Raw genomic sequence first — 216,251 nt, 5'->3', positions numbered from 1 at the left:
TGACGGGAGAGCAAGCGGACCGTTTCGCCTTGTTGCCGCCAGACGCTAAGCGTTTGCTGACGGCTCGAAAATACGTATGTTCATCGGTAGGCATACCGACATTTGTGTTACCGCTGGTCACACCCACCCGGGAAAGATCACTTAAGTCGCGTATCTTGAACGGTGAGATGCCGTTCCAAAACGGTCGCGGGACGCCGCGTCGTCGTTGATGCCCATGAGGAGGATGAGGGCCTGAGGGCCGCGTGGGACGAGGGAACACAGAAAGCCGCCGCAGTGCTGCATGGCGGTAGCCCCGGACGAACAAGAGTGAAGCGGAGAACCGGGACGGAGGCCGGTTTCGGCGCGACCCTGGCAGGACAAGTCCGGCAGGATAAACGGTCGGCGTTTACGTTTCCATAGGTCGCGGTGCCCGATATCTCTTTCTGTACTTACCTCGCTGTTCCATAATTAATGATTTCGCGGCTGGTGATACTGGCGTTCACGACTCCATTGCCTGGCGGGCGCGCAGGGCGCGGAGCTTGTGGCGGTTGCCGCAGCGTTCCATCGCGCACCAGCGGCGGGCGCCGGGGCGGGAGGTGTCGACGGCAAGGTCGTCGGCCCCACGGTCGGGGAGCAGGCCAGGCAGGTGTTCCGCAACCTGGCGACCATCCTGGAGAGCGAAGGGGCGAGCCTGGCGAACATCGTGCACTGGCGCATCGCCGTGGTGGACGGTCACACGTTCGACGAGGGTGTGGCCGCGTTCCAGGAGGTGTGGAACCGGGCCGACCCGCCGCCCGCCATCACCGTCCACGTCGTGGCCGGCCTGGGTCCCGGGTTCCTCGTCGAGGTCGACGCCGTCGCCGTCGTGTGACGCCCTCGGGGCACGCGACCGCTGACGGCCGCCGCCCGCACCGGCGCGCCGACCTCCGGGTACGCCCTGGCGTTCTGGGTCTGCGCCGGCCTCGTGACCGCCGGGGCGGTGGCCGTGCTCGCCCTGCCCTCCACCGTGAAGGAACCGCAGCCCCGCCCGGGACGTACTCGGGTCAGAACATCCCGTGGGGAACCTGGGAGTCTTCCGGCACCGGCTGGACGACGTCCCAGTGCTCGACGATCTCCCCGTCGACCACCCGCCAGATGTCGGCGACGGCGATGCCGCGCGGGTCGTCGTCCGTGGTCATGCGGTAGTGCATCACCACGTGCTCGTCGTCCGCGACGACCCGTTTGAGGTCGAGCCGGGCGCGGGCCACGGGAGATTCGGCGATGTACGCGATGAACGCCTCCCGCCCGGACGGATTGCCCGGACTGTGCTCGACGAAGTCCTTCGCCAGGAGGGTACGGAGCACGTCGATGTCCCCCGCCGCGAACCGGGTGAATCCGTGGAGGACGAGCTCCTTGTTGCGTACGGCCTTGCTGTTCTCGTTCATGCGGATCACCGTCCCAGGGGCCGCCCGGCCCCGTCGATTACATGGCATGTAATCGCGGTGGTCGACAGGACGACGCGACAATCGCCGTATGACGCACGACCGGCCGGTCGGTGAGCTGCTGCGCGAGTGGCGGCACCGCAGGGGGCTCAGCCAGCTGGATCTGGCGATACAGGCGGAGGTGTCCGCCCGGCACGTCAGCTTCGTGGAGACGGGACGGACCATTCCCAGCAGCCCGATGGTGATGCGGCTGGCCGACCATCTGGGTGTGCCGTTGCGCGAACGCAACCGCCTGCTGGTGGCGGCCGGGCACGCGCCCGTCGTCCGGGAACGGCCGCTGGAGGATCCGCAGCTGGCCTCCGCGCGGAACGTCCTGGAGCAGATCCTGCGGGGACACGAACCGTACCCGGCGCTCGTCGTGGACCGCCGCTGGAACCTGCTGTTCGCGAACGCGGCGATCGACGTCTTCCTGGAGGACGTCGATGCGGCGTTGTTGCGGCCGCCGGTCAACATGATGCGGTTGGGCCTGCGTCCGGGCGGGTTCGCGCCGCGGCTGCGCAACCTCGGGCAGGTCCGCGCCTTCCTGTTGCCCCGGCTCGCCCGCCAGGTGGCGCGGACCGGCGACGCGGAGCTGAGCGCGTTGTACGAGGAACTGCTGACCTACGGTCCCGACGCCGATCCGCCGCCGCCCGATCCCGCCGACATCGCGCTGCCCATCCGCATCCGCCATCGCGGCGCGGAGCTGTGTTTCGTCAACACCATCACGACGTTCGGCGCCGCCTTCGACGTCACCCTGGAAGAAATCGCCGTGGAGGCGTACTTTCCCGCCGATGACGACACCACCCGGTTCTTCCGGACGAAGGCCGACAGCCTCCGGGACCGCGGAGCCTGACCCACCGGCGGGCGGCACCCTCATCGCACCTGTTTCTTGGCCTGGCGCGCCCGCAGATGGCGTACGCGGAACACGATGCCGACCACCGCGACGAGGGTCTGCGCGCCGATCACGTAGGGATCGCTCGCGGCGCCGCCGAGGTGGGCGTCCATCGCGTGGTTCACCGCGTGGATCAGACCGGCCGTGGCGAACCCGACGAGCACCACCACGATGGCGTCCCGCCACACCAGCGCCGACACCAGGGCGATCCCGATGCCGAGGTGGAAGGCGCCCAGGTCATGCAGGAAGTGCTCATGAGGCGGAAAGTCGACGTATTCGGCGAACGATCGCGGCCACCCCCACATCCAGACGCCGAAGACCAGCGTGTAGACCGCGCTCAAGGCCACGACCACTCTCGTGACGACCTGTGCCATGACGACCTCCTGTCTCGACTGCAAGCACCGCAAGGACGAGACAGCCGGCGCCGTTGTGACAGCGAGGCGCGGATGGGGGCTTTGTCCGCGGGGAAGATCGCCGTCGAGGTCAGGAGTTCTCGGCTTCCTCCTTCGCCCAGTCGAACGGTTCCAGAGGGCGGGCGCCGAGCACGTACTCGGCCGGCAGGCATGGCAGGCAGGCCTGCACGCCGGCGATCTCCTCCTGGCCGATCGTCCAGTCCATGATCGCCGGCCCTCCGCCCAGGAGGACCGCCTCCATGAAGTCGTTCCAGCGTCCGTACGAGCTGAGCATGGCCATGTCGTCCGGCACGTCCAGGTCCAGGACGACATAGCGGGCGAACTCCTCGTCGGTCTGCGGGCAGAGGAGGGCCTCGGCCGTCACGGCCACCGTGTTGTCGCGGGTGTCCGGACCGGGCCACGCCCACACCGGCGGACGGCCCCGGCAGTCGAGGCCACGCCTGGCCATCTCCGCCACCATCTCTTCGTACGCCGGCCGGTACGACGGGATCGACAGGCGGGCCCAGTCGCCGGCCAGTTCGTCGTCGGTCTCCAGCGAGACCAGCACCGCCCGGTGCTGCACCGTCCACAATCGCATCGGACGATTGTGACAAGACACCGCAGTACGATCCACGCGATTAACGGGACAGCGCGGCTGCGCCGGTCCCGAATCCGCCGCCTGCTCATGGAACGGGATGGAACGCCCTGCCGGTAGAAGCGATTCACCGGAGAGGGGCGAGGTTGAAGCTGTTCAGAGGGATCCGTTCGGTTCCGGTTGTGGCCGTGCTGGTGCTGGCGACCGGTTTCCACACGTCCGCCGCGGTGGCCGACACCGCGCCCATCGTCCACGCGTGGGGGTACAACTTCTTCGGCCAGGTCGGCAACGGCACGAACGACACCCCCGTGACCCGGCCGATCCCGATGGTCTCCGCGGGCGGGCACGACGTGGTCCAGGTGAGCGGCGTCTACCTGGAGAGCTACGGCCTGCACGCCGACGGCTCACTCTGGACCTGGGGCAATGGAACGCAACAGATTCCCGAGCCGGTGCCCGGGCTGCCGCCGATCAAGCAGGTCAGCAGCGGCATCGGCCACACCCTGGCCGTCGGACGGGACGGCTCGCTCTGGGCGTGGGGCAGCAACGACTTCGGCGAACTGGGCGACGGCACCACCGACCGCACCCCGTCCCCCGTCAAGGTGCCCATCACCGGCGTCGTCCAGGCCGCCGCCGGGACCGGCTACAGCCTCGCCCTGAGGTCGAACGGCGAGGTGTTCGCCTGGGGGCTCAACCGTTTCGGGCAACTGGGCGACGGAACGACCGTCCAGCGTGCGACCCCGGTCCGCGTGAAGGTCCCGTACGGGATCACTCAGGTGTCCGCCACGGGTGAGTTCGGGATGGCGCTGCGCTACGACGGCTCGGTCTGGTCCTGGGGCACCAACTTCTCCGGCGAGCTGGGGGACGGCACCACCACGGACCGTCCCATGCCCGTCCGCGTGGACCGGCACGTGTCCGGCATCAAGGAGATCGCCGCGGGCAGCGGGCACACGCTGGCCCTCGGCGGCGACGGCACCGTCTGGGCCTGGGGCAGGAACTGGGCCGGCCAGCTCGGCGACGGCACGGTGACCGACCACGCCACCCCGGTCCACCTCGGCCTGTCCGGCGTCGCCCACGTCAGCGCGGGCCAAGGGGAGAGCCTGGCCGTCGACACCGCCGGCACGCTGCGCTACTGGGGTGACAACACCTTCGGCCAGGCCGGCAACGGCGTCGCGAGCCAGAACAACCCCGTCATCAGTCCGACCGCGGTCAACGGCCTGAGCGGTGTGGTGACCGCGAGTGCCGGCATCGCGGTCCTGGCCGTCGCGGCGCCGGGATCCGTCGTGGTGCCCGACCTGACCGGAACGCTGGGGGTCCTGGCGAGCCGGCCACTCCTCGCCGTCGGCCTCCTGCTGGGCACCAAGGACACGACTCCCGACAGCCGTCTGTGCAACCACCTGGGCGAGGTCGTCAGCCAGAGTCCTCAGCCCGGCAGCACCGTACCGGCGGGGTCCAAGGTCGACATCGTCGTCGCGGTCCAGCCGGGCAACGGCTGCTTCTGACCACGCGACGCTGCAGCTCAACGACGTCGCACGCTGGGCGGGCCTCGGTGTCGCCACGGTCTACCGGCACTTCGCCACCCCTGAAGCACTGCTGGAGACCGTCGCCCTCCCCTGCCTCGAAGCCCTGACCGCGTACGGCGAGCAGGCATCGGCCGACACCGACCCCAGGCGGGCGCTGGAAGGCTTCCTGTCCCGTGTCGTCGAAGCCCAGCTCACCGACGCCGCCCTGCCCCGGTCGCCTCCGCGGCCGTCGACACCCTGCCACGCACCACGGAACTCAAGAAGTCACTCGCGTCGACCGGCACCGCACTCCTCGTGTGCATCGTCACCCCTCCAGGGCCGTACGGAGGAACGCGAGGATCTCCGCCTGGGCGGCCTGGGCCTGTGGTTCCAGCCCTGGCAGGGTGAGGAACGCGTGCCGCGCCCCCGGGTACTCGGTGATCCGCACGGACGTCCCGGCCGCCCGCAGCCGTTCGGCGTAGCGGCGGCCGTGATCGGCGAGCGCGTCCTGGGTCGGCACCACGAGCAGCGCGGGGGCGAGCCCGCCCAGATCGTCGGCGTACAGCGGTGAGAACGCGCGGGCGTCGGTCCCCGGCGGCACGGCGAGCCGCCGCAACATCCGCAGGAGCGGCAGGGCGGGGGACGGGCTGTACGCGTACTCGGTGACCGAGGGATAGTCGTACATCGTCCCGGTCACCTCGACCGCGGGGTTGACCAGCACCTGCGCCTGGAGCCGCAGGCCGGCCTCCCGGGCCCGGATCGCCGTCAGGGCGCTGACCAGCGCGCCGAAGCTCTCGCCGAAGACGGCCGTGCGCGTCGGATCGATGCCCCACTGCGCGGCGTGCTCCACCAGGTGCCTCAGTACGTCCCAGCCGTCGTCGGCGGCGTGGGCCAGCGGGCTGTCCGGGGCGACGAGGCGGTGCTCGACCGAGACGACGAGCGCGGGCAGCCGGGCGGCGAGGTGGCTGTTGGTCCAGTCGCACTGCGCCGCCGTGCCCACGAAGCTGCCTCCGTGCACATGGACCACGAGCGGCAGGGCGGTCGGGGTGGCGGACTCGCCGTCGCCCGGCGCCGGGCGGTACACCCGGACCGGAAGGTCGCGTCCCGGCAGCGCGATGTCCTGCCATTCGATCGTGGCCCCGGGGTCCGGCTCCCCCAGGAACGCCCGCGCCGCGGCGGACGCCCGCCAGCGGTTCTCCGCAGTGCGGTAGGTGATCAGTTCCTCGGTCGTCATCGCCGAGAAGTCCGGCTCCGGCGGCCGCTGCACGGCAGTGGTCTCGTTCATGTCCTCGTCTCTCCTCTCATCTCCCCCGGCCGGGGGTGTGCCTCCATTATGCACGCGGTGCGTGCAACAGTGCGTGCATAGGTTAGTCTGAACAGGACGAGAGGGGCGAGATGGCAGGTCGAAGGCGCTGGTCGACAGAGGAGATCCTGGACACGGCGGCGGATCTGCTGCGTACGAGCGATGCCGAGTCGTTCAGCGTGCGCAAGCTCGCCGCGGTGCTCGGCACCGACTCCTCCAGCCTCTACCGGCACTTCCGCAACAAGACCGAGCTGCTGCGCGCGGTCGCCGACCGAATCCTGGCGGCCGCCATGGACGGCTACCACCCCGACGGCGACTGGAAGCAGCGCATCACCGCGACAGCCCAGCGCCTGCGAGAGGCTTTCGGCCGGCACCCGCAACTCGCCGCGATCTGGGGACGCTACGGGTCCGGTGGCACCGGTTCCCGGCTGGTCATGGAGGAGCTGCTACAGGCGTTGTGGGCCTCGGGCCTGCCCGAGGAGGAGATTCCGTCCCGCTACCACCGGATCGTGATCCTCTTCGCCGCGCTGATCGCCTCCGAGGCCGGCATCGCCACCCTCACCCCCGGCGAGTACGAACAGGGCATGGAACAGTTCCGCGTCGCGGTCCTCGGTGCCGACCCCGACCACTTCCCCGCCCTGGCCCACTTCGCCCGCGAGATCCGTCCCCTCGGGGCCGACCGCAGCGACGCGTTCGACGAGATCCTGGCCGCCCACCTCGCCCGGATCGAGGCCGCGATTCCCTGAGGCGCCCTCCCGGCCCGCGGGCTGTCTCGGCGTCGCACCTGAAGATCACCGGTAGGCTGTCGCGCCGAACGACTGGAGCCCCGATTGTCGCGATTATCCCTGCTGGTCTGGGTGGCCGCCCTGACCGCCGCCGCGTACCCGACCTGGATCGCCTGGCAGCCCGAAGACGCCGAGTCGCAGTCCTACATGTGCGTGGGCGATTTCTGGGATCTGGAGCGCATCTCGCCGTTCCTGACGCTGCGCGGGGACCTCGGTACGCTGACGGAACTCGTGGTGACCTGGGGAATCCCGGTGCTCGTCGTACTCGCCGCCCTGGGCCACCGGCGTTCGGCGGCGGCCGGGCGACGGGCCGCGGGGTTCCTCGTCCTGATCGCGATCGTGAGACCGCTCACCCCTTGGTACAGCGAGGACGAGCCGTGCGGCGGGCTGCTCGATCTGTTCAGCCCGGACTGGTTCGAGGCCGTGCTCGGCTCCTGGGGGCCCGTGGAGTACGCCCTCCTGATCTCCGCCGCGCTGGTGCTGCTCGCGACGCACGCATCGGGCCCCGCCCAGGAGCCCGCCGGCACGCCGATCCGGCGGGCGGGGCTGGTGTTCCTGATCGATTACCTCATCGTCGCCTACCTCGTCACCCTCGCCGTCGTTCTGACCGACGGCTGGCCCTCCAGCATGGACAGCGGCCTGCTGAACTGGCTCAGCTTCGACGCGATGCCGGGCGAGCCCGCCCGCCTGCTGACCTATCCGGCGCTGGTCGGCTACATCGTGCTCAGGCGGCGGCTCGCGGCACGTCCTGCCGTGGTGGCGAGCCTTCCCCCGCGATCCGCGGTCCCGCGGTGGGTCTCGCTGATCTGGACGGCCGCCCTGGCCGCCGCCGCCTTTCCGACCTGGCAGTCGTGGCCGCCCGTGCCCTCGGAGTGGGCACGTCGCATGTCCGGCTCCGGCATGCTCAGGTCGTTCCTGGAAACGCTGCGCGACGACGCCGGTCGCGTGGTGGAGTTCGTGATCACGTGGGGGGTGCCCGCGGTCGCCGTACTGGCCTGCGTCTGCCTGCGCGGCCCGGCTCCCGTGGGCCGGCGGGTGGCGGGGATGCTGGCCGCGATCGCGGTCGCCCGGCAACTTCTCACCACATTCCGCTTCGACACGGACCTCTGCTGCTCGACCCCGGGGATCAAGGACCTCGGCGCCCTATACGTGAACGGCGATGCCGTGCAGGACGTCCAGGACGTCGGCGTCCAGGTGCCGGGCGGCTGGCTCACGGCGTCCTTGCTGGTGGCGGCCGTACTGGTGCTGGTCGCGTCCCGGTGGATGGCTCCGGCCGTCGGGCCGGTGCGAGCGCGGTTGTCGCGCCGGGTGGCGGCGCTGCTGATCGACTACGCGGTCGTGGTCGCGATCCTCCTCACCCTGCTCAAGCTGGGCGTCACAGATGCACTGCCCCTCGATCACGGACTGCTGGACCTCGCATGGCAGCAGATGATCTTCGAGGAGGTCGAGTGGCTGCTCGTCGTGCTGCCGGTCTTCCTCTATGCGCTGAGCGGGCACACGGTCGGCAAGCTGGTCATGCGCGTACGGATCGTCACCGCCGGTACGGGCCGCCGGCCCGCGTGGGGCAGGCTGGCCGTACGGGCGCTGATCTTCCCGCTGCTCGCCTTCACCCCGCAGATCGGGATCGCCCTGCTGGTCCTGGACGGACTGTGGGCCACGATCGACCCCTCCGGACGCAGCCTGCACGACCGCCTGTCCGGGACGATCGTGGTGGACAAACCGGCCTGACAACAGCCGATCCCCCTTGGCCCGGATCCCGCGGCAGAACTGATGGCATATCTGGGCATCGACCGCGCGTCCGTACGTGACCGCATCCGGCCTTGAGGAGCATGGCCAGCCGCAAGATCTTCGCCGACAGGAAGTCCGGCGAGAACGCGCTGCGCCCTGAACCGAAAGCCTGCCCCACGCGGGGCTGTGATCGGCTACGCGAACCGCCCGCCGAAGGACATCATCCCGAACGCGTGCCTGAGGCCAGCGCCTTCACCTCCGCGGCCGTCACCGGCTTACCCGCCACCCCCCAGTCGCCGTCCTTGATCTCCTCAACGACGACCACGGTCAGCGGCCGCATGTGCTCACCCTCGATGGCGACGATCGCGTCGGTCAGCTTCTTCACCATCTCGGCCTTCTGGGCGCCGCTGAACACGCCCTCGATCACCTTCACGTTGATGAGTGGCATGGGGTTCCCCTCCCTCTCGATGCGGTGCACCGATGGCACCTCACGCCGTTCAGCCGACATGCCCTTGGATGTGAGGGACAAACCCGGCCCCACCTCTGGCTGTCGTCGATGCTCGGCCATTGAGGCGAGCCGGGGGTTGATGCTGGTGAGCTCGCCTGTTCAAGGCTTCTCGATCCGGACGCTCCCTGACCCGGCTTCGGCGACCTGCCGCTGCCCCTCGGTGTCGCCGGACACGAATGCCTCCACCGTCCTGATACGCGATGCCGCCCGGTGACTCTCCACCACTCCCGAAAGCTGACCTTCGCCCATGACCACCTCCTCCAACGGCGCCATCACCACCGACGGCCGCCAACCTCTTGGCGAGATCCTGCTGTTCCTCACCGGCGCTCCCGGGGAGGTGGAGCCGGCCTACGCGGTCGGCGCCGCGCACCGCGGCCAGGGCCTGGCCGGCCGCGCCGCCGGCTTCCACCTCACCCCAGCGGCACCGATCAGCCGTACGGGCGCCCGCGCCCCCCTGAACACCTGGCTCCACCGGCGCAGCTCGTAACCCGTCACCGAGAGATCCGGATGAAGAACCGGATGGACGGGCTGCTCGGCGGGCTCGTTCCGCCCAGTTGCGATCTCTGTGTTGACGCGGTTCTCGGTTGTTGGGCAGGATCGGTCTCCGTTGATCATCCAGAGGATCCGAGGGACCTGGCCCTGTGACGGTCCGGCAACCTGCTCAGTGCGGGCAAGGTGCCAAAGCCAGGAACGATGAGGAAGGTCTGATGAGCGTTCGGCTCGATGTTCCCGTGCTCACTGGTTCGCTGGTACGGCTGGAGCCGTTGACGATGGCGCACGTGGCCGACCTGGCTGAGGCCGTCGAAGAGGACCGGGCGTCTTATGGGTTCACGCTGGTTCCCCGCGGCGGCGACGTACGGGCGTATGTGGCGGCGCAGTCGGCCCGGAGTGGGTTGACGCCGTTCGCGCAGGTCCGGGTGAGTGATGGGAGGGCGGTGGGGTGTACGGGATTCTGGGATCCACGGTCGTGGCCGGATCGGCCGGGTCTGCGCGCGATCGAGGTCGGGTTCACCTGGCTCGCGGCGTCGGCGCAGGGCGGCGGGATCAACGCCGAGGCGAAGTTCCTGCTGCTGGGGTACGCGTTCGAGACGATGGGTGTCGCCCGGGTCGATCTGAAGACCGATGCCCGAAACCACCGGTGCCGGCGGGCGTTGGAACGGCTCGGTATCGGCTTCGAAGGTGTGCTGCGCAACTGGTCGATGTCCTGGGCGCCCGGCGAGGAGGGGTTGTTGCGGGACTCGGCGATGTTCGCGGTGGTCGCCTCCGAATGGCCGGCGGTCAGGCAGACGCTCCTGACCCTCCCCGGAACGGCGGGAAGGGCTGGTTGAGTGTCCGGCTCGGCCTCCCCCTGCACACGTGGCCGATTGCGAGGCCCGTGAGTGTCGCACGGTCGCCGTAGACAGGCTGCACAGTTTGGTTTGACAGTTGATCTCGTATGCACAAGATTGTGCGTCTTTCCGACCATTTCCAGGGGAACGTGATGAAGCGGACCGTCGTGGGAGTCATCCTGATCGCGGGCCTGGCGCAGCTTGTCGCCGTCCCCGCCCAGGCGGCGCGCGGGAACGACCCGGTGGAAGCGCTCCGAGCCGCGTTGACCCGCGGTAAGGGCGTGAACATCGTGGCCACCGCAAAGTCGGATCACGGTGGCGGTGTGTTCTACACCCTAGACCTGGACGGCACGATCGGATTCGGGCCGCAAGGCGAGATCGCCTCTGATACGTCCCAGCGTATGCAGTTCAGCAAGACGATGATCAGCGCTCTGAAGAAACTCGGCATGGCTGAGGAACTCGCTGTTGACGAGCTGCCCCTGAGGGTGATCTCGTCGGGCTACGACGACTACGTCTCAGGCCCCCGATTCGCCGACGTGCTGCCGCGGGGCACGAGCTGGGTGCGCTATGCGTACACCGATCTGCCTGCCAGTAACCCGCTGCTGGAGGTCCTGGAGCCCGCCACGCTCAAGGCGCTGCTGGCCCATCGCACGTCCTGGCGGGGCGGGGTGGTGAAGGGCATGATCACGTCGGACAAGCTGGTCAAGATATCCCAGTCCTTTGCCTCGCGCTTCCTCGGCTACTCCCGGAGCAAGCCCGTCAGCACCATCTCCTACACCCTCCGTCTGAGCACGACCGGACTGGTGGAGCGGGTTACGGCCAAGGGAGTCCTGCACCATTGGAAGGGGTCCGTGCTCCGCGTGACGTCGGACACCCGTTTCTCCACTTGGGGACGGCAGGTCACCATTGCGCTGCCCCTGCAGAGCGAGGTGCTCGACCAGGGGCAACTCGAAGGCAAGGTGCCCTACGAGGTTCCCGGCGCCTGGAACTAGCCACCCGACGCTGTTGCGACACCGTGATCACGGATGTCCTTGATACGGGTGATCACGGTCGCGGCCGATCTGCCCGACCGGACCTCGCGGATGCGGCCGGGTCGGTCGTGGAACGACCACGCGCTGGAGCAGGTGTGGGCCGCACGGCTGGAGTCCGGCCCGGAGCGCCGATCGGCGCCGCCACGGGTGCGGCCTCGGCCGTCAGGTTGCTCATCGTGATCAAGGAACATCACCGTGACACCGGCCCCGCAAGCCGCCGTGCCGCCCCGGATCGGACGGCAAAAAGTTAACGATCTTGTGTATTGACCCGGATGGTGGCGCATGCCAGGCTTCCACCGAAATGATCTAGCGCCCGCAAACTGCCACGAAAGGCTAGGGGCTAAATGGCGCATTTATCCACTCTCCGGACCGTCAAGAACGCCTTCCTCCACCTCGAAGTCGAGGACGCCGAGGCCACCTCACTGGCCTCCTGGACCGGTCACGTCCGCTACACCCCCAAGTACGGGGCGCGGAAGACCACTGCGGAGACCTGGGGGCTGGAACTGGCTCCCCTGTCCTCCCTGACGGCAGGCGTCAACTCGGTCCGGGGACGTGAGCGTGAGCGCTTCTCGCTGGCCGGCGGAGAGGTCGTCGTATATGACTGCGAGGACCCGTCCGACGCCAGATGGGCCGCATGGCTGGGCCCGTGGCACATGGTGCACGGGCTCTTCTACACCCCCGAGTGGGAGTCGGCCGACATCGTCGACACGTTCAGCCGTGTGACGTGGCACGACACCCCCGAGGGCATGACGAGCGACGGAGGCAGGCGTTTCGACGTCTCCATGGAGCTCTACGCGATGTCGATCGCGGGCGTCGGCACCATGACGGTCGAGCCGAAGCAGGCGGGGATCAACCGGATCCCCAAGTGGCGAGGCTTCGGTGCGCCCTCGGGCGAGTTGTGGCGGCTGCCCGCGCCTCCCACCGACCAGGCGACGCCTTTCCTCCTGGTCACCGACACCGCCATCGTCACCCTGCACCCCTGGAACGCCCCCAACTACAACAAGGCAGGCGTGGCGGCCCGCGCGGCGGCGGGAACCCCTGAGACCGCCGCCGACTTCCTGAACAAGGTCAAGCGCGTCGAGTGGCGGGCCTGACGTGGAACCGATGACCGCAGTGGTCATCATCCTGGCCGTCCTGGTCGCCCTGCTGTTCGCCGGGGGCGCCGGACTCTACCGGCGGGTACGCGAACTCGAACTGGCCACCTACAACGGCGTCGGCGTACGTTTCGCCACCACGGGCCCCGAAGCCCGGGCGAACGCGCTGGCCGTCCCCGGTAGCACGACCATGGTCATCAAGGTCAACCGTCGCTGCCCCATCTGCGACGACGTCCTGCTCGCTGCCGCCGACATGGCGGCCACCCTTCCCTCGGACCTGTCGTTCACCGTGTTGTCCGACGACCCCGGGTTCGACAAGTCCCTTCCCGCCTCCGTCCGGGTCATCAGGGACCCGGCGATCTGGCGCGCGGCCAGCGTGCCGTACGCCCCGGCCCTGCTCGTCGTGGACGAGCACGGCGTCGTGGTGTTCACGGCCCCGGTGGGGTCGGGAGAGGCGCTCACGGAGATCGTCGAGCGAGCGGTAGCCAACAAGAAGGAAGTGAAGCTGTGAAGGCAGAGAAGCGGACCTCGATACTCGACCAGATACCGAGCGCCGAGGAGATGCCCGAGCAGGCGTTGCCGACGCTTGTCGGCGCCAAGCGGGAAGGCTGGAGCAGGCGGCGCGTGCTCGGCATCGCCACCGGCGCCGCGGTGGCGACGGGGCTGGGCGTTCTCGACCTCCTGCCCTGGTCGAAGCCGCGCGGCGCCACGGCCGCCGCCTACACCGTGTGGGAGACCTGCCACGGCTTCGCCGACGCCGGTTCCGTCTGCGTGCCCTCGTCCGCGCTCTACTCGGGCAACTGCTCCGGCTCGTGGCACCGCAACGACGGCGCGTCCGGCACCTGCTACAACCTCCGGTACACCCACAACCCCTCCAGCTGTGACGGCAACAACGCCTGGAAGTGGTACGGCGGCGGCACCACCAGCACCCGCCGCATGTGCTCCGACGGCTGGTACGAGTACCACGACTGCGGCGGCGGCAACGTCTCCCGCTTCTCCATCTGCCGTACGGCGATCTGACCCGAGTTCATGAGCGACTCCGCCACCAGAACATCCGTCCGTCTGCTGGTGCCAGGTCTGGCACTGATCGCGGCGGCGGAGGCCCTGGTGCTGTATTCGAGGGTTGCGGGCGGGGACACGAAGGGCTTCACCTGGCTGGTGGCCGCCCTTGTCGCCGGTTTCTCCCTCTCGGGCTCCGTTTGAAGCCTGAACAGCGCCTGGGTGCTGTCCTCGTCGGTCCGGCGGGGTGCTGATGTCGCCGGCTTCATCGCCGGGTTGTTCCTGGGAGCGGGCGCCGTCACGTTCGTGCTGGTGGTCGTCGGCTCCGTGTTGCGGGCTCCGTTCCCGACAGTGGTTCTGCAGGTCCTGGTCGCCGTGGCAGCGGTGGTCTTCATGCTGCGCGAGCTGGACGTGTTGTCCTTCCCGTTGCTCCAGAACGCGCGGCTCGTGCCGCAGTTCGTCACCAGAATTCCCTTCTGGGGTGCCGTGCAGTTCGGCGCCGAGATGGGCACGGGGATGCGCACGTACTCTCCGACAGGGCTGCCGCACATCATGGCGGTCGCGATCCTGTTCCTCGCGTCCTGGGAGGAGGCGCTCCTCGCGGGCGCCGGCTTCGCGGCGGCGCGGGCGATGATGATCCTGACCTTCGCCCTGGCACGGGACAGGATGCAGGCGGACACGGCGTTCTACTTCACACTTCCGAAGCTGAAGGTCCTGTTCGTCGTTCTCGCGGTGCCCGTGGTGGCGTTGCTGGTGATCGGGTGATCGCCTTCGTCGCCCGCTACGGGTTGGGCATCGTCCTGGCGCTGGCGGTGCTCGGGAAGGCGCGGAACTTCGGCGCGTTCCGGAGCAGCCTGGCGACCTTCGGGCTCCAAGGACGGGTGGCCCAGATGGGCGCCTTCACGGTGGTGACCGTGGAGGCGCTCGTCGCGCTGGCCGCCTTCTCTCTCGTCGCCGACGACCTGGTCGTGGGCGTGACGGGGACGTGCCTGGGTCTGTCGTTCACGGCGGCCCAGACGTATCTCCTGGTCATGGGAGAGCAGGCGGCCCCCTGCCTGTGTTTCGGCTCGGCGGAGCGGGCGTCGGCCCGTACGTTCGGCAGGGCCGCACTGGTCCTGCTGCTGGGGCTGACACTGTGGGGTGCCGCGGTCTGAAGAACCGACTCAACCTTCCGCCGGTCTCGATGAGTGTTGTAGGTGAGGCGTCCACGACGGAGGGTTGGGCCGGTGACAGACGACGGGTTCCGCGAGTTCGTGGCCGCGCGTGGTCCGGCGCTGTCGCGTATGGCCTACGTGGTCACGGGGGATCACGGCCTTGCCGAGGACCTGGTGCAGGAGGCGCTGGTCAAGGTCGCGGCACGCTGGCGGAAGCTGGCCGGACGGGGTGACCCGGAACCCTACGTCCGCAAGGTCATGATCAACCAGCTGCGCACCTGGCGGCGGCCCCGCCGGTTGACGTTCGTCCCGGCCGCGGTGCTTCCCGAGTCGCCGCCGTCCACGGACGAGTCCGCGCGGACCGACCTGAAGGTCGCGTTGTCGCGGGCACTGACCGTGCTCACCGTGAAGCAGCGGATCGTGCTCTATCTCAGGTTCTATGAGGATCTGTCCGAGAGCGCGGTCGCCGCTGAGCTGGGATGCTCCGTCGGCACGGTCAAACGTCACACCCACGACGCGCTCGAACGCCTGCGGAAGGTGGCTCCCCGACTGCTCGAAGCGGAGGTGCGCTCATGAACCGGGCTCTCGGTGAGGCCTTTCACCGTCTCGGCCAGGAGGCTCGCGACTATGCCGACGCCGACAGGGCACTCGCCGCGCTTCGTACCCGGAGGACCCGCAGGACCCGCAGGGTGCTGGTCGCCGGATCGGCCGTCCTCGTGGTGATCGCCGGCGGCCTCGCCGCCTTCCAGGCGCGCTCCCCCGCCGCGCCGGATGCCACGGTGACCGTGGTGTCACCGGCGCACGCCGTCGAGCCGCCCACCCAGGCGCCGACGCTGCCCGCCACCGGTCCCGTCGGGCGGGGCGCCCTGGTCTACACCGCCTGCCAGTCGCAGTGCCCCACGTTCCTGCTGCTCGCGGACGGCCGGCAGTACCTGCTGGGCGAGCGGACCATCAGCCCGCCGGGCAACATCACGCTCTCCCCCGACGGACGCTGGCTCGGACAACCCGTCAAAGGCGGGTACGAGGTCAGGGACCTGCTGGGCGACGCCGTGCACAGACTCGAACCGCCGGCCGCCCCCGACGCCGACAGCGCGTACAGCCCGTGGGTGTGGTCCGCGGACTCCCGGCGGCTGATCGTCGGCTACCACGCCAGCGGAGACGTCCGTACCTATCGGACGCTGGAGTTGCCGAGCGGCCGCACCGGCCAACTCGACCCGCCATCCGGGCAGGAGCCGGTCGGCCTGCTGCCGTCGGGCGAGCCGCTCCTCCTCGACCACGGCCAGGACGGCAAGCCGCCCCTCGAACGCGTCACGCTGAAGCACGCGGACACCGGCCGCGCCGTCACCCTGGCGTCCGGGGCCGGGGTTCTCGCCGACGCCGACCACGGGCTGTCCGTCCAGACGAACGGCGAGCGCGTCTTCGTCCTGGAGTACGCCGGCGACCGGATCACGGTCCTGGAGTTCGACGTCACGGGCAGGCAGGTGGCCCGCCTGCCGCTGCCGCCAGGCCAGTACCCGGTCGGACCGGTGGACGGCGGCTACGCCGTCATCCAGGTTCCCCAGGACCAGGCCCGTGGGCGGCAGAAGCTGGAGGTCGTCTCCCCCGCGGGCCGGCGACCGCTGTTCGACGTACCCGGGCCGGCGGCCGTCGTCCTGCCGGGAGGCGCCCGGCACTAGGCTCCGCGGCGAGCCTGATCGCCACTGCGCGTCGGATCAGGCTCGTGGTCGGCGAGCCAGGGCATGCGGGTGACGAGCTGGTCACGTAACCGGGTCAACGTCGCGATGCGCTCATTGAGCGCGGCTATCCGCCGGGCCCCGACCTCGTAGTCGCCGTCGCAGCGCGGGTGGTAACCCAGGACCTGGGGAATCTCCCCGCCCAGGTACGGCAGGAAGGACCGTACGTCCTCGACCGTGAACCCGGAGGCGAGCAGGTCGAGGATGTTGCGGACCCGGCGGGGCGACTCCGGCCCGTACGTGCGGTACCCGGCGTCGGTACGCTCGGGGGTGATCAGCCCCTGCTCCTCGTAGAAGCGGAGCGCGCGGGTGGTGGCGCCGGTGAGTCCGGCCAGTTCGCCGATGAGCATGCCCTGTCCCCTTTCCGAAGAACGTCAACTTTCCGGTGAACGTCAACGCGTCAGGCGGACGACCACCTTCCCGGTGTACGCCCCGCGCACCAGATCGAGGAGCGCTTGAGGGGCGTTCTCCAGGCCGTCGATCACCGTCTCCTCGTACACCAGGGAGCCGTCGGCCAGCCACTGCCGCAGCCGCCGGCCGAACTCGGGGGCGAGGTCGAGGTGGTCGCCCACGGTGAAGCCGCGCAGCGTGAGGCGCTTGCCGATCAGGCGCATCGGGTCGCCGGGGCCGGCGTCGGCCCGTCCACCTGCGCTCTGCCTGGCCAGGGCCCCGCAGAGCGCGACGCGGCCGTGCGGGTTCATGACGGCGAGCGCGGCTCTGAGCTGCTCGCCGCCCACATTGTCGAAGTAGACGTCCACGCCGCCGGGGGCGGCCTCGCGCAGCCGGTCCAGGATCGGGCCGTCGTGGTGGTCGAACGCGGCGTCGAAGGCGAGCACGCCGGTGAGGTGGGCGACCTTGTCCGGCGTGCCCGCGCTGCCGACGACACGTCCGGCGCCGAGCAGCCGGGCGAGCTGGCCCGCCATGCTGCCGGTGGCGCCTGCCGCGCTGGAGACGAAGACGGTCTCGCCGGGACGCAGCCCCGCCACAGCTGTCAGCCCGGCGTACGCGACCAGTCCGAAGCCGAGGTACGTCGACAGCGACGGGTACGCGTACGGGTCCACCTGGCGGACCTGCGTGGCGTCGGCCAGCGCGTACTCGCGCCAGCCCTGCCGGTGCAGCACAATGGCGCCTTCCTGGAGCGACGGCTCCCCCGAGGCCACGACCTCGCCGATGGCGTCGCCGGACAGGGGCGCGCCGACCTCGTACGGGGGCATCGGGATGTCCGGGTAGGCGCCGATCATCATGAGCATGCCGGGGTCGAGTGACATGTACAGGTTGCGGATGAGGACCTGGCCGGGGGCCGGGTCGGGGATCGCGGTCTCGGCGAGCTGGAAGGCGTCGGGGCCGGGGAAACCTTGGGGGCGGGCGGCGAGGCGGATCTCTCGTGCGTTCATGGCCCCCGACCGTAGACATTGACGTGTACGTGAAGGTCAAGCCCCGAGGCGGCGAGCCGCCGGACGGGGTCGGCGGTGTCCGTGCCGTTCGTGAAGGCGGATGATCATATGATGCGTGATCAGCCCAGTACGAGACCTGGAGACATCGTGCTTATCGCGCTCATCCGGACATCCCTAGCGTGACAGACCATCGTCGATCCATCCCGCGGACGGACACGTTGCTCGCCGACCCCCGGCTCGTCGAGGCGCGGCGGCGGTTCGGCCACGCCCAGGTCAAAGCCGTGATCGTCGAGGTGCAGCAGCGTGCCAGAGATGGAGACCTCTCGCCGGAGGACGTCCTGACCGCCGTACTGGCGGCACTGCCCGCCTCGGCGGCCGGCCTGCGGCCGGTGATCAACGCCACCGGCGTGCTGCTGCACACCAACCTGGGCCGCGCCCCGCTGTCGGCCGCCGCCCGCCAGGCGGTGGACCTGGCCGCCGGGGTCACCGACGTCGAGCTCGACCTCGACACGGGCGACCGGGGCAGACGGGGACGCACGGCGCTGGCGGCGCTGGCCGCCGCGGTGCCCGCGGCCGAAGCGGTTCACGTGGTGAACAACAACGCCGCCGCGCTCGTACTGGCGGCCACCGCGCTGGCGGCGGGAGGCGAGATCGTGATCAGCCGGGGGGAGCTGATCGAGATCGGCGACGGCTTCCGGCTGCCCGACCTGCTCGTCTCCACGGGGGCCAGGCTGCGGGAGGTCGGCATGACCAACCGCACCGCCCTCGCCGACTACGCCGACGCGATCGGGCCGCGGACGGGCATGGTGCTGAAGGTGCACCCCTCCAACTACCGGATCGAGGGCTTCACGGCCGACGTCCCGGTGGCACGGTTGTCGGAGCTGTGCCGGGAGCGCGGCATCCCCCTTGTCGCCGACGCGGGTTCGGGACTGCTCACCCCCGAACCGCTGCTGCCCCGTGAGCCCGACGTCACGAGCTGGTTGACCGAAGGCGCCGACCTCGTCACCACCAGCGGGGACAAACTGCTCGGCGGCCCCCAATGCGGGCTGATGTTCGGCCGCACCGACCTCGTGGACCGGCTGCGCCGCCATCCCCTCGCACGCGCGCTCCGAGTGGACAAGATCACGCTGGCGGCCCTGGAGGCCACGGTCGCGGGCCCCCCGACGCCGACCTGGGAGAGCCTGCACGCCGATCAGGCCACGTTGCGATCCCGTGCGGAGAACCTGGCCGCCCGGCTGCGTGACAAGGGGGTCGACGCCGAGGCCGTCGACAGCCGGAGCGTGGTCGGCGGCGGCGGGGCGCCCGGGGTGTCCCTGCCGAGCGCCGCCGTCGCGCTGGACAGGCGGACGGCCGCCGCGCTACGCCGGGCGGACCCGCCCGTCCTCGCCCGAGTGGAGGACGGGCGCTGCCTGCTCGACCTGCGTGTGGTGCCGGCCGAGCACGACGACACGCTGCTGGCCGGCGTCCTCGCCACGCTGCCGGGAGGAAGCCGCCTGCCGGCTGCCGGTCAGGTGCAGAAGGACGTCCAGGCGGCGCGGCCCGCCGGGTCGCGCAGACGGTAGTCACCCGTGGACCAGTCGAGGTCGAAATAGAGGGCCCACAGGGTGGCGTGCCGGCTGAGGTACGCGGTCATCTGGTCGAGCCAGGCGGCACGGCGGGTGCCGTCGTCGCCTGCGGCGATGTGGCTGCCGAGTTCGGCCACGCCGTGCGGGAGGTTCTCGGCCTGGTTGACGGCGTAGGTGCGGTCGAGCAGGGCGGCCGGGGTGAGGTACTGACCCTTGGCGGCGGTGGTGTCGTAGTTGTAGACGTCCCAGGCCAGGACGTCGATGGCGGTGCTGCCGGGGTAGTAGTCGTGCCAGTCGCGGCCCGAGGCCGGGTCCACCGTCCAGCCCATCAGGATGAGCGTGGCTCGCAGGCGGGGGTTGGCCGCCTCGTCGGCCAGCGCGGCGAGGTGGCTCCAGGCCTGGCGGTACGCCGCGGCGGTGAACTCGCCGTTCCTGATGTTGTCCTCGGGCTCGTGGTAGTAGGTCCAGTAGATGTCCTGGTCGCGTGGTGCCGCGGCGAACCAGGCGCGCATCGCGGCGTCGTGGGTTCCGGCGACGATCGCGGTGGGTGCGGCCTTGAACGAGATGACCATGGGGCGTTTGCCCGCGTTCAGCTTGCCGGGCCAGGGGTCGGGCAGGCCGCCGTAGAAGACGCGTACCGCCTTCAGCCCGCCGAACAGGGAGTCCTCGCGAGCCAGCGCCTGCTGGTAGGTCTCGCCGTTCTCGGCGGCGAAGGAGGCTCCGCACAGGGTCGGCCGGGTGTAGCTGACGATCAGGCGGGGGCCCAGGTCGCCGGCCTCGCGCGAGTGCACGACGGTCGCGGACTCGGCGCTCGGGTTGGTCATCGCGAAGGAGTACGTCCCGGCCGTGCGCACCGTCGCGGAGACGTCGAAGCCGATGCTGGTGGCGCCCGCCGCGGGCAGGGTGGCGGTGGCCACGACGGGGCCGGGCGCGGGCCGGGCGGGGTAGGTCATGGACTCGGTCCAGGAGTTGTCGGCGACCGAGCGCAGTTCGGTGACGGCGGCCTGCTGGTCGGTCTTCTGGTAGAGCATCTCCAGCCGGGCCGAGGCGATGTTCTGCCCGGCGGGCGGGGCGGGCACGGCGAACTTCAGGTACGCCAGGCTGTGCCAGGGGGTGCTCCAGCTGGAGGCCGCCAGTTTGGCCGACGTCCCGTAGACGGTCCCCGGCGCCTCGGCCACCACGTAGGTGTCGGCGGTGGGCGCGATGCCGTCCCGTGCCGCCTGGGCCGAGGCCGGCAGGGGGGCGAGGCCCCCGAGCAGCAGGCCCGGAAGGAGTGCCCAGACTCGTAACCTCGCGGATGAGCGGAGCCTTCTTTGTCGCACGTCTCTCCCTCTTGTCTGTGAACTCGTCCCCGGTCGGACATTCTCCGGAAAACAGCGAAGCAGGCCTCGGCAGGATCCGAAAGAATGGCATGGGAGCTGCATTTCGTACGTCCGCCCGCTTGGCGTGCGTCAAAGACCTGGCGATGTTCTCCCTCCCCCGCCTCCCGGATGGTCGGAACATTGTTCGCCTGATCAGAGCACATCGTGCACGTACGGCAGTTGATAAAGAATGGAAGAAACATTGAATCGGCTTGTCAATGCCGCTATACAAGATCATGGAACAGCCCAGGATTGGAGAGCGGCATGGCCGTCGAGTTCCGGCTGTTAGGCAGCATCGAGGCGTACGTGGACGAACGTCCGCTCGATATCGGGCCGGCCCGCCAGCGAAGCCTGCTGGCCGCCCTGCTGGCCGACCCCAACCGGCCGGTCTCGGCGGATCAGCTGGTGGAGCGCGTGTGGGGAGACCACGCTCCGCACCGCGCCAGGGAGACGCTGCGCACCTACCTCAGCCGGCTGCGCCAAGCCCTCGCCGTCACCGGCGAGGTGAGCATCGGACGCCGCGCGGGCGGGTACGTGCTCACCCTGGACCCGGGGATCGTGGACCTGCATCACTTCCACCAGCTCCTCGCCATGGCACGCTCCACCGGTGACGGCACGGCGGCCATGGACCTGTTCGACCAGGCTTTGGCGCTGTGGCGAGGGGAGCCCTTCGCCCAGCTCGACACCCCCTGGAGTCGCGCGGCCCGTACGGAGGCGGAGAACGAGCGGACCAGGGCCGAGCTGGACCGCACCGACCTGCTGCTGCGCCATGGCCGGCATCACGAGCTACCGGCCGCGCTGTGGGCGCAGACAGCCGAGCGGCCGCTGGACGAGCGCCTGGCCGGGCAGCTCATGCTCGCGCTCTACCGCAACGGCCGTCAGGCCGACGCCCTCGACCGCTACCAGGACATCCGCACCAGGCTGGCCGAGGAGCTCGGCGCCGACCCCAGCCCGCCGCTGCAACGGCTGCACCAGCAGATCCTGACCGCCGACCCGGCGCTGGCCCCTCCGACGATCACCCCCGCGGCCACCTCGTCGCCGATACCGCGGCAACTCCCCGCACCACCGCAGCTGTTCACCGGCCGGGCCCACGAACTGCGTGCCCTCACCGCCGCACTGGACGAGCCGGCCGCCCCCGGAGACCGCATGCCGATCTCCGCGATCGGAGGAACAGGCGGCATCGGCAAGACCTGGCTCGCCCTGCACTGGGCACACCAACAGGCCGAACGCTTCCCCGACGGGCAGCTCTACGTCAACCTCCGCGGCTTCGCCCCCGGCACACAACCGGTGTCCCCCACCACGGCGGTCCGCGGATTCCTCGACGCCCTCGGTGTCGTTCCCACCGCGATTCCCGCCGACCCCGACGCGCAGGCCGCGTTGTACCGCAGTCTCGTCGCGGGCAAACGGATGCTCGTCGTCCTGGACAACGCGGCCTCCAGCAGCCAGGTGATCCCGCTGCTGCCCGGCGACTCCACCTGCGCCGTACTGATCACCAGCCGTAACAAGCTCACCAGCCTCGTGGTCACCCACGGCGCTCGCCTGATCCTGCTGGACGTGCTCGGCCACACGGAAGCACGCGACCTGCTCATGCGGCACCTCGGCGCCGACCGGCTCGCGACCGAGCCGGAAGTGGCGCACGACCTGCTGCGATGCTGCGGCGGACTGCCTCTGGCGCTGGGCATCGTCGCCGCCCGCGTCGCCGCCCATCCCGGCCTGCCGCTGTCGATGTTCGCCCAGGAGCTTGTCGATCACTCCACGCGGCTGGACGCGCTGGACGCCGGTGAGGCGGACCTCAGCGTACGGGCGGTGTTCTCCTGGTCGTACGAGGCCCTCGAGACCGACGCGGCAGACCTGCTCGGCCTGCTCAGCCTGGTCCCCGGACCGGACATCAGCCTCTCGGCCGCCGCCTCCCTCGCCGCGTTGCCTCTCGCCCGAGCCGGCGCGATGTTGCGCAGGCTGGACACCGCGCATCTGGTCCAGCAACATCTGCCCGGCCGTTATCGTATGCACGACCTGATCCGCGCGTACGCCGCCGAACAAGCTCACCGCAGCCTGGCTGAGGCCACCCGCGTCGCCGCCCTGCGCCGGCTGGTCGACTTCTACGTCCACACCGCCTACGCGGGCGACCGGCTGCAGCAGCAACATCGGGAGCCCATCAGCCTCGACGTCCCGGTCGACGGATGCCGTCCCGAGCCGTTGGCGGACCAGGCGGCAGCCCTGTCGTGGTTCGAGGCGGAACACGCCTGCCTGCTCGCCGCGCACCGGCTGGCCGACGACCAGCGGTGGGACACCTCGGTGTGGCAACTGGCGTGGGCACTGCGCACCTTCCACCGGCGACGCGGCCACGGGCACGAGGATCTCGCCCTGTGGCAGGTGGGCCTGGTCGCCGCCGAACGACTGGGCGACCTCGCCGTACAGATCCAGGCCCATCGTTTCCTCGGCAGCACCTGGTCCGAGCTGGGACGGCACGACGACGCCCACCACCACCTCGAACACGCTCTCGCGCTTGCCGAGCACACCGGGGACACCACAGCGGAAGCCCACATCCACATGGCCCTCGGGTGGGTGGAGAAGGCCCGTGGCGCGACCCGGCCGGCGGCGGACCACCTCACCCGCGCCGCACAGCTGTACCGGACCCTCGTCAACCCGGTGTGGGAAGCGGACGCACTCACCACCGCCGGATGGTTCCACGCCGAGGCCGGCAGGTACGACGAGGCGCTGACGGAGTGCGAGGACGCGCTCCGCATCTACCGCAAGCACGACGAGCCCGAAGGCGAGGCCGACACGCTGAGCAGCCTCGGCTACATCGCCCACCACACCGGCCGGTACACCGCGGCGCTCGAACTCTACGAGCAGGCCCGCGTCCTGTTCCAGGGGCTCGGTTACTCCTCCAACGAGGCCGACACGCTGGACCGTCTCGGCCATACCCAGGTGGCCCTCGACCGTCCCGACCAGGCCCGCCGCTCCTGGCGTCAGGCCCTCAGCCTCTACCAGGCACAACAACGCGACACCGACGCCGAACGCGTCCAGGAACAACTCGCCGAACTCGACACCCCTTGACCCGGTACGCGGACTCGTCCCGCGCGAGCGGGCACGAACCCCGAGCCGCCGAAGTCCGATCTTGTTGATGCAGACCAGGCGGCCGGGACCGGGACACCGGCTCGCGGACATCGGGCACGGCCAGGAGGCGATACCGGCGGGGTGTCCGGTGGCACCAGCGGCTGCTTGCCCGCATCAACCGATCGGTTGATGTCTGCATCCACCACCCCGCTCCCCGTACGGACGATCCGCCACCTCCCGCTTCCGCAGGAGGCTCAGAGCATGCCAACAAACGGCGAGCCCGCCCTCCGCACCACCGGACTCCGCAAAGCGTTCGGCGACCACCTGGCCGTCGACGACATCGACCTCACCGTCCCCGCCGGCTCCTTCTACGGCCTGGTCGGCCCGAACGGCGCCGGCAAGACCACCACCCTGGCCATGGCCGTCGGCCTGCTCCGGCCCGACGCCGGCAGCGCCGAGATCTTCGGCGTCGACGTCTGGCGGGACACCGTCCAGGCGAAGGGACTGATCGGCGTGCTGCCCGACGGCAACGCCATGCCGGAACGACTCACCGGCCGCGAGGTCCTCACCTACCTCGGCCTGCTGCGCGGCATGCCCCCCGCCGTCGTCGCCGAGCGCACCGACGAACTCCTCAAGGTCCTCGAACTCGACTCCGCCGAGCAGACCCTGGTCATCGAATACTCCACCGGCATGCGCAAGAAGATCGGCCTGGCCGTCGCCCTCCTGCACGCGCCCCGCCTGCTCGTCCTGGACGAGCCCTTCGAGGCCGTCGACCCCGTCTCCGCAGCCACGATCAGGGCCATCCTGCGCAGGTTCGCGGGCAGCGGCGGCTCCGTGATCATCTCCAGCCACGTCATGGCCCTCGTCGAGCAGGTCTGCGACCACGTGGGCGTCATCTCCGACGGCCGCGTCGTGGCCGCCGGGCCGCTGGCCGACGTACGCGGCGCCGGAACCCTGGAGGACGCCTTCGTCGACCTCGTCGGCGCCCGCACCAGCGGGACGGAGGGACTGACATGGCTCACCTCCTGACCCCCGGCCCGGCCGCCATGGCCCAGCACATGATCCGCATGCGGCTGACGCTCATGCGCAACTCCCTGCGCGGCGACAAAGCCTCCAACCTCTACACCGGCGTCTCGCTCGGGCTGGTCCTGGCCTTCGGAACGATCGCCGTCGCCGTCCTGTGGCCCGTCTACCTGCCGGTCACGCTGGCGGTCTGGCTGTCCGGCTGGATCTTCGGCCCCATCTTCATCGGGGGCGGCAGCGAAGCCCTGCGTCCCGAGTACTTCTCCATGCTCCCGGCCACGCCACGCCGGATCGCGGCGGCACTGCTCGCCGGAGCCTTCGCCGGTCCCGCACCGGCGGTCAACCTCGTCGCCCTGATGTCACTGCCGGTGTACGGCTGGCGCTTCGGCCCGGCAGGCGTGCTCATCGGCCTGGCGGCAGCGGTCCTCACGCTCGTCACGATGGTGATGATCTCCCGTGTGATCGTGGCCCTGATCGGCCTGTTCGTCCGATCCCGCGCCACCGCGGCCGCGGTCGGCGTGGTGACCGGGACCGCCATCGCCCTGTGCGGCAACGGCTGGGCCCCGGTGGCGGCGCTGGGCGGCGCCGACACCGCCGCGTGGTCGCACCTCTTCGTCCGCGTCCTGCCGTCGGGATGGGGCGTGGCCGCCATCGAAGCCCCCTGGTTCCTCGCCCTGGCCATCCTCGCGGCCAATGCCGCCGTGATCGTCCTCCTCCTGGCCGCCTGGTCCGGCCTGCTCGCGCGCCGCGTCGTCTCGGCCGCGCGGGGCGGGGTGCCGCCCCGCCGCGGCACCCCGCGCCCGCTTCCTGTGGCGTACGGCGCCCGGATCGTGGCTGCGAAGGAACTGCGCGTCTGGTGGCGTGACCTGGTCCGCATCCAGCTCCTGGCCACCGCCCTGTCCTACGCCGTCGTCATGCCCCTCCTGCTGGTAACCATCGACGCCTGGGTCATGGTCCCGTTCGCGGGTCTCATCGCGGTCGTGATGGGAGCCGCCACCTCGGCCAACCTGTACGGCTCCGACGGCACCGCCCTGTGGCTCACCCTCATGACCCCCGGCGCCGAACGCGCCGACGTCCGCGGCCGTCAGCTGGCCTGGTTGGTCATCGTCGGCCCGGCCGCGCTCGTCCTCTCCCTGGCAGGCACCCTCATCAGCGGCCTGGCCTGGGCCTGGCCGTGGGTTCTCGGCCTGCTGCCCGCCCTGCTCGGCGGCGGCGCCGGGGTCATCGTCCTGCTCGCCGTCACCTCGCTCGTCCCCGGCACCGACCCGCACAAGCGCGGCGGCAACCCGCTCAGCACCGGCGCCGACGAGACCGCCGAGACCAGCCTCGCCTGGCTGGTGCTGCTCGCGGTCCCCGCCACCGCCCTGCCCACGGCCGGAGCCATCCTCCTCGCCCCCTGGGCCGGCGTCATCACCGGCGTGCTGACCGGCGTCCTCACCGCCTGGGGCCTGGGCAAGATCGCCTACCGCAGGCTGGAGAGCCACGGGATCGAACTGCTCAACCTCATGAAGTTCGGCCCGCCCTCCGAGCCCGACAAGCCCACCACCGCCGATCTGCCCACCCGCCACCGCATCGGCGTCACGATCACGTACCTCATCGCCTGGCTCCCCCTGTTCCCGCAGGGTCTGGCGCCTCTGGTCATGAAGATCCTGGGTGTCGAGGAGCGCGTCTGGTTCCTGGCCCTGTACCTCCCGCCGATCTGGCAGTGGCCGACCATCATCTTCATGATCGCGATCGGGCTGCTGATGTACGGCTACGCCATCCTCATCCCGATGCGTCTAAGCTCGTCCACGTCGACTACCAGGCGAAAAGGAGGGTAAGTCCCGGATGAACGACCCCTTCCCCCTTTCCGTCTGGGAACGGCGCTTCGGACGCCTCGTCGAGATCGTCCCGTACCTCACCCTCGCCGCCTCCCTGGTCATCAGCCTGGCCTCCCCTGAGCAGCCCACGGGCGGGATCCCGCGCACCCTCGCGCTCACCGCCCTGGCCCTGGCCTGGATCCTCGGCGCCCGCACCCTGCTGCCCACCGCCGTGCGCGGGCGGCGGGTGGCGGTCACCGCGCACTTCCTCGGCGTCCTGGCCACCGCGGCGCTGCTGGCCTTCCACGACCCCATCTTCATCATCTACTGCACATCCGGCTTCTTCCTGGCCGCCCACTTCGCCCCCTCCAGGTGGACCTTCGCCGCCGTCGCCGCCACCTCCTTCGTCCTGTACGGCTCGACGCTCGACTGGTCGCAGGCCACCATCCAGCTCATCGCCTTCTACCTGGCGATCATCGCCGTACAGACCGTCGCGATCGGCGGCGGCTCCATCGCCGGAATCAAGATCGAGGACCGCCAGCGCGCCTACCGGAAGGCGGTCAGCGACCTGCAGGTCGCCCTGGAGGAGAACGCCGACCTGCACGCCCAACTCCTCGCCCAGGCCCACGAGGCCGGCATCCTCGACGAACGCCAGCGCATGGCCCGCGAGATCCACGACACCCTCGCCCAGGGCCTGACCGGCATCATCACCCAGCTGCGCGCCGCCCAGCGCGTCGAGGACTCCGACACCCACGTCGCGCTCGCCCTCGACCTGGCCCGCGACAGCCTCACCGAGGCCCGCCGTTCCGTCGCCGCCCTCCAGCCCCACCAGCTCGACGACGCCCACCTGCCCGAGGCGATGACCACCTTGGCGCGCAGCTGGGCCCAGTCCACCGGCGTCGAATTGCACGTCGAGGTCACCGGCGACCGCGTCCCGCTCAGTCCCGCCATCGAGGTCACCCTCTTCCGCGTCGCCCAGGAGGCCCTCACCAACGTCGCCAAGCACGCGGGCGCCACCCGCGCCGGCCTGACCCTCTCCTACACCGGCCCCGTCGTCCTGCTCGACATCCGCGACGACGGCACCGGCATCCTCGACCCCGACGGCGGAGGATTCGGCCTCAGCAGCATGAGACAACGCCTACGCGGCGTCGGCGGCTCCCTCGAAGTCGAGAGCACGCCCGGCGAGGGCACCGCCGTCAGCGCCACCGTCCCCGCGCTCCAAGGAAACCCCCGGTGATCCGCCTCCTCATCGTCGACGACCATCCCATCGTCCGCGACGGCCTGCGCGCCGCCTTCGAAGCCGAACCCGACATCCACGTCGCCGGCGCAGCCGCCAACGGTCGCGAAGGCATCGACCGCGCCGTCGCACTCCAGGTCGACATCGTCCTCATGGACCTGCGCATGCCCGAAATGGACGGCGTCACCGCCATCAGCGCCCTGCGCCACTCCCACCCCGACATCAAGACCCTCGTCCTGACCACGTTCGACGGCGACTCCGACGTCCTGCCCGCCATCGAAGCCGGCGCCACCGGCTACCTCCTCAAGGACGCCCCCACCGACGAACTCCTGCGTGCCGTCCGCGCCGCGGCCGCCGGCGAGCCGGTCCTGTCCCCCTCCGTCGCCGGCCGCCTGATGGGCCAGGTACGCAGACCGGTCAAGCCCGCTCTCACCGACCGCGAACTCCAAGTCCTCGCCCTCGTCGCCGACGGCGCCTCCAACCGCCAGGCGGCCGCCAAGCTCTTCATCAGCGAGGCCAGCATCAAGACCCACCTGCTGCACATCTACGACAAACTCGGCGTCCGCGACCGCGCCGCCGCCGTCGGCGAGGGTTATCGGCGAGGTCTGCTCAGCTAGCCGACCACACGGTGCTGAATCGAGACGGCAGTCACAGGGGGCGGACATCATCTGCCCCGCCCACCGCACCAGGTTCGGCCCGTAGTCGAAGCGCTGCTCGATGCCGATCACTTCCACGCCCTGGACCCGTGCCTGCCCGGCGTCGATGAGGGTGACCTCGCCGCTGGACGCGCCATGCACGGAGAACCGGCCTCCGCGGGCCGTCACCTCGAACGCGGCCCGCCCGATCCGCCCGCTGGTCCGGCAAAGCTCAGGATCGTCCCGCGGCATCCGCCTGGGCCGACGACCTTTCGCCGGGCCGATTCCCCGGGACCACATGAACCCCCACCCCCGCAGCCCTCACGGCCCACCGCACCGGCTGCGAGGGCGGCCACGATCTCGATCGGGTCTGACCGTACCGGCCATGCCCCGCTCGACGCCGGGCCGCCCTCGCCCACGGTCTCAGAGTGACCGCCGCCCCATCACTCCGGCAGGGCGCCCGCGAAGATCGGCGGGATCCTGTCCCGCCACGGCATCGCCCATTCCAGGTACGCGGCAACCTGGAACAGCAGGTCCTCCCGCCCGTGCGCGGCGGCCAGCTGCACGCCGACGGGCAGCCCGTCCGCGCTCTGCCCCAGCGGCAGGCTGATCGCCGGCTGCCCGGTGGTGTTGAACAACTGCGTGAACGGCCCGAACCCGGACAACGTCTCCAGCCATCCCCGCAGCGTCTGACCGGGATCGTCGTACCGCAACGTGCCGTGCGGCACCGGGAGGCGGCCCAGGGTGGGCGTGACGAGCAGGTCGTACCGGGTGAAGAAGGCCGCCGCCGACCGGGTGATCCGGTTCTGGGCGTCGAAGGCGGCCAGCATGTCCAGCGCGGTGGCCTGTCTGGCCGCCTTCAGGAACTCCCGCGAGAGCGCCTCCATCCTGGCCTCGTCGGGCTGCCGTGGCGCGAGCAGGCAGTGGGAGGCGACCCCGGCGGCCTCGATCAGCCACGCCTTCATGGCGTCCTCGCGGTCGACCGCCGGGCTCGCCTCCTCGACGACGTGCCCGGCCTGCTCCAGCACGTGGGCCGTCGCGACCGCCGCCGCGGCGACCTCCGGGTCCACGTCCGTACCCATCCAGGAGGCGGTGGTCAGCGCGACCCGCAACCGGCCCGGGTCCGTCACGATCTCCCGCGCGTACGGCCCGCGCGGAGGAGGCGCGGTGTACTTGTCGCCGATCCCCGGCCCGTGGACCGCGTCCAGCAGGCGGGCGGCGTCGCGGACCGTACGCGTGAGCACGAACTCGTCCGCCATGCCCAGGACCAGCTCACCGGCCTCCGGGCCGCAGGGGCCACGCCCACGGCTCAGCTTGAGCCCGACCAGGCCGCAGCAGGCGGCCGGGATCCGGGTGGAGCCGGCGCCGTCGCTGGCGTGCGCGACCGGTACAGCCCCGGCCGCCACCAGCGCCGCGGCGCCGCCGCTCGACCCGCCCGCGGTGCGGCCGAGGTCCCACGGGTTGCGTACGGGCCCGTAGCGCACGGGCTCGGTGGTGAAGCTGACGCACAGCTCAGGCACCGTGGTCAGGCCCAGCGTGACCAGGCCGGCGGCGCGGAAACGTGTCATCAGGTCGGTGTCGCGCCTGGCGAGGACGCCAGGATAGGCCCGGCTTCCCAGCGTGAACGGCACCCCTTCGGCCACCGGCCCGTGATCCTTGATGAGGAACGGCACCCCCGCGAAGGGCCCGTCGGCGGCGTGGTCGAGCGCCGGCGTGAACACCGGCAGGGCCAGCCCGTTGACGTGCTCGTCGACCTGCGCCAGCGCCTGGCGGGCGGCGGTCTCGATCTCGCCGGCGGCGGCCTCGCCCGTCCTGATCAGGTCGTGGAGGCCGGTGGCGTCGTACCTGGCGTACTCATGGATGTCCATGGAAAGTCCTTCTCCGGGCGCGCTCGGGCGCCCGTACGTCGATCGTCTGAGGGAAGAGTCAGAGAGCTGCCGACAAGGAGGCGACGGCTCCTGGGCCGCCCCTCTGCCGGTGATCGACGTGTTCCTACGCTCGGGACATCACCGCCCATGCTCGCAGCGACGGGCCCGGGGGGTCCACCGAGTTTTCCGCCAGGGCCAGGGGAACAGGGTCCTCATGGCCGTCTTGCCCGTTCGGGTGGTCACGCCCGGGTCGAGCGAGCATACGCAAGACGGTCGCCGCCGATGGGTGGTGGCCCTTCTTCTTGCCGGTGGTGATGACGAGCCGGGCGGCGAACGGGAGCCTCCGGCTCATACGACGGAATCGTGGCCCGCGAGTTCCCTGCCGGGACCTGTCCCTTCAGCGCAGCTGGGTTGGGGTGTGAGGGTAAGGGCCAGTTCGGCGAAGGCGGTGGCCGTCGGGAGCGGGTCGGCGGGCAGGGCGAGAAGGATGGTGCGCTCGGCAGCCGGGTCCAGCGGGATCGCGTGCACGCCCGGGCGATGGGCGGGCAGCGACAGTTCGGGGACGATGCTCACCCCGAGCCCCTCGGCGACCATGGCGAGAATGCTGCTGGTGTCGCGCACCCGGTAGTGGCACTTCAGGCTCGCCCCCGCCGCCCGCGCGAGTGTCGTGATCAGAGGCTCACAGCCGCCCGTGGACATGATGAACGGATGCCGGGACAGTTCGACCACCGGTATCGAGTCGCGGACGCCCAGTTCGTGACCGCTGGGCAGGACGGCCAGCATGCGGTCGGTGGCGAGCGGTCGCGCCGTCAACCCTGCGGGGAGCGAGGCCGGGGTGGCCCGTGCGCGCGCCACCCCGGCTGACACAGTCGCGATATCCGCCGCTCCCGTTTCGAGCCACTCCAGCACCTCGTCGTCCGAGCCCTCCATCACCGTGAGCCGCACCTGCGGGTAGGTCTCGCCGAACCGCCGCAGGATCGGCGGCAGCAGCCGGACGTTGGCGCTGGGGATGACACCGACGCGTAGGCTGCCACGCTCATGCTTCTGGGCTGCGGCCACCTCCTGCTCCAACGCTTCCACCTGGGTGAGGATGAGCGTGGCGCGGCGGCACACGGCACGTCCAGCCGCCGTCAGGCTCACCCCCTGGTTGCCCCGCACCAGCAGCGCGACCCCGAGCTCGCTCTCCAGCGCGCGCAGAGCGTGGCTGACGGCAGACTGCGTGGTGGACAGTTCCTCGGCGGCCCGGGTCATGTTGCCGGTCCGTGCGACCGCCTGCAGGATCCTCAGTTGGGTGAAGGTCATAGCGCCGCGCGCAGCAGGCCGACGACCAGCGGGTGCGGGGCCCCGGGACGCGAGCGGGCCTGCGGCACGAACAGTGTGGCCACGTAGTAGGGGTGGCCGGGAATCTCCAACACCCGGGCCTCGCCATCACCGTCCACTCCTGTGACCGAGAAGCCACCGTCGTGCAGGGTCTTCTGCCGGCTGGGGTCGAGACCGAAGTTGCAGTAATACTCCTCTTCGACCTGGGTCCGTCCGTACAGTGCGGCCACCCGGGTACCGGGGATCAGGGTGACGGGCATGGTCTTGCCGGCCAGCGAGCAGGCCAGTTCCGACACGAAGAGGGTGGAGGCGTACGGGTCGTACTCTGCGTGCTGTGCGTCCTCGTAGCCGAGCACGTGGCGGGCGTACTCGATGATCATGTGCTGGCAGCCGCCGCACGTACCCAGGGTGGGGAGGCTGTGCTCGCGGCCGTGACGAAGGGCGGCCACTGCGCCGCGCAGGCTGCGGTACGGGCTGCCTGGCGCGCACCACAACACGTCGACGGCCTTGACCTCGGCCAGGTCAGATTCGAGCGGTTCGGTGGCCAGCCAGCGGACGTCCACCCCGATGCCAAGATGCGCGGCGGCGTGCCGCAGCGCGTCGTCGGTAGCCACGTGCGGGGGAAAAGCTGGATCGCGGTCGCCAATGACCGCGACGCGCAGAGATCGGTCCATGGCCTCACTATGCGACGTTCCGGCCTGAGCACCAATACCAGGCACTGCGTGCGCCATGAGCAATCGCTCATGTCCATCTCGGCGGGAAGCCTCGCTACACGACTTCGAAAACTGAGGTGACCAAGACATCGAACCCGGCGCCAGGGAGCACCTGGCTCGCCCTCAACCTCGCCGGTAGCGAGGCCCCTGCCGGCCGGCTGGCCGAGTTCCGGCGGCTCGACATGATCCGAGAAGCAGGATGCCCACGGCGGCCACGACGGTGACCAAAGCGGACATCAACGGGGCGACGGAGTCGTAGTCCGGGAAGTAGGCGGCGGTGACGTTGACCATCGCGTGCATCAGGATCGCCGCCGACACGCCGCCGGTGGCATTGTGCAGGCCGACGATGATCACGCGTAGCGCGACCGTACCCAGGAACCAGCCGCCGATCCAGGCCGCGCCATGACCGGCCTGCAGGAGCGGGATCACATGCCACGCAGCCCAGAAGACCCCAAGGAGCAGCCCAGCCCCAACCGTGCCGAACCGGCGTTGCATCGGATCGGAGGCGTAACCGGTCCAGCCCAGTTCTTCGCACGCGGCGCCCACCACCGCCGCGGCGAACACCAGCGGCAAGACCGCCGGCGACGCCGGAAGCGCCGAGCCGACCTCGCCGGCGAGCCACCCGAAGGTCCACGCGAGAGCACCGATCGCGGCAGGCAGCAACGCCGCGGCGACATACCAGCGGGCCCGTCCCGCGGGCCGATCGACGACGCGGGCCAGCAGGGCCATGACAGCGGCCGGACCGCCGTCGCGGTAGGCCAGAATCGCGGCGGCCAGCACCGGCAGCACGACCATGGTCGCGCTCGCGGGCAGATCCATCGCGCCGATACGGACGGTGGGAGATACGGCCCCCAGGACGTAGAACGGCACCGACAACACGCTCACGAGCACCAGGAACCGCACCGGGTGTCCGGTGCCGTCGCGTACAGAACGGTTGAGCTCCGAGACCTTCACGGGTTCACCACCACATCTATTGGGACACGATATCCCAAGTACCATAGACTACGAGCGTGACACGAGAGACACCGGAGAGCGGCCTGGCCCGACGCCGCAAGCGACTGTCCGACGAACAGACCGCGCGGCGGATGCTCGACACCGCGGCCGCCACCGTCGAAGAAGCCGGGCTGACCGTGAGCCTGGACCACATCAGCTTCGAAGAGATCATTCGTGACGCCGGCGTCGCCCGCAGCGCCGTCTACCGCCGCTGGCCGTACAAGGATCTGTTCTTCAGCGACCTGCTGACCGAACTCGCCAAAGGCGCCAGCCCGGCCATCGCCGACGCCAATCCCGGCGCGCTACCAGCGGCGGCCCGCACTCTGCTGGCCCATCTCGACTGGGCCCGCACACCAGGTCTGCGCCGCGCACTGGCCGGAGAGGTACTGCGGGAAGGCGCGCTCGGCGAGTTCGGGATCTTCCACCGGTCATCGGCCTGGCGCACCTATCTCGCGCTGCAGGCCACGTTCCGCAGCCTGCCCGACAGCGACCTGCGCGCCGAGGTCCAGCGGTCTCTCACCGAGTCGGAACGCTCTATGGTCGCGGACGTGGCAACCGCCTACTCCTGGGTGGCGAGATCGATCGGCCTGCGTCCGCGCGCCGGCATCACCTTCGAGACAGTGGCCCGCCTGGCCGTCGCCACGTTGCGCGGGCTGATCCTGATGGCACCCAGCAATCCGGAAATCATCTCCCGGCGGTTCCAGGCCAATCCGTTCGAAGCACCCGAGCCCGCCGAATGGTCGGAGCCCGCACTGGCGATCGCGTCCGTAGTGCTCGGTCTGCTGGAAAACGACTCCGAGGTCGAATGGACCGACGAGCACGAACGCTCGGTCGCAGCCGGTCTGCGAACCGGGCGATGGGCGGCGAGCTGACAACTGCGCCATCCGCCGAACTGGTCGCCGTCCAGGCCGGCCGATTCCACGACCACGGCGGGTTCGTCACCCTGCCCGAGTGGGCCGACATCCTGGGTCACCACTTCCCGGCCACCGCATCTGGGAGACCGGCCGGCGACGTCCATCAGCAGGCTCACCCAGCGGCGCCGCACGGCTCGGCGAAGACGTCCCGGCGCGAGCCGCAGCCCTGCCACCGGTAGACCCGCGCCTGCCCGGCAGCCCAGCCACGCCATACAGGCCGGCGGGTCGGGCATGTTGCCCATGAGGGGGCTTCTTGCCCCCTCGCCGAGCAGGTCGTGGACGTACTTCCCGCTGCATGTCGACGGTTTGACCGCGTACTGAATGATCCTGGCGAAGGGGGTGAAATCCCTGAGGTCTGATCACGGCGGGAGGTCGCGCCAGCGTGCGGCCGACGCCAGAGCGTCCAGGCTGATCCGCTCCAGGAACGCACCGCCCCTGGCCAGGCGGCGGCCCACGGGCGTGTCGAGCCCGAGCGTCCGCCCTGCCGCCTTCGTGATCTCCGCCGCCGCGAGCGTCTGCCGCGCGCTGATCATCGTCGAGTGGTACCAGGCGTCGTCGTCGACCACGTAGATGTCGCGCCGCCGCCGCGGATCACGTTCGCGCCTGATCAGCCCCTGTCGGGTCAGGTAGCCCACCGCCATGGAGATGGAGGCCGGACTGACGTTCAGTCCGCGCGACAACTCGGCCGCGGTGAGCCGGCCGTCCTCGCTCAACCACAAGCCGATGAGTACGCGCGCCACCATCTTCGGCAGGCCCATCCCGACCGCCATCTCGACGGCCCCCTCTTCCACCTCCATGACCTCGCGCTCCCGGGGTTCGACCTCGGGCGAACGGGCCGGGGTGCCGCGCCGCGCCCGCCGCGCTGTCGCCTGGTGCGCCCGCTCGGGGCGGTAGTCACCGGGCCCGCCGTTGCGGCCGATCTCACGGCTGATCGTCGAGGTCGGACGCTCCAGGCGCCTGGCGATCTCGGCGTAGGAGCGGCCTTCGGCGAGGCCGGTCGCGATGCGCTGCCGCTCCCGCAGAGTCAACCTTCCTTCTGGCATGACACCACTATTGCGTTCGACGCCATTCAGTGCAACGTTTCATTGCATTCAGCTTCACCGTCAACGCATCAATACATCCGCTTTTAGCTGCGGATATGTATATCGATTGATTGACAGAATTCTTGAAAGCAACGTAGCTTTTTGATTGTGATGAACACGTACTATCTCGATGAGTTCCGCAACCGGTGAGGGCAGGCATGTTCAAACGCATTCTTCCTGCGCTGGGTCTGCTGGTTCTCGCGCCGCTGGTCGGCGAGTACCTGCTGGGCAACATCGCCATCGACGCCCTACCGATGATCACCGGGCTGATCCCGCTCTACGGCGGTGGCGCGCTGCTGATCCGCGAGGTCGCACGCCGGTGGCGGCTGGGGTGGCCGGGGATCATCCTGCTCGGGCTCGCCTATGCCGTGATCGAGGAGGGCCTGCTCACCCGGTCGTTGTTCGATCCCGACTATGTCGGGTTACGGTTGCTCGACTACGGGTTCATTCCGGGGCTGGGCATCGGCGCCTACTGGACCGTGTTCGTTCTGGCCATCCATGGGGTGTGGAGCATCGCGGTGCCGATCTCGATGGTTGAGGCGGGCTCACGCCGTCCGGACACGCCCTGGCTCGGCAAGGTCGGTCTCACCGTGTCGGCCGTGCTGTTCGTGTCAGGTGGCGCGGTACCCATCGCCCTGGCGGGTTCGGCCGCCTACCCGCTGTCGGCCGCTCAGGTCACCTGGACGCTGTTCGCGGCCGTCGCCCTGATCGTCGCCGCGTTCCTGTCCGTACGATTCCGCCGTTCGCCCCTCCTCCTGGCCACATCGGCCGGCTCGTGGACGGTCTTCGCGATCGCCATCGTGGCCGGGCTGGCGTTCTGGCTCCCCGGTTTGCTCGCCCTGGTGGGGATCAAGCTGGAGTCCATCGTGCCCGCGTGGATCACGGTCGGCTTCTACCTCGCGCTCTACGCCACCATGACGCTGATCGTCCTGCGCTGGTCCCGGCGTGTGGGCTGGGGGCCCTGGCACAGGTTCGCTCTGGGCGCTGCCGGTCTGGTCACCTATGCCTGGCACGGCTTCCCCCAGCCGCCGAGTTTCCCGGCGCCCGCGCATGTGGACCTCATCGGCAACGCGGTCTTCGCGCTGGCCGCCGTCGGTCTGCTCGCCTTTGTGGTGGTACGGCTCCGCCACGCCGTACCGGCAACTTGACCTTCGACCTGGGTGCTTGGGATACCCCTGGGAGGCCGACGGCGGCGCCCCTCCGTCCTGCCCCGACGCGTGTGGCCGTCCGGACGTTCCGTGCGGGTGCGCGGTGAGTCGACCTCCGGCCCGGACTTGTGGGCAATGATCGCAACCTGTAGGTTGCCATAGATGGCAACCTACAGGTTGCGAAAGAGGGGCATGGGTTCGGACGTGTGGTGGTTCGGCCCGGTGGGCGCGCGTTCTTGCATGGGGCGGGCCGATCGCCAAGCACCTCGGCCGGCTCGCCGAAGCGAGAACTCGCCCTGGACGCCACCGACCCGAAGGAGTCAAGCAACCATGAACAAGCCTGAATTCACCGCCGGCCTGAACATCGCCATGAAGATCCCCAAGGCGCAGTACGAGGCCACCGTGGCCTTCTACCGCGACACTCTGGGCTTCGACGTCAAGGAGGACGACGTCTCCTACGCTCCGACCGTCTCAAGAACTCATTCGGTGCGGTTCGGGCCGAACACGCTGTGGCTCGACTGTGTCGACAACTACAGCCGGCCCGACCTGTGGCTGCAACTGCACACCGATGACCTGGACGCGGCAGCGGCCAAACTGGCCGACGTCGGTATCCACCCGTGCGACGAGGTCGAGCCCCTGGAGAGTCTCGATTCCAGAACCCACTGGATCAAGAACCCGGCCGGTGTCGTGCACCTGCTCGCGGAGTCCGGCTGATCCCGATGCCGCGATGAGGCATCCCGTCCGCGTCGGCTCAGTTGCGGACGGCTCGTTGCAGGACGGCTTGGATGTGGTCAGGGTCGGCGGGGGCGTTGTCGAGGAGAATCGCGGTGCACAGTCCGTCGGAGGCCGCGACGAGGGCGGCGATGGCCGCCGGGTCGTCGGTCAGCGTGGTGGCGAGTTCGGCGATGTTCTCCCGCCAGCGTCGTGCCACGGGTCGCAGTGCGGGGCGGCGGGCGGCCAGGGTTGCCAGCTCGCGTTCGGCCAGCGCGCGTTCACGTCCGGGACCGGCGGACTCGGCGATGAGGTGGGCCAGCCCGGTGAGCTTGTCGCCGGGGGTGTCGATGATGACGCGGATGCGGGCGGTGTAGGCGTCGGCGACACTCGTGAGGGCGGCGACGAGCAGGTCGTCGAGGGTCGCGAAGTAGTAGGTGCTCAGGGACGTCGTGGTGCCGGCCTGTTTGGCGACCGTGCGATGGGTGACGCCTGCCGCGCCGTCGCGAGTGACCACGGCGAGGGTGGCCTCGATGATCTCCGCGCGTCGTCTCTCGCCACGCGCGCGGCGTCCGTCGATGTGCTCGCTGTCGTCGGTGGTGTCGTTCATGCTGCTCCTCGGCCCGACCCTCAGGATAGTCGGACCATCGTTCAAACGTCGGAGTCGCGGTTCTGCGCCTCCCCGAGCGTGGGGACGTGACGCAGCATCCCGAGGCACAGCACCGTGGCGGCGGCGATGGCGACCCCCGCGACCAGGGAAGCGACGTTGAGCCCGCCGGTGAAGGCCTGCTGGGCCGCCTTGACGGTCCCGGGCGGAAGGCTCTCGATGATCGCCACGGTCGCGTTCAGGCTGTCGGTGAGGGGACCGGAGATCTCCGACGCCAGATCTTCGGGCACTGTCACCCGAGCACGGTAGACGGCGGTGGTGAGGCTGCCGAGCAGGGCGACGCCGACGGCGATGCCGAGTTCCTGGACCGTCTCGGACATCGACGCCGCCGACCCGGATCGTGCTGCCGGCACCGCGCCCACCACCATGTCGGTGCCCAGGGCGGCGAGGGCGCCCAGCCCGAGATAGACGAACGCGAAGCCGACCGCCACAGGGATCGCGTCGTCGAGTCCCGCGGTGGCGAGCAGCGCGTAGCCGGCGAGGGACGCCCCGAGGGCGGCGCCCATGACCGAGCCGGGGCGGAAGCGCCGGGCGATCAGCGGAGCACCGATGGCGGCGGCGAACATCGCCAGCGCCGGTGGTCCCATCCAGAGCCCCGCGTCGAAGGGGGCGAGTCCTTCGACGAGCTGGAGGTACTGCGTGACCAGGTACATCGAGCCGCCGACTCCGGCCAGGCCGATGAGCAGCACACTCAGGGCCACGGTGAAGGCCCGGTTGCCGAACAGCGTCACGTCCAGCAGTGGGTCGGGGAGGCGGCGTTGGCGGCGTACGAACACGATTCCGGCCACAACGCCCGCCACGGCACAGACGAGGGCTGGGCCGTCGGGACCGTCGGAGGCGATGTGCTTGACGGCGTAGATGACCGGAAGGATCGCCGCCAGGGACAGGCCCACGCTGATCAGGTCCAGCCGGCCGGTGGAGGGGGCCGCGTACTCGGGGAGCAGGGCGCGTGCCCCGGCCAGGACGACGAGGGCGATGGGCACCGCCGTCAGGAACGGCGCTCCCCACCAGAAGGAGTCCACCAGTGATCCGCCCACGATCGGTCCGGCGGCCATCCCGAGCGCGAACATCGTGGCCCAGACCCCGATCGCGACCGCACGCTGACGCGCGTCGGGGAACATGTTCGAGATCAGCGACAGCGTGGAGGGCATGAGCGTCGCCCCGGCCACCCCCAGCAGGGCTCGCGCGAGGATCAACAGCTCGGCCGTGGGAGCGAACGCGGCGAACACCGAGGCCGCCGCGAACGCGATCATCCCGGTCTTCAGCAACCGGCGCCGCCCGATCCGGTCGCCCAGCGTGCCCATGGTGACGAGGAACCCGGCGACGAGGAACCCGTAGGCGTCCATGATCCATAGCAGTTGGGTGGCTGACGGGGACAGATCGGCCGCCATGCTCGGCGCCACCAGGTACAGCACGGTCACGTCCAGTCCCAGCAGCGCCGTCGGCAGGGCCAGCAGCCCCACGCCCGCCCACTGGCGCGTTCCTGCCCGCGTGAATTGTTGCTGCGCCATCACGTCCCCTTCGCTCTCATTAAATTGGACGTTAGTACAACTAGTACTATCGTTCAACTTGATGAAAACGGGTGCCGCCGTACATCTCGCTCTTGATCGCGCATCCGGGAGTGCTGGCGGCGGCTTGCTCAGCAGAGAGTGGGGGCAGGCCCCAGACCGCCTCCCCGCATGCACGGCGCTCAGCACCTGGCCGGGGTCTGGAACGGGCTGATCTGGACGGCGTAGGCGTCGAAGGCGGCACGGTCTGGACATCGCATGCTGCCGTACGGGAACTGCCCTGCCATTCGGCCGGCCGATCTGTGGCCGCGAACGCGGCCGAGATGCCGCTCGAACGTCGGCCGGCAGGTGCCGGCCAGGGGGTGACGTAGTCGTCCGGCTTCGGCGGCCCGGAGGCGCGGACGGTGCCGATCAGGGGGTGGTGTGCTCGCCCGCCAGGCTTTCGAAGCAGGGGCGCAGGAGCTCGACGATGTCGTCGGCGGAGGCGTCGGCGAGCGCACTGAGCTTGAGAAGGTGACGGTCGATGATCACGCCGGTGATGATGGCCGTGACCAGGCCCGCCCGCAGGTCCGCGTCCTGGTGCGGGATGGCCTCGCCGACCCGGGACAGCCAGGCCCTCCCGCTGTCGCGGAAGTCGTCACTGGCGCCGGCGTGGGTGAGCACGGAACGCAACAGCGCCAGCGACGCCGCCGGTTCGTCGTCGAGGCGGCTGCGCAGCATCGAGAGCAGCGCTTCGGCGGGCTCTCCGGGCGGCAGTTCGTGGGTTTCGATCTGGGCGGCCCGCGTGAAGAGCTGTTCCTTGGAGCCGAAGTAGTGCATCACCAGGCCGGCGTTGACCCCGGCGGCTGCGGCGACGGCGCGGATGGTGGTGTGTTCGTAACCCAGTTCGGCGAAGGCCTGCCGGGCCGCACCGAGGATGCGCTCCTGCGTGTCGAGGCGCTGTTGCGCACGCGTACGGCTGGGCTTGGACGACTCGCTCATCGGCTCATTGTACGGGCGTTGACCCGCTCGCCCATTTCGCTATACGCTCGTTCAATGAACATGCGTACAACGAAAGTCGTGACCGACATCCTCCAGGCGGGCAAGACGGGAGACCATGAACGATTCCTCGACCTCATGGCTCCCGACGCCGTGATCGAGTGGCCGTACCGGCCGGAAGGCATGCCGGCCGAGCTGCGCGGCCGGGCGGAGATCGCCGCTTTCGTCTCCGCGCAGGGCTCGCTGATCAGCTTCGACGAGTATGTCGACCTGGTGCTGCACGAGACCGTCGACCCCGAGGTGGTCATCGTCGAGTACACCGCGAACGGCACGGTCACCGGCACAGGGGCGCCGTTCACCCAGCGGGTCATCGCCGTGTTCCAGGTCCGCGACGGTCAGGTGGTGTCCTACCGGGACTACATCAACCCGCTCCCGCTCATGAAGGTGCTGGAGTCCCATGACGGGTGATCCGCCCCGAGGCTCGGCGCCGAATCGTCGGCCGTCTACGAGAACCCGACACCGAGATGACGGTCTCCGTCCTGGCCCGAGCCGGCGTCGCGTACGATCTCGCCGGTTCTGAACCTATCGTGGGTGCCTGGCCGGCCTTGGCGGACGTGTGGCCCAAGTCGCCGGGCGGCCACGTCGGCGATCGGATCTGTGTGGAGATCCGCAGGCAGGCCGTGCTGGACGACACGTCGTGCTAGTGCTTCACGGAGAGCAGCCGGTCCACGGCGAACGGGACGATCCCTGGCTGCGCCGCCTTCGTACGCGCCGAGCTCTGACCGCAGAGCCCCAGCAGCAGGTAGTCGACAGTGGCGTAGTCGATGGGGCTGATCACGATGTTGCCGTTCTCGTCCAGGCTCTGGTACTTCGTGCGGTTGACACCCATGGAAAGCTGGCGGGCGCCGTCCGGGCTGGTGTAGGAGTCGGTGGCCATGCCGAAGACGCCGCCGCTGTGCCCCCAGAACCGTCCGCACGGCAGGTCGGTGGCGTAGATGCCGAGGCCATAGGCTCCCGACACCCCGGCCACGGGCACCGTCTTCTGCATCTCGGCCAGCTCGGCGGGGCCGATCAGCTCGCCGCGCAGCAGCTTCCGGTAGAACTGGTTGAGGTCGTCCATCGTGGACACGACCGCGCCCGCCGTGGTGATCCACGACATGTTGTAGACGCTGTAGTCCTTGGGCGGGTCGATGAAGCCGAACATCGACTCGTACGCCTTGGAGTGCGGGCCGGGGATGACCGGCGTGCGCGGGAAGGACGTATGCCGCAGGCCCGCCTTGCGGATGATGTTGCGGGTGATGTACCGCTCGGCGTTCTCGCCCGTCACCTTCTCCAGGAGCAGGCCGGCAAGCAGGTAGTTGGTGTTGGAGTAGATCCCCGGCGTGGCGCCCGGCTCGCCGGTCGGCGCGGCGGCCAGGCCCAGATCGACCAGTTCCCGCCGGGAGAAGGTACGGAAACGGTTGTCGTCGAGGCTCTCGAACGTGCCCTGGAGCAGCGAAGGGAAGGCCGGGCCCACATGGTCGGCGATGTGGCTCGTATGGTTGAGCAACATCCGTACGGTGATCTTCTGGCCGCGCTCGCCGGGCACCACGTCGGGCAGGTAGCGGGCGATGGGGGCGTCCAGCTCGACGGTGCCGCGTGCCACCTGCTGGAGCAGGGCCACCGCGGTGAACGTCTTGGTGATGCTGCCGACCCGGTGCAGCATGTCGGGGCGTACGGGGCGGTTCGTGGCGACGTCCGCCACGCCGGCGGCGCCCCGCCAGTCGCGTTCGCCGTCGCGGACGGCGGAGTAGATGCCGTACATGCCGGCCTCGTGCACGGCGTTCAGCGACCGGCGCAGCGCCTGCCGGTCGGGGCCGGTCTCACGCGCAGGCGCGGCCGGGGTGGGGGCGGCCTGGGCCGGGGTGGCCGCCAGTAACATTCCGGCGGTCAGGGCGACGGCCGAGGTGCTCTTTCCAAGCGTCCGGATGTTCATGGCGTAAGCATGATCGAAATGGTGGTTCGGCGGTCAGTCCCGGCTGTCATCGGCTCCACATGACAGGAGTCATGATCGGTCCTGAGGACGGCGGCGCGGCGGTCCGGGTCGCTCCCCGGTCGTTCACACGAAGAAGCCGATGATGCGGCTGATGCGGCCTCCGCTGAACTCGACCACGTCGTAGCCGGTGGCGACCGTGCCGAGCCGCCAGGTGAACAGGGCGTGGTCGTGGTGGGTGCTGATCACGGTGTCGAGGGTGAAGAGCAGGTCTCCGAAGCTCAGCTGAGCCTTGGCGATCACGTTCGACAGTTCGGCGTGTCCGCGCAGGCCCGCGTTGTCGGGGTCGGTGTAGAGCGAGTCGTCGGTGAGGACGGACGTCATCAACGTCATCCGGGCGGTGTCGTCCCGCTCGTTCCAGACGTCGAGGTACTTGAGGATCAGGTTGTCGGTGTTCATGCGGTTGCTCCTTCGAGAGTGTGGGATCGGGAGGGTTCGAGGGCGATGGCGGCCAGGCCCAGCGTTCCTACATGCCCAAGAATTATTACACGGCGTTCAATATTCAAGCCCTGTAAGGTGTCGGTATGGAAGCGACCATGAGCCGACGCGAACGACTGCGCGCCCAGACCAGCGCCGAGATCAAGGCGATCGCGCTCAAGCTCATGGCCGAGGGCGGCCCCGACGCGATCTCGCTGCGCGCCATCGCACGTGAGATGGGCATGACGGCGGGCGCGATCTACAGCTACTTCGCCACTCGCGACGACCTGGTCACGACACTGATCGGCGACGTCTACACCTCGCTCGTCGAGGCCGCCGAGGCGGCGCGCGACGCGGTGCCCGAGTCCGATGCCGGTGGGCGGATCATGGCGTGGGCGCAGGCCGTACGAGAATGGGCTCTTGCCAACCCCGAGGGTTTCCGGCTCATTTACGGCGATCCGGTGCCCGGCTACCGGGCGCCGGACCACAGCCCCGGCATCGCCGCCGAGGCGCGCGCCTGCACCGGCATCACGGGTCTCGTGGCCGCCGCGTGGCCGGTCGCCGGGAGCGCTAGCCACGACTATGACTGGGCCGACTTCGACCCCGGCCTGGTCGCGCACACCCGGGAGGAGTTCCCCGACCTGCCGCCCGCGGGGCTGGCTCTGACCATGCGCGTGTGGGGGCGTATGCACGGCTTGATGGCGCTGGAGATCTACGGGCACCTGCGCGGGATCGTCCACGACCCGGCGGCGGTCTTCCGCGACGAGATGCGCGACCTCATCGCCTCACTCGGGCTCTAGTACGCGAAGCTGCGGTTCACGGTCGTGATGGCCAACGTCCAGGCGGGGCTGTCAGGCGCGCCACCGATTGTCTGAACCGGCGAAGGGGGCTACCGGACAATCGGCGGGCCCTGAAGACTTCGGGAACGCGTCGGCGACGCGGGGGATGTCGATGCGGTCGCCGACAGGTGCAGGGTTGTGAGCTGCCTGTTCCTGCTCAGGCGGGAACAGAGGGACAGGCGGCGGCCCCGCGTTGTGCACTGAGTTTCGTGCCCGTCCCGGAGACGGGCCGGAGATCACTCATCAACAGTGACAAGAGGTGACGGCATGACCAAGACGACGCTCAAACTGGCCGCGATCGGGCTGCTGACCGCGACCGGACTCGCCATGGCCGCCGGCCCGGCGGCCGCCAAGGACAACCTCTTCCCCTCCAGCGGCGGGATCGCCCCCATGGGCAACGACTACTGGCCCAGCGGTGGCGGGATCGCCCCGAAGGACGACTACTACCCAGGCCACGGTGGGATCGCCCCGATGAAGGACGACTTCTACCCAGGCCACGGTGGAATCGCCCCGATGAAGGAGGACTACTACCCCAGCACCGGCGGGTGAGCGCCGGGCTGGATTTCCGGCCCGGACTTTGAGCAAGGCCAGGCTCGCGCCCTGCCAAGGGATGCGAGCCTGGCGCGTACGGCATGAGCGCCCCTGCCCGAGACGCCTCCCAAGCAGGACGCCCGCGGCCACCGTGCCACCCACACTCGCGGGCAGTGGCCTGGCCCTCTGGCGACTTCTCCCGGATCGCCGCAGAACTCCCGTCTCTGCGAACGCAGTCAACAGGGCTGCATCGTGTCCACACCCGCGGCGGCAAGAGCACCCCGTCAAACCAGGAAGAACGTGGCCAGTGTGCGGGCGACCAGTGCGGGATCGTTCTCCATGGGGATGTGACCGGCCTTCGCGACCCGCACCAGCGTCGTGTTCGGCACCTCATCGGCGAACCGCTGCGCGTAGCCGACCTTCTGGAAGGTGTCGTCCTCGCCCCACACCAGCAGCTTCGGCGCGTCACAGGCAAGCAGGGCAGGCATGAGGTCGAGGGTGTATCGGCTGTCGGCGGCGCCGGCCAGCGCCATCCAGGAACGCCCTACGCGTGGGTCGCGCCACGGATCGAGATAGTCGGCCATCTCCCCTTCGGTGGCAGGCCGGGCCAGGGCGGTGGAAACGGCCACGCGCCGGGCGGCGAGCAACTCCTCCACGGTGGTGGCGGCGACCACGGCGGGGTCGCGGTAGCGCGCCACGCCGGGCACCGGCCAGGAGTCGTAGCTCACCGAGTTGACCAGCGCCAGCCGGGGAACGGTCAGCTCGCCGCCGACCAGCAGATGCTGGGCGACCGCGCCGCCGATGTCGTGCCCGGCCACGCCCGCTGACGCGTCCATGCCGAGCGCCGTCGCGAACCGCGCCACCCAGGCGGCCAGTGCGGGCACGGTGGCCGTCTCCAGCGTCAACTCCCCCTCCGAGCGGCCCAGGCCGGGGAGGTCGACGGCGACCGGCCGCAACCCGGCCGCCGCCAGGTCGTCGAGCACCGGCAACCAGACCCGGCTCCAATAGGTGCCGTGGAGCAACAGGACCTGCGGGCCGTACTCCCCCGCCGTCAGATAGCTCGCCATGCGGCCGTCAACGTCGATCATCATGCGTGTGGACATGGCCATAACCATCAGGGAATGAGCCAGCGCTGGTCAAATACCGCTTAGGGTATGGCCCCATGACGTTGACGCAGCTCCGAGCGCTGATCGCGGTGGCCGAGCAAGGAGGATTCACCGCGGCGGCGGACCTGATCGGCATGTCCCAGCCCGCCGTCAGCCGCGCCATCGCCAGTCTCGAACGCGAGCTCGGCGCCCCCCTGTTCGTCCGGCACACCGACGGCATCGCCCTCACCGAGGCCGGGCGGCGGGCCCACCTCCGCGCTCGCGAGGCCCTGCGCCACTTCGACCTGATCCGCGCGGAGGTGGCAGCCGCCGCCGGTGAGGTCACCGGGCCGCTCCGGCTGGCCAGCCTGCCCAGTGCCACCGGCACCCTGATCGCCCCCCGGTTGCGGATCTTCACCGATCGCTACCCCCAGGTCCAGGTGCGTCTGTTCGAGGGGGCCGACGACGACGTACGCGGCTGGCTGCACGGGGGCGCGGCCGAGGTCGGTGTGGTCACGCTCCCGGCCCCCGGTCTGCACACGATCCCGCTCAGCACCCACGAGATGGTCGCCGTGGTACCGGCCGACCATCGCCTGGCCGGGCAGGAGACCGTCCACATCGCGGACCTGACCGGGCAGCCGTTCATCCTCACCACGGCGGGCTGCCGCCCGCTCATCACCGAAGCGGCACGTCAGGGCGGCGCCCAGCTCGACATCGCCCACGAGGCCGGCGGCCAATCGGCCATCCTCGAAATGGTGGCCGCGGGCCTCGGCGTCAGCATCGTGCCCACGCTCGGCCTGCCGGCCGAGCTCGGGCCGGTCACGACCAGGCCGCTCGAACCGCGGCTCACCCGGACGCTCGCCCTGGCCGTCCTGGCACCGAACGACTGCGGGCCCGCCGTACGAGCCTTCCTCGACCTGGCCGAGTCCGGCTGATACGGCGTTCCTGTTCCAGGCACGGGATCGGCTGTCTCCCTGAGTGGGCTCATGACGGCTGACCGTCCGGCGCGTCCAGCAGGTCGTACTCGGCAGGCCCAGCGCCGCCGAGTTGGTCGACAGGCTGGTGGCCTCTGAACGCGAGCGGCGCCCTGGCAAGCGGACGGGAATCCCATGGATCCGGACAGAGCGCTGCCCGGCTCGTTCTGGACCCGGTCTCGAACTGCTTTGCTCCTGGTCGGAGCCGAGTGCGGAAGTGAAAGACGGTCGGAGTGGGCGGGGGTTCGGGAGCCGCTGTTGGTGACCGCCCGGCGCGTCCGATGAATTGCGCCGGGAGTAATTAGCCCCTTCTCGGGCGGCCGGGAATTGTCCGGTGGCGGTCCGCGCGGCGGCGATTCCGCATGCCCGGAACGTGGGGGGCGACTTTGTTCGAGCTCCTTTGTCTGCGTGGAAAACGGAGAGGGCCGTGGCATGAATGTCACAGAACAACGTTGGCATGTCCTGATGGCGCACCGCACGCGGCTGGTGGCCTTGGCGATACGCATGGGGGCGGGGGCGGACGCGGAGGACGTCGTCCAGGACGCGTTGTTGCGTACCGCCACGTTCGCCAGGCTGGAGGAGGAACGGGCGTGGCCCTTCCTCGCCACCGTCACGGCGCGACTTGTGGTCGACCACCACCGCCGGATGGCCCGCGAACAGGCGTTACGCCGTCACGCGGCGCTGATGCCGCGCCCCCACGGCTTCGAGGACACCGTGGCCGACTGGGACGAGGCCCGGCGCGCGGCACCCCTGATCGCGCTGCTCGATCCCGAGATCCGTCATGTGGCCCACCTGCGAATGGAGGGCGCCACCTGGGGGCAGATCGGCGTCGCGCGCGGTGAATCGGCCGCCGCCGTCGAGATGCGGTATCGCCGTGCGACAGCCCCGGTACGGCGGGCCATGAACCGTCCGGCCGGAAATCGGCGATGAATTGTGTCGAGCTCGCCGTCCAGGGACGTACTACTCATGAAAGGTTCGCTCGCTCAAGCCGATATGCGATTCTTGGCGATCGCGGAAAAGGACAGCCATGAGAAGCCTGCGAAGGCGTATTCCGCTCGTACGGCATGCGTTCGTCGTGTTGCTGGCGGCGCTCGCCTGCTTGACGCTCGCGCCCGCAGCGGGAGCGGAGAGCAGGACGGTCCAGAAGGTCTCGTCGTCCCCGGCGGATCCCGACACCGAACTGGCCACCACCGAGAACGGCGAGGAACCGCTGGACTCCATCTCCAGCGAGGACTATCTCGCGAAGCTCGCCCAGAACGACGTCATCGTCTCGGCCGAGGAACGGACCCAGATTCTGGCGAGTTCCTGCTGGATCTACACCGGCTACCGGGGCGGCAAGAACCGCGTCGGCCAATGGCTCTGGAAGTATTTCCAGAGAATGGACTACTGCCGCGACGGCAGCCGGATCACCAGCGCCCATTTCTACGTCAGGTGGGCCGAGGTCTACATGGTGGGCTGGTCGTTCAAGAACCACGAGTCGCTCGTGAGCAACGGCGGCCGGGGATCGGCCCAGTGGCGCAAGCGGACCCAGGGCGTCTTCTGCCTTGTCCCGTACGTCTCCTGCATCCAGGAATCGCACCCCTGGGTGGACATGACCGTCTACGGTAACGGCGCGAAGTCCTTCAGCGCCGGCGGCTGAGGCCGGACATGAGGGAGCGCCGGTCCGGGAGGCCCCGGGCCGGCGCTCTGTGATTCCCGGATTCGGCAGCGACTTGATCTCGCCAGAGAAGCGAGTCCAGGCTGACGATCAGCGGCCAGACCTGCCAGAGAGACTGCAGCTACGGCAGCCGGGATGAACCTTTTCAGCATGAGTTCTCCTCATCGGTTGCCTGGGCGGCCCCGGGTCGTGACATGGCCGGCCCGCCGAGCAGATAACGGCAGGCAGGGGCCAGTCTCGGAGGCTGCTGGATTGCCTGGAAGCCCGATTCGTCACCCGGACAAACTTGATCATCTTCACGCGGCTGGGTACGTTGTGCTGGTTTGCCCGTATTCGGGGATATGGGGGATCGTGTGGGGCGTCGTGAACGACCGGTCGATCCGGCGGACGGCCCGGTAGCCGCCTTCGCCGTGGAGCTGCGCAAGCTCCGCTGGGAGGCGGGCGGCCTGTCCTACCGGGCGATGGCCGCTCGGGTGCCGTGCTCGGCCGCCACGCTCGCTCAGGCCGCGGCAGGAGACCGGTTTCCGACCCTGCCGGTCACCCTCGCGTACGTGCAGGCGTGCGGCGGGGACATCGAGCAGTGGCGGACCCGGTGGGAGGAGGCCCTCGCCGCCGTCCGTGAGGCCACCGCCGTGGGCGGGGATGTGTCCCAGGCGCCGTATCGGGGGCTGGCCAGGTTCGAGGCAGCCGATCAGGCGTACTTCTTCGGCCGGACCGCGCTGGTCGAGCGGGTGGCCGAGCTGGTGGACGCGTATCGCCTGGTCGTGGTGGTGGGCCCGTCGGGCTGCGGCAAGTCCTCGCTGCTGCGCGCCGGGCTGGTGCCGAAGCTGCGGCCGCGCGTGGTGCGGGTGGTGACACCGGGCGCCCATCCGCGGGCGGTGCTGCCGGAGGCCGCCGCGGACGAGGTGATCGTGGTGGACCAGTTCGAGGAGACGTTCACCCTGTGCCAGGACCCGGACGAACGCCAGGCGTTCATCGACGCCCTGGTCAATGGTCAGGCCGGCCGGGTGGTGCTGGCCGTACGCGCGGACTTCTTCGACCGCTGCGCGCGCCATCCCGCGCTAATGGAAGCCGTCCGGGACTCCACGGTCCCGGTCGGCCCGATGAGCCGGAGCGATCTGCGTGAGGCGATCACCAAACCGGCCGCGGCGGCCGGGCTGATCGTCCAGCGCGAACTGACCGCCACCGTCATCGAGGAGGTGGCGGGCGAGCCCGGCGGGCTGCCGCTGATGTCGCACGCCCTGCTGGAGACCTGGCGCCGCCACCACGGCAAGGCACTCACCCTGGCCGACTACGAAGCCACCGGCGGCATCCACGGCGCCGTCGCCCACACCGCCGAGACCCTCTACACCGACCTGCCCCCCACCCATCGGCAGCGATTACGCGAGCTGCTGCTGCGCCTGGTCACGCCGGGCGAGGCAGGCACGCAGGACACCCGCCGCCCGGTACGGCGCGCCGAACTGCTCACAGCCGACCCTCTCGACCCCGGTCCGGTCCTGCTGGAACGACTGGCCGCCGCCCGGCTGATCACCCTGGACGACGACACCGCCGACCTGGCCCACGAAGCGCTGCTGACCGCCTGGCCCCGCCTGCGCGACTGGGTGGAGGAAGACCGCGAACGACTGCGCGTCCACCGCCGCCTCACCGAAGCGGCCACCACCTGGAACGACCACGCCCGCGACCCCGGCGCCCTCTACCGCGGCCTGCAACTGGCCACCGCCCGCGAACACCTCACCGAACACCTCGACACACTCACCCCCGAGGAGCGGGCCTTCCTACAGGCCGGCACAGCCGCCCACCAGAACGCACGCCGCCGACGCGGACTGCGGACCTCGGTCCTGTCGGTCGTGGTCGTACTCGCGCTGGTGGCGGCGTCATTGGCCTGGCAGCAGAACACGGTCAGTAGCCGGCAGCGGCGCGAGGCGCACGCCCGCCAGATGGTCGGCACCGCCGAGAGTCTGCGCCGGTCCGACCCGCGCCTGGCCATGCAGCTCAGCCTGGCGGCCTGGCGCCTGGCCGATCTCCCTGAGACCCGCGCGGCACTTCGTACGGCCGGACTGCAACCTGAGCAGGACACCTTCACCGACCCCGACCAGTCGGAGGAGACCATGCGCTGGCTCAGCGCTGACGGACGCTCGCTCATCAGCGCCGGCGCCACCCAGGTCACCCGCTGGGACCTGGACACGCGACAGCGTCTGTCCGTCGCGCCCGGGCTCGGCGCGCTGCTACCGAACACCGGGGTGGGCAGCGGTGACGCTCGATGGCTGCCTGTCATCGACCGGGCCACCGCCGAGGTGACGCTGTGGGACCTGGTGAACGGCCGCCACGACCTACGCCCGCTGGACACCGCCAACCAGGGCAGCGAGATCGCCCCGAGCGGCCGCTACCTGATCACCTACCACGCCGCCGGCTCCCGCTACCGAGTCAGCGTGTGGGACCCGGGCACCCGGCGACAGGTGCTGCGGGTGAGTACGCCGAGGAAGAAGAAGCCCGCCGCGCGGAAGCAGACCTGGATCAACGGGGCGCTCGCGCGTGAGCAGCATTCCGGTCGTGCGCGGAGCGAGAGAGACACTCCCGACGCCGCGCTCAGCGCCGACGACCGGACCCTCGCGCTCTGTGTGCCGGGCGCGCCGCTGCAACTGTGGGACCTGCCCTCCGGACGCAGACGCGAGCTGCCGGGGGCACCCGTACTCTCAGGGCAGCAGTGCCGGGACGAACGGGTGAGTCTCGCGCCGGACGGACGGCGGCTGCTGCTGACCACCGAGACCAAGATCCGCCAGTGGGAGCTGCCGTCGGGCAAGGAGGGCCCCTACGTGGACGAGCTGGCCGTGCACGATGTCAGCTTCAGCGCCGACGGCGCCTTCCTCATGGCCGCCGGTGTCGACGGGTACGTGGTACTGCGGATGAGCCAGCTCGACAGCCCGCTCTTCCGTTACCCCTACAGCGGCGCCAATGCCGCGAGCCTGCACCTCGACCCGGCTGCCAACCGCGTCCGATTCATCGTCGGCCCCCGTGGAGGGACGGGATGGCCGGCGACCGTGCGCACACTTCAGCTGAGCACCGCCCCGGACATCCCCCGGTACGACGAGAGGGCGCAGTCGGCCACCTTCAGCCTTACCGGCGACAAGCTGGCCACCGTGTACCGGGACCGGGTCGAGCTTGGCGACGTCAAGTCCGGACGACGCCTCCCAGGACCGCCCCGGGTGCCCTGCCCGGGAGGCACGTTCTGGACTCCTCGCTGCTGGATGATCGCCGGTTTCCGCCACGACGGCCAGGCCATCGCGTACGGCGACCGCTTCGGCGGGCCGTTCAGTGCGAAGGTATGGGATCTCACGCAACAGCGCGTCACCGCCGTCTCCCCGCCCATCCCTTTCGCAGCCGGCCTCGCGTTCGCCGGCGGAGGCGGCACTCTCCTCGCCGTCGGCCAGGCCGGCGATGTCCGGACCTCACCTTCCACGTCGTTCACCTCATGGGACATCCGCGCCGGCACCGCTCCCGCGAAAACACCCGGTCTCGCGGGAGACGCGATCATCGTCGATCCACGCGAACGTGTTCTCGTCACGTCGAGGGGCGACGTCGCCGACCTGGCCGCGGGCCGGGTGATCCCGCGTACCAGCGGACCTGGACCGGGCAAGGCCCTGGCTTTCAGCCGCGACGCGAGCCTCTTCGCCGTGGGCGACGCGGCGGGTCAGATCGCCTTGTGGGACGGCGACGTACGACGCCACCTCGGCACGCTCACGCCCGCCTCGGCCTCCGGGCCCGTCACCGCGCTCGCGTTCTCCGCGGACGGGCAGGTGCTCGCCGCCGGCAGGGTCAACGGTGACGTGCAACTTTGGGACACGGCCGTGCGGCAGCCGATCGGAGCGCCCATCCGCACCCCGGCCGGCACGGTCCTGGCGCTGAGAGTGGACGACGAGGCCCTGTACGTGGCCGGCATACACGTTCCCCTCCTGCGCTACGCCCTCACACCGGCCGCCGCGGCCGCCGCCGTCTGCCGCCGAGCGGGCCAGGACCTCACCGCCGAGAACTGGTCGGCCTACTTTCCCGGATACCCCTACCGGTCCACCTGCGGTGGCGACGCCCGCCGGAACGTACCGGCCGCCTCGCCACCCCGGGCGGGAGCAATCAGTCCGTCGCAAAGGATCAGTTGGTGAGCCGCAGCGTCGTTCGTGCACGGGCGAGAGCGTCGGCGTTCATACGCGTGATCGCGGTGACGTCGCTTGCGTGATCCTGAAGAGTCTTCGCGTAGTAGCGGTCCTCAACCTGAATGCGGTGTGCCGCGTACGCTGGCCTGGCACCATACGGCTGAGCGCCGCTGAGCTGCCCGGTCCGAGGCCGGGCGGGTTCCGAAGCGACGTACGCGAGCTGCGGAAACGCGGCCGGGAGTGGGCGTCAGGTCGTCTCGTGCCTGTTCCATGCGCGTACGTGTGAGACGTCGATGAGTTCGGCTCCGTCTCCGAGCGGCAGCGCCGCGGGGGCCCTGCCCTCGACGAACCGGTCGAGGAACGCCAGCGTCAGCGCCCCCACGAGCCGGGTGACGCGCTCCCCGTCCACGAGGCCGAGGTGGCCGCCATGGCCGAGGCGCTGCTTGTCAGGCAGCAGCGCCAGGTCCGTGAAATCCCGGTGCATGGCGTCGGTGACCTTGACCCGGACGACGTCCCCGCGCAACCCCATGTGGCCGAACTCCTCGTAGAACAGGTCGCTGTGGTGCGCACGGCCCTTGAAGTCCGCGTACAGACCGAGGATCGGCACGCGGGCGGGGTGGCCGAAGAGGTCGGGCGCGAGGTGCATGCCGTCGAGGTTGACGGCGGCGCGCCCGCGCGGGTCGGCGTGCGCGGCGCTGACGGCGGCGCACCCGCCGAGGGACATTCCCATGTAGGTCAGTCGCGTCAGGTCGCAGGCGCCGGCGAGGTCGCCGAAGGGGCCGTCCGGTGTCGCGGCCGACAGCGCGTCGGTGACGGCGATCATGCGGTCGCGCCACTGCCGGACGAGTGGGACCACCTTGCCGTTCTCCCAGAGGTCGGCGAACCAGGCGTGGCGGGCGTCGAGGTCGTCTCCGAGCGGCGTGTAGCGCTCCAGCCGTTTGAACAGGTCGACGGCCGAGGCGAAGAGCGGCTCCTCCGATCCGAGCCGCGATCCGTCGGGCCGCGCGGCGAAACCGCCGCCGTGCTGGAGCACGCTGACGGCGACGTGACCGTGGGAGGCGAGTTCGGTCAGCAGCGCGGTGTTCTGTGCGGGGTACAGGTCGGCGCCGTGGGAGAACACGATCGTCGGATGAGGCCCCGGCCTGGCGGGGGCGTCGCGGTGGTCGTGGGTGAGCGCCGCGGCGAGCGCGGCGGTGGTGGTGGCGGGCGGCCAGGTCGGGTTGCGGCGGGCGGTCCACTCCAGCAGCAGGTCCCGCTCGCTTCCGGCCGCGTACGGCCGGGGCCGGCCCGTCGCCGCCGCCGGGTACCAGACCCGCATCAGCAGCGGACCCGCCTCGACGTCCCGGACGCCGGCCGGATAAGGGCCGGTGGGGCGGGGAAGGTTCACCTCAGGCATCGGCGCCGCTCCCCCTCAACCAGATCAGCCCGTCGCCGAGCCGGCTGCGCCACCAGGTCTCGTCGTGGCCGCCGGCGAACTCGCGGTATCGGTAGTCGTAGCCCTTGAGTGTGAGTACGTCGCGCAGGTGCCTGCTGGCGTGCACCTGTCCGGGGGTGGCGGGCGGCGGCCCGGTCTCGAACGTCCCGACCTCCTGGTAGATCCGGGTCGGCACGGGGTCGGCCCGCATGAACTCGTCGATGAGCACGGGCGTCCTGGACCTGCCGCCGACGACCGTGGCGGCCGGATCGGCGGCGGCGGCGGTGGGGTCGGCGAGGCGGGCGTAGGCACGCAGGGTGTCCGGGTCCCACCAGACCGATCCCGACAACATGAGCACACCGCCGAACACGTCAGGGTGCGTCAATCCGGTGTAAGCCGCGCACAGCCCGCCCAGGCTGCAGCCGGTGATGACGGTCGCCGCCGGGTCAGAGGTGAGGGGGTGGCGGCGCCGCGCCCACGGCAGCAGGTCCTCGGCCAGGTGGCGGGACCATTCCGCGTCGCAGGCGAGTTCCTTGTTACGGTCGTCCTGCTGGACGAACAGCGCCGCTGTGGGCAGGATCTTTCCCTCGGCGTGCAGGTTGTCGAGTACGGTGCTCGCGCTGTGTCCGGCATGACCGTCGAGCACGACCAGGACGCCCAGTGGAGCGCTCGGCTCGTCGTGGCCCGGCGGGAGGTACGTCCACACCTGCCTGCCGTCGTCGTACGTCCCTTCCACCACCGTCCCCCTCGGGACATCAGGGCGCCGGTCGGCCCACGACAGCGGCGCGGCGTCCGGGCACACCAGCACCGACCGCAGCGGAGGCACACCAGGGGTGGCCAGGGCGGCGAAGTCATGCGCTTCGCGGACCCGGGCGTACGGGTCGGGGACGTGCTCTACCCCGGACGCGTCGACGATCTCGAAACTGTAGGTGGTGCGTACGTCCGTCCTGATCCTCCAGGTGAGGAATCGGGTGGCGGTCCCCGGCGCCGGCGCCAGAGAGCGCCGTTGCGGCGGGAGCCCACTGACCGTCTCGACGACCCTGACCTGCTCGACCGGCCGGTCCGCCTTCCACAGGAAGGTCACCAGGCAAGCCTGCGGGTCGTCGGGACATCTCTCGATCAGCGGCGTACCGTCTTTCCGGAGCTCGGCCCACAACCTCGCCTCGCTCGCGGCCGGATCGTCCGACTCGAACAGAGCCTTGATCCGCGGGCTGAGCACGTCGTCACCCAATGTCGTCGGCCTCCCCTTTTTCATCTGTCTGGCTGCACGGAACCCAAGCACGGCACGGTGACGGCCGACCGAATCTATGAGCGATCGGTCGTGGCGGGCGGTGTGGCGACGGATCCGTGCCAGGGGTCGAGCGGGACCACCGCGACAGTGCGTCCGTCCGCGTCCAGGACCCGGCCCATACGTTTGACGACGCGCAGGGCGACCATCCGGTCCAGCACCTCCAGTGACGGGATCGCCCCCGCCATGCGTGCCTCGCCGTACGAGATGTCGGACATGTGGCGCAGCCACTGGCTGACGAAGAGGTTCGGCCGCGCCGCGACGGCGAAGCTGCCCCGGTTCTCCGGCAACGCGGCCAGCGCCCGCCCGACGGCGTCCAGATCGGCGGCCGGCACGCGCAGGAAGTAGTTGACGAGGATCGGCCAGCCCGCCGCCTCCTGCGTGACGTCGCACCTCATCGACACCAGCCCGGCGGCGAGCATCGCCGCCACCCGCCGACTGGTCGTCGAGGGGCTCTCGCCGACCTGCTCGGAGAGCGCCGCCACCGGGGCGCGGGCGTCCAGGCTGAGCGCTCGGAACAGCGCCCGGTGCCGCCCGGACAGGGCCAGCGGCCGGGCCGTACGTTCAGGGTGGCGGTCGAGGCTCCTGACCTCGGACCGCTCCAGCGCGTCCAGGCGCCACGAGCTGCCCTCGCCGTACACCTGGGTGATCGGGTAGAGCTCGGTACGCAGCACGCCCGGCAGTGTCTCGACCTGGGCGAGCACCAGGTCGGCCAGGGCTTGGAGGGAGTCGGCCATCAGGGTCAGGAACAGGCTGCGGCCGGAGCCGACGATCGTGATCGAAGCCACCCGCGGGTTGACGAGCAGGGCGGCGATCACGGACTCTCGGTCGGCCGGCCCGCATTCCACGTCGAGGTAGGCGGTCACGAGCCGGCGCAGGAGCGCGGGACCGGGCGTCACCAGCACCGACACCAGGCCGCGGTCCACGAGCCGCTGCCAGCGGCGGGCCGCGGTGATCGGGTGCTGGGCGCAGGCCGGGCCGATCGTGGTCCAGGGGGCTCGCGGCGCGAGCTGGACCGCGTGGATCAACCGGAGATCCTGCTCGCTGAGCTCCTGCCGCACGGATCCGTCGCCTCCAGCCCCTGGTTTGCCGATTCGCTGACGACAGCGGCGACCCGATGGGGGGACCTGCTGCACTCCAGCAACGAAGCCATCCAAGCAGGAGGAAGATCCGTGATACCCACCGGCCTGTTGGTGTCCCTGCGCCGAGCGCTGCACGCCGATCCTGAGCTGGGTCTGGCGTTGCCCCGTACCCAGCGGCGGGTGCTGGAGGGACTGGCCGGGCTCCCACTGGAGATCACCCTGGGAGCCGCCTCGACCTCGGTGACCGCGGTGCTGCGCGGCGGCCGTCCCGCCGTTGGGCGGCCGGTCGTCCTCCTGCGCGCCGACATGGACGCACTGCCGATCCAGGAGAGCACAGCCCTTCCCTACGCCTCCCGCAACCAGGGCGTGATGCACGCCTGCGGCCACGACCTGCACACCGCGATGCTCGTGGGCGCGGCGCACCTGCTGTGCGCCGTCCGTGACGACCTGCCGGGCGATGTGATCCTGATGTTCCAGCCGGGTGAGGAGGGGCACGACGGAGCCGCCGCGATGATCTCCGAGGGGGTGCTCGAGGCGGCCGGCGCTCCGCCGCTCGCGGCGTACGCGCTGCATGTGCAGTCCGTACGGCGGGCCGGCGTGTTCGCCACCCGTGCCGGAACCGTGTTGTCGGGCACGGCACGGATGCGCGTCACCGTGCACGGCAAGGGCGGCCACGGCGCCGTACCGCATCGTGCGCTCGACCCCGTGCCGCCGCTCGCCGAGATGATCACGGCCGTCCACGCCCTGGTGACACGCAGATTCGACGCCTTCGACCCGGTGGTCGTGACCGTCGGCCACGTGTCGGCCGGATCCCACGGCACCGCCATCCCCGCCTCGGCCTGCTTCGAGGCCACGATCCGCACCTATTCCGAACGTAATCGCGCGTCCGCCCGCCGTCTGCTGTGCGAGCTGGTCACGGGCATAGCGGCGGCGCACGGGACCACAGCGGAGATCGACTACGACGCCGAGCTGCCGGTCACCGTCACCGACCCCGCGGAGACCGCCTTCGCGAGCGACACGGTCGAACAGCTATGGGGCGCGCAACGGCTGGCCGCGATGCCCCACCCGCATCCCGCCTCCGAGGACTTCTCCCGCGTGCTGGCGCGGGTGCCCGGGGCCTTCGTGTTCCTGGGCGCGCGCCCGGCACGTCTGGGCCGCGACGAGGCGGAGGAGAACCACTCGCCACGCGCGGAGTTCGACGACGTGGTGCTGGACGACGGCGCGCGACTGCTGGCCGAACTCGCGGTACGGCGACTGGACGCGTACGCGATGAAGGCGGCGACGCGCATGTAGCGAACGCCGGGGTCAGCCCGAACGCTCCCATGATCGTTCATGTACGCGGGTCAGGGCGCTCCGGGTCCGATTCGGAGTCGGCGGGTGGCTGCTCGACCGGGAAGAAGATCGGGCTGAGCAGGTGTTGTGTGCGGTCCGGCGTCGGCTGGTTGGCCAACAGGGGCAGAATCACGCGACGGAACTCGATGATCATCTTTTCCAGCTCGCCGCGGGTGAGCCAGATGGCGTGCTGCCGGTAGCCGACGAGGTCCGCCACCGGGTCGGCCTCCTCGTGGTCGAGGTAGGCGTTGAATTCGGCGACCAGGACGGCCATCGAGGTGGCGAAGGCACGCCGGTGGTCGTCGGGCGTCATGGCCGTGAGCACATCGGCGTCGAGGACGGCTCGGTCGTGGCGTAGCCGGTAGCGGCGCTCCACCGCGCCGCGCACCCGCCTCTCGCCAGCCACTTCCAGGATTCCGCCGGCGGCGAGCAGGTCGACGTGCCGATAGACCATGGCCTTCGAAGTGTCGGGGATACGCGCGCACAGCTGGCCGGTGGTGAGTTCCCGCTCTCCGCGCATGGCGTGCACGATCCGCAGTCGTACCGGATGCGCCAGCAGCTCCAAAGTGTCCACGATCCAACAGTCTCATGCTGTGCTACCGTTCGCAAAACAGTAGAAAGGATGGGGTTGGGATGACCACGGAAACGGATCCGGCGGCGATCGCCACGGCGATCGTCGAGATGGCGCGGAGCGGACGCTTCGCGGACATTGAGACGTTGTTCGCTCCGCGGCTGCGAGCGGCGGTCTCCGCCGAGACGCTTCAGGTCGCCTGGGAGAGCCAGCTCTCCAGGATCGGGACGATCTCCGCGATCGGGACGCCGGTCAGCGAGCCGGCCCCTGACGGCTGGGTGACCGCAACGGGGAAGGCCGAGCTGGTCAAGGTGAGCGTCCCGGTGACGTACGAACGTGGCGGGCTGACGGTGGTCATGGCGGTCGACGAGACCGGTCTGCTGCAGGACCTGCGGCTCGCACCTCCGCTCGCCGAGCCGTGGACACCACCCCCGTACGCCCGCCGCAAGAGATTCGACGAGCACGAGGTCACCGTGGGCGCCGGCGCGCTGGCCGTACCCGGCACGTTGAGCCTGCCGCGCGGGCGCGGCCCGTGGCCCGCGGTGGTGCTGCTCAGCGGCGGCGGACCGTTCGACCGGGACGCCACCAGCGGCCCCAACAAACCCCTCAAGGACCTGGCCTGGGGGCTGGCCGGCCGCGGCGTGGCGGTGCTGCGCTTCGACAAGGTCACCCACACCCACGCCGCCGAGGTGGCGGCGGACCGGGGCTTCACGATGAGCGACGAGTACGTCCCGCACGCCGTCGCGGCCATCCGCCTGCTCCAGGGCCACCCTGCCGTCGACGCCGCGCGGGTGTTCGTCGCGGGTCACAGCATGGGCGGCAAGGTCGCCCCGCGGGTCGCCGCCGCCGAGCCGTCGGTGGCCGGACTGGTGCTCCTGGCCGGTGACACCCAGCCCATGCATCAGGCCGCCGTCCGCGTCGTCCGCCATCTCGCCTCGCTCGACCCCGGCGCGCAGGCCGCGGTCGAGGCGATCACGCGGCAGGCCGCACGTGTCGACAGCCCTCAGCTGTCGGCCGAGACACCCGCCGCGGAGCTGCCGTTCGGGTTCTCCGGGGCGTACTGGCTCGACCTGCGTGGCTACGACCCGGTCGCGACCGCGGCCGCGCTGGACAAGCCGATGCTCATCCTGCAGGGCGGCCGCGACTACCAGGTGACCGTCGCCGACGACCTCGCGGGCTGGCAGGCAGGACTCGACCACCGTACGGACGTCACCATCCGCGTCTACGACGCCGACGACCACCTGTTCTTCCCCGGCTCAGGCCCGTCCACCCCCGCGGACTACGACAGGCCCCAGCACGTGGACGCGGCCGTGGTCACCGACATCGCCGACTGGCTGGCATCGCGGCAACCGGCGATCGCCCGGCTCCTGTCGCCCTTCAAACGCTGACCACCCCCCTCGCAGGAAAGGCACGGCAGTGATCGACGAAACCGCCTCCTCCCCCGCGCATCGGCGCGCTGCTGGAGCTGGAACAGCTACTGCTGCCCGAGGTACGCGAGACCTTGTCCCGACCCAGGTATGTCGATCAGATCGAGTGCTTCGCCTCACCGGCCGACATCTGCCACGCCTACGCGGGTCTGCACTCAGCTTCCGCGAAGGCCCACCTCGCGTTGGGCGCCACCGTCCACTACTGACAAACAGACGCTGACGATGGCGCCGGGGTCATTTCTCCACCCCGGTGCTCATGATGCCGCGCACGAACGTGCGCTGGAAGCAGATGAAGAGGATCACCGGTACGGCGATCGTCATCATGGCGCCGGCCTGGATGTAGGCGGGTTTCGTCGAGTACAGGCCGTTGAAGGCGGCCAGGCCCACCTGCAGCGGCTGGAGTTCGGGCCGGCCGGACAGGTAGATGAGCGGGGTGAAGTAGTCGTTCCAGGTGTAGACGAAGTTGAACAGGGTGACGGCGGTGATCGCCGGCCACGCCTGCGGCACGATCACCGAACGCAACGTGCGCAGCGGTCCGGCACCGTCGATCGCGGCCGCTTCGTCCATCTCGCGCGGGATGGTCAGGAAGTACTGCCGTAGCAGAAAGACGCTGTAGGCGTTGGCGAAGAAGGTCGGCACGAGCAGCGGCAGCCAGGTGCCGACCCACCCGATCTGCGCGAAGATCGCGTATGTCGGGATCATCGTCACCGCGGCGGGCAGGAAGATCGTGGCGATGAGCAGGGTGAACAGCGGTCCGCGGCCGGGGAAGCGGAAGCGGGCGAAGCCGTAGGCGACCAGCGTGCACGACAGAACGGTCCCGATCGTGCTGATCACCGCCAGTGCGATGGTGTTGAACAGCAGCCGGGGGAAGTCGATGAGTTTCCAGACCGCGGCGTAGTTCGACCATTGCGGCGCCAGGGTCCAGCTGGGTTCGAGGGTGCGCCAGGAGCCGCGCCAGGTGACGGTTCCCTGCTCGGGCGCCGCCGGGTCGACGAACTCGCTCTCGGCGCGCCCCTTCTTCACCAGGGCGAGTTCGCGGACCGCGCCGTCGAGCGGCACCTGGTACACGTCGTACCGCCGGCCCTCGTGGGTGAAGGTGCGCGGGTCGGACGGCAGCAGCGGCGCGTGCGCCTGGCTGACCTGACGTTCGCTCTTCAGCGACGACAGCGTCATCTGGACGAGAGGCGACAGGAACGCCGCGACGATGCCGAACATCACGATCGTCATCAGCGCTGCCCGGATGCGGCGGGCCGCGTACGGGGTCACCGGGTCACCTTTCACTCGTGTAGTGGACCCAGCGCCTGGACAGCCGGAACAGCACCAGGGTCACGACGAGGGTGATGACGAACAGCAGCCACGCCAGCGTCGAGCCGTAGGACATCTCCTGATAGGTGAAGAAGGTCTGGTACAGGTAGAGGTTGAAGAAGCGGGTCGCGCCGCCGGGGTCGCCGCTGCCGTCGAAGAGCACCAGCGGGACGAGGAAGTACTGCATGACCTCGACGACCGCGAGGATCATCGTGTAGAAGATCACCGGTGACATCATCGGGATCGTCACGTGCCACAACTGGCGCCACCATCCGGCGCCGTCGAGCCGGGCGGCGTCGTACAACTCGGTGGGGATGCCGCGCAGCCCCGCCAGGTTGATGATGATGCCCGAGCCCAACCCCCACAGGCCGATCATGACGAGCCCCGGGATCACCCAGGCGGGGTCGCTCAGCCAGCTCGGCGGGTCGCCCACGCCGAGCAGGCGCAGCGCGGTGTTGATCCATCCGTCGTCGACCAGCATGTTCTGCCAGATCAGCGCGCCGGCCACGAACGGCACCACGTACGGCATGAACAGCAGCACCCGCAACAGCCCGGCGCCGCGCACGTACTTGCTGTTGACCGCGACCGCGAGCAGGAACGGCAAGGCGATGACCAGCGGCAGCCAGAGCAGGGCGAAGCGGGCGGTCACCCACAACGAGGCCCACGCCTGCTGGTCGGCGAAGAGCCGCTGGTAGTTCGCCAGGCCGACGAACATGAGCGGCTCCTGCTCGGCCAGCGAGATGTTGAGGAAGGTGAAGACGAACGTGGCCGCCATCGGAAGCGCCGTGAACGCGAGGAACCCGATGATCCACGGAAGGACGAACAGGAATCCGTACCGGGCCTCCCGGCGGGCCACCCGGGACATCGGCTCGCCTCTCATGAGCGGTTCCACGCCGCCTGGATCTCCTCGCGCATCTCCTTGAGCTGGGCGTTCATGTCGAGCCCGCCCTTGGTCATCCAGCGGCTCCGGTAGGTGCCGAGAATGGTGAGCGTCTGGTTGTACTTGGGCGTGTACGACTCCGAGTGCGGGTTGTCGGCGAACGCCACGCTGTCCTTGACGACCTGCCAGTCGACCTTGTTGGTGAACTGCCCGGCCAGCTTGGCGAAGAAGGCGTCCTGGTAGGCGGTGCGGGCGGGCATCGCGCCGTACGCGGAGAGCAGTTCCTGGGCGGCCGGGCCGACCAGGTACGTCAGGAACTCGAAGGCCTCGGCGGGGTGCTTGCTGCCGGCCAGGATCCGGAAGGTGTCCGCGCTGGTGGGTGAGGTGGTCCTGCCGTCGTACGAGGGCATCGCGGCCAGGTCCCAGTCGTCGCCGGCGCCGGCCACGCCGTAGGTGGACCACAGGAAGTTGACGCTCATCGCGACGTGCCCGGAGAAGAAGGCGGCGCCGTCCCCGTTGAACTGCTCGGAGTCGAAGACGGGGCCGGTCATGATGAACCGGTCCTTCCACATGCCGTCGTAGAAGAAGCGCCAGGCGTCGGCCCAGGCGTCGGGGATCTTCACGGTCTTGCCGTCGCCCGTGTCCAGTGATCCGGCGGCGAAGGCGGCGCCCTGGTAGCGCAGGTCGTCGCGGGCCGGCTCGAAGCCGTACTGCACGATCTCGCCGGGGTTGAATCCCGCCTGGGTGGCGTCTTTCCCGTTCTTGTCGACGGTGAGCCTGAGGGCCAGGTCCCTGAGCGTGTCGTAGTTCCACTCGCTCTGGCGGCCGTCGGGCCAGGTGTACTTCTCGCCGTACTTGTGCGGCGGCTCGGCCAGACCGGCCTCCTCGAACATGTCGGCCTTGTAGTACAGGGTCGACGGGTAGATCGCGAACGGGATTCCCTCCTGCACGGAGCCGATCCGGTAGAGGTCGGCGCTGCCCTTGGCGTACGGGCTGAGGTCGAAGCCGCTGGACTTGATGAGGGGAGCCAGATCGAGCCACTGGCCGTGGAAGGCGGCGGCGCCGCCGACACCGACGGGACCGGCGAGGTCGGGCCCGTTGCCGGAGGCGATCTGGGTGGCGAGCGTGTCGCGGGCGGAGTTGTACGGGACGACCTCGAGCTTCACCCTGATCCTGCGCTGGGCGGCGTGGAACTTTTCGATCACCTTCTGCTGCGCCTTGACCTGTTCGGCCTGCTCGCCGGTCCCGAGACAGCAGTACCAGCGCAGCTCCACCGCCGCGGCGTCACCGCTCGGCGGGGAGGCGGATCCGCAGGCGGCCAGTGCCACGGCTAAGACGATCGCGACCAGGGCGCGCGACAACCGATTCACATGTCTCTCCCGATGCTGGGGTCTGGGGGGCGAGCGATGGAGAGTTCGAAGGAGAGGCGGGCGCGGTCGCCTCTCACGTAACTGCGGGTGAATTCGATGGGCTCGTCGCCGGGGCCGAAGGCGATCCCCTCGACGAGCATGGCGGGGCGTTCCACCGGCTGGTCGAGCAGGCGGGCCTCGTGGGCGCGCAGCCGTACCGGCTCGATGACCTCGCGGGCGCGTACGATCCTGGCCCCGTAGTGCTCGGCCAGCAGGCTGTAGAGGGAGTTGCGTTCGAGGTCATGGTCGAGCAGCCCGGCGAAGCGGTCGGCCGGCAGGTAGACCTGCTCCAGGATCAGCGGCTCGCCGTTGGCGATGCGCAGGCGCTCAAGGTAGACGACCCGCGCGCCGTCGGCCAGGGCCAGTGCGGCGGCGACCATCTCCCCCGGCCTCTCGATCCCGGACCCGACCAGCCTGGTGTCCGGGTCCATGCCGTGCATGTGCATGAGGTCGGCGAAGCTCTGGCTGGTGCCCATGTCGACCTCCAGCCGGGAATGCAGGACGAACGTGCCGCGTCCGCGGGTGCGTTCCAGGCGGCCTTCGCGGGCCAGTTCGGCCAGGGCCCGCCGTACGGGGATGAGGCTGCATCCGTAGCGGCGGGCCAGCTCTCTTTCCGGCGGCAAGCGGTCTCCCGCCAGCCATTCCCCCTCGTCCAGCGCGGCGCTCAGGTCCAGGTAGACCTGGTGGTGGAGGGGAATCGGACCGGCCTCAAGCCGATAGCGCACCATCGGGTGTTCGCTTTCTTCCGGAATCTGCCAAGCAGTTGTTTGATGACAATGTTGTCAGCAACACTGATCACAGCCGCTACCTCTGTCAAGCTCCGTCAAGGCGGCCCCCCCCCGTAGCAGAGGCAGGTACAAGGCGTGACGAAGTCACCCCGAACCCGACCGGCGCCCTGGCGAGTGGCGCTGACCTTCGACGTCGAGCACGGCGACCGGCCCGCCCACCCGGACGGCACCCGGCACGTGCTCGAAACGCTCACCGAGCGCGAGGCCGTGGGGACCATGTTCGTCCAAGGGCGCTGGGCCCAGGCGAACCCCTCGCTGGCCGAGGACCTGGCCGCCCGCGGTCACCTGATCGGCAACCACTCCCATCACCACGCGCCGATGAGCTGGCTGTCGCCCAAGGCCTTCAAGCAGGACGTACAGCTCGCCGAACGCGCCATCCGCCGCGCCACCGGCCACGACCCGCGTCCCTGGTTCCGCTGCCCGTTCGGCGACGGCAGCGAGGATCCGGCCATCCGGTCCGCACTGGACCGGCTCGGCTACCAGGAGACGAGCTGGCACGTGGACCCGTTCGACTGGCGCGGCAAGGCCACCGGACCGAGCGTCGCCCGCCTGATCATCGAGCAGGCCACCGCGCACGGCGACGGCGCCGTGGTGCTGCTCCATCCATGGACCAAGGCCACCGGCCGTGCTCTGCCGCTGGTCATCGACGGGCTGCGCGCGGCCGGTGCCCGCTTCGTTCGCATGGACGAACTTGCATGAACTGCCCACGCGCGAGCGCGGGCCGCGGGCAGACCGTACACCTTGGGAGGGACCGATGAGGTCGTTGTTCGTGGAGTTCACGAAACCGGGCGAGGTGCGAGTGGCGCGCGAGGACGTCACCCCTCCGGGCTCCGGCGAAGTGTTGTGCCGCACCACGCTGTCACTGATCAGCCCCGGCACCGAGCTGGCCTGCCTGCGTGGCGAGTTCGACCCGGACACCAACTGGGAGGAGTGGGTGCGTTACCCGTTCCGGCCCGGGTACAGCATGGCCGGGATCGTGGAGGCGGTCGGCGAAGGCGTCACGACGTTGCGGCCCGGCGACCGCGTGCAGAGCTACGCGCCCCACCAGGAACTGGTCACACTAACCGAGCGCGAGGTCCGGCTGCTGCCCGGCAGCGTGACGGACGAGGAGGCGGTGTGGGTCCCCCTCGTCGTCACCGCGGCGGCGGGCACCGCCAGAGCCGCGATCACCCTGGGCGAGACCGTCGTGGTCCTGGGACTCGGCCCGGTGGGTCAGCTGGTCGTCCAGTACGCGGTCGCGCAGGGAGCCTCGCGCGTCGTCGCCGTCGACACCGACGACAGGCGGCTCGACCTGGCGCGAGCGAGCGGCGCGAGCGACCTGCTCGCGGCCACCGCCGCCGACGCCCGCGCCGCCGTCGCCGACCTGACCGGCGGCCGGCTCGCCGAGGTGGTCTTCGACGTCACCGGCAACCCCGCCGTGCTCTCCCAGGCGGTACGGCTGGCCCGCACGCTGGGCCGTGTCGTCCTTCTCGGCGACACGCCCACGCCGTCCCGGCAGATGCTCGGCCCCGGCGTGGTCAGCAACTCGCTGACCATCCTCGGGGCGCACGCCGACCTCGTATCCGACGACCCGTCAGCCGGCCCGCTCAACCGCGACGCGGTGACCGGGTTGTACTTCCGCCGCCTCGCCTCCGGCACGTTCCGAACCGCCGGAATGATCTCCGAACGGGTGCCCCCCATGGACGCGGCAGCCGTCTACGCACGCCTGAGAGACGGTGGCGCACCGGCCGGAGCGCTCTGCTTCGACTGGACCGACACGAAGGGAGAACAGTGACCGTCAAGATCGTGGTTGTCGCCGGCGACGCCGCCGAAGGTGTCGTTGGCGATCGCCACGCCGCCGTACCAGGGGACGTTGTCGTCGCAGCGGGACGTGAGCTGCAGCGGCTCCTGCGCGACCACCTAGACCGGGACCCCCACGTCCGGCAGCGCCTGCCGTACGAGGGACTTGTCCTTCTCCTCGACCGCCGCGGTGAGGCCGCTGCCGTCGAAGGGCATCTGGACGGCGTGGACGCGGCCACCCTTCTCGGTGCCCAAGGCGGCCTTCATCGACGGCCGCACGGCGGCGTGCGCTCATGCCCGGGTCAGCACCCGTCGGTCCGTGCTCCGGGGACGGCGGTGGCAGGGGCCGCGGGCAGGCCGGGCTGGGCCCAGAGCAGGTAGGAGACGGCACCGGCGTCCGCGGCGGAGCCGATCCAGAAGACGTCGGTCTGCTTCGGGACGGCGAGGCCGTAGTGCCCGGCGTTGGTCCTGACGCACCAGGATCGGTCCTGGGTTCCCGACTGCCAGTCCTGGAACTCGTTCGTCCAGGCCGTGGAGGGCATGGACATGCAGGCGTGCAGCGTCGGCCGGCCGTTCCCGGCGAACCGGGCGGCCGTCGCCCCGTTGACCAGCTTCGGACCTACGTCGAAGCCGAACGTCTCGACCCGGATGTCCGCCGCTCGGGCTTCGGGCGAGTCGTCCGGCGAGGTGTGGCCGGTGTCGAGGTCGAGGGAGCCGTCCAGGTCGCCGGGGACGGTGCCGCGCACCGCGACCTCGTCGCCGTTCCCGGCGTCGGTGACGGTGACCTCCGCCGCGGTGCCGCGCGGGATGATCACCTTGATCTGCCGTTCCTTGACGTAGAGGTCCACGTGCTTGAGCTGCGCGCCGTTCACGCTGACCTTGAGCTCGTGATCGGTGCCGAGCTCGAACACGCTCGTCCGCCGCTGCCCGTGGAGCGTCTGCTCGATCAGCAGCCACGTCTTGTCCTTCGGGACCGCGTGCTCGATGAGGTATCGCGCAAGGGCGTCCGCCGCGAACAGGCCGAGACTGACCGCGATCCCCGGGATCGCCTTCGGCACCACCTCAGGCAGGACGGCGAGGACGATGGGCGAATAGGCTTCGTAGACGCCGGCGATCGCCTTCGGGGCGCAGTCGCTCTGGTCGCAGCCCGAGATCAGGCCGCCGATCAGCACACAGGTGACGGCTACGGATGTTGTGTGTCGAGACATGGTTCGTCCCCCGCCGGTCGCGCGGCCCCGCTCCAGGATCGGCCTGCGTCCGCGCCCTGGCAAGAGCAGGCGGCTCCGCTGTCGAGGAGGCGTGAGCGCGCCGCTCGCGGACTCTGTCGCGCGAACCACGCGGAAGATCGTGAGAATGCAGGCATGAGTTCATCGCAGCCCCTCGCCGCCCCCGGGTCCGAGCCGGACCACCGCTATCTGCTCGACAACGCCCGGGTGGAGGCGGGCGAGCGGTTCACCTGGCTGGCCGAGCTGTTCGACGGTGTCACACGGGGGCACTTCGACCGGCTCGGAGTGAAGGCGGGCTGGCGCTGCTGGGAAGTCGGTGCCGGAGGCCCCAGCATTCCCGAGGCACTCGCCACGGCCGTCGGACCAACCGGTTACGTGCTGGCCACGGACATCAATCCGGCCTGGCTGGACCCGCACGGCCGGTACGAGGTGCTCCGGCACGACGTCGTCGGGGACCCGCCGCCGCAGCCAGGCACGTTCGACCTGGTACACGCCCGGCTCGTGCTCGTCCACGTACCCGACCGTGCCCGGGCGTTGGCGACGATGGTGGCGGCGCTGCGCCCCGGTGGCTGGCTTCTGGTGGAGGACGCCGATACCGAGTTGCAGCCGCTGGCCTGCCTCGACGAGGTCGGCCCGGCGCAGCAGCGCGCCAACCGGCTGCGGCGCGCCGTTCGGGAGTTGCTGACCCGCCGTGGCGCCGACCTGCGCTACGGCCGTACGCTGCCGCAGGCGTTGCGTACGGCCGGCCTGGTCGATGTCACGGCGGCCGGCTGCTTCCCGGTCGGCGGGGTGGCCTGCGACCGGCTGGAGACCGCGACGGTGCGCATGGTCCGCGCCGAGTTGCTCGCCGCCGGGTTGGCCGACGACGCCGAGATCGACGCGCACCTGGCCGCCGTCGATGCCGGCGAGCTCGACCTCACCCTCGCGCCGCTGATCTCGGCATGGGGACGCCGCCCGGGACAGCCCGCGGCCTCCGGACCGCGCTCAGCCGCAGGCCGGTGAACCCGGCGCAGGCCGGCGTCACGGCACCCACCGCGAGGAAGGCGCCCTCCGGCCACACCGGCTTCACCTGTTCCGCGGCAGCCGGGTGCCGTCCGTGCTCACCGCGCTCTGGACCGCCTGTTCACGCCTGCTCGCTGCCGAGCAGCCGTTCCAGCTCGGCCTGCGTCCGGTCCGGGTCGTAGCCGGGGACGGCCTCGCGCATGAGGTCGTGGGTGCGGCGCCGGCCGTCGGCGGCCGCCGCCCGTACCGCGGCGAGCGTCTCCTCGGCCAGGTCCTGGCCGCCCAGACGCAGGGCGCGCTGGTCGTAGCGCACGTCGAGGACGCGTCCGTCCGCGTCGACGGTCACCCGTACGTGGCCCGACGGCCCCTCGCCGGCGCCGATGACGGCCCGCAACTCCTCCTGCGCCGACTCCAGCCAGGCCAGCATGCGCTCGCCTCGGCGGGCGGCCTCGTCCAGCTCGCGTTCGCTGATGTTGGCGGGGTCGATCTCCGGCCCGAACACGCTCGGCCTCCTAGTAAAGGTCGTTGATTGCCTGCTCGACCCGCGCACGTACGAAGGTCTCGTCCAGAGGCGCCGGAACGGCGGCGGTGGCGTCCCGCACCCCGTCGGCGATCTCCCGCGCCTGCCGCCCGGCGTCGTCCTGCGCGGCCCGCAGCACCTCGGCGGTCTTCCTGCCGAGCGCGGCCTCGTCGAGCCGCAGCGCCCGCGGGTCGATGCGCAGGCGGGTGGGGACGCCGTGGCCGTCGGCGGACGCCTCGACCAGCCCGTCGTCGCTCTGCGCGCGGCCCTCCACCTGATCGATGGACGACCGGGCGTCGTGCAGCGCCTGGATGGCGCGGCGGCTCTGGGCGACGTACTGGTGCAGGTACTCGGCGTCGTCCTGCGGCGCTGGTGAACGCATGTCGACCTCCGGCAGTCAATCGAGTGAACGTTCAGTGTAGAGGTAAACGTCTGTGCCGGATTTGACTGGATATGCTTTCTGGACATGACGGGATTTGAGATCGCCACGGGGGCGCTGGGACGGGACGGCACGTACGTCACCGGACATGGGGCGAACTACGACGCCGCGGTCATGCGGCTGCAGCAACGAGGGAGCGGCGCCCGCACCTTCGGCGGCGAGGGACTGTTCGCCACCATCATCGCCTCCTACAACGAATGTCTGCAGACCTCGCTCGGCGCGCTGACGGGGATCGGCGGGCAGATCGCCGAGACCGGCGAAGGACTGCGTACGGTGGCGAGGAACACCCAGGCGGCGGAGAGCGCCACCATCGAGAGCTTCGAGAGCCCCGCATGGCGGTGACGCTCGACCCGCACGTGGCGGGCTTCCTCAACCTCATCGGCTTCCCCTGGCCGAACGACAACGAGGACGAGTGGCGCCTTGAGGCGGACGACTGGCGCGTCGTCCTCGCCGCGTCGTCGACCCAGGGGGCGTCGGCCGACGAGCGGATACGCGACGCGCAGCAGGTCTACCAGGGCGACTCGGCCACGCAACTGGCCAGTCATTGGAACCAGGTCGGCGACGGAGGCGGCCACATCTCCCAGGCCGCCTCCGCGGCGAAGGTCGCGCCGACCGTCCTCGACGGCACCGCGAACGTGGTCAGCGCGGTCAAGGTGGCCGTGGGCACGCAGGCCGCGTACGGACTGACCGCCGCCACCCAGGCGCTGCTGTTCGGCGGCGCGGCGGGCGGCGGCCTGCTCGCCCTCGCGCGCATGCAGATGACCCGCCACGCCGTGGGCAAGGTGGCGCTCGAAGGCGCCGAGGGCACCGCCAGGGGGCTGGCCCCGGTGCTGAGCGGCCGGGTGACCGAGACCATGCGCCGCATCATGAAGGAGATGGAGAAGCGGCCGCACGCCCGCGACGGCATGCTCCAGATCCGGCGCAGACGCGGAGGTGGAGGCGGCGGCAACAAGGGCGGGAAGGGCGGCGGCTACGACCCGAACGCCTCGGCGAGCTACGACTCCGCCGCGGGGCGCATGCACGGCAGGTTGCCCAACAGCAACGACGTCAGCAAGATGACACCGGAGCAGGCCAGACAGGCGGCGGCCGAGGTCAAGGACAGCATCCTGACGCGGAAGATGAACGAGGCCCGTCTCGGCCGGGACCCCGGACACGCCGCCCGGCTGGAGAACGAGCAGAAGCTCCTGAACGACCTTGAGCGCAAGGCCAACGAGGGGAAGTAACGCGAGATGCAGACACAGACGGGCGACGACCTGATGGCGCGCGTCCTCGCCCGCCCCATCGACGACGAGGCTCTCGGCCAGGCCGCCAACGACCTGCTCGACGAGCTGTTCGGCGGCTATCCCGTCGAGAACCTGCGCATCCTGCTGCGCAGCGGCGACGACGACGCCGTGCAGACCGGGGCCTGGCTGCTGTCGGAGCTGGGTGAGCAGGCCGCGCCGCTGCTGGACGAGGTTCCCGGCCTGCTGGCCCACGAGCGGCATCAGGTGCGGTTCCATGCCGTCGAGTTCGTGTTGCTGGCCGCGGACGAGCGGCACGCCGACCTCATCGCCCAGATCCTCACCCTGAGCCGGGCCTCCGACACCGCCATCCGGTGGAAGGTCCTGCACTTCCTGGCGATGGCCTCGACCGAACAGCTCCTGGCGGGGCTGTCACGGCTGGCCGACCCCGAGATCGGACGGCTCACGGCCGGGCTCGTCGCCTCCGACACCGAGGATCCCGACCCGGGCGAGGTCGTCGCCGCGCTGGAGGGCGACGACCCGGTGGCCCGCCTGTTCGCCGCGGCGATCGCGACGCGCATGGCCGAGGACGACGCGGCGCTGCTGCGTCTCGCCGCCAGGGTGGCTGACGAGGAGGTCAGCTCGTTCGCGCAGTGGCAGCTCATGAGGCTCCAGGAGTAGCGCCTAGACATGACCTGACATATGAGCATGGGCCTACTCATGCGCAGATTCGCCCGTTCCCTGACCCTGAAGGCCGGTAGCAGCCGACGCAGGGAGCAAAAGATGGGAACCTGGGCGCGACGGGGCGGGCCGCTGGCCGCCGCCTGGCTGGTGGTGGCGGGCCTGGCGGCCCTGCCGGTCGAGCACGCCGAAGCGGCGGCGGCCACGCAACCCGTGACGATCCGCATCATGTCGGTCGAGTGCGCGTCCGCCTGCGACGGCACCGGCATCGAATCGGCCGGTATGGGCCCGCCGGACTTCTACGGGGTCCTGTCCATCGGCTCGCAGTCGATGACGACACCCGTCGTGCCCGACAAGGCCCAGGTGTTCGCCCCGCAGGGCTGGACGTTGACCGCCGACGTCCCCACGTCCCTGCCGGAGGCCGAGCTCGTCGTACAGATCAAGGACGAGGACCCGGGCGTGGACCCCAACGGCGACGACGTGGCCGACATCTCGGCCAGAAGCGGCGACACCTCCGCCCGCATCAAACTGAACCTGGTGAACGGCAAGCTGTCCGGCGACCTCACCGACCCGACCGGCTGCACCAGGGGCGGCGGCGACGGCCACCCCGTCCAGGTCTGCTACGACATCCGCCCCTACAGCTTCGAGGACGGCGACGGCGACAGCTTCACCGACTACGCCGAGTACCGGGGCCTCGACTTCGACAACGACGGCACCATCGACCTGCACCTGGAGCAATGGGCCGACCCGCGGCGGCGCGACCTGTTCGTGGAGATCGACTGGATGACGGGGTTCGCACCGCAGAACGGCGTGCTGCCGGCCGTCGAGCAGGTCTTCGCCCGTGCCCCCGTCACCAACCCCACGACCCACCAGCAGGGCCTGGCACTGCACCTGATCCCCGACGAGGAGGTCCCCTACAGCGAGGCGCTGCGCCTGGAGAACGACCGCGACCCCAACGTGACCGACTTCGACGACCTGAAGTGGGGCAGCCCCGACCTGACCTGCGCGCACGGCGGCGAGGACGGCCACTTCGGCACGTCCGCCGACCGCTCCAGCCCGCTGTGCGAGCAGATCCTGCTGTTCAAGCGGCTGCGCTTCCGCTACGGCATCTTCGCCAACGGCCTCTACCCGCCCACCGTGCCGGGGCCGAACAACACCCCGGTGCCCAACACCTCCTCCGGCCGGGCCGAGCTGGACGACCGCGGCGGCAACGACTTCACCGTCACGCTCGGCAGGCTCGCCGCGCAGATGAACCTGGCCGACTTCGGCGGCCGCGCCGCCGCAGAGGAGGCCACCCTGCTGCACGAACTCGGCCACACCTTCGGCCTCGGGCACGGCGGCCGCACCGACAACGGCCGCGTGGACCTGATCAACTGCAAGCCCAACTATCTGAGCGTGATGAACTACCCGCTGCAGTTCGCCACGGCGGCGTCCCTGCCGGCCAAACAGCAGCTCGACCCCAACCGGCCACTGGACTACCAGCGCCTCGACAACGTCCAGACGCTGAACGAGGCGGCGCTGGACGAGACGGCCCTGCCGGGCGTGGCGGGCGCGGGCTCGCGGCTCATCATCTGGGGCGGCAACGGGGCGAACCTCTGGTTCCACGACCCGGCCAACGGGCAGCTCAACTGGAAGGTCGACTTCCTGCCGAGCGGCGGCCCCCGGCTGGAGCGCTCGGTCGCCGTCGATCTCAACCACCTCACCATGTTCACCGGGTGCGACCAGCCCACGCCGGGACAGCAACTGGTCAGCCGTCCCGACTGGGACCGTCTCGTGTACGACTTCAGCAGCAGCCCGCTGTTCTCCGACGGCGTCCACGGCACGCCCCCCGACGAGATCGACGCCGTGGATCTGCGGCGGCTCACCGCGGCCGACCTCAACGTGACCAAGACCGTCGACAAGAGCGACGCCCTGCCCGGCGACGAGCTCACCTACACGATCACCGCGGGCAACGCCGGACCCGCCACCGCCACCGCCGTCTCCGTCACCGACACCCCGCCCACCGGCCAGGACGTCACCCGTACCCTGCCCGACCTGCCCGCCGACGGGCACGCCGAGCAGAAGGTGACCTACATCGTGCCGTGCGCGGTCACCGACGGCCAGGTGCTGACCAATCGGGTGAAGGTCACCGGCAAGGACGCCGCCGGACAACCTGAACCCGACTGGATGCTGGCCGACAACAGCGCCACCGCGGACACCACCGCCCACACCCCCCGCCTGTCGCTCGCCGTGGAGGGCACGCCGTCGGCCGGCGCGGGTGAGACGCTCACGTACACCGTCACCTACCGCAACACCGGCTCCGCCCCGGCGACCGGCGTGGTCCTCACCTTGGACGCGCCCGACGGCGTCTCACCGCGTACCCTGCGCCAGGAGGTGGGCACGGTGGCGGCGGGCGCGTCGGGCACCGCGCGGTTCGCCGTCCGTACGAGCCTGCTGACGGCGGGCGGGAGCGCCGTCACGGTCGGGGCCTCGGCCGCGTACGGCGGGGCGGGCGGTTGCGCCTACCCGGCCGCGAACGCCACGGCCACCAGCACCGTCACCGAGCAGCCGCCCGGCCGCAACCCGCAGATCTCCGCACTGTGGCTGCTGCGCACCGGCAGCCTGCCGGCCGAACTGCTGGCCCGCGTCCAGGCCACCGACACCCGGTTCGACGGCGCCGACGGCTCGGCCGCCGACGGCGTGCTGACGCCCGCCGAGGTACGCCGGGTGTTGCTGAACCCGCTGACCCCGCTGAGGGCCGAGCTCCTGACCGTCTACCTCAACCTGGGGGAACGGCGGGTCAACGCCTCCACCCGCATCGAGTCCCTGATCGCGACCAAGCTGGGCACCGCGACGGTGGCCGCGGCCGCCCGGCACGCCCAGGCGACGCTGGCCCTGCCGGGCACGCCCGCCGACCTGCCCGCGTACGCCACGGCCGAGACCCTGCTGACCTCGATCAACCTCAACCTCAGCCCGCGCTACTGACCTGACGGACAACGGCAGCCGCGACGGTGTCGCGGCTGCCGTTCCCCGCCGAACGCGCGCCACCGCCCGCTGCGTCGCCCTCAGCCGGTGAACTCGCTCGCCAGCAAGCCCATCATCAGGTAGTCGTACAACTTGCCCCCGGTCAGGAAGGACTCCCGCTTGCGGCCCTCCTGGACGAAGCCCACGCGCTCGTAGGCTCGGATGGCTGCGGCGTTCTCGGCGGCCACCCAAAGGGTGACGCGGTGCATGCCGACCTCCTCGAACACGAACCGGCACGCCACCCGGAGGGCGTCGGTCGCATAACCCTTGCCCCAGGCGTCGCGGTCGCCGATGGCGAAGCTCTGCAAGGTGATGTCGCGGGCCACGACGTCGGTGTCGCCCAGGGAGACGTAGCCGATCAATCGGGGGTCGTCGAGGGGTTCGATGCCCAGAAGCATCTGCTCGAAGGTGTTGCGGGGGCGGTTCAGGCCCTTGGCCATGTTCTCGGCCAGGGAGATGGGCGGAGCGCTGTTCATCCAGCGGCCCACCTCCGGGTCGTGGTACCAGCGCCACATGGGTTCGCTGTCAGCGGGTTCGAGGGCGCGCAGGCGGACAAGATCTCCGGTCATCATGGGGCAAGTGGTAGCGGAACGGCCAGGTCAGGGGCAAACCGTTTAAACAGGAGTATGACCTCGCCTGCCGTCCGGATCGGTGGTACGTCGGACCGTTTCCTGTGGTCGGGCGGGGAGGTCAGGGCGGTCCGAGTACGTCCGGGGTGATCAGGGCGCGGGCGGTGGCGGCGAAGTAGTCGCCGGGGGCGGCGTCGGCGAGGCCGAGGATGACGCCTTGGCTGAGGCCGACCAGGAGCGCGCGCAGCGCCGTGGCCAGGCGTTGCGCCTGGCGTGGTGTGAGGGCGTTCCCGTCGAGGAGCCTGCCGGACAGCAGCGCGGTCAGGCGTTCCTCGTGTGCCTGGACGGAGGCGGCGAGCCTGGGAGCCAGTTCGGGGTCGCGCAGGGCCAGGTCCTGGAGGCTGATCTCGAACGACAGGTGGCGCAGCGCGTCAGGGTCGTCGCACAGGTGACGGTAGTGGCGGGCGAAGACCTCCACCGCCTCGACGAGGCCCACGCCGGCCGGGACAGCTTGCTCGATGCCGTCGTAGTGCGGACCGAGGTAGTCGGTGACCAGGGCGACGAGCAGGCCGTTCTTGCTGCCGAACAGCGAGTAGACGGCGCCGGTGGTCATCCCGGCCTGCTCGGCGGGCCCGCCAGGACGCGGCCGCCCTGTCCACGGCCGAGCTGGTCAGCGCGATCCGCGACAACGCGGACCATCCCTGGAAACCACCGGTCGGCGGCATCGCGGCCGCCCTGGGCCACGATGTGATCCACGGCCTGGACATCACCGTCGCCCTCGGCATCGACCGCCGTGTTCCGGAAGACCGCGTACGCCTCCTCTTGGAACACGTCACTTCCCGGACCGCCAAATTCTTCGGAGCCGATCTCGACGGCGTCGAACTGCGCGCCGACGACCTCGACTGGTCCTTCGGCACCGGCACACCCCTGACCGGCGCCGCCCAGGACCTCCTGCTGGTCACCTACGGCCGCAAGCTCCCACCGGGACACCTCCACGGCACGGCACAGGATCGATACGTCGCCGGGAAATGAGGCCGGGGCCGCTCGTGACGGTGTTGCGGGCTGCCAGGCTGAGGCAGCGTCCACAGGCGGCGCCGTTCGTGTCTGCCGCGACCGTGCGGCGTGGTGACGGCCTCCGGGACCGTCACCGCCGGCCGCTCGGCCCAGGTGCGCAAGACCGAGGCCCCGGGAATTGGCGTCAGGCTCCGATCAGGCCCGAATCCGGCTGCGGGCTTACGGGCCCGGAGGGAAGACGCCCTGGCCCGGAGTGAGGATTCCGTCGGGGTCGTAGCGTTCACGGGCCGCCTCGAAGGCCGCCCATTCGGGGCCGTAGTGGGTGCGCCACTCCTCAGGCGTGGTGGGTATGGAGCCGACCGGGTACTGGTATCCCCCGACGGCTTGGGCGCTCAGGTAGAGGGAACGGTTGGCCTCCACCATGTCCTGCGGGCTCCCGGCTCCCAGCGAGGCGGTTCTGAGCAGTGTGAAGAGGAAGACCGTCTCCTCGTCGGGCAGTCGCAGCAAGGGCAGGTTCACGCGGGCGCGGGGGAAGGGATAGAGCAGGACCACGCCGCTGGCACCGACCTCGGTCTCGGTCAGTTCCTTGATGGCGGCCTCCACGAAGGCGTCGGTACGGCTCGCGGGCAGGAACATGTTCCACCAGGGGTGCGGGCGGTACCACTCGCCTGTGGACTTCAGGTAGGCGACGCCCTCGGCGAGCCGGTTGAGGAAGTCGAAATAGGACATGTCCTGGATCTCCCGGTCGACGGGCTGGTCGCTCAGCCCGTCGAGCAGCCTGGCGTCGTCCGGCGGGGTCGTGCCGTCGAAGAAGGCGACCGCTTCAAGCTGGTAACTCCAGCCGGCGGAGCCGGTCGGCAGCCCGAGCTCTCCCTCCACGTAGGCGAAGCGGCCGTCGTTGACCACGCGCTGCTGGTCGGCGGTCAGCGCGGCGACGCTCGGGTAGGAGAGCAGGTAGTGGCGGACCGTCGCGGGGGCGGGCAGCAGGCGTACGGTGGCCTTGGTGATGATGCCGCACTGTCCTCTGCCGGCCAGCGCCGCGTGGAAGAGGTCGGGGCGCAGCTGCGCGGAACACCTCCTCAGGCCGGCCTCCCCCGTGACGATTTCCAGCTCCACGACGCTGTCCGCCTGGGATCCGTGGTGGTGGGTCTGGCCGCCGACACCGCCCACCGAGAGCGTGCCACCGACCGAGAGCTCCAGGTAGTCGGTGAAGACCGGCGGGGTCAGGCCGCGGGCCAGGGTCGCCTGCGCCAAGCTGCTCCAGAGCGCGCCCGCCTCGACGACGGCCGTGTCCTCCCGTACCTCGATCGCGTTGAGGGGGGTCATGTCGATGATCAGACCGCCCTCGACCTGGCCCTGACCGAAGGTGGCGTGTCCCTGGCCGCGCGCGGCCACTTGCAGGCCGTGCGTCCGGCAGTACTTCATCATCAGCATGATGTCCGACACGGCGCCGGGCTCCAGCACGGCCCCGGGGAACCGATGGACCAGGTGCCCGAAGTCGTCGGCCGCCTGACCGCGCGAGGCGGGATCGGTCACCACCTTGCCCTTCAGCGGCGGCAGGTCGTCCATCCCCTGAGACCGGTCGGCGTCGGTGACCCACGTACGCGTGGACGGGTCGAAGCCGACCACGGCCGCCTCCGCCGTGCGTAACGCCCGTCTCCACGAATGCCACGTCATACCCGATCCTTTCGCAGCCCGTCACGTCGCGTTGATAATCGCCGACGGCACCCGGCCACGCCACCCGAACGAAACCGGGTGACAGCCACAAAAGGGTTACCGCGGCGCTTCGGGCCTCCACAGGCGAGCGGCGGGGCGGGATGGGCCGATGATTCTCGCGTGTCTGGCCGGCCTGCCATCGGCGACGAGTAAGAAAACAGCCTGAGCGGGTGCGGTCCCCCATGCGGGACACGTTCGGCGACGAGCACACCCAGGCGCCGAACGAGGATCACCCGCCCAGCGCCGATCCCCGCTCGCATCCTTCTCGCCCAAGCCGGAACTGGGTGACGATCCTGAGCCCGGCGCGATGAACTGGCTCTGATTATCCAGTGTCCGGCTGAACCGTCAGGCAAGTCGCCCTGGTACGCGACGACACCCCGACCGAGATCGCCAAGCGCTACCCGCACGCCGGGCCGCTGCTGGGCGCGCGCTGGAATGAAGACCTGGTCGCCGGCTGCTGGCCGGACTTACTGCGGATGGCCGGGTCGCTGAAATACGGCCAGGCCACCGCCTCGCTGATCGTCGGCAAATGGTCGGCCGCCTCGCGGCAGAACACCCTGGCCTCCGCGCTGAAGGAGTGGGGCATCCTCAGAAGGACCGTCCACCTGGCCAAATACCTGTCGGACCCGGCCTTCAGGCGGAAGATCTCCCGGCAGTTGAACAAGGGAGAGAGCCTGCACGCGCTGCGCCGCGACCTGCACTACGCCCAGCAGGGCACCATCACCCGGCCGCATCTGGAGCAGCAGACTGAGCAGGCGTGGTGCCTGACCCTGCTGACCAACTCGGTGGTCGCCTGGACGACAGAATATTATTCCAGAGCGGTGCTGGAGCTGCGCTCCCAGGGCCGGGACGTGCCGGACGAGATCTTGTCGCACATCTCGCCCGGCCACAGCGACAACATCAACTTCTTCGGCGTCATCAACGTCGACGTCGAGGCGGAACTGGCCAAGCTCGACACCAGCGGCTGGCGGCCGCTGCGGCCCGCGCAACTGCGTGAGCTGGGGCTGACGCCCTGACCGGCGTTGTGCCCGTCAGGAAGCTGCCGTGAATGGTTGACCTGGGGGTGGTCGGTGCCGGGCGCGGACCACCCCTCTTGGTGTTCACGGCCTGTTCTTGGTGAGCGCGACGATGACTTGGAGCATGCCGTAGGCGGCCGCCATGGTCTCGGCGTCGAAGGCGACGGTGCGCCCGCTCTGGGTGACGCCGGGCATGAGCGCGGTCTGAACGTGTCACGGGCGAGGTGTCTTCGTCGACCTGGCCGGGCTGCGCTGCGGAGGTTGGCCATGACGTTTAGACGAGAAGCGGCCATTAGCCTTGAGCCCGCACCAAAACCTCGCCGGCTTCTGTTAGGTAATACAGCACGGATCGCCCGGCCCGGCGCCGCTGTATCAAGTGGGCTCCGAGGAGCACCTGCAGGTGGCGGCCAACCGACCCCAGGCCCTGCCCGGTCAGCGCCACGAGCTGGGTGGTGCTCTTCGGTGTGCCGAGGAGGACGAGGACTCCGGCGCGTGCGGTGCCGAGCAGCTTGCCCAGCGACTCGGGCACTGGCGCGCGATCCGGTTCGGCCAGCACGCCTGAGCACGGGTAGATCACGGCATACCGATGGGGTTCGTCCCAGGCGACCCAGGCATGACCAGGCGTGACCGGGACGAACAGCAATTGGGCGCTGGAGATCTCCCGCGGCGGGTAGTCGTTGGCGTTGATCTGCAGGCGGCCGTCACCCAGCCAGCGCATCTCGGGGCGCAGGCCCAGCAGCGCCGCCGCCCAGCCGCCCTGGCTGAGCTGGGTCGTTCGGGAGACGATGTCGGCCTCGATGACACGGCGGCGGCGCGGCCAGTCGGGCAGCACGGTGTGAGTCCACACCCATTCCAGCAGGTCAGCGATGCGTTCGGGGAGATCGTCGCGGTTGAGCTCGGTGGGAAGCCGGCCGCGCAGGGACACCGCCAGGTCCTCGCGGGCGGTTTCCGGTGGTGTGCGGCGGATGCCGTCCAGCTCCTCGGCGAATGTGCGCTCGTCCTGCGTGGGTGCGGGCACGCAGAAGTCGGCGATCCACGTGTGCCCCAGCGCGGCTCGTACGAGTAGGGCGGTGACGGGGTCGAGCCGCTTTCGGTATGCGGGCAGGTAGGCGGCGAGCCAGGACTCCCCGGCCGGATGCGCGGCCGTCCTTGACGCCAGCGCGAACAGGCTCGCGGTCGCCTCGGCCAACGGTGACACGCCGAACCTGCTGCTCGCCAGCGTGTCGGCGTTGAGCTGCCACAATCCCATTGTTTCGCCTCCCTGCGAAACTGTAACGCCCGGCAGGACGGCGGCGTGAAGATCTCGGCATGCGAACCTATGGACAGTTGTTACGCGCGCCCGAGTACACGCCGCTCTTTCTGGCGACCTCCACGCAGGTGGCGGCCTCGACGGTGAGCGGTCTGGCGCTGGGTGCGCTCGTCTACGGCGCGACGCGGTCGCCGCTGCTGGCCGCGCTGAGCATGTTCGGCCCCTCGCTGGCGCAGGTGGCCGGCGCCACGGCGTTACTGTCGGCCGCCGACCGACTGCGGCCCCGAAGCGCGCTGACGGGCATCGCCCTGGTCTTCGGCTTGGGCACCGCGGTGCTGGCCGTACCGGGGCTGCCGGTGTGGGCGGTCTTCGCGGTCGTGATGGGGCTCGGACTGGTGGGCTCGCTGAGCGGCGGGGTGCGGTGGGGGCTGCTGAACGAGATCCTGCCGCAAAGCGGCTACCTGCTGGGTCGCTCGGTAATGAACATGACGGTGAGCTTGCTGCAGATCTGCGGATTCGCGGCCGGCGGTCTGCTGGTGGCCGCGCTATCTGCGCGCGGCACCCTGCTCGTCAGCGCCGCGCTCTACCTCGCTGAGGCGGCCGTCACCCGGTACGGGCTGAGCAACCGGCCGCCGCGAACCGAGGAGCGGCCGTCGGTAGCGGCGACCTGGCGCGTGAACGTGCGGTTGTGGTCGTCGGTCCCCCGCCGGTACGTGTACCTGGCGCTGTGGGTGCCCAACGGGCTGATCGTCGGCTGCGAGTCGCTGTTCGTCCCGTTCGCTCCGCAGCAAGCGGGCGTGCTGTTCGCCGTGTCGGCGGCGGGAATGCTGGCGGGGGACGTGCTGGTGGGGCGCTTCGTGCCGGCCGGGTGGCGGGCACGGCTTGGCGCACCGTTGCGCCTGCTACTGGCGGCACCGTACCTGGTGTTCGCACTGGAGCCCGGGATGTCCGTGGCGGCGGCGGCCGTGGCGCTGGCGTCGGTCGGGTACGCGGCGAGCTTGCTGCTGCAGGAGCGGCTGATGGCGCTGACACCGCAGGAGATGAGCGGTCACGCGCTGGGGCTGCACTCCTCTGGCATGCTCACCATGCAGGGCGTGGGCGCCGCGCTCGCGGGGGCAATCGCGCAGCTCACGTCGACGACAACAGCTATGGCGGTGATGGCCGCGCTGTCCGTGGCGGTCACGCTGGCCCTGGCGAAGGGGCTGCGATCTTAGCAGTGGCGCGGGTGAAGACGGTGTTCACCCAGACCGCTGCCGACAACGAGCTGTTCGCCGAACAGGGCCGCCGCTAGGCCGCCGAGCCCGGCCTGACAGCCGATCGCAGGGACGCGCTCAGCAGATTCCCCGACTCGAGCGGGAGTTGACCCGCAGTATCGCCGCACTCTGGTCGCAGGCGGGGTGGAAGGTGAAGCCGAACCCGGCCGCCATCAGAATCTCGGCGATGGCGCCGAGCATGACCGTCTCGATGCGGCGGCGAAACAACAGCAGCTGGTACTCACGGTGGTCAGGCCGGTCGGCACCCTCGTCGTACGACGACGCGAACAGTTCGTCAGCCGCCCTATAGCGAACCTCCACTTTGTCCCCGTGCCCAGTCAGCCGGTAGCCGGAGCGATCCTGGCTGCTTTCCGGCTCGCCCTCTTCGTCCAGGCCGTCCAGACCGGCCGTGTGCAACACGCACCACACGCTGGTGGCGAGGTCCTTGCCCGCCGGAGTGGAGAATCCTGTCCTGTCTCGTTGTACTTGAGGTACGGGATGACTCTGACCTGCGGTGCCTCAGATTGGATGAGACGGGCGGCGTCGAAGACGTCTCACTGATCATGAGGCAACTCCTCGTTCCGCTCGCCCGGCCTGTAGGCCAGCGCCTGGCCAGAGGCCGGGGCGTCTCATGTATCTGAGGCATCGGAGCGAATACCTCATGATCAGCGAGACGTGCCTCGGGTCGGATGAGACCGGACAAATCCCATGCCGGCCACGGTAGCCGTCCCGGCGGGCTGTGACACAGAACTTGCATCCGGTCGCCGCGCTGACGCCCGAGCAGTACGCCGCGGTGATGGAGCGCTGGACGGCCGCGGCCGCCGCCACCTGGAACCGGCACCTGTCCGCGCTGGTCTCCTTCACCACCTGGGCCCAGCGCCAGGACCTGCTGGCCACCAACCCCGCCCGGCGGCTGGAGCGCCGCAAGAGCGCCCGCCGTGGCGACCGCGCCATCCCGGCCACCCGGCTGGACAAGCTGTTCACCGACCCCGCGCACGCCCTGCGGGAACGCCTGCTGTGGCGGCTCCTGTACGACACGGCCGCCCGCGCCGAGGAAATCCTCACCCTCAACGTCGAAGACCTCGACCTGGAGTTCCGCCGCGCCCGGGTCGTGTCCAAGGGCGGCGCAATCGAGTATGTGCACTGGGCCACCCCCACCGCCCGGCTGCTGCCCCGCCTGCTGGCCGGCCGCACCTGCGGGCCGGTGTTCCTGGCCGACCGGCGCGCTCCTTCCTCCGGCCGCCGCACGCCAGCATCCGGCGACATCTGTCCCGTCACCGGGCGGGGCCGGCTGTCCTACCCGCGCGCCGAATACCTGTTCAAGACCGCCTCGGCCGAGCTCGACCCACACCGTCAGGGGTGGACCTTGCATCAGCTCCGTCATTCGGCGCTCCAGCATCTCGCGCAAGCCGGCCGCACCGCGCCCGAACTGCAGGCCAAAAGCCGCCATCAACACCTGGCCAGCCTCGGCCGCTACGTGCGCCTGGGCGAGGAGACCTCCGCCCGCATCACCGCCGACGCCGACCTCATCCGGCGGCGCCGCCCTCGCTGACCGCACCACACCAGAGCGGCCGACCGCTCAGCATGCCAGCCACACCCGCAGAACCTGCTCGGCATCGCGATCGCGCTGGCTCCACAGCGGCCGCCGTCCTTGGCCGAAGCCGAACCTCGGCTCATCATCGCCCATGATCCCACCGTAGACGCCTCGCGACTGCCGTCCAGGCCCTGTGCATCGCCGTAGGTCAGGCAAATCTGTTGGAAATTTCCCCGGGACTACAGCGAGGCCGACCTTGTCTCCCGGTGTCGTCGCTCATGATCCACACCGTAAGCGAATCGAGACCTTAGCCATAGGAGTTCGGAATCACCGCAGGTCAGACGCAACTTCGTTGAGAATTTCTTCATTGCTACTAGAACCCCTACGACGCCGGCGGGCAGCTCCGCGTCGTCGGCCGCCGCCGTGATCGCCTACGACGGCGCGCTCAACGACCCTCGGATACGTAAGCAACCAAAGTTGACTATGTCAGATTAGGCAACTAAGGTTGCTTACATGCCGACAGAAGACGTATCCGCCCCCCAGGACCCCGCCGACGCGCTCGCGGCGGTCGCGGGACTGCGGCGCCTGGCCGACCGGCTCGGGCGGCAGGCGATCAGGGACGCGCTGGACCGGCAGTTCGAGCACAGACTCGACGCGGCCGGGGTGTCCCTCGCCTCCTACAACCTCCCGAAGCCCTTCCGCGACCCCGAGGAGCATCCGAAGCCCGGCGCCTCCACCCAGCTCGCGATCGAGCGCGGCTTCGCCGCCGCCAACGGCAAGGGGGGCCTGCGTCCCGCCCATCTGCTGCTCGGCGTCCTGAGCGCCGACGCCGACACGGTTCCCCGCGCTCTGACCGGCGTCGACCGGGCCGGCCTGATGGATCGCGTCGAGGAGACGCTCACGCGCGAAAGCCGGTAACCAGCACCCCCTAGCCCCTACGCTCCGGCCCCGGTTCGGGCCGCGATGCGCCATGCCCTCGCGCCGGGCTTCGCCGGCATGTGCTCCGGCACGAGGTCATCCGAACACGAAAAGAGGTCATTTCATGACGAAGAGCAACGGCATCGTGCTCGACGTCGACGGGCTGCGCATGCGCTACGGCTCGCTCGACGTCCTGCACGACGTCACGTTCCAGGTCCGCCACGGCGAGGTTCTGGCTCTGCTGGGGCCGAACGGCGCGGGCAAGACCACCACGATCGAGATCCTGGAGGGCTTCCGCATCCGGTCGCAGGGCCGGGTCTCGGTGCTCGGCGCCGATCCCGCGCACGGCGACGAGCTGTGGCGGGCCAGGCTCGGGATCGTGCTGCAGTCCTGGCGCGACCACGGCAAATGGCGGGTACGCGAGTTCCTCGCCCACCTCGGCACCTACTACGCCCCCTACGCCGCCCCCGGGATCCCGCGGCCCTGGGACTCCGACGAGCTGATCGAGAGGGTCGGCCTGACCGAGCACGCCGGCAAGAAGCTCAAGACACTGTCGGGCGGCCAGCGGCGCAGGCTCGACGTGGCGATCGGCCTCGTGGGGCGCCCGGAGGTGTTGTTCCTCGACGAGCCGACCACCGGTTTCGACCCGCAGGCCAGGTCCGACTTCCACGATCTCGTACGCGACCTGGCCGACGCCCGCGAGACCACCGTCCTGCTCACCACCCATGACCTGGACGAGGCCGAGAAGCTGGCCGACCGCATCCTCGTGCTGAACGGCGGCCGGATCGTCGCCGACGGCACCGCCGCCGAGCTGGCACGGCGGATCGCCGGCGAGGACGAGGTGCGCTGGATACGCGACGGGCGGCGGTACGTCGAGAGGACGCCCGACTCGACCACGTTCGTCCGCGAGCTGTTCGCCCGCCACGGCGACGACGTCCGGGAGCTGGAGGTCCATCGGGCCTCGCTGGAGCAGACGTACCTGGCGCTGGTGCGCGAGGCCGAGGGAGAGACCCGATGAACACGGCCGTACTGCGCGCGGGCTGGTCCCGGGGCCTGATCGAGCTGCGGCAGTCGTTCACCAACGGCGCCGAGCTGTTCTCCCACTTCCTGTGGCCGGCCCTGATGGTCGCCACGCTGCTCTTCATCCGGGACCTGCCGGTCGGCGCCCTCCTTCTCGGCGCCCTGGCCTTACCCGGCATCCTCGGCATGAACGCCGCGACCGGCCTGATCGGCATGAGCCAGCAGCTCACCGCCGACCGCGAGGACGGCACGCTGCTGCGTGCCAAGGCGACCCCGAACGGGATGCCCGCCTACCTGATCGGCAAGGTGATCTCGGTGTCCGGCGGCCTGCTGGCCGATCTGGTGATCTTCCTCGTGCCCGCCGTGCTCCTCGTCGAGGGCCTGCGGATCGGCCCGGATTCCTGGCCTGGCCTGGCCTGGGTGCTGGCGCTCGGTCTGGTCGCGACCCTGCCCATCGGCGCGGTCCTGGGCTCGGTGTTCACCACCGCACGCGCCCAAGGGCTGGTCCAGCTGCCGTTCCTCGCCCTGATCGGGATCTCCGGCATCTTCTACCCGATCACCTCGCTGCCCGAGTGGCTTCAGTGGATCGCCCAGATCTTCCCCATCTACTGGATGGGACTCGGCATGCGCTCAGCCCTGCTGCCGGACTCGGCGGTCGCCGTCGAGATCGGCGAGTCCTGGCGGCACCTGGAGACCGCCGGAGTGCTGGGCGCCTGGGCGGTGCTCGGCCTGCTCGTGGCGCCGGTCGTGCTGCGGCGGATGGCACGCGGGGAGTCCGGCTCGACGGTGGCGGCACGCCGTGAGCGTGCCCTGCGGCGGGTCGGGTGAAGGCCGTGACCGTCACGACGGTGACCGGCCGATCCCTGGCGCCGGACCTGGCCCGGGGCGTGATGTTGCTGGCGATCGCGGTGGCGCACGCGCCGGTGTTCGCCACCGGCACGGCTTTCGGGGTGCTCGACGGCGTGGCCGCGTTCCTCGATCATCTGCTCGCCCACAACCAGGCCCGGCCGATGTTCGTGTTGATGTTCGGCTACGCGCTGGGCCAGTTCGCGCACCGGCATCAGGTGAGGGGCGGGGACTGGGGCTCGCTCAAGAAGCTCCTGCGGCGCCGGAGCCGATGGCTGATCGTCATCGGCTTCGTGCACGGCGTGCTCCTGCCGGTGGACATCATCGCGGTGTACGGACTGACGCTGCTGATGCTCGTCCCGCTCGTACGGGCCCGGGACTCGGTGTTGTGCTGGACGGCCGCCCTGACCCTCCTCCCGGCGGTGCTCGTGACCTCCGGGCCGGTCCTGCTGGCCCTGACCGGCGCCGTGGACGTCGCGGGAGCCGGGATCATGCCGGCCGACCTCGGCTCCCATCTGCTGTCCGGCCTCCAGATGTGGCCGGTGAAGACGGTCCTGGGCACGATCGACATCGTTCCGGGCATGATGCTGGGCATCTGGGCGGCTCGCCGCCGCGTCCTGGACGAGCCCGAGCGGCACCGGACGCTGCTGCGTCGCGTCACCGTGATCTGCCTCGGCGTCGCGCTCGCCGGCCGGCTCCCCGGAGCCCTGCTGCTGTCCGGCGTGTGGACGCCTCCCGCGCCTTGGGCCGCCGTCCTCGTGCACACCCTCACCGGGTATGCCGGCGGCATCGGCCTGGCGGCCCTCATGGGGCTCATCGCGACACGGTCCCGCCCCGGCCCCCTCACCGCCGCCCTCGCCGCCCTCGGCCGGCGCTCGCTGACCTTCTACCTGTTCCAGTCAGCGGTGTTCCTCGCCCTGTTCTACCCGTTCACGCTGGACCTGTCCGACGACGTGGGCTTCGCCGCCGCCTTCGGCATCGCCCTCGCGATCGGCGCCGTCTCGATCGTCCTCGCAACCTGGCTGCACCGCACAGGCCACCGAGGCCCGATGGAGGTCCTCCTACGGCGCCTGACCTACGGCCGCCGCAACACGACGGCCTAGAGTTCTTCAGCCGGTAGGCCTGTGGCGGGTGGCACGCTGGTCACGCGGTTCGGGGACGGTGTGGCCGATCTTGGGGCGGCGTGGGTTGGCGCGGGAGGAGTACGCGGATCGCGCACTTTGCGATCCAAGAGGTGGGCCGGGCATGAAGGTTGCCAAGACAGGTGATGACCTTGGAGGCTCTCCTTGCCGACGCTTGCGACCTTCCGGGAGTTCCCTGTGATCATCGAGGACCTGTCCGAGCCGGAAGCCGCCCTCTGGGAGGCGTTTCCCACAGCGCGTCCTGTGGATCTTCCTGGCACCCCCGTTCGGGCTGCGATCATCGCAAGGATGTTGCTCGGCGCCCGGGAACGCCTGGCAGGGCAGACGCCCGGCATGCACCTGTCCGGCGCCCGGATCACGGGCCGATTGGACCTGTCGTACGCCGAGGTACAACACCCTCTGATCCTGATTGGGTGCGAGTTCGAGGAAGCGCCGGTCTTCACCGGAGCCCGCACCGGCCTGGTGGACCTCGCGGCCTCCCGGGCGCCCGGACTGCAGGCCGTAGACGCTGTGATCGGCGGGGCGCTGCGCCTGGAAGGCTGCGAGATGGCCGGCCCGATCGAGCTTGCCGGGGCCCATGTGTCCGGGACGCTGAATCTCAGCGGCGCAACGATCCACGCACCTCAGGCTGTCCACGCCGACGGCCTGATCGCCGACCGTGATCTTCTGTGCGCGAACGCCGTCATCGACGGTGAGTTACGCGTTGTCGGCGCCAGGATAGGCGGGACGATGACCCTCGACGGCGCCCGGGTCGGGCGGTCAGGCGGCTTCAGCCTCACCGCCGAGGGGGTCGTCATCGACGGCGGGTTGTCGTGTGCCCGCGGTTTCCGCTCCTGGGGGGAGCTGAGCGTGCAGGACGCCCGGATAGGGCGCCGGTGCGTCTTCAGCGGAGCTCAGCTGTCCAACCCGGACGGCATCGCCCTGAACGCGGAGAGGCTCGGTGTCGAGGGCGGGCTGCGTATCGATGACGGCTTCTCGGCCGAAGGTGAAGTCCTTCTGCGTGGAGCCCGTGTGGCCGGTTCGCTCCGTTTCGCGCAGGCGCGCCTCACCAATCCGGGAGGACGCGCGCTGAACGCGCCGCTGATGGAGATCGGCAGCGGACTGCGGCTCACACCAGGTTTCGTGGCGAACGGAGAGCTCTTTCTGGACTCCACCCAGGTCCGCGGGTCGGTCAACCTCGACGGCGGGACGTTGTCCAACCCGGGCGCGACGGCGCTCTCCCTGCGTCGGCTGGGGGTCACCGGCAGGCTCAGCTGCGGCGAAGGCTTCCGTGCCGACGGGGAGATCGTGCTCATCGACGCCCGAATCGAGGGCAGCCTGGAGTTTCACGGTGCCGCCCTCAGCAATCCCGGAGGGCGGGTTCTGTCCTTGTGGGAGGTGACTGCGGGCGGCGGCATCGACTGCTGCGAAGGCTTCGCGGCCACGGGAGACGTCTCGATCAGGAATTCCCGGATCGCCGCCACACTGTGTCTTGCGGAGACCACCATCGACGGTGACCTTCACCTTCGTGGTGTAGAGGCGGCTTCGCTGAAGATCGGGCCCCAGACGGAACTGCTGCGGGCCGTCGACCTTCGCCACAGCCGGGTCGGCGTGCTCGATGACGATCCCAGCCGGTGGCCTGCTCACGTACTGATGAACGGCTTCACCTATGACGGCCTGGAGGCTCCCCTGCCTGTCCGGGAGCGACTTGACTGGCTGGCCAAAGAGGCCTACCAACCTCAACCCTATGAGCAGTTGGCCGCCGTCTACCGCCGGCAGGGTCACGATGAGGCTGCTCGCGACGTGCTGCTGGCCAAACAGCGTCGCCGCCGCTCGGGGCAGCGGCTCGGGGCGCGGCTGTGGGGACATGTGCAGGACTGGACCGTCGGGTACGGCTACCGACCCTTCCGCGCCGCGCTCTGGCTCGCAGCCCTTCTCCTCGTCGGCACGGTCGTTTTCACCGCCCACCAGCCACCGGCCTTCAAGCCGGGCGAGGCTCCCCCCTTCAACGCCTTCCTCTACACCCTGGACCTGCTCCTCCCGATCATCAGCTTCGGACAGGAGAGCTCCTTCGGCCCGCGCGGCGCACAACAGTGGCTCGCCGCGGCGTTGATCACGGCAGGCTGGATCCTCGCGACGACCATCCTGGCAGGCCTCACTCGCGCACTCTCCCGCCAATGACGCGGTCCGATCCACCGCCTGGTGTTGCCGCTCCACATCGCCCTCGCAATGTCAGAAGCTCTGACGGGGAGGGCGGCGCCGGCTCGTCGACCGAGCCCGAAGGCCACGCTCAGGCCCAGTCCGTTCGCGGTGGACTTCTACCCGCTCAGGTCGGTCAACGGCGCACCCGGTAGCGCAGGTGAAGCACCCGGTTGCCCTGAATCGCCACGTCCGGATCCTCCAACAGGTGCTGCGCGTGGACCGACCCGAAGTAGCGCTTGCCGGACCCGAACACGACGGGTACGACGTCCATGCGCACCTCGTCGATCAGGCCCGCGGCAAGCACCTGGCCACCGACGTCGCCGGCGGCGACCTCGACCATGCGGTCACCCGCGAGCTCCTGTGCCTTGGCCATGGCCGCCTCGACACCGTCGACGAGGTGGAACGGCGCCTCGGGGTCCCACCCCTCGGGCATCGGCCGGTGCGACACGACGACCACGTGGTCGATGCCGCCCGGCGGCTTCCCGTCCCAGCCGTCCGTCAGGTCGAATACGTGGCGGCCGACGATCGTGACCCCGATCTGGTCCCAGTACGGCCGGGTGTAGTCGTAGGACGTCTGCGACACCTTCAGCTCGCCGCTCTCGTCCAACGGGACGTCACCGCTGGACAGCCAGTCGAACAGCGGTCCGGGCTGGTCATTCTCGTCCGCGATGAAGCCGTCCACCGACACCGAGCTGTACATGACCACCTTGCCCACGGGGCTCTCCTCTGCTTTGGGGTGCCCCAAATTAGCGTGTCGTGAGCTGTCGTTCTTGTAAGAAATCAATCGGCCGGCAGCGGCCAGCCGTCCAGCGCGTGGCCGGGATGTTCGCGTAGGAACCGCCGCCGGACTTCGACGTACCGGGTCGGCGTGAGCCCCGTGAACGCCCGGAACTCGTGGCTGAAGTGGGCCTGGTCGAAGTAGCCTGCGCCACCGGCGAGGTCGCCCCAGTCGATCGGCCCGGCGGGGTCGATCGAGAACACGGTGGCGGCGAAGCGGTAGGTGCGGGCCAGCCGCTTCGGCGTGACGCCGATGAGCTTCTTGAACCGTTGTGCCAGATGAGTGCTGCTGACACCGGCTGCCACGCTCAGGTCGCCGATCGCCACCGCCCCTCTGGTCGCCGCGATGACGCTGCTCGTATGGCGGACCAGCCCCAGGCCGTCGGTCTCGCACAGCCGTCGCATCAGCTCCTCCTCGAGCAGCGTCAGCATCTCGTGCGGTCCGTCCGCCGTGGCCAGCCGGTCTCGCAGCTCAGCGATGGCAGGCCGGCCCCAAACCTGCTCCATCGTCACCGGCCGGTCACACAGCTCGCCCGCGGGCATCGGCAGGAACGGCGCCGGCCCCCACGGCTTGAAGTGCACGCCGACGGACCGGGTCCGGAGTGGGTAGCCGAACTCCAGCGCGCGGGTGGGCGTGGTGACCACGCAGCCGTCGGCGTACTCGGCCGTTTCGATGTCGGTGCCGGCGCGGATGCGGAACGGCGCCCCGAGGTTGACGATGAGCAACGCCGACGGCATCGGCGGCAGCGTCAGCCGGGCGTACGGCGACGCACCCTCCAGGTAGTAAAGGTCGTCGATCAGCCTGTCCAGCGGCGGACGCGGCACTCTGGACACGTACTCCACGCCCAAAGTATCGCCGACGCCCCACCGGCCCGACAGCTGATCCAGCTCGTCCCCGACCGGCACACACCATCGCTGGAACGAACCCGCCACGGACGCCGACGTCCTACTCTCACGTGCCTGACAAGATCACATCGCTCTGAGCTGCGGACATCCTATGCGGAGCGGCGGATGCCGAGCCTGGCGAGTCCGATGAGCAGCATCGCGACCGAGGACCAGGCGGCCCAGTCGCCCAGGCTGGTGTAGACGGTCGAGGCGCCCTGCTGCGGCAGCGCCGCGAACACTGTGTTCACGCCGGGCTTGCCGCTGCGGCCTTCGGCCAGCACCCGTCCCCGGGTGTCGCTCACCGTGAGGAAGCCCTGACGGGCCGCGCGCGCCACCGACAACCCGCTCTCCACCCCGCGGACCATCGCCATGCGGCTGTGCAGCCAGGCGTCGTCGTCGAAGTCCCAGGCGGGGGCGAGCAGCGCGGTCGCGCCGGCCTGGCGGTACTGCCGTACCAGCCAGGGGAAGTCGAGGTCCTTGCAGACGATCAGGCCCGTCGTGGTCGGGCCGAGCAGGGTCAGTGCGCTTCCGGGCGTGAACTCCGACTCCAGCCCGGGAATCATGTGGTGTTTGTCGTAGCGGGCGCCGGACGGGTAGACCAGCGCGCTGTTGGTCCGCGTCGCGCCGGTGCCGAGCGCGACGCCGGCGACGACCGCCACTCCCGGCCTGGCCAGCGGCAGGCGGGCGGTGGCCGCCTCGAACGTCTTCTCCGGCAGCACCGCGATCTCGGCACCGCGCGCGGCGGCCGCGTCGACGGCCCGGCCGTAGCGCCGGAGCAGGTCGCGCCCCTGCGGGGAGTCCAGTTCCGCGGTGTCGCGCGGGTTGTCGGTGGAGATCAGCGCGACCTCGCGGTGCTGCCCGCCGTCCTGGCCGGTGCCGAGCCGCGCGAAACCGTACGCCAGGGCGAGCGCCACCATCGCGCCCGCGGTCACCGCGACAGGGAGCCGGCCGGTCGCGCCTGGTGCGAGAAGCGCGGCCACGGCGGCGGGCACGAGCAGGAGCAGGAAGGTGATCCCCCAGACGCCGGTGACGGAGGCCGTCTGCAGGACGGGCAGCACGTCGGCCTGCGTATAGGCCAGGCTCCACCAGGCGCCGTGCGGTCCGGCCAGCGCCATCAGGTATTCGACGCCGACCCACGACGCCGGTACGGCGAGCACGGCCGACAGCGTCCGCCGCCTGGCCAGCAGCGAACGGTGAAGCAGCACACCGAGGCCGTACAGCAGCGCCGGCCCGGCGAGCAGGCCGGCCGCCACCGGGACGGGCGTCTCGAGCGTCCCGGTGAAGTACGGCCACCACTGCAGCTGCCCGCCGAGCCAGGCGAGGGCGCCGGCGGCGAAGGCCGAGCCTCCGCTCACCCGGGGGGCGGCGAGCAGCACGGGCAAGGGAGCGAGCCACGTCAGCCAGGCCACGGGATGCAGGCCGGTGCCGAAGTGCAGCAGGACAGCCGAGGCGAGGGCCGCGGCAAGCGCGATCAGGGCACGTTTCATGGCGACGATGCTGCTCGCGGCCACCCTGGTGGCGCGTCACTCGTGAGTGTGATCTTCGATGTCACTCTCACCGGCGACCACGAGGCCGCATTCGTAGGCGAACACCGCCGCCTGCACCCGATCCCGCAGGTCCAGCTTGGTCAGGATGCGGCTGACGTGCGTCTTGACCGTGTGCTCGGTGACCACGAGCGCGGCGGCGATCTCGCCGTTGGACAGTCCGCGGGCGACCAGCCTGAGCGTTTCGCGCTCCCGCTCGGTGAGCGCCTCCAGCCTTCCCGCCAGCCGCGGCATCGGGCCGTGAGCCGGCCGTCTGACCAGGTTCTCCAGCAGCCTGCGGGTGGCTGCGGGCGCCAGCAACGCCTCACCGGCGGCCACGGTGCGCACCGCATGCGCCAGCTCGTCGCGGCGGATGTCCTTGAGCAGGAAGCCGCTGGCGCCCGCGCGGACGGCGTCGTAGACGTACTCGTCCAGGTCGAACATGGTCAGGACGAGCACCTTGGCGGAGGTGGTCGCGCAGATCTCCCTGGTGGCCTCGATGCCGTTCTTGCCCGGCATCCGCACGTCCATCAGGACCACGTCCGGACGCAGCCGCGCTGCCAGCTCGATCGCCTCGTCGCCGTCCGCCGCCTCGCCCACCACCAGCATGTCCGGCTGGGCACCGAGGATCAGGCCGAACCCGGCGCGGAAGAGATCCTGGTCGTCGGCGATGAGCACGCGCAGCATGCGCGCTATTCAAGCGGAAAGACGGCTCTGACCATGAATCCGCCGTCCTGTCCCGGTCCCGCGGTGAGCGTCCCGCCGTACGCGGTCGCCCGTTCCCGCATGCCTGTCAGGCCGTGGCCGCCGCTGTCCCGACGTGACCCGCCGCCCTCGTCGGCGATCTCGACGAGCAGTTCCCGCGCGGTCCAGCGCAGGTGGAGCCGTACGTCGCGCACCCCGGCGTGTTTGCGCACGTTGGTGAGGGCTTCCTGGACGATCCGGTAGACGGCGGCTTCCAGGCTGCCGGAGATCCGCCGCCGCTCGCCTTCCACGGTCATGACCACGTCCAGGCCGCTGCGTTCGGCAAGTGAGGCGAGTCCGTCCAGGCTCGGCTGGGCGGGCCCGAGGTGCTCCCCAGCCGGAACGGCCGACGCGCGCAGCGCCGTGAGCAGGCCGCGCAGCTCGGTGAGCGCTCCCCTGCCGGTGTCGGCGATCGCGTCGAAGACGGCCTCGGCCCTGGGCGCGTCGCTCCGTACGACAACGGGCCCGGCCTCGGCCTGCACGACCATCAGCCCGACGGCGTGCGTGATGATGTCGTGCATGTCACGAGCGATCCGCGCTCGTTCCTCCGCCACGGCGGCGATGTGCTCCTGTTCGCGGCGGCGGGCCCGTTCGGCCAGTTCCGCGGTACGTGACCGGTTCGCCCGGGCGCTGGTGCCCAACGCGTAGGCGGCCACGAAGGCGGTGCCGATCAGACGGAAGATCTCGCTGTCCTCCCCCGGCAGCGCCAGGGAAACGCCGACGATCACGGCGATCGCCGGGATCGCGGCCAGGCGCTTCCACGTGGGACTGACGTCGGCGATGGTGTAGACGGCGACCAGGGGGCCGAACGGGAGGAACGGCTTCTCCCAGAAGACCATGACGGTCATCGCGGCGCCGACGAACAGCGCCACGGCCATGGGCGCGTGCCTGCGCCAGTAGACGGGCGCGGAGGCGAGCGCGCCCAGGGCGACGATCCACCACACCTTCGGACCGGGCACCAGCAGCGGACCGAGGGTGGCCGCGGTGGTGACCGCCGCGATCGCGACGTCGCCCCTCAGACCGGAGAACCTGGCAGCCCAGAGCATCAGAACCCCGCCGGCGCGACCCACGCTGATCATTCGCTCATTATCGGCTCCGCCCGACGGGCGCCACTCCCTGGCGGTCAGCCGGAGCCGCGATCCGCTACGACGAGACGTGCCCCCAGTAATGGGACAAGTCCGGTCGAACGGGTGCGTGCCTGGCGAGGGTTTCCGACTGCGCTCGCCCATCGGACTCGACCTCGGCGCGCGCACGTCGGAGGATACGGCCGTGGCCATCTGCGCCGAGGTGATCCGACTCCGCCGGGGCGGGTCCGGCCGCACGTTGACCACAGCCGAAGGACGCATCCACCTATGTCACCATCGATCACATAGGAGTCCCTGCCATGACCACCGTCATGCTGATCCACGGCGCCTGGCACCGGCCGAGCACCTGGACGAGGTTCGAGCCCGAACTGCACACACTCGGCTACGCCACGCGCACGCCCGCGCTTCCGAGCGCCGGTGAACGTCCCACCGCGGGCATGCACGACGACGCCGCCGTACTGGCGGGGGAACTGGCCGCGGTCGAAGGCCCGATCGTGCTGCTCGCCCACTCCTACGGCGGCATCCCGGCGACCGAGGCCGCCGCCGGGGCGGGCAACGTCGAGCGGCTGATCTACCTGGCCGCGTACATGCCGGACCGGGGACAGTCGTTGTGCAACCTCCACGGCCTGCCGGACCCCGACGACACGAGCGGCCTGTTCCCCCTCGTCGACCAGCCACGCACCTCGCTCTACGGCGACCTGCCGGACGCCGAGGCCGAGCAGGAGATGAGCCGCCTGGTCAACCAGACCACGCGGTCCTTCACGGAGAAGGCCGACACGGCCGGCTGGCACGACATCCCCTCCACCTACATCATCGCCGAGCGGGACCAGGCCCTCCCGCCCGCCCTGCAAGAGCGGATGGCAGCCCAGGCCGCCGAGATCCGCAGGCTGACCAGCGGCCACTCTCCGTTCCTGTCCCAGCCGCACCGTCTGGCCGCTCTCATCGACGACATCGTGCGGTCCGCGGCCGACTGAACCCTGCCCGACGCGGCCGGCCACCTCATCCGCCTTAGGGGCCGACGGCGGGATCTCGGCGACCATGCCAGGCGCTTTGGCGGCGGGCACAAGGTTTCAGGCGCCATTCGTCGTCCACGATGAAGAGGACCGCGGCAGCCTGGCCTAGCGTTCGGTCATGCGCCGCCTCTCCCTCGACGACCTGTACGGCCTGGCCCTACCCGGCGATCCGCAGCTGCGCCCTGACGGCTCCGCGGTCGCCTACACCCTGACGACCGCGGACCGAGAGTCCGACGCCAACGTGACCGAGATCTGGTTGGCCGCTCCCGGTGCCACCCCACGCAGACTGGCGACCGGCGCGGCCCCCCGCTGGTCACCCGACGGCCGCACCCTCGCCTTCCTGCGCCCGGCCGGCGGGCCGCCGCAGATCCACCTGCTGCCCATGGACGGCGGCGAGCCGCGCGTCCTCACCTCTGCGCCGCTCGGCGCCGGCGTGCCCGTCTGGTCGCCCGACGGCACCCGCATCGCCTACGCCGGGCCGACCGGCGAGGTGGACCAGAACGCGCCGATCGTCATCGACACGCTGGAGTACAAGGCCGACGGCGCCGGCCTGCTGCGCGGCCTGACCACGCACCTGTTCGTCGTCGACGTCGAGGACGGCGCCTCGGCGCAGGTGACCTCGGGCGACTTCCACGCCGGCCCGCCCGCCTGGGCCCCGGACGGCGACCTGCTGGCCTTCACCGCCGGCCTGGACCCTGACCGCGACCTGGACATCTGCGGCGGCCTCTACCTGGTCGAGCCCAAGCAGGACGGCGCGCTCGAACGCGCGGGCGGTGCCGGCGTGATCTGCGCGGGCGTCTGGTGGCTGGGCGGACGCTGGGTCGTGGCCGGTTACCGGGAGGTGCCCGAGGGGCATACCCGCCTGTTCGCCCTGGAAGGGGATGACTTCGCCGAGATCCAGACCGGCCTCGACCGCAACGTGATGATCGGCGCGCCCGCCTACCCGGGGGCGACGCCCACGATCAACGGCGATGACCTGCTGTTCTGCGTCCGCGACCGCGGACTCACCCACCTGTACCGGCTGGCGCCCGGCGGCGTCGCCGAGCGGATCGTCGACGGCGAGCACAACGTGGCCGGCGTCAGCGTCGCCGCCGGCCGGGTGGCCTACGTCGCCTCCACCCCGTGCAGCGCCGGCGACGTCTACCTCGACGGCGAGGCCCTCACCGACCACGCCCCCGAGGGTGTCGAGCTGTTCCAGCCGCGCAGCCGTACCTTCTCCGCCCCCGACGGGACGCCGGTCGAGGCGTTCGTGCTGCGCGACGAGACGCTGACCGAGCCGGGCCCGCTGCTGCTGGACATCCACGGCGGCCCGCACAACGCCTGGGCGCCCGTCTTCGACGGCGTCCACCTCTACCACCAGGCGCTCGCCGCCCAGGGCTGGACCGTGCTGCTGGTGAACCCCCGGGCCAGCGACGGGTACGGTGAGGCGTTCTACACCGCCACGGCCGGCGCCTGGGGCATCTCGGACGAGGACGACTTCCTGACCCCGCTCGACGTCCTGGTCGAGGAGGGCGTCGCCGACCCCGCCCGGCTGGCGGTCACCGGCTACAGCTACGGCGGCTACATGACCTGCTGGCTCACCAGCCGGACCGGACGCTTCGCCGCGGCCGTGCCCGGCGGGGTCGTGGTCGACCTGCGCAGCATGGCAGGCACCGCCGACCTCGGCTACTTCCTGGCCAAGCACGAGGTCAGAGGGGAGTTCGTCGAGCAGTCGCCGATCACCAACGTCGGCGACGTCGTCACCCCGACCCTGATCCTGCACGGCGGTGCGGACGACCGCTGCCCCGTCGGCCAGGCCGAGCAGTGGTTCGAGGCGCTGCGCGAACGCCGGGTGCCGGTCCGCCTGGTCCGCTATCCCGGTGGCTCGCACCTGTTCATCGTCAACGGACGGCCTTCGCACCGCTTCGACTACAACGAAAGGATCCTCACGTGGCTGGAACAATGGGTCAGCGGCTCGCCGAACTGATCGAGAAGTACGAGGTCCCGGGCGCGGCACTCGCCTACCTGCACAACGGGGAACTCCACGAGTTCGCCGCGGGCGTGCTCAACGTCGACACCGGCGTCGAGGCGACCCCCGACTCGCTGTTCCAGATCGGCTCGGTCTCCAAGGTCTGGACCGCCACCCTGCTCATGCAGCAGGTCGAGCGCGGCCGGCTGACCCTGGACACGCCGGTCGCCGAGCTGCTGCCCGGCTTCCGGGTCGCCGACGCCGAGGTGACCAAGACCGTCACGGTCCGGCACCTGCTGTCGCACACCAGTGGCATCGACGGCGACCTGTTCCTCGACACCGGCCGCGGCGACGACTGCGTCGAGAAGTACGTCGAGGCCTGCGCCGACCTGGCCCAGAACCACCCGCTCGGCGCCACCCAGTCGTACTGCAACTCCGGCTTCGTCATCGCCGGGCGCATCCTGGAGGTGCTGGAGGGCAAGACCTGGGACGCGGTGCTGCGCGAGAACATCTGCGAGCCGCTCGGCCTGACCCACACCTGGACGCTGCCGGAGGACGTGCTGCGCTTCCGCGCCGCGCACGGCCACGTCGAGAACGGCAAGGCGGCCCCGGTGTGGGGCCTCATGCGGTCGTGCGGCCCGGCCGGCCTCATCTGCGCCCGTCCGCGCGACGTGGTCGCCTTCGGCCGCGCCCATCTTGAGGGCGGCCTGCTGGACGACCCGCGGGCGATGTGGGAGCCGCAGGTCGACATCCCCAACCCGCACACCCTGGGCAGGCAGTGGGGCATCGGCTGGATCCTGGACGAGTGGTCGGGCCACCGCGTCATCTCGCACGGCGGCAACACCATCGGCCAGCACGCCATGCTCTGGGCCGTGCCCGACACCGGCACCGTCGTGTGCGTGACCACCAACGGCGGCCACAGCGGCGCCCTCACCCACGCGGTGGCCACCGAGCTGTTCGCCGAGCTCGACGGCCTGGCCGTGCCGCCGGTGCTCGGCCCGCCGGAGACCCCCGTGCAGGTGGACGTCGAGCATTACGCCGGCGTCTACGAGCGGGTCGGCGCCCGCATGACCGCCAGCGTGCACGACGGCGCGCTCAGGATGCGCGTCGAGGCGACGGGCGCGCTCGCCGCCCTTCAGGAGCCGTTCGACCTCGACCTCGTCGCGGTCGACGACGTCACCTTCGTCGGCCGCCGCGAGGGCGACCCCGACTGGGTCTCCGGCGTGTTCTACCAGCTCGACGACGGCTCGCCCTACTTCCACCTCGGTGTCCGCGCCACCCCCAAGATCGCCTGAGGAGACCACATGGATCTGCAGAAACGCCTCGACGAAGCGGCCGCGGCCCACGACGTGCCCGGCGCCGCCATCGCGGTGTGGACCGGTGGCCGGCTGCACGAGGCGGCCACGGGCGTGGTCAACCGGGACACCGGCGTGGAGACCACCCCCGACAGCGTCTTCCAGGTCGGCTCCACCACCAAGGTGTGGACGGCCGCGCTGATCATGCAGCTGGCCGAGGAGGGCCTGCTCGACCTGGACGAGGAGGTCGGGGCGTACCTGCCCGAGTTCGCCCTGTCCTACGACGCCGTGATCAGCGTCAGGCAGCTGCTGACGCACACCGGCGGCTTCGACGGCGACCTGTTCGAGGACACCGGGCGCGGCGACGACAGCCTCGACAGGTTCGTGGCCTACCTGCACGGCGCGGGCAAGGTGCACGAGCCGGGCGAGCTGTTCTCGTACTGCAACGCCGGCTACTGCGTGCTCGGCGCCATCGTGGCCAGGCTGCGCGGCACGACCTGGGAACAGGCCATGCGGGAGCACCTGCTGACGCCGCTCGGCGCCACCCACGCGGCGCTGCTGGCCGAGGAGGCCGTGCTGTTCCGCGCGGCGGCCGGGCACATCGGGCCGGGCAACGACGTCTTCGCCCAGTGGCAGATGCCCCGCTCCAACGCGCCCGCCGGGGCCACCCTGTGCCTGGCCCCGCGCGAGCTGGTGCGCTTCGGCCGTATGTTCGCCGCGGGCGGCCTGGCCGAGGACGGCACCAGGGTGTTGTCGGCGGAGAGCGTCGCCGCGATGCGCACCCCGCAGACCGAGGTGCCGGGCGTGCCCGGCCTGATGGCCGCCAACTGGGGGCTCGGCTTCGAGCTGTTCACCTGGGGCGCCTACGGGCACGACGGCGGGACCCCGGGCCAGAGCACGTTCTGGCGGGTGGCCGACGACGGCTCGTACGCGATCGCGATGAGCGTGAACGGCGGCAACTTCTTCGGCGTCATGAACGACCTGCTCCTGCCGCTGCTCAGGGAGGGCGGGCTGGCGGCCCCCGACCTGCCCGCCCCGCCGGAGCAGCCGCGGGCCGTGGACCCCGCGCCGTACGCCGGCCGGTACGAAGGGCCCCAGCTGGCCTACGAGGTCTCGCCGGCGGGCGGCGGCGTCGAGGTCACCCTGATCCCCGGCGCGTTCATGGCCAGCATGGGCCAGCAGGGCACCACCGCCAGGTACGTCCACCTCGCCGAGGACACCTTCATCGCCGAGCAGCCCGAGGAGGGCAGGCACGACACCGTCACGTTCGTCGTGCGGGACGGGGTCGCCACGCACCTGCACAACGGCCGCGCGGTCCCGCGTGTTTGAGCGGGACGCGCAAAAGGTCTTCGCGGCGGCGGGCGTGCGCGGCTTCGTGCACGCCCGCGACGTGGACGGCGAGGCCGAGACCGGGCTCGACCCGGACGCCCCGGTCGTCCTGGCCTCGGTGTTCAAGCTGCCGATCCTGCTGGAGTACGCCAGGCAGGCCGTGGCGGGCGAGGTGGACCGCACCGAACGGCTCACCGTCACCGAGGCGGACAAGGACGGCGGCATCGGCACCTCGGGCTGCGCCGACGACGTGTCGCTGACGCTGCGCGACCTGGCCCACTTCATGATGTCGATGAGCGACAACGCGGCCACCGACGTGCTGCTGCGCCGGGTGGGGCTCGACCGCGTCAACGCCACGCTGGAGGACCTCGGGCTCGGGCGTACCCGCCTGATCGGCGGCTGCGCGACGCTGTTCGAGTCCGTGATCGAGGAGCTGGGCACCATCGACGTGGCCGGCATCCCCGAGGAGCGGATCAGGGCGCTGGCCGTACGCGATCCGCAACGGACCACCGCGGGCACGCCCCGCGAGATCACCACCCTGCTCGGCCTCGTCTGGCGCGACGAGGCGGGCCCCGCCGAGGCGTGCGCGGAGGTGCGCGACATCATGAGCAGGCAGATCTGGCCCCACCGCCTCTCCTCGGGCTTCCCGGACGAGGTACGGGTGTCGGCCAAGACCGGCACCCTGTGGGGCGTGCGCAACGAGGCGGGCGTCGTGGAGTACCCCGACGGCGGGCGGTACGCCGTCGCGGTGTTCCTGCACGGCGACAACCTGGCCTTCCGTATCCCCGCCGCGGACGCCGCCATCGGTGAGGCCGCCCGTCTCGCCGTCGAACACCTACGCGACTGATGACGGTCTACGTCGACTATCGTGAGCGGATGAACAGCCGTCCGCGCACCAGCCTGGAGCGGATCCTGTTCGACCTGGGCAGCACGGTCCTCGACGTGGCCGCCTCGCCCGGTGCCCTCGACATGGAGGTCACCGGGGTGCACATCTACGACCCGCTCGACGAGCTCCACGTGCCGCCGGGCGGGCTGCTGCTGGCCGTCGGCGTGCAGGGCGCCACCGCGATCTGCGACCTGCTCGACGCCGCCCGCGAGGCCAGCGGCATCGTCGTCAAGCTGCCCGTCGACGTCGACGAGCAGGTGCGCAGCAAGGTCCTGGAGACCGGAGTCGCCGTGCTCGGGCTGACCAGGGCCGCCTCCTGGTCGCAGGTCGCCGCGCTGCTGCGCTCCCTCCTCGCCGAGGGCGACCTGACCATGCCGGAGAAGGGGCCGCAGGGCGATCTGTTCGCGCTGGCCAACGCCGTCTGCGCGTTGCTCGACGCGCCTGTCACCATCGAGGACAGATCGACCCGGGTCCTGGCCTTCTCCGGCAGGCAGGACGAAGCCGACCCCGGCCGGGTCGAGACCGTGCTCGGCCGCCAGGTGCCCGAGCGTTTCCAGCGCATGCTCGACGAGCGCGGCTTCTTCAAGAAGCTCTACCAGAGCCGCGACCCGATCTACATCGAGCTCGACGGCGACAGCATCAACCGGGCGGCGGTGGCCGTCCGGATCGGGGACGAGATCCTCGGCTCCATCTGGGTCGCCGTGCGCGAGCCGCTCACCCCGCAGCGCGAACGCGCCCTGGCCGACGCGGCCAAGATCGTCGCGCTGCAGCTGCTGCGCGAGCGCGCCGGCGCCGACACCCAGCGGCGGCTGCGCGCCGACCTGCTGTCCACGGTCCTGGCCGGCGGTTCCGACGCGGCCGACGCCGCGGGCCGGCTGGGCATCGCCACCGAGCGCCTGTGCGTGCTCGCCGCCCAGCTCGCCGACGGCGACGCGGCCGACCCGGCGCGCGCCGAGAGCGACCGGCAACGTTTCTGCGACGCCCTGGCGCTGCACGTCGGCGCCATCCATCCCAAGGCGGCCGCCGCGATGATCGGCTCGGTCGCCTACGCCGTCCTGCCGCTGAGCTCGGGCGGCGACGAGGAGAGGCGTGCCGTGCGCGTCGCCGAGTCCTTCCTGGCCAGGGTCGGGCCACGGCACGCGGCCAACATCGGGGTCGGCCGGCTGGCCGCCAACCTCTCCCAGGTCGCACGGGCCCGCGCCGACGCCGACCGGGCGCTGCGCGTGCTGCGCGCCCGCGGCCTGGCCGGCCAGGTCGCCGGGTACACGGCCGTGCACTTCGAGTCGTTGCTGCTCCAGGTCTCCGACGTGGTCGCCGCCGAGGAGCAGGTGCCCACCGGCCCGTACGAGCGGCTGCTCGCGCACGACGCCGAGCACGGCAGCGAGCTGGTGGCCACCCTGCGGGCCTACCTCGACGCGTTCGGCGACGTCAACGCCGCCTGCGTGAAGGTCCACGTGCACGCCAACACCTTCCGCTACCGGCTCAAACGGCTCACCGAGATCAGCGGGCTCGATCTGTCCGATCCCGACGCGCGACTCACGGTGATGTTGCAGATGCGGATCTTCGGACGCTAGCACGAGGTCGTCCGCGCTTTTTGTGAAGGGCGACGAAGAAGGTCGGGCCGCGAGGGACGAATGTGGGTCACCACCCCACGCTCTCCTGGAGTCGCCATGAAGAAGACAGCGGTGCTCACCGCGTTGGCCCTGCTAGCGGCCGCCTGCGGCAGCGGCGGAGGTACGGCGGGCAGCACGGGCAAGCCTGTCACGGGCGGCACGTTCACCGCCGCCGTCACCGCCGACCCCGGGTTGCTCGACCCCGCCATGGGCGTGCTCTCGGTCACCAACAAGGTCCTGTCGGTGGCCTACGACACCCTGGTCTCCACCTCGGCGGACGGCAAGACCGTCCCCGCCCTGGCCGAGAAGTGGGACGTCAAGCCCGACAGCGTGACCTTCACCCTGCGCAAGGACGTCACCTGCTCGGACGGCTCCAAGCTCACCCCGTCCGACGTCGCCGAGAACGTCAACCACATCGCCGACCCCGCCACCAAGTCGCCCATCTACGGGGTGCTCGTACCGGCGGGCATGAAGGCCGAGGCCGACGAGGCCGCCGGCACCGTGACCCTGTCGACGCCCGAGCCGTTCAGCTTCATCCTGGAGAGCTCACGGCTGCTGTTCATCGTCTGCGGCAAGGCCGTCAAGGACCGCTCGCTCCTCGCGCGCGGCACCTCCGGGACCGGCCCGTACCAGCTCACCGAGGCCGTCCCCGGCGACCACTACACCTTCAAGGTGCGCCGGGAGTACACCTGGGGCCCCGAGGGCGGCACCGCCAAGGACATCCCCGAGACCTTCGTGCTCAAGGTGGTGCCGAACGAGCAGACCGCGGCCAATCTGCTGCTCGCCGGCTCGCTCAACGCCGCCACCTTCTTCGGTCCCGACCGCACCCGCCTGGAGGCCAACCCCGCCCTCGGCAAGATCATCGAGTCGGAGGGCAACGGCCAGTTCTTCTACCACCAGGGCGACGACAGGCCCGGCCACGACCCCGCCGTCCGCAAGGCGCTGACCCAGGCGCTCGACATGAAGGAGCTGGGCGGCATCGCCTCGGGCGGCACCGGCAAGCCGGCCACCGGGCTCGTGGCGCAGCCCCGCCCGTGCCAGGGCGACACCGTCACCGGTCACGTGCCCGCCTTCGACACGGCGGCCGCCACCGCCGCCCTGGACACGGCCGGCTGGAAGGCCGGGGCCGACGGCGTCAGGGAGAAGGACGGCAAGAAACTCTCCCTGCGCCTCATGTACGCCACCACCAGGGGCCCCGGCATCGTGGCCGCCGCCGAGTACATGGCGGCGGCGTGGAAGAAGATCGGCGTCGACGTGAAGCTCAACGGCGTCATCGACACCAAGCTGTCGGAGTCGCTCAACGCCACCCAGGACTGGGACGTCGTCTGGCTGCCCATCGGCGTCACCCTGCCCTCGCAGCTGGTCGGTTTCCTGTCCGGCCCCGCCGCCCCCAAGGGCGCCAACTTCGCCCACCTGAAGAACGCCGAGTACGAGGGGCTGGTCGCCGAGGCCGCCAAGCTGACCGGCGCCGAGGGCTGCGCCAAGTGGGAGAAGTCGGAGTCGGCCCTGTTCGACGCCGCCGACCTGGTGCCCGTGGTGGAGGTCAACACGCTGACCGCCACCAAGGGCGCCACCTTCCGGACGATCGCCGGCCTGTTCCTGCCCTCGACGATCCGCCTCACCCAGGGAGGCTGAGTGAGCGTACGGCGCCTCGTGCGCTTCGTCGTGTCGCTGGCGGTGCTGCTCGTGGCCTCGTTCGCGATGATCCATCTCATCCCCGGCGACCCGGTGCGGGCCTCGCTCGGCCCTGCCGCGCCGGTCGAGCTGGTCAACGCCCGCAAGCAGTTGCTCGGGCTGGACAAGTCGCTGCCCGAGCAGTTCGCCACCTACGTCGGGCACATCTTCACCGGCGACTTCGGCACCTCGTTCCTCACGGGCGAGCCGGTCGGCGAGGTCATCGCCGCCCGGCTGCCCAACACACTGGGCCTGGCGCTGCTGGCCACCGTGGTGGCGCTGCTGCTGGCCGTACCGCTCGGCATGTGGGCGGCCATCCGCACGGAGAACGGCCGGAACCGGGGCACCGAGATCACCTTCAGCTCGGTCACCGGCACCGCCGTCGCCGTCCCGGAATTCCTCTACTCCATCGCGCTGGTGGCGGCCTTCTCGATCGGGCTCGGCCTGTTCCCGCCGGCCGGCAAGGAGGGGGCGATGTCGTACGTCCTGCCGGTGGCCGCGCTGGCCATCGGCCCGGTCGCGATGATCGCCCGCATCTCCCGGGTGGAGACCCTGCGCGAGCTCGCCACCGACTATGTGCGGCTGGCCCGGTCGAAACGGCTGCCCGCCGCCCGCCTGCACCTGCGGCACGTGCTGCCCAACACGCTGACCGCGACGCTGACCGTGGGCGGGCTGCTGCTCACCTCGCTGATCGCCGGAAGCGTGCTGGTGGAGTACGTCTTCGCCTGGCCGGGGCTCGGCCTGAAGATCGTCGAGTCGATCACGCAGAAGGACTATCCCGTCGCCCAGGGCGTCATCCTCGTCTACGGCGCGATCGTGCTCGTCGTGAACCTCGCCGTCGATCTGGTCCTGGGCGCGCTCGACCCCACCTCCAAGATCAAGGAAAACTGATGCGTTTGCGCACCCCGGCCGCCGTCGCCGGAGCCGTGCTGGTCACGCTCATGGTGGTCCTGGCCGTCGTAGGCCCGCCGATCTGGGGCGCGGCGGCGGAGAAGATCGACGCGGGCGCCATCCTGCAGGGCGCCTCGGCCGCCCATCCGCTCGGCACCGACAACCTGGGACGCGACCTGCTGGCCAGGGTCCTGGTCGCGGGCCGGTTCTCTCTCCTGCTCGCGCTGGCGGCCACGCTCTTCGGCGCGGCCGTCGGCACCGTGCTCGGCGCGCTGCCCTCGGTGCTGCCGGTACGCGGCGCCCGCTTCGTCACCGGCGCCGTCAACGCGCTCGTCGCCTTCCCCGGCCTGCTGCTGGCCATGTTCACCGCAGTGGTCACCGGGCTCGGGGCCAAGGGCGCGGTGCTCGGCATCGGCGTGGCCATCGCCCCGGGCTTCGCCCGGTTCACCCAGACGCTGGCCGCGACCGTCGCGGGCGCCGACTACGTCGCGGCCGCCCGGATGCTCGGCGTGCCGCGCATGCGCATCCTGACCGGACACGTGCTGCCCAACATCGCCGAGCCGCTCATCCTCAACCTCAGCCAGGCGCTCGGCGGCGCACTGCTGGGCCTGGCCGGGATGTCGTTCCTGGGGCTCGGCGTGCAGCCGCCCGCCTTCGACTGGGGGCGGCTGCTGTTCGACGGGTTCGGCCGCATCTACGTCACGCCCGAGGTGGCACTGGGGCCCGCCCTGGCGGTCGCGCTGGCCGGCATCGGCTTCAACCTGCTGGGGGACGCGCTGGCCAAGGCCGCCTCCCGCACCGCCGTGCACGCGCGCGAGGCCGGGCCCGCCGCGCCGCCCGACCCCGGTGAGCCGGACCCCAAGGCGGTGCTGGAGGTCAAGGACCTGACGGTGACCTTCCCCGGCGGCGTCACGCCGGTGCGCGGGGTGTCGCTGACCGTCGGGCCCGGGCAGATCGCCGGGCTGGTCGGGGAGTCGGGCAGCGGCAAGAGCCTCACCGCCGCCGCGATCGGCGGGCTGGTGCCGTACCCGGGCGTGGTGACGGCGGGCAGGCTGGCGCTGGCCGGCCAGGAGATCTCCGAGATGTCGCCCAAGGAGCTCGGAACCGCGCTCGCCATGGTCTTCCAGGACCCGATGGCCTCGCTCAATCCCGCGCTGAAGGTCGGCGGCCAACTGGCCGAGGTCGCGATCGTCCACCAAGGGTCCGGCAAGGCGGAGGCCCACCAGCGCGCCGTCGACCGGCTCGGCCACGTACGCCTGCCCGCGCCCGAACGAGTGGCGCGCCGGCACCCGCACGAGCTGTCCGGCGGTATGCGGCAGCGCGCCGTCATCGCCATGGGCCTGATGGGCACCCCCAGGCTGCTCATCGCCGACGAGCCCACCACCGCGCTCGACGTCACGGTGCAGCGGCAGATACTCAAGCTGCTGCGCGAGGTCACCGACGAGACCGGTGCGGCAGCCCTGTTCATCTCCCACGACATCGCCGTCGTCGGCGAGCTGTGCGACGTGGTCGTCGTCATGTACGCCGGCCGCGTCGTCGAGCACCTGCCGGTCGAACGGCTGGCCACCGGAGCCGCGCACCCCTACACGCGGGCGCTCATCGACTCGCTGCCCGACATGGAAACCGACAGGTCGCTGCCGTTGGCCAGCATCCCCGGACGGCAGCCCGCCCCCTCCGACGTGGGCGACGGCTGCGCCTTCGCCGCCCGCTGCGAGCTCGCCACGGCCCGCTGCGCCGGCGAGCGTCCCCCATTGACGTCGTACGGCAAGGCGCACCAGGTCGCCTGCTGGGAGGTCTGATGATCATCGAGAACCTGACAGTGCGGTTCGGCTCGTTCACCGCCGTCGACGACATCACCCTCGAAGTGCCGAGCGGCTCCATCGTCGGGCTGGTCGGCGAGTCGGGGTCGGGCAAGTCGTCGGTGGCCAGGGCGGTGAGCGGCCTGGTGCCGCACACCGGCACCATCACCGGCGCCAGCCGCGTCCAGATGGTCTTCCAGGACCCCTACGCCTCGCTCGACCCCCGGATGCGGGTCGGGGCGTCCATCGCCGAGGGCAGCGGCAAGGAGGCGGTCGAACATCTGCTGTCGCTCGTCTCCCTACCGCCCGAGGTGGCCCAGCGCTACCCGCGCGAGCTGTCGGGCGGCATGCGGCAGCGCGTGGCCATCGCCAGGGCACTGGGCGCCCAGCCGGACCTGCTGGTCGCCGACGAGATCACCAGCGCCCTGGACGTGTCCGTCCAGGGCTCGGTGCTGAATCTCGTACGCAGGCTCCGCGACGAGCTGGGGCTGTCGATGTTGTTCATCTCGCACAACCTGGCCGTGGTGCGCTACGTCTCCGACGTGGTGGCGGTGCTGCACCACGGGCGCATCGTCGAGCTGGGGCCGACGGAGGAAGTGGTCGGCGCCCCCGCCCACGACTACACCCGGTCGCTGCTGGAGGCCGTGCCCAGGCTGGGCCGCTCCACCACGTAGAACGCCTTGTCGTGGAAGGCGGTCACCGCGCCGCCTTCCACGAGCAGGCCGCCCAGGACCTCGCGTACGGCCAGCCGCCACGCCTTGGCGGCTCCGGGATCCGTGACGCGCATCGTCTCGATGTCCTCCGGCAGCGCCACGAGCAGGGTGGGGGCGTCACTGTGGAACGCCACCGGACGTCCGTCCTCGTCGGCCAGCACGACCTCGGCGTCCGCCGGGAGGGGCCGCCGGCAGGGCTCACCCCGTACGAGAGCCGCCACGTGCGGCGCCGACAGCGGCCAGGAGGCCAGCACCCGGTCGGAGTCTCCGCCCTGGTTGATGGCGTCGACCATGACGCCGTAGAAGCTCGGCAGGTACTCCACGGGCCGGGCGCCCAGCTTGGCCAGGTTGAAGTGGGCGTTCCGGCGCACCAGCGGATCGTAGGTCCAGGTGATGCGTTCGATGCCGCGCTCCAGCGCCCATCGGCGCTGGTGCAGTTTCAGCTGCAAGCCGGTGCCGTGGCCGCTCACCGCGCCGGTGATGTGGGAGTGCAGCGTGTTGCCCGCCCCGAAGAAGCCGACGGAGGCGCCCACCAGGCGGCCCGCGTCGTCGAACGCGCCGGCCACGTAATTGCCCGCGTGCGACATCGCCCGCATCAACTCGACCGAGATCGGCCGGCTCTCCGGGTCGAAGTGCCAGATCTCGTCGAACAGGCCACTGGCCTGCTCGAACTCCGCGATCTCGTGGAGTTCCCTGATCGCGATCAACGTGCCAGCCCTCCGAACGCTCAAGTGTCACGGCGACGCTACGACACGGCGCGGCGCCCCCGAATCGTGCTGGACACCAAAGAGCATCCGGGGCTTCGTGGGATCAGACAGCGATCGGCTCGGCAGGGGCGCAAGCTCGTTCAGCGGTGCGTGCGGTGCCCGCAGTGCGTCCGGGCGTGTTCCGGGAACCCGTCAAAGAGCGCGGTACATGATGTGCAGTCCGACATAGCCCTTCACCGGGCTCCAGAAGCCCTCCGGCACGGTGCCGAGCACCTCGAATCCGAGTCGCCGGTACAACCGGACCGCCGTCTCGTTGGTCTCCACGACCGCGTTGAACTGCATCGAGCGGAAACCCTCCGCGCGGGCCCACTCGATCGTGTACTCGCACAGCGCGCGGCCCACACCACGTCCGGAATGGGCTGGATCGACCATGTAGCTGGCGCTCGCAACGTGCGAGCCGTTGCCCATCTGGTTGTTGTTCATCTTCGCGGTGCCGAGGATCACACCGTCGTCGTCAACCGCCACGACCGTACGGTTCGGGGCGGGCAGCAACCACCAGCCGCGCCCCTCTTCCTGACCGAGATCGAGCGGATAGGTGAAGGTCTCACCGGCGGTGACGATCTCGCGGAAGAACGGCCAGATGGCCGACCAGTCGTCCATGGTGGCTTCCCTGATCAGCATCCGCCCAATATACCGGCGGCACCGAACATCCACCGGTGGCCGTTCTCCCCGGTACCCTCGGCGGCCGTCGCCCGTCAGCCTCACCGCGACCACACCTCCACATGAGCGAAGCGCCTCCGCCCACTGCGGCTCCTGCCCGGCTACTCCGGGCGCGGCCGGCGCCGCCTCTCCCCCTCCGCCTCAGGACGTCCGAGCAGCCTGTCGATGTTGCGGCGTTCGCGCTTGGTGGGACGGCCCGCACCACGAGCCCGGACGGCCACCGTCACCGTCTCCTCCCGAGGAGGGGGCGGAGGGCTCTTGTCGACGTAGCACTCGGCGGCCACGGCGGCCCCGACACGCTTGGTGATGGCACGGGAGACGACCACGACGCGTTCGCGCCCCTCATGCCGCAGCCGGATCTCGTCTCCGACCCGTACGGCGTGCGCCGGCTTGACCCGCACCCCGTTGACCCGTACGTGACCGCCCCGGCAGGCATCGGACGCGATCGAACGCGTCTTGGTGAGCCGTACCGACCAGATCCAGCTGTCCACCCGCACACTCGGCTGCTCACCTGCCACCCCGACACTGTACTGAGAACGCCGCGCCGCCGCTTGTGCCGCGTCGTATGCGGCGTGGGCGTCGGCGATGTCGGCGCTGTGCCTCTTGGCCCAGCCGACCAGCGACAGGAGGGTCTCGTGCAGCTCAAGTGCCATGTACGTGCACGTGTACTCGACTTTGGGAGGAACGGTCGGATGGACGGTCCGCACCAGCAGGCCCTCTCGCTCCAGCTGTCGGGCGGCCTTCGCCAAACCGTTCCTCAACGCATGCTCAACATCTCCCGCCGCATGCTCGACCTCCATCCCCACACTAAGGGAGCAGGTCATGCGAAAAGCGATCAAAAGTCTCGTCTTCGCGGCCGGACTGGTGTCGTTCCTGGTGGTGAACGGCGGCGCCGCGAACGCCGCGGATCCCCTGCCGGCCTCACCTTCACCCTCGGCCTCGGAACCGGTCTCTGAACCAAGCTCGTCATCGACACCGGAGCCCACGGCGGAGGCGGCCGACCAGGCGGCGGCCAATTGCCCCTTTGCGATCTGGCCCAACAACGGCAACGGGCAGTCACTGGTCCTGGACGTCGACCGAGCCGGCGGATCCGGCTCCAAGACCATCGTCTGGCCCTGGAACGGAGGCGCGAACCAGCGCTGGGAGCACAGCGGCCAGACCAACACCACCATCGTGCCGTGCCACAACACGTCACTGTGCCTCGACGCAGCCGGCGGGCAGACCGCCAACGGCACGTGGGTCCTCGTCTACCGCTGCAACGGCGGCTGGAACCAGCGATGGGACCTCGAACACCCTTGGGGACCGGGATGGGTGAGGTTCCGCCTGCACGGCACGAGCAAATGCCTCAACGTCAACGGCGGCATCGCCCGGGGCCACAACGTGATCCTCTGGACCTGCAACGACCAGGTCAATGAACGCTGGACGAACTAAGACAGACCACAGCACCCGGCGCCGGGCACCGCCTCGGCAAAGGCCGTGCCCGGCGCCTCGAAGTCGATCGTCCCGCCCTGTCCGTAGCCGGGCCACGGCTCTGTCCGCGAGCATGGTCGAAAGGCTCCGGCTACGACCCGGACGCGCCCGCGGTCAACCGTTCAACGGCCTTCCAGAGGTCGGCTTCGCGCCGCGGGTCGTAGGACTCGTCCGACGAGCGGCTCACACGGTCGCGGTCGACGTAGGAGCCGGTCGGCGCCCGGAGCGTGCCGAGGACGACGTCGGCGAGGTGGCGGCCGGCGGCGTCGGGACTCGTGGCGAACGGAGTGAGGCTCATCAGGGGCATGATGCGCCGCATCGCGAACCGGGAGAAAGCATCGGCGTTGCGGGCCAGGCCGGTGCCGGGGACGAACCCCGGGTTGTAGGCCACCACGTCGATCCCCGTCGGCAGGCGGCGCGCGTACTCGTGCACCAGGTAGATCGCGGCCAGCTTGCTCGTCGAGTACGCGGTGCGCCCGCCGGCCGCGGTGTGCGGCTCGGCGAAGGCACCCGTACGCGCGAGAGTGTCCGGTGACTTCCAGACCGGCCCCGGCACCATGCCCAGGTTGTGCCTGAGGTCGCCGAAGTGGGTGTCACTCGAAGTGATCACGATCCGGGCGGGGGCGGCGAAACGGTCCTGGAGCAGGCGTACGAACAGATGGTTGGCGAGCACGTTGACCGTGAAGGTGCACTCCAGCCCCTCCGGTCCCTCGGTCAGCGCGTTGGTGTACTGGATGCCGGCGTTCCCCACGAAGCCGCGCAGTGGCGGCAGGTCACCGCCGTCGAGCCGGTCGCGGATCTCGATGGCGGCCGCGCGGACGCTGTCCAGCGAGCCGAGGTCCGCCTGGACGTACGAGACCGGGTGCCCGCCCGACGCGAGCTCCGCGGCGAGCCGCGCGCCGGAGGACGGGCGGGCGACGACGAGGAGATGCGTCTCCGGCGACCGGCGCAGGATGTGCCGGGCGGCGACATGACCGATCCCGCGGCTCGCGCCCGTCATCACAAGGGTGTGCTTCATGCCAGGTTCCTTCGCTGTTCCGCCGGTGGCGCCCGCCTCGGGCGCAGGTCCACGTTCGTCTCAGGCGCCGCCACCAGCCAGTGCACCGTCCGTCACCAGGACTGGCAGTACCCAGGCTCGTTCGTCGCCGTACGGCGAGAATGGGTCCATGGCTGCCTCCCGCTCTGATTTCGCGGCGCTCTTGCGTACCTGGCGTGACCGCCTCTCCCCTGCCGACGCCGGCTTCACGGCGACGGGCGGCCGTCGCGCGCCGGGACTGCGCCGCGAGGAACTGGCCCAGCTGGCGGGGCTGTCCGTCGACTACGTTCTGCGCCTGGAGCAGGCCCGCGCCAAGAACCCCTCGGCCCAGGTCGTCGGCGCTCTCGCGCGCGCCCTTCAGCTCGCCCGCGCCGAGCGCGACCAGCTGTACCGCAGCGCCGGGCTCCTGCCGCCGCAGGACGGGACCGTCGACACCCACGTGCCCCCAGGCATCCAACGGCTCGTCTCGCGCCTCGGCGACGTCCCGATCGGCGTGTTCGCCGCGGACTGGACCCTGGTGTGGTGGAACACCATGTGGAGCGCCCTGCACGGCGACCCCGCCGCCGTCCCGGCCGCCGAGCGCAACCTTGCCCGTGCGCTCTTCGGCAACGGCGCCGCAAGCGCCTCGATGCTCCCCGTCCGGTCCGAACGCGGACCGGACGCCTTCGCCGCCTCGATCGTCGCCGACCTCAAGGACGCCGTCTCCCGCTATCCCACCGACGCCCGGCTCGATCGTCTCGTACGAGAACTACGCGAGACCTCCGGCGCCTTCGCTCATCACTGGGCCGCGCGGACGACCGCCGCCCCCCACACGACCGACGCGAAGACCATCCGGCACCCTCAGGTCGGCGACATCCTGCTCGACTGCGACGTCCTCATCGTTCCCGGCGCCGACCTGCGCATGGTCACCTACACGGCGGCGACCGGCAGCACCGAGGCGGGAAAGCTCGACCTTCTCCGCGTCACGGGAGGCCACGTAGCTACCGTCGCCACCACGCATCCCTGACCGGCTGCCGCGTTACTCGACCTCGGTGTCCTCGGGGACGCTCCCGGCCAGTGCGGCGAGGGTCGCCAGCGCCGTGGCGAGGGTGCCGGGCGGTGGCGCCGACAGGGCGAGACGTACGGCGTTGGGCGCGTGGGCCATGACAACGGTGAAGGCCGCGCCGGGGGTGACCGCGATGCCACGACGGGCGGCGGCCGCGACGAAGGTGTCGGCCCGCCACGGGCCGGGCAGGCGCCACCAGCAGTGGAAGGCCTGCGGATCGGACTCGACGGCGAACTCGGCGAGATGCTCGCGCACGAGCCCCTGGCGGGCCGCCGCGTCACGGCGTTTGAGCTCTTGGACAGCGGCGACGGTGCCGTCGTCCAGCCATCGCGTCGCGGCCTCGACAGCGAATCGCGGAGCGGTCCAGCCGCCTGAGCGCAGCGCCGAGGCCACCCGGTCGCCGATCGCCTCCGGTGTCACCGCGAAGCCGACGGTCAGACCCGGCGCCACGCGCTTCGACAGGCTGTCGGCGACGACGACGCGTTCCGGCGCGAACGCGGCCAGCGGCGGCAGATCATCGCGCAGGAAGGCGTAGATGGCGTCCTCGACCGCGTAGATGCCGAGCTCTCGGAGAGTGGCGGCGATCTCGGCGCGCCGCCGTTCGGGCATGGTGACGCCGAGCGGGTTGTGGAGCGTCGGCTGGAGGTAGACGGCACGCAGTGGCCCAGCCGATCGTACGGCTCCCGGGAGCACTCCGCAGCCGTCCATGGCGAGCGGGACCAGGGTGATGCCGAGGCGGGTGGCGATGCCCTTGACCAGCGGATACGTCAACTCCTCGACGCCGAGGCGGTCACCGGCCGGGACGAGTGCCGCGAGTGCGGCGGCGATCGCCTGCCGCCCGTTGCCCGCGATGAGCAGGCGTCCGGGGTCGGGAGTCCAGCCCGGACGGGACAGCACCGCGGCCGCCGCCTCCCGCACCGCCGGCGTGCCTGCCGCGCCCATGGGGGCGAGCGCGTCCGCCAGCACGTCGGGACGCAGCATTCCGCCCAGGCTCGCGGCGAGGAGCGCGGGCTGCTCGGGAGGCATGGAGAAGTTCAGCTCCAGGTCCACTCGGGCGCGGGCCGGCTCGGAGAGTGCGGGCTCGCTCGGCGGCGCGGCGGCGCGGACGAAGGTGCCGCGCCCGACCTCGCCGACCGCGAGACCGCGGCGGATCAACTCGCCGTACGCCCTCGCCGCTGTGGAGGCGGCGATGCCGTGCCTGCGGGCGAACTGCCGCTGCGGCGGCAGCCGATCCCCGGGCCTGAGCCGACCGGCGGCGATCTCCGCCGTGAGACGGTCCGCGATGCGCCGGAAGTCGTCCAATCTCAGCTCCGTACGACATTGCTCCGAGTGCAATTTAGCTATTGCACCGAGATATTGCTCCGAATAGCCTCAAGCTGTCAAGACCGGCCGGACTGGAGCGATTCCCATGAAGACTTTCAGCACCGGGAAGATCGCCATCGCCTATGACGACCACAACCCCGAAGGCGTCGAGCCGCCGCTGGTGCTCGTCCACGGGCACCCCTTCGACCGTTCGATGTGGGCGCCCCAGGCCGCGCACGTCGGCCGGAGCGGGCGCCGGCTGATCGTCCCGGACCTGCGCGGGTACGGCGGCAGCACCGTCGTCACAGGCACGACGCCGCTCCGGACCTTCGCCCAGGACATCGCCGGCCTGCTCGACCACCTCGGCGTCGCGGAGATCGTCCTCGGCGGCCTGTCCATGGGCGGGCAGATCGTCATGGAGTTCCACCGCCTGTTCCCGGACCGGCTGCGCGGGCTGGTCTTCGCCGACACCGCCCCGCAGGCGGAGACCGAGGAAGGCAGGCGAGCCCGCAACGCCTTGGCCGACCGGCTGCTCCGGGAGGGCATGGACGGATACGCGGAGGAGGTCCTGCCCAAGATGGTGGCGCCGGCCAACATCCGGCGGTTCCCCGCGCTGGCCGAGCACGTCCTCGGCATGATGCGGACAACGTCCCCGCAGAGCGCGGCGGCCGCGCTGCGCGGCCGCGCCGAGCGTCCCGACTACCGGCCGTCACTGTCGCGCGTACGTGTGCCCGCCCTCATCGTCGTCGGTGGCGATGACGAGTTCACCCCGATCGGTGACGCCCGGCTCATACACGAGATCATCCCAGGCTCCGAGCTCGTCGTCATCGAGGGCACCGCGCACCTGCCCAATCTCGAACGGCCGGCCGAGTTCAACGAGGTGCTGAGCAAGTTCCTCGACTCGATCCCCCAGGAGCGATGAGCCCATGACCGCGTTTGTCACCGGCGTTGAGCAGGTCGGACTCCCAGCCGCCCACGCCCAGGTACCGGTACCCGGCGACACACCGGTTCGCAACCCGCCTTTGCAGGTCACCTGGTCCTGATCCGCTCCAGGGAGTTGTCCCGGCAGCCGGCGGGCGCGCTCACCGGGTTGCAGCGGACCGTCGCCCCGCCCGGAAGCTCGGCCGTGTAGTCGCTGCCGTTCCTGGCCGACAGGCCGATCACCGGGAAGTCGGTGCTGACCATCTGCGCGCCGCTGTCCAGCGCCGCCTTCAGCCGGCCGGTGCTGCCCGACCTGGCCTCGGTGAACGGCACATCGGACCGGGTCCGCACGTAGTAGCCCTTGCGTACGAGGTCCTGGATCTGCGCGGTGTTGGCGCCCTCCGGCTCGTTCCAGCCGACGAAGGCGGCATCGGGCCGGCCCGGCCGGGAATTCGTGAACAACACCCGCCCTTCCAGGCTCGGCCGGCCCGCCAGGTAAGGCTCCTGGATGGCGCTCCCTTGGTTGTCCATGAAGAACATGACCTTGCCACGGGACGACTTCAGCTCCGGCCAGCCGAACTTGAGCACCGACTGCTCCAGGGTGAGCCCCGGCTTGCGGACGTCATCGGGGGTGATGAGCCGGTCGCCGGGGAAGACCGAGCGGATCTCGGCGTCCAGGGCGTCCATGAGCGCCGTGTCCCAGGCCGGGCTCTTGGCTCCGCCCATGGCCTCCTTCGCCGGGTCGGTGCTCTTGAACTCGGTCAGGATCGTCAGCGGAACGTGGCCGGGGTTCTTGTCGGACCACTCGCGTACCTGGCGCAGGCAGGTGAGGAGTGCGGAGCAGTTGGTGCCGTAGTCGTGGTCGGCCCAGTGCAGCACCTTGAACCCGGGCCGGGCGAGCGCGGGGTCGTTGAGCGCGGGCAGGCCGGCGTCGCGGCGTACCAGCGGGTTGCTGTAGAGGCCGCCCTGGGGGTCGGGGAAGACGTCCAGCTCGATGCCGCGCACGTGCTGGGCGCCGAACTGGTTGGGCAGGGCGGTGTGCGAGTACTGCAGGTTCCACCAGTTGGCGTCGGTCCTGCGCTGCACGTCTTTCTCGGCGTCGGTCAGCTCGCGGTGGTAGCTGTTGTGGGTCGCGATGGTCTGGACGTGGTTGATCCGCAGGGTGCCGTGGCCGTTCGTGGCGGCGTCGGCGGCGGGGACGGCCGCGAGCGCGGTGACGGCGGTGGCGGCGATGAGGGCGAGACGGCGCATGGGATCCGACACTCCAAGGCAGCGGTAAACGGATGATCACTAAATGTCCGAACGTGTCGGTAAAAATGCGCGAACGTCAAAGGATGGCCGGCGGAGTGACCCCACCGAGGAGGTGGCAGGCGCGGCTCATGGGCAGCTCGCGCACGTCCAACCCCTCGGCGGGCGTCGCCAGTCAGCCTCAACCCGGCCACAAGTCGCACGCGCGATTCTCGCCCCATGCGCGTGAACAAGATCGCCTGGTCGGCCGCGATACTCGCGGTGACCGTAGGGCTCACCACACCCGCCGCACCCGCCGCGGCGGCGCCTGCCATCACCGTCAAGAGCGACTTCAACGGGGACGGCTACAACGACGTCGCCGTCGGCATGCCCACGTACCCGGGCTACCTCGGCACGGACAACAGCGGCATGATCGCCGTCCTGTACGGCGGCCCGAACGGCCTCAGCGGCGCCAAGCAGCTCATCCGGCCCACGACCGGCTGCTCGGGTGAATCAGCCAGTCTCTGCCGAGGGTGGGGCAAAGGGCTGACTTCCGGCGACGTCGACGGCGACGGCAGGACCGACCTGGTCACCGTGGGGCTCAGCGAGCGGCAGGTCTTCTCCTGGACACCGGCCGGCATCACCCGGCAGGGCGGCTCCAGCTCGGCGTACTTCCGGGGGCTGACCGTCGGCAACGCCGACAACGACTCGCGAACCGACGTCGTGGGGCTGTTCGCGTCCGGCTGGTTCGCCTCCTTCGGCGGCTGGTACAACGGCGGCGCCTTCGAGCAGACGTCGCTCAACGCCCCGAGCGGCCCCTTGCTGCAGTCGACGGCGATCGGCACCGTGAACGGCGACGACATCATGGAAGCGATGGTTCTGCTCGCCCCCACCTACGGCTCGACCAGCCATGAGCTGTGGTACATCGACAGTCTGCGCGATCCGGCGCACACCCCCATGCTCATGGGCAACACGGCGGCCTGCGACACCCCCGACGCGACCAGGCCCGCCTGCACCAAGAAGGACTCCCAGCTCGGCCTCGGCGACGTGAACGGCGACGGCTACCGCGACCTCGTCATGGTGACGCCCAGCACCGGCACAGTGCACGTCTGGTACGGCTCCTACTACGGCGCAGGCATGTACCAGCCCGGCTTCACGGCCCGCAACCTGTCCTGGCTGACCACGCTCGGATCCACCGACATCACCGTCACCGTGGGCGACATCAACGGCGACGGCCGCGGCGAGATCGCCGTCGGCCTGCCCAGAGCGACCATCGCGGGCAAGGCGGCCGCGGGGGCCGTCGCGCTGATCCCCGGGACCGCCTCGGGCCCGGACGTCTCCGCCGCCCGGATCCTCACTCAGGACGGCATCGCCTCACCCGGCACGGCGCCTTCGGCGGATCCGATCGCCGAGGAGTCCGTGGCCGACGACCGCATGGGCGAGGCCGTCTCGATCATCGACGTCACGGCTGACGGCAAGGGCGAGCTGATCGTCGGCGTGCCCGGCAAGAACGATGGCAGGGGCATGCTCGCGGTACTTACCGGCAACGCCACCGGGATCCCGTCCTCGGCGCAGTCCGTGCACGCGATTCCCACCGGGGTGAACGCCGCGGATGCCCGCTTCGGTGCCATCATGCTGCGATAGCGCCACCACGGAGGAACAGCAGGACGGCCAGTGCTCCTGGTGGGCTAATCAGCCGCAGCGTTCCCGGTTGCGCCGCCGGACTTCAGCTCCTCGGACAGGAGCCGCAACAGGCCGGGCAGATGACGCTCGATGTCCTGCCTGGGCAATGAGACGGCGCTGCCGTTGCCGTGGTCACGCTGCATGATCAGCCCCGCCTCGCGCAGCACCCGGAAGTGATGCGTGCGCGCGGCTTTCTTCACCGGCAGGTCGAACGAGCCGCAGGCACGCTCCCGGCCCTCAGGATCGGCCGCGAGTTCGGCCACGACCTGGCGGCGGGAGTCGTCGGCCAGCGCGCGGAACACCTTGCCCAGATCCATGGCTCACCCCCCATAGGTACGATTTGCATCATACCTTGGCTGATGGCTAACGTTGGCAGGTATGAAGATTGTCGTACCTGAAGGAGGCGGGGCGGTCGGCATTTACGGCTTCGCCCGGCCGAAGCCCGAGCGCGCCGACGAACTGGAGCGGCTGCTGCTGTCATTCGTGGAGCCGACCAGGGCCGAGCCTGGCTCGATGCAGTACCAGGTCCACCGCGACGTGGCCGACCCCAGCACGTTCGTGTTCTACGAACTGTGGCGGTCGGCCGACGACCTGCGCGCGCATCTCGCGCGTCCCGAACTCGCGCACTTCCAGCAGCACCGCATGGACTACCTGCGAGAAGACCTGGAGATCCACTGGCTGACACCCCTCAGCGCGACCCCCTGACGCCTCGGCTCATGCGGGCGACCGTGCTGCCCGGCAGGTCAATGGGCGCTCCAGCCGCCGTCCACCGGCAGGATCGCGCCCGTCAGGTAGGACGCGTCCGGCCCGGCCAGCAACAAGGCCGCGGCGGTGAGTTCGTCCGGCTCGGCCCAGCGTCGGAGTGGCACTTCATGGTGCAGGAACCGCCGCACCTGCGGGTCGTCGTCGGCGTTCGTGTTGAGCGGCGTACGGAAAGGACCGGGGGCGAGGGCGTTGACGTTGATCCCGTACGGGGCGAGTTCCACGGCCAGGCTGCGGGTGAGCTGGACGACCGCCCCTTTGCTCGCCGCGTAGGCGGACCGGGCGGCCGCGCCGACGAGCCCGAGCGCGCTGGCCAGGGTCACGATGCGGCCGTACCCCGCGGCGCGCATCACCGGCACGACCGCCTGGCAGGCCAGGAAGGTGCCGACGACGTTCGTCTCCAGGCAGCTGCGCAGGGCGGACACGTCCAGGTCTGTGATCTCGCCGCGGGCCTGGACGCCGGCGCTGGTCACCAGCACGTCCAGACGTCCATGACCGGACACGATCTCCTCCACGAGCCGCCGGGTGGCGTGCTCGTCGGTCACGTCGCAGGCCAGCCCCGACGCGGGACGGCGGGTCGCCCGGGTGATCCCCGCGGCCGCCTCCTCGCACGCCTCGCGGCGCCTGCCGGACACCACGACGTGGGCTCCGGCGCCGGCCAGCGCCTGTGCGATGGCCAGCCCGAGTCCGGACGAGCCGCCGGTGACCAGGGCGACCTGACCGGCCAGGTTTGAATCGTTCACGCGGATGTCCTTCGAGGTCGGCGAGAGGTGGTGCGAAGCAGGGCGTACCCGATCACGAGCGAGACCACCAGGAGCACGGCCGCGTCCACGGCGGCGGCCAGCCGGACACCACTCAGCAAGGCCGGGGCCGCGGCCTGACCGGCGTCCCGGAGTGCGGACACGCGGGTCACGCAGACGGCGCTGAGGATCGGGACGCCGACGGTGATGCCGATCTGCTGGGCGCTCGTCACCAATCCGGTCGCCAGCCCTTGAACCGTGTCCGGCAGCCCGGACGTCACGGTGACGCCGTACGAGACCACGACCGACATGTGGCCCACGGAGGCCAGGCACACCACGGCCAGGGCCGGCCAGGCACCCTCGGTCACGGTCATCGCGGCGGTGCAGACCCCTTGCAGGGCCAGCCCCGCCACCAGCGTCCGCCCCGCACCCAGCACGCGGATCACCCGGGAGGAGACCATGCCCGTCACGGCCAGAACGACGCCCTGGCCGCCGAAGAACAGACCTGTCCACAGGGGTGACAGCGCCTCGACATCCTGCAGGTAGAGAGTCAGCAGGAAGATGAACGCGCTCATCATGGAGAAGGTGATCAGGCCGCCCAGGCTGCCGAAGGCGACCGTGGGCCTGCGCAGCATGGTCAACGAGACCAGCGGCTGCGCGGCTCGCGACTCGATGACCACGAACACGCCCAGCAACAACACGGCCGCCGCCATGGCCACCACTCTCACCGCTCCCGCGGCCGACAGGGCGTAGATGAGGCAGACCAGGCCCCCGCTGACGGTGGCCGCGCCGGGCAGGTCCAGCCGGGGAGAGTGGGCGCCCCGGCTCTCGGTCAGCAGCCCAGGCGCCGCCACGGCCAGGACGACGCCCGCGACGGCCAGCAACGCCATCGTCGAACGCCAGCCCAGTGTGTCGGTCATCGCGCCGCCGACCAGCATGCCGACGGTGAACCCGAGGGAGAGCACCGACCCGCTGACGCCGAGCGCCCGGTTACGCCGCGGCCCCTCGGGGAAGGTCGTCGTCAGCAGCGACATACCGGTGGGAATGACGGCGGCGGCCCCCAGCCCCTGGAGGGCGCGTCCCGCGACGAACACCCCCGGGTTCCACGCGAAGGTGGCCAGCACGGAGGCCGCGGTGAACAGCAGGACGCCGCCCAGGAAGAGCCTGCGCCGGCCGTACAGGTCCGCCAAGCGGCCGAACAGCAACAGGCATCCCCCCGACGGCAGCGCGAAGGCGGTGATCGCCCACTGCAGGTCGGCCTGTTCCATCCCCAGCTCCCGGCCGAGATCAGGCAAGGCCACATTTAAGATCGAAAAATCCAGAGAAATGATGAATTGTGCGGCACACAGGATGGCAAGGATGAGTTTCGCACGCGTGGTGAAGCGAGCGTCGTGCTCCCCGGCCGAGCTCCCGGCGTCGGCGTCCCTCGACAAGGGGTCGATCGTCATGGCGTCCACGCTCGGCCATGACCGGTCTTCGCGGGGAGAGCGTGGTGACACTGGTGGTGGCACCACCAGCCGAAGCGGTGCGCGGTGACGCCGGGCGAGGGACGTCGCCGAGACCTGCGTGACTTCCTGGTGAGCAGACGTGCCCGCGTCAGCCCGGCCTCAGCCGGTCTCCCGGCCGGGGTACGCCGGCGTACGCCTGGGCTGCGCCGCGAGGAAGTCGCGGTGCTGGCCGGGGTGAGCCCGGGGTGGTACCAGTGGCTGGAGCAGGGGCGCGAGATCAACGTCTCCGCGCAGGTGCTGGACGCGGTGGCCCGGGTACTGCGACTCGACGAGGCCGAACGGCGGCACCTGTACACGCTGGCCGGGCTCAATCCACCGCCGCCGACCGGACACCCGCACGCCTACTGCGACGGACTGCAACGACTGATCGAGGCCTGGGACCCCAAGCCGGCCACCATGCTGGACGCCTCCTGGAACCACGTGGCCTGGAACGAGTCGGCCAGGCTCGCGCTGGACATGGCTCAGGCCGAGCGCAACTGCCTGGTGGGCTTCTTCCACGACCCTCGGTTCCGCTGCCGGGAGCGGGCCTGGCAGGACCTGGCGCCGACCGTGGTGGCGGCCTTCCGGGCCGCGGCGGCCGAGCAGCCCCGCGATCACGACATCCACGACGTGGTCAGCACGCTGGGCGCGACCAGCCCCGAATTCGCCCGGTTGTGGGCACGACAGGACGTACAGGCGGCCGGAATCTGGATCAACGAGGTCGACCATCCCGTCGTGGGCACGCTGACCTTCGAGAGCAGCCAGATGAGACTGCCCGCCAGACCCGACCTGACCATGGTGCTGTACAACCCGCTGCCCAGCACCGACACCGCCGACAAGATCGCGTGGCTGCGGACCACCGCCGCGCCCCTCTGACACCGGGCACCGGCGTGCAGGAGGGTGCTCCGCTGCGAGCAGTGCGTGGCCCGCCATCGCCGACAGCCTGCGCCACCTCGTCGACATCCTCGGCGTGCCGTACGACAGGACCGTGCGATGCGCGCTGATCCCCATCGCCTGGACGATCGGCACGCACTTCAAGCCCGCCCGCCGCGTCCCCGTCACCGAGGTCGTGCACTGGGATCGCTGGTAGGCGACGCGGACGCCGGCGCTAGCTTCTGGTGATCACGCCGCACGCGATGCGCCTGCCGGAGTCGCCCGCTTTCAAGGTCTCGGCGTCGGGCCCCGGCGCACCCTCGGCGTTCCGGTAACGGTCCGGGATGTTCGCGTGGTTGTCGGCCACCGCGTGGATCATGATGGCGCTGCCGTCGTCGTCGAAGAGCTGCGTCCCGCGGAAACGATCGGTCACCGTCGAGGCGGTGCCGGTGCCGTCCGCGCCGACCAGCAGGCCGGGCAGGTCCCCGCTGTGGTGGTCGTGGGGATGTGAGCCGAGGTCGTAGTGTCCGCCGGCGCTGAAGAAGGGGCTGCCCGTAGCCGGGTCCTCCGACCGCGGATCACAGACCCCTTTGGCGTGCACGTGGAAGCCGTGGAACCCGGCGGGCAGGTCCTTCACCCCAACCGTGATCTTGGTCCTGCCGTTCCCGGCGTCCTCCACCTGGAGCGAGCCGACCGTCCGGCCGGCGGCGTCCCTGATCACCGCGCCGGCGCGGGCGCCGTCCCGCGCCGGCATCATCGCGTCGGCGGGCCCGCCGTCCGGCGCCGGCACCATTCTTCCCAGCGCGGCGGCGCCCAGCGCCACGGCGCCCACGCCCAGCACGGCGACCAGAGTCAGGCGAACCTTGCCTGCCATCAGCGCTCTCCCCCATGTGGCGCCTTCCACCCAGGGAAGACATCGACGGTCTCACGAGTCGGCGGAGGCCGCCTTGGCCGGCCACGGCGCACCGCTCCCCGCTCACCAAGGGCCTCGCTCCCCACAGATCCCCCGAAGTCCACCCGCTTCCCCGGCGCAGGAGGCAAAGATTCGGCCTCTCCGCCGCCATCACGTTCGTCGGTCCGGCTCCTGCCGGCCCGAGTCGCCGTTCCTGGTGACGCCGCCGCGCAGGAGGCCAGGGCCGTATTCGCGCCCGCTCAGCTCTCCAGCGCGGCCACCCGTGCGGTGAGGGCGGCGACCGCCTCGGTCAGCCGCTGGACCTCCGCGGCGTGTTGATTCCTCAGATCGGCCACTTGTTGCTGGATCGCCTTGGCGAGGTCCTGTTCCACGGTGGTGATTCGGCCCAGGACGTCGACGTTCTGCACGTTCAGGACCCCGTTGACCCGGACATCCCCCTGGAACAGGCCGGCCGGGGACCCTTGAGCGTAGAGGCCGGCACCTTCCCTGCTTATCGCCTCGACGCCGCGCCCGCTCGGCTCGTTCGAGATGGCGAGCACGCCAGCCTCGCCGCCGACGGCGAACACCCCGAAACCGCGCTCATTGAGGCTCTGCCCCCAGACGCCGATATGTCCCTGGCCGAGCACCCCGAGGGCGCTGGGATTCTCGTTGATGCCCTTGACCCCAGGGGCGCCGCCTTTTCCCACCCCGAGCACGCCGTGTCCACTTTCGCCGACACCGAGCACTCCGGAGCCCGTCACACCGGAGCTGTGCCCCATCACTCCCGCGCCTTCGTCGGCGCTGCTGCTGCCCCGCACCCCGTTGTGGCCCTGGCCGGACACGCCGTCGCCACCGTTGTCGTTGACCCCGGCGACGCCCGAGCCCCCGGATTGCCCGCACATTCCGATGACACCGTGGAACTGTACGCTGTCGCCGCGGACTCCGGCCTCGCCGACGGCGGCGGTGCTTCCGTGAAGCGCTGTCATTCTTCTTTCCTTCCGGTATACGTTTCCGAGCACCTGGGCTAAGCCTGCTGTGCCTCCCGCGCCTCCTCCGCCTGGCACAGTTCCTCCAGCACCTGCATGGCTCCGCTGATACGCAGGAGCGTCTCCCGGAGAAGCGCGTCCTGCCGCACCACGTCGCGCAGTTGCGCCTCGCCGAGCTGGTATTCCCGGGTCAGGTCCGCGAGCCGTTCCCGCAATTGATCCATCATGACTTTTTCCTTTCTCTCTCGGCTTCCCCGCGACTCCTGATGCCCATGGTCGCCGGAAATCCGTGTTCCTCGGGATAAAGGAGCATTCCGCGCTCTTCCGCCGGCTTTTCTTTCTCCACCTCGACGGGATGAGCCAGGGCCCACGGGTCCTGGCGTACGCCGGTGACCTGCCACGACACCGTGACGTTCGGCTGGTCGGTGCGTATCGTGAAGGCGTTGTCCCGTACTCCGCCGTCCACGGCGGCCATGGCGAGCCGGCCGATCGGTGTCACCTGGAAACGGTGGTCGCGGTTGAGCGCCTCGAAGTAGTCCGGGAGAGCGACGGTGACCTTGCCCTGGTCGTCGGTGACGGCGACGCCGGAGTACACGTTGAGCATCTCCGGTGATTCGACGAAGGAGTGCGACAGATATTTGCCGGCCGGGTCGAGCGGGTGGTCGATGAGGAAAGTGCCTCCAGGCTTGGAGAGGGAGCCGTAGATCGAGCACCCGCCCTCAAGGCTGGAAAACCGCACCACCCTGAAATTGTTGTGGACGTACACCTGGCTGCCGTGGAGGCTGACGTCGCCGCCGACATACATCTTGCCGAAGACATCGAAATTGTCGCATTCGTAGTACGCCCTCGGCACGCGGATGTCCAGTCCCGCGCGTACGTCCAGTCCCGCGCCGGCCGTGACGTTGCTCTGCGCGCTGAGGGGGCCCACCACGTTCAGCGCGCCGAATGCGTTCAAGGTGCTGCGGGCATTGAGCACGCCTTGGGCTTCGACGGTGTTCTGAGCGGTGAGAACACCCATGGCGATGAGGCCGGCGCCGGCCGTGACGTTGCTCTGCGCGCTGAGGGGGCCCACCACGTTCAGCGCGCCGAATGCGTTCAGGGTGCTGCGGGCATTGAGCACGCCTTGGGCCTCGACGGTGTTCTGAGCAGTGAGAACACCCTTGACGGTGAGGCCGGCGCCGGCGGTGACGGCGCCGTTCGCGGTGAGAATGCCTTGGACGTTCAACGCGCCCAATGCGTTCAGGGCGCCGTGGGCGTTGAGCACGCCTTGGGCCTCGATGGTGTTCTGGGCGTTGAGAACGCCCTTGACGTCGAGTCTCCCCATAACGGAAACCTGGCTGCCGGTGAAGCCGGCCTCGCCTGTGGTGGTGTTGATGCGCAGCGCCCAGTTCGCACCGGTGTTGCCCCAGATGCCGACGGTGCTGTCATCGGCCATGCCGATCATGGCGCGATCGGCGTTGGGACCGTCCTGATGGAACCAGATCCCGGCCGAGGCGTCGCCGGACTGCCGTGCGCGCATGCGGCGGTACACATCCAGACCGCCGCGTACGTTCAGTCCCGCGTTGGCGTTGAGGATGTTCTGCGCGGTGAGGGGGCCCTGGGCGTTCAACGCGCCCAGCGCGTTCAGGGCGCCGTGGGCGTTGAGCACGCCTTGGGCTTCCACGGTGTTCTGGGCGTTGAGAACACCCTTGACGTCGAGTCTCCCCGCGACCGACACCTGGCTGCCGGTGAAGCTCGTTTCGCCGGTGGTGGTGTCGATGCGCAGCGCCCAGTTGGCACCGGTGTTGCCCCAGATGCCGACGGTGGTGTCATCAGCCATGCCGATCAAGGCGCGATCGGCGTTGGGCACCCGTTGGTAGAACCAGATTCCGGCACTGGGTTCCTCGCCCTGCCGTACGCGCATCCGGCGGCCGACGTCCAGGACACCACCGCTCACGTTCAGGCCGGCGCCGACGGTGACGGCACCTTTCGCGGTGAGAGTGCCCTGGACGTTCACCGCGCCCAACGCGTTCAGGGCACCGTGGGCGTTCAACGTGTCGAGCACGTTCAGGGCGCGGTGGACGTTCATGTCCCCGGTGGCCTCGACGGTGGCGCGGGCGGTCAGCTTGCCGGTGACGTCCGCGTCGCCACGGGCGAGCAGCGTCGAGTGCACCGACACGTTGCCTGTCGCGCCTTCGACGCTGAGCGATCGGCGGGGGTTGTCGTCCGAGGTCAGAGTGAGGACGACGTCACCTTCCGGGTCGGCCGCGAACTCGGCCATCACGCGTTGCCCGACCTGAAGGTCGGCTCCGCCGGTTTCGGTGACGGCCCGTAGCTCCAGGCGTCCGGTGGGCACGCCCACAAGGCGACGTGTGCCGGCGGACAAGGTCGTGACCCTGCCGTCGTCCAGGGTGAGCCGCGCCAGCACCACCTGCCGGCCGTCGTCGTCACCGGCCGGGATCAGGCGCAGCCACGGCGCGTGCACGAGGACGGGCGGATCTTCGGGGCTTTCCTGCTGCAGCACCTCCAGCCAGGTGACGGTCAGGAGGCGGTCGCCGCTCACCTTGGCCGTCCCGAACACCACTCCGTCGTCCGCGACGCCCGCGGTCAGGATGTCGTCGAGCTGATCCGGGTCCGCGGCCGGGTCGACGACGGCCGCGCCACCCGGCCTCAGGACGATCAAGCGCCCTTCCGCGTCGACGGCCGCACCAGGGCTGATCCTCAACCCGACCGGGTCTCCGCTCACCTGTACGGCCAGCCCCGCGGCCACGCCCCAGGTGAGGCAGGCGGTGTTGCGGGCCTGATCCATGGGCAGCAGATAGTGCTGCACGTCCGTATGACTCTGAACGTTGCCCGTGGCGCCGATGCGCGGGATGTACAGGTCGTGGTCCCAGTACTCGCTCCGCTTCAATGTGTTGTTGCCCATGGATTTCCCCCGTGGCGTAGAGATGGACGGGACACCGACCGAACCGATGTCAGCGTGCGACCATGCCGCCGCTCATGGCCGGTGAGGGGGTACGGACCTGCGTCCGTCGTGCGGAACGAGTGTGATCATGAGTGGACTGGTCAGCAGGCCCCCGGCACTCACCGTCGTCTGCTCACCGGTCTGCGGATGGACACGGATCACTCCGCCCTTGTGGCCGAAGGCCTCGTGGTCGGACACCAGGATCGAACCCGTGGGTTCGACGGCGATCCCCCAGGGTGAGCGGAAGAACTGGCCGGTGGACACCACCGTCTTGTTCCCGGTCGTCGGGTTGAACCGGATCAACCTGCCCGTACCGTCGGTGGAGACGGCGTCGGTGACCAGGATCTGGCCGTCGGGCTCCACGGCCAGCCCGACCGGCCTGCAGGGCGGATCGAAGGTGGTCAGGACGGTCGGCTGTCCGGTGTGCCGGTCGACCCGGAGGAGAGCGCGCGGCCTGTCAGGTGACATGCCCTGTTCCACGACGAGGATCGTGCCGTCGGCCTCCAGTGCCACCCCGGCGAAATCACACTCGCTGTCGGTGAGCACGGTTTTCTCGCCGGTGTCCGGACGGACCCTGATGAGCTGGCCCCTGCCGTGACCTTTGCGTCCGGTGTGGGTGAGCAGAACCTGGCCGTCGTCCTCGATCACCAGCCCCACGTGGAATCTCCCCAGCGGGTCGCCGGAGGCCACGACCGAGTGCTGCCCCGTCATCAGATCCAGCCGGACGAGCGCGTCCTCGCGGACGATCAGAATCGTCCCGGCCGCCTCGATGGCCACTCCGGAGGGCGCCGCGATGTGATCGCCGGCGAGCAGTCTCACCTGCTTCCCCGTCGTCGGATCCACCCTGATGACGCCGCCGGCGCAATCCCCGTCCGCTCTGGCGGCGTCCCGGTCGGCGAGCAGGATGGTGCCGGGGGCCAGCCGGGCGACGGCCGTGAGCGTGACCCGGTGATTGTGCCCGGGGGTCGTCTTCGCTTTCGTGTCGTTGCTGGTGGCGTCGTAGACGGCGTGAACGGTGGCGGGCCCCGGCACCCCGGTGAACGTCACGTCCAAGTTGGCGCACGCGTTGGGTCCGATGCTCTTCGGCACGGCGCTGAGGACGAAACCCGGGCCAGGCTGGAACCCTTCGCCGTCCCCCATCGTGAGTGTCCCGGTGCCACGGTTGACGACCTGGAGGCTGCGCCGGGCCTCCTGCCCGACGTCGACCTCGAAGTCGAGCGTGGTCGGCAGGTCGATCCACGGCTGCCGGCTTTCGGCGTTGTGGTCGGCGACCACCCAGACGAAGTCACGTGCCGCCGCGTCGTTGTTCACCAACTGCAGCCGCCATTTGAGAATCTGACGAAGAACGGTGACCCGGACCAGATAGACGTCATCGGCCTCCGCGGCCATGTTCGCGTTCGCCGCCGGCGGCGAACCCTGGGGCCCGTTGAGGAGCACGACCGGCGTGGGCGAGATCGGCACCTCCACGACATCCCCGGTGTCGGCCTTCAGCCGGACCGCCGGGTGCGGAGGCCCTGAGGGGCCACAACCGGCGCCCACCTTGACGATCCTGATCCACATGTCCCTGCGCCCGGTCGCCGTATCGACCGCGGACAGTTCGGTGAACTCCAGCAGCGAGGTTGCCGCCCCCGCCTCCAGGTGCTCCGGGACCGCCTGTCCATTCGGATAGACCTCGAACACGTCATCCTCCTCAGTGGGACACGACGGTGAAACTGTCGTCACTCACCGCGGAGCCGACGCAGGTCATGACGCGGATCCGTTGTGGTCCCACTGCCTGGAGCGGAACCGTGACGACGATGAGCTCGTCGTCGACGCTGACCACCTCTGCGGACAACGTGCCGAAGAAGACCGATACGGGTGGTGCGTCGAAGTGCCTTCCCGACAGACGCACGCGGTCGCCCGCCCTGCCTGTGTCGGGAGTGAACTGGGCGCCGGATGCGGCGAACTCCGGGTCTGCGCCCACGATGAAGGGCTCTCTCGTGGTGGTGACACCACCGGCCGTGGCGATGCTGATGGGCACCTGTCCGAGCAGGCCGCCGGGGACCTTCACCACCAGGCCCTCCGGTACGAGCCTGACGATTTCCGCCATGGCGTTGGTTCCGAACCACACCGCTGATGTGATGTCGAAGTTCGTTCCGTACAGGGTGACGTCGACGTCCTTGCCGCCCGATCGCGGGGTGAACTCGATCGCACCGCTCCGGAAGGCCGGGCGTTCGCCGCCTTGGTCGAGGCCGAAGACGGTGTCGCTGGTCACCGAACCGCCGGCGGTCTCGATGGTCACCCTCGTCACTCGTGGGAGGCCTTTCGGCACAAGGGTCCTGATGGTGGTCGCCGTGGTCTCTATGACCTCTGCGGGAACCGAGCCGAAGAACACCTTGACCATGTCCTCCGCGTACACGTTGAAGTTGCGTCCACTCAACGTCACAGGTGTCGAGGCGGGGCCGTGCACGGGCGAGACCTGCCTGAGCGGGTCGGGGTCGAAATACGGCCGCAGCAGCAGTCGTGACATCAGGTCGAGCTGGCGTTCGACCTCGGTGAGAGGCAGGATGGTCCGCCGGAGATCTGTGATCATCTGGGATTCGATCGCGGGGTTGCCCGCCTTGCGCCGCAGCAGCGCCAGCGGCAGGTACGTGTGCCCGGGCGGAGCCTGTGCGGGCGGCTCCGTCTTTCCCTCGGCGACCTGCACCACCCACGAAGGGCGGAGCCGTACGGACGTCTGCATGCCGATGTCGCCGCGGTTCAGCAGATCACTGTCCGTCGAACCGTCCACCGTGCTCATCGACACGTCCAGGAAGACGACGTCCTCGCGGAACGGGCCCTGCCCGGGATCCGGTGTCGTCAGCCCGGGAAGCTTCTGGGAGCTGTATCTGAGCTTGGTGAAGTTCCTCACCTCGACGCCGCCGACGAGGCACACGTCCGACACCGACTTGCCGGCGAGAATCCAGAAGTCGTTGTCCGACTCCGCTGCCGGCTGGTCGGGGTTCGCCTGGATCGATCGGATCTCGAAAACCTTGGATCCGGCTGAGATGCCGTCGCCGACACAGCTCGAGACGATCGAACGCAAGGTGGACGAGACGAGGTCGTGCTGCAGGTTCAGATCGCGATCGAGAACGGGCACGCCCTGTTCGATGTGCACCCCGACATAGCCCTTGCTGAGGCTCTGCTCCAGAACTTCGGACGGTGGCCGGGAAAAATCCGCCATCGCTCACCTCGGTGGATCCTCACCAACATGGACAGTCGATTCCCGAGGTGAAGGCCCATCTTCTCGCCGAACCGCTCCTCTATCTCTATACGCTTTCCCGGTGCGAACTAACGACCCCGGGATGCTGATTCAGCAGGGTCACGCCAAGAGCGGGTAAATCGTGCTCCGCGCCGTACGGGTCACGCGCCCTCCTGTGCGGCGAGCTGGTCGGCCTTCAGCCACAGCTCGTTCCACTCGATGGCGATCTGCACGGCCGTGACTGCGGCGAGCCCCAGGTCGAGCAGTTCGCCGAAGGGCAGCGGCCCGTCGGCCAGCGCGAGCGCCGCCGCCGCGGCCGCGCGCACCGCGAAACGCTCGATCACCACGGCCCAGAAGTGCCGCCACGCCGCCTTGCCCACAATCACCCGTGCTGCCGTGGCGCCCGCCGCGACGACCCCCGCCGCCATTGCCTTCCGTCTGCGGGCCTCGGCCCGGATCCGCTCTTGCTCACGACGCCGCTCCTCCTCGGTGACGCGCCTGGAGCGGGGTGGGGTGAGAACGTGGTAGGCAAGCAGCCCCGGCGCGCACCACTGCGTTCTGATGATGAAGGGGCCCGCCACGATGGGGCCCGGTGGTGAGTAGGTCTCCGGGGGCATGGGTGCGACCCCCCGGATTCCCTTTCTCGTACGCCAGGCCTTTTGACCGGCATCAGGACTGTTGCCCTCGCCCACATACTTGGCGAGTTGAATTTCCCCGTCGACCAGGCAGACGAGCGCGGCCGGCTTGATCTCCGCCACCTCAAGTTTTCTGTTCGAGGTGATTCTGGCCAGGTCGGGCACGCCCATCCCGGCCATTGGACCGGATGAGCCGAACTCCTCCGGCGGGATGTCCTCCTTGAAACCGCCGCAGATGCCCTCGGTGCGAATGGGTCCGGCCGAGGCGCCCGGGATGCCGATGGACACGGCGCCTGGCACCCTGCCCCCGAAGTCCCGCTTGATGAGGTAATGAACCACGGTCCCCGCCAGCACGACCTGGAAGTCGGGGAAATCCACCGTCGAGCAGGACAGGCCCTGCCGCCTCACCCGGCGGCTCGGAGCATGGTCGTGCTGGACGACGTGTGCCAGTTCGTGCGCCAGCAGCCGCCGGCCTCCGGGCGTGTGCGGCTGGTAGGCGCCCTCCCGGAAGAAGATCTGCCGTCCGACCGTGACGGCCTGGGCGCGCATCGTCCTGGCGAAGCCGGCGGCGGCGCTGTCGGTGTGCAGACGGACGCCGGCGAAGTCGTGGCCGAAGGCCCGGCCGAATCCCACCAGGTCGTTGGCGCGCTGCCCGCTCGGGCCGGCCATCACCCGCTCGGCCGCCGCGTCGGCCGCCACCTCGTCGGCGTCGTACGGCTTGCTGACGGTCCACGTCTCGCGTCCGGCGAGCTGCCCGCCGTCCGCGTACCTGCGTACGTCGAAGCCGCCGCAGCCGCACTTCTGCTCCGCGGGTTCCGGCTTGTCGGCACCGCGCCTGTCTCTGGTGACGTGCGTGAACATGCGGCTACTCCATCCAGATGAAGACCGGTCGGGTGGTCACGGGCACGAAGTCGGCCAGCGCTCCCCTCAGCCTGGCGACGGTCTCAGCGGCCTGGTGAGCGTCGACGGCGGGAGGCGGTGTGAGGTACACGCCGATGGTGTCGTCGGCGATGCGGTCGGCGTTGGCCCGCCCGTTGTCGTACAGGTAGGTCTGGAAGTCGGCGAAGCTGCCGCACAGGGCGAGTTTGGCCTTCGCCGTGGTGTCGACGGTGGTCGTGCCGGCGTAGCGGTGGTCCAGGGTGCGGGTCGCGGCGTAGACGGAGCTGGAGCGTTCCACGCTCTGGTTGGAGCGGTAGAGCAGCAGCGTGCCGCCGGCGCCGAGGTCCACCGGCAGGGGCGCGCGCCGCGTCGCCGGGCTCGACCCGACCTGCTCGGCCTCGCCCCAGCCGGTGGTCAGGGTGTTGTGGCTGATCGACCAGCCGCCGTAGCGGGTCGTGCTCCAGAAGAGCTCGACGCCTCCCCCGATCGCCCGCGCGGCGGGTTGACGATCATGGTAGTGGCCGCTCTTGGGCAGGTCGTACACCGGTGACCAGTCGCCGGTGGACAGGGCGAGGCTGCGGTACGCCACGCTCGACCAGGTCTGCTCGGCCGCGCCGGTGTCCCGGAACGTCCAGAACAACCACAGCCGATCGTCGGTCATGAGCGCGAAGAGATCGTCCAGGCCGTGCCCGGCGGGCAGGGAGCCCGGCTCGGAAAGCTCCCATTCCGCGCCGTCGTGCCTGTTGAACCGGATGGCGTCCTGCTCCAGCCAGAACAACCACACGCCGCCGGCCGCGTCGCTCACCGCCGCCGGGCGGCAGCGGTCCGTCTCCTGGTCCATGAACGTCTGCGGCGGCGACCATTTGTCATCGTCACGCGTGCTGAACGACAGGTACCGGAGGCGGTGGACCGGGTCGTAACCCTCCCAGAACAACCACAACCTCGCACGCTGCCGGGCGACGGCCGGGTGCTGGTCCAGGCCGTTCCGGTCCACGACCGGCGCGCTCGCCTCCCACTGTCCGTCGCGCAGGCGCTTGGCCCACAGATCCCAGCCATGCCGGCGGTACGTGTGGTAGAAGATCAGCAACGAGCCGTCGGGCTCGCGCACCGCCGCCGGGCGGCCGTCGTAGACGAAGTTGACCGACGTCAGCGCGGGCTCCAGCCACTGGCCCGCGCCGTCCCGGCGCAGCGACCACAGGTTCAACCGCTCCGGCTGGTTGGTGCGGGCCACGTTGTGGGTGAACTCCTTGGTACGCCCCGTCCACGTGCTCACCCGGGCCACCGTGGCGTCGAGCGCCGCGATGGTGCCGATCGTCCGGTAGAGGTGGGCGGCCTGGCGGACCTCGTTGCGCTGGGTGGCCACCGGCGCGCTGCGGTCGGTCGGCCACCCGATCCACTGCGCCAGCAGCGGGAGCAGGACTCCGTCCACCCTTCGCAGGTCCTTCGACGACAGCAGGGAGGTGGTGAGGCTGTAGAGCCGGTCCAGCTCGCTGCCCGGCAGGTCGAGGAAGCGTCGCAGGTAACCGTGCTCGGCGTCGTAGCGGTGGTAGAGGGCGGGCAGCAGGTCGTACATCTGCTGGGCGAAGCCGTACCGGGACAGGGCCATCGCGGAGATCCGGTTGCCCGGGTCCACCTCGTACGCGCCGGGGTCTCCGTCGAAGGGGAACAACGTGTAGTAGTAGACGGTCTCGCCGTGCAGGCCGGTGTCGGTGACGGCGGTGAGACCCAGCCCCTCGGCCACGACTTTCCCGTCGGAAGGGCTCGCCGGATGGGTGTCGCGGCGGCGTACGACCCGTACTCTCGTCAGGCGATCCGGCGCCGGTGTGCGCCAGGCCAGATCGATGCGGTTGCCGCTGGAGTGCGGGGTGGCGGTGAGGTCGAGCAGCCGCATCGTCAGGGCCTTTCCCGCTCGGCGGTCTCGACGTTGATCCCGGTGGCGTAGGCGGGATCGGAGGGGATGACCGGAATCTCGTTGGGGCCCAGTTCGATCTTGCCGAAGGACTCGATCGTGTCGGTCGCCTTGCCGCCCGGCGCCCGCGGGTCGCCGCGCCTGAACTCGGCGATGCTGACGTAGAGCACTCCGGCGGTGTTCTGGATCTCCTCGTAGAACCTGCTGAGGTAGAGCGGCTGGGCGAAGTCGACGTGCTCGAAGGCCAGCAGATCGGCGGCGGCCCGGCGTACCCGTTCGAGCACCTCCGCGTCGGCGTACGAGCTCTCGACGCCGATCTTCGCGCTCACGTAGATGGGGACGTAGTCGACGTCGACCACCTCGACGATCTGGTTGATCATGCGCTTGTCCTCGAGGTACCCGAGCAGCCCTTCCTCCAGTACGTCACTGACCTTGCCGCCGCCCTCGGGCGCCACGCACAGCGTGACCCGGTTCCAGCCGGTCGGCACGGCTCGTACCTTGGCCACGCCCTTGAACCGCAGCGCGAGCGCCTTGTAGTCGCCGACGGTCACGGCGCGCCCCAGCGAACGGAAGACGGCGGGGGCGTGACGGACCGCGTGCTCGATGTCCTCGCGTTCCGCGCCTCCCCCGGCGGGCTCCGGATTGCTGATCTTCGCTCCCAGTCCGTCCAGCTGTGGCGCCGCGACGATGGTGTCGATCTCGCCGACGGCCACGTTGCCCACGAGGCCGCCCCCGACGCGATAGGTGGCCAGCACGGCCGCGCCGGCGGGCGGGACCCGGCCGAGCAGGCCGTCACCGAACAGCACGGTGGCCCGGTCCTCGGCGTCGATCTCCACGACGTAGTCATGTTGGTCGGCCTGGCTGAAGGCCAGGGTGTCGCGCGCGGTCCACTGCTCCGTGCTGCCGCCCAGCCTCGTCTGGATCAGCAGGTCCCCCGCCGCCTGGGGGCGCCTGATCAGCCTCGGGTGGGCCAGGGGGAAAAGCTGGTTCGCCGTGCCGTCGGAGGTGCCGAGGTGCTCCTCCGAGATGAGCCGGCCCTCTTCGACCGGGACGCCGACGAACACCTTGCGCAGAGTGTGCCGGTCCGGCCGGATGGCCCCGAAGTCGATGGTCAGCGGCGCTTGGCGGGTGTACTCGAAGCGCAGGCTGGGCCGGTCGCCGCGGCTACGGGTGGCGAAGGCGTCGCCCCTGGAGAGCGTGACCGTGTCCTCGACCGTCCCCGGCACGCTGACGCTGAGCACCGCCGCCGCCGGAGCGCCGGTGCCCAGTTCGTAGCCGATCAGGCGCAGGTGGTCGATGACGCTGCGCCGGGTACGCGCGGTGCTCAGGAAACTCTCGTTGGCCACCCGGTCCTGGTAGTAGCTGAGGATGTCGCCCATGTGGGCGAACAGTTCCAGCAGCACGTTGCCGAGGTCGGCCTCGTCGGCGAAGTCCTTCCACTGCTGCAGCCGGTCCGGGACGAGGGCGCGCATGGACAGCAGGAGGGACTCGTAGTCCCGTGCCAGATAATCGACGGCGGGCCTGCCGCCCACCTGCCTGATGGTGGCCATGTACGCCTACCTGTCCCTCCAGATCAGCTGAAGTGGACCTGGACGGCTCGCCGGCTCAGATCTTTGCGGCGAACGTAGTCGATTTCCACACGCAGCATCTCCTCCTGCCCCTGCACGTCCACCGCCGACACCACCAGCTCGTCACCCAGCCAGCGGGTGAGGGCCTGGCCGATGGTGAACTCCACAGCGGCCGCCGTGATCGGGTTGTTGTGATCGAAGACGAGGTTGAACAGACCACAGCCGAACTCCGGCTGATTTACCCGCTCCCCCGGCGCGGTGAACAGCACTTGTACGATCTTTGTCCGCAGGTCGGCATCGTCATCGAACCTTGGCGCGAGGCTGCCGAGAGGTAGGCTCACGTCTTCCTCCCGCCGGCCGTCAGTCCGTACACGTGAGGTAGGCCTGGCCGCGGGCGCTCACCTTCGACCCCGCTGGAGCGCCGATCCCGCTGCACGTGTCGATCAGGTCGCCGTCCAGCAGGACCTTGGCACCGTCGACGGTCAGCAGGGCACTGCCGGCAGCCGCGTTGGGCACCCCGATGCCCAGCGGGGCGTCGCTGATGGTGAGCGAGGCCGGGACGGGCTGCGGCGCCGGCGGCACGAACCCGGTGCCCTGCGGTCCCGCGTGCTTGCCCGCCGGGGCGGTTTGCCCCGGGTCCAGCGTGCTGCGGCTGGTGACCAGGGCTATGGGCACGTCGTCGACGGTGACGAAGTCGCTGACCTGGTCGGTGATCGTGCCGACGTAGTCGAAGGCGCCGACGCCGACGTACGGGACGGTGGGCGGCGGCGGGGCCGGATTGGTCGCCTGCCCCTGCACGTTGTGCTGGTCGGTGCCGCGCACCGGATCGCCCTTGACGACGACGAGCCTGGCCATCGGCTCAACCCCGCACCAGGGCGAGGGCGGAACAGATGATCTTCACCGGCATGCCCGCGGCGTTGATGGTGAGGGGGGTCTTCGCGATGAGATTCATCTCGGTGCGGGTCAGTTCGACCGCGTTGCCCGTCGCGTCGGTGATCTTTATGCCGTCGTTGTCCATCGTGACCGTGTGGCCCTGGCCGCCCTCACGCAGGATGACCGACTCCTTGCCGTCGGCGTCCTCGAACTCGAGTGTGTGTCCCTTGACCGTACGGACGATCTTCTTGGTCGGCCGCGGTCCCACCGTGGCCGGTTCGGGCATGTCGCCCATGTTCCAGTAGACGCCGACCCAGATGGGGAACTCGAGGTCGCCTTCCTCGAACTCCACCCACACGTGGGCCTGCCGCTCCGGTACGAACACCAGGCCCTGGTCGGCCGCTCCGCCGTAGGGCAGGCAGGGCGTCGCCCAGCCGGTGACGACGTCCGGGCCGAGCACGCTGGGCACCTTGACTTTGAGGCGGCCGATCCCTGCCGGGTCCTCGTTGTCCGCCACGATGCCCCGATATTTGCCGTAGAAACGACGCTCGGCCTGTTCCACCAGGCCCGCCACGACGTTCTCGATTTCCGTTTCCGTCATTTTGTCCCCCCGATCAGGGCGGCCATGGCGCCACCCGTCGTGAACTGTTCTCTGCCGGTGAGTTTCAGGCCGTTGCGCCTGACCTTGAATGCCTGCACGTAGCCGTCACCCGTGAAGCTGTGCGTGACGTGCGAGACGTAATAGACACCGCTGTGGGCCTCACCGATGCCCTTGATCGTCACGGTCCCCCGCGGGAGGAGTACGGTCCCGTAGCGGTTGGCCATGACCTCGCCCTCTCCCGTTATGAACCATTCCGCCTCGTCCTGCAGGCTCTGGCACAGTGCCGTCATCTCCTGCAGGCCGGTGGTCACCACGTGCCCGACGCGGAGCACGCCGGGCCGGTCGGTGACGCGTCTGGCGCCCAGCGCCGGCAGGTGGCCGGGCTGGGCCCTGGCCTCCAGGATGTCGCCGTTGAAACGGTCGAGCTGGGTCATGCTCACCCCGGTGGGAGCGAGCGCCTGAGCCTGGAGTCTCAAGGTGCTGAGGTTGGTCTCCGGTCCGAAGTGCGCGGCCAGCACCGGCTGCGGGGACGCGTCGGTCGCCGGCGGGCCGAAATGGCCCACGTCACCGTCCACGTAGCAGTCGAACCCGTTGCGCGAGGCCAGCCGCCGGAGCAGGCGGATGTCGCTCTCCCGCTGGACGATGGTCGAGACCTCCTCCTCATGGACCACGTCGGTGCCGGTGACCCGGGGAGTGAGCCCGTACTGGCCGAACACCTCGGTGGCGATGTCGCTGTCGCGCTTGTTGGGCCAGGCTCGGAGCCGGTCGTCGCGGTCCATGAGCACGCTCGCGTCCATCCCCCACACCTCCAGGCGGCATTCGTTCAGCTGGGCCCCGAACGAGGGACGCAGGTGAGTGATGTAGCCGGAGATCAGCCGCCGCGCGTCGTCCTCCAGGCCGGCGGTGATGACGACCTTGCGCCACAGCGCGAGGCGGTCGTCGTCCAGATGGGGCCAGGTGCCGTCAGGACGCGGCGGCAGCGCCACCGTCAGGCGGAACATGGCCGCCAGCCGGTCGTCCAGCTCGACCTCCAGGCTGATCAGGTCCTGGTAGAGCTCCTCGATCTCCGCGCCGTCGAATTCGACGCGCAGGCTGTCGTGTTTCATCGGCCCCCGCAGGAGGACGCCGGGCGACGGCTCATGGGCTACCGCCCGCCCGCTGCCGGATCGGCCGCCGCCGGGATCAGGATGGACGCGCCGATCCTGGTCCGTTCGGCGGGGATCCCGACCGTGAACCCGGCCGAACGGATGACCTCGGCGATCCCTTCGGCGCCGACATCCAGCCGGTTGTGCCTGACGAGCAGGGCCGTGTTCCGGGGAGGTCCGAGCTCGTCGATCACTTTGACGTCCGCCACGCCCACGGTGTCCGCGAGCAGTCGCAGCGTTCGCCCCCAGGGCGGCCCGGTACCCGGCTCGGAGACCGGGAAGCAGGTCGTGACCAGTGGTTCCCCGCCCAGCAGGGCGAGCGGGGACAGGTAGTCGGGATTGGCGTCGCAGATGCGCCAGTAGTGCAGCGACTGACCGTAGTAGGTGAAGGCGAGCCGGTCGAGCCGATCGCCCGCCTTGATCACGTGGGTGAGCACGGCGGGAGCCTCGGGCAGCGGCCGCAGTCCTGCCGCGACCGCCGTCTGTCCCCGCGCGTCCGACACCACCTCGTCGGGGACCGCGCGGTAGCGCGACATGTTGCTGAACATCGGCTCACCCCGGGATGACGACGTGCTGGAGGTCGGTGAGGTTGGCCAGGTTGAGCACGGACATCGCCTCCGTCATGGCCTTCGTGTACGTGTAGGGCACGTTCTTGCCCTCGATCACGGTCATGCTGATGGCCACCGTGGCTCTGATCGGGTTGAGGTCGGTGCTGAACTCGGTCTCGGTGATGTTCATGTAGTTGATGTTCACCGGCAGGATCCGTTTGCGACCGAAGATGAACAGGAGCAGCGGCGGATTGGCCGACCGGGTGAAGCTGAACCCCTGCGCCGCCTTACCGAGCAGCAACTCGGCGGCGCCCGCGAGCAGGCTCTCCTCCTTCGGCTGCACCATCAGCTCCAACGTCGCGAGCTGCGGCGCGATACCGAACTGCTCTGTGATGGCGTCGCGCTCGTCGAGCCTGTCCGTGGCGTCCAGCCGCAGGTCGAAGCCGATCGTCTGCTCCTCCACCGTGACCACCTGCTCCTTCTGCAGGGCCAGGAGGTCGGAGTTCTGCCGGTGGAACTCCCGCTGGGTGTCCGCGGTCGTCCCCTTCGGGAGGGTGTAGCCGAGCGACCTGTTGCGGGTGAGCTGCTCCGGGTTGAACTGGAACGCCACGAAAAGCGGCGGGAGGCTCAGCCCGAACTCCACGAGGGCGCCGCGCAGGATCTTCGGCTTGCCAGGAAATCCGTCACTCATCGCTCGTCCCCCGGCCAGAGTTTTCCGATCTTCTCGAACTCCGTGCGGGCGCCCAGGAGGATGTGCCGCCGTTCGATGCCGCCGCCGTCGGCGGCGGCCAGGAAAGCGGCGTTGAGCACCACGTTGGCGATGTTCCCGCCGCTCAGCGGGAACCGCCGGGCCAGCTCGTCGAAATCGACGTCCGGCGCCACGGGGGCATGCGGCGGGAACGACGTGCGCCAGATCCGCGACCTGGAGTCGACCTCGGGAAACGGGAACTCCACGATGAACCGCAGGCGCCGGGTGAACGCCTCGTCGAGATTCTGCCGCAGGTTGGTGGCCAGGATGACCATTCCCTCGTGGTCGTCCAGCTTCTGCAGCAGGTAGCCGGTCTCGATGTTGGCGTACCTGTCATGGGCGTCCGACACCTGCGTACGCTTGCCGAACAGGGCGTCCGCCTCGTCGAAGAAGAGGATCGCGTGGGCCGCCCAGGCTTCGTGGAACACGCGTGCCAGGTTCTTCTCGGTCTCGCCGACGTACTTGCTGACCACGCCTGACAGGTCCACCTTGTACAGGTCCAGGTCGAGATCGTGCGCGAGGACCTCGGCGGCCATCGTCTTGCCGGTGCCGGGTGGTCCGCTGAACAGCACGGTCAGCCCTCCGCCCCGGCGGAACCCCCACTCGCGATGCACCCGGAAGTCGTGTCTGACCTGGTCGCCGATGGCACGCAGCTGATTCGCCCGATCCTCCGGCAGCACCAGGTCCCGCCAGCCACGCGCGGGGTCGATCCGTACGGCCAGACCGTCGAGCCTGCCCCCCAGGTGACCCCGGCAGGCGGCGGCCACGTCGGCGAGGGCGAGCGGCCGGTCGTCCGGCTCCATGAGCCGCTGGTTGTCGGCCAGGGCGAGCGCGGCCCCGATGCGTCGCGGCGGCAGCCGGAATCTGGAGACCAGTTGCTCCGCCCACTCCCGCGCCTCCCCGGTGTGCGCGCCCAGGTGTTCCCGCCAGGCGAGCACGGCTCGCCGCGGGTCGGGCGCCGGCATGGCGAGCGAGTGGAACAGCGCACCGGGGAAGTCACCGCCGTCCCACGCATGTTCGCCGGTGAGGAAGGTCAGCCGGCCGAAGTCGGCCACGGCCTCCCTGAGCTCGGCCAGGAGAGCGGGCGGCAGCGTATCGGCGGCCGGAAGGTGGATCGCCGCCTGATGCAGAACCCCTTCCCGCAGGCAGGTCCGCAGCAGCCCGCCGGTGTCCAGCGCACCGGCGTCCGCGCTGAGCAGCGGGATCTCCAGATGCCGGCACACCTCGGCGGCCAGGTCGAGCTTGCCCGAGCCCGCCGGCCCATGCAGGTGGAAGACGATGGGACGGCCCTCGCCCGACCAGTGGTGCTTGATCAGGCGCAGGACGCCGTCCGCGAGCTCATGGCCGACGTCCTGTCCGTCGTGCTGCCGCAGCTTGCCCACCAAGGAGGCGTCGAGCTCGTTCAGGCCCATGAGGAAGTGGCAGATCCTCGGGTCCACCTTCAGGAACTGGGCCAGCCCCGAGGATCCCGACGGGCTGGCGGGGTCGGCCACCGCTTGCAGGATGCCGGTGCGCAGCAGCGGCGCGTTCTCGGAGAAGCAGCTTCGGACGGCCCACCTGCGATGTTCGGACGGGCACAGCAGATGCAGGATCAGGTCCACGCTCGGCCGTCGGCGGGTGATGTCGTCCTGCAGATGGGCGTACAGGCGGTCGTACTTGCGGCGCAGCTCGGGCGCCAGGCAGATCACCACGATCCGCGTCTCCAAGGCCGACAACCCGAACAGGCTGCTCAGGGTGGGCAGCGCCAGCCACACTCCCTCGGCGAGGCTGCGTTCCACCCTGGCCACGATGTGCCCGTCCAGCGGCCCGTCGCCGGCCGACGCCTCCGCGTCCGGCCGGCTCAGCAGTCCGTCGATCTCGCTGCGGGCGGCGGCGTCCGGCTCCGGGCGCCCGGCCTCCAGCCGGGCGCGGATGAGCCGGTCCAGGTGATCGAGCTCGTCGGCCAAGTGCTCGAAGTTGTCGGCGTACGGGCGTGTCATGGTGCCGCCTCGTACAGGAACGTGCGGCGGAACATGCCCGAGATCTCGACACGGACCTCGTACAGGCCGGCAGCGAGACCCGGCGGCAGCGGGCACGTGAAGGTGTCGCCGGTCAACGGCCCTCCCGCCGCCAGGGGGATCCCCCCGAACCAGATGCTGACCTGCCACCCGCCCAGGTGCGTGCCCGTGAAGGCCAGCTCCGTGCCGGCGCCGGTCATCTCCGTGATCACAGGCGGCTTGAACGAGACCCTGGGCTCAGGGACCCCGACCCGGCGGACCCGCTTCGGCACGGGATGCGAGCCATCCGGCGAACGATCGATCTGCACGGTGGAGACCCGGTACGGCACCGACAGGCGGAACGGCTGCGAGAAGGCACTCCACAGGTTGGTCAGCTCCTCCCAGCCGGATTCGTCGCTGACGATGTTCAGGCGCTCCCGCGCGGCATGCAGTCCGGATTCCAGATAGCGGGTGGGAATCGTCGCGTGCTCGGAGAAGATGCGCATGGCTTCGCCGAGCAGCTGCTGCGCGGTGACGTTGCCCATCTGATCGTCGTTGGGGGCGTAGGAGGTCAACACGTAGAACAGGGTCAGCGAGAGCGGCGGCGGTACGATGCCGTCTCCCTGCGCGGTCCAGTCCTGGTTCTTGAGGAACGGGTTCTCGACGAGCTTGTACAGGAACAGGTTCAGGCGCCGGTCGGGGCCCTGCTCGTCGGGGGCGAGGATGGTGACCTTGGGGGCCGGACAGAGACGGAACTCCTCCAGCAGCAGCTTGCGGAGGGAGGCGCTGACCATGCCGATGGCCGTGGAGTCGCTCATCGAAGGATCCCCACGTGAAGCCGGCCCACGTACCTCCGCTCCCAGAACGCGATCGTGCCCCTTGCGGACGCCGACCCGGCTCCCCGTCCGGGGAGCGTACGAGGTGGGCCGGCCGGCCTGGCGTCGGCGCGCTGCTGCGGGTCGGGAGACGGGTTGTGGGTCGGAACGGACACGGTGGCGGCGGGCATCCTCACGGCGGCAGGTTCAGACCTGTTGGGCGGGGCGGGCGGCGCCTGCGTTGCCGCTGCCACGGACGCCCTTACGCCTTCCCATGGGACCCTGCCGGTGATCGCGACCCGCTCCCTGAGGGCCGGCGTCGGGCCGGCGGTCTCATCCGCACGTGTCGGCCGGCGCCGGCCGGGGACCACCAGGACGGTCCGCCCTGCTGCGGCAGAGTCGGCCGACACCGGCGACACCCCCGCACCGGCTCCGGAACGGTCCGGCACAGCGTCGCTCGCGAGCCCGCCCGGCCTGTCATGGGAAACCCACCCGGCCTCGACGTCGGACACCCCGACCGGCCCGGCCGCTGACGCCGACTCGCCCGATCGGTCCGCTTGCCTCCCGCCTTCGTACGTCAGGACAGGCCCGCCAGGAACAACCTCCGGCACCACCCCAGCAGAACCGGCCGCCTGCGAACCCGGCGAACGAGAGCTCGAATGATCCCCAGCGGCCGGCGCCGACGGCACCCCCGCACCGGGGCCGGAACGGTCCGGCACGGCATCGCTCGCGAGCCCGCCCGGCCTGTGAGGGGAAACCCGCCCGGCCGCGACGGCGGACACCCCGACCGGCCCGGCCGGTGACACCGACTCGCCCGATCGGTCCGCTTGCCTCCCGCCTTCGTACGTCAGGACAACGGCCACGGGCGGTGAGGCATCCTCCGGCACTGTCCCGCCAGGGCCTCCCACCCGCTGCTGACCCGACGGACCGGCGGTCGATCCCGGACGGTCCGCAGCCGCACCGCCGACCAGCGCCGATGGCATCCCCTCGTCGGCGACATCGGACCCCCCGACCGGCCCGGCCTGTCCCGTCCGCCCGTCATGCACAGGGACGGACCTGAGGGTAGCCGCGTGCGGTGAGGCGACCTCCGGCACCGACCCGGTGGTGCCGGAGGGCAGGTGTGCCGGCTGCTGACCCGGCGAACGGACGGACGATCCCGGGTGATCCCCGGCGGTGCCCGCCATCAGCGCCGATGGAGACCCCGCACAAGTCCCAGAAGCGTCCGGCACGACATGACTCACCGGCCCAGCCGGCGTGATGCTGAGAACCGGTTCGTCCCGGGATTCGGAAGCCGAGGCGTCCGTGAGAGCGGGCGTCGAAACATGCTCGTACGATCCGCTTGTCCGGCCTTCCCGCATGGTGGGGGTGCCGGCCGGCTGGGGTTCCGGAGCAGGCGCGGCCGGGTGTGGTCCGGCGGAGATCGCCGGGACGGGGACGGGGCGTTCCACAGGTCTGCCGGCATGCTCATCGGCGGGTCTCGGCAGCGGCGCTTCACCGGTGATCGCGAGCCCGGCGGAGGGAGGCTCGATCGTTCCCATGCCAGAGGGCACAGGGCGGGGAAGGGCGGCTTGCCAGGACAGTGGGGAACGTCCCGCGGACACGGAGAAGGGGGGTCGCTGAGGAGCGGCGGCCGGACGGCGCCCCGGCAGCGGCCGTAGATAGGTGAAGGTGAGGCCGGGAGTGGCGCGCGCGAAGGTGACCCGCACCCCGGCGTGCTCGGGCTGACCGAGCAGCAGCCGGACGGTGGCACGATGCGGGAAACGCCGTGCCCCACCGGTCAGCGTGTCCCGCAGGTATCTCTCAGGCGCCACCGTTCAGCACCTCGATCGTCTCGGAGAGCACGTCGATGTAGGTGCGCCTTCGCTCACGCGTCATCTCCATGATCTCCCGCTCGCTCCAGTGGTAGTGGTAGGCGAGGTAGTGCACCTCGTGATAGAGCTGCTCCCCCTCGATACGCAGGTCGCCGAGGAAGAAGCGCTGGACGTCGAACGGCGCGAGGAAGGTCCGCCGGCACTCCGCGCACTCGGCCTGCATGGTCTGCTCCACCCGGGGCGCCAGTTCCGCCATCCGTGCCTCGATCGCGGCCCGGTCCGCCGCGGGGAGCGCCGACACCCGCGCCCGGTCCGGCGGTCCGTCGGTGCCCAGCCGCAGCAGGCAGCGGGCGAGAAGCCGGGTCGTCGCCTCGGCCTCGTCGTGCGCCAGCAGCTCCGCCAGCTCCTCCTGGTCCCCGCCGTTCGGCAGCCGGAACGTCACCTCCGTTCCGCCGAGCCACAGGGTGTACGTCGCGGCCTGCTCCCGAGCCTCCTCCACCGGCACCTGGTCCAGGGAGAACGTGAGGGACACCCGCCGGCCGCAGTCGGGCCACGGGCAGACGAGGTCCGCTCTGACCAGGTCGCCGAAGGTGCCCCGGCGCAGCTGGAGCAGCAGGTAGTGCCGGTCGGCCACCAGCAGTTCCCGGGCGATCGCCGGTGTCACCGGGCCGAGGCCGCCCAGCCGCCGCACGCAACGGCTGAGCACCTCGGTCACCAGCCTGGCGCTCTGCCCCGGCCTGGAGAGCAGTTCCTCCTCGTGCCCGGTCAGCGCCGTCAGCTCGAAGTCGCGGTGCAGGCGTCCGCCGGCGTCCCAGTAACCTCCCGGAAGGAGGTCCACGTCAGGTCTCCTTGGGCTCGGCCACGGCGGTGTCCCGCACCCAGCCTTCGTTCTCCAGCTTGATGGTGGAGATCATCACGGCGCTTGTGCTCGCGTCCAGCTGCGGCAGCGCCTGGTACTCCGAGACCCAGCAGCGGAACACGTTGTAGGCGAGGACCTTCGCCCCCTGATGGTTGTAGATCTCGATGGTGATGTCCTTGCGGAAGGTCGCCAGCGACATCGCCGGATCACCCTGGAAATTGTTGACCTTGTTCGCCCAGTCCTCGAAGGCCGTGTCGTGCGTGACCCCGGATTCCAGGGTGATCGCGTCGTACTTGGACTTGCCCGGGATCTGCCGCGGCCCGCTGGCGTCGCCCGCCTCGTGCCAAGTGGTGACCTCTGTCGTACGTTTCAGCGCGCTGCATTTGTTGAGCGCGGCCACGTACTGGCCGTCCCATTTGATTTTGAATTTGTAACCGAGGTAAGGATCGAACCGCGTGGAGTTGACGGTAAACCTAGCCATGTGCCCACCTTCTACCGGTGCCGGGTCCTATACCGACGCCATTCCCGCCTTCTGGCTGATCTTCACGATGACGAATTCCGCCGGCTTCAGCGGCGCGAAACCGACCAGCACGTTGACCACGCCGGCGTCGATGTCGGCCTGCGTGGTCGTCTCCCCGTCACACTTGACGAAGAAGCCCTCGGAGAGGGTGGCGCCCTGAAAGGCGCCCTGCCGGAAGAGAGTGGTCATGAAGGAGCCGATGCTGAGCCGGAGTTGTGACCACAACGGCTCGTCGTTGGGCTCGAACACCGCCCATTGGATGCCGTTGTAGATGCTGACCCGCAGCATGATCGCGGTGCGCCGCACCGGCACGTAGCGCCAGGAGGAGTCCGAGGTGACCGTACGCGCGCCGAAGGCGACCACGCCGGTGCCCGGGAATCGGCGGATGACGTTCACTCCGATGGGGTTCAGGGTGCCGTGCTGGACGTCGTTGAGCTCGACGCCGAGGCCGACGACCCCGTTGAGCCCGGCATCGGTCCCGGCGGGAGCCCGCCACACCCCGCGCGCGGCGTCGACGCGGGCGTAGAGTCCCGCGACGTAACCGGTGGGCGGCAGCAGGATCGGCTCGCGTGACCTTCCGGCCGGGTCCAGCGCCTTGACCCACGGGAAGTACAGCGCTCCGTAGGAATTGACGCCGGTCAGGCTGTTGCGGAAGTCAGCGGCCTTCTCCGCGTCGAGAGTCGCCTGGTCGGTCTCGCCGAGGAAGAAGACGTCCTGCAGCGGCCGGTTGGCGCAGTAGCCCATTCCCGCGCTGACCATCGTGGTACTGGCCTCGCCCGGCACGGCGAGCAGGCTGAAATCCGTGACGGAGTCGAGCTGGCCGAACGCGGTGATGAAACTCTGCTCGGCGGGCTTCGTACCGTCAAAGCCCGGTGTTGCCGCCAGAACCGTGTCGTCCTCTGCCGCGTCGCCCACCTGTACCACAGCCGCTGTGACCGGCCTGCGTATCGCAATGCCGTTCTCGGACCTGCCTTTGTTGCCTGGGCCGAGTTTGAGGTTGGTGGTGGCCGACGCTTCCTTGGCGGGCTGAACACGTACCGACGAAGTGGCCGAGGTCGTGCCTGAGATGAGGACGAGCTCCCCGTCCTCACCGACCTTGCACTCGAAATCGGTGAAGGCTTCGACCGGCGTGCTGTTCCTTCGCCTGGTGCGGTACAGGAAACCCACGGCCTGCTGGAGCTTCTCGGCCACGGCGGCCGCGTCGGTGAGCTCGGCGACGTCGTCGGGGAGCTGCACCAGCTGGAAACCGTCGTTGTCGATGTCGATCTCGAAGTTGCGGTCGGTCTTCAGCGGGAGGTTCGGCTTGCCGCCACCGCGGTGCCTTCCCCGCTGCACGTCCGCCTCGCCAGCTGTCACCTCGGCGCCGATGAGTGCCGAGTCCCTGTTCAGCACAGTGGTCACGTAGTTGGGGGCGTCGGGGTCGACGCTGAGGTTGTCGAACGTCTCCAACGGCGCCTGGTCGTTGGCGTCCTCGAGAATCAGGGCGGGGTCGGCCTGGCGGCGGACGGTCACCTTGAACTCGTTGCCCGGGTCCAGATTGCCGTCCTCGATCTGCAGGAGCAGCGAGTTGCCCCAGACGCCCTTGCTCTTGGCCCAGAACCGCACACCCGACGTGCCGGCGTCCTGCTGGATCGAAGACGTGCCCTTGTGGGCGGCGGACTCGTCCTGCTGGTCGGCGGACGCGGTCTGGGCTGTGAGGCGCGAGCCGGAGCTCGGAGCAGCCCTGTTGCGCAGGGTGACGTCGGCTGCGACGGCGTCGCCGGGGACGACTCGCACGATGTAACACTGGCGGCCACCGTTGTTGAAGTACTGGAGCACGCTGTGCGCCAGAAATCCGTCGCTGAGAAAAGTGCCGTAGCGACGCTGGAACTCCATCCAGCTGGTGACACGGGTGGCCTCGGCCGGGCCCATCTCGGCCAGCCCGACGAAGGCCGCGGTCGAGGTGCCGGCGACCTCGAGAGGCCGGACTCCGCTGGGTGTCTCCTGCAGATATACACCTGGATAGGACGGGGTCGGCATCATCGCCTCCTGTCGTCGCCGCATGGCACGGCTTGGAATCGTCTCAACGCCGAGAAGCCTCGACCGTCGAGCCTGTCGATGCCTGTCGATCCGGATGTTGTCGGTGACTGCGACGATCAGTGGCCGACCGGCGTCTGGCACCACAGCGCTCCATTGATGACGGGCATCACACGCCAGCTTGGCCTGAGGGGACCACCGCGTCGCCGCGAGGAAGAAGTTGCCTGGTCGCAGTGTCGAGCATGCTCATTCGGGCGCGCGACCGTCAACAAACGCGCCGGAGATGAAGTGCCCCGTTTTCGTCATCATCTGACCAGGTCATGATGTATGTCGGTGTCTTCTGGCCGCGGGCTTCGATCTCCCCGGCGCGGGTCTGTCGGCGCGAGACCTGCCTACTCGGACGGAGAGGGAACGGTGTCACGGAAATCGATCCCCGCAGCACGGAAGCCCGCAACTCTGTTCCGTACGTCGGGGGGGGAGACTGTCTCGCCCTTGCTGTGATAGATCCAGTCCACCTGCAGCCGGTAGGTCCGCGGGTTCGAGCCGCCGTCCAGGTCCGCGAACCACTGATTGAACTGGATGCGCATGAGCTGCTCCGGATAGTAGATGCCGCCGTGGTCGGCGAAGAGGCGGCCATCCACGTAGTACCTCATGCGTCCGTCGGAGACCTGGATCACCAAGTCGTGCCAACCGGCGAAGCTTGCCCGTTCTGTGGTTTGGGTTCTCACCGCGTCCCACGGTTCGGCCTGGTAGGTCTCCCAGCTCGTGGCGTACAGTCTCGTGTCCTGCGCCCCCCATCCGCCGTTCGGCAGGTACTCGAAATCCAGTTCGCTGTAGTCGGGGTCCTTGTCCTTCCGGAGCGGGGTGATGGTGAAGAAGGCCTGCACCACGTGCCCGCCGTCAGGGCCGCTCACGGGGGTGTCGCCGAAGCGCACCCTGGAGGCGTACGTGCCCTCGCGAAAGCGTTGACGCGTGGTGAAGAGGGCAGCCTGCACGGTGCCGGCGGCGGTCCCGTCCGTGACGGAGTCGAGCGTCAGCAGCCCGTCGGGGAAGCTGACGGCCGACGGCGACCAGCTCACGCCTGGCACGCCGGGTCCGCCGCGGCCGGAGCGGACGGTCCAGCCGCGCATGGCGAGCAGCGGATCCGATGCGCCGGAGTAGGAGAAGTCGTCGAAGAGAACCCCGGTCGAGTCCGCTGCCATGGGTCCTGGTCCAGAGTTGGTGTGGAGGCACCAGGCGGGGCTGACGGCGGCGGCGAGCAACCCGAAACGGAGCATCTGACCGACACCCATCAATCCCCCGATTGTCGCCGGACGTAGTCAGTACACTCCGTAATGTTATCAATTGTCCGTGGAGCCGCCGGGGCCTCCAACGCATACGTCAGAACAGCCGGTCACGGCGGATCCTCAAGGTCGAGGACGGACGCCACCGCTGATCCTTCTCACGTCGTGGCGTCAGGTCGCTGCTGCGCGGGCGTGGTGGACAGCAGGGGCGTGACGGTGGGGACGCGGAGGCGGGCGGCGGGCGGCGGAGGAATTGACGGGGATGCGGCGCTGTTTGTCGCCCCTGCCGATGACGATGTCCGGGACGTGCTGGCCGGTCGGCTCCCGGTGACCGCCGAACGGGGCCAGGGCCACGGCGCGCTGGTGGTCGTCGGTGCTGAGCAGGCCGAGCTTCCAGGCTTCCTTGAGCACGCCGCGTAGTGCGGCCAGGTGTTTGTTCCGGTAGGCGGGTGACCAGTCCATCTGGTCGATCTGCTCGCGGATCCAGGCGGTCGGCCAGCGCAGTGTGGTGGTCATGTCCAGGGGCGAGCCGCCGTCCTGGGCCCGAGGACGTCTGGGCCCTCAGGCGTGGCGTGTGAATCACATCAATAGCGGATCTGAAGATGTCGCGCCTAGCGTCGCCCAAAACGTTGCAGCTTCGGGCGAGAGGACATGAAATGCGACTACACGCGAAAATCGCGATGGCGGCCGGCGGGCTGGCGTTGCTCGGCACGAGCCTCCTGGTGACGGCTCCGGCGCAGGCGCAGGGCAACCCGGCGTGCTACGCCAAGAGCGGACACCTGTACTGCGGGAACAAGGCCGGGGTGAGCCTATGGCGCTACCCGCGCTACAGCGACGTCACCAAGGATGTCGTGGACAGGCTGAAGTCGAACCCCAGCTACTTCCAGTGCTATGTCTCCGGGCAGAAGCACGGAGGCGGGAACAGCATCTGGTACAAGACGTACGGCGACGTCAACGGGCGCAGCGGCTACCTCGCGGCGGAGAACATCTTTACCTGGAAGGACCCGTTCCCGGGCGTCAGCCACTGTTAGTGCCGCGTTCAACATCATGTGCAGAATCGCCTCTGACCAGGAGCTCCGGCCAGGAGCGATCCCGCATGGCAGGCGCCATCGGATCGTGACGCCCGCACCTTGTCGTCCTGGCACCGCCGGCTGGTCATCTCCGCGCCGAGTCGCATGGTGAAAAGCGGCACCCTGAGCCCTTGGGGTCCACGGCGGTCAGGACGATCACACCTTCATCGAAGCTTCATCGGAGGCGAAGCCGTCGACTCACTGGTAGTCCGGCCTGAACCAGCGGGCTTTGTAGATCTTGGCACCCGGCAGGGTGCGGGACGCGGTGCCGCCGAAGAACTCCACGGTGTCGGTGCACCAGGACGCGCCGCAGCCGCTCTTCGGCCGGGTCCTGAGAATCTGCCCGGTGCCCTGCTGATCACCAACCGATTTGACGAGCCGTACGTTCACCTTGTCGGCGTTCGCGTACTCGGTGGTGAAGGTGCTCGTCGATTTCACGTACTGGTAGACGGCGTCGTTCGTAGTGATCCACAGCCGGCCCTTGTCACCGAAGACCGGGGCCATGTCGTGGCCGCCCTTCTTGCCGGGAAGCGCGACCCGCTGGGTCTCGGTCAGGGTCGGCTGTGCGGGCGTGCCGCCGACCTTGAGAGCCACCAGATCGTTGTCGCCGAGCGCCCACAGAAGCTCAGCCGCCGGATCCCAGAGCACACCATGACCGCCGGGCAGTTTGAACTCCGCGTACTTCTTCGAAGTCGAGCTCTGGGAAGCCGTGTAGACCCGCACCCAGCTCCCCTTGGTGGCCGCGGCGGCGACATTCCCGTCGGGAAGCAGCTCGACGGCGTGGGGCAGGATCCCGTCGCCGCCCGTGTCCACGGCCCACAGGCGCTGGCCCGACGGGTAGGACGCCACGCCGATGAACCCGCCGTCGTTCACCGCGAGGACCGACTTGCCTCCGCTCTGGCGGGGTCCGCCGTAGCGGAGCCGGGCGTCCGCGATCGCCCCCGAGCACAACGTGCAGTCATCGAGCTCGGCCTCGGGGAATCCGTTCTTCGCGGACGGCTTCCACTTCCACTTCAGCGCCCCGGGATCCTTTGCCGGGTCCCACGACGTGTTTCGAGAGTCCAGCACCACGACCTGGTGGGCCTTCCCGTCGCCCATGACCACCCAGCCATAGGCATCCCCGCCGCTCACGGCCTGCGCCGGAACGGTCATGCCGAGGGTGGTGACCAGGGCCGCGCCCGTCGTCGCGGACAACCACTTGCCGTGTCTCAATGAGACTCCTTCATTGCGTACGCGAACCGCATCCGCTCACAGACGCGTGAGGGCTTCGAACTCGATGCGGTGGATTTCGTTGATGCCGGAAACTAGAAGGGCCGGCTTTCGAATCGCTATCGATCCGATTCATCCGGGCCAGGTCTGCCCAGCTCTCCGATCATCCGCACGCTCGCTCCACCCGCCCCTGATGGGCCGGATCTCATCTCCCCCGGAGGGATCACATCGGTGGTCAGCCGAATGGACGTCACGGCAGTGGCGGAACCCTCCCGGCCTCGGCCATCTTGCCGTACTGCTGCCGGGCCCAGAGGCTCACCGGCTGCGCCCACACCGCCGTGCCGTACGCGCAGATGCCCGCCCATCCCTGGACGCCCGCGTGGACGCTCTCGTAACGCATGCCGATGATCGCGTTGGCGCCCAGTTGCCGAGCCTTGTGGATCATCAGTCCGGTCGCCTGCTGCCTGATCAAGTCGAGCTCGCCGGGTATGTCGGGCGGGCGGCCGAGTTCGCTGAGCACGTTCGACCAGTCCTGGATGGTGTTGGGGGCGCCCGCGACCAGCCCGGTCACGTGGTCGTAGACCGCCTGGATCTCATAACCCGGCAGGCTCTCAATGGTCACGATCAGCATCGTTGTCCGCCATCCCGATCTCTAAGTGCCTGTTAGCAGACGGTTTGGGTGGGGTCGCGCGTCGACTCTGGGGACAGGAAAGGACTTCTGACAGTCGAGGGAACCGGACCCTGCTGCGGAGATGGGACGGGGTCGATCGCAATACCTGGCCGGCATTGCCGCGATCAGCTCATCGATGTCGATGCCGCGGACCTCTCATGATCGTCGACTGAACCGCTAAGCGGTCCACGTCTATCCCCTACCTTGCACCGTAAAGGCAGAATGAGAACTCGGCGTTCGGCAGCGTGACGCGCAGCCGTTCCGTCATGGCGTCACTGAAGACGTGGTGGTCGACACAGTGGAAACTCCCGAGGTGGTCCCTGTGAGGGGCGGCGCCCAGGTCGAGTCGCTCGGGGGACGCGAGGACCTGTCCCTTCCTGGGGAGAAACCACGCCCTCGCATATCGGTCAGTGAAGAAGCCGTCACGCTCGGGGTCGTCGCACAGGTAGAGCCGCTTGAGGTGGGTGAGGGGCTGCCCGAGCAGCAACGCCTCCGCGCCCCGGTCAGTGAGTTGGCCCAGGGCCAGGCTCAGCGACTCCAACCGCGCCACGATCGGCGCGACCGCGACCGCTTCGGCGATGTCGTCCTGAAACGAGCTTCTCTCCAGACCAAGGTGACGCAGCGCGGGCAGCCGTTCCCCGGACATCAACGGGGCGAGGTCGTCGAGCGTGACCGTGCAGCCGTTGGCCTCAAAGCCGAGCCACATCCCCAAGTGTTCCAGGCTGGGCAAATCACTGGCGCCAACCGCCCGCACGACTTCGGCGGGCAGCGCGTCCGACTCGAAGCGCAGCGTCCGGAGCGTCTCACTGCGGAACGGGCTGAGTTCCAGGTCGTCCCCGTGTACATCCAGGCGTTCCAGCGCCGGGAATGCCCGCAGCAGCGGATCGAGGCTACGAGAGTCGACGTAACTGAATTCCTGCCATGGATCATGCAGGTAGCCGAGGAACAGTGATTTCAAGGCGGGGAGCCGGTCTACGGCTTCGATCAAAACATCGGGCGGGTAGACGTCGTCTTCACACGACCCCCAGTATCCGATGATGAGATGGCTGACCTGGGTCGTGTCGACTGCGTCCAAGAAGGGATCGAAGATATCCCTGAAACGGATGCTGTCCCATTCCCAGGATATGTGCCATGCCACGTCCCGGGCCGGCGGAAGGCCGCTCGACGGATCAGTTTCCTCGCTGAACGCGAAGACCGGCAGCCCGCCGTATTCCATCAGATGCTCACTCATCATTAGGCTTTTCTCGCGATCCTGCCGGAACTGTCCTTTCAGGCCGCCGCAGAGGGTAGCAGAGGTCGTTGCGGCTGGTGTGGTGCAGGCGCAGAGAGGCTGGGCGCTGACGACCTTCGGATCTCAGGCACGGCGAATTCAAGAAGTCCGGCAGGGAACGCCAACAGCCCGAGCTGGAAGCGTGCCACGCTTTCCTCTCGTCGGCGACACACCGGCGGTGTCCTCCTGGACCGCTCAAGCCGTTGTGAGCGCAGATCCGTACAGGGCTGGGCCGATCTTGTGGATGTGGCCTTGGCGGGACCATTGGGAGAGCTGGACGCGGAAGCTGTTGACGTTGTGGATACCGAGGACGGCGGCGAGCTCGGTTCCTTTCCAGGCGGGTCGTTCCAGCGGCCGGGTAGTGGCCGGACTGCCGGCTCTCGGGTCAGTCGCCGGGTCATCTGGCGGACGGTGGCCCACCAGATCATTGCGCGGTGATGCGCGGGTTTGCGTTCGCAGCAGCGCGCAAGGTGGCGATGTCGCATCATCCAGGCGAAACTCCGCTCGACCACTCACCTGCGCGGCAGGATCACGAACCCCTTTGACGATCTGCACGGCCATGCCCAGGACGTCGTTTGGGCGTGTTATCGATTCGATTTCACATCGCATCAGGTCGACCCGCTGTGCACGATCCTGGCTGCTTGGTCCGCCGTGTACTCCGCCGGCCGTCAGCGCGCCCCACCTGGTGGTCCGTGCCGGACGACGGAGCCCGGTCCGCGAGTGGCCGGGCCGAACCAGATCCCAGCCACCTGTGAGGGAAGACAGCAGAAGTGATCCTCGAATCCCTTGCCTGCCTGTTATCAATGAGATTCGAACGCAGGATCTTGGACAGTCATCGGGGATGTCATGACAGCTCACATTGAATTTCGAGTTCTTGGTCCGCTGGAGGTCGGTGTCGGGGATCGCCCTGTCAGGTTGCGTGGGCTTCGGCAGCGTTCACTGCTGGCCGCGCTGTTGCTGGATGCCGGGCGGGTCGTGTCGATCGATCGTTTGGCGGCCGCGGTCTGGGGCGAGCACCTGCCTGAATCGGTACGCACCCAGATCCCGATCCATGTTCACGGGTTACGTAAGGCGTTCAAGGACGCCGGCTGCGGCGTACAAGTGATCGTCACCGAGCAGGCCGGCTATCGCCTGCGTACTGACGGCGTATGGCTGGACGCGCGCGAGGCGGAGGAACTGGCAGCGGCGGCCCGAAAGGCCGCCGGTGCGGGGCAGAGCGAGCAGGCGGCGGCGATGCTGGGGCGGGTGCTCGGGCTGTGGCGGGGGCCGGTGCTGGCCGAGATCGACACCGCCGAGATCGCCGTGGTGGCCCGCGGGCTGGAGGATGCCCGGCTGAGCATCGCGGAGGAGTGGGCCGAGGCGGAGTTGGCCTGTGGCCGTCCTCGCGAGGTGGTGGCGCGGCTGGCCGGGCTGGTGGAGGATCATCCGCTGCGTGAGGGGCTGCGCGCGCAGTTGATGCTGGCGCTCTGGCACTCCGAGCGGCAGGCCGACGCGCTGGAGATCTACCAGCGGGGACGCAGACATCTCCGGGAAGAACTGGGTGTGGAGCCGGGCAGAGGGCTGCGGGAGGTCCAGCGGGCGATCCTGGCCGGACCACCCGCTCTCGACGCCACACGACCGGAGGTTCCCGCGCCGCGCGTTGTCGGGGACGCGGATGACGAGCCGCTTCCGGCGGATACGGGGCCAGTCGTGACGGTACGGCCGGCACAGTTGCCGCCACCGGTTTCAGCGTTCGTGGGCCGAACATCGCAGCTACGGGCGCTGGATCGGTTGCTGCGGCAGGACGGGCGATTTCTGCCGATGGGCGTGATCAGCGGGGTGGCCGGGGTGGGCAAGAGCGCACTGGCCCTGCAGTGGGCTCATCTGGTGGCCGACCGGTTCCCCGATGGCCAGTTGTTCGCCAATCTTCGTGGCTATGACCTGGACAGAGAGTCGGCACAACCGGCGGCGGTGCTGGAGCGGTTCCTGCGAGCGCTGGGAGTGGACGGGGAGGCGGTTCCGGCCGGCGTCGAGGAGCGGACCGCGTTGTTCCGCAGCATCCTGGATGGGCGGAAGGTACTGGTGGTCCTGGACAACGCCCAGTCGGCGGCGCAGGTACGGCCATTGCTCCCGGCGACGCCGGGCTGTTGTGTGATCGTCACCTCCAGGCGCCGGCTGGAAGGGTTGCTGGTGGGCGGCGGCGCGCTTCCGGTGCCCGTGGAGGTTCTGACCGAGCAGGATTCCGCCGAACTGCTGGCGCGTGTGCTGGGAGCGGAGCGAGCGGCTGCCGAGCGAGAGCCGGCGGCCGATCTCGCCGCTCTGTGCGACGGGTCACCGCTGGCGTTGCGGATCGCAGCGGCGAAGCTGGCCATGCGGCCGCAGTGGTCGGTCGCCGAAATGGCCGAGCGGCTGGCTGACGAGCGTAGCCGGTTGGACCAGCTCAGCCGGGGCGGGCTGGAGGTCCGCGCCAGCATCGGGCTGTCCTATCGCGAACTGTCGGCACGGGCAGCCCTGGCGTTCCGGCGGCTGGGGCTGATGGACGCCCCGGGAGGATTCGCGCCCTGGTTGGTGGCGGCGCTGCTCGACACGACGGTGCACGATGGTGAGCGGCTGCTGGAGGAGCTTGTCGATGCCCAGTTGCTGTAGCCGCTCGGCAGGGACGAAGCCGGTCAGCCACGTTACCGCTTCCACGATCTGATCCGCCTGTTCGCCCGGGAGCAGGCCGAGACAGTGGAATCACCTGACGCCAGGCTGGCCGTGCTGAGCCGGGCCTTCGGTGCGCTGCTCGGCCTGGCGGAGCAGGCCCGCGACCTGCTGTACGGCCGCTACCAGATGGTGCCGCGCGGTGACAGTCCGCGCTGGCTTCCGGAAGACGCATCGCAGGCGGCCCTGATGGGTGACCCGCTGGCGTGGCTGGAGAGCGAAAGACTGAACCTCGTGGCCGCTGTGACGCGGAGCGCCACGTTGCGGCTCGCCGATCTGTGCTGGGACCTCGCGGCCAGCTTTGTCCATATGTTCGTGTCACGGGCCTACTTCGACGACTGGCGAACGGTAGCCACCCGGGCCCTCGAAGCCTGCCGCGCCGCCTCCCACCTGCCGGGCCAGGCCGCGATGTTGTACTCCCTCGGTTCCCTGGACCTGAGCCGACGCCGGCTCCCTCAGGCCGCCGACCTGCTGGCGACTGCTCTTGAGCTGTTCCAGCGGCTCGCAGACGTGCCCAGCCAAGCCATCGTGCTCCGCCACCTCGGCACGGTTCACGTCTTCAGGGGAGATCTCGACAGGGGGCGGCGAGAACTGGAACGGGCGCTGGCACTCTTCGAGCAGGTCGGCGACACCACCGCCCTGGCTCACGGCCTGGGCTTTCTCTCACACGCGCACATGCTGGAAGGCCGGCTGGAGGAGGCCGCGCGGCTGCTGGATCGCGCGCTGGCCATCAATCCGGGCAGCAAGCGAACCGAGGCTCAGATATTCAAACGCCTGGCCGAGGTCTACCACCGCCAAGGCCGGTACGTCGACGCGATCAGGAAGTGTGAGCGTGCCCTGGCCCTCACCCTCGACCTGAACGACCTGGTCGGCCAGGCGTACGTGTTGCATGCGCTGGGCGAGGCACAGCTCGACCTCGGAGAGGTCGTCGAGGCCGGCGCCACTTTGCACCAGGCGTTGCACATCGCCCGCCAGGTGGGCGACAGGCTGATCGAAGGCCGGGTCCTGCTGGCTCTCGGACATCTCGAAAGCGACCACAGCACGTTCCATCTCCAACAGGCTGCCGAGACCTTCGCAGCCATAGGAGCCGCGGGCTGGCACGACAAGGCCATGAAGGCGGCCGCGCAGGTGAGCGTCTGAACATCGGCCAGGCCGGCCTTCCACGGCCACCCCGCTAGAATGCGTGTTCCTGAAATGCGGGACGACGGCAGTGCCGCCCGTCGAGTGGCCGTGGACCTGGTACCCACCGCCGATGGGGGCTCATAGTGGGGAGGATCCAACCATCCGGAAACTCGACGGATGAACGAGGAGAGTCCCCGGCCGGAGTCGCCCCCGGGCGTCCCGTCGCAGGTCGTCGCCCAGTTCACGGCACTCGAACGACCGATCCCCGCACAGCTGCCCAGCCCTGTTGCGACGTTCACCGGCCGTGAGACAGAGGTCGAGAGGTTGTGCACCCTGCTGACCGATGGCTCCGAACGCGCGGTAGCCATCTCCGGACCGGCCGGCATCGGTAAGTCAGCTCTCGCCCTCCAGGTGGCCCACCGCATCTCCCACCACTTCCCCGATGGACAGCTCTACGTCAACCTGCAGGGATCCACTCCAGGTACGGATCCCCTGCCCACCCCGGAGGTGCTCGGCCGATTCCTGCGCTCGTTGGGGGTTGCCACCCCGGCGATCCTGGCCGAACCGGAGGAGACCGTCGCCACCTTTCGCTCGCTGACACATGGGAAGCGCCTGCTGATCCTTTTGGACAATGCGGCGAGCGCCGAGCAGGTACGCCATCTGCTGCCCGGCAGCGGGACGTGCGGCGTGCTCATCACCAGCCGGCGGATGCTGAGCTCGATCGACGCCGCGAGCCATTCTCAGCTCCAGGGGCTGACGCGAGACGAGGCCGGCGCACTTCTCACCCGGTTCCTCGGCGCTGACCGGCTCGACCGCGAAGCCCAGGCGGCGGCCGAGGTCATACCACTATGCGGCGAACTACCGCTGGCGCTGTCCATTGTCGCAGCGCGGCTGCTCGCGCGACCGGACATGTCAGTTCGCGCCCTCGCCGACAGGCTCGCCGGCGAGCAGCGGCGGCTGGCCGAGCTCGAGATCGACGACCAGGCGGTACGCGCCAGTTTCATGGTCAGCTACGAGGACCTGGGTGATGGACCGGCGGCCCGGCTGTTCCGGTTGCTCGGCCTTCTGGACGGGCCGGATACCGGCGTTCCCGTCGCCGCAGCGCTCGCGGAGCTACCTGAGCGGCGCACGGCCGCGCTTCTCGATCATTTGCTGGAGAGCCAGCTCGTGGTGTCCGATGTTCCCGGGCGGTATCGCATGCACGACCTCCTGCGGTTGTTCGCCAAGGAGCTCGCGATGAAGCAGGAGAGCGAGAAGGCCCGCGCCCTCGCCGTCCGACGAGCTTTCCATTGTCATCTCGCCACGGCACGACGCGCGGCGTTGTCGGTAGAGCCGCTGATCGCCTGGCGGATCGACTTCGTACCCGAGGTGCTCACCCATTCCGGGGTGCCGCTGGAGTCCGTGGAGGTGGTCAACGCATGGCTCGATACCGAGATCGAAAACCTTGTTGCCATCGCCCGTCAGGCCGTGACGAGTGCTGATCCGGCGATCGCGGCCTACCTGTCCGCATGCTTGAACACGCCGTTGGAACAGCGGGCGCGATGGCGCGAGCAACTGGCCCTGGGACATCTCGCTCTGGAGGCGGCGCGTTCCACCGGTGATCTCCGCCAGGCGGGGCTCGGCAACAATGATCTCGGTTGGGCATCGCACGCGTTGGGAAAGCCCGCAGAGGCTCTGGCGTCCTTCGACCATGCTCTCGATGCCTGGAGACCGATCGGCTACGACACCGGCCAAGCCTTGGCCCTGAACGGACGCGGTGCGGCTCTTCGTTCGTTGGGGCGCCACGAGGAGTCGCTTGTTGCCCTGGAACAGGCGAGCGCAATCTGGCACCGATTGGGCCATGCCCGGCACGAGGCGTCGTGCCTGACCGGCATCGGACTGACCCATCAACGACTCGAACGTTACGACGAGGCGATCGCCGCTCACCGAAAGGCGCTGTCTCTGGCAAAAGAGTCGAATGCCAGGGTCACCGAGGTGATGGCGCTGGGCAACCTTGGTGAGGCACACAGACTGAACGGGCAGGCGGATGAGGCGGTGACCTGCTTCCAGGAGGCCCTCCGGCTGGATCGGCAGCGCGGCTTGTCCGGCACCTATTGGGAGGCAGAGCATTTGTGGGGGCTCGGCCGGGCGACCGGTGACCGTGACCACCTGAACAAGTCAGCGGCCATCCTCCACGAGCTGAAGCTGATCACTTACCACGAAGCCCGCGCGATCGAACTCGACCCGGTTCCTGACACCCCCGACGCCATCTCGCAGCAACTCTAGACGCAGGCCGCACGGTCAACCGCCAGGCAGGTACCGCACCGCCTGCCGTACGGCCACCACGGCACGCCGGCGCACCTCCGGGGTCACCTGGCGACTCCTGCCTGCCACCTCGACCACGAGGTTGGTCACCTGAGTCCACAGCGTGATCCGGGCCGGCGAGCCGAACATGGTCTGCCGCTCTTCTCCTGCGTGAACGCGGCCTCGCCCACCGCTTCCGCTCGCTTGACCGGCGACACACTCACGTTGGCGCCGGGCTCGTCGGAGGTGCCGGCGGTACGCTCGGTAGCCAAGGCAACGCGTGCCCGGAGGACACTGGTGATCACCAGAAGGCAACCGGCCGGACGTGACACGAGTAGCCCATCACCACGTTTCCCTCCTGATGGGCCGCTCGCCGTGAGCGAAGCAGGCACGGGACAGCAAGCCGCCCGACCGCGTCCCAACAGCGCCCCGGATGTCAGGCGCGGCGCGGTGTCCGTGGGGGTGCCGGGTAAGAGTCGTGCCAAGCGGCATGAGCCGGTGGCAACACCTTGGCCTCAGAGGCAAGTGTCAGTCAGGAATGAGCACGAGCTTGCCGCGGACGTGGCCGGTTTCGCTGGCGCGGTGGGCGGCCGCGGAGTCGGCGAGGCGGTAGGAAGTGAGCGGGACCGTGATCGCGCCGGCGGCTGCGAGCCCCGCGACCTCGGCGAGGATCGCCGGCATGTCGCCGGGCTCCTCCGCGATGAACCGGGCGCCGAGTTGCCCGGCCGAGAAGTCGGCGAGCGTTACGACGCGATCGGGGACGCCGGCCAGGCTGATCAGTTCGGGCAGCGAGCCGTGGCCGGCGGTGTCCAGGACGGCATCGACGCCTCCGGGAGCTGTCGCGGCGATACGTTCGCCGAGGTTGGTGCCGTAGCGGACCGGTGTGGCTCCGAGCGACCGTAGGTAGTCGTGGTTGGTGTCACTGGCCGTCCCGATCACGGTGGCGCCCCGCCGCCTGGCCAGTTGCACCGCGAGCGTTCCGACCCCGCCTGATGCGCCGTGGATGACCAGCGTCTCGCCGGGAGTGAGGTTGAGCATGTCGAGCGCGTGGTGAGCGGTTGTCGCGGCGACGGGTAGTGCGGCCGCAAGCTCCCAGGCGAGCTCCGTCGGCTTGGCGGCGATCCGGTCCACCCGGGCCAGCGCTTTTTCGGCGTAGCTTCCGGCGAGCGCTTTGCCCAGCACCTCGTCGCCGACGGCGAATCCCTGCGTGTCCTCGCCGACGGCCTCGATCACGCCGGCCACGTCGATGCCGGGTACGTGTGGCAGTTCGACGGGCATCACGTCGGCCAGCGCGCCGGAGCGGATCTTCCAATCGATCGGGTTGACGGCGGCGGCGCGGACGCCGATGCGTACTTGCCCGCGTCCTGGCTCCGGCACGGCGAGTTCGAGGAGGTCAAGGACCTCCGCATCCCCATATCGGGAGAACGCAACTGCTTGATAGCTGTCTGGCATCGGAGTCTTTCGGGATCGAGGCTGCTTCGAACTAGCGAACCGGCGGTTTGTTTCGACTTCGGTAGCATACGAACCGCCGGTTCGATTTTCAAATGGAGACGATCATGCCGCCGACCAAGAAAGCCCGCGCGGACGCGACGAGAAACCGCGCGGCGATCCTCGCCGCGGCCACGTCCCTGTTCGCGCGAGAAGACATCTCGACCGTCTCGGTGCAGGACATCGCGCAGGCGGCGGGTGTCAGCAAGGCGGCGATCTTCCGGCACTTCCGCGACCGCTCGGGCCTCATCCAGGAAATCCTCGAGCCCCGCGCCGCGCAACTGCGCGAAGCGGTTGAGAGCGGTCCCCCACCCCTCGGGCCTGGGGCGCCGCCGGCCGAAGCGCTGGCAACCTACGTCGAGGCGCTGCTCGACTTCGTATGGCGCAACCGGGCCCTCATCCGGGCCTTCGAGTACCTCGGACCAGACGCCTACTACGCCAACGACGCCAGCCGCTTCTGGATCGCGGAGCTGACCCGCCGACTCGCCGCGACCGCCCCCTACATCGACGCCGAGTACCTCGCCTACGCCGTGTTCACGGCCCTACGCGCCGACGTCATCGACCATCTCCTGACCGTTCCGGGGATGACCCCCGAGCGCATCAGAACAGGCATCCACACCCTTGCGACGGACGTCGCTGGGCACGTTCGAGGAGCGCCTGGCCCTGCCGGATGACGTCGACGATGTCGGAATCGCGCTGCTGAGCTGGTAGGCGCAGCGCGGCCAGGCGCTCATCCCCCGACGGGGCGCGCCTGATCGCCGTGGGCTCCTCGCAGTGGTGGCGGCGGCAACGGCGGTCCCGCGGCGCTCGTTGGCTACGCGGGTGCAAACGTAGGCAAAGTGGACCGTCCTTCTGGTGCTGGCCGGGTTGGCAGGTGTCTACGCGACAGCCGGGTCACCCCTGGCCCTGGCGGTACTCGGCTTACAGGTGCTCTTCACCCGGCGCCGGTCCTGGTGGTCGGCGACTGGAACCCGAACGCGCGCGCCGAACTGGACGGCGCGGCAGGCCAAGCCGATCCGCCGGGGCTCGGCCGCATGGGCAACCTGACCACTCGCCTGGCCGAGCTGGACGGGCGGCTGGACCTGGCCCGGGACGGCGAGTGGTCCGAACTGGCCGCGACGGTGCCGACACGCTCCTGGGTCCCCGCCTAGATCGAGCCAGGGCTGGGATGACTTTCATCCTCGAAGGTTCCCGACCTGTGGCCCCCTGGAAACGCGGGCCATATCGAGAGCCAGATGCGAGCGGCGCAGGCGGCCGGTCCTCACCAAGTGGCCCAGGTCGGCGCGGGTGTCATGCATGAGCTGCAGATGGAAGTAGTTCACGTGCTCAAGCAGCGCGAACACCCACAGCGCCGCCCCCGGCCAGACCTGCGCGCCGGACGCGCCCATGACCAGGCCGGCACCCACCACGACGGCCCCCGCCACCAGCAGGCCGACGTTGATCCGAGAAATCATGCGATACATCGCCATCCCTGCCGGAACGGGTGCTCGCGAAGAGAGCTGGGTGAACTTCAGCCACCAGTACACGCCGCCCTCAGCCAAGACGAGCAGGACCAGCACAAGCCCTGCCGAGTTGGCCACGGTCAGGGGCATGCCCAGCAAGCCGGCCAGCACCCCGGCGATCAGCGGAATGTTGACGAACTCCAGAACTGCCAGAGTCTTCATTCGGCGAAGCACGGACGCACGGGGAGAAACCACGAAGGCCATTCTCTCCGACTTGCGCTGAGACACCAGCGCCGGTGCGCCTGGCGTCCACTTCGACCTCTCGGCGGACTGGCTCGCGAGCCGTTCCTGACGATCGACGACATCCTTGTCCGGCCGCCTTCAGCCCCAGCGCGGCGGCGGTGACGTGGGCGGTCAGCGCCTGCCCGCGGCGGGGAGGCGACTGACCGACAGATCCCGGACGCCGACGGCCCCGAACATCATCGCGTGCTGCATCGGAGATGCCCAGGCCGCCATCCCGCATTCGCCGCCTCCTCGCGGCGAGGCGGGGCCGCTGCTCTTGCCGCGGCAGCCGGAGGCACCGAATGGATCACGGTGTGTGCGGGGTTGATGCGCGCGAGCACCCACGGAGAACGCAACCGCTAGACGAAAATTCCAGAATGCACCCGATCCCGCGTCGCCGCAGGTCAGCTCCCTGGTCACAGCGCGGCGCGGCACTTCGCGCAGCAGGAACTCCGCTTCGGTACACACTCAGTTCTGAGCCGGTTCTGTGCGGCTGCGAACTGTCAGGGGCGTAGCCAGAATTGAGCGAATGCTCAAGCGGATCATGGTAAGTGCAGCGCTGCCGCAATTCAAGGTGTCAGATTGACTCTTGAAGCGGTGCACGCCGGCCGGCGACCACACCGCAACGCCACAGCGACCCGGGCCCTGCGCGTCCAGCGTGTCGGGAGGGCTCGCGCGGCCCCTCGCCCGTACAGCCGGGCCTGTACACCGGCTCCGACGCGGTGGCGGGGCTGCCGCGGACACCGCTTGTCGCCGACCCCGTCCTCACGGCCCTCACAGCCCTGACGCTGTTCGGATCGGCGAGCCACCGCGGTCGCCACCACCACCTCCACGACCTGTACGGATGAGTGTTCGGCATCCGGAGTGTGGAATCGCCGGGTGGTGAGGCTGGTTCCCCGCCACCCGGCGACCGTTCCTGGGGTTGTGTGGCTATTGGACGGCGTGGGCATTCTTGGTTGTGTCGCGCAGGTTGAAGGCGCGCTTGGTGGTCTGCTTGATGGTGTTGCCCGCCTTGTCCCAGGCCTCGACCTTGAGGGTGACGGCGCCCTTGGTGGCGTTGAAGGCGGGGTACCGGGTCTTGGCGGTGTAGCTGCCGTCCTTGTTGCTCTTGAGCGAGACGGGGGCGTAGGTGGCGCCGTCGTCGGTGCTGGCCCACATCCTCAAGCCGGCGATACCGGGCATCTCGGTGGCGGAGGGCGAGTGGTAGGGGGTGACGGCGAAGGTGTGTGAACGGCCGGCAGGCACGGTGTTGTCGGTGTCCAGGCTGTCACCCAGGTCATAGCTGACGAACACCACCGGAGCGGGCCTGCAACGTTCGGCCGTGCCGTACAACGCCTCCAGGGAGCAGAAGGATCCGGGTAGGCGCTCGGTCTCCACAGGAGTGGTGAAGGTCCACTCGGTGTCGTTCTGGGCGTTCTTGGCGGTGAGCCGGTAGTTGCCGGAGCCCTCCGGCAACGAGAAGTGCGGGAGGAGATCGGTTCCCGCGACCGGGGTACGTGGGATTTCCTGGCCGCCCCGGTACAGACGGATGTCGTAGAGGGCGGCGTCGCTCTGCTGGCTGTCCCACATCCCCTGGTACTGGCGGTTGGCCGGCCCGCCGTTGGCCGGCTCGATCTCCGCCCAGAGGACGTCACCTCGCACACAGACCATGCAGCGGAAGTTCGCACCCCAGTTCGCGGAGGGCTCGGCGAGCCTGATGACCTTCTCAGAACCTGTGTTCGCGCCAGGCGTGAACGGAGTGGTCAGCCACGACTGCCTGGTACGGCCGGGCTGGTCGAACACCTCCAGGAGCCACTGGGGCTGCGTCATGTTCAGTGTCTTGGGGTCGGACATCGAGTCCATGCCGTGCGAGCTGATGACGTCCGGGTCGAGCGGCCCCACCCAGTCGGTCCGTCGTGTCGCGGTGGACAGCGGGAAGCCCCAGCCAAGGGGCGCCGATTCCAGCGGGGCGACGTCGTCCACCTTCCAGGCGTATCGCCAGTCGCGGTACTGCGTGGGGGTGGCGGCATGGACGTCCATGTCGATCTGGGCGAGGTCGCGGTTGGTGAAGGTGTAGTGCAGCGATCCCGGCACCCGGCCTTCCTCGTAGGGGGCGAAGGTGTAGGTATGCGGTGATTCCGGGGTGCCTGTCACCTGGATGGCGACCGGCCTGTCGGCGATCCGCTCACGCAGTTGGAGCGCTTCCCGTGCGGGAAGGGACACGTTGGGGATGCCGATGGCCTTGGACATCCCGCTCCAGGCGATGGGGAGCGGGATCCCGCAGCCGGTGCCCGCCTTCGGGAAGTGCACCACCCCGGCCGCACCCGCATCGCGCAGAGCGCCGAGCCGGTCGATCTGGACCCCGCACTCCTCGCCGCCGAAGACCGACGGCGCCATCGGGACCTCCATGAGGGCGAGCTTGCCGCGTAGATCTCGACCGGCGATGTCTTCCGCTCTGCCCTCGCCGACGTCCACGAGCTCCAGATCCTTCGTCCCGGTGAACGACCGGTAATCGTAGTAGAGGCCCTGTGAGTGCCCCCAGTTGTGGAGGGCGTGCATCGGAGCGGTGGGGTGCAGGGTGAGCTTCTTGGCCTTCCGCACTTCCATGGCGACCTCGGTCTGCCCGAGTGTGAACCGGCTGTGGAAGCGGAATTTGCCCTTGGTGACCGGCTTGGTGGGGGTGGCCCACATCCGCAGCCACGAACCTACGATCGTGTCGCTCGAAACCGAACTCAAGTAAGCGGTGCCGTTGGAGGTGGTCCGCTGATACGCCATCGTGGGGTCGTTGTTCAGCGGTTCGGCCGGTTTCGGGGTGGTGAAGCGGATCTCGGAGGCCTGCCGGGCATCCAGGGTGATCTCCGTGTCGCCGGTGACGGTGATCTCGGGGCTGAGCAGGAACACCACGTTGAAACGGTCGTCGTCGCCGATCCAGGTCACCAGTTGCGCCACGCTGATCGTGCCCTGGGGAACCCGGGTGACCGTCGTCCCCTCCTCGGTCAGGCGGGCCGTGGTGATGACGCCCTTGTCGCCGGCCACGTCGATGGTGTCCTGGGACCAGGGGCTGCTGGGTTTCCCGTCCCTGCCCAGGGTATGGATGGTGAGCGTGGCCATGGGCGCGGCGCGGACCGCGCCGACGGGGGTGCGCAGTTGGACGCCGTCGGCGGCCGCGGTGACCGCCCCGGCGTAGGCGTCGACATCGGTCAGGCCACTGGGGTCGAGTGTCACCGTGGTGGTCGCGGTGCCGGAGGCGGGAACGGTGAGGGTGGAGTCGGCCAGGCTGAGCGCGCCGCCGACAGCGGTGCCGTCGGACGCGCGCAAGGCCGGGGTGAGGGTCAGGGTCACCGGCTGGTCGCCGAGGTTGGTGTAGGTCAGCTCGCGGCTGACGGGCCGATCCTCCGGGTCCAGCGTGGCGTAATCGAGGCCGGCGGTGGTGGCGAAGACTTGCTGGGCGTGCGCCCTGGCCAGGTCGACCCGGCCTGCGCCCTGCTTGTAACCACTCAGCTCGTCGTCCTTCGCCGTCGACATCAGCGCGGCCTTGAGCTGCGGGCCGTTCCACTCAGGATGCTCCTGGGCCAGGATCGCCACGGCCCCTGCCACGTGCGGGGTGGCCATCGAGGTGCCGGCGGCGGTGGTGTAGTGATCGTCGGCGGGAGTGCCCATCGTGGTGCCCGCGGCGCGGGCGGCGGTGATGGCCACTCCTGGAGCGGCGATGTCGGGCTTGAGCGCGCCGTCTCCCGTGCGCGGCCCCTGGCTGGAGAAGCTGGCCCACTTGTCGCTCTTGTCCACCGCGGCCACGGTCAGCGCCGCGTCGGCCGTCCCCGGTGAGGCGACCGTCTCGGCGCCGGAAGCGCCGATGTTGCCCGCGGCGATCACGAACAGGGTGCCGGTGGAGGCGCTCAGCGCGTTGACCGCCTGGCTCATCGGGTCGGTCCCGTCGGTGGGACCGCTGCCCAGGCTCATGCTGACCACCTTGGCGCCGCTGGCCGCGGCCCATTCCATGCCCTCGATGGATTGCGAGTCCGTGCCGGAGCCCGAGTCGTCCAGCACCTTGCCGATGACCAGCCCGGCCCCCGGTGCGACGCCCTTGTACTTGCCGCCGGAAGCAGCCCCGGACCCGGCGATCGTGGAGGCGACATGGGTCCCGTGGCCGTGCCCGTCCTGGACCTCCTGGCCGGGGATGAAGGACTTGGCGGCGACGACCTTGCCCGCCAGGTCCGGGTGATCAGTGTCGATGCCGGTGTCCAGGACGGCGACCTTCACGCCGGTGCCGTCGAGCCCGTCGGCCCACGCCTGCGGCGCGCCGATCATCGGGACGCTCACGTCCAGAGTGGCCTTGACCTTGCGGTCAAGCCACACCTTGGCGATGCCGCCGCGCAGGGTGTCCGGCACGTTGGCCAGCCCCACGATCCCGTTCGGATCCGTCCCCTCTGGTACGGCCCGCACCGCACGCCAGAAGTTGCCCGCCTCAGCCTTGGTAACCGTGACGGCGGCGGCGTTGATGCTCTCCAGCGCGTGCCCGGGCTCGCTGGCCGGGATCGCCTTGGCAGCGGAGGCGACAGCGGCCGCGCTGTTCTGCCGGGGATACTGCACGATGACCGGCAGCTGCTTGGCCTGGTCATCGGCGTAGCCGTTCTCGGCCAGGTAGGTGACGTTGAACAGCTCCCTGTCCAGGCGACCGGCCTGGATGGCCGGTATCGCGTCGCTGGGGGTGACGTACACCCCGTCCGGGGTGGCCATCGTGGACAGCCGCGGCAGGGTCCCATCGGGGCGGGCGACGGCCTTGGCGTCCACGGCGTACTTGCCGCCGCCGGCGTCCTTCAGCCGCACGGCGTCCCCGGTTACCAACGTGACCGTGTGCGAGCCCGCCCCCAGCCCGGTCAGCGTGATCGGGCCTGGTGCCGGTCCCGCCGCAGGGGCGGCCGGCGCGGCCTGCTGTCCTTCAGCCAGCGCGGCCGGCGAGCCGGGCACCACCACCGCGGCGAGCACCAGGATCGACCCTGTCAGAAGTGCCGCTCTTCGGCGGGCGGGCGTGGGCGGTGCGGCGGCGCTGTCCGGCGGCCGGTCTTGCGAGCTTTGTGAAGACATGCGGAGCTGCCCTTTCGGGGGGAGGTGCTGGGCGGAGAAGAGGGGTCAGACCGGCTCGAACCCTTCGGGGGTGTCGTCGGGGGGTTCCGTGGCCGCCTCGTCCTGCGTGAGCGTGGGGGACGCCGGTGCCGTCCCGTCGGCGTCATCTGTCGGGCGATGGGCATCCGTGGAGTCGGTTTCGGGCATGCCGTCAGCGTTACTTGCTCGGTCCGACGGGACTATGGGGGACATCCCCCATTCGGAAGCGACAGGTGAGGAGGCCTGTGGGGGACCTTCCGTTCCGGCTCTACGGTTCGTCGCGATTCGGGCCCAGGTGACTCCCCAGGGCGGCGCGGGAGCGGAGCCCGAGCTTACGCAGAGCAGCGCTGAGATGCTTCTCCACCGTCTTGGGTGACAGGAACAGCTCCTGGCCGATCTCCCGGTTGGTCAGCCCGGCGGCGGCCATCGAGGCGACCTCCCGCTCCCGTGGGGAAAGGGAGGGGCCGTAGCCGTGTGGACCGCCGGGGTATCGGCTCTTCGTCGCCACCCCGTGCCTGCGAGCCACCTGCGCGGCGCGATCCAGATCCCATCGGGCCCCCAGTTCCTGGAACGCCGTGATCGCCGCGCTGAGGAGTTCCTCCGCCCGCTCGTCTCCGGCGGCGAACAGGCGGCCGGCCGCCTGTTCGCGGGCCTGGGCCGCCTCGTACGGAGCGCCCAGCCGGTCGTAGGCCGATGCCGCCGCCAGGAAGTGCGCCGCGGCGTCCCGGGGCCCGGCGGTCAGGTGGCCGCGCGCGTGCGGGAGCGCGGCCGCGGCCAGCGGGGCATCCAGGCCGTCCAGCGTCGCCGAGAGCCGTACGACCAGGTCTGTGGCCTGGTCGTACCTGCCGATCGCGGCCAGCGCCTCCGCCAGCGCGGGCACTGCCCGTACCGCCAGCGGCCACAGCCCCTTGGTCTCCCACACCGCGACCGCCTCGCCGGTGGCCGCGAGGGCGTTCTCGGCCTGGCCATGCGCGGCGGACAGCCGCAAGATCCCGGTTACCGACAAAGTAAGCAACTCATACCCGCCCAGAGCCATGGTGCGCTTGACGATGTCGGACAGGTCGCGCCGGGCGGTGTCCAGAGCGCCCCGGGCCAGCGCCAGGCAGGCCGCGACGGTCTCGGCGGTGATCCGGTCGAACGGGCGCTCGCCGTACTCCTCCAGCAGCACCGCCACCTCCTGGTCCAGCCCGGCCCACCGGCCCTGCCCGTAGGCCAGGAGCAGCCCGACCAACCGGCATCTGGTCAGCGGTTCGCCGGATGAGTCAGCCTCGGCCGCACCGCGCGTCGCCGCGCTGAGCAATTGGTCCGCGATCTGGAAATGTCCGGCGCAGCAAGCGTTCTCCGCGATGGAGCGGTAGGCGTTGATCTCCTGGCGATGTCGCGGCCTGCCACCGGTCCTGTGGCGGACATCCTCGGTCAGGGCGGCCCAGCGCGGATCGCCGATCCCGCTCAGCGACGTCGCGATCTTGCCGAGCACGAAGACCTCCTCGACCGGATCGCCGATGGCAGGCACGGTCTCCAGCGCGCGGTTCAACCAGAACGCGTGCTCGGCCAACGGCACAGTGGGGTCGATCGGCCGGCCCAGTCCGGTCATCACCCACGCCGCCAGGTCAGGCCGGTCGTCCAGGTCGTCGACGGCCGCCGCGAAAGCCCGGCGCTGCACGCTGGGATCATGACCGAGCCTCTCCTGCAGGACGCCGATCAAGAGATACAGTTGCCCGCGCAACGGGCCGGGCTGCTCCGACTCCACCGCCTCCGAGAGCAGGGCGACCACCTCCGGGGGATGCAGCACCTGACAGGCCGCCCAGCCCAGCCGCGCCGCCAGGTGTCCCCGGCGTTCGGGCTCCAGCGGCGCGTTGCGCAGCACATCCTCCAGAATGCGCACCGCCTCGGTGTCGTCGCCGAGCATCGACGCCTGCTCGGCAGCCTGCTCTGCGACTCCCACCCACTCGTGCAACAGGTCGGCCTGGCGCAGATGATGCGCCTGCTGCCCCAGCGGCACAGGCTCAACCGACCGCAGGGCGGCCGCCGCACGCGTATGAAGATCCTGCCGCCGCCCCAGCGGGATCCCCCCGTACACCGCCTGCGCGGCCAGCACGTGCCGGAAAACCACCATCCCGTCCCGCTCGGCCAGTAGCCCGGACACCAGCAGTTCGTCCAGCCCCGCGACCGTCTCGGCCCGAGGCAGCCCGGCCACCTCGATCAGCGCCGCCACCGCCACCGGCGCCTGCAACACCGCCGCGGCCTCGGCTACCTCCTGCGCCGCCACCGGCAGCCGGCTTACCCGTTCCCGCACCGAATCGCGCACTCCCGGCGGCACGTCCAGCGCCACCAGCGCCTTACGCGCCCAGCGCCCGCTCCGCAGCCGGATCAACGCCCCCCGAGCCTGCAGCAACGCCAGCAGTTCCTGAACCGCCAGCGGTAACCCCGATGACAGCTCATACAGATGCCTCCCGAACTCAGGGGTGACGCCCTCCACCTCCAAGATCGATTCCGCCAGCGCGTGGGTCTGTTCGGCGTCGAGCCCCGCCAGCACCACATGATCGTGAAGGACGGAATCCGCCAACCGCCCTGTCACGTCCCGGATCCCGGCCGCGGCCTCCTCTCCCCGATAAGTGAGCACCACCGACGCCTGGGCCGGCAGCACCGCCAGCAAATGGGCCAGAAACTCCACCGTCTGCTCATCCGCCCAGTGCAGGTCCTCCACCACCAGCACCACCGGCCCCAGTACCCCCAGCACCTCGACCAGACCGCGAAACAGTCGATGCCGTTCGGCCGCCCGATCATCCAGCGGCTCCAACGCCGGTGGCAGCACTCCCGCCAGCTCCGGCAGCAACCCCCGCAGCGCGCCGGCGACCGGCGAAAGCCCGGCGGCCACCGCCAGCAGCTCACTCGTCCCGCGCAGCGCCTCCACGATCGGCCCCAGCGGGAACGGCTCCCGGATCCGTCGGCACGCTCCGCTGAGCAGCACCCGGCCGGCAACGTGGGCGTGCGCGGCCATCTCCGCCACCAGGCGGGTCTTACCGATACCCGCCTCACCCTCCACCACCACCACGGCGGGCGGCCGGCTCACCGCGGCCACAAGGCGCTGAAACTGTTCCTCACGCCCCACCAGGACGGGCGAGATCATCCTTCCCACGGCCCTGTGTCCCTCCACCGTCATCCGTCGCGCCTCCGCACACCGACCCGGCTCCACCACGGCCGCCCGAACCAGGACCTACTGAATCGCCATGACCACCAGACATTCAAACAGAAACCACAACAGTCACTACCACCACATATCGGAGCCGGACATCCCGCCCACGTACGTCATCCCCGGCGCTGCTGGAAATCGGGCCCATTTCAGGGACAACGGCACCTCCGGTCCAGCCCCGTAACCTCAGGCGTGCAGAGATGCTCCGGGCGCGCCGGGCCGTGTTCCTGCCCTTGTACGGCGTGGCGACCGAACCCTCGGCCCCCTGGCAGCTCCATACGGCAAGCAGGCCCGAGCGCTGGATGCCTGAACAGAGTCACGTGCGCACCCTGAGCGGCTTCTGGGCTGGCGCTATGCCGTCTGGGGTCAGATGGACGGGGTGTTGGTCGCCAACCAGCGGTGGTTGGCCGGTTACCGGCCCCCGCGATGTCTTGACGAAGCTCTGGCCGCGCGGCTACTGCCCGCGTTTGCGCGCCCTCGCGGGTTGATGGCGGGGGCGGAGGAGGCCGGAGACCCGATCGCGACGCTGCCGGTGCTGTTCCATCTGATGTGGCGTCACCAGCTTCGGGCCGACCCGTCGCTGGTTCTCAGTGACCGCACCATCGTCGAGGCTGCTCTCGCACTGGCTGAGGGCTGGGATGGCTGAGCGGCCGGGGGTGCTGTGGGTCAACGACCGGGTGGTCTTCAGCGGTGCTGAGCACACCGTGGTGGCCTTGTCGGGCAACGCGGTCCGGTTGCTGTCGGTGGCCGAGGAGACGACCGTGGTCGCGTTGCCGTATCTGTTGTCGGCCGATGACTTTGAGGTTGTCGGGACCGGTGGCCGGATCAAGGTTGCCCCGCAGGGCCTGCTGGAGGCTCTGCCCGAGCACGTGACCGAAACGACGCGGCTCTGGGAGCGGCACCTGGTCGAGATAGAGACCGGACTGCCCCCGGACGCACCCGAGGGCACTGTTCCCAAACCCGAATACGACCCCATCGCACGCTCGTTGACGGAACGGGAGCGGGCCAAGGCGGCGGAGCTCAGCGCCGCCACGCTTTTCCTCCTGCCGTACGCCGCCGCGATGGCCCCCGGTGGAGCACCGATCACCGTTTGACGAGCCTCGAGGATCGAGTTCTCAAGCGTCCGTTGCCACCGGGCACGACGTTCGACGGGTCCGAACCTCAGGGGCCCGCCCCGCCACCGGTGGACACGTGCCTGCCGGGAGCCGGGCATGCTGACGGCGGCCTGGCGGCACGCGTGCCCGCGCGCGACGTGCTCAGCCGCAGTTGCCCCAGGCGTCACGGCCACCCGTGGCCGTGACGCCGCCGGGCGACTCGATCATTCCCCAGTACCGCACGCAGCTGCCCTTGGCCCAGTATTTGACCGGCCCGGCGTACTGGGAGAACTTGCCGATGTCCGAGCGTACGATCGGGTTCTGCTTCTCGTCCTTGCGCGCCTTGGGCATGACGATGATCGAGGCGCCCGCCGTCGTCTTCGTGCCCACGAAGCTCGACTTGACGGTGACCACGCAGTTCTCCCCGGTGCCGCCGTTGTAGAGCAGGTAGACCGTGCCGTAGCGCTGGCCGCCCTTGGTCTTGACGGGCCTCGTGCCGTCGGAGACCAGCCCGAAGCCGGAGCCGCAGATGCTCTGCGGGCTGCTCGCGGCTGTGGCGTCCGCCGGGGCCGCTAGAACGCCGCTGAAGGCGATCGCCGCCGTGAGGAGGATTGCCTTTGCCGGCCTACGCACTGAAACGTCCCTTTCGATTGCCCTTGACTCAAGATCACGACAAGCATGCCCGAAACCTAGTTATCGGTCCAATCCTTACGGGGGACGCTTCTACCGCGCCAGACAGCAAAAAACCGGTGGTAAGCCTGGGCGGCAGGGTCTCCCGCCCGCTCCCGGTCGATCTTCGCGTCGGCCTGCGAATACGGCACCGGCGCCGGCGTGCTTCCTCGCCCTGGACGCTGCGTGCGGGATGCGCGGCAGCCGGGCCACGCGTACAGGCCGGCGAGAGAGGCCGACGGGTCGGGCCGAGGGGGGCTCCCTCTTCGAGCAGCCCGAAGACGGGCCAGGACGGCCACGACCGCGGCCAGAAGGTCATCGCCACCGCCTTCGCCGACCTCGGCTTCGAAGTCGGCCCACTGTTCCAGACGCCGGAAGAGGTGGCCCATGCACGCGGTCGAGGCCGACGTGCACATCGTCGGGGTCTCCTCGCTCGCGGCCGGCCACCTCGCCCTGGCGCCCGCCCTCCGCCGAGCCCTCGCCGACCTGGACGCCGAGAACATCATGATCGTCGTCGGCGGCGTCATCCCGCCCGGCGACCACGCCGCCCTCCACGAGGCCGCCGCCGCCATCTTCCCTCCGGGCACCGTCACCGCCGACGCCACCCTCGACCTCCTCACCACCCTCAAAAACCGCCTGTAGCCCCCTCGCGGCCCGGGCGCGCGTCCGGCCCCGGGAAGGCGGCGGCGGACGCCGTTCCCGCCGACTAGCCTCGACGCCAGCACCGCGCTACGCCGATGAACCTGGCGCCATCGGGGAGGACGGGCGAGCCCATGGCCACCACCGAGCCGGAGTCCGGCGAGTTGTCACAGACCGCGGCCGCCTACCTGCGCGTCGCCCCGACCCGAGCCGCGGCGGCCGTGGTGGAACGCCTGGCCCGGGGCGCGTCGGAGGCCGAGTCATGTCCATTCCTTCTGAGATCAGTTCGGTTCTGGGATCAATAGGGTTCAGTGGGCGGCCATCTGGCGAGGCTCGGCCTCGGTCGCGGCCTGCTCGGTGGCGCGCTTGGCCGCGAGGATCGTCCAGATGGTGGCGAACGCGGTGATCAGCACCACCAAGGCGAAGGCGGCGAGGGTGGCCGTGTCGGGGCGGATCAGGGACTGGCCGCGCCAGGCCTGCCAGGTCACTACCGCGACCAGGCCGGTGTAGCCGAGGGCGGCGCTGCCGACCAGGCGGGCGCGGACCTTCTCGGCCCGCAGCCAGGCGTGCTTGGCGGTCAGGGCGGCCAGCACCGCGGCGAGCAGGAGGAGCACCTGGATGCCGTGCAGGGCGAAGAAGTGCGGCACCCGGAAGTCGCCGCCGGTCACGCTCCAGCCGGTGAGGAGCATGCCGTGGCCGTCGGGGTCGCCGATGCCGTGGCCCTGGTACATCGGGATCTGGTTGCCGTTGGCGTCGATCACCGTGCGGGGGTGGATCTCGGCGACCATCCAGTAGAGCGGCACGAGCGTGCCGAATGTGGCCAGCGCGAGCCCGGCACGGATGGCTCGGTTCAGTGTCGCCCCGCCGGTGCGCTGGATCAGCACGACGGTCGCGATGAGCACTTGCGTGACGAGGACGATCATGACGCCGTAGGTGAGGATCGGGACCAGGGCCAGGGTGACAGGATCGGTCTGGCCGGCGTTGAAGTGGCTGAAGGTGCCGCGCGCCGCCTGGACGGTGATGGCGCCGACCTCGGTGATCGCGGCCAGCGCGAAGACGGTGCCGACCCACCAGCCCAGCCGTTTCCCCTTGCGCAGCTTGGTCAGCAGCCACGCCAGCGTTCCGGCGTAGAGGGCGAAGGCGAAGCCGAACTTGAGCGGCTTGACCCACACCGACTCATCCAGCAGGGTCCGGCCGTCCACCACGAGCCCGACGCCGGCGACGAGCATCAGACCCAGCATGAGGGTCGCGCAGAACAGCAGTGGACGGTGCCAGGTGCGCACGGGGGTGAGGAAGGAAGTCATGGGGGCTCCGATCACGGCGGCGAGCGGTCCTCGTTCGGGCGGCTCCGGTCGACCGTTGTTTGCGAATAACTGAAAGCTAGCTAGCTTTCACTAATTCGTCAACACAAGAAGGCGCAGAACGGGCGATATAGCAGGTTATTCCCATCGCGTCTTGCAATGATAGTGAGGGTGAATGCAAGTTCGCCTCGACTGATTTGCAATGGGGTGCTTGCGAACGCAATACTGGCCACATCGGAAGACGTGATGCGAGAGGCAGGACCGATGCCCGGAGGCAGGCTGACCCACCAGGACCGGCAGAAGATCGCCGAGGGATTGGCGGAAGGACTCACCTACACCGAGATCGCCGGCCGTCTGGACAGGCCCATCTCCACCATCACCCGGGAGGTGGCCCGCAACGGCGGTCTGGGCGGCTACCGCGCCGACCAGGCGCATCAGGCGACCCGGGGGCGCGCTCGCCGCCGCAGGTCGCCCGCGACCCCGACGTCTCCGACCGCCGCTGACGCACACGGGCGCGATCCCGAGGCAGTCCGCGAACTGGAGGAACAGTTCACCGCGATGATGGTCGGCACGGGTCTGCCGCGGATGACGGCCCGGGTGCTGACCTGCCTGTACGTCACCGACGGTGGCAGCCTGACCGCCGCCGAGCTCGTCCGGCGCCTCCAGGTCAGTCCCGCCTCCATTTCCAAGGCCGTCGGCGAACTCGAACAGCAGGAGCTCATCAGGCGCGAACGCGACCCCCGCCGGCGGCGCGACCGGTACGTCATCGACGCCGACGCCTGGTTCCGTGGCTGGATGGCCAGCGCCCGCCAGAACACCATGCTGGCCGACTTCGCCCGCCAGGGCGCCCAGATCCTCGGCGCGACCACACCCGCCGGCACCCGGATGCAGGACATCGGCCATTTCTTCGAGCACGTCGGCCAGGCCATGATCCGGGAAGCCGAGGAGTGGCGGCGGGACTATGCCGCGAGGCGACCGGCACACGGCTAGACGAGGAGTTCCGAAGTCGGCGGCCTCGTCGGTGGGCGCCCGTTCCGCGATCGAGCGCCATTGCTCCTGCTTGCGCCGCCAGTAGAGAAGGTCGGCGCCGGAGAGCACGAACTTGTCGCAGTCGGTGCAGTTCAGGTTCCACGGGCAGCTGCCGACGTCAGGACTGATCGCAGGCTTCAGGGCAGATCTTGACCTCGGGGTGGCGCGCGGACGGCTTGTCCAGGACGGGCCGGCGCATGGCCTTCAGATGCTGGTCGAGGAAGGCCGCCACGTACGTGCGGGTGAGTTCGGCGGCGCGTGCCGCGGGCAGAATCCCATAAGCGGGTTTGATGCCGAGGGCGCCCGCCAGCAGCGGGCCGTCGGTGAAGGACTGGTGTTCCGCGCCCGTCAGCACGATCCAGCGTTTCCACCCGGTCAGCAGCTTCCAGTCGCGTTCCCATGAATTGTCCCGGCCTCCGGGGACGTGCGACGGCGACCCCAGGAGCATGAACGGCCGGGAGAACCCGTTCTTGGGGATCCGCGCGTAGGTGGTGCCGTCCATGTCGATCCCGGCGCGCACGCGGGAGTCCTTCACCATGGCCGCCAGGGCGCTCGCGCCGCCGATCGACTGGCCGACCATCGCGATCTCGGAGCTGTCGATCAGGTCGGAACCATGCCATTTCGATGGGAGTTGGTCGAGCACGAAGGAGACGTCGGCCGCCCGTCCCGCGACCACCCCCGTGCCGAAGCCCGGGTCGGTGTCGCTGTCGCAGGCGAGGCATTCGGCGACCCGCCCGCCGGGGAAGGTCGTGGCGTAGCTCTCGTAGGTGTGGTCGATGCCGGCCACGACGTACCCGCGGCTGGCCAGATCCTCGGCCAGGGACGTGAGCGTGTTCATCGGATTGGTGAAGCCGGGGGACAACACCACCAGCGGCAGCTTCCGGCCCGTGGGTTCGGCGTCTTTGACGGCGTTCGTGCGCGTCTTGCTCAGCAGGTCGTCCGGGACGCCCGCGATCCCGTAGCGCCTCATGGCGAGCTGCGATTCCTCGGGCGTCATGTACGGCGCCCGCTGCCCGTCCCGCTGCCTGGTCGGATACCACAGGGTGACCTTGAGCTCCCTGACGTCGACGTCGAGGTTCCAGGGGTCGGGGCGGGAGGCGTCCTTCAGATACAGGGTGGTGGTGCCGACCGGATGGGCGCCGGTGGGGGCGGGCAGCGTGACGGGGCCGGTCGGCGTGGCCGACGGCGCGGCGGACCGAGGCGGCGTGGGCGCCGAGCAGGCGGACGCGGCCAGGACGACCAGTCCCGCGGCGACTGCCAGGAGCTGTCTCATCGAGAGGTCCATTCACTTGTCCAGCAAGGCCATGGCCTTGGCCAGCGCGGGGTCGCGCCCGGCGGTCGCGTCCCGCGAGGTCAGGGGCACGTGGTGGTCGGGCGGCACGCCGATCCGGTCGATCACCTCGCGGTCGGGTCCGAGGTGGTGCCTGGCGGGGAAGCTCAGGCTGGTGTTGTTGGCGAGCAGGTGCGGCTGCGCCGGGCCGGAGATGACCCCGGCGGTCCTGGTGCCGACCAGCAGGCCGAGGCGCAGGTCCTTGACCGCGGAGCTGAAGTGCTCGCACGCCGAGGCGCAACCGCGGTCGATGAGCACCACCAGCGGCAGGCCGAGCAGTTCGACGGTGTCGTCGGTCCGCGAGGTCTCGCACCTGCCGTCCACGGTGCATTGGTAGGCGGTGACCTTGCCGTGGCCGAACGCGCTGACCAGCCGGGTCGCCTCCACGGGGCTGCCGCCGCCGTTGCCGCGCAGGTCCAGCACGACTCCGGACAGCGTCCGGCCGGTGCGCAGTCTGGAGATCGCCTTGAGGACCCGGTCGGCGGAGTCGGGGGCGAATCCGCGCATTCGTACGTAGGCGATGTCGTCGTCCAGCAGCTTCGAGGTCACCACCCGCAGGTCGGCCCAGTCCTGCTGGTAGAGGCCGGGCTTGAGCGTCACGCTCCAGTGGCGGCCGGTGCTCTGCCGCAGGAGCCGCAACCGGACCGGGCGCGCCTCCGGGTACGCCGGGTAGAGGGCGGCGATCGCGGGGGTGGCCTTCCCGTCGATGAAGGGCGCCGATCCGTTGACCGACTCGATGACGTCGCCCGGGCGCAGCCCGGCCGCCCGCGCCGCGCCGCCCTGCACGGTGGTGACGAACAGCGGGGGGAGGGCGACGCCGGGGCTGCCGTCCACCTGCGGGCCATGGACGTTCGCCAGGAGGCCCAGGCCGTAGCCGTCGCCGTCGTAGTAGTCAGGGGGCCGCTTGACGTCGTGCGCCCAGCGGGCGTGGTTGTCGCCGAGGCCGGCCACGATGGCCTCAAGGGTGACGACGGCCAGCCTGTCGCGAAGGTCGGGGACCCGATCGGTGGTCCTGCGGTACGCGGCCTCGAAGGCGGCCCAGTCGGTCCTGCGGTCGCCGGTCAGCGCCGGCATGGTTGCCTCGGGCAGGTCGCGTCCGCTGCGGTTGAGCTCTTGGGTCAGGGCGGCGAACCCGGCGCTCAGCAGCGAGCGGGCGTCCAGCGTGGCGCCGCTGTAGTAGGCGCCGAGGATGCAGAAGTAGGCCTGTTCGATGACGTCGATCGTGGTGGCCGTCTCCGGCCCGGGGGCTCCCTGGGGTGGCGCGCAGGTCGTGGCGTCCGCCGTGCTCGCCAGGCCGCGCGGCGGCGCCGGGGCCGTGCAGGCCGCCGCCAGGAGGAGGGCCAGCCCGGCGGCCGCGATCCTGATGACGGTCATGACAGGCGCCTGCGGATCCACCAGAAGCAGAACCACGACAGGCCGAGGGTGAGCAGGGCGTAGATCCCGGTCTCGATCCACTGGAAGGGCCAGAAGCGCTCAAGGGGCTGGTAGGTCGCCCGCTGTCGATAGCCGAGCCGGTTGATCTCGGCGATGCAGCCGTCCCCGGCGCCCGCCGACGGCGCGCAGGGCCCCGACGTGGTGGACACCCGGGCGGCGCCGAAGCCGCTGTCGCCGCCGAGCACGCGTCCGGACGGATCGAGCAGGTCGGCGGACAGGACCCAGGCGCCCGCGTGACCGGGAACGGCCGACTTCAGGCGAATCTCCACATATCCGCCTCGATCCCGGTTTATGCCGATGCCGTCCACGTTCGTCTTGCCGAGTTCGACGGTCGCGGTGATCGGGGGCATCAGGTGTGGCCGGACCAGCAGCGGCATGGCGAACTGGAACGCGGCGAAGACGACCAGCGTGAGCGCCATGGCGGGCAGCGTGCGGCGTACCAGCATGCCCACGGTCACGCCGAGGACGAAGGTGAAGGCCGCGTACCCCATCGGGGTGATGCCGCGCGCGCCGAACACCAGGGGAGCCATCAGGGCCAGGTTCTCGGTGGCTGACTTGTCCAGAGGGTCGGACCACCAGGTCACCATGAGGCCGCACAGGCCGGCGAAGGCCACGGCGGTCAAGCCCATGAGCGCGAGCTTGACCGCCAGCCAGCGGCCGCGGGTGATGCTCTGGTTCCACACCATCAGGTGCGTGCCGGCCTCCAGCTCGCGGGTGATCAGCGGTGCTCCCCAGAAGAGCCCGGCGAGGGCGGGCAGGAGCAGGACGACGAGGGTCAGGGCCATGAACTCGGTGTCGTGCCCGCCGAAGAAGTGGTCGTAGAAGCGGTCGCAGGTGTCGTCCTGGACGCAGGCCGCGATCCCGGCGGAGTAGTCGGAGGCCAGTTCGGGGCCGGTCAGGGCCAGGACGACGGCGAGGACGACGAGCAGGGCGGCCGTCATCGCGGCCGAGCCGCGGAACTGGCGCCAGGTCAGCCAGATCATCGCCGCACCTCCAGGGCGACCCGCCGGTCGGCGGTGCGCTTGTCCATGTAGGCCAGGACGAGGTCTTCCAGGCTGAGCTGGGTGACCGTCCAGGCGGGATCGTGGATCGGGGCGTCGGTGCGGATCACGTACGTGCTCTGCCGGTCGGTGTGGCGTGCGGAGACCACGTGCTGGTCGGCGGGGAGCCGGTCGGGGTCGCGGCGCGGGCCGGTGAGCCGGTGATGGGTGGCCATCAGCTTGTCGACCTCCCCGGCCACCTGGACGCGCGAGTCGACGAGCACGATCAGGAAGTCGCACACCCGTTCCAGGTCGGAGACCAGATGGGAGGAGAGCACCACGCTGAACCTGTGCTCGACGGTGGCCTCCATCAGGCCCTGCATGAACTCGCGGCGGGCCAGCGGGTCGAGCGAGGCCACCGGCTCGTCCAGGATCAATAACTCGGGCCGCTTGGCCAGGCCCACGGTGAGGGCGAGCTGGGCGCGCTGCCCGCCCGACAGTTTGCCCGCCCGCTGGGCGGGGTCGAGGCCGAGTTGCGCGATGCGTTCGCGCGCCATGCCGTCGTCCCAGCGGGGGTTGAGCCGCGCTCCCAGTCGCAGGTGCTCGGCGATGCTGAGCCCGGTGTAGACGGGGGTGTCCTGGGCCACGAAGCCGACCTTGGCCAGCTGGGCCGGGCCGCCGGCGGGCCGGCCGCCGAGCACGGTGATGCCGCCCGCGGTCGGCTCCAGCTGGCCGCTGGCCAGCTTCAGCAGTGTGGTCTTCCCGGCCCCGTTGGGGCCCACCAGTCCGACGACGTGGCCCGCCGGTATGTCGATCGTGCACTCGCGCAGCGCCCAGCGTTTGCCGTATTTCCTGCCCAGACCCTGGGCCTGCAGGACCGAAGTCACGCTATGTCCTCCTGAGCGGTGGCGGTCCGAAAGGTGGTCATGAAGAGGGCCTCGATGCTTTCGTCGTCGAGGCCGGCCCGGCGGGCCTTGGCCAGCCAGCGCCGCAGTTCCAGCCGCAGCGGGCCGTGCGCGGCCAGCGAGGCGTCGGTGAGCGTCGCCGTCACGAACGTCCCCACCCCTGGCCGGGCGGCGACCAGACCCTCGTGCTCGAGTTCCCGGTAGGCCTTGAGAACCGTGTTGGCGTTGATCGCCAACTGCGCCACGGCCTCCTTGACGGTCGGCAGCTGGTCACCCTCGCGCAGCACGCCGAGCCGCAGCGCCTGACGTACTTGCTGGACCAGCTGCAGGTACGGCGAGACGCCGGAGCGGCCGTCCAGATGGAACTCGATCACCGGGATCCTCCATTTATCTAGACTCGTAGGACTTTAGATGTCTAGGTGTTAAAGGATCATAAAGGATCGCCGTGCCACCCGGCACCCGAAGCGGTCGATCGCTCTTCAGCCCGACCTCAGCCCTACACCGGGGGCAAATCCTTCCCCTGCCTCGCCGAACGAGCTGTGACTTCCACCGTCGAGTGACGGCGAATCTTCAGCGGTTCACAGCGTGATGTTCCTCAGTGCGCGCAGGGGGACGCCGGCGAGGTCGGCGGCCATCGCCAGGCCCGCGGTGACGAGCAGCGCGAGCGCGGTCGCGACCATGACCGCCGGCCCCAGGCGGCGCAGCACCGGGGCGGCGGTCAGACCGCCCAGGACGCTTCCGGCTCCCTGGACGGCCATCAGCACCCCGAAGAACGCGGCGTCCATCCCCAGTCCTTTGCCCACGAGCTCGAACAGGGACGAGTCGAAGACGCCGACGACGCCGAAGGCCGCCACGGTCACGAGCACCATGCGCCACAGCAGCGGGACGCTTCGCAGGTGGGTCGGGCCGGCGGCCGTCTCCTGCCGCCAACCGCGCTCCGGGCGGCGGGGTTCCGGCGTGGATTCGCGTACCTTGACGGTCAGGAGCACCAGCGCCGTGAGCGCCAGGCAGGCGGCCACGCCGATGGCGAGCGCGCTGCCTCCCCATGCGGCGTACAGGGCACTGCCTACAGCGGGGGAGAAAATCCGTAGCCCCTGATCGATGGTGGACGGCAGGCCGTTGGCCGTGTCGAGGTGGCGGGCCGGCAGCATGTCCCGGACCAGGCCGGTCTGGGCGGCGGAGTTGACCAGGCCCGGCGTGCCGTACGCGAAGGCCACGCCGTACAGGAGGGACAGACCAAGTACGGGAGAAAGGGATAGCCGTGCCCCTGACCTCCGTGCAGTAGGCGACGGGGGCAGAGTCCATGAAGGCATAGCGCCTGGTCAGCGCGGCAGACGAGGAGCATGCGCAAGGCGTAGCGTCGCCGATGTGGCAAGGTAGCGCCACGGCAAGGCGCAGCGGCTGTCGCGCCGAACGAAAGTGTCGTCGGCTCGTCACCCTGGGTGATGTCGCTGACGGTCACGGCGTCGTAGCCCTTCTGCGCCGGCAGAGCCTCACAGATGTCGAGGATGGCCCGCTCCCTGGCATCGCCCTCGCGTTCGGTGATGCGGCGGCTCCGGGCGGGGGCGCCGGGTGTCAGAGCTGAGCGCCCTCGGCGAAGTCGGTCGTCCGGGAGAGTGCCTCCCACGTACGGATGTCCTTGTCCACGGCCGTGCGCGCGGCGGTGACCAGCCGCAGTGTGTCCGAGCCCAGGACGAGGTGGGCCGGCGGCCGATCGACCGACGTGATGTGCACGACGGCCTCCCCGGCCTTGGCGGGATCGCCCAGTTGGTTGCCGCTCGCCTTCTGCCGCGCTCCGCTCTTCTTGTCCGAACGGCGCCCCGTCCCGGCCCGCCGCCCCGCGGCCGCCGACATCTGCCAGCACACCGGCCGCGCCCGTCCCGGCTACGACCGCGCCCGCGTCCTGCTGGACAAGTACGCCGGGCTCGACCTGCACCAGCTGCGCCACAGCGCCGCCACCCACCTCGGCGACGCCGAGATCCCCCTGCAACTCATCATGGGCAAGACCCGCCACAAGAACCCCCGCACCGCCATGCGCTACGTCAAACCCGGCGCTGAGGCCATCGCCAAGGTCACCGAGGTCCTGGCACCGCGCCGCCGTACCCACTGACCAGGCTTAACGCGCCCGCGTGTACTTGGTGACAGATTCCTTGACGACAGGCCGACACCAGCGTCAGGTGCCCCTTCCGGGGGAAGGCGCACGCCCAGCCGTTCGGGTAGTGCACGCCGGCGAAGGACGCCGGCCGGAAGGGTGTGCCGGCGAGCGACCGCAGCATGTCCACGGGGCCGAGCTCGCGGACGGAGTCGAGACGACCAGCTCGCCCTTGTCCAGCGACAGGAACGACCCGTCCTGGTGGTGCGCAGGGCCTGGCCGGTGAGCCATGGCCGACAGGTCGCAGCGGCGCATGTCCGCCGGCCACCGCTCACGCGCCTCGCCGGGCTGGTCGTCCACCGAGAGCTCGCTCGACAGCCCGGGCGGCACCAGCCGGTCGGGCAGCGAGCCGAGGACGGCGAACAGGTCGGGGCCGCTCAGCCCGATGCGCAGGCTCTTCAAGGCTCCCCTCGAACGCGCTCACCTCCGGCGAACGACCGGAGGGCCCGGAAGGAACGGTGCCGGGAGTCCGGCGTGGCCGTTCGAGCGCGCTCCAAGAGCGTTGCAGCCGAGCCACAAGCGGGCTTCCCTAGCCTCGGGATCATGTTGACGACCCTGGTTGTGACCGCCTCCCTCCTGTTCACCGGCGCACCCGCGCAGAGCGTGGCGACCAAGCCGCTGACCTTCCGCGGCATGACGCTCCAGATCCCCAAGACCTGGAAAGTCGGGAAAGAAGACATGTGGGGCATCCACGTCAAGACCGGCCGCTGCGACCGGCTCGCCGTCGAGTGCCGCGGGTTCTACCTCGTCGGGCCGGAGGGCATCTCCCTGGCCCGCCACGGCAACCCCTACGACCCCGAGGAGCCGTACCACCCGGGCAACGGGCTCGCGGCCTGCGCACCCGACAAGCGCTACGTCGCGGACTTCCCCGGCAAGCTCGTCGCCCGTGGCCTCCGTCCGGTCGGCGCGGGACACAAGGCCACCTACCGTGTCTGGCACGTCGGCTGCGCGACGCAGTCGGCCAAGCAGACCGGCGTCTCCTACCAGGAACGGATCTGGCACCTGCCCAAGTCGAAGATCCTCATCTTCGACCAGTGGAGCGACAGCCGGCTCGGCACGATTCTCAAGCGGGCGACCTGGAGCTGAGCCCGCCGATCACGATGCTCGCGACCACGGCGAAACAGAGCAGGTGCGAGAACGGCCGTGGCGGCAGTGGTGATCAGCACGAACTGCCGTCGCGCCAGGACGTGGAGCGCGCGGATGCGCCGGAGCGCCACTCCCCCGAGCGTCCGCCGACCCCTCTGCCAAGCTCTGCATCAACGACATCACCCCCAAGAGGGCCGGCCTCCACAACCTCGTACGCGACCTGCGGGCCCACGCGTGCCGATCGACGACGTCGGTCATGTCGAGCCGGTCGGCACCCGTCAGGCCGGCTGATCGGCCTGCTTGCCGTCGATCCGGCCCAGGGGGTGGGGGGCCGATTCCAGGGCGGCGCGGGCGTCGGGCCATGCGAGGTCGCCGGAGGCCAGGGCGCTGCGCAGGTAGGCCGTGGTGAGCTGCTGCAGCAGGGCCAGGCGTTCGGGGCTCTCGTCGGTCGTCTCGGCGACCTGGTGTCCGGCGACGCCGCCGAGGGTGTGCTCGGCGCCGAACAGCGTCAGCAGGCTCTTGTCGCCGGGGCTCAGGTGGTAGCCGTCGGTGAACCAGTCCGGTCCCCGCAGCGACAGCGGCGAGTCGTCCTTGTCGCCGGCGACCAGCAGGGCCGGGGTGGTCATGAACTCGAAGGCGGGGTTCATGAAGGGCAGGTGCTCGGCGGCGAAGGGCGACAGGTCCTGGCCGCCTGTGCCGGGCAGGGCGAGCAGCACGCCGGCCGTGACGCGGCGGTCGGACAGGTCCTGGCCTGGGCGGCCGCCGGCGTCCAGGATTCGGGCGCCGAGGAGCATGCTGGCGCTTTGGGCTCCCCAGGAGTGCCCGGCGACGGCCAGGCGGTCGTGGTCCACGCGTCCGGCCAGGCCCGGAAGGGCTGCTTCCAGGACGTCGAGGCTGTCGATGACGCGCCTGAGGTCCTCGACCCTGATACGCCAGATGTCGGGGGTGCGGGGGTCGCCGGCGGGCAGGGCGAGGGTGCGGGAGTCGAGGTGGGTGGGTTGCAGGACCACGAAGCCGTGGGCGGCCCAGTGGTCGGCCAAGGGGGCGTAGCCGTCCATGGACCAGCCGTGGCCGTGGGACAGGACGACGACGGGCAGGTGGTCGCCGGTGGCGGGGGCCGAGACGCGGACCCGGAGGTCCTCGCCTCGTCCGGGAGCGGGCAGGACGACCGGCCTGACCGACACGACGGGGGCGGTGGGCGATGCGGGCATGGAACTGCCTTTCGGGCGGATTGTCGTAGGTGAGCACAGGGCGAGGGCAGGGCTTGGCCGCCGGCGCTCTGGCAACATGCATAAGTGGGACCGTGTCCCGCTTACAACAATACGGGACAGCGTCCCGTTTAGCAATCCGCCCCTGGAAGGGAACGGCGTGGACCACTCACGTCCGAAACGGGCCGATGCGCGGCGTAGCGAGGAGAACCTGCTGCGCGCGGCCGCCGCGGTGTTCGTCACCTCGGGCGTGGAGGCGCCGATCCGCGACATCGCGGCCGAGGCCGGGGTCGGGACCGCCACGATGCTGGCCGCCGGCCCGAGTCCGTACGCGGCGCTGCGGCAGTGGATCGGCCTGTTCGTCGACTTCCTGGTCGCCAAGCACGGGCTGGCCGCGGTCCTGCAGCCGGACAACACCGCCTTCCAGACGCTGCACGCCTACTTCCTCGACCGCCTGGTGCCGGTGTGCGCCCAGCTGCTGGAGGCCGCGGCGGCCGCCGGCGAGATCCGTCCCGATCTGGACGCCTTCGAGCTCATGCGCGGCGTGGGCAACCTGTGCATCGCTGGAGATCTTCGGGGGTGACGCCGACCGGTTGATGACCGGAGTTCCACCGTTGTGTGATGGTTTGATGACGACCGCACTGACCAGGAGTTTTCCGCTGGTTGGGTGAAGTCATGCACAACAACAGCCTTCCCACGCGACGCCGTACGATCAAGAGAGCCGCGCTGGCCCTGACCGCGGTGAGCCTGAGCGCTGCCCTCGCCGCCTGCGGCGAGGGTTCCGGCGGCGGCAACGATGCCAAGACCACGGCGGCGACCTCCGGCAAGTCCGAATCGACCGGGAAGAAGGTTCTGTGGCTCGGTGACTCCATCGCCGGAGCCGAAGCCCCTGCGCTGGGCGCGGCGTTGAAGGCCAGCGGCGTGGAGTTCAAGAACGCCACCTCCAGCGGTGGCGGCAACGTCGTCGCCGGTGAGCACCCGGTGACGAAGATGGGCGCCAAGGACACCTGGCAGCAACTGGGCAAGAACCTTGCCGAGTTCAAGCCCGACGTCGTCGCCTACCAGATCACCACCTACGACTGGGGAACCCGGCAGCAGCAACTCGCCGCCTACCGGAAACTCGCGGCCACCGTCCAGAAGGCGGGCGGGGAGCTGGTGATCGTCTCGGCGCCGCCGTTCAAGCTGGACGACTTCTACAAGCAGTACGCCTCGGCGATCAGGAGCGCGCCCGAGACCGCACGGCAGGCCGTCCAGGACGGCAAAGCGCAGTTCCTGGACGCGTCCGAGCTGTGGGGCGCCGACGCGTCGGCGTCCAAGGCGCAGCGCTCCAAGGACGGCATCCACTCCTGCCAGCAGGGCTCGGCCGCTTTCGCCAAATGGTTCACCGGCAAGCTGGGCGAGCAGCTCGGCTTCACCCCGGCCGCGCCCGAGGTGTGGGCCAACGGCTCGTGGGTCGGCGACGAGCGCTTCTCCAAGCTGGGCTGCGCCTGATCCTCAACCCGGACGGGAGTCGTTGACATGCTTTCCTTCGCCGGGGCCCATCGGCGGCAGAGCCCGGGGCGTGCGCACATCGGGCCGCTGGACGGGCTGCGCGGCCTGGCCGTCGCGGCAGTACTCCTGTTCCACGCCGGGTACCTGTCCGGCGGGTTCCTCGGTGTGGACCTGTTCTTCGTGCTGTCCGGCTTCCTGATCACCGGGCTGCTGCTGGCCGAGCTCGACCGGAGCGGCCGCCTGGACCTGCCCGGTTTCTGGGCTCGGCGGGCGCGGCGGCTGCTGCCCGCCCTCGCCTTCATGGGTGTGGCGACGCTGCTGCTGGCCTGGGTGTTCGCCACGCCCTCGATGCTGCGGGCGGCGTTGCAGGACGCGCCGTGGGCGGCGGCCCAGGCCGCCAACTGGCACTACATCGCCGAGCAGATCGGCTACTGGAACGCCGCCGGCACCCGCCTGTTCGCGCACCTGTGGAGCATCGGCGTCGAGTGGCAGTTCTACCTACTCTGGCCGCTGGTCGTACTGGCCGTGGGGCGCGGGGGCGCCGGCGGCCATCGGCGGGTCGCCGCCGTCGCAGCGGTCGGGGCGCTGATCTCGCTCTTCCTGATGGTCAGGTACGGCGACGCCGTGGACACCACCCGCGCCTACGAGGGCACCGACACGCGTGCGTTCTCGCTGCTGCTGGGCGCGGTCGCGGCGACCGCACCCGCACGGGACCTGGCCGGACGCGTGCCCAGGGCGGCAGCGGACGCGCTGTGCGCGGTCCTGCTGGGCGTCCTGGTGCTCTCCTGGACGCTGACCGCGGGCGAGAAGGCCCCCGGCCTGTTCCAGGGCGGGATGTTCGCGCATTCGCTGGCCTCTGCCGTGCTGATCGCGCTGCTGGCCGCCGTGCCCGGCGGGCTCGTGGGGCGGGCCGTCGGCGGCGTCCTGCCGCGCCGGCTGGGCGAGGTCTCCTACAGCCTGTACCTGTGGCATTGGCCGATATTTCTGCTGCTGCCCCAGGAGGTGCTCGGGGTGGGGGGCTGGGGGCGCGACGCTCTGGCGATCGGGCTGTCGCTGCTGGCTGCGATACTGTCGAAGCTGCTGGTGGAGGACCCGGTACGGTCGCGGGCCCGATGGGCGACCGGCCGCCCGGGGCTGGCCGCGCTGGCCGTCGCGATCACCGTGGCCGTGGGCACATGGGCGGCGATTCCTCAGCCGAATCCGGGAACGGGCACCGTCGACGTGAGCCGGCTGGGCTCACCATGACGACACGCGCGGGCAGGAGGAGAGTGGGAGGCACGCAGCTGATCCGGCTGGTCGCGCTGCTGGCCGCCGTCCTGGCGGTCGCGGCCTGCGGGACCGAGGTGAGGGCGACCGGGCCGATGGCGGCCGGTGCGCCCGCCACCGGCGGCCTGACCACCGACCGGTCACGTCAGCTGCGGGTGTACTTCCGCACGCCGTACGGCTCCTGGCCGGCCGCCCGTCCGGCCAGGCCCGGCGCCGGGCCGCAGCAGGCGCTGGACGCGCTGCTGGCCGGGCCCACCGCCGCCGAACGGGCGCGCGGCCTGACCACCGCCCTTCCGGGCGGGTCGCGGCAGGTCCGGGCGCGGGCCGTGCGCGGCGCGGTGGACCTGTACCTGCCGTGGGTGGTGTCCGAGCTCGACCACACGGCGGTGAGCCAGCTGGTGTGCACCGCCGCCGCGGCGCCCGGCGTGCCGGGCGGACGCGCGCAGGCCGACGTGGTCGTGCGGGTCTTCGAGTCGGGGATCGCGGGCCCGGCCTGGCCGGTCACCTGTGACGAGACCGGCTCGGCCGTTCCGCTCGACGTCACCACCCCGTCCCGGTGACCGGGACGCTCGATGGAGGGATCATGACGCGGGTTCTGTTGATCGAGGACGACGAGGCCGTACGCCGGGGCGTCTCGCTGGGGCTGCGCAGGCGCGGGCACGAGACCGTGGCGGTCGGCACCGGTGAGCAGGGGCTGGCGGAGGTCTCGGCGTCGCTTCCCGACCTGGTGCTGCTGGACCTGATGTTGCCGGGCATGAGCGGGCTGGAGGTCTGCCGCCGGATCCGCGCGTTCAGCCAGGTCCTCCCGATCGTGATCCTGTCGGCGCGCGGCGACGACGTGGACGTCGTGGTGGGCCTGGAGTCGGGCGCCGACGACTACGTCGTCAAGCCGGCCAGCGCCGAGGTCATCGAGGCCCGGATGCGCGCGGTGCTGCGCCGCGTCGCGCTCGCGCAGCCGGAGGCCGCCGACGACCGCGCCTTCTTCGGCGACCTGGAGATCGACCGGACGGCGCTGCGCGTGCTCAAGCACGGCACGGAGGTCGCCCTCGCGCCCTCGGAACGCAAGCTGCTGCTGTTCCTGTCGGCCTCCCCCGAACGCACCTACAGCCGTCAGCAGCTCCTGGAGCAGGTGTGGGAGCACACCTTCCACGGTGACTACCGGCTGGTCGACGCCGGGGTGATGCGGCTGCGGGCCAAGATCGAGGACGATCCGCGCAGTCCCCGCTACGTTCAGACCGTACGCGGCTTCGGCTACCGGTTCGGACCGCTGTGAGGGTGCCACGGGTGAGAGTGCCGCGTGGGCTGCGTACCCGCCTGGTGGTGGGGTTCGTGCTGGTCACCGCGTTCGGCGCGCTCACCACCGCCGCGCTGACCTTCCACCAGGCCCGCTCGGCGATCCTGGAACGCGTCCAGAGCAGCGCGGTGCACGACCTGCGCACGCAGATCGACTCGCTGGCACCGGACCTGCCCTCCGATCCGGCCCCTGCCGACCTGCGCGCCCTGACCCTCCAGCTGGACCGCGCGGGCGGCTCACGCGACTGGCGCACCGCCGCATCGTTCCAGGACGGGCCGCTGGTCGTCGCCGCATCGGCCGCTCCCGCGCTGCCCGCGCAGTTGAAAGGCGCGGCGGCCGCGGCGACGACGTCCCTGGTCCAGCGCTTCCAGCGGGACGGCCGGCCCTGGCTGGCGATCGCCGTTCCGGTACGGGACGCCACGCGGCCCGCGGCCCGGCCGCCGCTGGTGGTGTTCGCCTCCTTCTCGCTGGCCGCCCAGCAACGTGACGTGGACTCGCTGGTCACCGCCGCGCGCGCCGGAGCGCTGCCGGTCGTCCTGGCCGCGATCCTGCCCGCGCTGCTGGCGGCGGGCAGCGTGCTGCGCCCGGTGCGGCGGCTGCGCTCCGCCACCGAGAGCATGGCGGCGGGCGAACTGGACACCCGGATCACCGTCACCGGCGACGACGAACTGGCCGACCTCGGCCGCACCTTCAACACCATGGCCGCGACCCTGCAACGCGACACCGCCGTCCTGCGCGACATGGAGGCCCGTGCCCGCCGGTTCGCCGCCGACGTCTCGCACGAGCTGCGCACGCCGCTGGCCGCGATGACCGCCGTGACCGGCCTGCTGGACGAGGACGTCGCGGCGGGCCGGATGCCGCCCGAGACCGCCGAGGCCGTGGGCCTGGTCGCCGACGAGACGCGCAGGCTCGCCCGGCTCGTGGACGACCTGATGGAGGTGTCGCGGTTCGACGCCGGGGCCGCCGTCCTCACCCTCGACGAGGTCGACCTGGCGCAGCTGGTGCGCAAGACGCTCGCGCTGCGGCACTGGCAGGACCGCGTCCCCGTGGACGTCCCGGAGGGGCTGCGCGTGCGGCTCGACCCCCGCCGCATGGACGTGATCCTGGCCAACCTCGTCGGCAACGCGCTGCGCCACGGCGGACCCGCGGCCACGGTACGGCTGCGGGCCCGGGCGGTCCCCGGCGGCGTCGCCCTCACCGTGACCGACGACGGACCGGGCATCGCCGCCGACCTGCTGCCCTACGTCTTCGACCGGTTCGCCAAGGGCGAAGCGGCCCGTACCCGCAGCGAGGGCAGCGGTCTCGGCCTGGCCATCGCCTACGAGAACGCCCGCCTGCACGGCGGCACGCTGAGCGCCGCCAACGCCCCGGACGGCGGTGCGGTCTTCACCCTCACCCTGCCCTGGAACCGGCCGTGAGCCGCCGCCTGGCACCGGTTCTGCTGGCAGTGGCGCTGACGGCGGCCTGCGCGATCACCGACACCGGTCCGGTGCCCGCCGGTCCCGCGGCCACCGCGCTGGAGGGCGTGACCAGCCGGTCTGCCACCGTGCACGTGTACTTCTCCTCCGCGCTCGGGCTGGAACGGGTGTCGCGCCTCTACCGGGGCACCGACGCGTTGCACGCCGCGCTCGAAGCGCTGGTGCAGGGCCCGGACGCCGCCGAACGCGCGCGCGGCCTGGTCAGCTTCGTCCCACCGGGCGCTCCGCTCCCGCTCGTCCGCATCGGCCCGCGCGGGCCGGTGGACGTCCGGCTGTCCTTCGGCTGGGGCATCGACCGTACCGCCGAACGGCAACTGGTGTGCACGGTGGCCGACACCGTCAGCACGACGACGCGCACCGCCCTGGGCTCCGTCCGGGTCAAGATCCATCGGGTCGACGGCTCGACCGGCACCCGTACCTGCATGCCATGACCGTTCCGATCAGCCGATGACATGGCCTGGCCGCAGGGCGGAGCTGGCCATACGCACCGTTTCGGGCGATGGCTGAATGGCCCTGTGGGGACGTCCCATCCGTGGAGCCCAAGGCGACTGAACCAGCGGTCTTCCTACTCGTACAGCACCATCGCCGACGCGACGCCGATGAGGGCGAACACCACGTACAACTGGGCCGCGGTGCGCACCTGCGACCAGGCCGGCGTGCCGAGCATCGAGCCCGCCGTCATCAGGGCGCGGCCACCCCGGGCGTCTCTGGAGGTCGCGCTGGAGTTCGCCGGCGGCGGCGAGGGTCTGCACCATGAACTTCACGGTGGACAGCAGTTCGCCGGTGCGCGGGTGGTGGGCGGTGAGGTCCATCGCGGAGAACGCGCAGTCGTGGATGCGCAGTGCCAACTGGTCGCGGTGGAGGGCGCCGCGCGTGGAGGCGCAGTGTGCGACTACCCGGCCGCTTGCGCTTGACCGATCCCGCATGGTGCCGACGAGTTCACTGCTCTGTTCAACCACTGCGTCTTTCGTAGGCATGGCAACTCACAATGTCGGTGATGCGATGCCGTGGCCGGTTGCGGTTCTGGTGAATCGGCGGGCGAGGTGTTCGAAGGCGTCGGTGAGTTCGTCGGGGCCGATGACTTCGATGTCGGCGTCGAAGCGGGCGATGGCGGCGGCGAGGCTGGGCCAGGACCAGGACCCGAGGGTGAGCCGGCAGCGGTAGGGGCCGATCTCCTCGACGAGTCCCTCGCGGGTGTAGAGGGCCACGGTGGCGGCGGGCAGGTCGAGGATCACTGTGCCTTGGCAGGGCCAGTTGCCCGAGGCGTCGCCAGAGCCGCGGAACGTGCTGGTGACGAAGGTGGCGGCGTCTCCTCCGGGCAGTACGCGTGGAGTGAACCGGGGCCCGTTGGGGGTGCGCGGGGTGATCCGGTCGGCGCGGAAGGTGCGCCAGTCGTCGCGGTCAAGGTCCCAGGCGATGAGGTACCAGCGTCCGTCCCAGGTGATGACGTGGTGGGGTTCGACGCGGCGCGGGGGTTGGGCCGTGACCTCGGCGCCGTAGTCGAAGCGCAAGATCTCGCGGGCGTGGACGGCGGCGCTGATGGTCAGGAGCACGTCGCCGTCGACCGGGGCGGCCGGCAGGGTGACAGGTCGTTCAACGGCGGTGACGCGCAGCGCGTCGATGCGGTGCCGGAGTCGGGAGGGCATGATCTGCCGGATGGTGTTCAGTGCCCGCTCGGCGGGTTCGGCGAGGCCGTTGCCGGGGTTGGTGGCGACGATCTGCAAGGCGATGGTGAGGGCGACGGCCTGTTCGTCGTCGAACAGCAGCGGGGGCAGTTCGGTGCCGGCGCTGAGCCGGTAGCCGCCGTCAGGGCCTTTGACGGCGGCGATGGGGTAGCCGAGCTCGCGGAGCCGGTCGACATCGCGGCGCACGGTGCGCAGGCTGATGTCCAGGCGATCGGCCAGCACCGTGCCGGGCCAGTCCCGGCGGGTCTGCAGCAGCGACAGCAGAGCCAGCAGTCGGGCAGAAGTTTTCTGCATGAACCTCATTCTGCCCGAAGTAGGTGCCACACCCTGTCACCTACCCCTGCGAGCCTTCGTATCGAGCCGGTCAGCCACGCGACCCGGACGGCCCCCCCTTTAACACTGACGGAGTCAGCACCATGTTTGATGTTCTGGGCAATCTGAACTGGTTCGGGATCCTGCTCGGCTTCATCGCCTTGACCCTGCTCGGCGGCGTCTGGTTCGCCGGCCTGTTCCCCAAGGCGTACAACCGCTCCCTCGGCCGCGAGGTCGGCGCCAAGGCGCCGACCTCGCCGCTGTTTCTCGCCGGGCCGCCACTGACCAGCCTGGTCATCACCCTCACGAGCGCGATCCTGATAGCTGCGTTGAAGATCGACACCTACGGCGATGCACTGCTGTTCGGCCTCATCGTCGGCCTCGGCCACCTCACGGCCAACACCGTCACCATCGCCATCAACCCCAACTTCCCGCGACCGCTGCTCTACGCGGCGATCTCCGGCAGCTACAACATCGTCGGCAGCCTGATCGTCTGCGCCATTCTGCTGGCCGTCTGAGCCCGGCAGCACCCTGGGGACTCGCCGATTCGGCCGTCCGACACCCCTTCCCTACTTCTCTCTAACGAGACTTACCAGCCCATACCGGGCGTACCGTGCCCGGAAAATCAACAAGGAGTCACCAGCATGGCCATCTCCACCACCACCCACCTGAACTTCCGCGGCGACGCTCGCGCAGCGCTGGAGTTCTACCAGACCGTGTTCGGCGGCCACCTCACCACCATCGCGTACGGCGACTTCGGCATGCCGAAGGAACTGCCAGACGCCGACAAGATCGTCTTCGGCCAGGTCACGGCCGACAACGGCTTCAGCATCATGGCTTACGACGTGCCCAGCCAGGCACCGGCCGCCGCCGCGCCCGCCGCCACCACTCGCGAGCACGGCATGACGCTGACCGGCGAGCGGTTCTTCGTGTCCGTCCGCGGCGAAACCACCGAGGAAGTCGGCGTGCTGTGGGACAAGCTCACCGACGGCGCCGACATCATCGAGAAGTACGGCCCGTCGCAGTGGGCCCCGGGCTTCGGGATGCTGACCGACCGCTTCGGCGTCACCTGGATCCTCGACGTCGCCGCCCCGTACGCCGGCTGACCACCAACGCACTCATCCGGTCCGAGCCGGCCTGCTCAGGCCGCCTCGGACCACCCCTTCGCCTTTGGAAGGAACAGATCATGCGCACTCGCCCCCTGGGCCGCACCGGCATCAAGGTCAGTCCCTACTGCCTCGGCACCATGATGTTCGGCCCGTTCGGCAACCCCGACCCCGACGACTGCGTCGCCATCATCCACCGGGCCCTCGACGCCGGCATCAACTTCATCGACACCGCCGACGTCTACGGCGGTGACGGCGAAACCGAACGGATCGTGGGCAAGGCGCTGCGTGGCCGACGCGACGACGTGGTGCTCGCCACCAAGTTCAACGGCCCCATGGGCGCCGACCCCAACCATCGCGGCAGCTCCCGCCGCTGGATCGTCACCGCGGTCGAGAACTCGCTGCGGCGACTTGGCGTCGACCACATCGACCTCTACCAGGTCCACCACCCCGACCCCGGCACCGATATCGAGGAAACCCTCGCCGCCCTGACCGACCTGATGCAGGCGGGCAAGGTACGCGCGATCGGCCATTCCAGCCTGCCGGCCGCGGAGATCGTCGAGGCCCAATGGGCTTCCGAACGGCGCGGGCTGGCCCGCTTCCGCACCGAACAGCCGCCGTACTCGATCCTGAACCGCGGTATCGAGCGCGACGTCCTCCCGGTCTGCGAGCGTTACGGGCTGGGCACGCTGGTCTGGAGCCCGCTGGCCTCGGGTCTGCTCACCGGCCGCTACCGCAAGGGCGGCAACGAACAAGTCTCGAGCGCCCGCATGCACTGGGTGCCGAAGCACATGACCGACAAGCGCAACCACGATGCCGTCGAAGAACTCGTCCCGATCGCCGAGCAGGCCGGTCTGTCGCTCACCCATCTGGCCCTGGCCTTCGTCATCAGCCATCCCGCGGTCACCTCGGCGATCATCGGCCCCCGTACCATGGCGCAGCTCGGCGACCTGCTCGCCGGCGTCGGCACCACCCTCGACGACGACACCCTCGACCAGATCGACAAGGTGGTCCCGCCTGGGGTGAACCCGGGCACTCTCGACATCGCCTACGTACCACCCGCACTCGAGCAAGCCGACCTGCGCCGCCGCCGCACCGACGACCGCGCCGCCGCCTGACGTACCTGTTCATGACCACTGATAGGAGCGCAAAGTCCCTGAGTACGGGGCTTTTGGGGCTTTTGGGTGGCGCGTGCTCCAGCCTCTGCGGAAGACTTGGAGGCGTTGGAGACCCAGCGTCCTCACCGCGGACGGCACCATCTGCGGCGCCGCCCGCACCGCCGCTCTCCGGCAACCGGTTCTCCAAGCCCCGCTCCCGTCATCGCACAGGCCTTCGGCTTCCACCACAAGACCACCACCCGCCCCGCCTCCGAAGCGGGCGCGACATGGAGCCGCTAAGCCCCAAGGAGATCGAGAGGCTGATCCAGAAGGTCCTGGAGGCCAACCGCGACACGCTGATGCGTTGCGGACCGCGAGGCCAGTACCAGATCAAGGCCACCATCGACGGGGGCGTCTACGTGCTCGGCCTCAACAACGGCCGGGCCGGGCAGTTCTACCCGCCGAACAAACCGGACAAGGTCGCGCTGCGGCCATGTCAGAGGATACTGACATGATCTCGCTGCTCAGCTACCTGCGCCTGCCCGATGAATCGTTCATGCCGGTGGAGGAGTGCACGCAGGCACCCCCCGACGCCGACTACGTGGAGGGGGCGATCGAGCTGACGATCGATTGGCAGCCGATCGTCACCCTCGACCAGCCGCTCGTCCTGCGGCTCGAACGTCTCGGCAAGGGCAGCCTGCTGGTCACGTGCGGCGAGCGGAAGGCGGCGACGCGGGAGGCGGAGTTCGTGACGGCGGTACGGCGGGAGGGGCTGAGGTTCTTCATGGAGTTGGACCGGCTGCTGCCGGGCAACGCCGGCAGGAACGCCGAGGCCGTGAAGTCCCTCACCGCCGCCCGTGGTCCGCGGCCGGGCGGCGGATGACTGCCACGACGCCCCCGTTCCACCCGTTCGGTCGGCTGTGGATCGTCAGCGTCATGTGGCGAAGCGGAGCAGGCCGCTCGGCTCCCAGAACTCCTTGTCGTCTTCGGCGCTGACGTAGTCCCCGGCGAGGATCAGGCCCTGGATGCGCGCGCCTCCGATGCCGAACGCCCGGCGCCCGCCGAACGACCCGTCGAAGAGCGGACCGCAGTGGTCGCGGAACTCGGCCTCCGTCAGTTCGTAGACGGTGAACTCGTCGTAGGACGCGCAGTTCACGGCCATGAAGGCGACCGGGCCGAAGAGGATCTCCATCCGGGTGGCGCCGCCGTCGCCCTTGTCACTCCTGAAGAGAAGTTGTGAATGGGAGGCGACGTAACGGGCCACTGCATCTCAAGGGCGGTCCTCAGCCTGTGCCGGAGGCGAGATCATCGGCACTCCTGGCGTTGCCAGGGGCATCTCCCGGCCTACCGTGAGGGAGATCAAAGTCAACGACTGAGCAGATAGCGCCGGGGCGTGGTGCCGACCGTGCGGCGGAAGGCCGCCAGGAACGCGCTCGCCGTGGCGTATCCCACGTCGTGCGCCACCCGGGACACCGGCTGCCCCTCGGCCAGCAGCGGCAGGGCGGCGCGTAGCCGTACCTGCGTGCGCCATTGGTCGAAGCTCATGCCCGTGTCGCGCGCGAACAGCCGCGTCAACGTCCGCCTGCTGACGCCGGCCGCACGGGCGTGAGCCTCCAGGCTGCGCGGGTCGGCCGGATGCGCCAGCAGGGCGGCCGCCACCACCCGGACGCGCTCGTCGGTGGGCTGCGGCACGTCGATGGGCCGGGTGGGCAGCGGGCGCAGCAGGTCGGGCAGCACCGCCTCGGCGCGCAGCCGCACGTCGTCGGGGAGATCGAGGCGGGCCAGGTACCCGATCAGCTCGGCGAGCAAGCCGTCGACGCCGACCGCCGTCGGCTCGGGCCAGTCCAGCGGGCAGCGCTCCGGCGCCAGGTACAGACTGCACAACACCGCGTCGCGGGTCGCACCGGTGGCATGGGTGACACCCGCCGGCAGCCACAGCGCCCTGGTGGGAGGCAGGACCCAGTACACCTCCCCCACGCCGACGCTCAGGACACCGCGCCGGGTCCAGGCGAGCTGGTGGTGGGTGTGGCTGTGCGGGGGGATCCACTCCCCCGAGGCCAGCGGGAAGTGGCCGACGGTGATCGCGCTCATGTCCTCCATGCGACACAGTCTGGCCTCATCGCGGATTGTGGCCAAATGCGGCGGGTCATAGCGTCGTCGGGTGCCGATGATTGTGTTGTGTCTTGTTCAGTTCATGCTCGTGCTCGATGACACCGTCGTGAACGTGGCCCTCCCGAGCATCCGCGATGAGCTGGGCTTCAGCGCGTCCGGCTTGCCCTGGGTCGTCAATGCCTACTTCCTGGCCTTCGGCGGGTTGCTGCTGTTGTGCGGCCGGCTGGCTGATCTGCTCGGCCGTCGCCGCGTCTTCCTCATCGGGGTGGCGCTGTTCGGGGTGGCCAGCCTGGCCTGCGGGCTCGCGCAGGAGCCATGGCAGCTCGTGATCGGGCGGTTCGTGCAGGGCGGCGGTGCTGCGATGGCCAGCCCTGCGGCGATGTCGATGATCACGTTGCTGTATCCGGGGCCGGAGGAGCGGGCCAAGGCTCTGGGCATCTGGGGCGGCATCGCGGCCCTGGGCGGGACCTCGGGCCTGGTGCTGTCCGGGGCGCTGACCGATCTGGTGTCCTGGCGCGGGATCTTCCTGATCAACCTGCCCATCGTCGCCGTGGCCCTGGCGCTGCTCCCCCGGCTGGTCCCCGAGTCCCGCGCGCCCGGCTGGCGCCGCCTCGACGTTCCCGGCGCGGTCCTGGTCACCGGCGCCGCGGTGTCGCTGGTGTACGGGCTGCTGCGGGTCGGAGAGACCGGCTGGAGCGACCCGATCGTCATCGGCGCCGTCGTGCTGTCCGCGGCCTTGGCGGCGGCGTTCCTGGTGGCCGAGTCGCGGGCGGCGGCACCGCTGGTGCCCGCATCGTTCCTGGCCTCGCGGACGCGGGCAGTCGCGGGCGGCGCGACCCTGCTGTTCTCGATGGCGATGTACGCGATGTCGTTCCTGCTGATGATCCAGGTGCAGACCGTTCTGGGCTACAGCCCGCTCCTGGCCGGCATCGCCTACCTGCCCTACGGCGCCGGCATCCTGGCGGGCATGTGGCTGTCCTCCCGCATCTCACTCAGGATCGGGACACGCTGGGCGCTCCTGCTGGCGTTCCTGGTCAACATCGCCGGCCTGCTGCTGCTGTCCGGCGTGGCGGCGGGCGACTCCTACGTCGCCCACGTCCTGCCCGGCATGCTCATACTGAGCGTGGGCAACGGGCTGAGCCTGCCCGTCATGGCGGTGGCCGCGGTCGACGGCACCACCGAGGAGGACGCCGGTCTCGGCTCGGCCCTGTTCACCTCCGTCCAGCAGATCGGCGGCGCCATCGGGGTGGCCGCGCTGGCCGTCATGGGCTACTCCGGCGGGCTCATGGCGGGCGCGGTCTGCGTGGCGCTCGGCGCCGTGATCATCGTCGTGTTGCTGCCATCGCATGACGGCGGCCCGCAGCAGCCGGCTGGACATGGAGCCGGCGACCAAAGCAAGCCGACAGCCGCTCCCCGCCGTTGAGTAGTCGCAGCTCTTCAGAGGCGGGGTCACCCGGTGGCGGGTTCGTTGCCAGCGCCGAATCGGGAGGTGTCGGCCGGGTCGAGGTCGGGTCGTGGCCGCGGGAGCCGCACGGGATGGCGCCTGTGCCCGAAGGCGTCTACATCGGTGTCGGCGCTGACCTCGAACACGATGCCCGGTCAGACCTTGGTCAGCGGCTTCTTCGCGTCCCGGCCGCCCCGCCGCCGGGAGTGAGCGGGATCGGGAGCGCGCGTCACGCCGCGCACCCAGCCCAGAAGCGGGTCACTGTCACACGAGCAGCGCCTCGAGCTCCGGAAGTCGGCCGAACATGTCGGGGAGACCGCGCACGCCGTTGCGCACGGACTCGTGCGACAGCGCGAGGTCAGGGCCGGTGCTCGCCTCGACACCGGCGAGGCAGCGGAGGATGTTCCACCTCGTGAACCCCAGCCAGCCGCCGATCATGAAAACGAACCAGCTTGGACCCGACGGCGGCAGCGCTCCGCCCCCCGCGACGTAGCCGTCGAGGACCGAGCGGAAGATGGTGGGCTCGATGTTGTCGAAACCAGATCCCTTCGCCAGGCTCAGCGCGGTCGAGCCGAGCTCACCGGCCAGGTCGAGCATCCCCGAGAGCTCCCAGTCGAGCACCACTGGTCGACCGTCTCGAGCGAGCAGGTTCCACGGTTGGATGTCCTTGTGGGTCAGCACGACGGGGCCCGGCCGTTCGCAGGTGTCGACGAAGTGGGCGATCGCGAGGAACGTCTCGACGTGGGAGGCGAGTTCGTCGGCCTACGGCTGTCCGGTCGACGCCGCCCGCTCGGCGAGTTCGGGCCAGTCCCGTGACGTCGGGTCCTCGATCGACACGTGGGTCCACTCGACGTCGAGTGCGTGGATGCGTGCGAGGATCTCACCGATCTCGAACGCGTACGCCGCCGACACCGGTGCTTCAGGCACCTTCTCTCCCTCGACCCACCGGTGGACGAGCGTGTGGTGGCTGGCCGAGACCGGCTCTGGCATCGGGATGCCGGCAGCGAAGGCCGCCCGCTCGAACCTGAACACGTCCTCGACGTGGTAGGTCCAGCGGCGGTCGAGGAGGTTCAACTCCTTCACCGCGAACGACCCCTGGTCGGTGTCGAGCCGGTACAGCCGGTTGGCCGACCCGCCCTGGACGCGGATCATCGGCCCGATCGGGGCGCCGAGATACGAGAGGTTGGAGGGCACGCTGTCGTCCGCGGTCACCCACACAATCTAGTTGTTGGGTGCTGGTAAGAATCGCGCCGCACGGCCCGAACGACGCCGCGTAACCGGGAGCTCCTGGGTGGCTTGACATAAAGACAGATATCGAGCAGTGCAACCTGCGGAAACGCTCAAGATCGCGTTATCGCGCCGGACTTATCCCGCCATGTTCGAGCCGTAACCCCCGCGCCCACCCGCCCTCCGCGATCAGGCCTGCAACTCCCTTAGCCACCACGGGCCGCCAACCCGATGATCCGGGATTGAGCACCCCTCCGTGATCAGATGCCGCGCCACTCAACCGCAGCACGGTTGGCGTGGCCGATCGTGACACTCCTCCACAGGCGGCGCGGCCCGCTCGCGCTACCACAAAACGCCCGACCGCCCGCTCATCAACACCGAACTGCAGCGGCTCCAGCTTCAGGGCCCTGAAGAGGAACCGACGCACCAGCAAGAGAAATCACACAGCAACTAACGATCAATCAAAAATCAGTTTGAAGATGTCATGAGCGACGTAGTACGAGCCGCCATCCGGCATGAGCACGAACGTCTGCGCGAATCTAAAGGGGGAACCGTCTGCTTCGAGCCTCCCTGTCACCAAAATGAGTACGCCTGCGCCCCCGGGCAGGGGCTGCGCGTCCTTGGTGTGGATCTCGTGCTTGACGTTCTGGAAGGAAAGCGTGGTCAGTTTCTCCACGATGTCCGCCGCGCCTTGGGTCTGGCTGGATTCAAAGGTCAGAAGCGAGGTCGGCCTGTACAACCCCTCGAGGGACCGGCGATCTGTATCGAACGTGTTGTAGTAGTACGGGATGAACTGATCGGCAACCGCTTCATAATCTGCACCGCCCACAGTCTTCCTTTCAAGTACGCCTCAGTACGGACCCTCAAACTTGGAGGCTGGAGAGTTCAGCCAGCACAGCCTCGACTGGACGTCACTCCGTCCCTACCGATGGTAACGATCATCCTTCGACGCACCAACCCCCTTTTGTGATGGAACGGCAGGGCGCTCCGGCAAAGGGAGGCGGGCGCAGCGGACCAGGTTGAGCGGCGGCTCGCTGCAGCTCTGGGAGTTTTGGCCGACCAGGGGACTGCCCCTTTCACCGGTACTTGGTCTGCACCCCTGGACGCGCTGCCCAATCAGCGGCATACCGCCAAACGCGTATGCTGCCCAGCGTTGAGATCACCAGGCCTGTGAGCGCAAGGAGCGCCTGATGTTGCATGGGCGGGAGCGGGAGCAGCGGGAACTCGGCCGGCTCCTGGCGGAGGCCGCCTCTGGCCGGGGCGGCGCCGTCGTGGTCCTGGGTGAACCGGGCGGCGGCAAGTCGGCGCTGCTGCGGTGGGCGGGCTCGGGCCAGGAGTTCCAGGTGCTCGGCTGCACGGGCGTGGAGAGCGAGGCCGAGCTGCCATTTGCGGCGCTGCAAGTGCTGCTGTCCGGCGCGATGGGGCACCTGCCCGGCCTTCCCGGTCCTCAGGCGGAGGCGTTGCGGGCGGCGCTGGGGCTGGCCGCGCCGGGGGGCGACAACCGGTTCCTGGTCGGCCTTGCCACGGTGTCGCTGCTGGCGGAGCTGGCCGCGGACGGGCCGGTGTTGTGCCTGGTGGACGACGCCCAGTGGCTGGACCGGCCGTCGGCCGAGGCGCTGGCGTTCGCCGCCCGCCGGCTGATGGCCGAGAAGGTGTTCCTGCTGTTCGCGGCGCGAGAGGGAGCCGCCCTGCCTGGCCTGCCCGAACTGGCGCTCAAGCGGCTGGATGCCACGGCTGCGCGGGCGCTGCTTGCCGAGCACGCTCCCGACCTGCCCGTCCATAGACGCGACCGGGTGCTGGCCGAGGCCGACGGCAACCCGCTGGCCCTGCTCGAACTGCCCAAGACCGACGACGGCGAGCCCGGGCCCCTCCCGCTGCCGCACCGGCTGCAGGACGCCTACCAGCAACGCATCGCCAAACTGCCCGCGCCGGCCCGTAGCGCCCTGCTGGTCGCGGCGGCGGAGGAGAGTGGCGCGCTGGCGGCCACGCTGCGGGCCATGACGGTTCTCGGGCTGGCGGCGGACGCGCTGGCGGCGGCCGAGGGCGAGGGGCTGATCGCCGTAGAGGAGCAGACGGTCGTCTTCCGGCACCCGCTCATCCGTACGGCCGCCTACCGGGGCGCGCCCTTCACCGACCGGCTGGCCGCGCACGCCGCGCTCGCGGACGCGCTGGCCGGCGACCCCGACCGGGCGGCCTGGCACCGAGCGGCGGCGGCCACCGGGCCGGATGAGGAGGTGGCGGCGGACCTGGAGGCGGCCGCCCTGCGCGCCCGCCGGCGTTCCGGACACGCCACCGCCGTCGCGGCGCTGGAACGGGCCGTCCGGCTCACCTCCGAGGAAGCGGAGCGGGCGCGGCGGCTGGCGCTGGCCGGGGAGATCGCCGTGGACGCGGGCCTGCCCGATCGCGCCCGGCACCTGGCGGGGCAGGCGCTCCGGCTGACCGAGGACACCCGCGTGCTGGCGCGCGTCGCGACCGTGCGGGCCCGGGTGGAGTTCGAGCACGGCTCGTTGCGCACGGTGCACGAGGTGCTGGTCACGGCGGCCCGTCAGGTCGCGCCGCTCGATCCGGACACCGCCGCGTCGATGCTGGCCGACGCGGCACGGGCGTCCTGGTCGGCCGGCGAGCCCGTACGGGTGGCACAGGCCCACCGCATCCTCGCGGAGCTGCCGCCGGACACGGTCAGGGACAGGCTCGTCGCGTCCATCGGCGGGGCGCTGAAGCTGTACTCCGACGACGCGGCCGAGGCGGCCGATGGGGTGGCGCTGCTGCGCGAGCACATCGCGCAGGGCAGGAGCGGGCCGCCGGGGCTGCGGCTCAACGTGGCCTCGCAGGCGCTACTGACCGGCGACTACGACGACACCCGCGACATCATGGCCGGCCTGGCCGAGGAGAGCCGCACGAGCGGCGCCATCGGCTGGCTGCCGATGGTGCTGTGCACCCTCGCGACCGCCGAGATCAACCTCGGCCGCCACCGCGACGCGATCCAGTCCGCGAGCGAGGCACTGCGCATCGCCGAGGACACCGGCCAGCCCAGCCGCATGGCACACGCCGAGGCGCTGCTGGCGTACGTGGCCGCCGTCCGCGGCGACGAGCCCGGCACGCGCCCCGCCGAGCGGAGCCTGCGGCGTTTCCCCGCGCACGCCAACGCGCTCGTGGCCGCGTGGTGCGAGTGGGCGCTGGCGCTGCTCGACCTCGGCCGGGGCCGGTACGAGGCGGCACTGGACCGGCTGGAGACGGCCACCCGCGGCCCGATCCAGCACGTGGGCCCCGGCGTGCACTTCGCCGCCGACCAGGTGGAGGCCGCCGTCCGGCTCGGCCGCCCGGAACGCGCCGCCGAGCCGCTGGCCCGGCTGGAGCAGTGGGCCGCCGCCGCCCGCCTGCCCTGGGAGGACGGTCTCGTGCTGCGCTGCCGCGCGCTGGTGACCGGGGACGGCTCGCTGTACGAGCGGGCTTTGGAGCTGCAGGGCGAGGCCCGGCCGTTCGAACGGGCCCGCACCGAGCTGCTGTACGGCGAATGGCTGCGCCGCGAGCGGCACAAGGCCGAGGCCCGCACGCACCTGCGCGAGGCGCTGGAGCGGTTCGAACGGCTCGGCGCGGCACCGTGGGCCGAGCATGCCCGCGCCGAGTTGCGCGCGGCCGGCGAAAGCTCCGTCCCCACGGCGACGGCGGACGCGGCGGCCCAGCTCACCCCGCAGGAGTTGCAGGTGGTACGGCTCGCGGCGACCGGTGCGACGAACAAGGAGATCGCCGCGCGGCTGTTCCTCAGCCCCAAGACCGTCGGCCACCACCTCTACCGCGCCTTCCCCAAGCTCGGCGTCTCCACCCGGACGGAGCTGGCCCGCCTGAGCCTCGAATAGGGGCACATGCCCGATACCGCCGGATGATCGCCGCTTCTAACGTCTTGACCAGCACCAAAGGGAACAAGACGAGGAGTGTGGCGGCCATGGAACTGGCCATCGACGTGGAGGGACTGGTCAAGTCCTTCGGCCGGGCCCGGGCCCTGGACGGTCTGGACCTGACCGTACGAGCCGGGGAGGTGCACGGCTTCCTCGGCCCGAACGGGGCCGGGAAGTCGACCACCATCAGGACCCTGCTGGGCCTGCTGCGGGCCGACGCCGGCCGGGTGACGCTGCTGGACGGTGACCCGTGGCGCGAGGCGGCCGAGCTGCACCGGCGGCTGGCGTACGTGCCGGGCGACGTGAGCCTGTGGCCGAGTCTGACCGGCGGCGAGGTCATCGACCTGCTCGGCCGGCTGCGCGGCGGCCTGGACCGGGCCCGGCGGGCGGAACTGCTGGAGCGGTTCGAGCTGGACCCGCGCAAGAAGGCCAAGACCTACTCCAAGGGCAACCGGCAGAAGGTCGCGCTGGTGGCGGCGTTCGCGTCCGACGCCGACCTGCTCATCCTGGACGAGCCCACCTCCGGCCTGGACCCGCTGATGGAGGCGGTCTTCCAGCAGTGTGTGGCCGAGGAGAAGGCCCGCGGCCGGACCGTGCTGCTGTCCAGCCACATCCTGTCGGAGGTGGAGGCGCTGTGCGACCGCGTCACGATCATCCGCCGGGGCCGGACGGTGCAGGCCGGCCCCCTGTCCCAGCTGCGCGGTCTGGCCCGCAGTCAGGTCACCGCCGAGCTGGCCTCCCCACCCGAGGGGCTGGCCCGGATGCCGGACCTGCACGCGGTGCGCATCGAGGGAAACCGGATCTCCTTCGAGGTGGACCGTACCCGGCTGGACGCGGCGCTGGCCGAGCTGATCAGGGTGGGCGTACGCGACCTGACCTGCACCCCGCCCTCGCTGGAAGACCTGTTCCTGCGCCACTACGAGAGCGAGAAGGCCGAGCGATGAACGGCACCTGGACCCTGACCAAGCTCGCGCTCAAGCGTGAGCGCCTCATCGTCCCGCTCTGGCTGCTGCTGCTCGTCGCGCTCGCGGCCGGGCAGGTCCAGCGGTACGCCACCGGCATTCCCGACATCGCAGCCTTCGCCCGCGAGATGGCGGCCAACCAGGCGCTGACCGCGTTCGCCGGCGAGATCCCCTCCGCCACTCTGGCCGGCATGGCGGTCTGGAAGAACGCCGACGCCATCTACACCATCCTCGGCCTGATCATGATCCTCACCGTCGTCCGGCACAGCCGGGGCGAGGAGGAGTCCGGCCGCGCCGAATTGGTCGGCGCCGGCGTGGTCGGCCGCCTGGCGCCGCTGACCGCCGCGCTCGCCGTCGCCTGCGGCTCGGCCGTCCTGGCCGGGCTGCTCACCGCCGCCGCCATGGCCGCGACCGGCGCCGGCGCGGCCGGGTCGCTGGCCTTCGGCGCCGCGATCACCGCCGCCGGCCTGGTCTTCGCCGGTATGGGCGCGGTGGCCGCCCAGCTCACCCAGACCGCGCGCACCGCGATCGGCGTGGCCGCGCTCGGCCTGGGCCTCAGCTACGTGCTGCGCTTCGTCGCCGACGGCAGCGGCCTGGCCGCGCTCAAGTGGCTCTCACCGCAAGGCTGGTCGCACCTGGTACGGCCGTACGGGGACAACAACGTGACCGTGCTGCTGCTCAGCCTCGCCTTCACCGCCGCGACCCTCGCCCTGGCCTACCGGCTGCTCACCCGGCGCGACCTCGGTCACGGCCTGATTCCCGAACGTCCCGGCCCGGCCGCCTCCGACCGGCTGCGCAGCCCCCTGCGCCTGGCCTGGCGGCTGCAGAAGGGCCTGCTCGCCGGTTGGATCGCCGGATACGCGATCGCCGGGCTGGTTCTGGGCGCCCTGGCCACCTCCATCGAGGAGGTCGCCCGGCAGGGCGCCGCGGTCGAGGAGTTCTTCCGCCGCTACACCGCCTCGCCCGAGGCCACCATGACCGACGCCTACCTGTGGCTGATCGTGCTCAGCCTCGGCTACGTCTCGGCCCTCTACCCGCTGCTGGCCCTGCTGCGGCTGCGCAGCGAGGAGACCACCGGCCGGGCTGAGCTGCTCCTGTCCACCCCGGTCTCCCGCGCGCGCTGGGTCGCCGGCCACCTGCTGTTCGCCCTGGCCGGAACCGCCCTGATCCTCGCCACCGCGGGACTGACCATGGGCCTGGTGGCCGGAGCGCCCGGCAAGGTCCTCGCCGGCGCCCTGGTGCAAGTGCCCGCCACCTGGGTGATGGCCGGGGTCGGCGTCCTGGCCTTCGGCCTGCTGCCCCGCGCCGCGGCCGCGATCTCCTGGGCGGCCTTCCTGTTCGTCAACCTCTTCGGCGAGGTACTCGGCCCGATCCTCGGCATCGACTACCGGATCGCCAAGTACGCCGTGCCCTACCCCAACCTGCCCATGGTCATCACCGGCGCGCCCTTCACGGCCACCGCCATCGCGATCATGACAGGCATCGCCGCCGTCCTCGTCGCGGCCGGCCTCGCTGCCGTTAGACGCAGGGCACTCACCTGAGCCCCAGCGACGCCACGGACAGATCCGCCCTGGACTCCAGGGCGGATCTGTCCGTACCCCGGTCGCGGCCGACGCCGAACCGGCGGGGCACGCGCGGATCGGGTACGCCCGCGCCTCCACCGTCCGCCAGTCCCTGGACACCCAGCTCGACGCGCTCAAAGCCGCCGGCGTCACCCGCGTTTTCTCCGAGAAGATCTCCACTCGGGCCACCACCCGGCCCGAGCTCGCGCTGATCGGCGCGCTACTCCTCGCCATCGGCGCCAAGAACGGCGTGGACGAGGCCGTAGGCAACCTGCCGCCCGTAGCAGAGGACCCGACCGGCGGCGAGCAGCTCGACATCCCAGCCGAGATCAGGGAATCCGCCGCCGCTGGCGACGACCTGCTCGACCGCGTGATCATCTGCGCACGAGCCGCAGCCAACGCCGACCCCGCCAAGATGCCCGTCAGCGACGACTACCTCGACGCGCTCCACCACCTGGACACCGTGCTCGCCGCCCGGCCCCTCATCGTCTACCAGGTACGCGACGCCGCCCGCCGATACGCAGCCGCCTTCACCCTCCCCGAGAACGCGAACGACCTCGTCGCTACCGGCGCCGGGGACAACGAGATGGCGCTCATGGGCTCCGTCATCCTCCTGCGCGAAGCGATCCAAGACCAGGATGCGGCACACGCCCAGCTCAAACAGCGCTACCCCGAGTCGAGCCAAGCCGCCACCCTCCCGCCACGGTTACACCGGCGCTGCCGCATACGCTTCTCCACCTGGAGCAGCTCCGCCACCCGGACGAACCAGCCGCCCCCGGCACCGGCACCACCCGCTCAAACTCCCCCGTACGCAACCACCTGCGCACCGTGTCCGCAGAAATCCTCGCGCGCACCGCCGCCGCGATGAGCCTGGCCACCGCCCTCATCGAGTACGCCGCCACTACCCGTGACCGCCACCGCCGACCCACCGATCACGGCGAGAGCAACATCGCCCATTCCGACCTCGACCGCATGCAAGGGCCCGTCGACCGCTAACCGTCCCGCGCGAGGGTGGCTCCCTGAGCTCTCAGAGCTGCGGGAGCGCACCGCTTCTTGCGGGCACAGGCGGGCTGACCGCGGCCGAAGGCGGGGGAGCGAAGGTTGGGGGAGGTAGGAGTCGCCACCACGGGTGGTATCCCAGCAGCGGCTGATGGTGCAGATGAGCGGCCAGTGGTGAGGGCGTACCCGTCGTTTCGCGCCGGGATGAGCGGGGCCGGGCTGCGCTCGAGCAGGCCGTCGAGGACGCGGCGGCGGAGCCCGAGGACGCGGAGGCGACGCCCGCGCTGCGGCAGCAACTGAAGCGGGCGCTGCGAGAGGATGCCGAGCTGCGTGATCAGGTCGCCGCACTGCTGTCGCCCGCTGCGGGCGCAACAACAATCACGGCGAGCGGCCAGAGGAGCGTCGCGGCAGGCAGCATCCGCAACGCGATCACCGGCAACAACAACACGGTCCACGGCTGACACGAGCGTCAGCCGCCTCGGCCTGGACCAGACGTTACAGCGAACTCGACCGCCGCGCATGAGGACCAAGGGCGAGCACCTGCGGACCGCGACAAAGGGGTGAGGTGCGGCTCGTGCTTGGTAGCGTGCTGGCCATGCCTCCCGCCAAGCGCGCCGCCGAGGTCTGGGCCGCGCTGAACGATCGCCAGCGCGCGTACATGCGGGCCATCTATCACAAGGACCAGGAAGCCGAGCAGTTCTGGAAGGGCGCCCGGGCGCGGGGGAAGACGGCGCCGCCGGCGTCGCAGTGGCGGTGGCTGGACTACGGTCCGGTCGGTGGCGCCTCAGCGGATCACGGAGCGGTGCGACGTGCGACGGACCGCTACCAGGCGAAGAAGCTGCAGGGCGCCACCCGCCCATTTCTGCACTCAGCCGCCCGCGCCCTACTGGATGAGCACACCGCGCTGAACGGCCCTGGCACGGGCTGGGACCTGAACGAATTCCGCCACTTTGTCACCGCTTAGAGCAGCTCACGCAATGAGGTGAAGCGCCGCCAGCAGATGAGCGCGCAGGCCAGCTTGAGGAAGGCCTCGTAGATGTCGGCCCGGACCTCCCGGCGGATTCGCAGGCGTCGGGAGGCGTGCAGCAGGGCGAAGGTCTGCTCGACGACCCAGCGTTGTTTGCTCAGGCCGGAGCCGCGATCGGTGCCGCAGCGGGCGATCAGCGGGCGGATCTGCAGCTCGCGGACCAGGCGGCGGTAGTTGTCGTGGTCGTAGCCGCGGTGCGGACGGCCAGGTCGCGATTCCGGCGGGCGAACTCCCCGGCGGGCAGCCGCCTGCGGTCGCCATGGCCGGGCAGCGGCCATTCGAAGCGGATCCGCGGCGCCGTACCGGCCAGCGACGCGGCCAGTTCGGTGATGGAGTACCAGGTGACCGACTCGGCGACGGCGAGGTCACCGTGCGCCCGTTACTTAGGAACACTACGCGCTGCGCTAACGACTTCCATGATCGACCGTAAGTACGCTGCGCACATCGGATCCGCCGAACGGCGTCTGATGCCATAAATTCCGAAGGATTCTCAGTAGAGGGACAGGAAATGAGAAGAAATCTCAGGCGAGGGGGTGCCCTCGCTGCGGCCGTTTCCCTGGCAGGGGCCATGGTTGTCACGGGCGGGGCCACAGCGGCGCACGCGGACACTCGGTGCAGCGTGAGCAAGATCTACATCAACGACAGCCCCGGCGGAGACCCCAAGCAGGAGGCGTTCGGTCACTCCCACGACACCGGTAACCACTACGTCGCTAGATACGTATGGCTCACCAATGTGAGGAAGTGGTTGTGGGTGTGGAATGCCGACAATGACGGCGGATGGGACGGTGACACCCCGGACACCTCCTACGGTACGAGCGAGTGCTCTAACACCCCGTGGTAGCGCTCACGAACGAGCGAGACTCCGGTTCGTGAAGGCCTCGGCTGCCGCCGTGTGGGTCTTCTTTTTGGGGGGCGTGGAGTGTGCGTACGTCGACCAGGGCGCTCATGTTCGGTTCAAGCCGCGGCTGACATCACGGTTGTTCTCTCGGGGATCGCGCGTCTCGATCACAGCGAGCGGCGGTCGCCCGCCGGCTGGTGGGCCAGGCGCTGGAGGAGGGCGTGCCGCTGTTCGGCATCTGCCTGGGCGGACAGATGCTCGCCGAGGTGGCCGGCGGCGAGGTGACCGGCGACACCGGCGCGCCGGAGAACGGCAGCCTGCCGGTCACGCTCCGGCCCGAGGCGGCCGGCGACCCGCTGTTCCACGGGCTGCCGCCGGTCGTGCCCGCGATCGAGCACCACAAGGACGCCGTCACCCGGCTGCCCGCCGGGGCGGTGTGGCTGGCCGAGACGCGTGCCTGCCCCTACCAGGCGTTCCGGGTGGGCGAGCTGGCGTGGGGGGTGCAGTTCCATCCCGAGGTGCTGCCCTCGCGGGTACGCGAGTGGACGCCAGACGGCTTCGACCCCGAGGAGGTCTACGCCGGGGCGGTGGCCGACGAGCCGGTCTCCACGCCGGTCTGGCGCGAGGTGGCGCTCCGCTTCGCCAAGATCGTCAGCGGCCGGACACCCGCCGACCGAGCCTGAGCACCACGACCGGACGGCGATCGAGCCTGAGCGCCACGGCCAGGCGGGTGGCGGGGCTAGTTTCCCGTCTTCTTCAACGTCCCCGTGGTGGTGACCGAGCCGCGTGAGTGGAAATAATTGTAGGTCAGGGTGCCGTTCGCGTGGCGGTCGAGGGCGATGTTCCCTTCGGGCGTGCACCCTGTGCCGCTGGTGAGCGTCTCGGCCAGTTCCAGGCTTTCGGGAGAGGCTGTCCGGAGTGTGAGCTCGCCGGCGCAGTGCAAGGGCTCGTATGCGATGGTTCCCACCGGCTCGCCCGGCTGTCCGTCCCGCAGTCGCAGTCGCACTTCGTACGAGCTGCCGCCTTGGGTGACCGTCCCCGACCACACGCCGAGGAAGGAGCGCGGGATGGTCTCGGGGACGGATGGCGTCGGTGTCGCGGTGGGCGTCTGCGACGCGGGGCCGGACGTGGGACTGACCGTCGGGGCAGGCTCTGGCCGCTGAGCCGCCGACGACGTCACGGCTCGGTCCCGCCGGGCCTCCGCCCGCTCCGCCTCGTCGCCCAGAAGGGACAAAAGCTTAGGACTACGCCCATCCCTGCGAGAACCAAGCCCAGGATGACGGCGAGGTTCTTCCGCGGGCCAGGAGAGCGCCCTGTTCGTGCATCCTCGTTCATGGCGCGCCTCCTTCTCCCCGACCGTAGGAGTTCCCCGCCGCGGCCGCTCTCATGGCCGTCGGCGACGCGGTCGTCCACGAAGCCCGATCGTGAGCCGCGCTCGCCTTCGGCCGCTGATCGTATGACGAGATCCGGACGATCATCCCTGATCCAAAGGGGCATCAGGGCCGCCGCCGCGAGTTAGTGTCTGGCCATGAAGATCAAGTTTGCCGCCGCCCTGGTCGCCGCGGCCGCCGCCGTCTCGCTCACCCCCTCCGCCGCCAGTGCCGAGCCCCTCCCGTCCAACTGCCGCTCCGGGATCGGTTACAACGCCGCCTACACCTGGGCGAACTGCACCGGCGGGGCGGGTTATGTGCGGGCCATCGCGACCTGCTCCAACGGTTCCTCCACCGCCAAGTCCTACGGCTCGTGGCAGTGGGTCGGCACGCAGTCGGAAGCGCACTGCGCCTGGGGGTATGTCACGGCTGTGGCGGCTTCCTACGACATCAAGGCCTACTGACCGACCGGCCGCCGCCCGGCTCCGCGCGCCACGGCGGGTGGAGCCGGGCGGTGGCGCAGCCGGCGAGCCTGACCCCCGTCCTCCTTCGTACGGCCGCCGCGTCCAGGACGTCACCACCCGCGTACGGCGACGCGGCCGGGCACGAAAGGCCCCAACTTGGGCGGGGTGCAGGTAAACAGACTTCACCCCTGGCCGGACGACTTCGCCGAGGCCGAGGCCGTCCAGGACCGGCTGCGCGGACGCGTCGAGCTCTCCGGGCCCACGGAGTTCACCCTGGTGGCCGGCCTCGACGTGCACTACCACGGCGACGACGACGTGACGGCGGCGGCGGTCGTCCTGGACGCGGCGACCCTGGAACCGGTCGAGCGGGCGGTGGCCCACGGCAAGGCGGCCTTCCCGTACGTGCCCGGCCTGTTCGCCTTCCGCGAGCTGCCCACCCTGGTCGAGGCGTTCGAACGCCTGGCCGTCACCCCTGACCTGCTGGTCTGCGACGGCCATGGCCTGGCGCACCCGCGCGGCTTCGGCCTGGCCTGCCACCTGGGCGTGCTGACCGGCCTGCCCGCGATCGGGGTGGCCAAGACGCCGGTTCGTGGGCGAGCACGAGCCGCCGGGCCGGGAGCGCGGCGACTGGACGCCGATCGTCCACGAGGGCGTCACGGTGGGCCGGGCGCTGCGCACGCGGCGGGACACGAAACCGGTCTACGTCTCCCAGGGACACCGCATCGGCCTGGAGTACCAGGCCAAGCGCATCATGACGAGCGCGGACGTGATCGCCGACGATCTGTGGGCCCGGATCACCTCCGGCGAGCTTCGCCTCCACCACCGCTTCCCGACCGAGCGCGAGCTGATCGAGCACTACGACAGCAACACCGAGGTGGTCCGAGCCGCCAAGAGCCTCCTGATCGACGAAGGACTGATCGGGCGCGCTGGGCGCGGGGCGAAGGCAGGGCTCACGGTCCTGCGTACGCCGCCAACGACCTCGGCCTGAAGGGATCACACGAGATGGGCTTTCCTGCGGACGAGACCATGGTCGCTGAGCTGGCCACGGTAGAGAACTTCGACATCCGGGCCGTGCACGCCGACGGCGAGATCCTGACCCTCATCGCTGAGGTCGCCAGCGCTCGATGCCAGCAGCCGATCGACTACGACAAGCCCTTCGGGGCCATCACCGCTCTGCACGTCACCCTGAGGCGGATCGCGGCCCTGGCCTCGCGTAGCAGTCGCTACCCCCGCTGAATGCTTCGCCGGGCGGACTCTCCCACCCCCGGATCCTCTTCCCGGAAGGACTGCGGATGGTCAACTCCTCAGCGAAATGCCCGTGGCCTCCGAAGGTGATGGAGGCGCGCGACCGGATCGGCGAGCTCGGCGAACTCGCGCTGCGCCGCAGGCTGCGGGTGCGCGTCCGCAAGTCCAAGCTGTTCGGCTTCGACGTCTACTGCGCCAGCGGCACGATCGAACTGCTGGACACCCGCCGCACCGGTCTCGGCTGGGCCGACGACGTGCTGGGCACGCTGCAATCCGGCTCGGGGCCGCACGGGTGGCTGCGCCATCGCCGTCGCGCGGCCCTCGCTCTGCACCGCGACGCACTGATCGGACAGGGCCTGCTGCGCCATCAGCCCGGCAGGCTCCTGGCCGGAGAACGCCACCACCCCGATCCGTCGGCCCGCGGCTCGCTCATCGCCCACTTACGCGCTGTCTATGACCAGCGGGCCCCGCTCGACGAGCATCTGCTGTTCCTGAGCGACCTCGTGGACAGCGCGGGGTTCGCTGGGGAGCTCGGCCTCAGGCTGAGCTGGCAGCAGCGCAAGGACCGCGCCCGCGGCGTCGGGGCCGTGCTGGCCTTCGCCGAGGACCTGCGTGACACCAGCACCGTGCTGAGCGGCGCCGTACCGAACCCGCGTAGCAGCGGCGAGTGACCCTGCGGCGAACGCCGTCAGGGCACCCACCCGGGTGCTCGTGACCGCCTGCAGCCCCCTGGCGGGTCAGCGCACGGGCGGCTGCCGGTAGCGGACACACGACGGGCCGGCGCCCTGCTCGCCGGGTAGCCCTGACGCAGCGCTGCATCAGGGCCCCCTCAGATCCCCTTGCTGCACGTCCGTCACCACCGACACCTCCCTGCTCGCAACCGCGGCCCCCACAGGCGAGGACGGCCCCGGGTGCCACCACCCGATCCACGATCACCAACAGTAGTGACTCCGTCGCGCCAGTCCCGCTCGGCGATCTGCGGGCTGTGCTCGCCGTACTCGAGCGGTGCTCGCCGAGTTGGTCGACGTCGTCGGCCCGGGCGAGCTGCGCCGTGGCGGCGGCAGAGCGGCGGCCGCGCATCACCACGGCGTGCCGGGCGGCCGCGGCCAGGCTCTCCAGCTCTTCGGCGGTCAGGCCTCCGCCGAAGGGCGGCCGGGCGAATAGCAGGCACATCGCGGGCGACCGGGGAGGGTTCTGCCCCCGCCGTTCTAGTGCCGCATCAGGCACTGTGTGCTCGTCGAGCCAAGTGATACGGGCCAGGGGCCTTTCATCGATGCAGAAACCTGGAGACTGTGCACGGCCACGGACCAAGCCCGTGGCCGCGGGCAGGGTTAGTAGTAGACGTAGAGGGCGTAGGTCTGCCAGGGGCTCCAGGTGCCTTCGATCTCGCACTTCACCCGCTCGGACGGCCAACCGCCGAAGTCCACGACGGCCATGGTGTGGCAGCCCACCCAGGTGTCGTGGCGTGAGATCCAGTGCCAGGACTCCGCCGACGCGGCGGGAGCTGCGGCCAGGAGGGCTCCTCCGGCGGCTAGGGCGCAGAGGCTGGCCTTGAGTGCTCGCGTGACTGTTTTCATGGCGTGCTCCTTGCGGGGGCGCCCTCGTGTGAGGCTCTACCTCAAGTTATCTGCGCTACGTGACGGCAAGTCAACAGAGAGTAATCGAATCGTCGGGAACGGTTCAGTACCCAGCCGGTGCGTCACGTCACAACAGGGCCTCCCTTGCCCGGTCCCGGACGAGGGAGGCCCTGGCAGGAACGGCCTTAGAAGCCGGGGGCCACCCAGTGGGCCATGACTCCGGTGCGTCCGTCGGAGTTGCTGGCGACGGCAGCGGTGCCGGCCTGCCCGATGCGGAAGCCGTGGAGGGTGACGACGTCCCCGGCGGCGAAGGTGTGCAGGAATGTCTGTCCGGCGGTGTTCTGGCTTCCGTGCGCCGGGCTCTGGATGCCGGTCACTGCCTCACTGCCGGGGATGACGGCGCCGTTCTTGAAGATGGCCGTATGGACGAACAGTGCGTTCGCGCTGCTGGTCACGGCGAGCATGGGGCGGGCGTTGTAGGAGACCTCCCATACGCCGGGGAAGGGGATCTTGAGTTCCGGGACCTCGGAGATCCGCTCGTAGACGCGGTCGGCGCCGTTGATGGTGTGGCTGAAGTTGAGCGGGTCAGTCTGGAGCCAGGTCGAGCCGCCCGTGGTGTTGGCGGCGGGGGTGATGGGATTGCTTGGCATGGCTACCTCCCGATCAGGGGGTGGTGGGACGGCAGATGAAGGGGCCGCCGTCCGTGAAGCACCACCCAGAAGATACGTTTAGTAGTTGACTGATTACAATCCGTTGACTTGACTGACTGTGCACGTTACACCGGACGTATCGGCATTCGCCCTCCCGAGAGCCCAGATCGTTAGGTGCTGTCACGCCGCTTCCCCCACGCAAGCTGGCATTTCTGCAGTCCCCGGGACGGCCTACGACTCCTTGGCGCCTGCGAGGGTCTTGTGGACGACGCCGATAGAGACGTTGACGCCGGCGGCGATGGTGCGGATGGACTCCCCGCGCTGACGGCGGGCGAGGATGGCGGCGCGTTTGTCGTCGTCGACCACCGGGGGTCGGCCGCCGACCCGGCCGCGGCGGCGGGCCGCCTCCAGGCCGTTCTTGGTCTTGCGGACGATGTCACGGCGCCGGTCCTCCGACAGGGCCAGGGCCAGATCGAGGATCAGGGAGCGCTCGGTGTGCTCGCCGGCCGCGATGCCCTCCAGCACCTTGACCGCGATGCCGCGCTGGAACAGGTCGTTGAGGACGATGAGCCCTTCCAGGAGGTTGCGGCCGAGACGGTCGACCTCCTGGACGGTCAGCATGTCCCCGGCGCGGATGTAGGACAGCGCCTCCAGCAGGACGGGCCGGTCGTCGGTGGCGAGCTTGCCGCTGATCTTCTCCTCGAACACCTTCAGGCAGATCGAGAAAATCCAACGCCAGCACGACGCCCTCGACCCCTGATGGGACGCGCGTCCAGCAACGCCATCCAGGCCGTCCAGCAGCTTCAGGAACTGCTCAACGACAATGCCCAGATCACCATCGAACTCCCCCCGCAGGGACTCGGCGGCGTGCTGGCTCCCAAGCCCACCAAATTGATCGTCACCCCGACACCTCCGCCGAAGCCCGGCCCTGCCGACCGGCCCGGCGGTGCCATCGCCGACCTGAAGGGCTTCAACGATCTGAAGCCCGATCCGCTCACCGCACGCACCCCCATGCAGTTCGTCGAGCTGATGAAGGACTATCGGATCTGGGCCGGCGAGCCCAGCTACCGCGAACTGGTCCGCCGCTCTGGCAAGGCCTTCGGTGCTAGCAGCCTGTGCGAGGCGCTGAACTCACCCCGGCTCCCGCCGGAGAAACTGGTCCGTGCCTTCATCTGGGCCTGCTCGAACTCCGAGTCCGATGTCCAGGTGTGGGTGACCGCCTGGCGCCAGCTGCGCATGCGCCACAAGCGCGCCCAGGGCGAGCCGATCGCCTCGGTCGCCGAGCTGCATACCCCTGACCAGCGCCGCAAGACCGGGTAGCCCTTTCTTCCTGAGCATAATTCGTGAGGGCCGGAACGCGACAACGTTCCGGCCCTCACCTGCCCGCCAGGAGTCCCCCAAGCCGAACGGCCATGGAGGGCCGTCCGCACCAGGTCCTCGGGTTCCACACATCCGCCCGCGCATGAGGCGTCCGGCCGCCTATACGAGTTGAGCAATTCGCCTGGAATGCTGCGCGGCAGGAGGTGGAATCGGGTGTATGGGTCTTATCCGACGCTCACCTCTGCCACCTGCGCGTCCCCCCGACCTGCGACCGCCTCGTTCGATGTGGTGGTGGGCACTTCCTACGGCGCTGCTGGTCGGTGCGGCGGCCTGGGGTGTCAGCGCCTGGCTGCTGCAGGACCTGGACAAGCTGCCCACTCTCGCCGAGCGGGTGTCGGCCCGAATTGAGGCCGCCCGTACCGCACTGGCCGCCGCGGCCGGGGTAGGCGCTTCGGTGACGCTGCTGCTGGCCGTGCGCCGCCAGCGGCATCAGGAGCTGGCCACCGCGCACACCACGCACGACGCCGCCGAGCGTCGCGTGACCGAGCTCTACACCAAGGCGGTCGAGCAGCTCGGCAACGCCCAGGCCCCGGTCCGGCTCGGTGGCCTGTACGCGCTGGAGCGCCTGGCCCAGGACACCCCGGCGCTGCGGCAGACGATCGTGGACGTGATCTGCTCATATCTGCGCATGCCGTACACACCGCCGCGCGAGGACCGCGGCGAGAAGATCCGCGCCGCGCAGCGCGCCGCCCGCACCCGCGACCTGGCCCGCTCGGGCACGAGTGGCGGCCGTGATCCGCAGGAGGAACGCCAGGTCCGCCTGACGGCTCAGCGCATCCTGACCGCCCACCTCCGCTACGACGACTCCCCTGCCCCACGCCGCCGGTGGCTCTTCCGCCGCCCCGACCACAACCCGCGCCATTGGCCGGGCATCCGGCTTGACCTTGTCGGCGCGGTCCTCATCGACTTTGATCTCGGCACCTGCCGCGTGGACTCGGTCGAGTTCACCGGGGCGACCTTCACCGGGGACGCCCGGTTTGACCAGGCGGTCTTCACTGGTGACGCCCGGTTCGTCGAGGCGACCTTCACCAGCGGCGCCCGGTTCACCGGAGCAAGCTTCAGCCGTGACGCCCGGTTCGGTAGGGTGACCGTCAGCGGCGATGCCCGGTTCAGCGCGGCGAGCTTCACTGGCGACGCCTGGTTCAATGGGGCGACCGTCAGCGGCGACGCCCGGTTCCGTGGGGCGGCTTTCAGCGACAACGCTCTATTCAGCAAGGTGACCTTCGCCGGCGATGCCTGGTTCGGCAAGGTGACCTTCGCTGGCGACGCCTGGTTTAGCGACGCGACCTTCGTTGGCGATGCCTGGTTCAACAGCGGGCTGTCGGGATCGGCCGGGCCGAAAGGGCCCCAGCTGATCTGGCTTCCCTCGGGGCTGGAGGTGCGCGAGGGCCGCGAGCCCGGAGTCGCGCCGCTCGGCGTCCCGGGTTGCCCGCCGGTGGCGCCGTGGCCGGGCGTCCCCGCCGATCCAGGGGTACCCGCGGCGGAAGCGGATATCTCATCGGGTGTCACAGGGGCGTTCTCCGGCGAGGAGCAGGCCGGCTGTTCATCCGGCAAGACGGCTGGAAAGGCACCTGGGCCTCCGATGAACTGTCGGACGCGCGGCGCGGCAATGGGGGATCCGGCGCGGGCGCGTAAGGTTCGCGTCTCGCCTGTACATCGTGGACGGGACTCGAAACCTTACACGCCGAACTCTGATCCTCAAGGCACCGCGGCGCATCCCTTATCGCTCTGATGCGGCGCGAGCCGCGGGCATGCGCACGTGGGCGCGGAACGGCTGTTCCGCGCCCACCGTCGATCCACCTGTTTCAGCAGCCGATCGGCGCATCCACCGTGACGGAGGCAGGGCCGTAGAAGCTGGGCCCGCCGGGACCCACGGGCCCCTGGGACAGCTTGACCTCGGCGCGAATCGTCGATCCGCAAGGGGCGGTCGCGGTGGTGCCCTCAACGGTCACGGTGTTGTTCCAGATGCTCACCGACTGCCGCCGGGAGCCGAGGAACAGGCCACCGACGACTTGGCCGGACACCTCCACCTCTGCGCGCTGTGGGGTGATGACTCCGCCGGGGCCAGGCTCCGCGATGCCGGGCGCGCCGACTGTGCCGTAGAACCGCGCCTGAGTGCCCGTGAGATCCACGCAGGCCTTGGTGGAGAGACCCGAGATCAGGACGCTGTCACTGCAGGTGGTCGTAGTCGTGGCGGCGGATGCCGGGCTGCTCAGCGCGAGCGCCCCCGCGGCCGCCGCCCATGCGGCGAGTACCGCGGCTCCACGCTTGACGATCTGCTTCAACGATTTCCCCTTTGATGATCGGGCGTGCGGCCTCGCGCCACACACGGCAGTAGCATGTCACGCATGACATGTTGAAATATTGAGCGCCAGGAGAACTGCCTGAGAACCTGCGGGAAAGGTTTGAGCGTTTAAATCGGGCGCTCCAAAACCGCAAAATCGGAAAATTGGATGGGGGCTCGAACGCGAAGGCGCAACCCCGGCCGTCAAACTCTCGCCCAGAAAGCGTCCGGGCTGCTTCGCGCCGTGCCTCACCTCCTGCATCTCACCCAAATGGGGGTGCCGTTAAGAAACGTGCGGTGAGCCGCCAAGCCCTACCTGAGCTGGACCATTGTCGTCGCACAGCGCCGTTGAGACTCCCACGTGGCGATCACTCGGTACGCGCGCCGCAACTGTCTGTAATGCGGGGGTATCGCGGGTGGATCTGTAGATATGGAACGTCCCCCGCTCAGCATGGACGAGCTGGTTGAGCACTGGACGGTTCCAAATCCCATTGCCGGCACCTCCGTGCTGTCTCATGGTTCTGAGGTGGTGACAGCGGCCGGCACGGTCGAACTCGCCCACGACGTGCTGCTCACCGCCTGGCCACGCCTGCGCACCTGGCTGGCCGACAAGCAAGCCGACCGCCGGCTGCACGGCGAGATCTGCCAGGACGCCACCCAATGGGGGCAGACCGGCCAGGACGCATCGTTCCTATATCGCGCCACCCGCCTGGAAACGGCCCAGCACGCCGCGACGGGCTGGCACGCCGACCCCGGCCGCCACCTCAAGCTGCCCGAGGTCGCCACCGCCTTCCTGCACGCCGCCACCCGGGCCGCCACCCGCACCCGGCGCCGCCGGCAGGCCCTGTTCTCCGTCCTGGCCGGACTCCTGGTTATCGCGACCATCACCGCGATAACCGCCATACGCATCGCCCAGGACGCCGAACAGCAACGCACCGAGGCGCTGGTCGGCCAGCTGGCCGCCTACAGCCAATCCTTGCCCGGCGACCCGGTGACGTCGGCGCGCCTGGCAGCGGCGGCCTGGGCGATCGCCCACACCAGCGACGCCCGCACAAGCATGTACGCGGTGGTCAGTCAGCCTGCACGGGGCGTCCTGAGAGTCCAAGACAGCTTGGAGCCCTCGATGGCGTTCAGCCCGGACGGCACCCGCCTGGCCAACTCCGGCGACAAGACGGTGCAGATCTGGGATGCGGACACCGGCCGTCAGCTCGGCGCCCCCCTCACCGGCCACACCGGCCCGGTGGCCTCGGTGGCGTTCAGCCCCGACAGCAAGCACCTGGCCAGCGGCGGCGACAAGACCGTACGGATCTGGGACGTTGCCTTGCCACCTGATCTTCCTCATCTTCTTCGAGAGGTCTGTCGCATCGCGGTTCGTCCGTTCACGCCTCCGGAATGGCAGCAGTACATCCCCGATGCGCCCTACCGGCCTAGGAGCTGTTTCTTAGATCAGGTCCGGAGCCAGATAGCCAGGGCGGCCAGGGTGACGGTGCCGAGGAAGATGTAGGCGCGTTTGTCATAGCGCGTGGCCA

General features: G+C 70.1%; 208 protein-coding genes, 7 pseudogenes and 1 riboswitch. Of the genes and pseudogenes, 108 read left to right on the top strand and 107 right to left on the bottom strand.

Annotation, left to right across the window (positions count from 1 at the left end):
* Positions 1-478: 478 nt before the first annotated feature.
* On the bottom strand, positions 479-544 hold the full coding sequence (locus tag IEZ27_RS55350) for a hypothetical protein (RefSeq protein WP_308427320.1): 66 nt from the start codon (positions 542-544) through the stop codon (positions 479-481).
* Between IEZ27_RS55350 and IEZ27_RS33065 the strand changes: the two genes are divergently transcribed.
* Positions 521-850, top strand: coding sequence for a RidA family protein (locus tag IEZ27_RS33065; RefSeq protein WP_308427319.1), 330 nt, complete (start codon positions 521-523; stop codon positions 848-850). The two genes, IEZ27_RS55350 and IEZ27_RS33065, sit on opposite strands and share 24 nt — an antisense overlap.
* Positions 851-1,022: 172 nt before the next feature.
* On the opposite strand, the gene IEZ27_RS33060 is transcribed toward IEZ27_RS33065, so the two are convergent.
* Positions 1,023-1,403 (bottom strand): nuclear transport factor 2 family protein, encoded by a 381-nt coding sequence (locus IEZ27_RS33060; RefSeq protein WP_189650835.1) that lies wholly within the window; start codon positions 1,401-1,403, stop codon positions 1,023-1,025.
* Between the two features lie 88 nt (positions 1,404-1,491).
* On the opposite strand from IEZ27_RS33060, the gene IEZ27_RS33055 reads away from it, so the two are divergent.
* On the top strand, positions 1,492-2,292 hold the full coding sequence (locus tag IEZ27_RS33055; protein WP_189650834.1) for a helix-turn-helix domain-containing protein: 801 nt from the start codon (positions 1,492-1,494) through the stop codon (positions 2,290-2,292).
* Between the two features lie 20 nt (positions 2,293-2,312).
* Here IEZ27_RS33055 and IEZ27_RS33050 read toward each other — a convergent pair whose 3' ends face one another.
* Entirely contained in the window at positions 2,313-2,705 is a 393-nt protein-coding gene (locus IEZ27_RS33050) for a hypothetical protein (protein ID WP_189650833.1), read from the bottom strand.
* A gap of 109 nt (positions 2,706-2,814) precedes the next feature.
* A complete protein-coding gene (locus IEZ27_RS33045) occupies positions 2,815-3,321 on the bottom strand; it encodes a hypothetical protein (protein ID WP_189650832.1) in 507 nt (168 codons plus the stop codon).
* A 179-nt stretch (positions 3,322-3,500) separates the two neighbouring features.
* On the opposite strand from IEZ27_RS33045, the gene IEZ27_RS33040 reads away from it, so the two are divergent.
* Positions 3,501-4,817 carry an RCC1 domain-containing protein gene (locus tag IEZ27_RS33040; protein ID WP_189650831.1) on the top strand — a complete coding sequence of 439 codons (1,317 nt, stop codon included), beginning with the start codon at positions 3,501-3,503 and terminating at the stop codon, positions 4,815-4,817.
* Between the two features lie 325 nt (positions 4,818-5,142).
* Here the strand turns inward: IEZ27_RS33040 and IEZ27_RS33030 are convergent, their stop codons facing one another.
* Complete coding sequence (locus tag IEZ27_RS33030; protein WP_189650830.1) at positions 5,143-6,102, bottom strand: alpha/beta hydrolase; 960 nt, start codon at positions 6,100-6,102, stop codon at positions 5,143-5,145.
* A gap of 110 nt (positions 6,103-6,212) precedes the next feature.
* Between IEZ27_RS33030 and IEZ27_RS33025 the strand changes: the two genes are divergently transcribed.
* On the top strand, positions 6,213-6,866 hold the full coding sequence (locus tag IEZ27_RS33025) for a TetR/AcrR family transcriptional regulator (protein ID WP_189650829.1): 654 nt from the start codon (positions 6,213-6,215) through the stop codon (positions 6,864-6,866).
* A gap of 84 nt (positions 6,867-6,950) precedes the next feature.
* Positions 6,951-8,633, top strand: a complete 1,683-nt coding sequence (locus IEZ27_RS33020) for an RDD family protein (protein WP_189650828.1) — start codon at positions 6,951-6,953, stop codon at positions 8,631-8,633.
* A 220-nt stretch (positions 8,634-8,853) separates the two neighbouring features.
* Here the strand turns inward: IEZ27_RS33020 and IEZ27_RS33015 are convergent, their stop codons facing one another.
* Positions 8,854-9,081, bottom strand: a complete 228-nt coding sequence (locus IEZ27_RS33015) for a tautomerase family protein (RefSeq protein WP_189650827.1) — start codon at positions 9,079-9,081, stop codon at positions 8,854-8,856.
* Between the two features lie 307 nt (positions 9,082-9,388).
* Between IEZ27_RS33015 and IEZ27_RS33010 the strand changes: the two genes are divergently transcribed.
* The 11 genes from IEZ27_RS33010 to IEZ27_RS32960 all read left to right on the top strand — a co-directional run bounded on the left by IEZ27_RS33010 (position 9,389) and on the right by IEZ27_RS32960 (position 16,423).
* Positions 9,389-9,628 (top strand): hypothetical protein, encoded by a 240-nt coding sequence (locus tag IEZ27_RS33010; RefSeq protein ID WP_229824570.1) that lies wholly within the window; start codon positions 9,389-9,391, stop codon positions 9,626-9,628.
* Positions 9,629-9,749: 121 nt separating this feature from the next.
* Positions 9,750-9,841, top strand: a riboswitch (SAM riboswitch).
* A 7-nt stretch (positions 9,842-9,848) separates the two neighbouring features.
* On the top strand, positions 9,849-10,469 hold the full coding sequence (locus tag IEZ27_RS33005; RefSeq protein ID WP_189650826.1) for a GNAT family N-acetyltransferase: 621 nt from the start codon (positions 9,849-9,851) through the stop codon (positions 10,467-10,469).
* Positions 10,470-10,576: 107 nt separating this feature from the next.
* Positions 10,577-11,461, top strand: a complete 885-nt coding sequence (locus IEZ27_RS33000) for a hypothetical protein (protein ID WP_189650825.1) — start codon at positions 10,577-10,579, stop codon at positions 11,459-11,461.
* A 383-nt stretch (positions 11,462-11,844) separates the two neighbouring features.
* A complete protein-coding gene (locus IEZ27_RS32995) occupies positions 11,845-12,594 on the top strand; it encodes a hypothetical protein (RefSeq protein WP_189650824.1) in 750 nt (249 codons plus the stop codon).
* 10 nt (positions 12,595-12,604) lie between these two features.
* Positions 12,605-13,105: a hypothetical protein gene (locus IEZ27_RS32990; RefSeq protein ID WP_189650823.1), complete on the top strand. Its 501-nt coding sequence runs from the start codon at positions 12,605-12,607 to the stop codon at positions 13,103-13,105.
* A complete protein-coding gene (locus tag IEZ27_RS32985; protein WP_189650822.1) occupies positions 13,102-13,614 on the top strand; it encodes a hypothetical protein in 513 nt (170 codons plus the stop codon). The genes IEZ27_RS32990 and IEZ27_RS32985 overlap by 4 nt, the downstream gene beginning before the upstream one ends.
* A gap of 9 nt (positions 13,615-13,623) precedes the next feature.
* Positions 13,624-13,797 carry a hypothetical protein gene (locus tag IEZ27_RS32980; RefSeq protein WP_189650821.1) on the top strand — a complete coding sequence of 58 codons (174 nt, stop codon included), beginning with the start codon at positions 13,624-13,626 and terminating at the stop codon, positions 13,795-13,797.
* Between the two features lie 18 nt (positions 13,798-13,815).
* The gene (locus tag IEZ27_RS32975; protein WP_189650820.1) at positions 13,816-14,358 is read left to right on the top strand and encodes a hypothetical protein; all 543 of its coding nucleotides are present in this window, start codon (positions 13,816-13,818) and stop codon (positions 14,356-14,358) included.
* On the top strand, positions 14,355-14,747 hold the full coding sequence (locus tag IEZ27_RS32970; protein WP_189650819.1) for a MauE/DoxX family redox-associated membrane protein: 393 nt from the start codon (positions 14,355-14,357) through the stop codon (positions 14,745-14,747). The genes IEZ27_RS32975 and IEZ27_RS32970 overlap by 4 nt, the downstream gene beginning before the upstream one ends.
* A gap of 72 nt (positions 14,748-14,819) precedes the next feature.
* Positions 14,820-15,323 (top strand): SigE family RNA polymerase sigma factor, encoded by a 504-nt coding sequence (locus IEZ27_RS32965; RefSeq protein ID WP_189650818.1) that lies wholly within the window; start codon positions 14,820-14,822, stop codon positions 15,321-15,323.
* Positions 15,320-16,423, top strand: a complete 1,104-nt coding sequence (locus IEZ27_RS32960) for a hypothetical protein (RefSeq protein ID WP_189650817.1) — start codon at positions 15,320-15,322, stop codon at positions 16,421-16,423. The genes IEZ27_RS32965 and IEZ27_RS32960 overlap by 4 nt, the downstream gene beginning before the upstream one ends.
* On the opposite strand, the gene IEZ27_RS32955 is transcribed toward IEZ27_RS32960, so the two are convergent.
* Together IEZ27_RS32955 and IEZ27_RS32950 are read right to left on the bottom strand one after the other, a co-directional pair.
* Positions 16,420-16,830, bottom strand: coding sequence for a MerR family transcriptional regulator (locus IEZ27_RS32955; protein WP_189650816.1), 411 nt, complete (start codon positions 16,828-16,830; stop codon positions 16,420-16,422). The genes IEZ27_RS32960 and IEZ27_RS32955 overlap by 4 nt on opposite strands.
* Before the next feature lie 42 nt (positions 16,831-16,872).
* Positions 16,873-17,874 (bottom strand): NADP-dependent oxidoreductase, encoded by a 1,002-nt coding sequence (locus IEZ27_RS32950; protein ID WP_189650815.1) that lies wholly within the window; start codon positions 17,872-17,874, stop codon positions 16,873-16,875.
* A gap of 179 nt (positions 17,875-18,053) precedes the next feature.
* Between IEZ27_RS32950 and selA the strand changes: the two genes are divergently transcribed.
* Positions 18,054-19,436, top strand: coding sequence for an L-seryl-tRNA(Sec) selenium transferase (gene selA / locus IEZ27_RS32945; protein WP_189650814.1), 1,383 nt, complete (start codon positions 18,054-18,056; stop codon positions 19,434-19,436).
* On the opposite strand, the gene IEZ27_RS32940 is transcribed toward selA, so the two are convergent.
* Entirely contained in the window at positions 19,382-20,761 is a 1,380-nt protein-coding gene (locus tag IEZ27_RS32940) for a CBM96 family carbohydrate-binding protein (RefSeq protein WP_189650813.1), read from the bottom strand. The genes selA and IEZ27_RS32940 overlap by 55 nt on opposite strands.
* A gap of 303 nt (positions 20,762-21,064) precedes the next feature.
* Between IEZ27_RS32940 and IEZ27_RS32935 the strand changes: the two genes are divergently transcribed.
* From IEZ27_RS32935 to IEZ27_RS32915, 5 genes are all read left to right on the top strand, one after another.
* Positions 21,065-23,860, top strand: coding sequence for an AfsR/SARP family transcriptional regulator (locus IEZ27_RS32935; RefSeq protein ID WP_189650812.1), 2,796 nt, complete (start codon positions 21,065-21,067; stop codon positions 23,858-23,860).
* Between the two features lie 261 nt (positions 23,861-24,121).
* The gene (locus tag IEZ27_RS32930; protein WP_189650811.1) at positions 24,122-24,889 is read left to right on the top strand and encodes an ABC transporter ATP-binding protein; all 768 of its coding nucleotides are present in this window, start codon (positions 24,122-24,124) and stop codon (positions 24,887-24,889) included.
* Positions 24,874-26,703, top strand: coding sequence for a hypothetical protein (locus tag IEZ27_RS32925; RefSeq protein WP_189650810.1), 1,830 nt, complete (start codon positions 24,874-24,876; stop codon positions 26,701-26,703). Before IEZ27_RS32930 ends, IEZ27_RS32925 begins: the two co-directional genes overlap by 16 nt.
* A 7-nt stretch (positions 26,704-26,710) precedes the next feature.
* Positions 26,711-27,919 (top strand): sensor histidine kinase, encoded by a 1,209-nt coding sequence (locus tag IEZ27_RS32920; RefSeq protein WP_189650809.1) that lies wholly within the window; start codon positions 26,711-26,713, stop codon positions 27,917-27,919.
* Entirely contained in the window at positions 27,916-28,536 is a 621-nt protein-coding gene (locus IEZ27_RS32915; protein WP_189650808.1) for a response regulator, read from the top strand. Before IEZ27_RS32920 ends, IEZ27_RS32915 begins: the two co-directional genes overlap by 4 nt.
* 461 nt (positions 28,537-28,997) lie before the next feature.
* Here the strand turns inward: IEZ27_RS32915 and IEZ27_RS32910 are convergent, their stop codons facing one another.
* From IEZ27_RS32910 to IEZ27_RS32895, 4 genes are all read right to left on the bottom strand, one after another.
* The gene (locus IEZ27_RS32910; protein WP_189650807.1) at positions 28,998-30,422 is read right to left on the bottom strand and encodes an amidase; all 1,425 of its coding nucleotides are present in this window, start codon (positions 30,420-30,422) and stop codon (positions 28,998-29,000) included.
* Positions 30,423-30,770: 348 nt separating this feature from the next.
* Positions 30,771-31,724, bottom strand: coding sequence for a LysR family transcriptional regulator (locus IEZ27_RS32905; protein ID WP_189650806.1), 954 nt, complete (start codon positions 31,722-31,724; stop codon positions 30,771-30,773).
* Positions 31,721-32,416 carry a CTP synthase C-terminal region-related (seleno)protein gene (locus IEZ27_RS32900; protein WP_189650805.1) on the bottom strand — a complete coding sequence of 232 codons (696 nt, stop codon included), beginning with the start codon at positions 32,414-32,416 and terminating at the stop codon, positions 31,721-31,723. Before IEZ27_RS32900 ends, IEZ27_RS32905 begins: the two co-directional genes overlap by 4 nt.
* A 162-nt stretch (positions 32,417-32,578) precedes the next feature.
* Positions 32,579-33,409 (bottom strand): CPBP family intramembrane glutamic endopeptidase, encoded by an 831-nt coding sequence (locus IEZ27_RS32895; protein WP_189650804.1) that lies wholly within the window; start codon positions 33,407-33,409, stop codon positions 32,579-32,581.
* A gap of 56 nt (positions 33,410-33,465) precedes the next feature.
* On the opposite strand from IEZ27_RS32895, the gene IEZ27_RS32890 reads away from it, so the two are divergent.
* Positions 33,466-34,320 carry a TetR/AcrR family transcriptional regulator gene (locus tag IEZ27_RS32890; protein WP_229824569.1) on the top strand — a complete coding sequence of 285 codons (855 nt, stop codon included), beginning with the start codon at positions 33,466-33,468 and terminating at the stop codon, positions 34,318-34,320.
* Between the two features lie 401 nt (positions 34,321-34,721).
* On the opposite strand, the gene IEZ27_RS32885 is transcribed toward IEZ27_RS32890, so the two are convergent.
* On the bottom strand, positions 34,722-35,405 hold the full coding sequence (locus tag IEZ27_RS32885; protein WP_229824568.1) for a MarR family transcriptional regulator: 684 nt from the start codon (positions 35,403-35,405) through the stop codon (positions 34,722-34,724).
* A 197-nt stretch (positions 35,406-35,602) separates the two neighbouring features.
* Between IEZ27_RS32885 and IEZ27_RS32880 the strand changes: the two genes are divergently transcribed.
* A complete protein-coding gene (locus IEZ27_RS32880; RefSeq protein ID WP_189650803.1) occupies positions 35,603-36,592 on the top strand; it encodes a hypothetical protein in 990 nt (329 codons plus the stop codon).
* Between the two features lie 330 nt (positions 36,593-36,922).
* Positions 36,923-37,306: a VOC family protein gene (locus IEZ27_RS32875; RefSeq protein ID WP_189650802.1), complete on the top strand. Its 384-nt coding sequence runs from the start codon at positions 36,923-36,925 to the stop codon at positions 37,304-37,306.
* Between the two features lie 37 nt (positions 37,307-37,343).
* Here the strand turns inward: IEZ27_RS32875 and IEZ27_RS32870 are convergent, their stop codons facing one another.
* The 3 genes from IEZ27_RS32870 to IEZ27_RS32860 all read right to left on the bottom strand — a co-directional run bounded on the left by IEZ27_RS32870 (position 37,344) and on the right by IEZ27_RS32860 (position 40,459).
* The gene (locus IEZ27_RS32870) at positions 37,344-37,913 is read right to left on the bottom strand and encodes a TetR/AcrR family transcriptional regulator (RefSeq protein WP_189650801.1); all 570 of its coding nucleotides are present in this window, start codon (positions 37,911-37,913) and stop codon (positions 37,344-37,346) included.
* Between the two features lie 41 nt (positions 37,914-37,954).
* Positions 37,955-39,481, bottom strand: coding sequence for an MFS transporter (locus IEZ27_RS32865; protein WP_189650800.1), 1,527 nt, complete (start codon positions 39,479-39,481; stop codon positions 37,955-37,957).
* A 408-nt stretch (positions 39,482-39,889) separates the two neighbouring features.
* Positions 39,890-40,459: a TetR family transcriptional regulator gene (locus IEZ27_RS32860; protein WP_189650799.1), complete on the bottom strand. Its 570-nt coding sequence runs from the start codon at positions 40,457-40,459 to the stop codon at positions 39,890-39,892.
* Positions 40,460-40,537: 78 nt separating this feature from the next.
* Here IEZ27_RS32860 and IEZ27_RS32855 point away from each other — a divergent pair, with 78 nt between their 5' ends.
* Positions 40,538-40,924 carry a nuclear transport factor 2 family protein gene (locus IEZ27_RS32855; protein WP_229824567.1) on the top strand — a complete coding sequence of 129 codons (387 nt, stop codon included), beginning with the start codon at positions 40,538-40,540 and terminating at the stop codon, positions 40,922-40,924.
* 232 nt (positions 40,925-41,156) lie between these two features.
* On the opposite strand, the gene IEZ27_RS32850 is transcribed toward IEZ27_RS32855, so the two are convergent.
* Together IEZ27_RS32850 and IEZ27_RS32845 are read right to left on the bottom strand one after the other, a co-directional pair.
* Entirely contained in the window at positions 41,157-42,431 is a 1,275-nt protein-coding gene (locus IEZ27_RS32850; RefSeq protein ID WP_189650797.1) for a serine hydrolase domain-containing protein, read from the bottom strand.
* A 123-nt stretch (positions 42,432-42,554) separates the two neighbouring features.
* On the bottom strand, positions 42,555-42,887 hold the full coding sequence (locus IEZ27_RS32845; RefSeq protein ID WP_189650796.1) for a nuclear transport factor 2 family protein: 333 nt from the start codon (positions 42,885-42,887) through the stop codon (positions 42,555-42,557).
* A gap of 125 nt (positions 42,888-43,012) precedes the next feature.
* Here IEZ27_RS32845 and IEZ27_RS32840 point away from each other — a divergent pair, with 125 nt between their 5' ends.
* Both IEZ27_RS32840 and IEZ27_RS32835 read left to right on the top strand, forming a co-directional pair.
* Positions 43,013-43,705, top strand: coding sequence for a TetR/AcrR family transcriptional regulator (locus IEZ27_RS32840; protein WP_229824566.1), 693 nt, complete (start codon positions 43,013-43,015; stop codon positions 43,703-43,705).
* Between the two features lie 306 nt (positions 43,706-44,011).
* Positions 44,012-44,293: a hypothetical protein gene (locus IEZ27_RS32835; protein ID WP_189650795.1), complete on the top strand. Its 282-nt coding sequence runs from the start codon at positions 44,012-44,014 to the stop codon at positions 44,291-44,293.
* 266 nt (positions 44,294-44,559) lie between these two features.
* On the opposite strand, the gene IEZ27_RS32830 is transcribed toward IEZ27_RS32835, so the two are convergent.
* The gene (locus IEZ27_RS32830) at positions 44,560-45,378 is read right to left on the bottom strand and encodes an alpha/beta fold hydrolase (RefSeq protein WP_229824565.1); all 819 of its coding nucleotides are present in this window, start codon (positions 45,376-45,378) and stop codon (positions 44,560-44,562) included.
* 59 nt (positions 45,379-45,437) lie between these two features.
* Here IEZ27_RS32830 and IEZ27_RS32825 point away from each other — a divergent pair, with 59 nt between their 5' ends.
* The 4 genes from IEZ27_RS32825 (at position 45,438) to IEZ27_RS32810 (ending at position 52,145) form a co-directional block, all read left to right on the top strand.
* Positions 45,438-46,295 (top strand): LysR family transcriptional regulator, encoded by an 858-nt coding sequence (locus IEZ27_RS32825; RefSeq protein ID WP_189650794.1) that lies wholly within the window; start codon positions 45,438-45,440, stop codon positions 46,293-46,295.
* Between the two features lie 504 nt (positions 46,296-46,799).
* Entirely contained in the window at positions 46,800-47,264 is a 465-nt protein-coding gene (locus IEZ27_RS32820; protein WP_189650793.1) for an RNA polymerase sigma factor, read from the top strand.
* 97 nt (positions 47,265-47,361) lie between these two features.
* Complete coding sequence (locus tag IEZ27_RS32815; RefSeq protein WP_189650792.1) at positions 47,362-47,973, top strand: hypothetical protein; 612 nt, start codon at positions 47,362-47,364, stop codon at positions 47,971-47,973.
* 371 nt (positions 47,974-48,344) lie between these two features.
* Positions 48,345-52,145, top strand: a complete 3,801-nt coding sequence (locus IEZ27_RS32810) for an NACHT and WD repeat domain-containing protein (RefSeq protein ID WP_189650791.1) — start codon at positions 48,345-48,347, stop codon at positions 52,143-52,145.
* Between the two features lie 238 nt (positions 52,146-52,383).
* On the opposite strand, the gene IEZ27_RS32805 is transcribed toward IEZ27_RS32810, so the two are convergent.
* The 3 genes from IEZ27_RS32805 to IEZ27_RS32795 form a co-directional block, all read right to left on the bottom strand.
* Positions 52,384-53,532, bottom strand: coding sequence for a dienelactone hydrolase family protein (locus IEZ27_RS32805; RefSeq protein WP_189650790.1), 1,149 nt, complete (start codon positions 53,530-53,532; stop codon positions 52,384-52,386).
* Complete coding sequence (locus tag IEZ27_RS32800) at positions 53,525-54,781, bottom strand: alpha/beta hydrolase (protein ID WP_189650789.1); 1,257 nt, start codon at positions 54,779-54,781, stop codon at positions 53,525-53,527. Before IEZ27_RS32800 ends, IEZ27_RS32805 begins: the two co-directional genes overlap by 8 nt.
* 74 nt (positions 54,782-54,855) lie before the next feature.
* Entirely contained in the window at positions 54,856-55,899 is a 1,044-nt protein-coding gene (locus tag IEZ27_RS32795) for an Lrp/AsnC family transcriptional regulator (protein WP_229824564.1), read from the bottom strand.
* Positions 55,900-56,010: 111 nt separating this feature from the next.
* On the opposite strand from IEZ27_RS32795, the gene IEZ27_RS32790 reads away from it, so the two are divergent.
* On the top strand, positions 56,011-57,213 hold the full coding sequence (locus IEZ27_RS32790; RefSeq protein ID WP_229824563.1) for a M20 metallopeptidase family protein: 1,203 nt from the start codon (positions 56,011-56,013) through the stop codon (positions 57,211-57,213).
* A 37-nt stretch (positions 57,214-57,250) separates the two neighbouring features.
* Here the strand turns inward: IEZ27_RS32790 and IEZ27_RS32785 are convergent, their stop codons facing one another.
* On the bottom strand, positions 57,251-57,817 hold the full coding sequence (locus IEZ27_RS32785) for a helix-turn-helix domain-containing protein (RefSeq protein ID WP_229824562.1): 567 nt from the start codon (positions 57,815-57,817) through the stop codon (positions 57,251-57,253).
* Positions 57,818-57,885: 68 nt separating this feature from the next.
* Between IEZ27_RS32785 and IEZ27_RS32780 the strand changes: the two genes are divergently transcribed.
* On the top strand, positions 57,886-59,211 hold the full coding sequence (locus tag IEZ27_RS32780) for an alpha/beta hydrolase (RefSeq protein ID WP_189650786.1): 1,326 nt from the start codon (positions 57,886-57,888) through the stop codon (positions 59,209-59,211).
* Positions 59,212-59,484: 273 nt separating this feature from the next.
* On the opposite strand, the gene IEZ27_RS32775 is transcribed toward IEZ27_RS32780, so the two are convergent.
* Genes IEZ27_RS32775 through IEZ27_RS32760 form a run of 4 tightly spaced genes read right to left on the bottom strand, consistent with a single transcriptional unit; the run spans position 59,485 to position 63,572 of the window.
* Complete coding sequence (locus IEZ27_RS32775; RefSeq protein ID WP_229824561.1) at positions 59,485-60,516, bottom strand: carbohydrate ABC transporter permease; 1,032 nt, start codon at positions 60,514-60,516, stop codon at positions 59,485-59,487.
* A 4-nt stretch (positions 60,517-60,520) separates the two neighbouring features.
* A complete protein-coding gene (locus IEZ27_RS32770; protein WP_189650785.1) occupies positions 60,521-61,447 on the bottom strand; it encodes a carbohydrate ABC transporter permease in 927 nt (308 codons plus the stop codon).
* Entirely contained in the window at positions 61,432-62,805 is a 1,374-nt protein-coding gene (locus tag IEZ27_RS32765) for an ABC transporter substrate-binding protein (RefSeq protein WP_189650784.1), read from the bottom strand. Before IEZ27_RS32765 ends, IEZ27_RS32770 begins: the two co-directional genes overlap by 16 nt.
* Entirely contained in the window at positions 62,802-63,572 is a 771-nt protein-coding gene (locus IEZ27_RS32760) for a GntR family transcriptional regulator (RefSeq protein WP_189650783.1), read from the bottom strand. The genes IEZ27_RS32765 and IEZ27_RS32760 overlap by 4 nt, the downstream gene beginning before the upstream one ends.
* Before the next feature lie 135 nt (positions 63,573-63,707).
* On the opposite strand from IEZ27_RS32760, the gene IEZ27_RS32755 reads away from it, so the two are divergent.
* Together IEZ27_RS32755 and IEZ27_RS32750 are read left to right on the top strand one after the other, a co-directional pair.
* Positions 63,708-64,331, top strand: coding sequence for a polysaccharide deacetylase family protein (locus IEZ27_RS32755; protein WP_189650782.1), 624 nt, complete (start codon positions 63,708-63,710; stop codon positions 64,329-64,331).
* A 55-nt stretch (positions 64,332-64,386) separates the two neighbouring features.
* Positions 64,387-65,406 carry a zinc-binding dehydrogenase gene (locus IEZ27_RS32750; RefSeq protein ID WP_189650781.1) on the top strand — a complete coding sequence of 340 codons (1,020 nt, stop codon included), beginning with the start codon at positions 64,387-64,389 and terminating at the stop codon, positions 65,404-65,406.
* Between the two features lie 125 nt (positions 65,407-65,531).
* Here the strand turns inward: IEZ27_RS32750 and IEZ27_RS55090 are convergent, their stop codons facing one another.
* Together IEZ27_RS55090 and IEZ27_RS32745 are read right to left on the bottom strand one after the other, a co-directional pair.
* Positions 65,532-65,666 (bottom strand): hypothetical protein, encoded by a 135-nt coding sequence (locus IEZ27_RS55090; protein WP_268246100.1) that lies wholly within the window; start codon positions 65,664-65,666, stop codon positions 65,532-65,534.
* Between the two features lie 47 nt (positions 65,667-65,713).
* The gene (locus IEZ27_RS32745; protein WP_189650780.1) at positions 65,714-66,619 is read right to left on the bottom strand and encodes a hypothetical protein; all 906 of its coding nucleotides are present in this window, start codon (positions 66,617-66,619) and stop codon (positions 65,714-65,716) included.
* A gap of 153 nt (positions 66,620-66,772) precedes the next feature.
* Between IEZ27_RS32745 and IEZ27_RS32740 the strand changes: the two genes are divergently transcribed.
* A complete protein-coding gene (locus IEZ27_RS32740) occupies positions 66,773-67,639 on the top strand; it encodes a methyltransferase domain-containing protein (RefSeq protein ID WP_189650779.1) in 867 nt (288 codons plus the stop codon).
* A 121-nt stretch (positions 67,640-67,760) separates the two neighbouring features.
* On the opposite strand, the gene IEZ27_RS32735 is transcribed toward IEZ27_RS32740, so the two are convergent.
* Complete coding sequence (locus tag IEZ27_RS32735; RefSeq protein WP_189650778.1) at positions 67,761-68,141, bottom strand: YbaB/EbfC family nucleoid-associated protein; 381 nt, start codon at positions 68,139-68,141, stop codon at positions 67,761-67,763.
* A 10-nt stretch (positions 68,142-68,151) separates the two neighbouring features.
* On the bottom strand, positions 68,152-68,541 hold the full coding sequence (locus IEZ27_RS32730; protein ID WP_189650777.1) for a YbaB/EbfC family nucleoid-associated protein: 390 nt from the start codon (positions 68,539-68,541) through the stop codon (positions 68,152-68,154).
* Positions 68,542-68,625: 84 nt separating this feature from the next.
* Between IEZ27_RS32730 and IEZ27_RS32725 the strand changes: the two genes are divergently transcribed.
* From IEZ27_RS32725 to IEZ27_RS32710, 4 genes are all read left to right on the top strand, one after another.
* Complete coding sequence (locus IEZ27_RS32725; protein ID WP_185845151.1) at positions 68,626-68,940, top strand: hypothetical protein; 315 nt, start codon at positions 68,626-68,628, stop codon at positions 68,938-68,940.
* Positions 68,931-69,821, top strand: a complete 891-nt coding sequence (locus tag IEZ27_RS32720) for a WXG100-like domain-containing protein (protein ID WP_189650776.1) — start codon at positions 68,931-68,933, stop codon at positions 69,819-69,821. Before IEZ27_RS32725 ends, IEZ27_RS32720 begins: the two co-directional genes overlap by 10 nt.
* 6 nt (positions 69,822-69,827) lie before the next feature.
* A complete protein-coding gene (locus tag IEZ27_RS32715) occupies positions 69,828-70,499 on the top strand; it encodes a hypothetical protein (protein ID WP_189650775.1) in 672 nt (223 codons plus the stop codon).
* 102 nt (positions 70,500-70,601) lie between these two features.
* Positions 70,602-73,463 carry a DUF7507 domain-containing protein gene (locus tag IEZ27_RS32710; RefSeq protein WP_189650774.1) on the top strand — a complete coding sequence of 954 codons (2,862 nt, stop codon included), beginning with the start codon at positions 70,602-70,604 and terminating at the stop codon, positions 73,461-73,463.
* Between the two features lie 80 nt (positions 73,464-73,543).
* Here IEZ27_RS32710 and IEZ27_RS32705 read toward each other — a convergent pair whose 3' ends face one another.
* Both IEZ27_RS32705 and IEZ27_RS32700 read right to left on the bottom strand, forming a co-directional pair.
* On the bottom strand, positions 73,544-74,074 hold the full coding sequence (locus IEZ27_RS32705) for a GNAT family N-acetyltransferase (RefSeq protein WP_189650773.1): 531 nt from the start codon (positions 74,072-74,074) through the stop codon (positions 73,544-73,546).
* A gap of 118 nt (positions 74,075-74,192) precedes the next feature.
* Positions 74,193-74,684 (bottom strand): TetR/AcrR family transcriptional regulator, encoded by a 492-nt coding sequence (locus IEZ27_RS32700; RefSeq protein WP_189650772.1) that lies wholly within the window; start codon positions 74,682-74,684, stop codon positions 74,193-74,195.
* 134 nt (positions 74,685-74,818) lie between these two features.
* On the opposite strand from IEZ27_RS32700, the gene IEZ27_RS32695 reads away from it, so the two are divergent.
* A complete protein-coding gene (locus IEZ27_RS32695) occupies positions 74,819-75,103 on the top strand; it encodes a maleylpyruvate isomerase mycothiol-dependent enzyme family protein (protein ID WP_229824560.1) in 285 nt (94 codons plus the stop codon).
* Between the two features lie 201 nt (positions 75,104-75,304).
* Here the strand turns inward: IEZ27_RS32695 and IEZ27_RS32690 are convergent, their stop codons facing one another.
* A complete protein-coding gene (locus tag IEZ27_RS32690; RefSeq protein WP_189650771.1) occupies positions 75,305-76,762 on the bottom strand; it encodes an FAD-binding protein in 1,458 nt (485 codons plus the stop codon).
* 398 nt (positions 76,763-77,160) lie between these two features.
* Between IEZ27_RS32690 and IEZ27_RS32685 the strand changes: the two genes are divergently transcribed.
* On the top strand, positions 77,161-77,817 hold the full coding sequence (locus IEZ27_RS32685; RefSeq protein ID WP_189650849.1) for a Tn3 family transposase: 657 nt from the start codon (positions 77,161-77,163) through the stop codon (positions 77,815-77,817).
* Between the two features lie 292 nt (positions 77,818-78,109).
* On the opposite strand, the gene IEZ27_RS32680 is transcribed toward IEZ27_RS32685, so the two are convergent.
* Complete coding sequence (locus IEZ27_RS32680; protein ID WP_189650770.1) at positions 78,110-79,066, bottom strand: DUF5937 family protein; 957 nt, start codon at positions 79,064-79,066, stop codon at positions 78,110-78,112.
* A 59-nt stretch (positions 79,067-79,125) separates the two neighbouring features.
* Here IEZ27_RS32680 and IEZ27_RS32675 point away from each other — a divergent pair, with 59 nt between their 5' ends.
* Positions 79,126-80,280 (top strand): MFS transporter, encoded by a 1,155-nt coding sequence (locus IEZ27_RS32675; RefSeq protein WP_189650769.1) that lies wholly within the window; start codon positions 79,126-79,128, stop codon positions 80,278-80,280.
* Between the two features lie 117 nt (positions 80,281-80,397).
* Here IEZ27_RS32675 and IEZ27_RS32670 read toward each other — a convergent pair whose 3' ends face one another.
* Complete coding sequence (locus tag IEZ27_RS32670) at positions 80,398-80,739, bottom strand: hypothetical protein (protein ID WP_189650768.1); 342 nt, start codon at positions 80,737-80,739, stop codon at positions 80,398-80,400.
* Between the two features lie 319 nt (positions 80,740-81,058).
* On the opposite strand from IEZ27_RS32670, the gene IEZ27_RS32665 reads away from it, so the two are divergent.
* The 6 genes from IEZ27_RS32665 to IEZ27_RS32640 all read left to right on the top strand — a co-directional run bounded on the left by IEZ27_RS32665 (position 81,059) and on the right by IEZ27_RS32640 (position 87,939).
* Positions 81,059-81,871: a tyrosine-type recombinase/integrase gene (locus tag IEZ27_RS32665; RefSeq protein ID WP_229824559.1), complete on the top strand. Its 813-nt coding sequence runs from the start codon at positions 81,059-81,061 to the stop codon at positions 81,869-81,871.
* 495 nt (positions 81,872-82,366) lie between these two features.
* Positions 82,367-82,771, top strand: a complete 405-nt coding sequence (locus tag IEZ27_RS32660; protein WP_189650767.1) for a Clp protease — start codon at positions 82,367-82,369, stop codon at positions 82,769-82,771.
* A 124-nt stretch (positions 82,772-82,895) separates the two neighbouring features.
* A complete protein-coding gene (locus IEZ27_RS32655) occupies positions 82,896-83,789 on the top strand; it encodes an ABC transporter ATP-binding protein (RefSeq protein WP_189650766.1) in 894 nt (297 codons plus the stop codon).
* Positions 83,786-84,619, top strand: a complete 834-nt coding sequence (locus tag IEZ27_RS32650) for an ABC transporter permease (RefSeq protein WP_189650765.1) — start codon at positions 83,786-83,788, stop codon at positions 84,617-84,619. Before IEZ27_RS32655 ends, IEZ27_RS32650 begins: the two co-directional genes overlap by 4 nt.
* A 5-nt stretch (positions 84,620-84,624) precedes the next feature.
* A complete protein-coding gene (locus tag IEZ27_RS32645; RefSeq protein ID WP_229824558.1) occupies positions 84,625-85,740 on the top strand; it encodes a DUF418 domain-containing protein in 1,116 nt (371 codons plus the stop codon).
* A gap of 216 nt (positions 85,741-85,956) precedes the next feature.
* Complete coding sequence (locus tag IEZ27_RS32640; protein ID WP_189650764.1) at positions 85,957-87,939, top strand: hypothetical protein; 1,983 nt, start codon at positions 85,957-85,959, stop codon at positions 87,937-87,939.
* Between the two features lie 154 nt (positions 87,940-88,093).
* Here the strand turns inward: IEZ27_RS32640 and IEZ27_RS32635 are convergent, their stop codons facing one another.
* The 5 genes from IEZ27_RS32635 to IEZ27_RS32615 form a co-directional block, all read right to left on the bottom strand.
* The gene (locus IEZ27_RS32635) at positions 88,094-88,675 is read right to left on the bottom strand and encodes a dihydrofolate reductase family protein (RefSeq protein ID WP_189650763.1); all 582 of its coding nucleotides are present in this window, start codon (positions 88,673-88,675) and stop codon (positions 88,094-88,096) included.
* Between the two features lie 65 nt (positions 88,676-88,740).
* Positions 88,741-89,580, bottom strand: coding sequence for a helix-turn-helix domain-containing protein (locus IEZ27_RS32630; RefSeq protein WP_229824557.1), 840 nt, complete (start codon positions 89,578-89,580; stop codon positions 88,741-88,743).
* A 152-nt stretch (positions 89,581-89,732) separates the two neighbouring features.
* Positions 89,733-91,109 carry a nitrilase gene (locus IEZ27_RS32625; RefSeq protein WP_189650762.1) on the bottom strand — a complete coding sequence of 459 codons (1,377 nt, stop codon included), beginning with the start codon at positions 91,107-91,109 and terminating at the stop codon, positions 89,733-89,735.
* A gap of 36 nt (positions 91,110-91,145) precedes the next feature.
* Complete coding sequence (locus tag IEZ27_RS32620) at positions 91,146-91,832, bottom strand: response regulator (RefSeq protein WP_189650761.1); 687 nt, start codon at positions 91,830-91,832, stop codon at positions 91,146-91,148.
* A 5-nt stretch (positions 91,833-91,837) separates the two neighbouring features.
* Positions 91,838-92,968 (bottom strand): sensor histidine kinase, encoded by a 1,131-nt coding sequence (locus IEZ27_RS32615; protein ID WP_189650760.1) that lies wholly within the window; start codon positions 92,966-92,968, stop codon positions 91,838-91,840.
* A 305-nt stretch (positions 92,969-93,273) separates the two neighbouring features.
* On the opposite strand from IEZ27_RS32615, the gene IEZ27_RS32610 reads away from it, so the two are divergent.
* The 10 genes from IEZ27_RS32610 (at position 93,274) to IEZ27_RS32565 (ending at position 106,096) form a co-directional block, all read left to right on the top strand.
* Positions 93,274-93,948 (top strand): alpha/beta hydrolase, encoded by a 675-nt coding sequence (locus IEZ27_RS32610; protein WP_189650759.1) that lies wholly within the window; start codon positions 93,274-93,276, stop codon positions 93,946-93,948.
* A 157-nt stretch (positions 93,949-94,105) separates the two neighbouring features.
* Positions 94,106-95,953, top strand: coding sequence for a S9 family peptidase (locus tag IEZ27_RS32605; protein WP_189650758.1), 1,848 nt, complete (start codon positions 94,106-94,108; stop codon positions 95,951-95,953).
* Positions 95,917-97,230, top strand: a complete 1,314-nt coding sequence (locus IEZ27_RS32600; protein ID WP_229824556.1) for a serine hydrolase domain-containing protein — start codon at positions 95,917-95,919, stop codon at positions 97,228-97,230. The genes IEZ27_RS32605 and IEZ27_RS32600 overlap by 37 nt, the downstream gene beginning before the upstream one ends.
* A 9-nt stretch (positions 97,231-97,239) precedes the next feature.
* On the top strand, positions 97,240-98,559 hold the full coding sequence (locus IEZ27_RS32595; protein WP_189650757.1) for a serine hydrolase domain-containing protein: 1,320 nt from the start codon (positions 97,240-97,242) through the stop codon (positions 98,557-98,559).
* A complete protein-coding gene (locus IEZ27_RS32590) occupies positions 98,552-99,406 on the top strand; it encodes a serine hydrolase (protein ID WP_189650756.1) in 855 nt (284 codons plus the stop codon). The genes IEZ27_RS32595 and IEZ27_RS32590 overlap by 8 nt, the downstream gene beginning before the upstream one ends.
* A 29-nt stretch (positions 99,407-99,435) precedes the next feature.
* Complete coding sequence (locus tag IEZ27_RS32585) at positions 99,436-101,019, top strand: PucR family transcriptional regulator (RefSeq protein ID WP_229824555.1); 1,584 nt, start codon at positions 99,436-99,438, stop codon at positions 101,017-101,019.
* Positions 101,020-101,115: 96 nt separating this feature from the next.
* On the top strand, positions 101,116-102,693 hold the full coding sequence (locus tag IEZ27_RS32580; RefSeq protein WP_229824554.1) for an ABC transporter substrate-binding protein: 1,578 nt from the start codon (positions 101,116-101,118) through the stop codon (positions 102,691-102,693).
* The gene (locus tag IEZ27_RS32575; RefSeq protein ID WP_189650753.1) at positions 102,694-103,623 is read left to right on the top strand and encodes an ABC transporter permease; all 930 of its coding nucleotides are present in this window, start codon (positions 102,694-102,696) and stop codon (positions 103,621-103,623) included.
* Positions 103,623-105,422, top strand: coding sequence for a dipeptide/oligopeptide/nickel ABC transporter permease/ATP-binding protein (locus IEZ27_RS32570; protein WP_189650752.1), 1,800 nt, complete (start codon positions 103,623-103,625; stop codon positions 105,420-105,422). Before IEZ27_RS32575 ends, IEZ27_RS32570 begins: the two co-directional genes overlap by 1 nt.
* The gene (locus IEZ27_RS32565; protein WP_189650751.1) at positions 105,422-106,096 is read left to right on the top strand and encodes an ABC transporter ATP-binding protein; all 675 of its coding nucleotides are present in this window, start codon (positions 105,422-105,424) and stop codon (positions 106,094-106,096) included. Before IEZ27_RS32570 ends, IEZ27_RS32565 begins: the two co-directional genes overlap by 1 nt.
* Here the strand turns inward: IEZ27_RS32565 and IEZ27_RS32560 are convergent.
* The 4 genes and pseudogenes from IEZ27_RS32560 to IEZ27_RS55620 form a co-directional block, all read right to left on the bottom strand.
* A complete protein-coding gene (locus tag IEZ27_RS32560) occupies positions 106,042-106,842 on the bottom strand; it encodes a GNAT family N-acetyltransferase (protein ID WP_189650750.1) in 801 nt (266 codons plus the stop codon). The genes IEZ27_RS32565 and IEZ27_RS32560 overlap by 55 nt on opposite strands.
* A 192-nt stretch (positions 106,843-107,034) precedes the next feature.
* Positions 107,035-107,523: a GNAT family N-acetyltransferase gene (locus IEZ27_RS32555; protein WP_189650749.1), complete on the bottom strand. Its 489-nt coding sequence runs from the start codon at positions 107,521-107,523 to the stop codon at positions 107,035-107,037.
* Positions 107,524-107,663: 140 nt separating this feature from the next.
* Positions 107,664-108,215, bottom strand: a complete 552-nt coding sequence (locus IEZ27_RS55345) for an RNA-binding S4 domain-containing protein (protein ID WP_189650844.1) — start codon at positions 108,213-108,215, stop codon at positions 107,664-107,666.
* A pseudogene (locus tag IEZ27_RS55620) lies at positions 108,216-108,362 on the bottom strand (winged helix-turn-helix transcriptional regulator); the annotation flags it as partial. It abuts the gene before it with no gap.
* 22 nt (positions 108,363-108,384) lie between these two features.
* On the opposite strand from IEZ27_RS55620, the gene IEZ27_RS32545 reads away from it, so the two are divergent.
* Entirely contained in the window at positions 108,385-108,993 is a 609-nt protein-coding gene (locus tag IEZ27_RS32545) for an RICIN domain-containing protein (protein ID WP_189650748.1), read from the top strand.
* Between the two features lie 130 nt (positions 108,994-109,123).
* On the opposite strand, the gene IEZ27_RS32540 is transcribed toward IEZ27_RS32545, so the two are convergent.
* Positions 109,124-110,050, bottom strand: coding sequence for an SDR family NAD(P)-dependent oxidoreductase (locus tag IEZ27_RS32540; RefSeq protein ID WP_189650747.1), 927 nt, complete (start codon positions 110,048-110,050; stop codon positions 109,124-109,126).
* A gap of 148 nt (positions 110,051-110,198) precedes the next feature.
* On the opposite strand from IEZ27_RS32540, the gene IEZ27_RS32535 reads away from it, so the two are divergent.
* Positions 110,199-111,074, top strand: a complete 876-nt coding sequence (locus IEZ27_RS32535; RefSeq protein WP_189650746.1) for a helix-turn-helix transcriptional regulator — start codon at positions 110,199-110,201, stop codon at positions 111,072-111,074.
* 12 nt (positions 111,075-111,086) lie between these two features.
* Here IEZ27_RS32535 and IEZ27_RS32530 read toward each other — a convergent pair whose 3' ends face one another.
* The gene (locus tag IEZ27_RS32530) at positions 111,087-112,415 is read right to left on the bottom strand and encodes an aminotransferase-like domain-containing protein (protein ID WP_189650745.1); all 1,329 of its coding nucleotides are present in this window, start codon (positions 112,413-112,415) and stop codon (positions 111,087-111,089) included.
* A 106-nt stretch (positions 112,416-112,521) separates the two neighbouring features.
* Between IEZ27_RS32530 and IEZ27_RS32525 the strand changes: the two genes are divergently transcribed.
* Positions 112,522-113,337, top strand: coding sequence for an alpha/beta fold hydrolase (locus IEZ27_RS32525; RefSeq protein WP_189650744.1), 816 nt, complete (start codon positions 112,522-112,524; stop codon positions 113,335-113,337).
* Between the two features lie 107 nt (positions 113,338-113,444).
* On the opposite strand, the gene IEZ27_RS32520 is transcribed toward IEZ27_RS32525, so the two are convergent.
* The gene (locus tag IEZ27_RS32520) at positions 113,445-114,587 is read right to left on the bottom strand and encodes a phosphatidylinositol-specific phospholipase C1-like protein (RefSeq protein WP_189650743.1); all 1,143 of its coding nucleotides are present in this window, start codon (positions 114,585-114,587) and stop codon (positions 113,445-113,447) included.
* 216 nt (positions 114,588-114,803) lie between these two features.
* On the opposite strand from IEZ27_RS32520, the gene IEZ27_RS32515 reads away from it, so the two are divergent.
* Positions 114,804-116,207, top strand: coding sequence for an FG-GAP repeat domain-containing protein (locus IEZ27_RS32515; RefSeq protein WP_189650742.1), 1,404 nt, complete (start codon positions 114,804-114,806; stop codon positions 116,205-116,207).
* Between the two features lie 44 nt (positions 116,208-116,251).
* Here IEZ27_RS32515 and IEZ27_RS32510 read toward each other — a convergent pair whose 3' ends face one another.
* Positions 116,252-116,563, bottom strand: a complete 312-nt coding sequence (locus tag IEZ27_RS32510; RefSeq protein WP_189650741.1) for an ArsR/SmtB family transcription factor — start codon at positions 116,561-116,563, stop codon at positions 116,252-116,254.
* A 61-nt stretch (positions 116,564-116,624) separates the two neighbouring features.
* Between IEZ27_RS32510 and IEZ27_RS32505 the strand changes: the two genes are divergently transcribed.
* Positions 116,625-116,951 (top strand): putative quinol monooxygenase, encoded by a 327-nt coding sequence (locus tag IEZ27_RS32505; RefSeq protein ID WP_189650740.1) that lies wholly within the window; start codon positions 116,625-116,627, stop codon positions 116,949-116,951.
* A gap of 38 nt (positions 116,952-116,989) precedes the next feature.
* On the opposite strand, the gene IEZ27_RS32500 is transcribed toward IEZ27_RS32505, so the two are convergent.
* Both IEZ27_RS32500 and IEZ27_RS32495 read right to left on the bottom strand, forming a co-directional pair.
* The gene (locus IEZ27_RS32500; RefSeq protein ID WP_229824552.1) at positions 116,990-117,751 is read right to left on the bottom strand and encodes an SDR family NAD(P)-dependent oxidoreductase; all 762 of its coding nucleotides are present in this window, start codon (positions 117,749-117,751) and stop codon (positions 116,990-116,992) included.
* The gene (locus IEZ27_RS32495; RefSeq protein WP_189650739.1) at positions 117,748-119,196 is read right to left on the bottom strand and encodes an MFS transporter; all 1,449 of its coding nucleotides are present in this window, start codon (positions 119,194-119,196) and stop codon (positions 117,748-117,750) included. The genes IEZ27_RS32500 and IEZ27_RS32495 overlap by 4 nt, the downstream gene beginning before the upstream one ends.
* Before the next feature lie 129 nt (positions 119,197-119,325).
* On the opposite strand from IEZ27_RS32495, the gene IEZ27_RS32490 reads away from it, so the two are divergent.
* On the top strand, positions 119,326-120,111 hold the full coding sequence (locus IEZ27_RS32490; protein WP_229824550.1) for a helix-turn-helix transcriptional regulator: 786 nt from the start codon (positions 119,326-119,328) through the stop codon (positions 120,109-120,111).
* Positions 120,112-120,343: 232 nt separating this feature from the next.
* On the opposite strand, the gene IEZ27_RS32485 is transcribed toward IEZ27_RS32490, so the two are convergent.
* The 22 genes from IEZ27_RS32485 to IEZ27_RS32380 all read right to left on the bottom strand — a co-directional run bounded on the left by IEZ27_RS32485 (position 120,344) and on the right by IEZ27_RS32380 (position 146,852).
* Complete coding sequence (locus tag IEZ27_RS32485; protein ID WP_189650737.1) at positions 120,344-120,982, bottom strand: superoxide dismutase family protein; 639 nt, start codon at positions 120,980-120,982, stop codon at positions 120,344-120,346.
* A 278-nt stretch (positions 120,983-121,260) separates the two neighbouring features.
* Positions 121,261-121,986, bottom strand: coding sequence for a hypothetical protein (locus IEZ27_RS32480; RefSeq protein ID WP_189650736.1), 726 nt, complete (start codon positions 121,984-121,986; stop codon positions 121,261-121,263).
* A 38-nt stretch (positions 121,987-122,024) separates the two neighbouring features.
* Positions 122,025-122,213, bottom strand: a complete 189-nt coding sequence (locus IEZ27_RS32475; protein WP_125644802.1) for a hypothetical protein — start codon at positions 122,211-122,213, stop codon at positions 122,025-122,027.
* Entirely contained in the window at positions 122,210-124,891 is a 2,682-nt protein-coding gene (locus tag IEZ27_RS32470; protein WP_189650735.1) for a hypothetical protein, read from the bottom strand. Before IEZ27_RS32470 ends, IEZ27_RS32475 begins: the two co-directional genes overlap by 4 nt.
* Positions 124,892-124,963: 72 nt before the next feature.
* Entirely contained in the window at positions 124,964-126,610 is a 1,647-nt protein-coding gene (locus IEZ27_RS32465) for a Vgb family protein (protein WP_189650734.1), read from the bottom strand.
* 10 nt (positions 126,611-126,620) lie between these two features.
* The gene (locus tag IEZ27_RS32460; protein WP_189650733.1) at positions 126,621-128,132 is read right to left on the bottom strand and encodes an IPT/TIG domain-containing protein; all 1,512 of its coding nucleotides are present in this window, start codon (positions 128,130-128,132) and stop codon (positions 126,621-126,623) included.
* A gap of 179 nt (positions 128,133-128,311) precedes the next feature.
* The gene (locus tag IEZ27_RS32455) at positions 128,312-129,646 is read right to left on the bottom strand and encodes an eCIS core domain-containing protein (RefSeq protein ID WP_189650732.1); all 1,335 of its coding nucleotides are present in this window, start codon (positions 129,644-129,646) and stop codon (positions 128,312-128,314) included.
* Between the two features lie 4 nt (positions 129,647-129,650).
* The gene (locus IEZ27_RS32450; protein ID WP_189650731.1) at positions 129,651-131,555 is read right to left on the bottom strand and encodes a phage tail protein; all 1,905 of its coding nucleotides are present in this window, start codon (positions 131,553-131,555) and stop codon (positions 129,651-129,653) included.
* Between the two features lie 2 nt (positions 131,556-131,557).
* Positions 131,558-133,123, bottom strand: coding sequence for a baseplate J/gp47 family protein (locus IEZ27_RS32445; protein WP_189650730.1), 1,566 nt, complete (start codon positions 133,121-133,123; stop codon positions 131,558-131,560).
* Positions 133,124-133,146: 23 nt separating this feature from the next.
* Positions 133,147-133,482, bottom strand: coding sequence for a GPW/gp25 family protein (locus IEZ27_RS32440; protein ID WP_125644790.1), 336 nt, complete (start codon positions 133,480-133,482; stop codon positions 133,147-133,149).
* Between the two features lie 19 nt (positions 133,483-133,501).
* A complete protein-coding gene (locus IEZ27_RS32435) occupies positions 133,502-133,996 on the bottom strand; it encodes a hypothetical protein (RefSeq protein WP_189650729.1) in 495 nt (164 codons plus the stop codon).
* Positions 133,997-134,000: 4 nt separating this feature from the next.
* On the bottom strand, positions 134,001-134,615 hold the full coding sequence (locus IEZ27_RS32430; protein WP_189650728.1) for a phage baseplate assembly protein V: 615 nt from the start codon (positions 134,613-134,615) through the stop codon (positions 134,001-134,003).
* A complete protein-coding gene (locus tag IEZ27_RS32425) occupies positions 134,612-135,721 on the bottom strand; it encodes a phage late control D family protein (RefSeq protein ID WP_189650727.1) in 1,110 nt (369 codons plus the stop codon). The genes IEZ27_RS32430 and IEZ27_RS32425 overlap by 4 nt, the downstream gene beginning before the upstream one ends.
* Before the next feature lie 38 nt (positions 135,722-135,759).
* The gene (locus tag IEZ27_RS32420; protein ID WP_189650726.1) at positions 135,760-136,308 is read right to left on the bottom strand and encodes a hypothetical protein; all 549 of its coding nucleotides are present in this window, start codon (positions 136,306-136,308) and stop codon (positions 135,760-135,762) included.
* 4 nt (positions 136,309-136,312) lie between these two features.
* The gene (locus IEZ27_RS32415; RefSeq protein ID WP_189650725.1) at positions 136,313-136,999 is read right to left on the bottom strand and encodes a hypothetical protein; all 687 of its coding nucleotides are present in this window, start codon (positions 136,997-136,999) and stop codon (positions 136,313-136,315) included.
* Positions 136,996-139,035 carry an ATP-binding protein gene (locus tag IEZ27_RS32410; protein WP_189650724.1) on the bottom strand — a complete coding sequence of 680 codons (2,040 nt, stop codon included), beginning with the start codon at positions 139,033-139,035 and terminating at the stop codon, positions 136,996-136,998. Before IEZ27_RS32410 ends, IEZ27_RS32415 begins: the two co-directional genes overlap by 4 nt.
* Positions 139,032-139,850 carry a DUF4255 domain-containing protein gene (locus tag IEZ27_RS32405; RefSeq protein WP_189650723.1) on the bottom strand — a complete coding sequence of 273 codons (819 nt, stop codon included), beginning with the start codon at positions 139,848-139,850 and terminating at the stop codon, positions 139,032-139,034. Before IEZ27_RS32405 ends, IEZ27_RS32410 begins: the two co-directional genes overlap by 4 nt.
* Positions 139,851-141,647: 1,797 nt before the next feature.
* Entirely contained in the window at positions 141,648-142,496 is an 849-nt protein-coding gene (locus IEZ27_RS32400; RefSeq protein ID WP_189650722.1) for a T4 family baseplate hub assembly chaperone, read from the bottom strand.
* A gap of 1 nt (position 142,497) precedes the next feature.
* Positions 142,498-142,998 (bottom strand): phage tail protein, encoded by a 501-nt coding sequence (locus IEZ27_RS32395; RefSeq protein WP_189650721.1) that lies wholly within the window; start codon positions 142,996-142,998, stop codon positions 142,498-142,500.
* Positions 142,999-143,025: 27 nt separating this feature from the next.
* Positions 143,026-145,197 (bottom strand): phage tail sheath family protein, encoded by a 2,172-nt coding sequence (locus IEZ27_RS32390; protein ID WP_189650720.1) that lies wholly within the window; start codon positions 145,195-145,197, stop codon positions 143,026-143,028.
* Positions 145,198-145,445: 248 nt separating this feature from the next.
* A complete protein-coding gene (locus tag IEZ27_RS32385; RefSeq protein ID WP_229824549.1) occupies positions 145,446-146,255 on the bottom strand; it encodes a glycoside hydrolase family 16 protein in 810 nt (269 codons plus the stop codon).
* A 252-nt stretch (positions 146,256-146,507) separates the two neighbouring features.
* Positions 146,508-146,852: a hypothetical protein gene (locus IEZ27_RS32380; protein ID WP_189650719.1), complete on the bottom strand. Its 345-nt coding sequence runs from the start codon at positions 146,850-146,852 to the stop codon at positions 146,508-146,510.
* A 140-nt stretch (positions 146,853-146,992) separates the two neighbouring features.
* Here IEZ27_RS32380 and IEZ27_RS32375 point away from each other — a divergent pair, with 140 nt between their 5' ends.
* On the top strand, positions 146,993-147,367 hold the full coding sequence (locus IEZ27_RS32375; protein ID WP_189650718.1) for a hypothetical protein: 375 nt from the start codon (positions 146,993-146,995) through the stop codon (positions 147,365-147,367).
* 237 nt (positions 147,368-147,604) lie between these two features.
* On the opposite strand, the gene IEZ27_RS32370 is transcribed toward IEZ27_RS32375, so the two are convergent.
* The 4 genes from IEZ27_RS32370 to IEZ27_RS54255 all read right to left on the bottom strand — a co-directional run bounded on the left by IEZ27_RS32370 (position 147,605) and on the right by IEZ27_RS54255 (position 151,116).
* Positions 147,605-148,618, bottom strand: a complete 1,014-nt coding sequence (locus IEZ27_RS32370; RefSeq protein ID WP_189650717.1) for a DUF6528 family protein — start codon at positions 148,616-148,618, stop codon at positions 147,605-147,607.
* 247 nt (positions 148,619-148,865) lie between these two features.
* Positions 148,866-149,237, bottom strand: coding sequence for a YbjQ family protein (locus IEZ27_RS32365; RefSeq protein ID WP_189650716.1), 372 nt, complete (start codon positions 149,235-149,237; stop codon positions 148,866-148,868).
* 247 nt (positions 149,238-149,484) lie between these two features.
* Complete coding sequence (locus IEZ27_RS32360; RefSeq protein WP_189650715.1) at positions 149,485-150,516, bottom strand: leucine-rich repeat domain-containing protein; 1,032 nt, start codon at positions 150,514-150,516, stop codon at positions 149,485-149,487.
* Positions 150,517-150,750: 234 nt separating this feature from the next.
* Positions 150,751-151,116, bottom strand: coding sequence for a hypothetical protein (locus tag IEZ27_RS54255; RefSeq protein ID WP_229824548.1), 366 nt, complete (start codon positions 151,114-151,116; stop codon positions 150,751-150,753).
* Positions 151,117-151,401: 285 nt separating this feature from the next.
* Between IEZ27_RS54255 and IEZ27_RS32355 the strand changes: the two genes are divergently transcribed.
* From IEZ27_RS32355 to IEZ27_RS32345, 3 genes are all read left to right on the top strand, one after another.
* The gene (locus IEZ27_RS32355; RefSeq protein WP_189650714.1) at positions 151,402-153,180 is read left to right on the top strand and encodes an AfsR/SARP family transcriptional regulator; all 1,779 of its coding nucleotides are present in this window, start codon (positions 151,402-151,404) and stop codon (positions 153,178-153,180) included.
* A 111-nt stretch (positions 153,181-153,291) separates the two neighbouring features.
* The gene (locus IEZ27_RS32350; RefSeq protein ID WP_189650713.1) at positions 153,292-154,377 is read left to right on the top strand and encodes a tetratricopeptide repeat protein; all 1,086 of its coding nucleotides are present in this window, start codon (positions 153,292-153,294) and stop codon (positions 154,375-154,377) included.
* A gap of 159 nt (positions 154,378-154,536) precedes the next feature.
* A complete protein-coding gene (locus IEZ27_RS32345) occupies positions 154,537-156,624 on the top strand; it encodes an ATP-binding protein (protein ID WP_189650712.1) in 2,088 nt (695 codons plus the stop codon).
* Positions 156,625-156,639: 15 nt separating this feature from the next.
* Here IEZ27_RS32345 and IEZ27_RS32340 read toward each other — a convergent pair whose 3' ends face one another.
* The gene (locus IEZ27_RS32340) at positions 156,640-156,792 is read right to left on the bottom strand and encodes a hypothetical protein (RefSeq protein WP_189650711.1); all 153 of its coding nucleotides are present in this window, start codon (positions 156,790-156,792) and stop codon (positions 156,640-156,642) included.
* 378 nt (positions 156,793-157,170) lie between these two features.
* On the bottom strand, positions 157,171-158,094 hold the full coding sequence (locus tag IEZ27_RS32335; protein ID WP_189650710.1) for an NADP-dependent oxidoreductase: 924 nt from the start codon (positions 158,092-158,094) through the stop codon (positions 157,171-157,173).
* 92 nt (positions 158,095-158,186) lie between these two features.
* Between IEZ27_RS32335 and IEZ27_RS32330 the strand changes: the two genes are divergently transcribed.
* On the top strand, positions 158,187-158,804 hold the full coding sequence (locus IEZ27_RS32330; protein WP_229824547.1) for a TetR/AcrR family transcriptional regulator: 618 nt from the start codon (positions 158,187-158,189) through the stop codon (positions 158,802-158,804).
* A 279-nt stretch (positions 158,805-159,083) separates the two neighbouring features.
* Positions 159,084-159,281 carry a hypothetical protein gene (locus tag IEZ27_RS32325; protein ID WP_189650709.1) on the top strand — a complete coding sequence of 66 codons (198 nt, stop codon included), beginning with the start codon at positions 159,084-159,086 and terminating at the stop codon, positions 159,279-159,281.
* Positions 159,282-159,305: 24 nt separating this feature from the next.
* On the opposite strand, the gene IEZ27_RS32320 is transcribed toward IEZ27_RS32325, so the two are convergent.
* The 4 genes from IEZ27_RS32320 to IEZ27_RS32305 all read right to left on the bottom strand — a co-directional run bounded on the left by IEZ27_RS32320 (position 159,306) and on the right by IEZ27_RS32305 (position 168,066).
* A complete protein-coding gene (locus IEZ27_RS32320; RefSeq protein ID WP_229824546.1) occupies positions 159,306-159,794 on the bottom strand; it encodes a hypothetical protein in 489 nt (162 codons plus the stop codon).
* Between the two features lie 990 nt (positions 159,795-160,784).
* Entirely contained in the window at positions 160,785-164,819 is a 4,035-nt protein-coding gene (locus IEZ27_RS32315; protein WP_229824545.1) for a S8 family peptidase, read from the bottom strand.
* A gap of 144 nt (positions 164,820-164,963) precedes the next feature.
* Entirely contained in the window at positions 164,964-165,104 is a 141-nt protein-coding gene (locus IEZ27_RS32310; protein ID WP_189650706.1) for a hypothetical protein, read from the bottom strand.
* Between the two features lie 100 nt (positions 165,105-165,204).
* Positions 165,205-168,066, bottom strand: coding sequence for a helix-turn-helix transcriptional regulator (locus IEZ27_RS32305; protein WP_229824573.1), 2,862 nt, complete (start codon positions 168,064-168,066; stop codon positions 165,205-165,207).
* A 403-nt stretch (positions 168,067-168,469) separates the two neighbouring features.
* On the opposite strand from IEZ27_RS32305, the gene IEZ27_RS32300 reads away from it, so the two are divergent.
* The gene (locus IEZ27_RS32300; RefSeq protein WP_268246101.1) at positions 168,470-168,775 is read left to right on the top strand and encodes a TnsA-like heteromeric transposase endonuclease subunit; all 306 of its coding nucleotides are present in this window, start codon (positions 168,470-168,472) and stop codon (positions 168,773-168,775) included.
* On the top strand, positions 168,768-169,223 hold the full coding sequence (locus tag IEZ27_RS32295) for a hypothetical protein (RefSeq protein WP_189650703.1): 456 nt from the start codon (positions 168,768-168,770) through the stop codon (positions 169,221-169,223). The genes IEZ27_RS32300 and IEZ27_RS32295 overlap by 8 nt, the downstream gene beginning before the upstream one ends.
* Before the next feature lie 162 nt (positions 169,224-169,385).
* Here the strand turns inward: IEZ27_RS32295 and IEZ27_RS32290 are convergent, their stop codons facing one another.
* Positions 169,386-169,856, bottom strand: a complete 471-nt coding sequence (locus tag IEZ27_RS32290; protein WP_189650702.1) for a hypothetical protein — start codon at positions 169,854-169,856, stop codon at positions 169,386-169,388.
* A gap of 314 nt (positions 169,857-170,170) precedes the next feature.
* Between IEZ27_RS32290 and IEZ27_RS32285 the strand changes: the two are divergent.
* Positions 170,171-170,534, top strand: a pseudogene (locus IEZ27_RS32285) (cobalamin-dependent protein); the annotation flags it as partial.
* 305 nt (positions 170,535-170,839) lie between these two features.
* On the opposite strand, the gene IEZ27_RS32280 reads toward IEZ27_RS32285, so the two are convergent.
* A complete protein-coding gene (locus IEZ27_RS32280) occupies positions 170,840-171,835 on the bottom strand; it encodes a hypothetical protein (RefSeq protein ID WP_189650701.1) in 996 nt (331 codons plus the stop codon).
* A gap of 261 nt (positions 171,836-172,096) precedes the next feature.
* Here IEZ27_RS32280 and IEZ27_RS32275 point away from each other — a divergent pair, with 261 nt between their 5' ends.
* The gene (locus IEZ27_RS32275; RefSeq protein ID WP_189650700.1) at positions 172,097-172,822 is read left to right on the top strand and encodes a GbsR/MarR family transcriptional regulator; all 726 of its coding nucleotides are present in this window, start codon (positions 172,097-172,099) and stop codon (positions 172,820-172,822) included.
* A 157-nt stretch (positions 172,823-172,979) separates the two neighbouring features.
* Here the strand turns inward: IEZ27_RS32275 and IEZ27_RS32270 are convergent, their stop codons facing one another.
* The 7 genes from IEZ27_RS32270 to IEZ27_RS32240 form a co-directional block, all read right to left on the bottom strand.
* Positions 172,980-174,134: an alpha/beta hydrolase family protein gene (locus IEZ27_RS32270; protein WP_189650699.1), complete on the bottom strand. Its 1,155-nt coding sequence runs from the start codon at positions 174,132-174,134 to the stop codon at positions 172,980-172,982.
* A 12-nt stretch (positions 174,135-174,146) separates the two neighbouring features.
* On the bottom strand, positions 174,147-175,565 hold the full coding sequence (locus IEZ27_RS32265; RefSeq protein ID WP_189650698.1) for a S41 family peptidase: 1,419 nt from the start codon (positions 175,563-175,565) through the stop codon (positions 174,147-174,149).
* Entirely contained in the window at positions 175,562-176,608 is a 1,047-nt protein-coding gene (locus IEZ27_RS32260) for an ABC transporter permease (protein WP_189650697.1), read from the bottom strand. Before IEZ27_RS32260 ends, IEZ27_RS32265 begins: the two co-directional genes overlap by 4 nt.
* Positions 176,605-177,492 (bottom strand): ABC transporter ATP-binding protein, encoded by an 888-nt coding sequence (locus IEZ27_RS32255; protein ID WP_189650696.1) that lies wholly within the window; start codon positions 177,490-177,492, stop codon positions 176,605-176,607. Before IEZ27_RS32255 ends, IEZ27_RS32260 begins: the two co-directional genes overlap by 4 nt.
* The gene (locus tag IEZ27_RS32250; protein ID WP_189650695.1) at positions 177,489-177,884 is read right to left on the bottom strand and encodes a GntR family transcriptional regulator; all 396 of its coding nucleotides are present in this window, start codon (positions 177,882-177,884) and stop codon (positions 177,489-177,491) included. The genes IEZ27_RS32255 and IEZ27_RS32250 overlap by 4 nt, the downstream gene beginning before the upstream one ends.
* Before the next feature lie 204 nt (positions 177,885-178,088).
* The gene (locus IEZ27_RS32245) at positions 178,089-178,823 is read right to left on the bottom strand and encodes an MFS transporter (RefSeq protein ID WP_268246099.1); all 735 of its coding nucleotides are present in this window, start codon (positions 178,821-178,823) and stop codon (positions 178,089-178,091) included.
* Positions 178,824-179,085: 262 nt separating this feature from the next.
* Positions 179,086-179,244, bottom strand: a complete 159-nt coding sequence (locus IEZ27_RS32240; protein ID WP_229824543.1) for a hypothetical protein — start codon at positions 179,242-179,244, stop codon at positions 179,086-179,088.
* Positions 179,245-179,314: 70 nt separating this feature from the next.
* On the opposite strand from IEZ27_RS32240, the gene IEZ27_RS32235 reads away from it, so the two are divergent.
* Complete coding sequence (locus tag IEZ27_RS32235; protein WP_229824542.1) at positions 179,315-179,620, top strand: tyrosine-type recombinase/integrase; 306 nt, start codon at positions 179,315-179,317, stop codon at positions 179,618-179,620.
* A 63-nt stretch (positions 179,621-179,683) separates the two neighbouring features.
* Here IEZ27_RS32235 and IEZ27_RS32230 read toward each other — a convergent pair whose 3' ends face one another.
* The gene (locus tag IEZ27_RS32230; protein WP_189650693.1) at positions 179,684-180,064 is read right to left on the bottom strand and encodes a hypothetical protein; all 381 of its coding nucleotides are present in this window, start codon (positions 180,062-180,064) and stop codon (positions 179,684-179,686) included.
* Positions 180,065-180,205: 141 nt separating this feature from the next.
* On the opposite strand from IEZ27_RS32230, the gene IEZ27_RS32225 reads away from it, so the two are divergent.
* Positions 180,206-180,748, top strand: coding sequence for a hypothetical protein (locus IEZ27_RS32225; RefSeq protein ID WP_189650692.1), 543 nt, complete (start codon positions 180,206-180,208; stop codon positions 180,746-180,748).
* A gap of 278 nt (positions 180,749-181,026) precedes the next feature.
* Here the strand turns inward: IEZ27_RS32225 and IEZ27_RS32220 are convergent, their stop codons facing one another.
* Positions 181,027-181,959 carry an alpha/beta hydrolase family protein gene (locus IEZ27_RS32220; RefSeq protein ID WP_189650691.1) on the bottom strand — a complete coding sequence of 311 codons (933 nt, stop codon included), beginning with the start codon at positions 181,957-181,959 and terminating at the stop codon, positions 181,027-181,029.
* A gap of 76 nt (positions 181,960-182,035) precedes the next feature.
* Between IEZ27_RS32220 and IEZ27_RS32215 the strand changes: the two genes are divergently transcribed.
* The 7 genes from IEZ27_RS32215 (at position 182,036) to IEZ27_RS32185 (ending at position 187,916) form a co-directional block, all read left to right on the top strand.
* Complete coding sequence (locus tag IEZ27_RS32215) at positions 182,036-182,539, top strand: TetR/AcrR family transcriptional regulator (RefSeq protein WP_379478652.1); 504 nt, start codon at positions 182,036-182,038, stop codon at positions 182,537-182,539.
* A 92-nt stretch (positions 182,540-182,631) separates the two neighbouring features.
* Positions 182,632-183,447, top strand: a complete 816-nt coding sequence (locus IEZ27_RS32210) for an SGNH/GDSL hydrolase family protein (protein ID WP_189650690.1) — start codon at positions 182,632-182,634, stop codon at positions 183,445-183,447.
* 27 nt (positions 183,448-183,474) lie between these two features.
* Positions 183,475-184,692 (top strand): acyltransferase family protein, encoded by a 1,218-nt coding sequence (locus IEZ27_RS32205; protein ID WP_189650689.1) that lies wholly within the window; start codon positions 183,475-183,477, stop codon positions 184,690-184,692.
* A gap of 23 nt (positions 184,693-184,715) precedes the next feature.
* Positions 184,716-185,273, top strand: coding sequence for a GerMN domain-containing protein (locus IEZ27_RS32200; protein WP_229824540.1), 558 nt, complete (start codon positions 184,716-184,718; stop codon positions 185,271-185,273).
* A 23-nt stretch (positions 185,274-185,296) separates the two neighbouring features.
* Positions 185,297-185,986 carry a response regulator transcription factor gene (locus IEZ27_RS32195; protein ID WP_189650688.1) on the top strand — a complete coding sequence of 230 codons (690 nt, stop codon included), beginning with the start codon at positions 185,297-185,299 and terminating at the stop codon, positions 185,984-185,986.
* Positions 185,987-185,997: 11 nt separating this feature from the next.
* On the top strand, positions 185,998-187,425 hold the full coding sequence (locus IEZ27_RS32190; protein WP_229824539.1) for a sensor histidine kinase: 1,428 nt from the start codon (positions 185,998-186,000) through the stop codon (positions 187,423-187,425).
* Positions 187,422-187,916, top strand: coding sequence for a GerMN domain-containing protein (locus IEZ27_RS32185; RefSeq protein WP_189650686.1), 495 nt, complete (start codon positions 187,422-187,424; stop codon positions 187,914-187,916). The genes IEZ27_RS32190 and IEZ27_RS32185 overlap by 4 nt, the downstream gene beginning before the upstream one ends.
* 552 nt (positions 187,917-188,468) lie before the next feature.
* Here the strand turns inward: IEZ27_RS32185 and IEZ27_RS32175 are convergent.
* Positions 188,469-189,464, bottom strand: a complete 996-nt coding sequence (locus tag IEZ27_RS32175; RefSeq protein WP_189650685.1) for a helix-turn-helix transcriptional regulator — start codon at positions 189,462-189,464, stop codon at positions 188,469-188,471.
* A 122-nt stretch (positions 189,465-189,586) separates the two neighbouring features.
* Between IEZ27_RS32175 and IEZ27_RS32170 the strand changes: the two genes are divergently transcribed.
* The 5 genes from IEZ27_RS32170 to IEZ27_RS32150 all read left to right on the top strand — a co-directional run bounded on the left by IEZ27_RS32170 (position 189,587) and on the right by IEZ27_RS32150 (position 192,568).
* Positions 189,587-190,000 carry a DUF1761 domain-containing protein gene (locus IEZ27_RS32170; RefSeq protein ID WP_189650684.1) on the top strand — a complete coding sequence of 138 codons (414 nt, stop codon included), beginning with the start codon at positions 189,587-189,589 and terminating at the stop codon, positions 189,998-190,000.
* Positions 190,001-190,126: 126 nt separating this feature from the next.
* A complete protein-coding gene (locus IEZ27_RS32165) occupies positions 190,127-190,588 on the top strand; it encodes a VOC family protein (protein WP_189650683.1) in 462 nt (153 codons plus the stop codon).
* An 80-nt stretch (positions 190,589-190,668) separates the two neighbouring features.
* Positions 190,669-191,706 (top strand): aldo/keto reductase, encoded by a 1,038-nt coding sequence (locus IEZ27_RS32160; protein WP_189650682.1) that lies wholly within the window; start codon positions 190,669-190,671, stop codon positions 191,704-191,706.
* A 266-nt stretch (positions 191,707-191,972) separates the two neighbouring features.
* On the top strand, positions 191,973-192,200 hold the full coding sequence (locus IEZ27_RS32155) for a hypothetical protein (RefSeq protein ID WP_189650681.1): 228 nt from the start codon (positions 191,973-191,975) through the stop codon (positions 192,198-192,200).
* Positions 192,197-192,568 (top strand): hypothetical protein, encoded by a 372-nt coding sequence (locus tag IEZ27_RS32150; protein WP_189650680.1) that lies wholly within the window; start codon positions 192,197-192,199, stop codon positions 192,566-192,568. The genes IEZ27_RS32155 and IEZ27_RS32150 overlap by 4 nt, the downstream gene beginning before the upstream one ends.
* A 51-nt stretch (positions 192,569-192,619) precedes the next feature.
* Here IEZ27_RS32150 and IEZ27_RS32145 read toward each other — a convergent pair whose 3' ends face one another.
* Both IEZ27_RS32145 and IEZ27_RS32140 read right to left on the bottom strand, forming a co-directional pair.
* Positions 192,620-192,949 (bottom strand): hypothetical protein, encoded by a 330-nt coding sequence (locus IEZ27_RS32145; protein WP_189650679.1) that lies wholly within the window; start codon positions 192,947-192,949, stop codon positions 192,620-192,622.
* A 101-nt stretch (positions 192,950-193,050) separates the two neighbouring features.
* The gene (locus tag IEZ27_RS32140; protein WP_189650678.1) at positions 193,051-193,785 is read right to left on the bottom strand and encodes a helix-turn-helix transcriptional regulator; all 735 of its coding nucleotides are present in this window, start codon (positions 193,783-193,785) and stop codon (positions 193,051-193,053) included.
* Positions 193,786-193,852: 67 nt separating this feature from the next.
* On the opposite strand from IEZ27_RS32140, the gene IEZ27_RS32135 reads away from it, so the two are divergent.
* Complete coding sequence (locus tag IEZ27_RS32135; protein ID WP_189650838.1) at positions 193,853-195,220, top strand: MFS transporter; 1,368 nt, start codon at positions 193,853-193,855, stop codon at positions 195,218-195,220.
* Positions 195,221-195,505: 285 nt separating this feature from the next.
* On the opposite strand, the pseudogene IEZ27_RS32130 reads toward IEZ27_RS32135, so the two are convergent.
* Together IEZ27_RS32130 and IEZ27_RS32125 are read right to left on the bottom strand one after the other, a co-directional pair.
* Positions 195,506-196,393, bottom strand: a pseudogene (locus tag IEZ27_RS32130) (phosphotransferase family protein).
* Between the two features lie 532 nt (positions 196,394-196,925).
* Entirely contained in the window at positions 196,926-197,297 is a 372-nt protein-coding gene (locus tag IEZ27_RS32125) for a nuclear transport factor 2 family protein (protein ID WP_189650677.1), read from the bottom strand.
* Between the two features lie 361 nt (positions 197,298-197,658).
* Between IEZ27_RS32125 and IEZ27_RS32120 the strand changes: the two genes are divergently transcribed.
* From IEZ27_RS32120 to IEZ27_RS55340, 4 genes and pseudogenes are all read left to right on the top strand, one after another.
* Positions 197,659-200,325, top strand: a complete 2,667-nt coding sequence (locus IEZ27_RS32120; protein WP_189650676.1) for a helix-turn-helix transcriptional regulator — start codon at positions 197,659-197,661, stop codon at positions 200,323-200,325.
* Between the two features lie 86 nt (positions 200,326-200,411).
* Positions 200,412-201,308 (top strand): ABC transporter ATP-binding protein, encoded by an 897-nt coding sequence (locus tag IEZ27_RS32115; protein ID WP_189650675.1) that lies wholly within the window; start codon positions 200,412-200,414, stop codon positions 201,306-201,308.
* The gene (locus IEZ27_RS32110; RefSeq protein ID WP_189650674.1) at positions 201,305-202,867 is read left to right on the top strand and encodes an ABC transporter permease; all 1,563 of its coding nucleotides are present in this window, start codon (positions 201,305-201,307) and stop codon (positions 202,865-202,867) included. The genes IEZ27_RS32115 and IEZ27_RS32110 overlap by 4 nt, the downstream gene beginning before the upstream one ends.
* A pseudogene (locus IEZ27_RS55340) lies at positions 202,839-203,084 on the top strand (recombinase family protein); the annotation flags it as partial. The gene IEZ27_RS32110 and the pseudogene IEZ27_RS55340, both read left to right, overlap by 29 nt.
* Before the next feature lie 24 nt (positions 203,085-203,108).
* On the opposite strand, the gene IEZ27_RS54245 reads toward IEZ27_RS55340, so the two are convergent.
* Complete coding sequence (locus tag IEZ27_RS54245; protein ID WP_229824537.1) at positions 203,109-203,573, bottom strand: hypothetical protein; 465 nt, start codon at positions 203,571-203,573, stop codon at positions 203,109-203,111.
* Positions 203,574-203,716: 143 nt separating this feature from the next.
* On the opposite strand from IEZ27_RS54245, the gene IEZ27_RS32100 reads away from it, so the two are divergent.
* Both IEZ27_RS32100 and IEZ27_RS54240 read left to right on the top strand, forming a co-directional pair.
* Positions 203,717-203,884: a hypothetical protein gene (locus tag IEZ27_RS32100; RefSeq protein ID WP_189650673.1), complete on the top strand. Its 168-nt coding sequence runs from the start codon at positions 203,717-203,719 to the stop codon at positions 203,882-203,884.
* A gap of 568 nt (positions 203,885-204,452) precedes the next feature.
* Positions 204,453-204,851 carry a hypothetical protein gene (locus IEZ27_RS54240; RefSeq protein ID WP_229824536.1) on the top strand — a complete coding sequence of 133 codons (399 nt, stop codon included), beginning with the start codon at positions 204,453-204,455 and terminating at the stop codon, positions 204,849-204,851.
* Here IEZ27_RS54240 and IEZ27_RS32090 read toward each other — a convergent pair.
* A pseudogene (locus IEZ27_RS32090) lies at positions 204,848-205,144 on the bottom strand (IS5/IS1182 family transposase); the annotation flags it as partial. The gene IEZ27_RS54240 and the pseudogene IEZ27_RS32090 overlap by 4 nt on opposite strands.
* A gap of 389 nt (positions 205,145-205,533) precedes the next feature.
* Here IEZ27_RS32090 and IEZ27_RS32085 point away from each other — a divergent pair.
* On the top strand, positions 205,534-205,755 hold the full coding sequence (locus IEZ27_RS32085) for a hypothetical protein (protein WP_379478651.1): 222 nt from the start codon (positions 205,534-205,536) through the stop codon (positions 205,753-205,755).
* 170 nt (positions 205,756-205,925) lie between these two features.
* Positions 205,926-206,435: pseudogene (locus IEZ27_RS32080) on the top strand (type 1 glutamine amidotransferase); the annotation flags it as partial.
* A gap of 56 nt (positions 206,436-206,491) precedes the next feature.
* On the opposite strand, the gene IEZ27_RS32075 reads toward IEZ27_RS32080, so the two are convergent.
* A complete protein-coding gene (locus IEZ27_RS32075; RefSeq protein WP_189650670.1) occupies positions 206,492-206,719 on the bottom strand; it encodes a hypothetical protein in 228 nt (75 codons plus the stop codon).
* Positions 206,720-207,280: 561 nt separating this feature from the next.
* Between IEZ27_RS32075 and IEZ27_RS32070 the strand changes: the two genes are divergently transcribed.
* The 6 genes and pseudogenes from IEZ27_RS32070 to IEZ27_RS32050 all read left to right on the top strand — a co-directional run bounded on the left by IEZ27_RS32070 (position 207,281) and on the right by IEZ27_RS32050 (position 209,995).
* Positions 207,281-207,586 (top strand): hypothetical protein, encoded by a 306-nt coding sequence (locus IEZ27_RS32070; RefSeq protein WP_189650669.1) that lies wholly within the window; start codon positions 207,281-207,283, stop codon positions 207,584-207,586.
* Between the two features lie 165 nt (positions 207,587-207,751).
* Positions 207,752-208,132: pseudogene (locus tag IEZ27_RS32065) on the top strand (endonuclease V); the annotation flags it as partial.
* 43 nt (positions 208,133-208,175) lie between these two features.
* Complete coding sequence (locus IEZ27_RS55335) at positions 208,176-208,574, top strand: endonuclease V (RefSeq protein WP_308427317.1); 399 nt, start codon at positions 208,176-208,178, stop codon at positions 208,572-208,574.
* 14 nt (positions 208,575-208,588) lie between these two features.
* Positions 208,589-208,822 carry a hypothetical protein gene (locus IEZ27_RS32060; RefSeq protein ID WP_189650668.1) on the top strand — a complete coding sequence of 78 codons (234 nt, stop codon included), beginning with the start codon at positions 208,589-208,591 and terminating at the stop codon, positions 208,820-208,822.
* Positions 208,823-208,920: 98 nt separating this feature from the next.
* The gene (locus IEZ27_RS32055; RefSeq protein ID WP_189650667.1) at positions 208,921-209,502 is read left to right on the top strand and encodes a GPP34 family phosphoprotein; all 582 of its coding nucleotides are present in this window, start codon (positions 208,921-208,923) and stop codon (positions 209,500-209,502) included.
* 334 nt (positions 209,503-209,836) lie between these two features.
* Complete coding sequence (locus tag IEZ27_RS32050; protein WP_189650666.1) at positions 209,837-209,995, top strand: hypothetical protein; 159 nt, start codon at positions 209,837-209,839, stop codon at positions 209,993-209,995.
* A gap of 167 nt (positions 209,996-210,162) precedes the next feature.
* Here the strand turns inward: IEZ27_RS32050 and IEZ27_RS32045 are convergent, their stop codons facing one another.
* From IEZ27_RS32045 to IEZ27_RS32035, 3 genes are all read right to left on the bottom strand, one after another.
* Complete coding sequence (locus IEZ27_RS32045; protein WP_189650665.1) at positions 210,163-210,408, bottom strand: hypothetical protein; 246 nt, start codon at positions 210,406-210,408, stop codon at positions 210,163-210,165.
* 185 nt (positions 210,409-210,593) lie between these two features.
* Positions 210,594-211,058 carry a hypothetical protein gene (locus IEZ27_RS32040; protein WP_189650664.1) on the bottom strand — a complete coding sequence of 155 codons (465 nt, stop codon included), beginning with the start codon at positions 211,056-211,058 and terminating at the stop codon, positions 210,594-210,596.
* 231 nt (positions 211,059-211,289) lie between these two features.
* Positions 211,290-211,766 carry a recombinase family protein gene (locus tag IEZ27_RS32035; protein ID WP_229824534.1) on the bottom strand — a complete coding sequence of 159 codons (477 nt, stop codon included), beginning with the start codon at positions 211,764-211,766 and terminating at the stop codon, positions 211,290-211,292.
* Positions 211,767-211,817: 51 nt separating this feature from the next.
* Between IEZ27_RS32035 and IEZ27_RS32030 the strand changes: the two genes are divergently transcribed.
* The gene (locus tag IEZ27_RS32030) at positions 211,818-212,378 is read left to right on the top strand and encodes a hypothetical protein (RefSeq protein WP_189650663.1); all 561 of its coding nucleotides are present in this window, start codon (positions 211,818-211,820) and stop codon (positions 212,376-212,378) included.
* Positions 212,379-212,661: 283 nt separating this feature from the next.
* Positions 212,662-214,170, top strand: a complete 1,509-nt coding sequence (locus tag IEZ27_RS32025; protein ID WP_189650662.1) for a pentapeptide repeat-containing protein — start codon at positions 212,662-212,664, stop codon at positions 214,168-214,170.
* 73 nt (positions 214,171-214,243) lie between these two features.
* On the opposite strand, the gene IEZ27_RS32020 is transcribed toward IEZ27_RS32025, so the two are convergent.
* A complete protein-coding gene (locus IEZ27_RS32020; protein ID WP_189650661.1) occupies positions 214,244-214,723 on the bottom strand; it encodes a hypothetical protein in 480 nt (159 codons plus the stop codon).
* A gap of 450 nt (positions 214,724-215,173) precedes the next feature.
* Between IEZ27_RS32020 and IEZ27_RS32015 the strand changes: the two genes are divergently transcribed.
* A complete protein-coding gene (locus IEZ27_RS32015) occupies positions 215,174-216,226 on the top strand; it encodes a WD40 repeat domain-containing protein (protein ID WP_189650660.1) in 1,053 nt (350 codons plus the stop codon).
* The last annotated feature ends 25 nt before the right edge of the window (positions 216,227-216,251 follow it).

The sequence above is a fragment of the Nonomuraea spiralis genome (assembly GCF_014648435.1).
In the GTDB taxonomy this organism is placed as follows: Bacteria; Actinomycetota; Actinomycetes; order Streptosporangiales; family Streptosporangiaceae; genus Nonomuraea; species Nonomuraea spiralis.
Note: the sequence above shows the minus strand (reverse complement) of the source record. Positions and strands in the feature narration are given on the sequence as shown.

What these genes read in the sequence shown, in the direction of transcription:
- IEZ27_RS32925 (WP_189650810.1), top strand. Translation starts at nt 24,874, where the DNA reads ATGGCTCACCTCCTGACCCCCGGCCCGGCCGCCATGGCCCAGCACATG.
- IEZ27_RS32675 (WP_189650769.1), top strand. Translation starts at nt 79,126, where the DNA reads ATGCGAACCTATGGACAGTTGTTACGCGCGCCCGAGTACACGCCGCTC.
- IEZ27_RS54255 (WP_229824548.1), bottom strand. Translation starts at nt 151,116, where the DNA reads ATGGCCGTGCAGATCGTCAAAGGGGTTCGTGATCCTGCCGCGCAGGTG.
- IEZ27_RS32110 (WP_189650674.1), top strand. Translation starts at nt 201,305, where the DNA reads ATGAACGGCACCTGGACCCTGACCAAGCTCGCGCTCAAGCGTGAGCGC.
- IEZ27_RS32355 (WP_189650714.1), top strand. Translation starts at nt 151,402, where the DNA reads ATGACAGCTCACATTGAATTTCGAGTTCTTGGTCCGCTGGAGGTCGGT.
- IEZ27_RS32310 (WP_189650706.1), bottom strand. Translation starts at nt 165,104, where the DNA reads ATGCCCGAAACCGACTCCACGGATGCCCATCGCCCGACAGATGACGCC.
- IEZ27_RS33000 (WP_189650825.1), top strand. Translation starts at nt 10,577, where the DNA reads ATGCACAAGATTGTGCGTCTTTCCGACCATTTCCAGGGGAACGTGATG.
- IEZ27_RS32910 (WP_189650807.1), bottom strand. Translation starts at nt 30,422, where the DNA reads ATGGACATCCATGAGTACGCCAGGTACGACGCCACCGGCCTCCACGAC.
- IEZ27_RS32680 (WP_189650770.1), bottom strand. Translation starts at nt 79,066, where the DNA reads ATGGGATTGTGGCAGCTCAACGCCGACACGCTGGCGAGCAGCAGGTTC.
- IEZ27_RS32730 (WP_189650777.1), bottom strand. Translation starts at nt 68,541, where the DNA reads ATGCGTTCACCAGCGCCGCAGGACGACGCCGAGTACCTGCACCAGTAC.
- IEZ27_RS32875 (WP_189650802.1), top strand. Translation starts at nt 36,923, where the DNA reads ATGAACAAGCCTGAATTCACCGCCGGCCTGAACATCGCCATGAAGATC.
- IEZ27_RS32040 (WP_189650664.1), bottom strand. Translation starts at nt 211,058, where the DNA reads ATGCCAAGCAATCCCATCACCCCCGCCGCCAACACCACGGGCGGCTCG.
- IEZ27_RS32445 (WP_189650730.1), bottom strand. Translation starts at nt 133,123, where the DNA reads ATGGCCACCATCAGGCAGGTGGGCGGCAGGCCCGCCGTCGATTATCTG.
- IEZ27_RS32715 (WP_189650775.1), top strand. Translation starts at nt 69,828, where the DNA reads ATGCAGACACAGACGGGCGACGACCTGATGGCGCGCGTCCTCGCCCGC.
- IEZ27_RS33045 (WP_189650832.1), bottom strand. Translation starts at nt 3,321, where the DNA reads ATGCGATTGTGGACGGTGCAGCACCGGGCGGTGCTGGTCTCGCTGGAG.
- IEZ27_RS32655 (WP_189650766.1), top strand. Translation starts at nt 82,896, where the DNA reads ATGACGAAGAGCAACGGCATCGTGCTCGACGTCGACGGGCTGCGCATG.
- IEZ27_RS32045 (WP_189650665.1), bottom strand. Translation starts at nt 210,408, where the DNA reads ATGAAAACAGTCACGCGAGCACTCAAGGCCAGCCTCTGCGCCCTAGCC.
- IEZ27_RS32525 (WP_189650744.1), top strand. Translation starts at nt 112,522, where the DNA reads ATGAAGACTTTCAGCACCGGGAAGATCGCCATCGCCTATGACGACCAC.
- IEZ27_RS32850 (WP_189650797.1), bottom strand. Translation starts at nt 42,431, where the DNA reads ATGAACATCCGGACGCTTGGAAAGAGCACCTCGGCCGTCGCCCTGACC.
- IEZ27_RS32335 (WP_189650710.1), bottom strand. Translation starts at nt 158,094, where the DNA reads ATGCCAGACAGCTATCAAGCAGTTGCGTTCTCCCGATATGGGGATGCG.
- IEZ27_RS32505 (WP_189650740.1), top strand. Translation starts at nt 116,625, where the DNA reads ATGAAGATTGTCGTACCTGAAGGAGGCGGGGCGGTCGGCATTTACGGC.
- IEZ27_RS32820 (WP_189650793.1), top strand. Translation starts at nt 46,800, where the DNA reads ATGGCGCACCGCACGCGGCTGGTGGCCTTGGCGATACGCATGGGGGCG.
- IEZ27_RS32605 (WP_189650758.1), top strand. Translation starts at nt 94,106, where the DNA reads ATGCGCCGCCTCTCCCTCGACGACCTGTACGGCCTGGCCCTACCCGGC.
- IEZ27_RS32830 (WP_229824565.1), bottom strand. Translation starts at nt 45,378, where the DNA reads ATGTCCACACGCATGATGATCGACGTTGACGGCCGCATGGCGAGCTAT.
- IEZ27_RS32395 (WP_189650721.1), bottom strand. Translation starts at nt 142,998, where the DNA reads ATGGCTAGGTTTACCGTCAACTCCACGCGGTTCGATCCTTACCTCGGT.
- IEZ27_RS32485 (WP_189650737.1), bottom strand. Translation starts at nt 120,982, where the DNA reads ATGGCAGGCAAGGTTCGCCTGACTCTGGTCGCCGTGCTGGGCGTGGGC.
- IEZ27_RS32120 (WP_189650676.1), top strand. Translation starts at nt 197,659, where the DNA reads ATGTTGCATGGGCGGGAGCGGGAGCAGCGGGAACTCGGCCGGCTCCTG.
- IEZ27_RS32260 (WP_189650697.1), bottom strand. Translation starts at nt 176,608, where the DNA reads ATGATCTGGCTGACCTGGCGCCAGTTCCGCGGCTCGGCCGCGATGACG.
- IEZ27_RS32580 (WP_229824554.1), top strand. Translation starts at nt 101,116, where the DNA reads ATGAAGAAGACAGCGGTGCTCACCGCGTTGGCCCTGCTAGCGGCCGCC.
- IEZ27_RS32385 (WP_229824549.1), bottom strand. Translation starts at nt 146,255, where the DNA reads ATGGCAGCGGACTCGACCGGGGTTCTCTTCGACGACTTCTCCTACTCC.
- IEZ27_RS32420 (WP_189650726.1), bottom strand. Translation starts at nt 136,308, where the DNA reads ATGTTCAGCAACATGTCGCGCTACCGCGCGGTCCCCGACGAGGTGGTG.
- IEZ27_RS32270 (WP_189650699.1), bottom strand. Translation starts at nt 174,134, where the DNA reads ATGAGACAGCTCCTGGCAGTCGCCGCGGGACTGGTCGTCCTGGCCGCG.
- IEZ27_RS32025 (WP_189650662.1), top strand. Translation starts at nt 212,662, where the DNA reads ATGTGGTGGTGGGCACTTCCTACGGCGCTGCTGGTCGGTGCGGCGGCC.
- IEZ27_RS32760 (WP_189650783.1), bottom strand. Translation starts at nt 63,572, where the DNA reads ATGGTGCGCTATCGGCTTGAGGCCGGTCCGATTCCCCTCCACCACCAG.
- IEZ27_RS32960 (WP_189650817.1), top strand. Translation starts at nt 15,320, where the DNA reads ATGAACCGGGCTCTCGGTGAGGCCTTTCACCGTCTCGGCCAGGAGGCT.
- IEZ27_RS32330 (WP_229824547.1), top strand. Translation starts at nt 158,187, where the DNA reads ATGGAGACGATCATGCCGCCGACCAAGAAAGCCCGCGCGGACGCGACG.
- IEZ27_RS32225 (WP_189650692.1), top strand. Translation starts at nt 180,206, where the DNA reads ATGTTGACGACCCTGGTTGTGACCGCCTCCCTCCTGTTCACCGGCGCA.
- IEZ27_RS32055 (WP_189650667.1), top strand. Translation starts at nt 208,921, where the DNA reads ATGGAGGCGCGCGACCGGATCGGCGAGCTCGGCGAACTCGCGCTGCGC.
- IEZ27_RS32705 (WP_189650773.1), bottom strand. Translation starts at nt 74,074, where the DNA reads ATGATGACCGGAGATCTTGTCCGCCTGCGCGCCCTCGAACCCGCTGAC.
- IEZ27_RS32175 (WP_189650685.1), bottom strand. Translation starts at nt 189,464, where the DNA reads ATGCAGAAAACTTCTGCCCGACTGCTGGCTCTGCTGTCGCTGCTGCAG.
- IEZ27_RS33010 (WP_229824570.1), top strand. Translation starts at nt 9,389, where the DNA reads ATGACCACCTCCTCCAACGGCGCCATCACCACCGACGGCCGCCAACCT.
- IEZ27_RS32060 (WP_189650668.1), top strand. Translation starts at nt 208,589, where the DNA reads ATGGGCTTTCCTGCGGACGAGACCATGGTCGCTGAGCTGGCCACGGTA.
- IEZ27_RS33055 (WP_189650834.1), top strand. Translation starts at nt 1,492, where the DNA reads ATGACGCACGACCGGCCGGTCGGTGAGCTGCTGCGCGAGTGGCGGCAC.
- IEZ27_RS33060 (WP_189650835.1), bottom strand. Translation starts at nt 1,403, where the DNA reads ATGAACGAGAACAGCAAGGCCGTACGCAACAAGGAGCTCGTCCTCCAC.
- IEZ27_RS32805 (WP_189650790.1), bottom strand. Translation starts at nt 53,532, where the DNA reads ATGCCTGAGGTGAACCTTCCCCGCCCCACCGGCCCTTATCCGGCCGGC.
- IEZ27_RS32845 (WP_189650796.1), bottom strand. Translation starts at nt 42,887, where the DNA reads ATGAACACCGACAACCTGATCCTCAAGTACCTCGACGTCTGGAACGAG.
- IEZ27_RS32380 (WP_189650719.1), bottom strand. Translation starts at nt 146,852, where the DNA reads ATGACCACCACACTGCGCTGGCCGACCGCCTGGATCCGCGAGCAGATC.
- IEZ27_RS32995 (WP_189650824.1), top strand. Translation starts at nt 11,845, where the DNA reads ATGGCGCATTTATCCACTCTCCGGACCGTCAAGAACGCCTTCCTCCAC.
- IEZ27_RS32340 (WP_189650711.1), bottom strand. Translation starts at nt 156,792, where the DNA reads ATGTTCGGCTCGCCGGCCCGGATCACGCTGTGGACTCAGGTGACCAAC.
- IEZ27_RS32195 (WP_189650688.1), top strand. Translation starts at nt 185,297, where the DNA reads ATGACGCGGGTTCTGTTGATCGAGGACGACGAGGCCGTACGCCGGGGC.
- IEZ27_RS33025 (WP_189650829.1), top strand. Translation starts at nt 6,213, where the DNA reads ATGGCAGGTCGAAGGCGCTGGTCGACAGAGGAGATCCTGGACACGGCG.
- IEZ27_RS32435 (WP_189650729.1), bottom strand. Translation starts at nt 133,996, where the DNA reads ATGGCCAGGCTCGTCGTCGTCAAGGGCGATCCGGTGCGCGGCACCGAC.
- IEZ27_RS32360 (WP_189650715.1), bottom strand. Translation starts at nt 150,516, where the DNA reads ATGAGTGAGCATCTGATGGAATACGGCGGGCTGCCGGTCTTCGCGTTC.
- IEZ27_RS32295 (WP_189650703.1), top strand. Translation starts at nt 168,768, where the DNA reads ATGGCTGAGCGGCCGGGGGTGCTGTGGGTCAACGACCGGGTGGTCTTC.
- IEZ27_RS32565 (WP_189650751.1), top strand. Translation starts at nt 105,422, where the DNA reads ATGATCATCGAGAACCTGACAGTGCGGTTCGGCTCGTTCACCGCCGTC.
- IEZ27_RS32980 (WP_189650821.1), top strand. Translation starts at nt 13,624, where the DNA reads ATGAGCGACTCCGCCACCAGAACATCCGTCCGTCTGCTGGTGCCAGGT.
- IEZ27_RS32220 (WP_189650691.1), bottom strand. Translation starts at nt 181,959, where the DNA reads ATGCCCGCATCGCCCACCGCCCCCGTCGTGTCGGTCAGGCCGGTCGTC.
- IEZ27_RS32245 (WP_268246099.1), bottom strand. Translation starts at nt 178,823, where the DNA reads ATGCCTTCATGGACTCTGCCCCCGTCGCCTACTGCACGGAGGTCAGGG.
- IEZ27_RS32205 (WP_189650689.1), top strand. Translation starts at nt 183,475, where the DNA reads ATGCTTTCCTTCGCCGGGGCCCATCGGCGGCAGAGCCCGGGGCGTGCG.
- IEZ27_RS32745 (WP_189650780.1), bottom strand. Translation starts at nt 66,619, where the DNA reads ATGTCTCGACACACAACATCCGTAGCCGTCACCTGTGTGCTGATCGGC.
- IEZ27_RS32835 (WP_189650795.1), top strand. Translation starts at nt 44,012, where the DNA reads ATGACCAAGACGACGCTCAAACTGGCCGCGATCGGGCTGCTGACCGCG.
- IEZ27_RS32160 (WP_189650682.1), top strand. Translation starts at nt 190,669, where the DNA reads ATGCGCACTCGCCCCCTGGGCCGCACCGGCATCAAGGTCAGTCCCTAC.
- IEZ27_RS32900 (WP_189650805.1), bottom strand. Translation starts at nt 32,416, where the DNA reads ATGGACCGATCTCTGCGCGTCGCGGTCATTGGCGACCGCGATCCAGCT.
- IEZ27_RS32275 (WP_189650700.1), top strand. Translation starts at nt 172,097, where the DNA reads ATGCCCGGAGGCAGGCTGACCCACCAGGACCGGCAGAAGATCGCCGAG.
- IEZ27_RS32935 (WP_189650812.1), top strand. Translation starts at nt 21,065, where the DNA reads ATGGCCGTCGAGTTCCGGCTGTTAGGCAGCATCGAGGCGTACGTGGAC.
- IEZ27_RS32870 (WP_189650801.1), bottom strand. Translation starts at nt 37,913, where the DNA reads ATGAACGACACCACCGACGACAGCGAGCACATCGACGGACGCCGCGCG.
- IEZ27_RS32070 (WP_189650669.1), top strand. Translation starts at nt 207,281, where the DNA reads ATGAAGATCAAGTTTGCCGCCGCCCTGGTCGCCGCGGCCGCCGCCGTC.
- IEZ27_RS32570 (WP_189650752.1), top strand. Translation starts at nt 103,623, where the DNA reads ATGCGTTTGCGCACCCCGGCCGCCGTCGCCGGAGCCGTGCTGGTCACG.
- IEZ27_RS32540 (WP_189650747.1), bottom strand. Translation starts at nt 110,050, where the DNA reads ATGAAGCACACCCTTGTGATGACGGGCGCGAGCCGCGGGATCGGTCAT.
- IEZ27_RS32135 (WP_189650838.1), top strand. Translation starts at nt 193,853, where the DNA reads ATGATTGTGTTGTGTCTTGTTCAGTTCATGCTCGTGCTCGATGACACC.
- IEZ27_RS33030 (WP_189650830.1), bottom strand. Translation starts at nt 6,102, where the DNA reads ATGAACGAGACCACTGCCGTGCAGCGGCCGCCGGAGCCGGACTTCTCG.
- IEZ27_RS32150 (WP_189650680.1), top strand. Translation starts at nt 192,197, where the DNA reads ATGATCTCGCTGCTCAGCTACCTGCGCCTGCCCGATGAATCGTTCATG.
- IEZ27_RS32880 (WP_189650803.1), top strand. Translation starts at nt 35,603, where the DNA reads ATGTTCAAACGCATTCTTCCTGCGCTGGGTCTGCTGGTTCTCGCGCCG.
- IEZ27_RS32280 (WP_189650701.1), bottom strand. Translation starts at nt 171,835, where the DNA reads ATGACTTCCTTCCTCACCCCCGTGCGCACCTGGCACCGTCCACTGCTG.
- IEZ27_RS32015 (WP_189650660.1), top strand. Translation starts at nt 215,174, where the DNA reads ATGGACGAGCTGGTTGAGCACTGGACGGTTCCAAATCCCATTGCCGGC.
- IEZ27_RS32690 (WP_189650771.1), bottom strand. Translation starts at nt 76,762, where the DNA reads ATGACGTGGCATTCGTGGAGACGGGCGTTACGCACGGCGGAGGCGGCC.
- IEZ27_RS32115 (WP_189650675.1), top strand. Translation starts at nt 200,412, where the DNA reads ATGGAACTGGCCATCGACGTGGAGGGACTGGTCAAGTCCTTCGGCCGG.
- IEZ27_RS32165 (WP_189650683.1), top strand. Translation starts at nt 190,127, where the DNA reads ATGGCCATCTCCACCACCACCCACCTGAACTTCCGCGGCGACGCTCGC.
- IEZ27_RS32140 (WP_189650678.1), bottom strand. Translation starts at nt 193,785, where the DNA reads ATGGAGGACATGAGCGCGATCACCGTCGGCCACTTCCCGCTGGCCTCG.
- IEZ27_RS32320 (WP_229824546.1), bottom strand. Translation starts at nt 159,794, where the DNA reads ATGAAGACTCTGGCAGTTCTGGAGTTCGTCAACATTCCGCTGATCGCC.
- IEZ27_RS32155 (WP_189650681.1), top strand. Translation starts at nt 191,973, where the DNA reads ATGGAGCCGCTAAGCCCCAAGGAGATCGAGAGGCTGATCCAGAAGGTC.
- IEZ27_RS32210 (WP_189650690.1), top strand. Translation starts at nt 182,632, where the DNA reads ATGCACAACAACAGCCTTCCCACGCGACGCCGTACGATCAAGAGAGCC.
- IEZ27_RS32720 (WP_189650776.1), top strand. Translation starts at nt 68,931, where the DNA reads ATGGCGGTGACGCTCGACCCGCACGTGGCGGGCTTCCTCAACCTCATC.
- IEZ27_RS32710 (WP_189650774.1), top strand. Translation starts at nt 70,602, where the DNA reads ATGGGAACCTGGGCGCGACGGGGCGGGCCGCTGGCCGCCGCCTGGCTG.
- IEZ27_RS33015 (WP_189650827.1), bottom strand. Translation starts at nt 9,081, where the DNA reads ATGCCACTCATCAACGTGAAGGTGATCGAGGGCGTGTTCAGCGGCGCC.
- IEZ27_RS32475 (WP_125644802.1), bottom strand. Translation starts at nt 122,213, where the DNA reads ATGATGGATCAATTGCGGGAACGGCTCGCGGACCTGACCCGGGAATAC.
- IEZ27_RS32410 (WP_189650724.1), bottom strand. Translation starts at nt 139,035, where the DNA reads ATGACACGCCCGTACGCCGACAACTTCGAGCACTTGGCCGACGAGCTC.
- IEZ27_RS32885 (WP_229824568.1), bottom strand. Translation starts at nt 35,405, where the DNA reads ATGCCAGAAGGAAGGTTGACTCTGCGGGAGCGGCAGCGCATCGCGACC.
- IEZ27_RS32425 (WP_189650727.1), bottom strand. Translation starts at nt 135,721, where the DNA reads ATGAAACACGACAGCCTGCGCGTCGAATTCGACGGCGCGGAGATCGAG.
- IEZ27_RS32610 (WP_189650759.1), top strand. Translation starts at nt 93,274, where the DNA reads ATGACCACCGTCATGCTGATCCACGGCGCCTGGCACCGGCCGAGCACC.
- IEZ27_RS32595 (WP_189650757.1), top strand. Translation starts at nt 97,240, where the DNA reads ATGGATCTGCAGAAACGCCTCGACGAAGCGGCCGCGGCCCACGACGTG.
- IEZ27_RS32170 (WP_189650684.1), top strand. Translation starts at nt 189,587, where the DNA reads ATGTTTGATGTTCTGGGCAATCTGAACTGGTTCGGGATCCTGCTCGGC.
- IEZ27_RS32495 (WP_189650739.1), bottom strand. Translation starts at nt 119,196, where the DNA reads ATGACGATCGACCCCTTGTCGAGGGACGCCGACGCCGGGAGCTCGGCC.
- IEZ27_RS32990 (WP_189650823.1), top strand. Translation starts at nt 12,605, where the DNA reads ATGACCGCAGTGGTCATCATCCTGGCCGTCCTGGTCGCCCTGCTGTTC.
- IEZ27_RS32920 (WP_189650809.1), top strand. Translation starts at nt 26,711, where the DNA reads ATGAACGACCCCTTCCCCCTTTCCGTCTGGGAACGGCGCTTCGGACGC.
- IEZ27_RS32470 (WP_189650735.1), bottom strand. Translation starts at nt 124,891, where the DNA reads ATGGGCAACAACACATTGAAGCGGAGCGAGTACTGGGACCACGACCTG.
- IEZ27_RS32375 (WP_189650718.1), top strand. Translation starts at nt 146,993, where the DNA reads ATGCGACTACACGCGAAAATCGCGATGGCGGCCGGCGGGCTGGCGTTG.
- IEZ27_RS32030 (WP_189650663.1), top strand. Translation starts at nt 211,818, where the DNA reads ATGGGACGCGCGTCCAGCAACGCCATCCAGGCCGTCCAGCAGCTTCAG.
- IEZ27_RS33005 (WP_189650826.1), top strand. Translation starts at nt 9,849, where the DNA reads ATGAGCGTTCGGCTCGATGTTCCCGTGCTCACTGGTTCGCTGGTACGG.
- IEZ27_RS32815 (WP_189650792.1), top strand. Translation starts at nt 47,362, where the DNA reads ATGAGAAGCCTGCGAAGGCGTATTCCGCTCGTACGGCATGCGTTCGTC.
- IEZ27_RS32725 (WP_185845151.1), top strand. Translation starts at nt 68,626, where the DNA reads ATGACGGGATTTGAGATCGCCACGGGGGCGCTGGGACGGGACGGCACG.
- IEZ27_RS32825 (WP_189650794.1), top strand. Translation starts at nt 45,438, where the DNA reads ATGACGTTGACGCAGCTCCGAGCGCTGATCGCGGTGGCCGAGCAAGGA.
- IEZ27_RS32750 (WP_189650781.1), top strand. Translation starts at nt 64,387, where the DNA reads ATGAGGTCGTTGTTCGTGGAGTTCACGAAACCGGGCGAGGTGCGAGTG.
- IEZ27_RS32415 (WP_189650725.1), bottom strand. Translation starts at nt 136,999, where the DNA reads ATGAGTGACGGATTTCCTGGCAAGCCGAAGATCCTGCGCGGCGCCCTC.
- IEZ27_RS32625 (WP_189650762.1), bottom strand. Translation starts at nt 91,109, where the DNA reads ATGAAACGTGCCCTGATCGCGCTTGCCGCGGCCCTCGCCTCGGCTGTC.
- IEZ27_RS32555 (WP_189650749.1), bottom strand. Translation starts at nt 107,523, where the DNA reads ATGCTGATCAGGGAAGCCACCATGGACGACTGGTCGGCCATCTGGCCG.
- IEZ27_RS32520 (WP_189650743.1), bottom strand. Translation starts at nt 114,587, where the DNA reads ATGCGCCGTCTCGCCCTCATCGCCGCCACCGCCGTCACCGCGCTCGCG.
- IEZ27_RS32450 (WP_189650731.1), bottom strand. Translation starts at nt 131,555, where the DNA reads ATGCGGCTGCTCGACCTCACCGCCACCCCGCACTCCAGCGGCAACCGC.
- IEZ27_RS32700 (WP_189650772.1), bottom strand. Translation starts at nt 74,684, where the DNA reads ATGACCACCGGCGCCGTCTACTCGCTGTTCGGCAGCAAGAACGGCCTG.
- IEZ27_RS32480 (WP_189650736.1), bottom strand. Translation starts at nt 121,986, where the DNA reads ATGACAGCGCTTCACGGAAGCACCGCCGCCGTCGGCGAGGCCGGAGTC.
- IEZ27_RS32455 (WP_189650732.1), bottom strand. Translation starts at nt 129,646, where the DNA reads ATGTTCACGCACGTCACCAGAGACAGGCGCGGTGCCGACAAGCCGGAA.
- IEZ27_RS32740 (WP_189650779.1), top strand. Translation starts at nt 66,773, where the DNA reads ATGAGTTCATCGCAGCCCCTCGCCGCCCCCGGGTCCGAGCCGGACCAC.
- IEZ27_RS32905 (WP_189650806.1), bottom strand. Translation starts at nt 31,724, where the DNA reads ATGACCTTCACCCAACTGAGGATCCTGCAGGCGGTCGCACGGACCGGC.
- IEZ27_RS32430 (WP_189650728.1), bottom strand. Translation starts at nt 134,615, where the DNA reads ATGACGGAAACGGAAATCGAGAACGTCGTGGCGGGCCTGGTGGAACAG.
- IEZ27_RS32930 (WP_189650811.1), top strand. Translation starts at nt 24,122, where the DNA reads ATGCCAACAAACGGCGAGCCCGCCCTCCGCACCACCGGACTCCGCAAA.
- IEZ27_RS32345 (WP_189650712.1), top strand. Translation starts at nt 154,537, where the DNA reads ATGAACGAGGAGAGTCCCCGGCCGGAGTCGCCCCCGGGCGTCCCGTCG.
- IEZ27_RS55345 (WP_189650844.1), bottom strand. Translation starts at nt 108,215, where the DNA reads ATGGCACTTGAGCTGCACGAGACCCTCCTGTCGCTGGTCGGCTGGGCC.
- IEZ27_RS32620 (WP_189650761.1), bottom strand. Translation starts at nt 91,832, where the DNA reads ATGCTGCGCGTGCTCATCGCCGACGACCAGGATCTCTTCCGCGCCGGG.
- IEZ27_RS33050 (WP_189650833.1), bottom strand. Translation starts at nt 2,705, where the DNA reads ATGGCACAGGTCGTCACGAGAGTGGTCGTGGCCTTGAGCGCGGTCTAC.
- IEZ27_RS32535 (WP_189650746.1), top strand. Translation starts at nt 110,199, where the DNA reads ATGGCTGCCTCCCGCTCTGATTTCGCGGCGCTCTTGCGTACCTGGCGT.
- IEZ27_RS32510 (WP_189650741.1), bottom strand. Translation starts at nt 116,563, where the DNA reads ATGGATCTGGGCAAGGTGTTCCGCGCGCTGGCCGACGACTCCCGCCGC.
- IEZ27_RS32265 (WP_189650698.1), bottom strand. Translation starts at nt 175,565, where the DNA reads ATGACCGTCATCAGGATCGCGGCCGCCGGGCTGGCCCTCCTCCTGGCG.
- IEZ27_RS32865 (WP_189650800.1), bottom strand. Translation starts at nt 39,481, where the DNA reads ATGGCGCAGCAACAATTCACGCGGGCAGGAACGCGCCAGTGGGCGGGC.
- IEZ27_RS32305 (WP_229824573.1), bottom strand. Translation starts at nt 168,066, where the DNA reads ATGATCTCGCCCGTCCTGGTGGGGCGTGAGGAACAGTTTCAGCGCCTT.
- IEZ27_RS32585 (WP_229824555.1), top strand. Translation starts at nt 99,436, where the DNA reads ATGAACAGCCGTCCGCGCACCAGCCTGGAGCGGATCCTGTTCGACCTG.
- IEZ27_RS32840 (WP_229824566.1), top strand. Translation starts at nt 43,013, where the DNA reads ATGGAAGCGACCATGAGCCGACGCGAACGACTGCGCGCCCAGACCAGC.
- IEZ27_RS32955 (WP_189650816.1), bottom strand. Translation starts at nt 16,830, where the DNA reads ATGCTCATCGGCGAACTGGCCGGACTCACCGGCGCCACCACCCGCGCG.
- IEZ27_RS32860 (WP_189650799.1), bottom strand. Translation starts at nt 40,459, where the DNA reads ATGAGCGAGTCGTCCAAGCCCAGCCGTACGCGTGCGCAACAGCGCCTC.
- IEZ27_RS32950 (WP_189650815.1), bottom strand. Translation starts at nt 17,874, where the DNA reads ATGAACGCACGAGAGATCCGCCTCGCCGCCCGCCCCCAAGGTTTCCCC.
- IEZ27_RS32650 (WP_189650765.1), top strand. Translation starts at nt 83,786, where the DNA reads ATGAACACGGCCGTACTGCGCGCGGGCTGGTCCCGGGGCCTGATCGAG.
- IEZ27_RS32215 (WP_379478652.1), top strand. Translation starts at nt 182,036, where the DNA reads ATGCATAAGTGGGACCGTGTCCCGCTTACAACAATACGGGACAGCGTC.
- IEZ27_RS32615 (WP_189650760.1), bottom strand. Translation starts at nt 92,968, where the DNA reads ATGATCAGCGTGGGTCGCGCCGGCGGGGTTCTGATGCTCTGGGCTGCC.
- IEZ27_RS32780 (WP_189650786.1), top strand. Translation starts at nt 57,886, where the DNA reads ATGACCACGGAAACGGATCCGGCGGCGATCGCCACGGCGATCGTCGAG.
- IEZ27_RS32405 (WP_189650723.1), bottom strand. Translation starts at nt 139,850, where the DNA reads ATGAGCGACTCCACGGCCATCGGCATGGTCAGCGCCTCCCTCCGCAAG.
- IEZ27_RS32660 (WP_189650767.1), top strand. Translation starts at nt 82,367, where the DNA reads ATGCCGACAGAAGACGTATCCGCCCCCCAGGACCCCGCCGACGCGCTC.
- IEZ27_RS32515 (WP_189650742.1), top strand. Translation starts at nt 114,804, where the DNA reads ATGCGCGTGAACAAGATCGCCTGGTCGGCCGCGATACTCGCGGTGACC.
- IEZ27_RS32460 (WP_189650733.1), bottom strand. Translation starts at nt 128,132, where the DNA reads ATGGCGGATTTTTCCCGGCCACCGTCCGAAGTTCTGGAGCAGAGCCTC.
- IEZ27_RS32545 (WP_189650748.1), top strand. Translation starts at nt 108,385, where the DNA reads ATGCGAAAAGCGATCAAAAGTCTCGTCTTCGCGGCCGGACTGGTGTCG.